Below are 230,686 nucleotides of genomic sequence, written 5' to 3' on the forward strand. Positions count from 1 at the left end.
GAACGCGGTGCCGAACTCGTCGACGACCGTGCGCAGCGACTCCAGATCCACCGACGAGGCGAGGTCGTTGACACTGGTCAGCACGTTCGTCACCGGCGCCGGGACGGTGGTCTCGGCCTGGTCGATGACTGAGCCGTTCTCGAGGTAGGGGCCGTCGGTGCGGGTCGGCCGCAGGTCGACGTACTGCTCACCGACGGCGGAGAGGCTGGCAACGACGGCCTTCAGGTCGTCGGGGATGGAGGGCGCGGACTTCTTGATGCGCAGTTCCGCCTCCACGCCGTCGTCGGTGAGTTCGATGGGACCGACCCTGCCCACGGAAACGCCTCGGTAGGTGACATTGGAGTGGGTGAACAGGCCACCTGTACGCGGGAGTTGCATCTTCACGGTGTAGTAGTCGCGCATGCCGACGTAGTGACCGAGATCGGCATACCGCACGCCCAGATAGCCGAGCGCCAGCACTGCGATGATCAGGAACGCGATGTTCTTCAGCCGGATGGCGAGGGTGATCATCAGTTGCTCCCCTCTGTGGCCGAGGACGTGGACGTGGACGATGACGTGGACGGGGCCGAGGAAGTCGACGAAGACGTGGCCGAGGCCTTCTCCGACGGCTTCCCGGAAGCCGTCGCCCTGCCCGTGGCCGGGCTCGTCGTGGGAGCCGAGGTCGCGGGAAGCGGCAGCGGCAGCCCCGCGCCGGCGACCGCTCTCGCGCCCGCCGGGGTGCCCGCACCGGCCGGCTTCGGGTCGAACGCGGGAATGATCTGTGTGCCGGGTGCGGCCGTCATGTCCAGGTACACGTTGAGGTAGTCGCCCTTCACCCCGCGCAGCACCTCGTCCGTGAACGGGTAGGTGAGCAGCACCTGGAGGGAGTCGGGCAGATCGTTGCCGGAGTCGGCCAGTGCCCGGAGGGTGGGGGCGATGGCCTTCAGGTCGGCGATCGTGTCCGCCTTGCTCTTGTTGATGGTGGTGACGGCGACCGCGGAGAGGGTGTCCAGCGAGCGCAGCATCGTCAGGAGCGAGCCGCGCTGCTTCTCCAGGACCTTCATCCCGGGGCTGAGTCCGGTGAGAACCTTCCCGACGTCCTGCTTGCGGGTGGCGAGTGTGGTGGAGAGCCGGTTGACGCCGTCGAGCGCCGCGGTGATGTCACCGCGGTGGTCGTCGAGGTTGGTGACGAGTGTGTCGACGCGCTTGAGCATGGACCGGACCTGGGGTTCCTGTCCGGCCAGTGCCTTGTTGAGTTCGGTGGTGATCGTCTTCAGCTGGTTGATGCCGCCGCCGTTGAGGAGCATCGACAGGGCGCCGAACACCTCCTCGACCTCCGGGTTCCGGTTGGTCCGGGTGAGCGGGATCCGGTCGCCCGAGGCAAGGGTGCCCTTGGCCGTGCCGTTCGCGGGGGGCGAGAGCTGGATGTACTTCTCGCCCAGCAGGCTCGACTGTTCGAGGTGCGCATAGGAGTTGGCGGGCAGCTTGATCTTCCCGTTGACCTTCATGGTGACCCTGGCCTGCCAGGTGTCCGGCGCGAGGGAGATCTTGGTGACCCGGCCGACGGCGACGTCGTTCACCTTCACCGAGGACTGCGGAGCGAGGCTGAGTACGTCCCCGAAGTCCGCCGTGATCTCGTACGGATGATCGCCGAGGTCGGCGCCGCCGGGCAGCGGCACGTCCTCGATCCCCGAGAAGTGCGGGGCCCCGCAGCCCGTGGCGAAGAGGGTGCAGCAGAGGCCGAGTGCGATCAGTGCGGTGGTGCTCGTCGCCGCGAGGGCTCCGGGTCCGCGCGGGGTCCGGCTCATTGGTTCGCCCCCTTCTTCTTGTCGGCGCCGCTGCCCTTGGTCGTGCCGTAGACGGTGCCCACGGCCGGCAGCGGCAGTACGGGCAGGGCCTGTTGCTGCTCCGCGTCCACCGGGGAGAGCCCTTCGAGAGCCAGGGAGGACTCCAGGAGGGGACCGCCCATGCTGAGCTCGTTGAGGTTGGTCCGGCCGTTGAGCGTGCGGTTGGCCGGGTCGTACGCGTTCAGAACGTTGCCCGCCGACAGCGGCAGGGTGTCGAGCGATTCGGCCAGGGAGGCGCGCTGGTCGACGAGGGTCTGGGTGATCGGCACCAGGGCGTCCACGTTCTCCTTGAGGGCGCCCCGGTTGTCCTTGATGAACGTCTTGACCTGTCCGAGGGCGGTGCCCAGTTCCTTGAGCGCGGCTCCGAGGTTCTTCTTGTCGTCCGCCAGGAAGCCGGTGACGGAGTTCAGCTGCTTCTCGGCCGTGCGCACGTTGCTGTCGTTGTCCTTCAGCATGGTGGTGAACGTCTGGAGGTAGGCCAGCGTGTCGAAGAGGTTCCCGCTGCTCTTGTCGAGCGTCTTCGTCGCCTTCCCGAACTGCTCGATGGAGTCGCCGATGTCCTTGCCGTTCCCCTTGAGGTTCTTCGCGCCGGTGTCCAGGAGCCCGGCGAAGGCTCCCTGCGCGTTCGCCCCCTCGGGGCCGAGGGCGGTGGAGAGTTCGGTGATGGACGCGTAGAGCTGGTCCACCTCGACGGGTGTCGCGTTCTTCGCGGCGGGCAGTTCGGCGCCGTCGGCGAGAACCGCTCCCCCGGTGTAGGCGGGGGCGAGCTGCACATACCGGTCGGCGACGAGGCTGGGGGCGACGACGACCGCGTGGACGTCCTTCGGCACCTGGATGTCCTTGTCGACACGCAGGACGACCTTGACGTCCTTGCCGCGCGGCTCGACCGACTCGACGGTTCCGACCCGCACTCCGAGGATGCGCAGGTCGGATCCGGCATAGATGCCGGTCGCCCGGTCGAAGTAGGCGGTGACGGTCGTCGTGCCCTCTTCCTCCATGGCCATCACACCGGAGGTGGCCGCGACGGCCACGACGACGAGGCCGGCCCCGATGCCGATGATGCGGGTGAGTCTCATCTCAGCTCCCGCCTTCCTGCTTGGGGGGCATGCATCCGGTCGCCGGGGTGGTGCCTGCAGGCAGGTAGTTCCTCGGGACGACCCCGCAGACGTAGTTGTCGAACCAGCGGCCGCTGCCGAGCGTGTTGCCGACGAGCCTGTTGTACGAGCCGGAGAGCGCGAGCACCTTGTCGAGGCTCTTTCGGTTCTTGTTCAGCACCGCGGTGACCCGGCCCAGCGCCTTGAGCGTGGGCTTCAGCTGCTTGTCGTTGTCGGCGACGAGACCGGTGAGCTGGATGCTGAGGTCACGGGTGCCGGTGAGCAGGAGGTGGATGGAGTCGCGGCGGGCCTGGATCTCGCCGAGGAGCAGGTTGCCGTCCTCGAGAAGGGTCTCGAAGCTGCTCTTCTTGTTGGCGAGGGTCTTGGTGAGCTGCTTGCTGCCCTTGAGGAGGGTCGCGAGCTGGGCGTCACGCTCGGAGACGGTCCTGGAGAGGGCGGAGAGCCCCTTGGCCGCGCTCTTCACATCCGGCGGCGAGTCCTTGAAGGTGGCGGAGATCGTCTCGAAGCTCTTGGCGAGCTGCGCGGTGTCGATCTCCTCGATCGTCTCGCCGAGCCCGTTGAAGGCCTGGGTGACGTCGTAGGGCGAAGTGGTGCGGCCGGCGGTGATGCGCTCGTCCGGGTTCTGCGGGGATTCACCGAGCGGGTCCACGGCGAGGTACTTGTCACCGAGGAGCGTCTTGATGGCGATGCCGACGGTGCTGGCGTTGCCGATCCAGGCGTCCTTGACCTTGAAGGTGACCTTCACCTTGGCCCCTTCGAGGGAGACCCCGGTGACCTTGCCGACCTTCACTCCGGCGATCCGCACCTCGTCGCCCTCGTCGAGCCCCGCGGACTCGGTGAAGTCGGCGCTGTACGTGGTGCCGTCGCCGATGAAGGGCAGGGAGTCGGCGCGGTAGGCCCCGTATCCCAGGAGGGCGAGCACGAGCAGTCCGACGAGGCTGACGGCGACGGGGTTGCGGTCGCGTACGGGCTTGATTCTCATGACAGACACCTCGGCTGGGTGATCTCGATGCCGGTCGGCGGTGTGCTGCCGTCGCTGGTCGTCACTCCGCCGACCTTGGCTTCACAGAGGTACAGGTTGAGCCATGAGCCGTACGAGGTGAGGCGGCTGATCGCGGCCATCTTGGCCGGGGTCTTCTCGAGGAAGCTCTCGATCTTCGGCGAGTTGTCGGCGAGCCGGTCGGAGAGCCGGCCGAGCTGTTTGATGTCCTCCTTGAGCGGCGCGCGCCCGTCGTTGAACAGGTCGGCCGTGACCGTGGTGAGGGCGCCCATCGCGGTGACCGCCTCGCCGAGCGGCTTGCGGTCGCCCGAGAAACCGGTGACGAGTGCCTGGAGTGTGTCGACCAGGTCGTTGAAGCCGGCCTCACGGTCGTTGACGGTCTTCAGGACCGTGTTGAGGTTCTTGATCACCTCGCCGATCACCTTGTCCTTGGCGGCGACTGTGCCGGTCAGCGAGCCGACGTGCTGGAGGATGCTGTCGACGGTGCCGCCCTCGCCCTGGAGCACCTGGACGATGGAGCCGGCCAGCTGGTTGACGTCGGGCGGGGAGAGCCCCTCGAAGAGCGGCTGGAAGCCGTTGAAGAGCTGGGTGAGGTCGAGGGCCGGAGTGGTACGGGAGAGCGGGATGGTGGCACCGGCGGTGAAGCTCTTGCCGACGGGGCCCGCGCCCTGGTCGAGGTCGATGTAGCGCTGGCCGACCATGTTGAGGTACTTGATGGACGCGGTCACCGACGCCGGAAGCTTCCGGCTCTTCTGCACATTGAAGCGGACCTCGGCGAGCCGCCGGTCCGCCACCTCGATGGACTCGACCTGCCCGACCTTGACACCGGCGATCCGGACGCTGTCGCCGACGATGAGTCCGGTCGCGTCGGTGAACCTGGCGCGGTACGAACGGGTGTCACCGACACCGGTGTTGGCGATCGAGAGACCGAGCACCGTGGTGGCGAGCACCGTCACCAGGATGAAGACGATCGATTTCGCGAGGGGTCCCGCGAGGGAGCGGCGCTTCACTTGAGCTTCACCTCCACACCGCGGAAGGCCGGGCCGATGAGCACGCTGCTCCACTCGGGCAGGGCCTGCGGCCGGACTTTCAGTGAGGGAGCGACCAGTTCGTTCACGAGCCGGCTCTCCTGCGGGGAGTTGGGCATGCCGAGGGACGCGTCGGCCGCCGGGACGTCCTCGGGCGTGGACGTCTGCGGGTCCGCGGTGGCACCGCGGTCGGCGGCGGTCCGGGCGTCGGCGGTCGGCACGGTCTGGCCGACATAGGGGATGGAGTAGCAGTGCGGTCCGCCGGTCGCGTTGTAGACCGGGGTGTCCTTCCCCGCCACGTACTTCCCCTTGGAGGGCACCGTCTTGAGCGTGACATGGAGCCCCGGCTGGTCGGTGCCCTTGCCGAGCGCCTTGTCCATGGCCGGCACGAACCCGGCGATGGTGCGCAGTGTGCAGGGGAACTCCGAGGAGTACTTCGCGAGGGTCTCCAGCGTCGGCCTTCCCGAGGTCCCGAGCCGGATGAGGTTGTCCTTGTTCTTCTCCAGGAACGCGGTGAGGTCCCGGGCGGAGGCGGTGGTGGAGCCGTACAGGTCGGCGAGTTCGGCCTGCTGCTCGGCGACGGTTCCGCTGGTGACGGTGAAGTCGGTGAGCGCGTCCAGGACGTCGGGGGCGGCATCCGCGTACAGCGTGCTCACCTTGACGAGTTGCTTGATGTCCTCGTTGAGCGTCGGGAGTTGCGGGTTGAACTTCCGCAGGTGGGCGTCGAGTGTGACGAGGGTGTCGCCGAGCTTCTCGCCGCGCCCCTGAAGTGCCTGGGAGACCGCGTTGAGGGTGGCGGAGAGCTTCTCCGGCTTCACCGCGGTCAGCAGGGGCAGGACGTTGTCGAGGACCTCTTCGAGTTCGAGGGCGTTGCTCGACCGGTCCTGCGGGATGACGGCCCCGGCCCGCAGTGTCCGCGCGGACGGTACGGGGGGCGGCACGAGAGCCACGAACCGTTCGCCGAACAGCGTGGTGGGCAGCATCTGCGCGGTGACGTCGGCCGGGATGCGGTCGAGCTTGTCGGGCTTGATCGCCAGGGTGAGGCGGGCGCCCTCGCCGTCGGCCGCGATGTCGCGGACCTGGCCGATGACGACGCCGCGCAGCTTCACGTCGGCGTTGTCGTGCATCTCGTTGCCCACGCTCGATGTCCGTACGGTGACGGTGGCGTCGTGGACGAAGTCCTTCTCGTACACGGAGACCGACACCCAGATGAGTACGGCGGGTACGAGGAAGAAGGCGACTCCGGCGGTTCTGCGGCCGGCGGTCCTTGCCGCCTTGGCGCTTCTCGTGGTCCGGGATGACATCAGCCGGCCACCTTCACGGTCGTCGTGGCTCCCCAGATGGCGAGCGAGAGGAAGAAGTCGGTGACGCTGATCAGCACGATCGCGTTGCGCACCGAGCGGCCGACGGCCACGCCCACCCCGGCGGGTCCGCCGCTGGCGTGGTAGCCGTAGTAGCAGTGCGCGAGGATCACCATGACGCTGAAGATCAGCACTTTCAGCACCGAGAGCAGCACGTCCTGCGGGGAGAGGAAGAGATTGAAGTAGTGGTCGTACGTACCCGCGGACTGTCCGTTGAACAGGACGGTGACATAGCGGGAGGCGACGTACGAGGAGAGCAGCCCGATCGCGTACAGCGGGATGATGGCGACGACCCCGGCGATGATGCGGGTGGTGACGAGGTAGGGCATGGAGCGCACGCCCATCGACTCCAGGCCGTCGATCTCCTCGTTGATCCGCATGGCGCCGAGCTGTGCGGTGAAGCCCGCGCCGACGGTCGCGGAGAGTGCGAGGCCCGCGACGAGCGGGGCGATCTCCCGGGTGTTGAAGTACGCGGAGATGAAGCCGGTGAAGGCCGCGGTGCCGATCTGGTTGAGGGCCGCGTACCCCTGGAGTCCCACGACGGTGCCGGTGGCCAGGGTCATCGCGATCATGACGCCGATGGTGCCGCCGACGACGCCGAGACCGCCGCTGCCGAAGGCCACCTCGGCGAGCAGCCGCTGCACCTCCTTGAGGTAGCGGCGCAGCGTCCGGGGAATCCAGACCAGGGCCCTTATGTAGAAGGAGAGTTGGTCACCTGATCGGTCGAGCCAGCTGAGCATCGACATGGGTCAGCTCCCCTTCGCGGGGACGATCTGGAGGTAGATCGCCGTGAGGACCATGTTCACGAAGAACAGCAGCATGAAGGTGATGACGACGGACTGGTTGACCGCGTCACCCACACCCTTCGGGCCGCCGCGCGGGTTCAGTCCCCGGTAGGCGGCGACGATGCCGGCGATGAAGCCGAAGATCAGCGCCTTGATCTCGCTGACGTACAGGTCCGGCAGCTGGGCCAGGGCGGAGAAGCTGGAGAGATAGGCGCCCGGGGTGCCGTCCTGCATGATCACGTTGAAGAAGTAGCCGCCGAGTGTGCCGACGACGGAGACCAGGCCGTTCAGCAGGACGGCGACGAGCATGGTGGCCAGGACCCTCGGGACGACGAGGCGCTGCACGGGCGAGACGCCCATGACCTCCATCGCGTCGAGCTCCTCGCGGATCTTGCGCGAGCCGAGGTCGGCGCAGATGGCCGAGCCGGCCGCTCCGGAGACCAGCAGCGCCACGATGATCGGGCTGGCCTGCTGGATGACGGCGAGGACGCTGGCGCCGCCGGTGAACGACTGGGCGCCGAGCTGCTGGGTGAGCGAGCCGACCTGGAGGGCGATGACCGCGCCGAACGGGATGGAGACGAGAGCGGCGGGCAGGATCGTGACGCTCGCGACGAACCAGAACTGCTCGATGAACTCCCTTACCTGGAAGGGCCGTCGGAAGGTCTCCCGGCACACGGTCCCGGCGAGCGCGAAGAGCCGGCCGGTCTCGCGCAGCGGGGCGAGTGCCTTGCTGGGGCGCGGGGCCTCGGGGGTCTTTGGCGGATCCGGGGGCGGGTCCGCCGGCTCCCCCGGGGGCAGGAGCGGCATGGGGGCCGTCATCGGCGTCCACCGCCGGCAGCCGGGCTGTAGCTGTTGAGGATGGCGGTACGGGCCGCCTCCGGCAGCTGCCCCATCATCGACATGACGCGCTCCCGGCGGCGCAGGGCGCCCTGCCGCACCGGGAGGCCCGGCGAGGGCTCCAGCTGCGGGACGACGGTGCGCGGCGCGTTGGCCGAACTGATGCCCTGCCCGTAGCCGTTGAGTTCCTCGGCGGCGAGTGTGGCGGCGTCCTTCTCCTCGGACATCCCGATGGGGCCTTCGCAGCGCCCGGCGAGGAACTGGTTGACCACGGGCAGATCGCTGGTGAGCAGCACCTCGCGGGGCCCGAAGGTGACGAGGTTGCGGCAGAACAGCATCCCCATGTTGTCCGGGACGGTGGAGGCGATGTCGAGGTTGTGGGTGACGATGAGCATCGTCGCGTCGATCTGGGCGTTCAGGTCGACCAGGAGCTGCGAGATGTACGCGGTGCGGACGGGGTCGAGCCCGGAGTCGGGCTCGTCGCAGAGGATGATCTGCGGGTCCAGGACGAGCGCGCGGGCCAGGCCGGCCCGCTTGCGCATACCCCCGGATATCTCGCCGGGCAGCTTGTTCTCGGCGCCCAGCAGGCCCACGACCTCGATCCGCTCCATGACGATGCGGCGGATCTCGGACTCCTTCTTCCGGGTGTGCTCCCGGAGCGGGAACGCGATGTTGTCGAAGAGTGACATCGACCCGAAGAGGGCACCGTCCTGGAACATCAGGCCGAAGAGTTTGCGTGCCTCCATGATGTCCCGCTCGGCACCGTTCACCATGTCGACGCCGTTGACGAGGACACGGCCCTGTTCGGGCTTGAGCAGTCCGATGATGGATTTGAGGAAGACGGTCTTCCCGGTGCCGGAGGGACCGAGCATCACGCTCACCTCACCGGCCGGCAGGGTGAGGCTGACGTCCTGCCAGATGTTCTGCTTTCCGAAGGATTTCGTCAGGCCTTCGACAACTACTTCGATTCCCATCGGCCCTCCCTCGACGTATCGGTGAACGAAGTCATCTGTCAGCGCTCCGGCTCTGAGAAATCCAATGGCGGCTCGTCACACATGCACCAGGAGGCGCACGTTATGTCCGTCGAAACCGCTAGGACAAGCCGTTGAACAGCGGAGATCGGCGAACCAGGTTCTCGATGTGGATCACTTGTCACTGAGTGACAAAACCGCTCGCGGGCTTTGTCGGAATCTGCGCAAGGTCTCCGGTGTGCGGATCGGGGCCCCTCGGCCCCCGAGGGTCGGAGCCGCGGGACCCCGGGAGCGGGAGCACCGCTCCGGGGACAACGGGTTCGGGGCTGGGGAATTCCCGGTCCGGATTCCGGGTCAAGAGGGGCGCGACCTGGACTCCACGTGGGTCGGACGAACAGTCACGGACGCGTTTCCGCGCTGCTCAACTGGGACGCTACGACTCGGTAACCTGCCTTCGCAATAGCGGTTCAGGAACTTTTTGCGTGGCCGCCCGCAGAACCGTAATTCTTGTCCGCACATGAGTATTGGGCGTGCGAAACCTATACGAAGGTGAGTCCTTCCGAAGGGATTCCAGGAGGTTCCGGAACACCTCCGGGCACGACAAAGCCCGCCCCTACCAGGAGATCTCCCGGCAGGGGCGGGCTGTTGCGGGCACGGCGGGGACACGCAGGGAGTGACAAATACGCGCGTGTGCCCCGCCGGGCCGGCCGGTGCTACTTCACCGCGGAGTGCCAGTACTCGGCGAGCTTCTTGCCGGCGTTGGGCAGGACCAGGCCCGGGGCGGTGAGCGCTCCGCTGTACGTGGAGGCGTTGTTGAGCGTGATGTGGTTGTCGCCCGACAGGGACGGCAGCCCCTCCTTCAGGTTCACCGCCCAGCTGAGCGATCCGCCCAGCCCGCAGCCGGTGGCCTTCGGCGCCGCGAAGGTGGTGTCCGCCTGGGTGTTGCCGGTGAGTGCGAACCTGAGCATGGCACCGCCCGTGGCGTTGCGCGTGCCGTCACCGTCGAAGCGCTCGATGGCGAGGGCCGGCGCGGTGGTGTTCTGCGGACGCAGGATCACCGGCTCGGAGGCGCTGCCGATGTAGCAGTTGGAGCCCAGGAGTGTGTTCTCCAGGTGGACCCGTACCGGAAGCTTCACGATGGGCCGGCCGACACCCAGACCGGACGTCAGGTCGAACTCCGTGGGCACGCCCGCGGACTCCACCGTCGCCGTCACCCTGTTGAGGCTGGCGTCGCTGAGCTGTCCGCAGACCGCGCTGACGACGGGGACGTTGCTGGGGCACATGAGCCCGAGCAGTCCGCCGGGGATCTCGGTGGGCGTCCCCACCAGCGCCCCGTCCTTGGGCGGGACCACCTTGAAGGTGCCGGCCGCGGTGTCCTGGATGACGCCGAACTGCATGTCGTTGGCGCCGATGGCAGCCTCTGTGGTGCCCAGCTTGAACTCACCGCCGGGCGAGTACGAGGAGACACAGGAGGCGACGAGGTCCTGACCGTCCGCCGCGAGCATGGCGGGGTCGTCGACGGGACAGCGTGAGAAGGGCGCCCAGTCCCCGTTCAGGTTCGCGGAGGCGGCGGAGGCGGACAGCGGGGTCAGCGGGATCGCGACCACCGCGGCGGCGACAGCGGCGAACATACCGTTGCGCCATCTCTTCGGGACAGCTCTCATTACTCCCTCAATTCATGGTGGGCCGAATGCGTGGCGGCCGGACGAATGGGATGGTCGTGCGTCTGTGCGACGCAGGGCGGACGAGGCCGGGCTCAGCGCTGCGGCTCGGGAATCTGGACCGGCTGGCTGTCCTTCGTGCACAGGGTCTCGACATGCTGCGCGGCGGCGCAGGGCGCCCCCTGGACCTGCTTCACGGCACCGGGGACTCCGGAGATGGAAGCGGTGAAGAGATTGTCGAGGTCCTCGCCCACACCGCACCCGGAGAAGGGCGGAAGGGTGACCTCACCGTTGAGAGCGCCGCCCGTGACCAGGGTGTAGCCGGTCTGGACGGAGTCCTTCTGGACCATCTCGCCCCGCAGGGGGAGCGCGAAGGGCTTGCTCGTACGGCAGTTGGGACCGACGTCCAGCGGGACGCCGTTGACCTTCACGTTGTACAGACGGAGCTGGAGCTGCAGATCGACGGTCGTCACCCCCTCGCTGTTGCCGGGCCCGAGGATCGTGAGGTCGGAGTGGATATTGGGCGCCGGCTTCCCGTCCGGGCCGTTGGCCGGGGGAATCTGGGTCATCTCCAGGGTCGCGGTCGTCGGCGTGAATCCGAAGGTCAGGAACGTCCCCGTGGCGGGGGGAAGTTGCGGCTTGCCCTGATACTCCAGCTGCACGGTCGAGTCCTGGAAGATGTGCACATGCCCGTCCTGGAACTTGATGGAGGTCGGGCCCTGCTCGATCTGCGCGCAGGCGAGCGGGAACAGTGTGGCGCTGTTGAGCTTGGCGACGTTGGCGTAGCCGGTGACATAGGCGTTCAGGCTGAAGTCGTCCGTCTCGTCACCGACGCAGTGCGGTGCCTTGCCGCCCAGGGTCTCCGACACGGCCGGCGCGTCCCCCGTCTTCGGCGTCACGGCGTCGTTCCGGGCGAAAGCGTCCGCATCCTCGGTGCGCGCCTTGCCGCCCGGGGTCTCGGACGGCTCGGGCGTCGGCCACTCGACGTCCCCCGCGATACGCACCACGGCGAGGTTCAGGTCCTGGTCCGCCGTCGGGGTGCAGGTCAGCTCCATGGCCGCGGGGTCCGCGGGGTCCACTTGCTCACCGTTCGCGGCAGGCGGGGCTATCCGTGCGGTCAGCTTCGCCGCGGTGAACACGAGATCGCCGGAGACCGCGGCGGTCACCGTCGGTACGTCGCCCGAGGCGGTGAGGGCGAGCCCCCCGGATTCCGGGAGGTTCACCGGCTTCTCAGTGGTTCCGGCCCACAGGGTCACGGCGGACTGGTCGTCCTGAGTCACGTCCACGGTCAGCTGTGTCTCCACGTCGAGGCCGGCGGCCCCGGCCTCGGGAAGGTCGGGCAGCGCCTCCTCGGGCAGAGTCAGCTCGGTGCTCACGTTCCTGAGCTGAACGGCCTGGTCGGCCGTGCCCCGGTCGGGGACGGTCGCGGACACCTTGACCGCGACCGGCTTGGGACCCGAGGGAAAGTCGCAGCCGTAGCTCAACTCGACCTGGACGTCGCGTTCTCCGGCCGAGGCCTGAGCACCCGGAATCATTCCGGCCATGAGGACCGCGGCCAGTACGGCCCCGCCCCGTGCTGCCGTCCGCCCCCGGGTCCACCCCGTCGCGCCGCGCATCATCATCCCTCGTGATTCCCTTCCGTCGTGGCCGCAGACCGCACGCCGGGAGTCCCGCCGTGCGGTCTGCCGACCCATGGGTTACCCGATAACCCGTCAGGTTCCGACAATGCTCGTGATTCCGCTGACGGTGTAGTCACCGGTGAAGGTCGGATTGTCGCCGACCTTCACGATCCCGGTGCAGCCCGCGGTGGCCGTCCGGACCGTGAGCTTGCGGGTGGTGCTCGAGACGGACAGCACATGGCTGCTGTTGGTGAACTTCGCGTTGACTTCACCGTCGACGGTGAAGGTACAGGTGAGCACGGTGAGCTTGGCCTGGATGTCCTTGATGTAGCCGGTCGTCACACCCCCGGTGTAGTCCTCGGCAACGATCTGCCAGGCCGGTGTGGTGGTGGCGATCGGGCTCACCGGGCCGAGCGCGCTGGTGCACGGCGCGGCGGTGGTCCCGAACGAGGCCGAGTTGATGAGTGCCACCGTGGCGGGGTTGCCGGTGGCGCTGGCGGCGGTGCCGCTGGCGGCGGCGGTCGGGCAGGTGAGCGGGATGCCGCTCACCGACAGGACCGTGTTCGTCGACGAGGCCGTGTAGCTGCTCCCCGTGACGGTCCACGTGGTGGCGGGGAACGCCATGGCCTGGGTGGCTCCGAGAACCAGGGCCGCGGAAGCGACGCCGGTTGCCACGGCCATCTTCTTGAGGGTATTACGCACAGTTAGTTCCTCCGATTCGACAATGCGGGTGGCACTGCTTGCGGGGACGTGCTCCACGGCAGCCCAATGGGCACGAAGCACGGCTATGAACCACTTCTCCGAGGGGAGACGTACACTCTCGGCCACATACAATCTGTGACAGGCCGCGACGTTACTTGCGGGAAACTTGGAGCACAATCCCGCCAGCCGAAATTGCTCGTAGCGAGTTCGATTCTCGTATTCGGGTGACTAACCGCACGGATGCACTTGTCACTTGGTGCGCAAGATTTCCGTGCCCGGCCATTGAGGCGGCACCTTTCCACGCTGCGGGGGTGCGCGGTGCGTGCCGCCGGCGCCGGTGAGCGCCGGACCGCCTCCCGTCGTGAGCGGCGGCGGGCCCACCCGTATCTCTGCGCACAACCGGAGCGAGCGGCCGAAAATATTGTCCGGAAGTGAGCACTCCCGCCCTACCTGCACCGGAGCACCACGACGAGACCGAGATGTGTGCCCCTTGCACTTCGATCTTGCACAAGTAGTGCGCACAACCGATGACTTCGACTATCTTCATCGCGAACTTGGTACGCACCTGTCGGTTCGTGGGAGCGCTTTCCCCACTGCCTCACCCCCACCGGGCGCCGGAGAGCGAGGGGACATGTCATGCCGAGAGTCATTTCGCCATTGGACACGGGGGACCCGCTGGGGCCGCTCCCCCAGGAGTTCGCCGCCATCATGCGGCCCGAACTCCCGAGCCTCATCAAGGAGATAGGCGTCGAGGTCACCCGGGCCTATCCCGAGTACGCCCGGCTGCTCAGCGGCCCCAACGGCCAGGCCATCCGGGTCGGTGTGGAGCAGAGCCTCGCCTCCTTCGTGGACCTGATCACCGAGCCGTCCTCGTCGACCTCGCTGCGCGACGACATGTGCCGCCGGTTCGGGCGCTTCGAGGCCTACGAGGGCCGCACGATGGACATGCTCCAGGGCGCGTACCGGCTCGGCGCCCGGGTCGCGCTGAGGCGGGCGAAGAAGGTCGGCCGGAGCTACAACTTCTCGCCCACGCTGATGCTCAGCTTCGCCGACGCCCTCTTCGCCTACATCGACGAACTCGAAACGCTCTCGCGCGAGGGATTCCTCGAAGTGCAGGCCCAGGCCGGTGAGCAGACCGAGACCATGCGCCGGCGCCTGCTGCACCTGATCCTGGCCGGGCGCCCGGTCCCCCGCTCCGCCATCGCCGAACTGTGCGAACAGACCGGATGGGCGCTCCCCGAGGAGGTCACCCTCGTCGCGGTGCGTCCCCCCGCGGGGCTCGACCGGGTCAGCGCCGACCGCGACATCCTGGTCGACCTCAGCGCCCCCCAGCCGCATTTACTCATCCCGGGCCCCCTCGACGACGCACGAAGAACCATGCTGGACCACGCCCTGCTCGGCACCCATGCGGCGATCGGGCTGACCGTTCCCACCGCACTGGCCGCCGACTCGATCCGCTGGGCGCGCAGGGTCCTCGAACTCGTCGACGCCGGTGTCATCGACGACGCGCCGTTCATCCTCTGCCAGGACCACCTCATCACCCTGTGGCTGCTCTCCGACCCGGTTCTCCTCGACCAGCTCGCCCAGCGGGAACTCGCCCCCATAGCGGGCATCAGCACCAACCGGCGCGAACGGCTGATCGAGACGCTTCGCATCTGGCTCGACACCCGGGGCACCGCCGCCCACATGGGCGAACTGCTGGATGTGCACCCCCAGACGGTGCGCTACCGCATGCGCAACCTGGAGTCCATCTTCGGCGAGCAACTGGTCGTCCCCGAGAGCAGATTCTCCACCGAGGCCGTGCTCCGGGCGCTCCAGTTGCGCGAGCGCGGCAGGGAGTCCACCACCCCGTAACGGACGCATGGAACAGATCCGGACGGATCACGGTCCGCACCACTCGTCAACTTACCTTCGAGTAAAGGGAAATACCCGGTCACTCCCAAACGGTTGCCACACGGAGACGTTCTCGGAGAGAAACCCGGAACCGCGTCCCGTAAACATGGAGGAGTCGTCCGCCCACCGGCGGACGCGGCGTCCGACCTCCTGGCCACCATTCGAGAGGGAGCACCCCCCATGACCGCCTCGCACCTGCTCGTCCCCGTCCCGATCCCGGACAGCGTCGCCGCGCTGATCGGATCCTGCATCCCCCAGCACATCCTGGAAGCGGAGTTCGACGCCGAGTGCGCCGCCCGCGAGGTCCGCCGGTTCCGCGGGCCCAGGCTCGGCATCGAGGACCAGGCCGACCGTGAACAGGCCCTCTCCGAGCTGGCCCGCGCCAACAAGGTACTGGCGGCCCACCATCCCCGGCTGGCCGTGCTCCCCGACAGCTCCTGGTGACATCCGCGTCGCCCGGCGACAACCGCATCCCCCTGACAACCACACACCGCACCCCGCCTTGCGAAGAGCCGGCGGGGCCCTTACCTTACTCGGAAGTAAGTTGACTCCAGAGTAAGGAACTGGCGTGGCCGACAACAGCAGCGGCAATCTCACGGGCGAACTGACCGCACTCGACTTCGCGGCCGTGTCCCCGCAGGAGTTCGCACGGATCGTCAAGGGCCTGTCCGCCAAGCAGCTCGGCGAGGTCATGCACGGCGAACTGCGCACCCGCGTCCTCGGCGAGGTCTTCGGCCGGATGAAGCAGCAGTTCCGTCCGGAGGCGGCGGGACAGCTCAAGGCGCTGATCCGCTGGAAGATCACCGGTGACACCGACGCGGTCTACGAGACCGCGATCGCCGATGGCGCCTGCGCCATCAGCGAGGGCCGCTCGGACGCCGAGCCGCGCACCACGCTGGTCATGGCCGACGCGGAGTTCCTGAAGCTCGTCTCCGGTAACGGCAATCCCGTGACGATGTTCATGATGCGCAAGCTGAAGGTGGCCGGCGATGTCGGCCTGGCCTCGGGCCTCACCCGCTACTTCGACATCCCGAAGGCCTGAAGCCCATGAGCTACTTCTCCCTCGCCCTCACCGAGGAGCAGCAGGACCTGCGCAACTGGGTGCACGGCTTCGCCGCCCAGGTGGTACGCCCGGCGGCCGCCGAATGGGACGCCCGCGAGGAGACGCCCTGGCCCGTCATCCAGGAAGCGGCCCGGATCGGCCTGTACGGGTTCGAGTCCCTGGCCGACATGTACGGCGACCCGTCGGGACTCTCCCTCCAGATAGCCAACGAGGAACTCTTCTGGGGCGACGCAGGAATCGGCATGGCCCTCTTCGGTACCTCCCTCGCCGTCGCCGGAATCTTCGCCTCCGGCACCCCCGACCAGCTCGCCGAGTGGGTGCCCCAGTGCTACGGGGACGAGGACGACCCGAAGGTGGCGGCGTTCTGCGTCTCCGAACCGCAGGCCGGCTCCGATGTCTCGGCGATGGCGACGAAGGCACGTTACGACGAGGCCAAGGACGAATGGGTGCTCTCCGGCCAGAAGGCGTGGATCACCAACGGCGGGATCGCCGGGATCCACGTCGTCGTCGCCTCGGTCGACCCGTCGCTCGGCGCCCGGGGACAGGCCGCGTTCATCGTGCCGCCCGCGACGAAGGGCCTGGAGGCCGGCCGCACCATCAAGAAGCTGGGCCTGCGCGCCTCGCACACGGCGGACATCTTCCTCGACGACGTACGGGTTCCCGGACACTGCCTGCTCGGCGGAAAGGAGAAGCTGGACACCCGGCTCGCCCGTGCCCATGAGGGCGGCAATGCCAAGGGTCAGGCGGCCATGGCGACCTTCGAGGTCAGCCGCCCGACCGTCGGCGCCCAGGCACTGGGCATCGCGCGCGCGGCGTACGAGTACGCGCTGGAGTACGCCGGCCGGCGCGAGGCGTTCGGCCGGCCCATCATCGAGAACCAGTCGATCGCGTTCGCACTGGCCGACATCCGCACCGAGATCGAAGCCGTGCGGCTGCTGATCTGGCAGGCCGCCTGGATGGCCCGCAACGACCGGACCTTCGATGCGGGGCAGGGCTCCATGTCCAAGCTGCGCGCGGGCGAACTCGCGGTGTCCGCCACAGAGAAGGCCGTCCAGATCCTCGGCGGCGCCGGGTACAGCCGTGAACATCCGGTCGAGCGGATGTACCGCGACGCAAAGATCTACACGATCTTCGAGGGGACCAGTGAGATCCAGCGCCTGGTCATCGCGCGCGCGGTCTCGGGACGCCACATCCGCTGAGCCGGGCAGGTACGGGCACCCGTCCGGACGCCGCCCTCGCGCGCCCCCGGGACAGTGCGCGCCGGCGGGAGCATGCTCGTCCGGAGAGAGGACGGCCGGTGTACGGGGGCACACCGGCCGCGGCGTCCTCCGCATGCCCCCGCCACCGGGAGAACCCATGCACCGGACCACCCTTGTCTCCGCCCTGGCACTCACCACCGCGCTGCTGGCCGCGGCACCCTCGTCGGCCGCCGCACCGGCCGTCCCGGGCGTCGGCTGGGAGCCCGCGCCGACCGCCCCCTTCGACCAGCCGGCAGGCACCCGCTGCGACGCCCCGATCCACGGCGAACCGATCGTGGACGAGGTCGTGCGGAAGGTGCTCGCCACCCGTCCCGACGGGTCGCCGTCGGAAGTCGCGTACCGGGGCGATCTGGTCATCCGGGTCACCAACACCGCCACCGGTGCCTCCTACGACGCCGATGCCGGTGGCAGTGCGATCGTCGACCTCCGCGCCGACGGATCGCAGCGCTGGCACGCCATCGGACCGGTACTCCTCGGTGTCGGCGAGCACAACGGCAATCTGCCGCGCGGCGAGCACCTGGTCGACGGCGTCTACACGCTGGACATCGGCGCCGACGGGTACCGGACGCTGCACATGATCCACGGATCCACGGACAACGTCTGCACCCGCGTCGACTGACCGCTCCGCCGGCCAGGATCAGCCGCCGACAGGCGTGAACCGCACCGGCAGCGACTGCGGACCCCGGGTGAAGACACCTTGCTCGGACAGGGTGAACCCGTCCGCCGGCCGGACGTCGGGCATCGCGTCGAGCAGCATGTTCACCCCGGTCCGCACCTCGGCCCTGGCCAGCAGCGCCCCGACACAGAAATGCCGGCCGAGGGCGAACGCCAGATGGTCGGCCGCGGCCGAGAACGCCGTGGTACTGGTCAGATCCGTGCGGAAGAGGTCGAAGCGGTCGGGGTCGCGGTACCGGCCGGCGTCCCGGTTGGCCGAGCCGATCAGACAGGTGACGGTCGAGCCCGCGGGCACCCGGCCGCCGCCGATCTCCACATCCGCGGCGGTCTGCCGCATGATCATGTGCACGGGCGGAGTGAGGCGCAGCGTCTCGGCGAAGGCCCGGTCGATGAGGTCGCGGTCCTCCCGTACGGCGGCCAGCTGCTCGGGGTGGGTGAGCAGATTGGCGAAGATCGAGGCGATGGCCTTGTCGGTGGTCTCGCCACCCGCGGCGAGCAGCAGGCTACAGAACGCCTTGATGTCCTCGTCGCTCATCCGGACACCGTCGATCTCGGCCGCGCAGAGCGTGGAGAGCAGGTCGTCGCCGGGTGCCTTCCGCCGCTCCTGGATGACCGGGACCATGTACTCGGCGAATTCCTGCCGCGTCCGGTCGCCGGCCGCCGCCACCTCGGGGTCGCCCGCGAGGTTGCCGAGGAAGGCGATGACGCTGGTGTACCAGCCGTGGAAGCGGTCGTGGTCGGCCTTGTCGAGCCCCAGCATGTCGGCGATGACGAGGACGGGGAAGCGCGTCGCGAACTGGCCGACGAGATCGGCCTCACCGGTGTGCCGGAAGGTGTCGATCAGCTCGCGCGCGTTGCGCTCGATGACCGGGAGGAACTTCTCCTGGAGTTCGGCGCCCCGGAAGGCCGGGGCGACCAGGGCCCTGCGCACGGAGTGTTCACGGCCGCCGAGCTGAAGAATCGTCCTGCCGTGGACGGGTTCGATCTGCCAGTCGTAGTTCTCGGTGGTGAACTCCCCGGCCTTGTCCTTGAAGACCCGCTCGACGTCCTCGTAACGGGAGACGAGGTAGCTGTTCGTGGCCTCGTGCCGGATCAGCGGGTGGTGCTCGCGCATGATCCGGTAGGCCCCGTAGGGGTCGGCGGCGAAGGCCGGAGAGAGAATGTCGGGCACGGGCGGCGCTTGCGGCACGGGTGACTCTTGTGGGGCGGATGTCATGACGCTCCAGGGTCGTCGACGGGCAACGCCGCCCAGGCTATTGACGAAATGTCCGCCCTGATACCCCTTGGGGAAAAGCCATGCCCGCCGGTCCACGCCCGTCCGTCCTCTTCGTCACCGACCTGGCCTACGAGGCCCGCGGACGCCGCTACTGCGACGAGGACATCCATCTGACGTCGCGGCTGCGCGAGGACTTCGACATCGCGCTCTGTCACCCCCGTGATGCCGCCGCGCTCCTGGAAGGCTTCGACGCGGTCGTCGTACGCAACAGTGGTCCGGTGCTGCACTACCAGGAGGCGTACGACGCGTTCCGCGCGCGGGCGCGGGAGCTGGGCACGCGGGTGTACAACCCGCTCACCGGCCGGGGTGACATGGCGGGCAAGCAGTACCTCGTCGATCTCAGCCGCGCCGGCTACCCGGTGATACCGACGGTGGACCGGACGGCGGATCTGGGGCTGCTGCCCGACGCCGGGGAGTATGTCGTCAAGCCGAAGCTGGGCGCGGACTCGGTCGGGCTGCGGTTCGTACGTACCCCCGTACTGCCGCCCGAGGCGGACGGTACACAGCTGGTGCAGCCTCGGATCGACTTCCGCTACGAGGTGTCCTTCTACTTCGTCGACCACGACTTCCAGTACGCGCTGAACGCGCCGCACCCCGAGCAGCGGTGGGTGCTGGAGCCGTACGAGGCGAGTGGGGCGGATCTGGCGTTCGCGCGCTCGTTCATCGGCTGGAACAGCCTCGACCACGGCATCCAGCGGGTCGACGCGTGCCGGACGGCCGAGGGTGAGCTGCTGCTCGTGGAACTGGAGGACCTCAATCCGTATCTCTCGCTGGACCGGGTGGGCGAGCCGGTGCGGGAAGCGTTCGTGACCCGGATGAAAGCGTCGCTCAAGGACCTGATGGGCTGACACGTCCGGCCGTCCCCCGCATGCGGGTGACAGAGGGCGGTGTGAGGGTGCAAAGGTGACGACTGCCAGCGAGACCGCCCCCGCCCCACAAACCGCCGGCGCACCGCCCCTGCTCGACCCGCGCCGCCGGAACATCGTCTTCGCGACGATCGTGCTGGGCATTCTGCTGGCGGCCCTGGACCAGACGATCGTGGGGACCGCGCTGCCCACGATCGTCTCGGACCTCGGGGGCGCCGCCCATATGTCGTGGGTGGTGACCGCGTATCTCCTGGCGGAGACGGTGGCGACGGTCCTGGTCGGCAAGTTCGGCGACCTGTTCGGCCGGAAGATCGTCTTCCAGCTCTCGGCGGTCATCTTCATCACCGGCTCGTTCCTCTGCGGTCTCGCGACGAACATGACGCTGCTCATCGTGTGGCGCGGTCTGCAGGGCATCGGCGCGGGCGGTCTGATGGTCACCTCGATGGCGCTCATCGCCGATGTGATCCCGCTGCGCGACCGGGGCAAGTACCAGGGTGCGATCGGTGCCGTCTTCGGTGTCTCGACCGTCGTCGGACCGCTCCTCGGCGGGCTCTTCACCGACCACCTGACCTGGCGCTGGGCGTTCTACGTCAATGTGCCGATCGCGATCGGGGTGGTCATCGCGGCGGCCCGCACCATTCCGTCGGTGAAGGCGGCGGGGCGGCCGGTCATCGACTACCTGGGCATCACGATGGTCACGGTCGGGGCGAGCTCCCTGATCCTGGCGACGAGCTGGGGCGGCAACGAGTACGCCTGGGGCTCGCCCGTCATCATCGGCCTGTTCGTCCTCGGCCTGCTCGCCCTGGCCGCGTTCTGCCTCGTCGAGTTCCGGGCGAAGGAGCCGATGCTGCCGATGCGGCTGTTCGGCAATCCCGTCTTCACGGTCTGCTCGATCCTCAGCTTCATCGTGGGCTTCGCGATGCTCGGCGCGATGATCTATCTGCCGACCTATCTGCAGTACGTGGACGGTGACTCCGCCACACTGTCGGGGGTGCGGACGCTGCCGATGGTCATCGGTCTGCTGGCCGCCTCGATCTTCAGCGGCAACGTGGTCAGCAAGACCGGCCGGTACCGGATCTTCCCCATCGTGGGTTCGCTGGTCATGGCGGTCGGGCTGTTCCTGCTCTCCCGGATGGGCCCGGACAGCGGAGTGTGGCGGGAGTCGCTGTACATGCTGGTGCTCGGTCTCGGTATCGGGCTGTGCATGCAGGTGCTGACCATCGCGGTGCAGAACACCGTCGACTACGCCGATCTGGGTACGGCGACCTCGGGCGTGACGTTCTTCCGTACGCTCGGCAGTTCCTTCGGTACGGCGGTGTTCGGCACGATCTACGCCAACTCGCTCGGCCCGAACCTCCAGGACGGGGTCGCGGCGGCGGTGCGGGCGGGCGGTGATCCGGCGGTGCTGGCGAAGGCCTCGCAGAGCCCGGAGGGGCTGCACTCCCTGCCCGGCGCCCAGAAGGCGCCGCTGGCGCAGGCCTACGCCGACACGCTGCACACGGTGTTCCTGTGGACCGTGCCGGTCGCCGTGCTGGGCTTCCTCGTGGCGTTGTTCCTGAAGGAGGTGAAGCTGCGGGACACGGCACGGGCGGGCTCGACCGACATGGGCGAGGGGTTCGCGTCGCCGAGCGCCGGGGACTCGGCCCGGCTGCTGGAGTTCTCGGTGGCCAAGGTCCTGCGGCGGGTGGACCCGGACACGGCCCGGCGGATCGTGGCCTCGTCCGACACCCGGCTCGACATGGCGGGAGCCTGGGCGGTGATGCAGGTCGAGCTGTTCACCCGGATGGTCGGCCATGCGGGGCTCCGGCTGATCGCGGCCCGGCACCGGATTCCGCCGGAGGTCCTGGTGCCCGTCTTCGACCGGATGATCGAGGAGGGCTATCTCACCGGGGACGGCCATCTGCTCACGCACACCGAGGCGGGCAGCCGCGAGGCCAGGACCATCAACGAAGCATGGTCCCACTGGCTCAATGAGCAGCTGGGCGACCAGCGGGAGCAGGCGGACGACGCCCGGCTGCGCGCGGCAGTCGATGTGATCGCCAAGCGGCTGCTGGCGGAGGACCTCACCCAGGAGCTCTCCCCGGCGGCCCCTGCGGGGGCACCGGTCTGACGCCGTCCGGGGTTCGGGCGCCTCCCGGCCGTCCGGGCAGCCGGGAAGGAGCCCGGGCGTCAGGAGGGAGGCCGGGCGCCGGTCCGGGTTCGCGCGTCGGCCGACGGCCCGGGAGGCCGGGCGTCAGGCGGCGAAGACGGCCGACTCGTAGACCCAGGCTCCCTCGTGCCGGACGAACCGGCTCTTCTCGTGGAGCGAATCGCTGTGGCCGCCGGACGTGTAGTGCGCCCGGAAGGTGACCGTGCCCGTGGTGTGGAAGGCGCTGCCCCCCGTCGCCTCCAGGATCTCCAGACCCTGCCAGCGCTGTCCGGGGTCGAGTTCGAGGACTTCGGGGCGGTGGTCCGGGTGCCAGGTGCGCAGCAGGTACGCGACGTCCCGGACGACGAAGGCGGTGTACCGGGAGCGCATCAGCGCCTCGCACGTCGTCGCCGGCGTCCCCGCGTGGTACCGGCCGCAGCACTCGCCGTAGGTGGCGGGCAGCCCGCACGGGCACGGCAGGGCGGCCGTGATCCGGAAGACGGGGGCGGCGGAGGGGCGGCGGGGGCGTGCGGTGCGTCGGGACATGGGTCCATTGTCGCCTGCGGCCGGACTCGGAAGCGTCGTGCGCCCCTGCGGGCGGCCGCACGTTTCACCGCCGCGCCGGAATCGCGGCACACCGGAGGACGGCGGCCCGGGGCCTCGCGCCATCAGGCCTTGCGGGCCACCCCCGCGTAGCCCGGGATCGGCTCGTCGCCCGGGACGTCGACGACCTCGCCGAGCTCCGGGTGCCAGTCGGCGGAGAGCGAGACGCCGGGATCGACGAGTTCGAGGCCGTGGAAGAACGCGGTGAGTTCGGCACGGCTGCGCGGGCGCAGGGTCATGCCGCGCGCCCTGTACATGGCGGCGGCCCGTGCCGCACCCTCCGGGTCGAAGTCGCCGGTGGTCTGTGAGAGGACGAGGTAGCTGCCGGGGGCCAGCTGGTCGACCAGGCGGTCCACCAGTTCGGCGGCACCGTCCTCGTCGTCCAGGAAGTGCAGCAGCGCCAGCAGGGACAGCGCGACCGGCCGGTCGAAGTCGAGGACCTTGCCCGCCGCTTCCAGGATGGCCTCGGGCCTGCGCGCGTCGGCCTGGATGTACTCGGTGGCGCCTTCCGGGGTGGAGCGCAGCAGGGCGGCCGCGTGCGCGAGGACGATCGGGTCGTTGTCGCAGTAGACGACGCGCGCCTCCGGCGTGGTCCGCTGGGCGATCTGGTGGAGGTTGGGCTCGGTCGGTATCCCGGCGCCGATGTCGAGGAACTGACGGATGCCGTTCTCCGCGAGCCAGCGGGTCGAGCGGTGCATGAAGGCCCGGTTGACGCGCGCCATGTCACGTCCGCGCGCGTCGACGGCCAGCAGCTGCCGGGCCATCTGCTCGTCGACCGGATAGTTGTCCTTGCCGCCGAGGAACCAGTCGTACATCCGCGCGGGATGCGGCTTGCTGGTGTCGATCTCGGCTGGGGGCTCGTGCCCGGTCATGGCGCGCTCCTTGGATCCGTGTCGGCGAGCAGAGGACGAAAGCGGTGCGCGACGACCGGGAACCGTCCGCGCTGTGGGGTCAGGTGAGAAGGAAGTCTGCCTGACCGGCCTTGGCCCCCTGGATGAAAGCGGCGATCTCGCGGTGGGAGTAGATCAGGGCCGGGCCGTCGGGATCCGCCGACTGGCGCATCGCGATTCTTCCGTCGGAGAGCTTCATCGCCTCGACACAGTTGCCGCCGTTGCCGCCGCTCCACGGCTTGTACCAGCCCTCGGAGCCGAGATCGGCGGCCGGCATGCCGTTGTATATGGGGGTCATCACAGCTCCTTGCGGAAGTCCCGGAGGATTTCCTTCGTGCGTTGTGCAGTCGCGGCCTGGGCCGCCATGCGGTCCATGACCTCGAGATACGAAGCCACCTCGGAGCGCGCGTCGAAGTAGACGGCCCCGGTCAGGTACTCGCTGTAGACCATGTCCGGCAGCTCGGGGACGGCGAACCGGAACAGGACGAACGGCCCGTAGGTGCCCGGGTGATGGCCGGTCGAGAACTCGGCGATCTGGAGGGTCACATGGGGCATCTCCACCGCTTCCAGCAGCCGGTCGGTCTGGGCGCGCATGGCTTCGGGGCTGCCCACCGGGCGGCGCAGCACCGTCTCGTCCATCACCACCCACAGCCGCGGGGCGTCCGGCCGGGTCAGCAGCGACTGCCGCTCCATGCGCAGGGCCACATGGCGCTCGATGTCCTCGGGGCTGGACTGGCCGAGGGCCCCGGTGCGCATCACCGAGCGCGCGTAGTCCTCGGTCTGCAGGAGTCCGGGGACGAAGTGCGGCTCGTACATGCGCAGGAGGCTCGCGGCGCCCTCCAGGCTGACGTACATGCTGAACCAGTCGGGCAGCACGTCGTGGAACCGCTGCCACCAGCCCGGCTTGTTGGCCTCCTCGGCGAGGTCGACGAAGGCGTCGGACTCCGCCTCGGAGATCCCGTAGGCCTTCAGGAGCGACTGCACATAGGGGATCTTGAGCGCGACCTCGGCGGTCTCCATCCTCCGGATCGTCGCAGAGCCGACGCGCAGCACCTTGGCTGCCTGGTCCCGGCTCAGGCCGACGAGCTCCCGCAGATCCTGCAGGCGCTTGCCGAGAACGACCTGACCCACGGTCGGGGCGGACCGCGGTTCGCTCACTTCAGACCTCCCGATGCGCTGTTTGGCATGAGTGTGCCATGGGCGTACGGCCAAAGGACACAGCCACTCTGAATTTTTCAGAGTGCCCCTTGCCAAGTGTTCACGACAGGGGGACAGTTGGGGAGTGAACCAGTTCGGTCGTCATGCCCGCGTTCATTCAGGAAGATCGCGAAGCGTGACACAGTCCCCACTGTGAGGATTCGGTCGTGGCACCTGGCAGTGCGCTCATCCCCCGGCTCATCGACCTCAGTCCCGGGACGGATGCGCTCCGATACTGCTTCGCGCTGCCCGCGCACCCCGAGTCCGTCGCCGGAGCCCGTCGGCTGACGCGGTCCCGGCTGGGCCAGTGGCGGCTGAAGGACGACGCCCGCGACGCGGCGGTCCTCATCGTGTCCGAACTGGTCACCAACGCGGTGGTTCACACCGCCAGCACGCGTGTCGTGTGCGAACTGCGCCGCCTGGAGAACCGGCTGCGCATAGCCGTACAGGACCAAGGACACCAGCCCGGCGGACCCCGGTTCGGCGCCGGAGCCGACGACGAGCACGGACGCGGCCTGCTGCTCGTCGACGCGATGTGCAGTGCCTGGGGGTCCCGCGACGCCGGGGACGGCTCGGGCCGCATCGTGTGGGCCGAACTGCCGCACGGCTCGGAGCACTCATGCTGAAGAACGCGATGTCCCATCTGCTCGGATCCCGGCGCTCCCGCGAGCCCGGCCGCTCCACCGGCGTCGGCATGGTGCAACTGCCGCTGCCCGCATCCCTCTCGGCGAGCCTGGGCTGCGACGCGGTGGGCGTGCCCGAGCGCTACGGCTTCCGGCTGATGTCTCATCTGCCGCGTACGGGCTGCGTCTTCGCGGACGCCGACCGCTGGTGGTGGATCGTCCCGGCCGGTTCCGACCTCGATCTGGACTGGCCCGCGCAGGCTTCGTACGCACGAGGGGCGTGTGTCCCCGCGGTACGGCCCCGGCTGATCCACCAGCCCGAGAGCCGTACGCCGTACACGCCGCCCATCCCGCTGTTCCTCATGGTGTGCCAGGTGACGGGTGTGACGCCTTCCTGGGCGCCCACGGGCGGCCCGCACGTCGTCTCCGCTCCCTGACCCGGAGGTGCGGGTGGGGCCGGGACATCGTCTCCGATGCCCCGGCCCCACCCGCGTACTCACGCGTGGTCCTGCCTTCTTGCCCCCTTGTTCCCTGGGCCACTCGGCCAATGGACCACTTGCTCACTTACTCACTTGCTCACTTGCGGAAGGTCAGCCAGTCGACGGCCGCGGTCGTCCGGCCGCCGGCCGCGACGACGTACACGTCGTGTGCGCCGGTGACGGTGTGCAGCAGCTTCGCCGACTGCTCCTGCCAGGTGTCGGCGCCCCCGGTGGCCCGCACCGGAAGCACCCCCACGATCCGGCCCTTCGGGCTGTCCAGGCGCACTTGGAGCACACCGGTCACGCCCCGGCCCGGAGCGGCGAGACGGACGGCCAGCCGGTCCGCTCCCGCACCGAACTGGACCTTGCGGAAGCCGAAGCGGTCGCCGGACCCCAGGAGGCCGGTGGCCGCGTCGCCCCGGGTGATGCCCTTGACCTCCGTGGCCTGTTCGGCCTGGAGGGTGGCAGCGGCGTCGGGGCCGTCCGCGTACAGCCGGATCTCGTTCACGGCCCACTCGGTGTCACCGGGTGCGGTGAGCGTGATCCGCAGATAGCGGACCGTCTGCGCTGCGAAGACGGCCTCCTGGGTGAAGGAGCGGCCACTGACCTCGGCGACCGGTGTCCCCCACTGCTTGCCGTCGCGGCTGGTGGAGACGGTGAAGCCCGACGGGTGCCCGGTGGCGTCGAGGCCGGCGTCCAGGGCGAGCCTGCCGACGGTCCTGGGCGTGCCGAGGTCGACGGTGAGCGACTGCCCCGGCGTCTGGAGCCCGGCCGTCCTCCACTGGGTGGTCTGGACGCCGTCGACCGCGGCGGACGCGTCGGAGCCGTCCGACGCGGTGGCGCTCCAGCCGTCGTTGCGGACGCGGGAGACACAGCCGTCCAGGTTGCAGCCAGCGGACCAGATGGCATCGCCGTACTCGTAGGCACCCTGGTCGGGCCCGGCGCCGCGCACCCCGGTCGTCACTCCGTCGACGGTCTCCCCCGCGTCGATGGCGGGTGAGCCCTCGCGCAGCCACAGTTCACCGTTGCGGGTGTCGGTGTAGCCCGGATCGGTGGGCGGCAGCAGGTTGCTGCGCACGACGGGGCCCGGGTCGCCGGGGCCGGAGATCTCCGTCTTGGTCATCCCGACGATGTTGCTGACATAGGTCCCGGTGGCGTCGGTGGCCCCGCTGAGCCGGACCGAGGCGCCGGTGATGCCCTGCCCGTACGAGGAGTGGTGGTCCCGGTTGCCGAGGCTGACGCCGCTGTGGCCGTTGAAGAAGGTGCCCCGGGTGCCGGTGTTGTACGCGACGTTGTGATGGAGCAGGAAGTTGCTGGAGGAGTTGTCGATGTAGTAGCCGACCTGGCCGTCGTCGTCGTGGACGATGTTGTGGTCGACGCTGGTGCCGGTGGCGTCCAGGTTGCAGCAGACGTAGAACGGGCTTCCGTCGCGGGAGGTCCGCATCGCCTCGGACAGGTCGTTGTAGGCGATCGTGTTGTTGTGGAACGGCACGCCGTTCAGCTGCCACGACACGTCGATGCTGCCCCGGCCGGTGCGGCGGACGGTGTTGTGGGTGAGGGTGTGGTCACTGCCGTTGATCTCGATGCCGGGGGTGTAGCTGCCCATCCAGCCGACGTCGTGGATGTAGGTGTTGGTGACCGTGTTGCCGCTGCCCCGGACGAGGACACCGGTGCCGGCGGAGTAGCCGATCTCGCTGTCGCGCAGGGTGTTGCCGCTGCCGAGGAGCTGGATGCCCGAGTCCAGGATGCGGGAGACGACGATGTGGCCCTCGCCGGGTTCGATGGCGAGTTCGTCGTCGGCGGGCATCGGGAGCGTCGAGTACTCGGAGACGTAGCGGGCGTTCAGGTCCTCGACGAGGACTCCGGTGCTGTCGTTCCCGGTGCGCAGCGAGGTGCCCCACAGGTCGAGGCCCCGGACGGTGACGTACGAGCTGCCGCTGAGGTCGATGCCCCAGGAGCGGTGCTTGGCGGTGACGGTGTGGCCCCGCATGCCGCCCTTCGGCGGGACGAGGTAGAGCGTTCCGGCTGCCTTGTCGTAGTACCACTCGCCCGGCTGGTCGAGTGCGGCCCTGGCGCCGACGAGGTAGTAGTTGCGGTAGTTCTTGTCGCCCATGCAGAGCGGGTCGCAGCGGTAGTTGCCGCCCTGGAACTCGAGGGCGCCCGCGGTGGTGGAGGTGACCGTTCCGGTCTGCTGGCTCCACGGGTTGGAGCCGGCCCACAGGTGGACGGTCGCGCCGGTGAAGTCCCCGGCCGGCAGCTCGGGGTCGTCGATGTGCTGGTCGGTGGAGGTCTTCTCGGCGACGGCCCAGGTCGGATTGAGCGGGTCGGTGCCGGAGTTGGGCCAGCGGCCCTCCATGGCGCGGTCGCCGTCGAGGAAGAGGGCGTTCTCGCTCGCGTCGAGCGGGAGGTCCGTCTTCACGGAGACGAGGCCGTCGCCGGCGTCCTGCCAGCCGGTGACCGTCTCGGTGCCGTCGACCGTGACCGTGCCGTCGCCGTAGGCGGCGAAGGTGACGGGCGCGTCCTCGCGGCCGGCGGGCGGGGTGATCTGCTCGCGGTAGGTGCCCCGGTGGATCAGACAGCTGTCGCCGGGGCGTACGAGTTCGGCGCAGCGCGAGATCGTACGCAGCGGATGCTGTGCGCTGCCGCCCGACCGGTCGGACCCCCAGGTCGCGACCTCGTACGTCCGGCCGTGGGTGGCCGCGGTGGCCACGGACGGCAGGGCGAGCGGCAAGGCGATCAGTGCGGCAGCCGCTGCGGCCACCAGGGATGTCGGACTGAGAGCCGGTCTCATGTACAGCCTCCGGTGTTCGGTGGTGCGGGTGGGTGATTCCATGCGGTCTCGCCGTCCGGACCCGGCGGGGCGCCGAGGACGGCACACCTCAGCCAGTGCTCGCCGGGCGGGAGTTCGCCGGTGAGCATGGGCAGCGCGGTGCGGCGGGCGAGCACATTGGTGCCGGGCAGGCAGTCGAGGATCTGCCCGGTGCGGCGGCCGTCGGTGTCGGTGAGGCCGGTGAGTCCGCCGGGGCCGGTGACGACGGCACTGGCGGGGCCCGCCCGACGGCTGAGTCCGGACGGAGCGCCGGTGTCGCGGTCGACGGCGAACGCGGCCTCGGCGGTCCGGAGCGGCCGCGCGGTGCGGATGCGGTGGACGCGCGTGTGCCAGGGCGGGGCGGCGGTGAGCCAGGTGGTGATCTCGACATCGGGCCAGGGGTGCCAGGTGGAGCGCACGGTGTCGTCGGTGACCTGGTGGTCGCCCGGTTCCTCGCGCACGCGGTAATGGATGCCGCCGTCGTCGCTGAGGGCCAGCATCGAGTCGTACGCCCCCTGCTCCAGGCCGACGGGTCCGGCGGGCAGGCTGAAGCCGAAGCGTGTGGAGTAGGCGAACTTGGCGTACTTCTCCGCCGCGTGCCGGACCCAGGCGTGGTGCTGGCGGCCGGCGAGCAGGGTGACGTCGCCGCCGGAGCGCATCAGGAGGGCGCCCGCGTGCGGCTGGGGCGAGAGGGCGGGCAGGGCGGGTGCGCCGCGTTCGGCGGCGGTCCAGAAGCGGTGGCCGGCGGGCAGGGCGAGCGGAAGGAAGGTCTTCAGGGCCCAGTACGGGGAGCCCGGGGCGTTGTACTGCTCGGCGAGTGCGGGCTGCGGGTAGGCGTAGCCGACGGAGAGGAGGCCGCCGGGTGCGGCGTCGGGGCGCTGCCGCCACCAGCGCAGATGGCGCATCAGGTGCCCCTTGACGACGCCCCAGGGAAGGGCTTCGACTCCGGCGTAGGGCAGGGCGGACCAGAAGGCGGCCTGGGCGAAGCGGTAGGTGAGGGAGCGGCCGTAGGGGACGGCGGCACCGTCGTCGGCGAACCAGTGCTGGAAGTCCTGGGCGAACAGGGCGGCACGCATCCGGAAGCGGACGGCCCGTTCGGGGTCGCGGTGGCCGGCGAGCGCCGCGTACAGCAGTCCGTAGAAGTGCATCGCCCACGGCACGTAGTAGTCGCGGCGTTCGGTGGGACCGTCGGAGTACCAGCCGTCGCCGCGGGCGAAGGTCTCCAGCCGGTCCAGGCAGGCGGTGACACGCGCGCGGTCGTACGGGACACCGACGCGGTCGAGTCCGAGTCCGATCAGGACGGGGAAGAACAGCCAGTTGTTGTCGGTGACCGGGCAGGCCATGCCGGTGGTCAGCCAGTGGGCGGCCCGCTCGCGTTCCGGCTCGCCCAGCGGTTCCCAGAGGCGGTCGGGGGCGAGCGCGAGGGCGAAGCCGATGGCCGCCATCTCCACGATGCGCTGGTTGTGCGGTCCGGGCGGGCCCCAGTACTCGGGGTGCGCCGGGTCGGTGCCGGCCGCCAGGCCGCGTACCCAGTACTCCCAGTGCGCGAAGTCCCCACCGCCAGCGGCGAGCGGGGCGAGGCCCCACAGGGGGCGGGCGAACGCCTCCAGTTCGGCGGCCGGGTCGTCGTGGATGGCGGTGTTGACGCCCAGGCGCAGCCGGGCCCGGCCGGGGCTGAAGTGCGGCAGGAGGGGTTCGGTGAGCGTGCGCACGTACTCCTGCAGTCGCGAGCGGCTGTCGTCGGTCATGTGCGTCACCCCTTCTCCGCGCCGGCGAGCAGTCCCGTACGCAGGAAGCGCTGGGCGAACAGGAAGGCGACGAGCGTGGGCACACAGGCGACGAGTCCGGCCAGGGCCGCCTCGGGCTGGTGGATGTCCAGGTCACTGAAGCCGCTGGAGGCGTTGACGGCGCCGGTCGACTGGAGCAGGGACATCAGGCCGAGTTGCAGGGTGAAGGTGCGGTCGTCGGCGAGCATCACGAACGGCAGGAAGAAGTCCGTCCAGGTGCGGGTGAAGGAGAAGAAGGCGATCAGACCGATGGCGGGCTTGGCGAGCGGGATCCCGATCGACCAGAACAGCCGCAGCTCCCCCGCCCCGTCGACCCGTCCGGCGTCCAGCAGGCTGTCCGGGAGGTTGGCCGCGAAGTGGAGATAGGCGAGGTAGACGCCGAAGGGGTAGAAGGAGAGCGGCAGGATCACCGAGGCGGGGGTGCCGGTGAGCCCGAAGGCGTTCATCTCCAGGTAGAGCGGCAGGACGAGCGCGGCCGGCGGGAGGATCATGCAGACGATGGAGAGCGTCAGCAGCAGCTTGCGGCCACCGAAGTCGTGCTTGGCCAGGACGTATCCGGCTGGCACACAGAGCACCAGGGACAGGGCGACGCTGGCCGCGGTGTAGAAGACGGAGTTGCCGATCCACAGGGTTATCTGGCCGTCGTTGTAGCTCATGAGGTGGTTCCAGGCGTCGCCCACGTTGCCCAGCGAGCCGAAGCCGAGCGAGGACCCTGTGGTGAGGTCGTCGACGGTGCGGGTCGGGGCGAGGACCAGCCACAGGAGCGGGAGTCCGAAGAAGACGGCGGCGCCGAGGAGGAAGAGCAGCCGTGCGGAGCGGGATACGGCGTTCATCGGGCTCGGACGCCTCTCACGTGTGATCACCGGTGGTCCGTTTCGTACATGCGGGTGCGGCTGATGACGATCCAGGCGGCCAGCAGACCGACCGCGAGCATGGCCAGGGAGAGGGCGGCGGCCTTGCCGAAGTCCCCTTCCTGGGTCGCGTAGTTGTACGCGAGCTGGTTGACCGACCAGGTGGGGCTGATCTGTCCGGGGGCGCCGGTGGTCAGCACGGTCGGTTCGACGAAGACCTGGCTGCCGGCGGCGAAGCTGGAGATGAGGACGAAGGCGACGTAGCTGCGGACCATGGGCAGCTTGATGTGCCAGGTGGTGCGCCAGGTGGACGCCCCGTCGACCTGGGCGGCCTCCATGACGTCCTTGGGCAGGGCGTTCAGCGCCCCGTACAGGACGATGATCCAGCCGCCGGCGTGAACGGCGACGCCCATCACGGTGAGGACGGCGATGAGGTTCTGCCCCGAGAGGGCGTCGGTGGCGCTGGTGATGTCGAACAGGTCGAGGACCGGTGTGAACGGGCTGGCGTCGGGGCTGACCATGAACAGCCACAGCAGGGCCGCCGCCGATCCGGTGACCGCGCCCGGCAGGTAGTAGACGAACTGCATCGTCGAGGAGAAGCGGCCCGGCTTCACATGCAGGGTCAGCGCGAGGGAGAGCACCAGCAGGACGAGGATCGGCAGCCACAGCAGGAGGTACGTCCCGACGTGTGCGGCCGAGTCGACGAGCCGGTAGTCCTCAAAGACTCCGGTCCAGTTGCGGACACCGGCGAACGAGCCGTCGTGGGTGAAGGACGTCCAGAGCGCGTAGGCGGCCGGGGCAACGCCGAAGAGGACGAGGAAGAGCGTGTAGGGGCCGATCAGTCCCCAGGCGGCGAGCGACCGCGCCCGTTTCATGGGGCTCTTCGGCTGCGGGGCCCGGCCGGCGGGCTGGGGGTCGGGTCCGGTGGCGGGCTCTGCCTCCGGGCGGCTGGCAAGCGTCATGGGGCGGCTCATCCGACGGTGTAGTTGCTGGTCTTCGCGGCCTGCTTCAGCCGGTCCTGCCAGCTGCCGAGGGAGTCCTTCAGCGACTTCCCGTCACCTGCGGCGGCACCGAAGGTGTCGTTGAAGCTGCTCTGCCACTCGGCCTCGTAGCGGACGGCGCCGAAGCCGGGGCGGAGGTTGGCGGCGGCCTCGGTGAGCACCGGGACGGGGTTCGTGGCGTAGTAGGTGTCCTTCGCCTTGGCCTTGCCCCATTCGGTGGCGGCGGCCGTGAAGGCGGGGTACGTGGGCTGCTTGGACTGGAGGGGTACGTCGGTGGTCAGCCAGGTCACCAGGTCGGTGGCGGCCTTCTCCCGCTTGCCGGCGTGCCTGGACACGACGAACGCGCCGCCGCCCACCTGACCGGCCGCGGATTTCGGCTCCCCCTTCCAGACGGGCATCTGCGCGGCTGCGATCCGGCCGTCGGGCACCTTGAAGGACGGCTTGAACATGAAGTCGCCGAACCAGGCCGGGCCGGGCAGCATGAGGATCTTGTCGTCGGCGCCGAGCTTCGCGAAGGACGGCTCGGTCGGCACCACGTTGGTGACGGCCTTCCTCTCGGTGAGCGGCTGCAGGACGTCGGCGACGCGGGTGCAGGTGTCGTCGGCCGTGTCGATGCGGACCTTGGTCAGGCTGAGGGTGTCGCGGGTGGGGCAGCCGCTGGAGCCGAAGTAGAGCCCGGCACCGTACTTTCCGGCGACGGAGCCGACGATGGTGCCGGGGTGCTCGGCCGCTGCCTTCAGCCCGACCTTCTGATACTCCTCCCAGGTGGTGGGCACCTGGTAGCCGTACTTCTTCATCAGCTTGGCGTCGTACCAGAGGATGCCGGGCGCGATGTCGTTGCGCAGACAGTACGTCTTGCCGTCGAAGGTGCAGGTGTCGAGCGCGCCGGGGGCGAAGCCCGCCAGGGTCTCCTTCGGCACGGCGGAGTCGAGCGGGGCCGCGTAGTCGAACGGCTCGGCGGCCAGGGTGGCCGTCTCGGACGGGTTGGCGAGGAACACCACGTCGGGCCAGCCGCGCTTGGTGCGGTTGGCGAGGGAGATCTTGGTGGGCACGTACCCGGCATCCGGGGGAATCGTGACCACGCGGATCTTCTGGTCCGGGTGCTCCTTGGCATACTCCTTGGCAGCCGCGGTACGGGTGTTGTCGACCCAGACGAGCAGCTCGTCGCTGTCTCCGCCCGAGCCGCCGCTGCCCGAGCCACAGGCGGTGAGCAGCAGTGCGCCGCACACGGAAAGCGCCGCACGCGTCTTTGCGCCGGTACCCCATCGGTTCATCGAAGACCACCTCTGTGCCCGAAAGTGAAGTTGCGATAGTTTTCGCAACAACGGATCGATCGAAACGTAGGAGAAACATCGGATGACGTCAACGGCTGGGGACGATTCGACACGGAGCACTTTGGCGGAGATTGCCGGAGAGGCCGGAGTTTCGGTCTCCACCGTGTCCAAAGTTCTGCATGACAGATCCGACGTGTCATCGAAGACACGCGCGAAGGTCCAGCGGCTGCTGGAGCAGTACGGATACCTGGCCCGGAACAGTCCGCCGACCTCCCAACTACGGGGCGGGCTGATCGAGTTCGTCATCAACGAACTGGACAGCCCCTGGGCCGTCGAGCTCATCCGGGGCGCCGAGGAGGCGCTGCACGGGGTCGGCATGGGCATGGTGGTGTCGGCGACGCACGGCCGCACGAAGCTCGCCCGGCAGTGGCTGGACTCGCTGGCCACCCGTCCGACCCGGGGCGCGATCCTGGTGGTGCCCGAACTCACCGCCGAACAGCACGAGGAGCTGCGCCGGCTCGCCCTTCCGTTCGCGCTGGTCGCCCCGATAGAGGAGCCGGCCCCGGGGGTGCCGTGGGTGGGTGCCACCAACTGGCCGGGCGGTTTCGCCGCCACCCGGCACCTGATCGAGCTGGGCCACCGGCGTGTCGCGATCATCAGCGGACCGGCCCGCCGGCTGACGTCACGGGCCCGGGTGGGCGGCTACCGCTCGGCACTGGAGGAGGCGGGCCTGCCCTTCGACGAGGAACTGGTGCGGTACGGCGACTTCACCCACGGCCTCGCCCATCAGCACGCCCTGGACCTGCTGCGACTCCCGGACCGGCCCACCGCGATCTTCGCCGGAAGCGACCATCAGGCGCTGGGGACCTACCGCGCGGCGGCCTCGCTCGGCCTGCGGGTTCCGGAGGATGTGAGCGTGGTCGGCTTCGACGACCTGCCGTTCGCGGACTGGGTGACTCCGCGGCTGACGACGGTCAGGACCCCGCTCGCCGAGATGACCGCACTGGCCGCCCGGATGGTGCTCCAGCTGATCGCCGGGGAGCAGCCGGAGACGACCCGGGTCGAGGTCGCCACGGAGCTGGTCGTGCGGGAGAGCACCTGCCCGCCGGGGGCGGGCGCGCATGCGGGGACGGACTCCGATTCCGGTGCAGGTGCCGGCTCCGGTACCAGTTCCGGTGCCGGCTCCGGTATCACCTCCAGTTCCGGCGCCGAATCCGGCACGGGAACGGGAACGGGAACGGCGGGGTAGCGGCGGGCCGGACCGTCCGCTCGTGTCGCGGCCGGAGTCGGCCGGGTTGCATTTTCGCAGATTTTCGAAATAGTCGCTTCACCTACCGGTGATCAAGCCGTGATCAGCCGGCCTTCTGCCGATCGGAGCACCCCGTGGCGCACGCCCGTCCCCCCGCGCTTCTCGCCCTCGCCCCGCGCCATGTCCCGGAGCTGTTCCCTCCGGATGTGCTGGCCCGGCTGGCCGGCCTTGTCGGGATCAATGCCGCGCGGCCGCTGGTCGCCGGGCGGTTCGACGACCCGGCGGACACGGCGGTGCGGGAGGCGCTGGCCCGTGCCGAGGTGCTGATCACCGGGTGGGGCTGTCCGCCGCTCGACGCGTCGGTGCTGGCCGCCGCGCCTCGGCTGCGCGCCGTCGTGCACTCCGCCGGGAGCGTCAAGTCGCTCGTGACGGACGCCTGCTGGGACCGGGGCATCACCGTCTCGTCGGGTGCGGACACCAACGGAGTCCCGGTCGCCGAATTCACCCTGGCGGCAGTCCTGTTCGCCGGAAAGGGCGTATTCGCCGCCCGGGAGCGGATGCGGGCGGCACGCGGCGCCCTCTCGCCCTTCGACCTCGGCCCCGGAATCGGCAACTTCCGGCGCCGGGTCGGCATCATCGGCGCCTCACGGATCGGCCGTCGGGTGATCGAGCTCCTGCGGCCGTTCGATCTGGAGGTGTGGCTCAGCGATCCGTACGTCGACGAGGTGACCGCACGGTCACTCGGTGTACGCCTGGCCGGCCTCGACGAACTCCTCGCCGCGTGCGAGGTGGTCAGCCTGCACGCCCCGTCGATTCCCGAGACACACCGTCTGCTCGACCGCGAACGGCTCGCGCTGCTGCCGGACGGGGCGGTACTCATCAACACCGCGAGAGGGGCGCTGATCGACACGGCCGCGCTGACGGACGAGGTGGCGAGCGGCCGGATCACCGCCGTGCTCGACGTCACCGATCCGGAACCGCTGGCGCCGGATGCCTCACTGCTGGACCTGCCGGGCGCCTTTCTGACCCCGCATCTGGCGGGCTCGCTCGGCAATGAGCTCCAGCGGCTCGGGAGTGCGGCGGTGGACGAGGTGGAACGCCTGGTCACCGGAGTGCCGTTCGCCCGCCCCGTCCACAGGGAAGAGCTCGCACGCAGCGGGTGATCCGCTCCCTGCCGGTTCCGGTCCTGGCCGACGGCTCAACGCAGATACGCGAGCCCCGGGTGGGCCCGGGTGTAGCCGTCGACCAGCCGACGGGCGACGGTGACCGAGTCGACCAGCGGGTGCAGCGCGAAGGCCCGGACCGCGTCGGCGCGCGAGCCGCTCGCTGCCGCGTCGAGCACCGCGCGTTCCACGGCCTTCACCGCCGTGACCAGCCCGACCGCGTGGTACGGGAGCGGGTCGACGGCGACGGGGCGGGCGCCGTTCGCGTCGACGAGACACGGTGCCTCGATGACCGCGTCCGCGTCGAGCACCGAAAGGGTGGTGCGGTTGCGGACGTTGAGGATGAGAGATGTCTGTTCGTTCCGGGCGACGGCACGCATGAGGGCGAGCGCCACCTGCTCGTAGCCACCGGAGTCCAGATCGCTCTCGTCGCGCTCGCCGGCTCCCGCGGCCTCCCGGTTCTCGGACATATAGGTCGCCTCGCGCTCGGCACGGGTGCGGTCCCAGGTGGCCAGCGCGGGCGTGGCCGGGTCCTTCATGCGGCCGTAGAAACCCTCCTGCTGTTCACGCAGGAACGCACCCCGGGTCTGCTCCGCCTCCTGATAGGCGTGCACCGTCTCACGGTTGAAGTAGTAGTAGTGCAGGTACTCGTTGGGGATCGCGCCCAAGGAGCTCAGCCAGTCGGCGCCGAAGAGCCGGCCTTCCTCGAACGAGCCGAGCAGCTCCGGGTCGGCCAGCAGGCGCGGGAGTTCGTCGCGGCCCTCCACGTACAGCCCACGCACCCAGCCGAGGTGGTTGAGGCCGACGTAGTCGATCCTGGCCCGGTCGGGGTCGGCACCGAGCACACGGGCGATACGGCGGCCGAGGCCGACGGGTGAGTCGCAGATCCCGATGACACGGTCGCCGAGGTGCTCGGACATGGCCTCGGTCACCAGGCCCGCGGGGTTGGTGAAGTTGATGACCCAGGCGTGCGGGGCGAGCCGGGCGATGCGACGGGCCAGACCGACGGCGACCGGGACGGTGCGCAGCCCGTAGGCGATTCCGCCCGCGCCGACCGTCTCCTGGCCGAGCACACCCGCGTCGAGGGCCACCCGTTCGTCCGCGGCCCGGCCCGCGAGGCCGCCGACCCGGATCGCCGAGAAGACGAAGTCGGCGCCGCGCAGCGCCTCGTCCAGTGATGTGGTCGCGACGACGGTGGGCGCGTCCGGGACCCCTTCGGCCTGCTCGGTGAGGACCCGGGCCACAGCGGTGAGCCGGTCGGGGTCCGTGTCGTAGAGGGTGACGGCCGAGACGCGGCCTTCGGCGTGGTCGGCGAGCAGCGCTCCGTACACCAGTGGAACCCGGAATCCGCCGCCGCCCAGAATTGTCAGCTTCACGCTTCCGCATGGTACGTGGGGTGACCGCGCCGGGCCCCGAGCGACCGGCCGGTGCGCGCGTACGACGGCGACGGCCCGGTGGCGGGACCTCAGGTCCCTCGTCACCGGGCCGTCGCCGTCAGGGGCTGGTGGTCAGGAGCCGTTCCACCAGCGGGTCACGACGTTCCACAGCCTGGCCGGGGCCGCGGGCCTGCGCTGCTGCGGGATCATCCCGGCCGCGGAGCCCTCGCCCGCCCCGCCGTCGACGGACCCGTCGACGGTGGTGGTCGCCCCCTTCGGACTCGCGCCGGCCGCTGCACCGGCCGGTTCCCCGGGGGCGGGCGCGCGTACCGGGGTCGGCGCCGTGTGGCGTACCGCGGACTGCACCTCCCAGTCCTGGCGCGAGGTGTTCGGCCTGCCCATGGAGGGCGGTTCCCGGTCGTCCTGCGGGGGGCGCGGCGCGAACTCGGCGGGGAGTTCGACCAGATGCCGGCCCATGAAGTTGCCGACCCAGCGCAGTTCGCTCTCGTCGACGGAGAGTTCGAGGTCGGGCAGGCGCATCAGCAGCGCGTCGACTCCCACGTCGGCGATGGCGCGTCCGATGTCCTGGCCCGGGCACTCGTGGGGTCCGCCGCTGAACGCGAGGTGGGAACGGTTGCCCTCCATGCCGGCCTTCAGGTCGGGCCGTACCACCGGGTCGGTGTTGGCCGGGGCGATGCCGACGATCAGCGCGTCGCCCGCCTTGATGCGCTGCCCGCCCAGCTCCGTGTCGCCCACCGCCCAGCGGCCGAAGACCGCGGTGAGCGGCGGTTCGTCCCACAGGGTCTGCTCCACCGCTTCGGGGACGGTCATGTGACCGCCGCTGAGCCGGGCCCTGAAGCGCGGATCGGTGAGCACCATGCGGAGCACGTTGGCGATCAGGTTGGTGGTCGCTTCGTAGGCGGAGACCAGGATGATCCGCAGATGCTCGGCCAGTTCCTTGTCGTTCATCTGCGCCGGGTGCTCGACGAGCCAGGTGGCGAAGTCGTCCGCGGGTTCGCGGCGGCGCCGCTCGACGAGACGGTTCATCGCCTCCAGCACATAGGCGTTGCTCTCGACGGCTGTCGCCGTGCCCCGGGTCATGTCCCGGGCCGCCTCCACCATCCGGTCGTTGTACTCGTCGGGCATGCCGATGATCGCGCACAGCACCATCATGGGAAGCCGCTCGGCGAACTGACTCACCAGGTCGGTGCGGCCCTCCCGGCAGAAGTCGTTGACGAGCCGGCTGCTGTAGCGGTTGATGTGACGCCGCACACCGCGGGTGTCGATCCGGCTCATGGCGTCGGTGACCGCGCCGCGCTGACGCTCATGGGTGGCACCGTCGGCGAAGACGCAGACCGGCTGCCAGGTGAAGATCGGGGCCAGCGGGTGGTCAGGGGCGACGCTGCCGTCCTGAAGGGCCCGCCAGCGGCGCGAGTCGCGGGAGAACTGCGAGGGCGTGCGGGTCATGTGCAGGTTCTCGCTGTGCCCGAGGACCAGCCAGGCGGGTACGTCCCCGTGCAGCAGCACGGGCGCCACCGAGCCGTGCTCGGCGCGCAGTTTCGCGTACAGGCCGTACGGGTCCTGCTCGGCCTCGGGACCGTAGATCCGCCGTCGGCCTCCGGGGCCGATACCGAGGCCGTGGGCCGGGCACTCGGGGGGCGGAACCGGCGCCGTGGCCTCGCCGGGCTCGTAGTGGAATGGGGTTGTCACGATCACTCCAGGGATCAGGCCGCGAAGGGCCGGACGAATGGGGGTACGCGGTGGGGTCGCGTGGATCGGTTGCGGGCTCGGGCGTGTGGGCAACGCGTACGGGCGATGTCAGCCGAGCGGGACGGCCAGGCTGTGCAGATAGCGCATCAGCGTCATCAGGACATCGCGGCTGGAGGCGCGCAGCCGGGCGTCGCAGTCGATCATCGGGACCTCGTCCGGCAGGTCCAGAGCGCTGCGCAGCGCCTCGACGGGGTGTTTCGGCGCATCGGGGAACGTGTTGACGGCGACGACGAAGGGCACACCGCGCTCCTCCAGCCGTCCGATGACGTCGAAGCTGACTTCGAGCCGGCGGGTGTCGATGAGCACGACCGCGCCGAGTGCGCCTTCGAACAGTCCGTTCCAGAGGAACCAGAACCGCTCCTGGCCCGGGGTGCCGAACAGGTAGAGGATCAGCTCCTCACTGATGCTGATGCGGCCGAAGTCCATGGCGACGGTGGTGGACGTCTTGCTCTCCACCCCGAAGTTGTCGTCCACGCCGACGCCGGCCTGGGTCATGGTCTCTTCGGTCGTCAGCGGCCGGATCTCGCTGACCGAGCCGACCATGGTCGTCTTGCCGACCCCGAACCCGCCGACGATCACGACCTTCACCGCGGCTGTGGCCGTGGTGGGAAGGACGTCCTCGCTCCGGGGGCCCGTGATCGTGTCAGAGTTTCTGAAGTCCATGCATCACCGCTTCGAGGAGGGACCTGTCCGGGAGGGTCGCGCGGACGATCGGCGCGCGCGATTCGATCAGTTCCGTGGCGAGGAGTTCGGTGAGGAGCGAGGTCACCACGCTGAAGGGCAGGCTGAGGTAGGCGGAGATCTCGGCGACGGACAAGGGTGCCTGGCAGAGCCGCAGGATCACGGCCTGCTCGGGCTGGACCGTCGGTTTCGGCTGTGCCTTGGAGACCACCATCGTGACCAGGTCGAGCGCTGCCCGCTCGCTGCCGTCGGGATCGCCGGTGATGACGTACAGCCGTTCCGGATCGCTCAGTGCCGGATCGGCCTTGCGGCGTTCTCGTCGGGCCGAAGTCATCCGGCCTGCCCGTCATGGCGGGGCGGACTCGTGAGGTGGGCGCCGATGCGTACGACCATGTCGCGCATCCGTGCCCCGACGAGTCCCGCGTCGACCGTCTCGCCGGCGAGCACCGCGAGATAGGCACCCGTGCCGGCGGCCATCAGATAGAAGAAGCCGCCGGTCACCTCGATGACGACGAGTCGCATCCTGCCGTCGCTGTACGGGATCTCGGAGGCGACCGCGGCGGCCAGGCTCTGCAGCCCGGCGCAGGCCGCCGCGAGCCGGTCGGCGACATCGGGGTCGCCGCCGTGCCGGGCGATGCGCAGGCCGTCCGCGGAGAGCACGACGATCTGGTGGATGTCGGGGACGTCGTCGGCGAGCTCTTTGAGCATCCAGTCCATGTTGCCCCGCTGCTGGATCACTTCAGGTCTCCCTTGTCCCACGTGTCGTCAGAGTTGTCGTCCGCCCCGGGCTCCTGCGGCACACCGTTGGCCGCCTTGGTGAACGCCTCCAGCCAGATCCCGGGAGGCGGCTCCTTCCCGTTGGCGTGGCCGTTGCCGGTGCCGTTGGTCCAGGCCGCGCCGGTGTCGGCGGACTGGGGGGGAAGGTTGTGCGAACCCAGCGGTGCGCGGCCCCGGCTGCGACGTTGCGGAAGTCCGCCCGAGGTCCACTCGGTCACCACGGGGGCCTCGTCCTCCATGGCGGCGGCCGGGCGGATGTCGGGTGCGACGGGTCCGGTGGCCTGTCGGGAGGCGACGGGCTGGGGCTTGCGGTGGGAGCTGCGCGTCGGGACGACGTGCTTCATGTCCGCGAGGTCGATGTCGCTGGTGGGCCGTGAGGTGGCGCCGATGCCGTGGGCGATACCGGGAGCGGGCCCGGTGGTGATCATCGCGCGGGGCACGATGAGCACGGCGCGGACACCGCCGTACGCAGACTGCCGCAACGACACCTGGAGGTCGTACATCCGCGACAGCCGGCCGACTACCGCCATGCCGAGGCGGGGAGACTCGCCGAGGTCGTTCATGCTGGAGCCGGCCTGGGCCCTGGCGAGCATGTTCTCGGCTCGGGCGCGGGCCTCCTCGCTGAGGCTGACGCCGCCGTCCTCGATCTCGATGGCGATGCCGGACTGGACCTCGACAGCCGTGACGTGTACGCGGGTCTGCGGCGGCGAGTACCGGGTGGCGTTGTCGAGGAGTTCGGCGCAGGCGTGGATGAGCGGTTCGACCGCGGTGCCGATGATGGCGACCTTGACGATCGAGTGCAGATCGACGCGCGGGTACTCCAGGATGCGCGACATGGCACCGCGCAACACGCTGAACAGCGGTACGGGCTTGGGCCACTGACGGCTGGGGCGGGCCCCGCCGAGCACGGCGATGGAGTCGGCGAGCCGGCCGATCAGCGCGGTGCCGTGGTCGATGCGGAGGAGGTCGTCGAAGACGTCGGGGTTGCGCCCGTGGTGCTCCTCCATCTCCCGCAGTTCGCTGGCCTGTCGGTGGACGATCGCCTGGACGCGGCGCGCGACGTTGACGAAGGCGCGCTGCGCGGAGTCACGCGTCGCCTCCTCGTTGTCGATGATGTCCAGCACGGTGTAGACGAGGGCGCGCTGGGCGTCGGGGAGATGACGGTAGGCCTCGTCACCGTCCACGACGTCCCGGAGCACCTCGTCGGGCGAGTTGCCCACGCGCAGCCGGTGAATCGCCGCGGGGAGGAGCTCCTTGCTGATCCGTACGGTCTCTTCGTCGTAATGGGCGATGCGCAGCTCCAGCGCGGTGACGCGCTGTTCGTAGTGCGCGCGCTGCCGCCGGATGGTGCGTGAGCGGCGGGCGAGTTGGGCGGTGAGCACGGCGACCACGGCAGTGGCGACGACGCCGCACCACATGACCGGCATCCGCGCCGCCTCGGCAACCAGCGCCACGCCGGCCGCGGTTGCGCCGGCCATCACGACGACGGGCAGCAACACGGCCCGGACGACGGGTGTTTCTCGGTCGATCGGTGGTGATTCAACACGAACCATCTAAAACCTCTGGCGGTTGATTCGGTAGGTATTCGGGAGGTACGGCGCTTGCAGGACAGGAGGGAACAAGCGCTCGATTTCATATCAACTCGGCTTCACTGCGCGTGAGCTTAGTCAGATCGAAACAGTGGTTCTGCACATTCGCCCAACCCCCTGCGCGAGCGCTCCAGCGGTAATACACTCACGAGTTTTTACACGTACCGCAAACAGGCGTGTGCGGGGAGTGACGGAGTGGCGAGATGCGAAAGAATCGCCCCCGTCGTCCCGCACCATGGGACGACAGCACCCGCGCCGCCCGCCTTCGGTCGCTCACACCCCTTCAAGAACCACACTGAAGGGGTGAATTGCCGAATGATCCGCATCCGGAGAGGTCCACCATGTCCCACAGGAAGGGACAAGGGCACATGTGATCGAAGTGGATCGAAAGGGGCAGATTGATGACCACCGCAAGGGTGCAGGGCAATTCGGCACACGAAGGGGAACAGACGTCTCATGAGGCCGACGCGGGACTACACCATCGAATCGCTCGACACCGGCCTCCGGCTGATGCGGCTGTTCCTCACCCACGACTCACTGACCGTCTCCGAGGCGGCCGGGCTGCTCTCGATCGGCCGCTCCACCGCCCACCGTGTCCTCAGCACTCTGGAGGCACGCGGATTCGCGATCCGGGAGGACTCGGGGCGCGGCTACTGCGCCGGTCCCGAGCTGGTACGGCTGGGACGCCCGGCAGGATTCGGATCCCCTGTCCGGGAGCGGGTCGGCTCGGTACTGGAGGACGCGGTGCTGCGCACCGGCGAGACCGTGCTGAGCGCCGCGCTGATCGGCGACCAGGTCATCGTCACCGACGGCCGGGAGTCCTGCCATCCGGTACGGGTGATGCTGGAGCGGGACCGCGCCCGCCCCGCACACGCCACGGCGGGCGGCAAGCTGCTGCTCTCCCGGATGACCACCGAACAGATCTGCGCCCTGTATCCCGAGGAGCGGCTGGGCGCGGTCACCCCCCACACGGTCGCCTCCCGGCCGGAACTCCTCGCCCAGCTGGCCCGGATCCGAGACCGGGGATTCGCGCTGAGCCGGGGCGAGTCGGTGCCGGGGCTGCACGCGGTCGCCGTACCGCTGACGGGTTCCACCTGGCGTGACCGGCTGGCACTGGTGGCGTGCGCTCCGGCCGGCCGGAGCGACGACTCGGCGCTGGAACGCCTCGCCGGGGAACTGCTCCGGTCCGCCGCGCAGCTCGGCGCGGCCAGGTGAGCGGGGCGGCCAGGTGAGCGGGGTGAGCCGGGGCGGGCCGGGGCGGGCCGGCGGCCCGGAGGCCACCCGAACGCCCCTCTGGTCAGCGGCGGGAGCCTCCGATGCGGCCCTCCAGCTGAACCAGCAGTTCGCCGAGTTGGGCGCCGAGCCGGTCGCGCGACTCATCGTCGAGGCCGGAGAGCAACGCGCGTTCGTACGCGAGCTGCTTGGGCAGCAGCCCGTCGACCAGCTCGCGCCCCTCGTCGGTCAGGCGGACGAGCGCGACCCGGCGGTCCCGGGCGTCACCGCGGCGGTCGATGAGGCCGTTCTCCTGGAGGACCCGGAGGCGTTTGGTGACGGCGGCGCCGGAGGAGAACGTCTCCCTGGCCAGTTCGCCCGGGGTGAGTTCACGTCCTGTCCGCCGTACGGCGCCCAGCAGGTCGAACTCGGCACGGGTCAGTCCGGCTGCCCGCAGCGGCGCGTCCTCGGCCTGCTGGAGCAGGGCGGAGCAGCGGTTGATACGGCCGATGAGTTCCATCGGTCCGGTGTCGAGCTCCGGGTTCACGGCCTGCCACTGCCGTACCACCGAGGCCACGATGTCGTCGGTCACACCGCTCCGTTCTCCTGGGCCGGGGCGATCATCCCCTGCCGTGTCGCTGTCGCCGCGAGCGTACGGTGTCCGGCCTGCTCGGCCGCGAGCACCGCCTCCTGCGGAAGGGCGCGCTGCCACCATTCGCCTGCCGCGGCGTCGTCCGCCTCGCGCAGTTCGACCAGGGATCCCGTGAGTCCGCGGCGGGCCGCGTCCAGGGATGCGGGCGTGGACGCGGGCGCGGCAAGGGTCCGCACGGCGTGTACGCGGGCCTGCTCGGCGGCGGCCAGCGCCTTCTCGACACGGCCGGTGGCGCGGCGGTTGGTGACGAGGACCGCGGCGAGGAACCCGACGGCGGCGCCGATGACGGTGTCCAGTACCCGGTCGCCGATGAGTTCACCTGCCGGGTGACTGCCGGCGTACTCCAGCACGAGCAGTGCCATGGGGGTGACGGCCACGGAGCCGAGCCAGTAGTTGCGGGTGATCAGGGCCTCGGCGGCGAAGCCGAAGAAGAGGCAGAAGCCGATCAGGGCCAGCGGGTCCATCCGGGCGAGGGGGAGTACGGCGGCGAAGACCAGGACGCCGAGGAGGTTTCCGAGGGTGCGCTGCAGTGTGCGGTTCCAGGAGAGTGTGACGTTGGCCTGGTAGAGCGAGGCGGCGGTCACGATCGCCCAGTAGGGGCGGCCGACGCCGACGGCCGAACAGATGTATCCGGCGAGCGCGCAGCCGATCAGCGTGCGGGCGGCGACCGGCAGCAGCGGGGAGCCGGGGGCGAGGCGGTGCAGCAGGGCGCGCGGACTTCCGCTGCGGGCGGTGCGTTCGGCGTCGACGCCGAAGAGTTCGGCGGCGGTCCCGGGGGCGGGTGCCGGTGTGGGCACGGGCTCGCGGGAGCGGGTCTGCCGGGCCCACTCCCGGAGCCGGGCGGCGTCCCCCGCCGCGTCGTCCGCAGGCACGGAGAGTGCGGCTTCGGCGTGGACGACGAGGCGTTCCAGTGCACTGCGCGCGGGGGTGGGCCGGCCGGCCGCGAGGAGGGTCTGCCAGGCCGCGTGCACGGCGGCGACCGCGCCGTGGCGGGTGCGGTGGCCGGGCTCGGCCACGTAGGCGGCTGCGGCGTTCAGCGCGCGGGCCGTGGCACGGCGCTCGGGTCCTTCCCGGCGGACCAGTGCGGGAGCGATGGTGACGAGCCAGGACACCGCGCCTGCGCCGAGGGTCAGGGCCAGGTGGCCCGGCACCTGGCCGATCTCCTGCGGGGTGAAGAGGGCGGCGGAACTGACGAACGTGAAGATCACCGGTCCGGGGGGCCCGATGCGGGTGGCGTCGCAGAGGAGCTTCTGTCCGGCGGCCAGGAGCGCGCCGACAGCGATCAGAATCGCGGTCGAACCTGTCAGTGAGGCCGCGACCAGGGAGACCCCGAGGCCCACGAGCATGCCGAGGACGACTCCGACGACGGTCCTGGCACGGCGGGCGTACGGCAGGTTGTGGCCGTACAGCGCGCAGAGCGAGCCGGCCATCGTGTACATCACGAGGTCGAGGCGGTCCATGGAGTAGAGCACCAGATTGGGGATCGCCGTGGCGACCACCACACTGGTCGCCGGCTTGAACCACATGTCCGAGGGCCGGGTCAGGCGCAGCGGCGCCGCCAGCGGGATGGTGCGGACGGAGGGCCACCGGGTCCGGATGCTTGTATTACTCACACATACACTTTAGCAGGTATTACACATGTAAACGACTTTGCTCCACGCCTCTCCCCCGGGACATCCGGGCCGGGCGCCGTCCGACCGCCCGTCAGCCGCTCTGCTCGTCCGTCACCTGGACGTGGTCCCCGATGCCGACCACGAGAACGCGCGTACCCGGTTCGATCGGGCGCCAGCGATGGACGAGGCCGCCCGCGCAGTAGAGCGTGTCGCCCCGCTCCAGGCGGTAGAAGCTGCCGTCGGCCTCGACCTCCGCCGAGCCGTCGGCGACGTACAGGATCTCGTCGTTGCGGTGCCGGAACTCGCGGCCCCAGTCATGGTCCCCGGTGAACTCCAGCGCGTGCAGCCGCTGATGCCCGCGGACCAGCGGCCGCATCCGGCCGTCGCCCTCACCCTCCGCACCCGTTTCCCGTACGGAGGCGGAGGTGCCGCGCACCACGTCGACGGGACGGGGCGCCTCGGCGGTGGCCAGCAGCTGGACGGCGGTCGTGTCGAGCGCGTCGGCGATGCGCTGGAGCGATCCCATGCTCGGCCTGGAGCGGCCGTTCTCGATCTGACTGAGGAAGGGGGTGGAGAGCCCGGCCCGTCGCGCGACCTCGGCAAGGGTCAGCTCCAGGGCGCGGCGCCGTCGGCGAATCCCCGGGCCGACCAGCGGGGTGTCCGCCTCGCTCATCTCATTCACTCCGTGTCCCTGCGTGCCGCACACCACAGGCGGCGGGGCAGTGAGCAGCCTACCGGGCCGGTTAACCTCTTAAGTCCCACCTAATAAAGTTAACCGGGAGGACCGATCCATGCCCCTCGTGGACCAGAACCAGCGACGGCGACGCGGTACCGGGCTCATAGCCCTGGACGAGGACACCAGCTACGGCGGCTACACCCTCTTCGCCCCGCTGACCGGTGGTGGCGAGGTGTATCTCATCGACATGCGCGGCGAGGTCGTCCATCAGTGGAACCTCCCGTACCGGCCCGGACGGCACGCCCGGATCCTGCCCAACGGCAACCTCGCCTACAGCGGCGTCCTCCCGGACGAGCCCGCGCTCTTCCCCATGTGGCACAAGTACCGCGGCGGGATCATGCAGGAGATCACCCCCGACGGCACGGTCGTGCGCGAGCACCGCGACCGTTTCCAGCACCACGACGCGTACCACTACGGCGACGGCCGGCTGCTGTACGCCGCGCTGGAACCGCTGACCGGGGAGGCCGCGGCCGCCGTCAGGGGCGGGGTCCCCGGTTCGGAGCCCGACGGCACGGTCTGGGCCGACACCATCGTCGAGGTGAACGCCGAGGGCGACACCGTGTGGGAGTGGAAGGTCTCCGAGCACCTCGACCGCGAGGCCTTCCCGCTGCACCCCGACTACTCGCGCGAGCACTACCCGCTGATCAACAGCGTGCTGCCGACCAGCGACGGCAACATCCTGGCGAGCTTCCGCTCCGTCTCCGCCGTGGTCGTCATCAGCCGCGAGACCGGCGAGATCATCTGGCGCAGCGAGCCCGGTGTCGTATCGCAGCAGCACTGCCCGACCGAGCTGGAGAACGGCAACTTCCTCGTCTTCGACAACGGGGTCTTCCGACCGCACTGGGACGTCCCGTTCAGCCGGGTCATCGAGATCGAACGGTCGAGTGGCACCATTGCGTGGGAGTACCACGACCCGGCACGCGAGTCGTTCTTCGCCCCGTTCATGGGCAGCGCCCAGCGCCTGCCGAACGGCAACACGCTCGTGACGGACTCCCCCGCGGGACGCCTCTTCGAGGTGACCGAGGACGGCTGCCTCTGCTGGGAGTACATCGTGCCGTTCTTCGGCGGCTACCAGGAAGAAGAAGTGCGCAAGCTGTTCCCGTCCGAGCCCAACGCCGTGTTCCGCTCCTACCGCTACTCGGCCCAGGAGCTTCCCTGGCTCGACGTCCCGAAGGGCTGAGCCGGACCATGGCCTCCCCCGCCCCCGGCACGGCCGCCCCGGCCACGCCGGTCCCGTCGACCGACGCCGCCGCGCCGGTCCCGTCCGTCGCGCCGGTCGACGAGCGGCTCCCGCTTCCGCGGCTGGTCCCGCTCGCGTTCCAGCATCTGCTGGCCGGGGTCGCCGCCCCCGTCTCCTCGGTCATCCTCATCGGCACCACGCTCTCGCTGAGCGCGTCCCAGACCGCCTCGCTGCTCAGTGCCACGCTCGTGCTGTGCGGCATCGGCGCGCTGCTCCAGTCGCTGGGCGTGAAGGCGCTGCGGATCGGCGCCCGGCTGCCGTTCCTGATGCTGCCGGGCGGCGCGGCGGTGGCGATCTTCCTCCAGGTCGCCAAGGAGCACGGACCGGCCACCGCGTCCGGTTCGGTGCTGATCGCGGCGGTCTTCCTGATCGCCGTGCTGCCGCTCTACGGGCGACTTGTGCGGTTCTTCCCGCCCCTGGTCATGGGCACCACCGTGGTCCTGATCGGCATCAACATGATCAAGATCACCGCCCCGATGATCGCCTCGGGCCCCGGGCTCGGATTCGCCACGCTCGGCATCACCGCCCTGTTCTTCCTGTTCATGCGCGGTGTCTGGCGGCAGATGTCGGTGCTCTTCGGTCTCGCGGGCGGCACGCTCGTCGCCGCGCTCAGCGGTACGGCGTTCCACATGGCGCACGGCAGCACCTTCGCGCTGCCCGACCCGTTCCCCTACGGCACACCCCACTTCGACCTGCTGGCGGCCGTGCCGCTGCTGGTCTTCGCGCTCGCCTCGCTGGCGGAGGCGACCGGTCAGACGGTGCTGAACAGTGAGGCGGTGGGCCGGACTCCGGACGCGGCCCGCGACGTGCCGAGGATCTCCCGCGCGGACGCCGTGACCTCGCTGGGCGCCGGTGTCTTCGGTACGTCGCTGATGGTGACCAGCGCCGAGAACATCGGGATCGTCCAGCTCACCCGGGTGCGCAGCCGGTTCGTGACAGCGGGGGCCGGGGTGCTGCTGATCCTGTGCGGCCTGATCACCCCGCTCACCCGGCTGCTCGCCGCGATCCCGGAGCCTGTGGTCGGCGCCGCGGGGCTGATCATCTACGCGGTGATCGCGACCATGGGCTTCGGAATGCTCAGCCGCGAGAACCTCAGTCACGGCACGAACGGCATCGTCGTCGCACTGGCTCTCTGCGTCGGCCTGCTGCCGGTCTTCGCCCCCGAGATGTACGCGGGCCTGCCGGTGTGGGCGCGGACCGTCTTCGGCAGCGGCGTGGCCGCCGGGGCCCTGGCGGCGGTGGTCCTTGCCGCGGTGTTCTCCAGGCTGGGACCGCCGGACAGCGCGCCGCCCGGCCGTACGCCGGAGTGAGCGATTGAAGACGCCCGCACCCTTCCTGCGGTTCCGGGGTGCGGGCGTCTTCGCGTACGCGGGTGCCGATGCCCTCGCGCAGGTGAGTGCCTCTGTTCTTCGCGTACGCAGGCGCGGGCGTACGCGGGGCGGGCTCAGCCGAGTCCGCGGGCGTCCTGCTTGAGGGCGGTGTCCACGGTCAGCGCCGTCGCCACGACGAGGCTCAGCAGCGGCTCGGGCAGCTGGTAGTGGACCTGCAGCACATAGTTGTCGGCCGTCGTGAACAGCGTCTTCGCGAGGCCTTCCCAGGTCTTGGTGATCCGGGCTATCTCGGCGTCGTTGTGGTCGACGATCGCGAAGTTCCAGGCGCGCCAGTTCTCGGCCTTGATCGCACCGATCTGCCGGCCGTCGGCCATGATCGCGAAGTTGATCTTGCCGATGGCGTTCTGCTGGACGATTTCGCCGACCGGCTGACCGTCGGGGCGCTGCACGATGACCTTGGACTTGATGAACTTCGCCGGCCGGGTCAGCAGCAGCTGCGGCTGGCCGTACGCGTCGCGGATCTCCAGCCGGTGGGTCAGGTACTGGTCGATGCTGGTCAGAAAGCGCAGCACCTTGCGCAGTGCGCTCTGGCCGACCTGGACGACCGAACCGACGGTGTTGCCGTGCTGGTCGAAGACGCTGTACTCGTTCGTCAGCTCGATCAGCTTGGCCTTCTGGTTCACCACCAGGACCTGCTGGTTGAAGAGCGAACCCGCGCCCGGGGCGCCGCCCTGCTGCTGCGGGGCTGCCTGCTGCTGGTGCTGCGGGGCCGCCTGGGGCTGGTGTTGCCCGGCCGCCTGCTGCGGGGCAGCCTGCGGCTGGTGCTGTTGCTGGGCGGCCTGCTGCGACGGCACCTGGGCGGAGGCCTGCGCCTGCTGCTGCCCGTCCGCAGGATTGGTGTGTTCGGTCCACTGGGTACCGTCCCAGTAGCGCAGGAGCTGGGGCGCGCCGTGCGGATCCGGATACCAGCCCGCAGATACGTTCGAGTGCGTTGTCACCGGGGCACACTATCCCGGCGCGCCGGAATGGGACCCCCTTCCGCCCGAGATCCACAGCTTCACCGGTCGCCGCTGATCCCGTCCCGCACTCATTGAAACTTCACACACCACGTACGATGCCGGGATGGACTGGCTGAGCGAACGCATGGACCGGCGGCGCGGCGCCCGCGCGGCACTGCTGTTCGGCCCCGTGTTCGTGCTGATCGCCCTGGTCTCGTGCTGCTGGCCGATGTCCGGTCAGTCCGCCTCGGCACATGCCGGCCCCGCCCCCGCTGCCACGCCCCGGATCACCCTCGTGGTGTCCGCGCCGGTGCTGAACGCCGTGGTGGCCGACGCTCCGGAGCACCACGGTCCCGGACGGTCCTGTCACGGCGCCTCGGAACACTCGGCCGCCGTCGTGCTGCCCGGCAAGCCCGCTCCGGCGGCGCCCCCGTCGGCCTCCGTGCCCCTCCCCTCGGCCCCGCTCTCCGGCGGCGCCGACATCCGCGGCCCGTCGAACGACGCCGTGCGGGACGTCGACCATCTGCGCCTCCAGGTTCAACGGATCTAGCAGGCCGCGACCGTTCCAAACACCCGGGAACGGCTCCCAGGCCCGCACATCATCCGTGTCACGAACCGAAGGACCCACCATGGCCTCCCCCAAGAAGCAGAACACCGCTGCCGCCGCCCGCCGCGCCAAGCTGGACGAGGCCCGCCGCAAGGAGCGGGCGCGTGAGCGCCGCAGCCGCGTCATCACGATCGGCGCGGCCGTCGTCGTCGTGGCCGGTCTGGTCGTCGGCGGCGGCTACCTGATGAACGCCGCCGATGAGCAGGACAAGGCGGAGACAGCCGCCAAGGCATCCCCCGTCGAGGGCGAGAAGAGCTGGGACAAGCTCACGCAGGAGCACGTGCAGAAGAAGGTCGACTACCCGATGAATCCGCCGGTCGGCGGCGACCACAACCCGGTGTGGATGAACTGTGACGCCGATGTCTACTCCGAGGAGATACCGAAGGAGAACGCCGTCCACTCGCTGGAGCACGGCGCCGTCTGGGTCACCTACACGAGCAAGGCGAACCCCGCGGACGTCAAGAAGCTCGAAGAGAAGGTCTCGGCCACTCCGTACTCCCTGATGAGTCCGGTGGAGGACCAGGGCTCCCCGCTGATGCTCAGCGCCTGGGGCAAGCAGCTGGCCGTGAAGGACGCCGCCGACGCCCGCGTCGCGCAGTTCTTCACGAAGTACGTCCAGGGCCCGCAGACCCCTGAGCCGGGTGCCGCCTGCAGCGGTGGGATCGCCAAGTGACGTCCGCGACCCGTGCGTCACGGCCGATGGTGCTGGCCGGCGGAGCGGTTCTGCTGCTCGCGCTGGGTCTGGTTGCCCTGATGCTCGTACGTCCCTCGTCCTCGGCCCCCGCAGCATCCGCTGCCGCTCCCGCCGAGACCTCGGCGGATGTCGGATTCGCGCGCGACATGGCGGTCCACCATCAGCAGGCGGTCGAGATGTCGTTCATCGTCCGGGACCGCACCTCCGACGTGGCGGTGCGCTGGCTGGCGTACGACATCATCAACACCCAGGCCAACCAGCGCGGCATGATGCTGGGCTGGCTGGAGGTGTGGGGGCGTGCGAAGAGCTCCCCCGGACCGCCCATGGCGTGGATGGGCCATACGGTCACCCCGCGCGGTGACGGCGCGCTGATGCCCGGCATGGCGACCGACGCGGAACTCGACGCGCTGCGGGCCGCGAAGGGCAGGGACGCCGAGGTGCGTTTCCTGAAGCTGATGACCACGCATCACCGGGCCGGTGCGGAGATGGCGCAGGCGGCCGCCACCGCGGCCGGCACCGACGAGATCCGGAACCTGGCCTCCGGCATGGTCCTGGGCCAGCAGTCGGAGATCGCGCTCATGGCGGACATGCTCAAGGAGCGCGGGGCCACGGCCTGAGCGCTTCGGGGCCCGTTCCTCCCCGTACGAGCGGGGCGGAACGGGCCCCCGTCCGCTTTGCGTACAGCCCGCCGCGGCCCGGGCCCTGTCCGTCCGGGCACCCGCCGCGACCGGCACCGTGTCCGCCCGCATCGCGACCGTACTGACGTACGGCATCGCATAGGCTCGGGACCGATATGAAGAGCAACCTCACGCCGCTGGGGCCCAAGGCCGACAAGGACACCGTCCGGCGCAGCAACCTCAGCCTCGTGCTGCGGGCCGTCCGTGACGAGGGCGAGGCGACCCGGGCCGGGGTCGCCGCGCGGGTGGGACTGACCCGGGCCGCGGTGTCCTCGCTCGTCGAGCAGCTGATCGACAACGGGTTCCTCACCGAGTCGGGCAAGACCTTCAGCGGCCAGGCGGGCCGGCCGGGGACCGCGCTGAAGACGTCCCGCACCGGACCCGCCGGACTCGGCGTCGAGGTCAACATCGACTATGTGTCGGTGTGTGTCGTCGATCTGGCCGGCACCGGCCGGGTCCGGCTCACCGAACACCTCGACAACCGGGGCGCGCCGCCCGCCGAGGTGCTGGCGCGGGCGGCCAGGATCGCCGCACGCACCCTGGAGTCGGCGCGTGAGCAGGAGCTGTTCCCGGTCGGTGTCGCCCTGGCGCTGCCCGGTCTGGTCTCCGGGGGTTCGGTGCGGCAGGCCCCGAACCTGGGCTGGAACCAGGTGCCCGCCGAGGAGCTGTTCGCCGCTTCGCTGGCTGCCGAGCGCCCCGGACACGAGGCGCTGAAGGTGAGTTCGGAGAACGAGGCGAATCTCGCGGCGCTGGCCGAGCTGTGGTTCGGCGGGCTGGGGCGGGTCCGGAGCTTCCTCTATCTGACCGGCGAGATCGGCGTCGGCGGCGCCCTGGTGATCAACGGCGAGCTGTTGCGCGGCGCGCACGGTTTCGCCGGGGAGATCGGGCATGTGGTGGTCGACTCCGAGGGGCCGCAGTGCCGGTGCGGGTCGCGCGGCTGTCTGGAGCAGTACGCGGGACAGGCGGCGCTCCTGCGGTCGGCGGGGATCGAAGAGAGCGGCAGCGGGATCGGGGTGGCCGAACTGGAGCGGCGCACCCGGGCCGGGGACGCGCGGGCGGTGGCAGCGGTCGCCGAGGCGGGCCGGCAGCTGGGCCGGGTCCTGTCGGGGGCGGTCAACCTGCTGGACCCCGACGCGGTGGTGCTCGGCGGGATCTACCGGAACCTGATGCCCTGGCTGGCGCCGTCGGCCGACGAGGAACTGACGGACCGGGTGGTCTCCGGGCTGTGGTCACCGGGCAGCGCCCGGCTGCGCGCCTCCTCCGTGGCGGGGGACGCCGCTCGCGGTGCGGCGGGGCTGGTGATGACGGACGTGCTGGCCGACCCGGTGGCGTACGCGGGGCGGACACCGGACTGAGGTGACGGCCTGACGGGCCGGGGCCGCCGGGAGGGGGACGGAAGCGCGACGCGCTTCCGTCCCCCTCCCCCGTCATGACCGCCGGACTGCCCGCCGGGTCAGCGGACGCCGAGCAGGTGGTCCAGCGCCAGCTGGTCCAGCGCCTCGAACGCCATGCCTCGCTCGGCAGCCGCCGTCACGTCGAAGTCCTCGTAGGCCGAGCGGTCGGCCAGCAGCCCCGCCACGCCGTCCTCGGCCGTGCGCTGGGCCAGCTCGTCGAGCCGGGACGCGCGCAGCGCCTCCTGGACCGCCGGATCGGCGCGGAAGGCGGCGGCGCGCTCCTTGAGGATCAGGTAGTTGCGCATGCAGCCCGCGGCCGAGGTCCAGACGCCGTCGTAGTCCTCGGTCCGCGGCGGCTTGAAGTCGAAGTGGCGCGGGCCCGCGTAGTCCGAGCTCTCCAGGAGATCGACGAGCCAGAAGGCCTGGCGCAGGTCGCCGGCACCGAAGCGCAGGTCCTGGTCGTACTTGATGCCGGACTGGCCGTTGAGGTCGATGTGGAAGAGCTTGCCCGCCCAGAGCGCCTGGGCGATGCCGTGCGCGAAATTCAGCCCGGCCATCTGCTCGTGGCCGACCTCGGGGTTGACGCCCACCATCTCGGGGCGCTCCAGGCGCTCGATGAAGGCGAGGGCGTGACCGATGGTGGGAAGCAGGATGTCGCCGCGCGGCTCGTTCGGCTTGGGCTCGATGGCGAACCTGAGGTCGTAGCCCTGCTCGGTGACGTAGTCGCCGAGCAGGTCGAAGGCCTCCTTCATACGGTCGAGCGCGACCCGGATGTCCTTGGCCGCGCCCGACTCGGAGCCCTCACGGCCACCCCAGGCGACATAGGTGGTGGCGCCGAGCTCGACGGCGAGGTCGATGTTGCGCAGCGTCTTGCGCAGGGCGTAGCGGCGGACGTCCCGGTCGTTGGCGGTGAACGCGCCGTCCTTGAAGACGGGGTGGGTGAAGAGGTTCGTCGTGGCCATCGGGACGACGAGTCCGGCCGCGTCGAGCGACTGCCGGAAGCGCTTCACGATGCCTTCGCGCTCGGAGTCGGTCGAGCCGAACGGAATCAGGTCGTCGTCGTGGAAGGTCACGCCGTACGCGCCCAGCTCGGCGAGCCGCTGGACGGAGTCGACCGGGTCGATCGCCTCCCGGGTCGCGTCGCCGAACGGGTCGCGACCCTGCCAGCCCACGGTCCACAGGCCGAAGGTGAACTTGTCCTGCGGGGTGGGCGTGAAGCGTTCCGTCATGGTTCAGCCGCCTTCGGTGCCGTGGGTCCGCAGCCGGTCGAGCGGCCGAACCTCGATTTGTTCACTGTCATTACTAATGATGCACGGACCACCTCCACGAGGTAACCCCTCGTCCGGGGAAATCCTGAAATCGGGAGCGAACCCTGTTCCGCAGGGACTCCATCGCGTAATTTGTTCACCGTACGTTCAAATCACGTCGGCGCGAGCGCCCGCAGCGCGCCGGTCCGCCGCCCGGGAACCACCGGGACCGGAGAAGCCGGCGAAACCGGAGAATCCAGTGAATGAGGTCAGCCATGCCGCCGCATGAGGTCGTCATCGGTGTGGACAGCTCCACCCAGTCCACGAAGGCCGCGTTCGTCGACACCGCCACCGGCCGGCTGCTCGCCGTCGGCCGCGCTCCACATCTCGTGACGGGCGAGGGCGGAGCCCGTGAAACCGACCCCGAGGAGTGGTGGCAGGCGCTGCGCGACGCGGTCGCCGCCGGGCTGAAGGAATCCGGCGTCGCCGCCTCGGACGTCATCGGGATCGCCGTCGCCGGCCAGCAGCACGGGCTGGTCGTCCTCGACGGTGCGGGCCGCCCGCTGCGTCCCGCCCTCCTCTGGAACGACACCCGCTCCGCCCCGCAGGCCGCCGCGCTCACCGCGGCCCTGGGCGGGGCCGACGCGTGGACCGCGCGCACCGGCTCGGTGCCGGTGGCCTCGATGACCGCGTCGAAGTGGCAGTGGCTGAGGGAGAACGAACCGGAGACCGCCGCCGCGACCGCCGCGATCCGCCTCCCCCACGACTTCCTCACCGAGCGCCTGTCCGGCCGCGCGGTCACCGACCCGGGCGATGCGTCAGGTACCTGCTGGTACTCCACCGCGACCGGCGCCTACGACCCGGAGCTGCTCGCCCTGCTCTCCCTCAGTCCGGCGATGCTGCCGGAGGTGGCGACGAGCGGGGCGGCGCGCGCCGGCTCACTGACGGAGGAGGCCGCCGAGGCGTTGGGCCTGCCCCCGGGCATCGCCGTCGCGGCCGGCACCGGTGACAACATGAGCGCCGCCGTCGGCCTCGGGCTCGGCGGGGCCGGGCTCCTCGACCACCCGGTCCTCAGCCTGGGCACCTCGGGCACGGTCTTCTCCGCTTCCCGGACCCGGCCGGCCTCCCCCGCACTCGCCGGCTTCGCCGCGACGGACGGTACGTACCTTCCACTGGCCTGCACTCTCAACTGCACGCTCGCCGTGGACAAGGTGGCCGCGCTGCTGGGCCTGGACCGCGATGACGCGGCCCCCGGCGGCGAAGCCGTACTTCTGCCGTACCTCGACGGCGAACGCACCCCCGACCTGCCCGCCGCCGCCGGCCTCCTCACCGGCCTGCGGCACGACACCACCCCGCAGCAGCTCCTGGGCGCCGCCTACGAGGGCGCGGTCGTCACCGTGCTGCGCGCGCTCGACGAACTGCTGCGGGCCTGCGGGCTCGACCCGGACGACCCCGAGGTGGCGGCCCGGCCCCTCCGGCTGATCGGCGGCGGCGCCCAGGGACGCGTATGGGTGGAGACCGTGCGCCGCCTCTCCGGGCGTCCGGTGACCGTGCCCACCGGCGGCGAACTGGTCGCCATGGGCGCGGCCGCACTCGCCTCGGGGGCGGCCACGGGTGCGGACCCGGTCGCGATCGCCGCGGGCTGGGACAGGGGCGAAGAGGCGCGCCTGGAAGCGGTCGAGAGGGATACGGCCACCTGGGAGCGGGTCGGCTCGGTTCTGGAACGGGCGGCGAGGCCGCTGCTCGGCTCGGCAGCCGACCCGGCCGCCTGAGCCGGCCGGTCCGACCGAGGGCCGCGCCGGGCCGGTGAAGCCGACGGGCCGGACCGGAACCCGCGGGCCGGTGAAGCCGACCGGCCGGACCGGAGCCCGCGGGGCTGACTGTCTGTCATGTCCCGTCGCGCGCCGCACACAAGCGCGCGCGACGGTCACCAGCCCGTTTTGGATAGCGAACTGATGTTCACTACTATCCGGCGATGATCATAAGAAGAAGGCTGACGGTCGGGGTGGGCATTCTGCTCGCCACCCTGACCGCCGGGCTGGGCTCGGCGCTGCCCGCCTCGGCCGGCGAACCCCCCACCCAAGCCTCCCCCAAGGTCGAGCTGGTGCTCGACGTCAGTGGCTCCATGCGGACCCGTGACATCGACGGCCAGTCCCGGATGACCGCGGCGAAGCAGGCGTTCAACGAGGTCCTGGACGCGGTGCCCGAACAGGTGCAGCTCGGCATCCGGACCCTCGGCGCCGACTACCCGGGCGACGACCGGAAGGTCGGCTGCAAGGACACCAAGCAGCTCTACCCGGTCGGCCCGCTGGACCGTACGGAGGCCAAGACCGCTGTCGCCACGCTGGCGCCCACCGGCTGGACCCCGATCGGACCGGCACTGCTGGGCGCCGCCGACGATCTGGACGGCGGCGACTCCACCCGCCGGATCGTGCTGATCAGCGACGGCGAGGACACCTGCGGGCCGCTCGACCCCTGCGAGGTGGCCCGCGACATCGCGGCGCGCGGCATCCACCTGGTCATCGACACCCTCGGCCTGGTGCCGAACGCGAAGATCCGGCAGCAGCTCACCTGTATCGCGGAGGCCACCGGCGGCACCTACACCGCCGTCCAGCACACCGATGAACTCTCGGGCCGCGTCAAGCAGTTGGTGGACCGGGCGGCCGAACCGGTCGTCACCCCGGTCGCCACGAAGGGCGCGGACAGCTGCACGAACGCCCCGCAGCTCAAGCCGGGTCTCTACACCGACCGCGAGAAGTTCGCCGAGCACCGCTGGTACCGGGTCGACGTGCTGCCCGGCCAGGAACTGCGCGCCTCGGTCAGCGTGTTCGCCGACCGGGCCGTCAACAACGACTACGGCATGCTGCTGCGCGCGGTGACCGTGCACGGCCGTGAGATCGTCAGAGGCGCGGAGTCCGGCACCGGGCGCACCGACGCCATCTCGTCCGGGCTGCGCTACCCGAAGCCCGAGCTGGACACGGACGGGGACGTCAAGCCGGCCGCGGAGACCGTCTGTCTCCAGGTCTCCAACTCCTTCTCCGCCCCCGCCCCGGTGAAGACCTCCCCCGGCATGCCGGTCGAGCTGACGATCGACCTGGTGGACGCCCCCGACGCGGCTGCCGACCCCGCGGCGTTCGGCCTCGGCCGAGGCTGGTGGCTGCTGGGTGTGCTCGTCCTGACCGGACTGATCGCGGGTCTGCTGACCGGCTGGATCTCGCGCTGGCGCTTCGCCGTCTGGAGGACCCACTGATGTTCCGTACAAGACGCGTGCTCGCGGGCGCGCTGCTGACCGGTCTCGCCCTGCTGACCGGGGCGGGCGCCGCCGTGGCGGACGACCCGTCGGCGAGCCCGAGCCCGAGCGAGTCCGGTGACGGGTCGGGCCCCACGGAGGCGGGCACCACGTTCCGTACCGCCACGGCACTCAAGCAGGATCAGCTCGCCACCGCCGGCGCGTCCGCCGGGGACTACCTGTACTGGGTCTTCCCCGCCGACGCCGGACAGCGGGCCACGGTCCGGGCGAAGGTCACCCTGCCGGAGAGCACCGCCCGGCACGGCGCCTCGACCTGGCAGGTCGATGTGTACGACGGACTGCGCCGCCGTCAGGCCTGCATGTACGGGAAGCAGACCGGCAAGGTCGCGGCGGACGCGGCCGAGGTCGAGCTCACCTGCGTCCTGCGTACCGTCAGGGCCTGGTCCGAACCGTGGGCCAACGACCCGTTGCCGGGCAGCTACTACGTGCGCCTCACGGTCGTCGACCTGCCCTCGGCGGACCTCGGGCTGCCGGTGCGTACCGAAGTCCAGGTCGGTGCGGTCGACAAGGGCGGTGCCGCCGACGTCGACGGCACCCTCTCCGAGCCGCTGGTCCCCGGCGTTTCCACGGTCGAGCAGGCGGCCGACGGTGCGTCGGCGGCCCCGGTCGCCGCAGCCGGCGAACCGGAGGACGGCTGGGCCTCCGGCTGGTGGACCGACCGCTGGCTGTGGACGGTCGGCGGCGGAGTGCTGGGCTCGTTCGCGGCCGTCTTCGGCTACTCGCTGACGCGTGGCAGCGGCCGCCCGTCCCGGGTCCCGCCGGGCGTCTGACGTGACGTCGCCGTCGGACGGGCCGGGCGACCGGCCCGTCCGACGGTCTGCGGGACACACGCTCCCGACCGGCCCTCCGGTCCACCACCGCCTGTTCCCGAGCCGCCTGCCGGGCCGGGCGGGTTCCTCGGCGCCCGACGATCGCTCCGTCCCGTACACCTCCGGCCGGGGTCAGCGCAGCCGCTGCCACAACGGGTGCAACGAGCACCACGGGTACGCGAAGCTGTCCGCGCCGGCCGTCCCCGTGGAGATCGTCCGCGCTCAGCCGACCGCCGGACTCAGCTCCCGGGCCCGCGGACACTCAGCTGGCTGCCCAACTCCTTGAAGCCCAAAGCTCTGGCCACGCTGCGCGACGCCGCCGGCCTCGCCCGCCACTGCGGCAGGCGGCCGCTCGCGAGGGCGTGCGCGGTCGCGGCGGAGGCCACCTGCCGGGCCAGTCCCCGGCCCCGCGCACGGGGCGCCGTCAGAACGCAGAGGTGGGCGGTGGCCCCCGGCCAGTCCCGGTATCCCGCCGCCGCGATCACCACGGCTCCGTCCCGTACGACGAACACCGGCGAAGTGATCTCGTCGAGGCCGCACTCCGCCGCCTCCTCCTCGCTCACCGACGCAAGCAGCCGGAGGAGGTCTTCGTGGCCCGAGGGCAGACGGCCGGCCTCGACGGTGCCCGGTCCCGACGGGCGGAAGCCGTCGGCGGTCAGATAGGCGAGGGAGGCGGGCCCGAGCACCTCGGCGACCGGCCACACCCGGGCGACCGCCCCGGGGTCGGTGAGCGACGGGGCCGGGACACCGGCGAGAGCGCGGCGGACGGTGTGCGCCACCTCGTCCGTGGGAGCGGTGACGAGGGCCGAGTCCTCCAGGAGCACGATGCCCACCCAGCCGGGCGGGGCAAGGGCCGACGCGGGGGCCGTGACCACCGTGGCGCCGCCCGTCGGCGGGAAGGGGACGGGCACCCCGGCCAGCGACTCCCACACGAGGCGTGCCCGTGCGGTGAGGGGATCGGAATTCATGACCGGATCCTCCCATCGGAAGCCCTCGGCGCCCGCCGCTGTGCCCGATGCGTCGTCATGGCCCGCCCCGTGCGGGCAGTGCCGTCGCTTCAGGTCGTGCGATCGGCGGCGAACGGGCCGTCGCCCGTGAACACCAGCCGGGCGAACCGGTCGCCGATGCGGCGGTGCGTGGCCGCGTCCGGGTGCAGCTGGTCCGGCAGCGGCAGTTCGGCGAAGTCCCGCTCCCCGTAGAGGCTGCGGCCGTCGAGGTGGTGGAGGTTCGGGTCGTCGGCCGAGCGCTGCGTCACGATGCGGCGCAGTTCGTCCCGGATGATGTGGAGCGTCAGTTTTCCGGCGGCACGTTCGGCCGGATCGCCCATCGCCGCGAACTGGAGCCTGCCCTCGGCGAGGTTGCTGAAGTCGGGGGCGCTGGGGCCCGGGGTGTCCTCGTGGATGGGGCACAGGATGGGCGAGACGACCAGCAGCGGGGCGTCCGGATGTCCTTCGCGAAGAGTGTCGAGGAAGCCGTGCACCGCCGGGGCGAAGGCACGCAGGCGCATCAGGTCGGCGTTGACGAGGTTGATCCCGATCTTGAGGCTGATCAGGTCCGCGGGGGTGTCGCGCATCGCGCGGGCCGTGAACGGGTCGAGCAGGGCGCTGCCGCCCATACCCAGGTTGATGAGCTCCACGCCGCCGAGAAAGGCGGCGTGTGCGGGCCAGGTGGACGCCGGGCCTGCCGCTTCGGAGCCGTGGCTGATCGAACTGCCGTGGTGCAGCCACACCTTGCGTCCGCTCGCCCGTGCGGGCTCGACGGGGGCGTCCGTGCGCAGGGCGACGAGCTCGGTGGTCTCGTTGTACGGCAGCCAGATCTCGATGTCCTTGACGCCCTCTCCCAGCCCTTCGAACCGGACGGTGCCGACCGGCCCCGGCCGGGTCTCCGCGGACCCGGTGGTCATGTCGACCATGAGGACGTTGCCGCCGGTGGCACGCCGCTGCCCGGCCGGGCTGCCGTCGACCAGCAGGTCGTAGACCCCGTCCGGGCGCGGCGGTGCGCCCCGGTAGTCCGTCTTGGTGCGCAGTGCGTCCAGCTCGATCAGCCCGGCCCCGGTACGGAACACCAGCCGTACACCGGAGGGCTGGGCCTCCGCCATGGCCAGCTGTCCGTCTGAGCACTGGGCGCGGGCCCACGCGGGCAGCCGGTGCGGGCGCAGCCCTCGCTCGGTGCGCTCCAGGTCGAGCGCGCCGCGCAGAAGGTCCGCGGTGATCGGCGTGGTGATCCAACTGGGCTCGGTGCTCATGTTCCCGCCTGCTGCTCGTCATGGCTGAAGTGTTCGGTCCCCCGGGCCGACGGCCACCGCCTGCCTGCGGGGGACATGCGGTCAGGGCGCCGGCCAGTTCCGCAGCAACGCGTCCAGGGCGTCCATGGCCCGTGTCCAGGACTCCTGCGAGTCGGGGGCGCTGTGGCTGAATCCTCCCTGCGCCTCCAGGCTGACGTAGCCGTGGAAGACGCTTCCCAGCAGCCGGACCGCGTGTGTCTGGTCCGGTTCCGTCAGGTCGTAGCCGCGCAGGATCGCCCGCGTCATCCGGGCGTGCCGGCCACCGGCACTGGCGGCGGCCGCCTCCGGGTCGAGCCTGAACTGGGCCGCGGCATACCGCCCGGGGTGCTCCCGGGCATAGTCGCGGTACACGTCCGCGAACGCGACCAGAGCGTCCTTGCCTGCCCGGCCCGCCAGTGCCGCTGCCCCTCGGTCGGCGAGCTCCTCCAGGGCGAGCAGCGCGATTCCGGTCTTCAGGTCGTGCGAACTCTTCAGGTGCGAGTACAGACTGGCGACCTTGACGTCGAACCGCCGGGCCAGTGCCGACACGGTCACCTGATCGAAGCCGACCTCGTCGGCCAGCTCCGCGCCCGCCCGGATCAACCGCTCCGCGCTCAGCCCCGCACGCACCATGGCTTTCTCCTCGTTCGACTACACCCATAATGCGTTTACCTAAGAGGTATAGGCAAATACATGAGATGTACAGGTGCGGCCGTTCGTGCCACCGGGGCACCCCCCTGCCGGCGCCGCACCCCGGCTACTCTCGACAACTCACCTACTCCACAAGGCCGGTGACGAGCGTGCAGCCGGCCGGACCGTCAGAGCGGAGACCTCTCATGTCCACGGAGACCGGCCCGGCCGTCGACGCCGGGTCGCGCGGCCACCGGATCGTCCCGGGCCCCAAGGGGCTGCCCTTCCTCGGGAACATGCCGCAGTTCGGCAAGGACCCCCTCGCGTTCTTCGAGCGGCTGCGGGGCCACGGGGACATGGTCCGGTGGCGCTTCGGCCCCAACTCCTGCCTGTTCATTGCCGATCCCGAGTGCATAGGCGAGCTGCTCACCGAGACGGAACGCACCTTCGACCAGCCGGCGCTCGGCGTCGCCTTCCGCACCGTGATGGGCAACGGTGTCGTGGTGGCGCGCAGCACCAAGTGGCGGCGCAAGCGGTCGCTCGTGCAGCCGTCCGTACGGCCCAAACAGGTGCGGTCGTACGCGGCGACCATGGCGGGCAGCACGGTGGAGCTCGCCGACACCTGGTCGGGCGGTGAACGCATCGACATCAAGCGGGAGATGGCGGCGCTGACGCAGAAGATCGCCGTGCGCACGATCTTCGGGGTCGACACCCCCGCCGACGCGGAGGCGATGGGCCGCGCCATGGACGTGGCGCAGGCGGAGATCGGCAAGGAGTTCGCGGGGATCGGCGCGCTGCTGCCGGACTGGGTGCCGACCCCGGGCCGGGCCCGGATCAAGAAGGCCGCCGCGGTCATCGACGCCGAGGTGGGCCGGGTCGTCGCGCGGCACCGCGACGGCGGGGACGAGCGCCCGGATCTGCTCAGCCGGCTGCTCACCGCCGTCGACGAGACGGGTGCGAAGCTCGACGACCGGGAGATCCGTGACGAGACGGTCACGCTCTACATCGGCGGTCACGAGACGACGAGTTCGACGCTGGTGTGGGCCTGGTACCTCCTGTCCCGCAACCCCGCCGCGCGGGCGGCGCTGACAGAGGAACTGGACCGGGTGCTCGGTGACCGTGAACCGGGTTTCGACGACTACGCCGAGCTCACGTACACACAGGCGGTGGTCAAGGAGACGCTGCGGCTGTACCCGACGATCTGGCTGGTCACCGGCGTCGCCAAGGAGGGCGCGCGGATCGGCGGCCTGGCGGTCCCGGAGGGCACCAGGGTCTGGAGCAGCCAGTGGGCCACGCAGCGGGACGAGCGATGGTTCCCCGAGCCGGAGGCCTTCCGTCCGGAGCGCTGGGACGCGGAGGCGGGCGACGAGATCGCGGAGTACGCCTGGTTCCCCTTCGGCGGCGGCCCCCGGGTCTGTCTGGGCACCAGGTTCGCGATGGTCGAGGCGGTGCTGATCCTGGCGGTGCTCGCGCGGCGTTTCGAGCTGGACGTCGATCCGGGGACGGTCAAGCCGGTACCGACACTGACGCTGCAACCGGACCGCGAGGTGATGGCCACGGTCCGGGCGCGGTAGCCCGGGGCGCGGCAGCCCCGGCCCGCGACCCGGCGCGGACGCCCGGGGTCCGGCACGGCAGTCGCGGACTCCGGCCCGGGCGACGCGCTGAGGCCGCTCGGGCCGTACGAAGGGCGGGGAGCCCGGCCCGTAGCCGCTGCCGCTCCCCGCCCCGTACGCCCTCAGTTGCCCCTCAGACCCTCTCCGTACCGCTCAGCGGCCTCCCAAAGCGCCTCTCAGGCGTCGCGCAGCGTGACCGTTCCTGTTCCCTCGGCCGTGGCGCCGGACGACTCCGCGACCACGCGGTACGGACGGTCCGTACCCTCGGAAGTGACGGTCAGCGTCTCCCCGTCCCGCACCACCCGGAACTCGGCGGCCGTCACACCCGTCAGGTCCGGCACCGTGACGGATGTGCCGTCGCCCGTGGAATCCCCGGCAGCACCGCCGAAGACCCGCAGCGTGAGCCCGTCCAGCCAGTCGCTGTCGGGGCGCTGGTCGTCCGCCCCCCAGGGCAGTACCGCGCCGGGGCGCACCAGGACCGGCAGGCTGTCGAAGCCGTGGGTCTCGTGACGCCAGACCGGCCCGGTGACGGTCTCGCCGGTGAGCAGGACCGTCCAGGTGCCCTCGGGGACGTAGTACTCGACCTGCCCGTCCTCCGTGAAGACGGGCGCGACCAGCAGGTCAGGTCCGAGCATGTACTGGCGGTCCAGCATCCGCGTGGTCGGGTCGCCGGGGAACTCCAGCAGCATCGGGCGCATCATCGGAACGCCCGTGCGGTGGGCGGTGGCGGCCGCTCCGTACAGGTACGGCATCAGCCGGTGCTTGAGCAGGGTGAACTTCCGGGCCACGTCCACCGCCTCCTCGCCGAACTCCCACGGCACCCGGTAGGACACGTTGCCGTGCAGCCGGCTGTGCGAGGACATCAGGCCGAAGGCGAGCCAGCGTTTGAAGACCGCGGGGTCGGGCGTGCCCTCGAAGCCGCCGATGTCATGGCTCCAGAAGCCGAAGCCGGACAGCGAGAGGGAGAGCCCGCCGCGCAGCGACTCCGCCATCGCGGTGAACGAGGCGAAGCAGTCGCCGCCCCAGTGCACCGGGAACTGCTGTCCGCCGGCCGTCGCCGAGCGGGCGAAGAGGACGGCTTCGCCGTGGCCGCGCTCCTTCTCCAGGAGTTCGAAGACGGTCCGGTTGTAGATCTGCGCGTAGTAGTTGTGCATCCGCTCCGGGTCGGAGCCGTCGTGCCAGACCACGTCCGTGGGGATGCGCTCGCCGAAGTCGGTCTTGAAACAGTCGACGCCCTGGTCGAGCAGGACCCGGAGCTTGCTGTTGTACCACTCGCACGCCGCCGGGCTGGTGAAGTCGACCAGGGCCATGCCGGGCTGCCACAGGTCCCACTGCCAGATGCTGCCGTCGGGCCTGCGCACCAGGTGGCCGAGTGCGGCGCCCTCCGCGAACAGGGCGGACTTCTGCGCGATGTACGGGTTGATCCACATGCTGATCCGCAGGCCGCGTTCCTTGAGCCGGGCCAGCATGCCCTCCGGATCGGGGAAGACCTCGGGGTCCCAGAGGAAGTCCGACCACTGGTACTCACGCATCCAGAAGCAGTCGAAGTGGAAGACGGAGAGCGGGATGTCGCGCTCGGCCATCCCGTCGACGAAGGAGGTGACGGTCCCCTCGTCGTACGAGGTGCAGAAGGACGTGGTGAGCCAGAGGCCGAACGACCAGGCCGGCGGCAGTGCGGGGCGGCCGGTGAGAGCGGTGTAGCGGGCCAGCACCTCCTTGGGCGCCGGTCCGGCGACGATGTAGTACTCCAGCGACTGGTCCTCGACGCTGAACTGCACCTGGCCGACCGACTCCGAACCGACCTCGAACGAGACCTTGCCGGGGTGGTTGACGAAGACGCCGTAGCCACGTGAGGAGAGGTAGAACGGGATGTTCTTGTAGGCCAGTTCACTGCTGGTGCCGCCGTCCGCCTGCCAGATGTCGACGGTCTGGCCGTTCTTGACGTACGGCGTGAAGCGCTCCCCGAGCCCGTACACGTTCTCGCCGACGTCCAGGGCGAGTTGGGCCAGCATGTGGTGGGCCCCGTCCGGTGTGGTGGCGAAGGCGGTGCCCTTGGCGTCGACGCCGGTGAGGCGCCGGCCGTCGGCGTCGAGGAAGGCCAGGCCCCAGGGGCCGTCGCCGTCCATGCGCAGCGTCAGCGGGCCGCTGGTCAGTTCGGTGACCGCGCCGTCCCGCCGGGTACGGGCCCCGGATGCCGCCGCGTCGAGGTCGGCGAGGACGAAGTCGGGTCCGCGGTGGACCGTGCCGGCGTGGTGGGTGGTGCGGACGCCGATGACTCCCTCGGCCGGGGAGAAGCATTCGACCGTGATGAGCGCGCTGTTGAGCGTGTCGCCGCGTTCGGCCACGTGCTTGACCGACGCGTAGGCGGTGAACCGACTGTCGCCGACGTGCAGATCGCGGATCTCGGTCGCGTAGGAGGCGCGTACGCCCTCACGCATGAGCCAGAAGCCGTCGGTGAACTTCATGCGGACTCCTTGCCGGGGGCAACTGGAGGGGGAGGAAAGGGGAGAGGGCGCGGGGTGCGCGGGGCGGTCCGGATCACTCGCCGTTCCCGGTGAAGGCGATCTTGGCGAGGCGCACGGTGCCGCGCAGAGTGACCCGCAGATCGCCGGTGCCGGAGGCGCTCAGCCCGGCCCGTGCGGTGCGGTAGTCGTACGGTCCGTCGGTGGCGGCGACCGGGACGGCGGCCGTGGCACCGTCGACGGTGATCAGCACGGCCCCCTCCCCCGCCGCGGACACCTCGACGCTGCTTACGCCGTCGCCGAAGTCGCAGCGCCGGTAGAGAAGTTCGTTGCTCTCGGCGACGGCGGTGACCGCGTCACCGTCCGTCTTGGTGAGGTCGACGATCTCGGTGCCCAGCTGCTCGTCGTAGTCCGCCGCGTCCAGGCCGCGTGCCAGGACGGGGCGCGGTCCGGCCGGTTCTCCGTCGACGGTGACGACGGCGATGAGCCGGATGTCGGCGCTGGAGGCGCCTGCCTGGACCTCGTACGCGCCCGGCTCGACCGTCCAGCGGCCGTGCGCCACGTCCCAGTGGCCGAGTTCGGCGACGGGGACGGTGAACTCGACGCGCTCCTCGGCCCCGGGCTCCAGGTGCAGCCGGCGGTGACCGGCCAGCTGGCGCTGCGGCCGGACGACGGAAGGCGCCACCGCGCGAACGTACAGCTGGGCGACCTCGTCCGAGGCGACGGCACCGGTGTTGGTGACGGTCAGCGACACCCGCAGGAGGTCACCGTCGAGCCCGGCGTTCAGGGCGCTGTGGGTGAACTCGCTGTACGAGAGGCCGTGGCCGAACGGGTAGAGCGGGGTGCCCTCGTAGTAGAGGTAGGTCTGGCGCGAGCCGATGATGTCGTAGTCCAGCAGACCGGGCAGCTCCGCGTCCGAGGTGTACCAGGTCTGCGGCAGCCGGCCGGCCGGGGAGACGTCGCCGGCCAGGACGCGGGCGAGTGCGGTACCGGCCGCCTGGCCGCCGTGGGCGGTCCACAGCAGCGCGGGGAGAGTGGCCGCCGCGTCGGTGAGGGCGTACGGGTAGGCGGAGGTGACCGCGAGCACCGTGCGCGGGTTGGCGGCGTGGGCGGCGCGCCAGAGGCGTTCCTGGTGGGCGGGAAGGTCGAGGGTGGTGCGGTCCTCTGTCTCCCGGCCGTTGATGTGCGCGTCGTTTCCGGCGACCACGATCACGACGTCGGCATCGGCTGCCGCGCGGGCGACCGCGTCCTCACCGCGCTCGGTGACCTGCATCTCGAAGACCGTCCCGGCGGCCCGGCCGGAGCCGGAAACTTCTTCGCCTTCGGCGGCAACCTTTACGCCGTCGGCGGCAACAGAGACATACCTACCCGTTCCCACGTGCAGAAGGCGGTGACCGCCGGCATGACCCTCCACCGCCTCCCAGCGGAACGTCTCCTGGACGATCCAGCCGCCGGGCTCGTCGGCGGATGCCCGTACGAAGCCGTCCTCGGCGACGGAGAGATAGCGTCCGGCCGGCTCCCGCAGGGTGATCACGCCGTTGCCCCAGTCCACGAGCGCCAGCTCGGACGGGGTGTCGCCGCAGGTCAGCGGCGGCAGGTCGGTGCGGCCCGCGAGCAGTGCCGGATCGAGGGCGCCCTCCTCGCCGCGCACCGGCTCCCCGCCCCCCTCCGCCGCGGGAATCTGCAGCCAGCCGTCCGCGCACTTCAGCCGGACCAGGTCGACGCCCTCCTCGAAGACGACGTGTTCGGCGCCGAAGCGTTCGCGCAGTCCGTCGAGCGGGGTGGAGCGGTGGATGAGCGTGCCGCTGTACCAGTCGAGCTTGCAGGCGTCGGCGAGGAGGCCGACGACGGCGACGGTCCTGCCCTCGGCGGGGTCGAGCGGCAGCAGGCCGTCGTTCTTGAGCAGCACGACGGCCTGCTCGGCGGCTTCGAGGGCCAGCGCCCGGTGGCCCTCGGTGTCGAAGTCCGCGGTGTGCGCGTACGGGTCGAGCTCGGGATCGAACTCACCGAGGGAAAAGCGGAGTTCGAGCAGGCGGCGGACGGCGGTGTCGATGTCGTGCTCGTCGAGGAGTCCGCGCTCCAGGGCGCCTCGGATGCGGCCGGTCATGAGGGACGAGTCCTGGCCGTGGTCGGTGAAGCTGTCGACACCGGCGCGCAGGGAGGCGGCCGTCGCCTCCTCGTGGGTGTCGAAGTAGTGCTCGGAGTCGACGAGGTTCGACGGCGCTCCGGCGTCGGAGCAGACCACCAGCGACCGGTCGGTCCAGGCGCGCAACTGCTGGGACAGCAGCGGCGAGACGTGGTTGGGACGCCCGTTGACCAGGTTGTACGCGGGCATGACTCCGGCCACCGCGCCCGCCTGCACGGCGTCGCGGAAGGCCCTGAGGTCGTACTCGCGCAGGACCCTGGGGCTGACCGAGGACGAGGTGATGTCGCGGCCGGTCTCGTTGTTGTGGGCGAGCCAGTGCTTGAGGACGGGGGCGGTCCGCCAGTAGAGCGGGTGGTCGCCGCGCAGTCCCCTGGTGTAGGCGACCGCGATGGCGGAGGTCAGCCCGGCGTCCTCGGAGTACCCCTCCTCACCGCGCCCCCACAGCGGGTTGCGCAGCAGATTGACGGTCGGGGCCCAGACGTTGAGGCCGACGCGGTCGTCCTGGGCGCGCTTGGCGCGGACCTCGTTGCCGACGGCCTCGCCGACCCGGCGCACCAGTTCGTCGTTCCAGGTGGCGCCGAGCCCCACGGCCTGCGGGAACACCGTCGCGGGACCCATCCAGGCGACACCGTGCAGGGCCTCCTGACCGGTCCGGAAGGAGCCGAGTCCGAGCCGGTCGACCGCCGGTGCGAACTGGTGCAGCATCGCGATCCGCTCGTCGAGCGTGAGCTGCTGAAGCAGATCGTCGGCGCGCTTGGCGAAGGTCAGCTGCGGGTCGCGGAAGGGCTGCGGTTGTTCCGTCACGTGCGGATCCCCTTGGAGAGGTGGGAGGTATTCCGGTCCCTGGGCCTCATAGGGGCAATCAAGGGGTCACGGAAGATCTTTCGAAGCGCTTCGATGCTCCGTGGCCAACCCCACGCGTGTCAAGGGCGCGTCGTCGACCTCTGTACGCGACAACCCCCCAATGCGCCAGGAAACGGTTCGGAAACAGGTCGGAGGAATCTGGAAACGGACTCTTGTGCGGTTGGGGCCCTTCACTTAACCTCGCTGCAACATCGAAGCGCTTCGACAGGGCTTCGATGGGGCGCCCGGCGCCCGTGATCTCCCCGGGACGGCGACAGGCCCTGCCGCTTCCCTGTTGAACCGCTTCACCTGCGGCCGGTCACGCCGGCTCAGCCAGCAACGCTCCACCTCAGACACAGGAACCGAACGGCGGTCGCCCGCCACGTGTCGTCCTGGTGCGCCTCGAAGGGTTGACGCAATGACGCCGAATTCCACCCCCTCCTCCACGGCTCCGAGCCGGAGAAGCTTCCTCGCCACGGGCGCGGTCGCCGCCGTCGCCGTGGCCGGCGGGGTACCGCTGCTCGCCGCGTGCGGCGGCTCCGGTTCCGGGAGCAAGGAGGGCACCACAACGGGCAAGGCACTCAAGAAGGTCGTGCCGTCCTACGCCCCGCTGAACCTGGTCCAGCCCGACGTCGCGGGCGTCAACGGTTCGAGCCCCGGCTTCACCAAGCTGCCGGACCCGCTGGTCGTCTCCGTGAAGTCGGTCCCGGGCAAGGGCTCGAAGTTCCGGATCATGACGCCGCTGTGGGGCACCGTCCCGAAGAAGAACAACCCGTACTACGCAGCGGTCAACAAGGCGGTCGGCGCCACGCTCAACTTCGACCCGCAGGACGGCAACACGTACCAGGACAAGATCGGCGCGGTCCTCGCCGGCTCGGACATCCCGGACGTCATGACCATCCCCGGCTGGAACATGCAGGGACAGATCCGTAACGCGATCACCGCCAAGTTCGCCGATCTGTCCCCCTACCTGGCGGGCGACGCCGTCAAGAAGTACCCGAACCTGGCGAACATCCCGACGGGCGCCTGGCAGTACTCCGTGTTCGGCGGCAAGCTGCGCGGTCTGCCCATGCCGACGCCGATCATCGGCAACGCGATCTTCTACCGCAAGGACCTGATCGGCTCCGGAGCCGTGCCGGCCAGCGCCGACGACCTGCTGGCCTTCGGCAAGGAGCACACCGCCCCCAAGCAGAAGGTCTGGGCGTTCGACGACCTCTGGACCTGCATCCAGATGATCTTCGGTCTGCTGCCCGACGCACCGCACTACTGGCAGCTGGTGGACGGCAAGCTGGTCCACAAGATCGAGACGAAGGAGTACCGCGAGGCGCTCGCCTTCGCCCGCAAGCTCCACGACGGCGGGTACGTCCACCCGGACGCCGAGGCCGGCAAGGACGCCGACGCCAAGATCCGTTTCACCAGCGGTCATGTCGTGATGTACAACGACGGCACCGGCGGCTGGAAGGGCATGGTCACCGAACAGGCCACCGCCAACCCGAAGTTCGACATGCAGGCGCTCGACTTCTTCAGCGCCGACGGCGGCAGGCCGACGCTGTGGCAGTCCGACCCCGCGGGCATCTTCACCTTCCTCAGCAAGAAGCTGCCCAAGGAGAAGATCGAGGAGTTCCTCGCGATCGCCGACTACGCGGCCGCGCCGTTCGGCACCGAGGAGTTCATGCTCACCAACTACGGCGTGAAGGGCACCCACTACACGATCAAGGACGGCTCCCCGACCTACACCCCGCAGGGTGTCGAGGAAGCCCAGCCCTCCACCTTCCTGTTCGTGGCCTCGCCCCCCACCTCCATCGCCTACCCGGACCAGCCGCAGCTGGCCAAGGACTACGCGGGCTGGATGGCGCGCCAGGCCCCGAACATCAAGAAGCCCCTGTTCTTCGGCATGCAGGTCGTCGAGCCGCAGCGGTACGCCTCCCTGTACACGCCGTTCGACGACCTCCAGAAGGACATCCGCCGCGGCCGCAAGAAGGTCAGCGACGTCGACGAGGCCGTGAACACCTGGAAGAAGAGCGGCGGCGACAAGCTGCGCGCCTGGTACCAGGACATTCTCGACAAGAACGGCTCGGGCGTCTGACGCGTACGACGCGCATCAGCCGTACGCGGTACAGCGGGAAGGAAGGCCGCCGGGCGCACGACGCCCGGCGGCCGGGGGCAGCGAGCACGACATGGGGAGCACAGGGTGAAGCCACGGGCCACGGTCACGACCGACCCGGACCGCACCGCCGACGGGGCCGGAGCCCCGGCCGGCGGCAGCGGTGACGGTGACGGTGACGGCAAGGACGCAAGCGGCATACGGAAGGGCGGGTCCCGCGCGGCCGGTACGCGCGGATCCCGCACGCCGAAGAAGGCGAAGAAGGGCTCGGCCAAGCGGATGCCGACAGGCACCGGGCCGCAGGCGGGCGGCATCACCTGGCGCCAACGGCTGCGCCGCGACCGCACCCTGGTACTGATGACCCTGCCGGCCATCGCGCTGCTGCTGATCTTCAACTACATCCCGTTGCTCGGGAACATCGTGGCCTTCCAGGACTACGACGTGTACGACCTGGGCATCACCGGCAGTCCCTTCGTCGGCTTCGACAACTTCACCCGGATCTTCGAGGACTACCGTTTCTGGGAAGTCCTCGTCAACACCCTCGTCATCTTCGTCACCCAGCTCGTCCTGTTCTTCCCCATCCCGATCGCCATCGCGCTCCTGGTCAACACGATCATGAGCGCGCGGGTGCGGGCCTGGGTCCAGGCAGTGGTCTATCTGCCGCACTTCTTCTCGTGGGTGCTCGTCGTCACCGTCTTCCAGCAGATGTTCGGCGGGGCGGGACTGGTCGCCCAGTGGCTGCGGGACCACGGCCACGAGGGCTTCGACCTGATGACGAACCCGGGCTTCTTCAAGTTCCTGGTCTCCGCGCAGGCGGTCTGGAAGGACGCCGGCTGGGGTGTGATCGTCTTCCTCGCCGCGCTCGCCGCCGTCAACACCGATCTGTACGAGGCCGCGGCCGTGGACGGGGCCGGCCGCTGGCGCCGTATGTGGCACGTCACGCTGCCCGCGCTGCGTCCGGTCATCGCGCTGCTGCTCGTCCTGCGGGTCGGCAGCGCCCTCAACCTCGACTTCGAACAGATCCTGCTCCAGCGCGATCAGGTCGGCTCCGGGGCTTCGGAAATCCTCGACACCTACATCTGGTGGACGGGCATCAAGACCGGCGACTTCGGCTACGCGGCCGCCGCCGGCGTCTTCAAGGGGCTGTTCAGCGTCGCCATGGTGCTGGGTGCCAACAAGGTCGCTCACATGCTGGGCGAGCAGGGGGTGTACTCCAAGAAATGACAACTCTCCTGGAACTTGAGAAGGACCCGGCCGAGCCGGCGCCCCGAGCGGAGACTCCGCTCCAGCGCGCCCTGCGGATGGAACCCCGGCCCGTGTGGGAGGAGGAGCCCACCAAGGCGGGCCTCGCCTTCAAGGGCTTCGGCCTCGTCGCGATCTGCGCGATCGTGATCATCCCGATCTGGGTGGTGCTGGTCACCAGCCTCTCCGACACCAAGGCGATCAACGAAGCCGGCGGCCTGGTCGTCTGGCCCAAGAGCATCACCTTCGTCGCCTACAAGGAACTCCTCAGCGGTGGAGCGGTGACCCGCGCGGCCGCCGTGAGCGTGGGCCTCACCGTCGTCGGCACAGCGGTCAGCATGGTGGTCTCGATCCTGTGCGCGTACGGGCTGAGCCGCCGCGACTCCTACGCCCACCGTCCGCTGCTGATGATCCTGATGGCGACGATGTTCTTCGGCGCCGGGCTCATCCCCACGTACCTGCTGGTCACCGGCATCGGACTGAGCGACAGCTACTGGTCGATGATCCTGCCCAGCGCGATCAGCGTCTTCAACGTGCTGGTCCTGCGCGGCTTCTTCATGGACACCGCGCCCGAACTCATCGACGCGGCCCGCATCGACGGCGCCGGCGAGTGGCGGATCCTGCTCCAGATCATCATGCCGCTGTCGCGTGCCGTGATCGCCGTGATCTCGCTGTTCTACGCGGTGGGCTACTGGAGCCAGTGGTTCAACGCGATGCTCTACATCCAGGACAGCGACAAGTACCCGCTTCAGATGATCCTGCGTCAGCTGGTCCTCCAGCACCAGGTCCCGCCGGGCGCCATGGGCGCGGCGGTCAGCAACGGGGCGATCAACAGCCTCGCCGTACAGATGGCGGTCATGATCCTCGCCCTCATCCCGGTCGCGATCCTGTCGCCATTCGTCCAGAAGCACTTCCAGAAGGGCATGCTCACCGGCGCCGTGAAGGGCTGACCGGCGGTACGGGGCCGGTCCACGGACAGTCCGGGACCGGCCCCCTCTGTCTCTCGCTGCTCCCTCTCCGCCTCTCCCGTTCACCCTTCTTGTCCTTCTCGTCCTTGTTCGGAAGGTGTTCGCCATGCACGTGCCGTCAGCGCCCCTGCCCAGCCGCAGAACCGTGCTCGCGGGAGCGGCCGTCGCCTCGGCCGCCGTAGCCCTGCCGGTCGCGGGCCCCGCCGCAGCCGCCTCGAAGCACCACCGTGACAAGCACACCGAGCCCCATCGCTGGCGGACCGCGGCGATCGGCGGGACGGGGTTCGTCACGGGGCTGCTGTTCCACCCTTCCGTGAAGGGGCTGGCGTACGCCCGCACCGACATCGGCGGTGCCTACCGCTGGGACGACACGAAGGCCCGCTGGACCGCACTCACCGACCACCTCGGCTGGGACGACTGGAACCTGCTGGGCATCGAGGCCCTGGCCGTCGACCCGGCGCACCCGGACCGCCTCTATCTGGCCTGCGGTACGTACGCCCAGGACTGGGCGAGCCCCGGCGCGGTGCTCCGCTCCGAGGACCGGGGCGCGACCTGGCGGCGGGCGGACCTGACGGTGCGGCTGGGTGCCAACGAGGACGGACGCGGGGCCGGTGAGCGGCTGCTCGTGGACCCGCGGAACAGCGACACGCTCTGGCTCGGGACCCGGCACGACGGACTGCTGCGCTCGACCGACCGGGGTGCGAACTGGGCTCCGGCCGAATTCCCCGCGGCCGCGTCGGCGAGCGGCCAGGGCGTGATGTTCCTCGCCGCCGCGGGCCGGGCGGTGTACGCCGGCTGGGGTGACGGCGGCAGCGTGCTCTACCGTACGAACGGATCCGGCGGCTGGGAGGCCGTACCCGGGCAGCCGTCCGGCGGCGCGGCGACGAAGGTCCCGGTCCGGGCCGCGTACGACGCCCGGGGCCGTGCCCTGTACGTGACCTACGCGGACGCCCCGGGCCCCAACGGGCAGTCCGCCGGCTCGGTCCACCGGCTCGACACGGTGACGGACACCTGGAGCGAGGTGACACCGGTGAAGCCGGACGCCTCGGCCGGTGACGGCTTCGGCTACGGCGGTGTCGCGGTCGACGCGCGCCGCTCCGGCACACTCGTGGTCACCACCAACAACCGCTGGTCGCGGATCGACACGGTGTTCCGCTCCACCGACGCGGGTGCCACCTGGACCTCGCTCAAGGACACCGCGGTCCTGGATGTCGCGGAGACTCCCTATCTGCGCTGGGGCGGAGAGGCCAAGTTCGGCTGGTGGATCCAGGCCGTGGCCGTCGACCCGTTCGACTCGCGGCACATCGTGTTCGGGACCGGCGCGACGGTCTTCGGAACCCGCGACCTCGTCCACTGGGCCCCGGAGATCCGGGGTCTGGAGGAGTCGTCGGTACGTTTCCTGCTCGCCCCGCCCGGGAAGGGCGCCCGCCTCCTCAGCGGTCTGGGCGACATCGGGGTGATGTACCACGACTCGCTCACCGCGTCCCCGTCGCGCGGCATGGCGACGAACCCCGTCTTCGGCACGGCCACCGGGCTGGCCCTGGCCACGCTCAGGCCCGCCCACGTGGTCCGGACGGGCTGGCCCTCGGGATCCACCTCCGCCGGGGCGTCCTCCGACGACGGCGGCAGGACCTGGCGGCCGTTCGCCGCCCAGCCGGAGATCGCCGCCTCGGCCCCCGGCCCGGTCGCGGTCTCCGCCGACGGATCGGTGCTGCTCTGGTCGTTCGTCCACTGGGACGGCACCAAGTATCCCGCCCACCGTTCCACCGACGGCGGAGCGAGCTGGGCCGAGGTCGCCACGTTCCCCAAGGGCGGCACCCCGGTCGCCGATCCGCTCGACCCCCGGCGCTTCTACGTCTACGACACCGACACCGGAGCGGTCTTCCGCTCCACGGACGGCGGGGCGACGTTCGTCAGTGGAGCGGCCGGACTTCCCTCCGGAGACGCACAGTTCAAGGTGGCGGCAGCGCCCGGCCGCAGCGGCGATCTCTGGCTCTCCGCGAAGGACAACGGACTGTTCCGCTCGACGGACGGCGGGCTGACGTTCACGGCGGTGGCCGGCTGCCAGGCCTCGCACGCTCTCGGCTTCGGCAAGGCGGCCCCGGCGAAGGGCCGCAACCGGCCGGGTGCCGGATATCCGGCGGTCTTCCAGACGGGCAGGGTCTCCGCGACGCACGACGGCGTGGCGGTGCTGCGCTCGGACGACGCGGGCGCCACCTGGGTCCGGATCAACGACGACTCCCACCAGTGGGGCTGGACCGGCGAAGTGATCACCGGCGACCCCCGCGTCCACGGCCGTGTCTATCTGGGCACCAACGGCCGGGGCATCCAGTACGCAGAACCCGCATAAGCAGAAGGAACGAGAGACGCCATGCCGTCCCTGCGCGACGCAGCCCGTGGCCGCATCCTCTTCGGAGGCGACTACAACCCCGAGCAGTGGCCCGAGGAGGTGTGGGAGGACGACGCCCGGCTGATGAAGGAGGCCGGCGTCAACTCCGTCACCCTCGGCGTCTTCTCCTGGGCGAAAATCGAACCACGCCCAGGCGCGAGGGAGTTCGGCTGGCTGGACCGGCTGATGGATCTGATGCACGCGAACGGCATCGGTGTCGTGCTCGCCACCCCGACCGCGTCCCCGCCGCCCTGGATGGGGGCGCGGCACCCGGAGACACTGCCGCGCACGGAGGACGGATCGGTCGTCTGGTACGGCTCGCGCCAGCAGTTCTGCGCGAGCTCACCGGTCTACCGGCGCTACGCGGCCGCCCTCACCGAGGACCTCGCGGCGCGGTACGCGGACCATCCCGCGCTCACCGTCTGGCACATCAACAACGAGTACTGCACGCACTGCTGGTGCGACGAGACCGCCGCCCACTTCCGCCGGTGGCTGCGCAGCCGCTACGGCACCGTCGACGCCCTCAACGAGGCGTGGGGCACGGCGTTCTGGAGTCAGCGCTACGACTCCTGGACGGAGATCCTGCCGCCGCGCAAGGCGCAGTACATGAAGAACCCGTCCCAGGGGCTGGACTTCAAGCGGTTCACCTCCGACGCCTTGATGGAGTGCTACGTCGCCGAGCGCGACATCGTCGCCCGGCACACCCCGCACGTTCCGGTGACGACGAACTTCATGCCGCTGTGGTCGGGGCAGGACGCCTGGGCCTGGTCGGCGCAGGAGGACATCGTCTCCGTCGACATCTATCCGGATCCGAGGGACCCGCAGGGCGGCCAGTACAACGCGATGCTCGCCGACATGACGCGCTCGCAGGCCGCGGGGCCGTGGATGCTGATGGAGCAGGCTGCGGGGCCGGTCAACTGGCGGGGCGTCAACCACCCCAAGCCCGAGGGCCTGAACCGGCTCTGGTCGCTCCAGGCCGTGGCGCGCGGGGCCGACGCGGTCTGCTACTTCCAGTGGCGGCAGTCGCGGCAGGGCTCGGAGAAGTTCCACTCCGGGATGCTCACCCATGCCGGGGAACAGGGCCGCACCTTCCGCGAGATCAAGCGGCTGGGCGCGGAACTCGCCACGCTCGGGCCCGCCGTCGGCGGCGGTGACGTACCCGCCGATGTGGCGGTGCTGCACGACTGGGACTCGTGGTGGGCGGACACGCAGGAGGGCAGGCCGTCCTCGCTGCTGGACTACACCGAGGTCGTGCAGCGCTGGCACCGGGCGCTGTGGGAGAACGGTGTCACCACCGAGTTCGCCCGCCCGGACGCCGACCTGAGCCGGTTCAAGGCGGTCGCCGTACCCCATCTGTATCTGCTCGACGACGCCTCGATCGACAACCTCGTGGCGTACGCCCAGGGCGGCGGAACACTGGTCTGCGGCTTCTTCAGCGGGGTCGCCGACGCCGACGACCGCATCAGGCCGGGTGGCATGGACGCCCGGCTGCGTGAGCTGTTCGGGATCCGCACGCTGCACGAGTGGTGGCCGCTCGACGCGGATTCGGCCGTGGAGTGCGACGGCTTCAGGGGCACCCTCTGGTCGGAGGAGCTGGAGGCGACGGAGGGCACCGAGGTGGTGGCCGCGTACCGCGACGGCGAGCTGGCCGGGCTGCCCGCCGTGCTCCGCAGGGGCCGGGCGCACTATCTGTCGACGCTGCCGGAGCCGGAGGCGCTGCGTGCGCTGCTCGGCGGCGTGGTGCGGGAGGCCGGCGCGGAGCCGGTGCTCGCGGGGCTGCCCGACGGGGTGGAGGCGGTCCGCCGGGGCGAACTGCTCTTCCTGCTCCACCACGGGCGGGACACCGTCACCGTGGCGGTGCCGGGGGCGCACGAGGAACTGCTGACGGGCCGTGCGGTCGAGGACCGGGTGGAGCTGGGGCGTTACGGCGTGGCCGTGCTGCGGAGCGCCGCGCCGTGACCGTCCGCACGCAAATCGACGGCACATGGGAGCCGCGTCCCGCCGTCCGCTGGGAGGACGCCTTCCTCGGCGGCAACGGCCGGCACGGTGCGATGGTGTACGGGGACCCGGTCGACGACCGGGTCATCGTCAACCACCACACCCTGGTCCGGCCGAACGGCAGCGAGCACCTGCGTCCGCCCGAGCTCGCCGGGCGGCTCGACCAGTTGCAGAGCGACCTGCTCGCCGGGGACACCACGGCCGCCGAGCGGTTCGGCGAGGGCCGGCCGCTGGCGTGGGTGCAGCCCTTCCATCCGGCCTTCCAGACCAGGATCCGGCACACCCCCGACACGTCGTCCGGTTCCGAGGACGCCGGGCCGCCCCCGGGCTACCGCCGTACGGTCGACTTCAGCACGGGTGAGATCACCGCGGAGTGCGAGGGCCGGCGCAGTCAGGTCTTCGTCTCCCGCGCCGACGATGTGATCGTCCAGTACGTCACCGGCCCCGGGCTCGCCGTGGACCTGACCCTGGACCACGCGCTGCCGGGCGCTCCGCCGCGCCTCGCGATCGGCCGCAGCACCGTGCTGACGCCGGGCGGTGGCCGGCTGTCGCTGCGGGTGGGCTACCCGGACAGCGAACTCGCCTACACCGGGGTGACCGTGGTACGGGCGGACGGCGGCCGGGTGTCGGTCGCGGGCGAGGGGATCCGGGTCGAGGGGGCCCGGAGCCTGCTGCTGCTCACCCGGGTGCGGCGCCACACGGGCAGCCCGGACCTCGCGGCGGAGTGCGCCGCCCTGCCGCAGGACGACTATCCGACGCTGCTGGCCCGGCACATCGCCCTGCACCGGCCGGCCTTCCGGCGGGCTTCCCTGGCCCTGGACGCCGATCCGGCCGAACGCGCGCTGCCCGGCAGCGAGCTGGTACGCCGGCCGGACAGCCCCGCCCTGCTGGAGCGGTTGTTCGCCGCGGGGCGGTACCACCTGTTCTCGGCCTCCGGTGTGCTGCCGCCGCGGCTGACCGGTCTGTGGACGGGCGACTGGGACACCGCCTGGTCGGGGGCGTTCACGACCAACGCCAACCTCAACCTCCAGATCGCCTCGGCACCGGCCGCCGCGCTGCCCGAGGTGTCCGAGGCCCATGCCTCGCTGGTGTACGGGCAGTTGGCGGACTGGCGGGACAACGCAAGGGCGATCTTCGGGGCGCGCGGGATCGTCGCCCCGTCCCACACCGACGGCGAGTCCGGCCACACCCGCCACTACCAGCGGGCCTATCCGCTGCATCTGTGGACGGCCGGGGCGGACTGGCTCCTGGAGCCGCTGATCGAGCACGCCGAGGCGAGCGGGGCGACGGACCCCCGGCTGGTCGACGCGCTCCACGAAGTTGCCCTGTTCTACGAGGACTTCCTGACCCGGACCGCACCCGACGGCACGGTGGCGGTCGTGCCCTCGTACTCTCCGGAGAACCGTCCGGCCAACGCGAGCTGGGGGACGGTGAACGCGACCATGGACCTCGCGGCGGCCCGGCACGCGCTCACCGTGTCGGCCGGCCGCTCCCCCACCGCTCCGGCCTCCGCGCGGCGGCTGGAGCTCGCGGAACGGCTCCCGGACTACCGGGTCAACGAGGACGGCGCGCTCGCCGAATGGGCGTGGCCCGGCCTGGAGGAGACGTACGACCACCGCCACCTCAGCCACCTCTACCCGGTGTGGCCGCTGGACGCGGTCAACCCGTACGACACCCCGGAGCTCGCGGCCGCCGCGCACCGCGCGCTGGAACTGCGCGGATCGGAGAACGACTCCGCACATGGGCATCTCCATCACGCGCTGATCGCCGCACGCCTCCGCGACGGCGAACGGGTCTCGGCCGCGCTGGACGCCGTGCTGGCGGGCGACTTCTTCCACGACTCACTGATGAGCGCCCACTACCCCTCCCGCGACGTCTACAACGCGGACGCCGCCCACGCACTGCCCGCCGCGGTCATCGAGTCGCTCGTCCAGTCGACGCCCGACCGGCTGGTCCTGCTTCCCGCACCGCTGGCCGGCTGCCCGAGCGGCGAACTGATGGGCATACGCACCAGGTTCGGTGCCGGTCTCGATCTGCGCTGGTACTCCGACGGCACCGCGACCGCGGTGCTGCATCCCACCCGCGACGCCCGGATCGATGTCCGTACGGGCGACCGCAGCACCCTCACCGATTCCTCCGCCGGAAACACCGCCGCTCCGCTGGAGCTGACGGCCGGCGTGGACCGTGTCCTCGATCTGAGGAGGCGGTAGCACTCCCCCCACCCCATCCCCCCACCATGGAAGGACAACCATGGCACGACGCACCCGCACCCTCGGCAGGTTCGTACTGGCTCCGGCGACAGCGGTGGCGGCCCTCATCGGCTTCGCCACCGCCCCCGCCCAGGCCGCGATCTGGTCCTCCTCGGACCAGTGGGGCAACTACACCACGTCCGACGGCTACACCCTCTACAACAACATCTGGGGATCCGGCGCAGGTTCGCAGTCCATCTGGGCCAACTCGTCCGGCAACTGGGGTGTCTGGGCCGACCACCCGAACACGGGCGGCATCAAGTCGTACCCCAACGCCAAGAAGGTCGTCAACAAGTCCATCACCTCGCTGTCGTCGCTCACCAGCACCTACAACGTCACCGTCCCGTCGTCGGGCGCCTACAACACCTCGTACGACATCTGGGACAGCGACTACGACTACGAGGTGATGCTCTGGGTGAACTACAACGGCGCCGTGGGCCCGCTCGGCACCTCGCAGGGAACGGTGACGCTCGGCGGCCACACCTGGACCGTCTACAAGGGCGACAACGGGGCCAACCAGGTCTTCTCGTTCCTGCGCACCTCGGACTCCACCTCGGGCACGGTGAACATCCTGCCGATCCTGAAATGGATCAAGGACACCAAGGGCTGGTGGGGCGACGAGACCATCGGTGACGTCCAGTTCGGCTACGAGATCACCTCGTCGTCGGGCGGACTGGACTTCATGACCAACGGATTCGGCGTCTCCTCCGGCTGAGCCCCACACACAAGGAGCCGGCCCCCGCACGGGGGCCGGCTCGTGCGCTTCCGTGCCGCTGCACTACCTCGGGGCGGGCCCGGTGCTCTCACGTACCGTCAGTTCGGGTGCCAGCAGCTCGACTTCGTCCGCACTGCGGCCGGAGAGCTTGGCGACGACCCGCTCGACCGAGCGGCGCCCCATCTCCTGCGCGGGGATGGCCACGGAGGTGAGCCGCACCGAGGCCTGGGAGGCCACCTGCTCCGGGCAGATCGCGACCACCGACACGTCCTCGGGCACCGCCCGGCCCTGCTGCCGCAGAAGGTTGAGCAGCGGTTCCACCGCCGACTCGTTCTGTACGACGAAACCCGTGGTGCCGGGGCGCTCGTCGAAGATCCGCGACAGGGTCTGGGCCATCGCCGGGTAGCCGCCCTCGCAGGGCCGGTGGAGCACGCGCACGCCGGTCTCCTGCGCCTTGGCGCGTATGCCGTCGACCGTCCGCTCGGCGAATCCGGTGTGCCGCTCGTACACGGCGGCCGCCGCGCCGATCACGGCGACCTCGCGGTGACCGAGACCGGCGAGGTGCTCCACGCAGAGAGCCCCGGTGGCCTCGAAGTCGAGGTCCACACAGGTGAGTCCGTCGGTATCGGCGGGGAGTCCGATGAGCACCGCGGCCCGGTCGGTCTCCCGCAGCAGCGGCAGCCGTTCGTCGTGGAGCTCCACGTCCATGAGGATCATCGCGTCGGCCAGCGAACTGCCGGCGATGCGCCGCACCGCCGCGGGCCCCTCCTCACCGGTGAGGAGCAGGACGTCGTAGCCGTGGGTGCGGGCCGTGGTGGCGACCGCGATGGCGATCTCCATGATCACGGGGACGTACATGTCGGTACGCAGCGGCACCATGAGCGCGATGATGTTCGACCGGCTGCTGGCGAGGGCCCGCGCACCGGCGTTGGGGTGGTAGCCGAGCTGCTGGATGCTCGACTCGACCCGCTCCCGGGTGGCAACCGAAATGGACCTCTTCCCGCTGAGGACATAACTCACCGTGCTCGCGGAGACTCCGGCGTGCTGTGCGACCTCGGCAAGGGTGACCATTCGGCTCTCCATCAAGGGACATCGTCGACACCGGCACGGAAACCGGCCTGCACCGGCAGTTTCGGTCAGATGCGGCGAAGCGCTTCGACTTCACTTGATCCGCCGGTGACATGCCCGGATGAGGCGAGCCTAGACCGGCCCACACAGAGTGTCCATAGTACTGTCGAAGCGCTTCGACTCGATGGCCCGGCGGCCCGCCACCCGGGGCCGGACGTGGCGGCAGCCGTTTCGGCTACCGCCACGATATGCCCGGCCCGCGCGGCCGGACATCAGGGGCACGCGGGCTTGCGCGGTTCAGGAGGCGGAGGGGGTCCAGCTCCCGAGCCAGTCGGCGGTCTCCTGCCCGGCCGCCCCGCTGTCACTGAGCTGCGGGCGGTCACCGCTCGCCGAACCTGCGCCCGGTCCATTGTTGCGGTACTCCGCGAACCGGTCGTCCTTCCAGGAGAACCCGCTCATGTCGGTCCACGGCGCCGGCCGGATCGCCGCGCTCAGGGTGGTGTCGCGGACGGTGGTCATCGGATCGAGCGTGGCGTCGCCGCCGGCGTGCCAGGGACGTCCGAGATAGAAACTCCCGGCGGCGACGTCGCCGTTGACCGTGGAGTTGTTGATGAGGAAGCCCTTGCGGTCGGCGGCCGTGCTCGGAGCGGTGATGTACCCCGCCGAGCTGCCGTCCCACCTCTTCTTCAGCGTGATGACCGAGCCGTCGATGACCGCGCTCGCCCGGCCGAAGATGAAGTCGACGTTGCCGACGACATAGGAACCGGTCATGTAGACCCGGCCCAGCTTGTCCTTGGCCGCGGTGTCGAGCAGCAGCGTGTCCTGGTCCCCCTCGGTGATGATCGAGTCGAGGAACACCTTGTCGGCAGCGGTGCGCAGCGCGACGGCCTGCAGCCCGCTCATGTCCTGGTGGGCGGCTTCGTCGAAGTCGTTGGCGATGGTGAGGTTACGGGCCTGGAAGCCGTCCCCCTCGGCGGCGACGGTCGCGCTGCCGCTCGTTCCGTACGTCCCCGATCCATCGGGCTTCGGTGTGCCCGAGGCGTTGTCGTAGACGATGACGGTGCTCTTGCGGCTGGGGCCGGTGCCCTGGAGGGTGACGTTCTGCTTGGCCGACGGGATCTTCACCAGCTCGCGGTAGGTGCCGGGCGCGATCGCGATGACGGTCCGGGCCGTGTTGCCCGTGGGCACCGCGTCCACGGCGGCCTGCACGGTGCGGTACTGACCGCTGCCGTCCTTGGCGACGGTGAGCGTGGTCGCGGCGGCGGCCGTCGCCGCGACCGTGGAGCGCGGTCCCGCCCCCGCCTTCACCAGCGCGGGGACATCGGCGGCGCTGTCCAGCGTGTACGGGTAGGCGTCGTGCGGGTCGAAGGACGTACCGCCGCCGCTCTCGTTGCGTCCGCTCGTGCCACTGAAGACGCTGCCGCGCTGGACCAGGGTGGCGGTGCTGTCCCGGGTGACGGGGTTCTTCAGACCGTCGAAATAACTGTTCTCCAGGACCATGTTCGTGTTTCCGCGGGCGTAGTTGCCGTAGCTGGTGGTGATGTCCGTGCCCGGGTCGTCCTGGAGGAAGTTGTTGTACAGGTGGGCGTGGGCCACGTTGTCGGTCGAGGGGTTGCGCTGTTCGGTCTCGTGGAACCAGTTGTGGTGGATGGTGATGTCGGCGGTGGTGTTCTCGGTCCAGCCGATGCCGAATGCCTTGTTGTCGTGCTGGAGGCGGTTCCAGGACACGGTGAGGTAGGTGGTGTCCTTCCGGCTGTCGATCAGCCCGTCGGCCATGTTCCGCAGATCGTTGTGGTCGATCCACACATGGTGGGCGCCGTCCATCTGGATCGCGTCCCAGTCGTGGTCCTTGTCGTTCCAGATCCCGGCGTAGGAGTCCCGGATCGTCAGGTTTCGGATGATGACGTTGTGCACTCCCTGGCCGAGGAAGAAGCCGCCGCCGACGATGTGCCCGGAGGTACCGGAGCCGATGATCGTCTTGTCGGATGCGACCTTGATCTCCCTGCCCTTGGGATCCATGGTGATGGCCGCCGCGACGACGATGACGTACGGCTGTGCCGCCGTCGCGTACTTCTCCAGGTCGGCGAGGGTGCGCACGGTCACGGTCTCACCGCCGCGCCCGCCGTAGGTGCCGTCCTGCCCCAGCGCGTCGACCGAGGCATAGCCGTCGGCCGCCTCGTCGGCCCGGACCGGGGAGGCGGCCGACGAGGCGGGGTAGGGGGCGTTCCGGATCTCCGCGGCACTGTTCGCAGTGGCATTGCTCGCCGCGGCACCGTTCGCCGGGGTGGCGGAGAGTCCGGCCGCGAGGGTGGTGGCGACGGCTGCCGCCAGGGCCAGTCGTGTTCCGCGGCTGCGGCCGCGGTGGCTCGCGCCTGCGGGCAGGTGGGGGGTGTGCTGCGCCGTGCGGCGTTCCGCTGTCATGACCTGAACCGTTTCCGTTGAGGTGATGTGGCGTTCAGGTACTGGTTGCCGCCGGTGGCCGCATGGTTGCCGAGCAGGTGCGACGGACCGTCAGATCAGTACGCCACGGGCCATCCGCTGCTCCAGTTCAGAAGGTTGACGCCCAGCTTCGGGGTCCCGTTGTCCTGGCCGTCGTAGTAGTGGTAGACGAGCAGGTCTCCGTCGGAGTCGGCGAGCACCGACTGTCCGCCGGGCCCGATGTAGCGGCCGTGCGACTCCAGCACCGCCGTCCCGCCGTTGCTGAGCATGTTCACCCCGCCCCGGTCGTAGTACGGCCCCGTCACACTCGTGGCGCGTCCCACCTTGATCCTGTACGTCGAGCTCGTGCCCGCGCAGCAGGTGTCGTACGAGGCGAACAGGTAGTAGTAGCCGTTCCGCTTCACCACGGTCGGCGCCTCGACCGCCTTGGTCCCGGTGGGCCGGGAGGCCAGCGAGCGCCGTGCGGTGTCACCGGAGTACTGCTTGCCGGTGGACGGATCGATGCGGATCATCTTGATCCCGGTCCACCAGGAGCCGAAGGACAGCCACCACGTGCCGTCGTCGTCAACGAAGAGGTTGGGGTCGATGGCGTTGTAGTCGCTCGACGAGGTGGAGGTGTACACCATGCCGTAGTCGGTCCAGCTGCCCGGCTGCCCGGTGGCGGAACCCGCCAGTCCGATGGCCGAGGTGTTCGACCCGAAGGACGAGACCGCGTAGTACATCAGGTACTTGCCACCGTGGAACGAGATGTCGGGCGCCCATGGGTCGGAGGCCGAGGAGTAGTTCTTCCACCAGCTGGGCGGTGTGCTGAACGCCGATCCGGAGCGGCCGAAGGCGGTGCGGTCCGTGGAGGTGCGCAGCTGGAGGTTGTCGCCGGTCGAGTAGAGCAGGTACTGCCCCGAGGACGTCCGGACCATCGAGGGATCGTGGACGGCGATGTCCCCGGTGACCGTGCCGGGGTTGGGGTACGCGGACGCGCTGCCCGGCACGAGGGCCAGGAGGAGCGCGGCGGGGAGCACCGCGAGGGTCCTTCGGAGGGTGGTGCGGCTCATGGGGGGCCTCCTGTGTTCGGTTACGGGAGGAGCGGGGGCTCGTGGGGCAGTTGCCGCCGACGGGCTTCCGGTTGCCGTCGGGATGCGCTGTTTCGGATAATTCGGTGACTTCGACACGCGACCGCAGCGTGTTCGATATACCGAATACTGCTCGTAACTTCGAACGGACCGTAGGGCCGAACGGCTCCCGCGTCAACGGCTCCCGCGTCAACAGGTCGCGCGCCCTGCCCGGATGGTGTGCGGCAGAACTCTCACAAGCTTGCCCATTGATGAACAGTCATCTGTGTACCGGCCACGCCCGCCACCGGCCGAGGAGTATGGACACCATGACTCGGACTCGTATGACCACGGCAGACGACCCCTCGCCGGTACATGCCGCCACGGCCGCACGGGATGCCACCCGGGCAGCCATCCGCAGCGCGGTGGATTCGGCCGTCCAGGAGCGTCCGACGCCACCCGGTGCGGTCGAGAAGTCGCTGCTCGTCCTGAACAGCCTGCCCGGCGACGGCAGCTCGGCCGGCGTCTCCGAGCTGTCCCGACGCCTCGGCCTGCCCAAGACGACCGTCCACCGCATTCTCGCCCTGTTGACCGAACTCGGCCTGGCCACCCACCGGTTCGCCGGGTACAGCCTCGGCAGCCGGGTCCTCGACCTGGTCCGGCAGACACCCTGCATGCGGACCTCGCACCTGCGCGACCGGCTGCTGCCGTACCTGCTGGACCTCTACCGTCTCACCGACGAGGCGGTTCATCTCGGTGTGCTGCGCGATCAGGGTGTGCTCTGCCTGGAACGGCTGCACGACCTGCGCAGCGCCGCGCTGCCCATCCGCGTGGGCAGCGTGCTGCCCGCACACCACACCGCTCTGGGCAAGGTGCTCCTTGCCTTCACCGAGGACGCACCGCTCCTCGCACACTCCTCACCGGGACTCCGGCGGGAGCTCGATGCGGTCCGGAGCGAGGGATTCGCCCTGGACCGCGGGGAGTTCCACCCCGGGGTGATGTGCCTGGCGGTGCCGGTGCGTGGCCGCGGCAGAACGCCGGTCGCCGCCGTTTCGGTGTGCGGCCCCGCGCACCGGCTCGACGTTGCGGAGACTACGCGGCACCTGCGCACGATCGCCCACGCGGCCTCCCGTGCGGAGACTGGACACGCCTGAGCGGCAAGGCGTCCGGCACCCCGGCGTGCCCGTGGATCAGCCCTCGTCCGCCACCGCACTCCCACCCGCGCCCGCGCCCGCACTCGCACTCGCACTCGCACTCGCACTCGCACTCGCACTCGCACCAGAGTCCCGCGCCGCCGCCGGGCTGCGGACCCCGACCGCCACAGTCACCAGCACCAGGGCGGTCGCGGAGAACACCGTCGCCCCGATGAACGCGTTCGCCATGCTGTCCGCGACCGCTTCCCCCGGCTGCGCGCCGGAGTGCGCGAGCGTCGTCCCGTACACCGTGACCAGCACCGCGAGCCCCAGCGATCCGCCGACCTGCTGCATGGTCTGCATCACCCCGGCCGCCGCGCCCGCCTGCTGCGGGGCGACCCCGGCCAGGATCAGCGAGTTCAGTGGCATGAGGAAGCTTCCGATGCCGATGCCGAGCAGCACCATGGGCCCGGCCAGATGCGGCATGTACGCGGTGGTGGCGTGCAATTGGGCCAGCCAGGCCGCGCCCGCCACGACCAGCGTGATGCCGGAGACGATCAGCGGCCGCGCGCCGAGCAGGGGCAGCAGCTTCGGAGTGATCCGGGACGTGCCGAACATGCCGAGGGCCATCGGCAGGAATGCGAGCCCCGCTTTGACCGGGGTGAAGCCGAGCGGCCCCTGAAGGAACTGGGAGAGGAAGAACAGCGCGCCGAACAGCGTCGCCATCGAGAGGAAGACCGTGGCATAGCCCGCCGCCCGGTTACGGACGGCGAACAGCGCCGGCGGCACGATGAGCGTGTCGACGCGCATCTGAAGGATGAGGAACACGGCGAGCAGCACCGCGGCCGAGGCGAACGAAGCCGGCGTGAGCGGATCGCCCCATCCGTCGGACGAGGCCCGGACGACTCCGTACACCAGCGCCGCCATGCCTCCGGTCGCGGTGACCGCTCCGGCGAGGTCCAGCCGGCCCGGGTGCGGCCGGGAGTCGGCGACGAAGCGCGGGGTGAGCAGGGCGACGGCGACGCCGAAGGGAACGTTCGCGAACAGGACCCAGCGCCAGGACGCGTACTCGGTGAGAACACCGCCGAGGATCATCCCGGTCGCCATGCCGAGTCCGGCCAGGGTGGAGTAGACGGCCAGTGCCCGGTTGCGGCGCGGCCCCTCCTCGAAGTTGGTGATCAGCAGCGACATGGCTCCCGGAGAGGCGAAGGCGGCGCCGATGCCCTGAAGCGTGCGGGCGGCCAGCAGCATCCAGGGCTCCGAGGCGAGGCCGCCGGCGAGGGAGCAGAGCGTGAACACCGCCACCCCCCATACGAAGGTTCTGCGATGCCCCAGCACATCGCCGGTGCGGCCGCCGAGGAGGAGCAGTCCGCCGAAGGTCAGGGTGTAGGAACTCTGCACCCAGGCAAGGCCGGTGGCCGAGAACCCGAGGTCGGCGCGGATGTCGGGGAGCGCGATCGTCATGACCGTGTTGTCGACGGTGATCATGAGGTAGCAGGTCACCAGCAGGGTCAGTACGACGCCGAGGTGACGGCTACGGCTTCCCGGGCCGGCACCGGCTGCGGCCGGCTGCCCGGTGGGGGTCTTGGCGGAAGTGGACAACACAGCTCCAGGGATACGTGCGCCGCGGCGGCGGAACGCGGGCGATCACTCACCCGCTCGGGGCCCGCACGATCACTGGCAGCCTCCGGGGCTGGAGCGGGTGAGCGGACGGGCCTTTGCCGCCCACCGGACGGGTACCGTCCACCGTTCCCGGGGCCCATTGCCCCGGGAACGGCTCAAAGGTAGGAGCGTGCCTCGTCCCCGCGCAGCCCGGCGTTCCGCACCACGGAACGGCCCGGCCGGGCGGCGCCGGTCACCCGGTGACGAGACCCGGGTCGCTCGAACCGGCCCGGCCGGTCTCGACATGTCCGGCGAAGCGCCGCAGGAAAGTGGCGTCCGCGTCGGAGACGACCGTGAAGTCGTACCAGTGCTTGCTGCCGCGCAGGTCGAGCGCGTGCTTGACGGTCGCGCCCGCACCGACCGCGAAGGTCCGCACTCCTCCCCCGTACCCGGCGGCACTGCGCAGGGTCAGGCGGGCGGTCACGGAGCCGCCATTGACGAAGGTCAGCTGAAGGCCCCCGGTGGCACCGTCATGACGCACCGTCACTTCGGGTCCCGCCGTCCTCCCGCTTGCCCGGAAGGTGCGCAGGAAGCCGTTGGGCCCGTGGACGGTGAGGTCGGTGACGCTCTTGGAGTAGGCGGTGTTCCAGCTGTCCGCAAGGGACTTGCCGGCTTCGGTGGTGTAGGTCCAGGGTCCGTCGGTACGGTTCGGGGAGGTCACCAGGAACTGCGCCCCGGCGGTGGCGCCGCCGCTGAAGGTGAGCCGGTACTTGCCGGTGGCCGTATCGGCTGCGCCGTCGACGTAGGGCGCGTACCGCAGGGGACGGGTGGGCCGGGGCCCCTTCTCCTGCTTGGGCACGCTGCCGTTGGCGGGCGGCGCGGGGATGTAGTCGGGGTGCCGGAGGCGGTCCGGAGGCTCGTACGCGTCGGTCGACGGCAGCGAGACGTCCGAGGCGTCCGTACGGCTGAAGTCGAAGGCCGAGGTGAGGTCACCGCAGATGGCGCGCCGCCAGGGCGAGATGTTGGGCTCGCGCACCCCGAAGCGCTGTTCCATGAAACGGATGACGGAGGTGTGGTCGAAGACCTCCGAACAGGCGAACCCGCCCGTGCTCCACGGGGAGACGACCAGCATGGGCACGCGCTGGCCGAGTCCGTACGGCCCTGCGGTGTACCGGATGTCACCGGGGAAGTAGTCGGCGGAGGTGTCCACGGTGGACAGCCCCTGCGCGGCCCCCGACGGCACGAAGGGCGGCACGATGTGATCGAAGAAGCCGTCGTTCTCGTCGTAGGTGATGAACAGGGCGGTCCTGCCCCAGACCTCGGGATCGGCGGTCAGGGCGTCCAGCACCTGCGAGATGTACCAGGCACCGTAATTGGCAGGCCAGTTGGGATGCTCGCTGTACGCCTCGGGAGAGACGATCCACGACACCTTCGGCAGCGTCCCGGCCCGGACATCGGCCTTCAGGTCGTCGAGGAGCCCGCCGCCGTTCTTGATGTCGGTCCCGGTGCGGGCCTTGTCGTAGAGCGGATCACCGGGTGCGGAGTCGCGGTAACTGTTGAAGTACAGGAGCGAGTTGTCGCCGTACGTACCCCGATAGGCATCGCCGATCCACCCCCAGGACCCGGCTGCGTCGAGCCCGTCACCGATGTCCTGGTAGATCTTCCACGACACCCCGGCCCGCTCCAGCCGCTCGGGGTAAGTGGTCCAGCCGTACCCGGCCTCGTCGTTGCCGAGCACAGGACCGCCACCGGTGCCGTCGTTCCCCGTGCAGCCGCTCCACAGGTAGTAGCGGTTCGGGTCGGTCGACCCGATGAACGAGCAGTGGTACGCGTCGCAGACGGTGAACGCGTCGGCGAGGGCGTAGTGGAACGGTATGTCCTCACGTGTCAGATGAGCCATCGTCGTCGCCGTCTTGGCCGGCACCCACTGGTCGTACGCACCCTTGTTGAACGCCCGGTGCCCGCCGGCCCAGTCGTGGTTCAGGTCCCGGAGGAACTGCATCCCGAGCTCGTCGGCGGACGGCCGGAACGGCAGTACCTCCTTGCCGAGGAGGTCCTTCTGATGCCAGACCGGCTTTCCGCCCGGCAGCGTGACCGGCCGCGGATCACCGAAGCCCCGGACGCCGTTCATGGTGCCGAAGTAGTGGTCGAAGGAACGGTTCTCCTGCATCAGGACGACAATGTGCTCGACATCCTGGAGGGAGCCCGTGCGTCCTCGTGCGGGAAGGGACGCGGCGCGGGCGATGCTGCTCGACAACGCGCTGTAGGCGGCCGCACCTCCGGCCAGTTGCAGGAGGCGGCGACGGTTGAGTTCTGCCATGGGGGGGCCTCTGCGGGGTGAGGGGATGTGGGGGCGAGAGCGACTGGAGTGTTCCAGAACCGGGCAGCTCCGGGAAGTCCCGTGCGGTGTGCACGTGGTAGCGGTTGGGTGAATATCCGGCGACGGTGAGGGACGGCTTGGGCAGGCCGGATCGGTCGGTCGGTCGGTCGGTCGGTCGGTCGGTCGGTCGGTCGGGGGGCTGCTACCCGGCCCCCTGGGGGACAACCCCCAGGAAAGTGGGGGAGAAACCAGGTCGTGCGGATGACGCCGGGTCCGTAGGTTCTGGGGTGGAATGATCACACCGCTTCACACAGCCTTCGGAGGCACCCTCGTGACCGCCCCTTCGCTCCGGCCGACGCGCACGTTTCACCCGGCCCTGGCGGCCTTCGTGCGTTTTGTGATCTGCGGGGGCGGGGTAGGGGTTGCCTCCAGCGGTGTTCTGGTCCTCCTCCATGGCCGGATGCCGCTCGTCCTCGCCAACGCTCTGGTCACCGTCGTGTCCACCGTGATCGCGACCGAACTGCACAGCCGGGTCTCGTTCCGCAGTGACCGCAGGGGCTGGGGCGTGCACCTCCAGTCCGGGCTCACCGTCGCCGTGAGTTACGCGTTCACGACCGGGGCGCTGCTCTGTCTGTACGCGATCCGGTCCGAGCCTTCGGCGTTCGTGCAGCAGACTGTCTACCTGTCGGCGTCGGCGATCGCCGGGGCCGGGCGGTTCGCACTGCTGCGCGTGGTCGTCTTCCGGGAGCGCGAGGCGGGCGGGACGCGGAAGGCCGCACTCGGCGGAACCTCGGTGACCATGACCGCCCGACACGGGCGCTGCTCGCGCCCATTGGCTATCGTGGCGGGTCGGCCGGGCAGCTGCGCGGCCCGTGAGTCGAGCGGGGGCGCAGGTGGCACAGGGGCTGGACGGGTGGGTGCGGGTGCCCGTCGGGGACGACGCGGCACGGTGGGTCACACGTGGAGCGTGCCTGCGGGTCCTGATCGTCGTGCACAACGTCACCGCCGCCACGCGCCTCCTCGACGTGTTGCCGCTCTTCGATGACGATCTGCGGATCCAGCTCCTCGCCACCTGCCCGGGGTCCTCGCCCTTCTCCGCCGGCACGGCCGAGCTGCTTACGGGGACCGGGGTGCCCGTCCTGTCGTGGGAGCAGGCCACCCGGACGCCGGTCGATCTGGTCGTCTCCGCCAGCTTCGGTGGCCGACTGGAGGCATTTCGCGGCAAGTTGGCGATCCTGTCGCATGGCATTGGATACGCTAAGAGGCTGGCGACACCGGACACCGGACACCGGACACCGGACACCGGATCGGGATCGGGATCGGGATCGGAGTCGCGGTCCGGGCCCTCGGACACAGGTGCGGCGCCTGTGCCCGGGACCGCGCCAGTGTCCGGGACCGCGCCAGTGTTCGGGACCGCGCCCGAGTGGGTTCTGGCCGACGACGGGGCCCCTCTCGCCGACGCACTCGTCCTCTCCCATCCCGAACAGGCCGACCGGCTGCGCGCCGCATGCCCCGAGGCCGCGCCGACCGCTGTTCTCGCCGGTGATCCCTGCTTCGACCGGATGCTCGCCGCCCGCCCCTACCGCGAGCGGTTCCGTCGCGCACTCGGCGTGCGGGCGGAACAGCGGCTGATCGTGCTCAGCTCCACCTGGAACCCCGATTCCCTCTTCGGGGACGGAGGAGGGAGCGGGGACCGGGGTGATGTGCTGCCCGCCCTGCTGCCCCGGCTCGCGCGGGAGTTCGCTGTGGACACGTACCGGTTCGCCGCTGTCCTGCACCCCAACATCTGGCACGGCCACGGCCCCGGCCAGGTCCGCGCCTGGCTCGACCGGGCGCGGCGGTGCGGGCTGATGCTGATCGATCCGCTGGAGGGGTGGCGGCAGGCCCTGCTCGCCGCCGATGCCGTGATCGGGGACCACGGTTCGGTGACGTACTACGCGGCGGCTCTTGGGAGACCCGTGCTGCTGGCGGCCGCCCCGCTGCACGCACTCGATCCTGATGCGCCGATCTCCGCCTTCATGCGGGAGGCCCCGCGCCTCGATCCCGGGGCGCCGCTGCGCACGCAGATCGAGCGGCTCATCGACCGGCATCGGCCGCTCCCCGGGCCCGCCGGTTTCACCTCGTCCGTGCCCGGTGAGGCGGCGGCCCGGTTGCGGGCGTTGTTCTACTCGATGATGGGTGCGGCGGAGCCGGAGTGGACCGCCACCTTGGAGCCGTTGCCGCTGCCCCGTCTCGAAACGGCCACCGTCACCGCTCCCCTCCATGTGCTCACCCGTGTCGACCGTCCGGGCGAGGTGTCCGTGACCCGGTGGGCGGGACCCCCGTCCGGTGCCGGGCCCGAAGGCGCGGACGCACACATCGCGGTGCATGAGGACACCCGTGACGTGGATCGGCTGGAACTTGCCGACGTCATCTACCGGGACGGGCCACCCGACGATCCTCGCTTCGGGTCTCCGTCCATCTGGACGGCCGAGGTGTTGCGGCGGTATCAGGGATGCTCGCTGGCCGGGTTCGTCGTCGGGCCGGACACCTGTGTCGTCCGCCTGCGGCAGGGCGGACTCCTGCGGTTGGCGGGAACCGCCGTGGATCCCGGCGCCTGCGCCTCGGCTCTGCACGCCCTGCTCGGGTCGGCTGGCGGAGACGTCGGGGAGGACGTACGGGGGCGGCTCTCGCGTCTGACGGATGACGGGTTCCTGGTACGGGTCGGGGGACGGGCCGCACGCGTGCACGTGGTCCCGGTCCCCGACCACGGCGAGGAGTGACCTTGTCGCCGTACCCGCCCCACGGCGAGAGGCAGTACGGTCCACCGAACCCACCCCATGGCGAGAGGCGAACCGGTCCACCGGTCCCACCGCGCCACGCCACGCGGTGGGAAACGCGGTGCGTCAGTCGGCGTCCCGGTGCTCCTCGGCCGCGCAGCGCTCGCGCATGCCCCGCAGGTATGCCACGTGGTACTCGGCGCTCTGTCCGTCGAGCGTTGCGATCGCTTCCTCGATCAGGGGGCGCGCGGCCCCGGTCTCCGAGGCGTCCAGGTATGCCTCGGCCAGGTCGGTGAGAGTTCTGGCCGTGTTGTACGTGTCGCCGTGCTCCCGGAAGTACCGCAGCGCCGTCTCCAGCCGTTCCCGTGACTCCTCGGTCCTGCCCAGTCCGCGCAGGGCCCGGCCTCGGTGGCGCTCCAGCAGGGCCTGTGCGCGCGGGACGTCGGCTGTTCCCTCGTCCGTGGGCAGCATGGCGTCCAGGACGCTTCCCGCCTCGTCGAAGCACGTGTACGCCTCCTGGAACCGCCACTGCCTCAGCCGCAGCAGCCCCAGAAACTCCGTGGCCGACGCGTGACCGCGCCGGTGGCCGGCCGCTTCCTCGGCCCGGGACGAGGCGAGCGCTTCCGTCTCCGCCTCCTCCCAGCGGCGCAACTCGGTCAAAGTGTGGGCCAGTTGTGCGTGCAGGGCGCCTGCTTCCGCCGTGCCCGGCCAGTGGGCGTCCGCGAGGCGGGCTCCGATACGGAGTGCGGGCAGCAGCGTCTCGTGGTGTCCGGCCTTGAGTTGCAGTGGCCACAGGGAGCGACAGATCCGCACGGCGGACACGGGGTCGCCCGACTCCTCGGCGCAGTGGACCGCCTGGACCAGGTTGCCCGCCTCCGCGATCAGCGCGTCAAGGGCCGCGCCCCGGCTCTCGTACGTCTGCGGCGGGTGCGCTGCGGCGGGTGCGGGGACGCGCCAGCTCTCGGGAAGCGCCCGATGGGCCGCGGCTGTCGACAGGCCGGCGTACCGGTTCAGCATCCGGGCCATCGCGGCCGAGCACCCGGCGATTCCGTCCTCCCGCACGGCGACGGCCTCCGCGTGCCGGCGGACCGCGTCGCGGTAGTGGTAGCGGGGGCGGCCGTCGGCAGCGGTGGCGGTCTCCAGAAGGAGGACATCCGCCAGCCCGTCCAGACATGCCGCCGCTTCCTCGGGGGCCGTGCCCGTCGCATGAGCGGCCGATGCCGCGTCGAAGGCGGGCCAGGCACGTACCGCCATCAGCCGGTACAGCCTCGCCGACGCCGGATCCAGCAGACGGTACGTGTCCTCCGCCGCCGCCTGTACGGGGTCGCCTTCGGCACTCCTGCCGGACGCCGGGACGGTGAGGCGGGGCGCTGCCGCGCGCAGGGCGTACGGCGATCCGCCGCACCGCGCGAGGACGGAGGGGAGGGTGGCCCTGGCCTCGGCGAGGGCGGGCTTGTCGAGGAGCTTGGTCAGCAGCCGGACCGCGTCCTTGTCCGTGAGCGGGCCGACGGGGACCCTTACGGCGTCGAGGCCAGGGAACGGGGTGCGGGCCACCACGATCATGAACACCGAGGGCGCCGAGGTCAGGAGCGGCCGGACCTGGGCGGCCGAGTGCGCGTGGTCAAGGATGATCAGCAGCTTCCGGTCCGCCACACAGCGGCGGAAGTACTCGCTGAGCTGTGCGGCGGATGTGGGCATCTCCTCGGCCGGTACGCCGAGTTGGCGCAGCAGATCACGCAGTACCGTCCCCGGCTCGCGCACGTTCTCGAGACCGGAGCCGGCTCCCAGGTCCGTGTGCAGCTGGCCGTCGGGGAACCTCGCGGCCTGTCGCGTACCCCAGTGCACGGCAAGTTCACTGGTACCCATGCCCTCGGCGCCGTGCACGAGGGCCAGTCTCGGGGTGCCGTCCGCGCGCCGGGACGCTTCACGGTCCAGCGCCTTCAGAGCGTCTTTGCGGTCGGTGAAGAACCTTGTCGGGACGGGGAGCGACGGGCTGCCGGCTCCGAAGGCCGCTCCGCCGGGCGCCCCGTGCACACCACCGTTCACCCGGGACGCGAAAGCCGTCCAGGAGGCGGCCAGTCGGGGGTCGCGACGGAACTGGTCCGCCATCAGCCGTGCCACATCGTCCAGTTCGCCCGGGGTGGTGGGTGCCGGTACCTCGCGGCCCGCGATGCGGCGGACGAATCCACCGGTCGACTCCCAGGCCCATTTCCCCGCCTCGTTGGCCATTCCCGAACCGACCGCGCCGAGTACCGTCGTCACGGCCGATACGGCCGACAGCGAGATGGGATCCAGCATGTATCGCACTCCCCGTTCCCGGTGCTCCGCGCGATGCGCCCTGCCCGGCACCGCCGCTGCCACCGTGCGACTGCAATCTATCGACAATCCAACCCGGTCGGGCGGCATCCCGGATGCCGGGCGGGGCGTACCCACATCCGCGCGGGGCGGGGGAAGGTTGGTTATCCTGAACAGAGTTCCAGGTCATCAGGGTGGGCCCCGTCGGCCGCAGGCGCGGGCCGCGCGCCCGTCGAGGGGAGAGTCACGTACAGGGTCCAGCCGCGAGCCGTGGTTCGGCCAGGAAGGCCGAGCAGGCGTGGAACCTGGCGATGGCGATGATGCAGCGCGGGGACACCGCGGGCGCGGGCGCGCAGTTCGCACTCGCCACGACCCACGACCCTTCCGCAGCCGACGCGTGGCTGGGGCTGCACGCCACCGGTCTGCGGCAGCAGGAGGCGCTGGATGCCATGCTCCGGTGTTCCGGGACCTTCGGTGCGCTGCGGACGAAGTTCGGGCTGCCGCTGCGGTCCACCTTCCAGATCGGCCACTACGTCACCTTCCGCCTGGAGAACGCTCGCGACCTGTGGCTGGCGGCCATGTCCTCGTTGCTGGACAAGAAGCGGGCCGACGAGGCGTGGGCCGGGCTCTCGACCGCACAACTCGACTGCGACGAGACCAGGTTCGTCTGTACGCGCTACGCGTTCGTCAAGGAGGACTGGGCTCTCGTCCTACGGTTCGCGACCGGTATCGGTGACGCCTTCCTTTACGACGAGGCGCAGTTGTACGTCGGCGCGGCACTCTTCGCCCAAGGCGTCCACCACGAGGCGCTGAACGTCCTGGCGCCGTTGCCCCGGAAGCTGGAGAAGGGCAGCCGCTTCGATGCCGAGACGAAGTACTTCATGGGACGTTCGCTGGAGGAACTGGGGAGGCAGGAGGAGGCGTTGAAGCGATACCAGTACGCCTTCCGCTGTGCGCCCGGCCTCTTCGACGTGGACGCCCGCGCCCAGGCCCGGCCCGCCCCTGCCCCCGCGCCCCCGGCCCCTCGCGCCCAGGACCTGGTTCCGCCGAGGCCGCGACAGCCGGTGGCGTCGTCACCTGCCCTTACGTCACAGACCGGAGCCCCGCCGTCCACGAGTGGCACCGCGGACGACGGACCCGATTCCGGCGGGCTGTCCACCGAGGCGAGGGCGCGGCTCCTCGCCGAGGCACAGAAGTCGCTCGACGGCATGATCGGCCTTGAGCCGGTGAAGCGGCAAGTGCTCACCCTGATGGCACAGTTGCGCATGGCCGCGCTGCGGGAGGAGCAGGGCCTTCCCGGAGGTGCCAAGCCCCGGCACTTCGTCTTCGCGGGGCCTCCAGGCACCGGGAAGACAACGGTCGCCCGCATCATCGGCAAGGTCTTCGCCGGGCTCGGGCTGCTCAGTTCGGGGCATGTGATCGAGGCCCAGCGCGTCGACCTCGTCGGGCAGCACCTGGGGTCGACGGCCATCAAGACCAGCAAGGTCATCGACTCGGCACTCAACGGGGTGCTGTTCATCGACGAGGCGTACGCCCTGTCCAACAGCGGGTACAGCGGCGGCGACGCCTTCGGGGACGAGGCGTTGCAGGTCCTCCTGAAGCGGGCCGAGGACGACCGTGACCGGCTCGTCGTCGTCCTCGCCGGATACCGCGACGAGATGGCCGGCCTGCTCGCCGCCAATCCCGGACTCGTATCGCGCTTCACCACACGCGTCGACTTCCCCTCGTACTCCGCGCAGGAGCTGGTCCTCATCGCCCGCACGGTCCTGGCCGCCCAGGGCGACGAACCCGACTCCGGGGCGGTCGAGGTCCTGGGAACGTTCTGTGCGGCGATCGTGGACAGCGGCATGGCCGACACGGTGGGCAACGCCCGGTTCGCGCGCGAGTTGTGCCAGAAGGCCTCCGCCCAGCGGGATCTGCGGCTGTACGCCGCGCATGCCGACAGCACACCGAGCCGTACGGAGATGGTGACTGTGCTCGCCGAGGACGTCGTGGCCGCACACCAGGAGCTCATGGAGTCGCATGAGAACAGCGGTTCGTAGACCGTCGGCCGTGGAATCCGGGCGCGCCCGTGCCCACGGGCGCGCACCTGTGCGTGCTCAGGGCACCTTGAAGTACGCCGGGAACTTCGGCCCCATCCACGGCTTGCGGCCCCAGGCGAAGACACATCCCCGGGCCATGGCGCCCACCGGCGAGCTGCGGCCGAGCGCCATCAGCAGGAACGTGACCGGCTCGATGGAGATGGTGCAGTCCGGGCGGTCCGGCAGTTCGTCGCCCACCACCGCCGCGCCCTGGGTGAACGTCACGCCGAAGCGGCCGCCGCCCCGGAGCCGTACCGCGTAGCGGGCGTTCAGCCCTGTTGTGGCGGCGGCGTCGGTCACCCGGGGCATGGCCTGGATCATGAACGGGAGCGCCAGCCGGACCCGGGCGGGGCCGATCATGTGCGGGCGCTTCAGCGCGCGGGCCAGGTCGTATCCGTGTCCCAGCATGTGGGTCAGCAGGTACGAGCCGAGGACCACACGGTTCATCGGGCCCATCGGCGTCATCAGGATCTCTTCCGCGGAGTGTCCGGCCGACGCTTCCAGACAGTCGGCCGCCCCCGAGACGATCAACGCGGCCAGGGGCTCCGCCGCCCGCTCACCGAAAGCGGCGAGTGCCTCCTCGTTGGCCGCGGCGATGTCCTGCGGAGTGCCGTCGCCGTAGGGGCGCGGCTGCCCGGCCGCCACATCGGCCATCAGCGCGTTGGCCTGCGCCAGGTGCGCGGCCGCCTCCCCCACCGTCCACGTCAGTCCCGGTACGGGAGCGCAGGTGTCGGGGGCGGCGCGCAGCAGCTCCGCGATCTCCTCGGCTGTCGTACCTATCGCCTCGGCCAGCCCCTCGGGCAGCACACCACGCACACCACTCACTCCCTGCCCCGTCCGTGACTCCGGCTTCACTGCGCCACCGTCCTCGTGGGACGCCGCCGCCCACGCGTCCGCCGTCCGCCCGCCGTCTGTTACCTGCGGGTACACAAGAGCAGTTCACACGGCCTCACAGCAAGGGGTGAGCACCCGCTGTCCGAACCCCTCTACGATCGAGCACGTGTGCGCAAACGTGATCATTGCCGAGGACGACGAGAAACAGGCCGAGCTCCTCCGCCGCTACCTCGAACGGGAAGGGCACGCCGTCACGGTCGTCGGCGACGGCCTCGCGGCGCTTGAGCAGGTCCGGCAGCGGGAGCCCGACCTGCTGGTCCTCGATGTGATGATGCCGCGGGCGGACGGTCTGGACGTCGTACGTGTGCTGCGCGCCGAGTGCCGGGAGCTGCCGGTACTGATGCTGACGGCCCGCACCACGGAGGACGACCTGCTGCTCGGCCTCGATCTCGGTGCCGACGACTACGTGACCAAGCCGTACAGCCCGCGGGAGCTGATGGCCCGGGTCCGCACCCTTCTGCGCCGCAGCCGGCGCACCACGGGCGCCACCGCTGCGGGCCCGGTGGACGAGGCCGTTCTGAGGGTCGGGACGCTCGTGGTCGATCCCACCCGTCATCTGGTGTCGGTCGACGGCGAGGCAGTCGAGTGCACTCCGGGCGAGTTCAGGATCCTGGCGGCGCTGGCGGCCGAGCCGGACCGGGTCTTCTCCCGGCAGCAACTGCTCGCGGAACTGCACGGATTCGACCGGTACATCAGCAACCGCACGGTCGACGTGCACGTCATGAACCTGCGCAAGAAGATCGAACCCGCGCCCCACCGGCCGGCCCGGCTGCTCACCGTCTTCGGTGTCGGCTACAAACTGACCGACCCGGCGAAGGCGGCGGCCCGTGCGTCGTCGTAGCGCGCACCCGGCCGTCCAGCAGAAGCGGGCACAGGAGCGGACAAAGGAACAGACGCAGGCACAGACACCAGCACAGGCACAGGCACAGACGCAGGCTCAGTCGAAGGCGCAGAAGCAGACGCAGACGCAGACGCAGATACCGACGCGGCCGCGCCGACTGCCGTTGCGCAAAAGCCTGTTCGCCAGGCTGCTGGCCGTATCGGCTCTGGTGGCGGCGTGTTCGGTCGCCGCCACGGCCTGGCTCGCCGTGCAGACGACGTCCGGCGCGATCCTGCATGAGCAGGGCCAGAACCTCACCACCGACGCCCGCATCTACCACAGCCTGCTCGGCTACGCGGCGGCTCACCCCACCTGGGACGGTGTCGGCGACACCGTGCGCGACCTGGCCGAGCAGTCCGGCCGGCGGATCGCACTGACCACCGAACAGCGAGCGCCCCTCGCCGACTCGGCCGCCCCGGAGAAGGCCTCGGCGCTGCCGGCCCAGGCGTCGGCGATCGTGGACCCGCTGTCGGTGGACACCGCACTGGCGGCCGAGAACGCGGGCCCGTCCGGATCTCCGGCGGACCGGGTCGATCCACGTGCGGTCGGGCCGTTCCGGCTGCCGGCCTCGGAACGTACCGCGTTGCGACAGATCGCCGACCGGGGCGTGGCCTGCCTCAGCGAGTCCGGGATCGCCTCCGACGTCGTCCGGACCGAGAGCGGGCGCCCGGTGATCCAGGTGGTGGGCAACGACCCCGACCGGCTCCAGGGAACGCGTTGCACCACTGACGCCCTGGACACCCCGACGGCCACCGAGCGAAAGGCCCTGAAGGCACTCAACCAGCTGACCGACGCGTGTCTGAAGCGTCAGGACCGCAACGGGGTGGATCTCAGGCTCGATCTTTCCTGGGGGCAGAGCGCGGCACCCGTACCCACGGCCGTACCCACCGTGCCGCCGACCGAGGCGCCCCGCACCACACCCGGCGTCGGGCCGGAGGCCGCGAGGAGCGCCGCGCCGGCCGAGACGCCCAGCGTCATGCCGAGCGCCGCCCCCTCCCCCGCCGTCGGCACCAGCGAGGACGACCGGGCCATCGCCTCCTGCGTGGGCACGGCCCGGCGTGAACAGCTCAGCTCGTACGTCGCCTCGCCCGCCCTGCTCTTCATCAGCGACACCGGTGGCACCACCGTCCCCGGATTCGACCTCTCCCCGGCGAACACCGCGAGGATCGCCGGCGCGGCCGCACTCGTCCTGGCCCTCGCGGTCGGCGCTTCGGTGCTCCTCGGTGCCCGGCTCGTCCGTCCCCTGCGCGCCCTGACGGGGGCCGCCCAGCGCATGCGGGACGGGGAGGACACCGCGCCCGTCCTGGTCACGGCGGACAACGAGATCGGGCGGCTCGCGGCCACGTTCAACGACATGTCCGCCCACCGTGCGCGGCTGGAGGCCCAGCGCAAGGCCATGGTCAGCGATGTCGCCCATGAGCTGCGCACCCCGCTGAGCAACATCCGCGGCTGGCTGGAAGCGGCGCAGGACGGGGTGGCCGATCCGGACCCGGCGTTCATCGCCTCCCTGCACGAGGAGGCCGTGCAGTTGCAGCACATCATCGACGACCTCCAGGACCTGGCCCAGGCCGACGCCGGCGCTCTGCGGCTGCACGCCGGACCGGTACGCGTCGAGGAGCTGCTCGGACAGGTGGCCGCCGCGCACCAGGCCCGAGCGGAAACGGCGGGAGTGACCCTGACGGTGGCGCCGTCGCTGCCGGGCCCTGCCGTTCCGGAGCTGACGGCCGATCCGGTCCGGCTCCGCCAGGCCATCGGCAATCTGGTGTCGAACGCGGTCCGTCACACCCCCTCCGGCGGGAAGGTCACCCTGCGTGCGTACGGATCCGAGTCGGGCGACGCGGTGCTGGTGGACGTGACGGACACGGGCACCGGCATTCCGGCCGAGGACCTCGCCCATGTCTTCGACCGCTTCTGGCGCGGCGAGAAGTCCCGCAGCCGCCGCACCGGAGGCAGCGGGCTCGGGCTGGCGATCGTACGGAAACTCGCGGAGGCACACGGCGGCACGGCGACGGCGGTGAGTGTGCCGGGCGAGGGCTCGGTCTTCACCCTGCGCCTTCCGGCCGACGGGCCGGAGGACTCGGCCTCGGCCGGTCCCGCGTCCGTCCCCTCGGCCGGTCCCGCGCGGTCCTGATGCGATGACCACAGCGTTCTGACAGCTTCTTCATAACTTCGCGCCAGCCTGTCGGTACGCCTCGCGCCGCGGTGCGCTTCCGCACCGCGGCGCCCGTCGAGGCCGACCTGGAACGGAGCCATGTTCATGCCCTTGCGTACGTCTCTGCGTACTGCTGTCCTCACCGCTGTCGCGGTCGGCGCGGTCTGCGTACCGGCAACCGCCGCTTTCGCCGACTCCTCGCCCACCGCGACGCCGTCGGCCGTGCCCGCCGAACCGAGCGCCGAGCCCTCCGCCGCGCCGACCCGGGCGCCCTCCGCCGCGACCCCGTCCGTGAGGCCGCGTGGTGGCGTGGCCGCGGGCGACAGCCCCACGCCCGCGGCTGAGGCCCCGTCGGCCGTGCCGTCGGTCGCGCCCCGGGGTGGGGTCGCGGCCGGTGAGGAGCCGGCCGGTACGTCGCCCGACGACACCGCCGCCGTCACGGGTTCCGCGGTGGCCGCGCTGCTGGTCGCCGGCGCCGGAACGGTCGTTCTGCGCCGTCGCCGTACCGTCCGCCGCAACGGCTGACCTGCCCCGCAGCCGAACAGCCCGCAGTGGCGCCGTCCTTCACCGGGCGGCGCCACTGCCGTCGTCCGAACGTCCCAGGAGCCCGCCGCCATGCCCCGTACAACGCAGCCCTTTTGGCACCGCCGCACCGCACTGCCGGTCTACACCTGCCTGGCGCTGACCGCGCTGACCGCACTCACCGGCTGCTCCGACGCCTCGCCGTCGAAGTCCCCGGCCGCCGTCGCGCAGGCCCCCACCTCGGCCGGCACCCCCGATGCCGGCACCCCGTCCGCGACCGGGAGCCCGGGGAAGGCCGCCGCCCAGGCACCGGCCCACGTCTCCATCCCCTCCCTCGGGGTGGACAGCGACATCATGCGCCTCGGCCTCAACACCGACGGCACGGTCGAAGTACCACCCGCCGAGAAGGGCATGACGGTCGGCTGGTACACCGGCGGCGCCGTGCCCGGCGAGCCGGGGCCTGCCGTACTGATCGGTCACAACGACACCCGTCTCGGCCGCGCCGTCTTCCATGACCTCAAGAAGATCACCAAGGGTGCGGACATCACCGTCCGGGACGAGAAGGGGACCGAGGTCCGTTTCAAGGTCACCGGCCGTGAGACAGCGCGCAAGACGGCGTTCCCGACGGCCCGGGTCTACGGACGGACGAAAGACCGGGCCCTTCGGCTGATCACCTGCGACGGTGCGTTCGACGCCCAGGGGCACCCCGTCGACAACCTCATCGTCTACGCGACGAGAGGGTGACGGGCCTCATCAGGACGGGCTCAGGATGAGGGCGTGGACGAATCAGGCCAACCGTTCATGATGTTCCGTCACCGCATCAGGTCCCGACAACCCCACGTGTGCCACGCACCGCTGTACGCCACATCGGGAGTACGAGTGGAGCACCGGACGGCACCACACCGGACAAACGTGCTGAAAGAACCATCGAGTCACCACTCTCGACACGGAACTTCCGCTTCCCTACAGTCGAAAACAGTCACGCAGAGTGGCTGAACGATTGCGGGAAGGTGCCATGAAACACCAGATCATGTCCGTCCTGAGCGCCACCGTCCTCGCCGCCGGAGCACTGGGGCTCGGCGCACCATCGGCCAACGCCGTGCCCGGCGGCTGCGCCTACGCTTCCTCGACCTACCGTCCGACCGTGCAATACGGAAACACGGGAGTAGCGGTCAAGCAGGCCCAGTGCCTGTCGAACGTCTGGGGCGGTGTCCCCAAGCTGACGGTCGACGGCATCTTCGGCAGCGGAACGCGCACCAAGATCAAGTGGATCCAGGGGTGCCACGGCCTGACCAAGGACGGAATCATCGGGGCCAGAACCTGGAACGCCCTCTACAACCCCGTCCCCGACTGCTACGACCCGTACCCGAAGTAGAGCCACCCGGATTCGGCCAGGGGCCCTGCCCGCGGGGAGGCGACTCCCCGGCTCGTCGAAATCAAGGGTCCCGTCGCGATGCCGGTACGGCATCGCGACGGGACCCTGCCGCACGGCAAGGGCAGCGCCCACCCGCACGACAGCCTCAGCCGTCGTCCGCTCCCGACCGCTCACGCCCCACCAGAGAAGTGGTGAGCACCATCCAGCCAATACGTTGACACGTACCTGACATTTAAAGGTCCTTGTGGGACGGTCCCTGCGTGATACCCCGTCCGCGCCTTGCCGCGTACGCGAACGGGGTGCCGTTCATCCCCCACAGGAACGCGGCACGGAGGAGTGACATGAAGCCCACACGGAAACTTTCGTGCGTCGCCGCCCTGGCGGTCGCCCTCATGGCCGGTGCGTCAACTGCCGCGAGTGCGGCAGGTCTTGCGGAGTCGCAGCAGGTCGACGGCTCCATCACGGCTGCGGGCAGCACCTGTACGTGGTCCAACGCCACCGTCACCGCGAACCCGCCCACCGCCCTGACCATCGACCGCTCGACCGTGAACAGCGGGCTGAGCTGCACCGGCGGCGCGAGCGCCACCCTCAACAACGACGCGGCACTCACCTTCGACGACACAGCCGGGACGGCGACGTCCGACCTCATCGACATCACGGTGAAGCAGAGCATCGTCTCCTGCAGCTACCGGGCCACGAACGTCGGCTGGACCCGCGACGGTTCCACGCGCACCTACCTGAACCAGGCCTTCACCGCGGCGAAGAGCTCGGGCAGCTTCCTCTGCCCCAGCTCGATCACCGCCGAGCCGGGCTCCGCCTCGCTCAGCTTCCACTGACACCGGAACCAGCACCGAGCGGGCTCCGCCGCCGGCAGAACCCCGCCGGCGGCGGAGCCCGCGCGGCGTTCGCCCGACACCCTCACGGGCGGAGCCCCCTCACCCGCTGCCCGGCGCGCCGCGCCCCGCGTGCCTGGTGGATACGGGGAGCGGCCGGAGCACGTCGGCACTTCCCCGGGAACCGTTCCGGCTCGCCGCCCCCTCCGCCCCGGGCGACCATGGAGGAGGAATCCGCCGGGGGCCGGGTCGCCGGGAGGTATCCGTGGCAGGCGAGCACTCCACCGACGTACTGATCGCCGGCGCCGGTCCGGTCGGGCTGAGTGCGGCGGCCGAGCTTCGCCGTCGCGGGGTGTCGTGCCGCGTCGTCGAGCGGCTGCCGGCCCGGCTCCCGTACGCCAAGGCCGTCGGGATCCAGCCGCGCACCCTGGAGATCTGGGACCGGATGGGCCTGGTGCGCACCGTGCTGGAGGCCGCCGTTCCGATGCGCGGACAGCTGATCCACGTCAACGGCCGCGAGGTGGCACGGATCGATCTCGTCCTCCCGCCCGAGGTGCCCTACGGGTTCGCCGCGCTTCCGCAGTACGAGACCGAGCGCATCCTGGAGGAGTACGTGGCGGGCCTGGGCACCCGCGTCGAGCGCGGAAGCGAACTGCTGTCGTTCACGCAGGACGCGAAGGGGGTCACGGCGCACCTGCGCACCGGACCCGGCGCCACCGAAGAGGTCCGCACCCGTTTCCTGGTCGGCTGCGACGGCGCGCACAGCGCCGTACGCAAGGGGCTGGGGCTCTCGTTCGAGGGCGGGGCCTTCGCCGAGGAGTACATGCTCGCGGACGTCGTGGCCGACTGGGACCTGCCGTACGGCTACGGAGTGCGGGCGAGCCGCACCGGCGAGGACGGCTCCACCGGCGATCTGCTGGTCTGTATCCCGCTCCCGGGCCACGGCCGCTACCGCATGTCCATGCTGGTGCCACCCGAACTCTCCGCCGGGGCGGCCGACGGGGCCGAGGTGGCGCACGGGCTGGAAGGCCGGCGCGTTCCGGAGCTCTCCGACATCCAGGCCGTCGTCGACCGCATCGCCCCCAGACCCGCGGCCCTGTCCCGGATGCGCTGGTCCTCCGTCTTCCGCATCAGCCACCGGATCGTCGACCGGTACGGCGAGGGCCGGGCCTTCGTCGCGGGCGATGCCGCCCACATTCATCCGCCGACCGGGGCGCAGGGCATGAACACCGGCATCCAGGACGCCTGCAACCTGGCCTGGAAACTCGCCCTCGTCGTGCGCGGGGAAGCCGGTCCCGCCCTGCTCACCAGCTACGACGCGGAACGCCGTCCGGTCGGCGAAGAGGTCGTCGGCAGGACCGTCCGGCATGCGACCCGGGGCATCGAGAACGACGCCGACGACATGGAGACGCTGATGCTCCGCGAGGCCCAGCTGCTCGTCGGGTACCGGGACGGCCCCCTCGCCTCCGCCCCGTACGGGCCGGACGACGCACCCCAGCCCGGTGACCGTGCGCCCGACTGCGCGGGGCTGACCACGCCGGTGGCCACCTACCCGCTGCGGCTGTTCGATGTCCTGCGCGGACTCACCGGACATGTGCTGGTGCGGTACGCGGAGAGGAGCGCCGACGCCGAGGCTGGTGAGGCGTCCGAGGCGGGCGGGCCGCACACCGTCACCGTGGTCGGCCGCGACTCCCCGCCGGACACTCCCGCGTACCACGACGGCGCCGGCGAGTTCGCGCGCCTCTACCGGCCCGAGGGACCCACCGGCTTCCTCCTCCGTCCGGACGGGCAGCTCGCCGCCCGTTTCCCGCTCCCCGGCACCCGGGAGGCGGTGGCCGCGTACTTCGCGACCCTGTCCGCGACGGAGTGAACCGCGGGCATGACACAACGAAAGAGCCAGGGTATTCAGCTGAATACCCTGGCTCTTGCTGGTGTCCGAGGGGGGACTTGAACCCCCACGCCCGATAAAGGGCACTAGCACCTCAAGCTAGCGCGTCTGCCATTCCGCCACCCGGACCAGGTGGTCGGCCCCGGTTTCCCGCGGCGACAAAGAAAACAATACCAGGGGTTTGGGGTCGCTCTCACCTGCATATCCGGTGGTCATCGCCCTGGTCAGTGCGGTGCGAGCGCATCAGCGGGAGGGGACGTGCCGCACGTCGGCCGAACGCGTACGGTCCGCAGTCCGCCGCGTACGCACAGTGCGTCCGGAGCGTCGATGGCCGCGTCCGTCGGCGCGCGGACCGGCCGGGTTACGTTCGCGGGCATGAGTGATCGCGGCTACCGGCCACCTCGTGCGCTGTCGCCCCTGCGTGAGCATCTGCGCGAGACCTTCTGGTTCGCTCCGACCCTGACGATGATCTGCGCCGTCCTGCTCTGGTTCGTCGCCTCGGCCCTCGACGAGCAGATCGTGGCCTACCTCCAGGACGAGCAGGCGTACGACGAGATCCAGGACCTGCTCTCGATCGCCGAGGACACACAGACGATCGTCGTCACGATCAGCTCGGCGATGATGACCTTCATCGGTGTGGTCTTCAGCATCTCGCTGGTCGCCCTGCAGATGGCGAGCGGGCAGCTCACGCCCCGGGTGGTACGGATCTTCGTACGGAGCCGGATCAGCAAACTCACACTCTCCGTCTTCCTGGCGACCTTCGTGTTCTCGCTGCTGGTCCTGAGCTCGTACGAGAGCACCGCCGATCCGCGCCACGTCGTGTCCGTCCCCTTCCTGCAGAGCGTGCTGACGGCCGTGCTCGTCGGGCTCAGCCTGCTGCTCTTCATCACGTACGTCAGCTCGACCCTGCGGCTGATGCAGGTCGGTCCCGTCGTCGACCGGATCGCCCGGGACTCCTTCCACGTGCTGCGGCGGATGCCTGTCGGCAAGCCGGAGGAAGGCGCGCTTCCCGCCGAGACCGGGCAGATCCTGCACGAGGGGCGCGCCGGGGTGCTGCGGGACGTGAACGTGGCACGGCTGGTCCGGGCCGCGCGGAAGCAGGGCGCGGTGCTGCGGCTGGTCCCCCGGCTCGGGGACTTCGTCGTACCCGGCATGCCGGTGCTGGCGGTGCACGGCGGGAGCGCCCCGTCCCGGCGCTCGCTGCGGTACACGGTGTCCGTGGGGGTGGAGCGCACGCTCCACCAGGATCTGGCGTTCGGGCTGCGGCAGCTGTCGGACATCGCTCTGCGGGCCCTGTCGTCGGCGGTGAACGATCCGACCACCGCCGTGCAGTGCCTCGACCGGATCGTGCAGTTCCTCGCGGCCGTGGCGAAGCTCCCCCTCGGTGTCGCCCACTACCGGGACCGCGCGGGGGCGGTGCGGCTCGTTCAGGATGTGCCGGGGTGGGTGGACCTCGTCGATCTGGGGTTCGAGGAGATCCGGCGGTGCGCGACCGCCAGCCCACAGGTCACCCGGCGGCTGCTGGCCGGTATCGACGACCTGGTGCTGCTGGCCGGGCCGGAGCGGCAGGATCCGCTGATCCGGCACCGGGCGCTGCTGGTGCAGGCGGTGGAGCGGACGGTGCCGGAGGCCGCCGAGCGGGAGTTCGCGCTGCTGCCCGACCGGCAGGGGATCGGGTGAGCGCTCCGCCCCCACGGGGCGGTGCCGCATGAGGGCCCCGAGGGCGCGGAGGTACGGCGCCGGCCCGGAGTAAGCCGGCCGGGGTTCCGGCCGGGCGCGCGGAACCGCGAGCGGGCCGGGGCGGCCCCTTGCCCCGGTACCCGCCGGACTCCTCTGCGGGTGTGCCACGTTCCGCGCACGGTTGCCGCACCCGGTGCCCGTACGGATCCATGACCACTCCCGGTGCTCGCACGGTCGCGCCGATCACGAAACTGCCGTACGCCCCCTGGACACCACCCACCGGATGAGGGATAACAAGGTTCATACAGTATTCGTCGACTGTATGCAATTCACGCGGAAGTGCTGGACCGGCTTCCGCGCCCCCTACGAAGGGACAGGGATCCTCATGCCCGAGGACAGCCAGGACCTCATTTCCGGAGGGCACTTGGTCGCGAAGGCGTTGAAGGCCGAGGGAGTGGAGCGCGTCTACACCCTCTGCGGCGGCCACATCATCGACATCTACGACGGCTGTGTCGACGAGGGCATCGAGGTCGTCGACGTACGCCACGAGCAGGTCGCCGCCCACGCCGCGGACGGCTACGCACGGATCACCGGGAAGCCGGGATGTGCCGTCGTCACCGCCGGGCCGGGGACGACGGACGCGGTGACGGGCGTCGCGAACGCCTTCCGGGCCGAGTCCCCCATGGTGCTGATCGGGGGCCAGGGGGCGCACAGTCAGCACCGGATGGGTTCGCTCCAGGACCTGCCGCATGTCGAGATGATGGCGCCCATCTCGAAGTTCTCCGCCTCCGTGCCGGACACCACGCGCGCCGCCGACATGGTGTCCATGGCTTTCCGCGAGTGCTACCACGGTGCCCCCGGCCCGTCCTTCCTGGAAATTCCGCGCGATGTGCTGGACGCCAAGGTGCCGGTGTCGAAGGCCCGGGTGCCGCAGGCCGGGCAGTACCGGGCCTCGACCCGCTCGCCCGGCGACCCCGAGGCGATCGAGAAGCTGGCCGACCTGCTGGTGCGTGCCGAGAAGCCGGCGATCCTGCTGGGAAGCCAGGTGTGGACCACCCGGGCCACGGACTCCGCGATCGAACTCGTACGCACCCTGAACGTCCCGGCGTACATGAACGGCGCGGGCCGAGGCACCCTCCCGCCCGGCGATCCGCACCACTTCCAGCTGTCGCGCCGCTACGCGTTCTCCAACGCCGACCTCATCGTCATCGTGGGGACCCCGTTCGACTTCCGCATGGGCTACGGCAAGCGGCTCTCCCCCGACGCCACCGTCGTGCAGATCGATCTCGACTACCGCACCGTCGGCAAGAACCGGGACATCGACCTCGGGATCGTCGGTGACGCGGACCTGGTCCTCAAAGCCGTCACCGAGGCCGCGAGCGGGCGGCTCAACGGCGGTGCGGTCAGGCGCAAGGCCTGGCTGGAGGAGCTGCGCACCGCCGAACAGAGCGCGGTCGGGAAGAGGTTGCCGAGTCTGAGGTCGGACTCCTCGCCGATCCATCCCTACCGGCTGGTCAGCGAGATCAACGACTTCCTCACCGAGGACTCGATCTACATCGGGGACGGCGGCGACATCGTGACCTTCTCCGGCCAGGTCGTACAGCCGAAGTCGCCCGGCCACTGGATGGACCCGGGACCGCTCGGCACCCTCGGCGTCGGCGTGCCGTTCGTCCTGGCCGCCAAGCAGGCCCGGCCCGACAAGGAGGTCGTCGCGCTCTTCGGGGACGGTGCCTTCTCCCTCACCGGCTGGGACTTCGAGACGCTGGTCCGCTACGGCCTCCCGTTCGTCGGCATCGTCGGCAACAACTCCTCGATGAACCAGATCCGTTACGGCCAGAAGGCCAAGTACGGAGAGGCGCGCGAGCGGGTCGGCAACACCCTGGGCGACGTCCACTACGACAAGTTCGCGCAGATGCTGGGGGGTTACGGCGAAGAGGTCCGCGACCCCGCCGACATCGCGCCGGCCCTGCGAAGGGCCCGCGAGTCGGGGCTGCCGTCGCTGATCAATGTCTGGGTCGACCCCGACGCGTACGCCCCCGGAACCATGAACCAGACCATGTACAAGTAGCCGTGCACGAGCAGCAGAGGAGCCGTTGGCATGACCAGAGCTCTTGAAGGTGTGCGCGTCCTCGACATGACGCACGTACAGTCCGGCCCCTCCGCCACCCAGCTGCTCGCCTGGCTCGGTGCGGACGTGGTGAAGCTGGAGGCCCCGAGCGGTGACATCACCCGCAGGCAGCTGCGCGACCTGCCCGATGTCGACTCCCTCTACTTCACGATGCTCAACTGCAACAAACGGAGCATCACGCTCAACACCAAGAGCGCGCGCGGCAAGGAGATACTCACCGAACTCATCCGCCGCAGCGATGTGATGGTGGAGAACTTCGGACCGGGAGCCGTGGACCGGATGGGGTTCACCTGGGAACGGATCCAGGAGATCAACCCCCGGATCGTGTACGCCTCCATCAAGGGGTTCGGCGAAGGCCCCTACACCGGATTCAAGGCGTACGAGGTGGTCGCCCAGGCGATGGGCGGCTCGATGTCCACCACCGGGTTCGACGACGGGCCGCCACTGGCGACCGGTGCGCAGATCGGTGACTCCGGAACCGGGATCCACGCGGTCGCCGGCATCCTGGCCGCGTTGTTCCAGCGCGAGAGCACCGGGCGCGGACAGCGCGTCAACGTGGCCATGCAGCACGCCGTGCTCAACCTGTGCCGGGTCAAGCTGCGCGACCAGCAGCGGCTTACGCACGGCCCGTTGACCGAGTATCCGAACGAGGACTTCGGCGACGAGGTGCCGCGCAGCGGCAACGCGAGCGGTGGCGGGCAGCCCGGGTGGGCGGTCAAGTGCGCACCCGGCGGACCCAACGACTACGTGTACGTGATCGTGCAGCCCGTCGGCTGGCAGCCGCTCGCCGCGCTGATCGGGCGCCCCGAGCTGGTGGACGACCCCGAGTGGGCCACGCCCGAGGCCCGGCTGCCCAAGCTGAACAAGATGTTCCAGCTGATCGAGGAGTGGTCGTCCGAGCTGCCCAAGTGGGAGGTCCTGGAACAGCTCAACGGGCACAACATCCCGTGCGGCCCGATCCTGTCCACCAAGGAGATCGTGGAGGACGAGTCGCTGGCCGCCAACGAGATGATCGTCCGCGTCGAACACCCCGAGCGCGGCACCTTCACCACCGTCGGCAGTCCGCTGAAGCTCTCCGACTCCCCCGTGGACGTGGTGACGTCACCGCTGCTCGGCCAGCACAACGAAGAGGTGTACGTCGGCGAACTGGGCCTCGGTGACGAGGAACTGCGGCTGCTGAAGACGAGCGGAGTCATCTGAGCATGGTCGAATCACAGGATCGCGAACAGGTCAGGCAGCTTCTCGACTCCGTCCGGGCCTCCGGTCGGACCGCGCTCACCGCTCCCGAGGGCAAGGTCGTGGCGGACGCGTACGGGATCGCGGTGCCCGGCGAGGAGCTGGCGCGGGACATCGACGAGGCGGTCGTCCACGCGGACCGGCTCGGCGGGCCCGTCGTGCTGAAGATCGTCTCGCCCGATGTGCTGCACAAGACGGATGCCGGCGGGGTGGCCGTCGGTGTCCAGGGTGCCGCGCAGGTGAGGGAGGCCTTCCGCCGCGTCGTCGAGAACGTGCTGGCGTACGCGCCGGACGCGCGGATCGACGGCGTGCAGGTGCAGCAGCTGGTTCCGCCCGGCCAGGAGGTCATCATCGGTGCGGTGACGGACCCGACCTTCGGCAAGGTCGTCGCCTTCGGTCTGGGCGGCGTGCTGGTGGAGGTGCTGAAGGACATCACCTTCCGCCTCGCCCCGGTCACCCCCGAGGAGGCGCGGTCGATGCTCGACTCGATCGGCGCGGCGGAGGTCCTGCGCGGGGTGCGCGGAGCCCCGCCGGCCGACCGGCGGGCGCTGGCCGAGCAGATCCGGCGGGTGTCCCGACTGGTCACGGACTTCCCGGAGATCGCCGAGGTCGATCTCAACCCGGTGATCGCCTCGCCGGACGGCGCGGTCGCCGCCGACATCCGGATCCTGTTGGCCACCGAGGCCGCCGGGGAGAGGCGGAAGTACAGCCGTGAGGAGATCCTCGCCTCGATGCGGCGGCTGATGGAACCGCGCTCGATCGCGGTGATCGGCGCTTCCAACGAGGCCGGGAAGATAGGCAATTCGGTGATGCGCAACCTCGTCGACGGGGGCTTCTCCGGAGAGATACACCCGGTGAACCCCCGGGCCGATGACATTCTGGGCCGCAAGGCGTACAAGAGTGTCACGGACGTTCCCGGTGAGGTGGATGTGGCGGTCTTCGCGATCCCCGCCCGGTTCGTGGCACCGGCGCTGGAGGAAGTGGGCCGCAAGGGCGTCCCGAACGCGGTCCTGATCCCGTCCGGCTTCGCCGAGACCGGTGAACAGGCGATGCAGGACGAGATCGTGGCGGTCGGCGAGCGTTACGGGGTCCGGCTGCTGGGCCCGAACATCTACGGCTACTACTCGACGTGGCAGGACCTGTGCGCCACGTTCTGCACCCCGTACGACGTGAAGGGCGGGGTGGCCTTGACCTCCCAGTCCGGCGGCATCGGCATGGCGGTCCTCGGCTTCGCCCGTTCGACGAGGACGGGTGTCTCGGCGATCGTCGGGCTCGGCAACAAGTCGGACCTCGACGAGGACGATCTGCTCACCTGGTTCGGCGAGGACCCGCACACCGAGTGCGTCGCCATGCACCTGGAGGACCTCAAGGACGGGCGCGCCTTCGTGGAGGCGGCGCGGGCGACCGTACCGAAGAAGCCGGTCGTGGTGCTCAAGGCGGGCCGGACGACCGCGGGCGCGAAGGCCGCGGGTTCGCACACCGGGGCACTGGCCGGCGACGACGCCGTGTACGACGACATCCTGCGCCAGGCGGGGGTGATCCGGGCGCCGGGGCTGAACGACATGCTGGAGTACGCGCGAGCGCTGCCCGTGCTGCCGGCACCGAAGGGCGACAACGTCGTCGTCATCACGGGCGCGGGCGGCTCCGGTGTGCTGCTCTCGGACGCGATCGTGGACAACGGTCTGTCGCTGATGGAGATCCCACCGGATCTCGACTCCGCGTTCAGGGCGTTCATCCCGCCGTTCGGCGCGGCCGGAAACCCCATCGACATCACGGGCGGTGAGCCGCCTTCGACGTACGAGGCGACGATCAGGCTCGGCATGGAGGACCCGCGCATCCACGCGCTGGTCCTGGGCTACTGGCACACGATCGTCACCCCGCCGATGGTCTTCGCCGAGCTGACCGCCCGGGTGGTCCGGGAGTTCCGGGAGCGCGGGATCGAGAAGCCGGTCGTGGCGTCGCTGGCCGGAGACACCGAGGTCGAGGAGGCCTGCGCGTATCTCTTCGAGCGCGGTGTCGTCGCGTACCCCTACACCACCGAGATGCCGGTCGCGGTGCTCGGTGCGAAGTACCGCTGGGCAAGGGCCGCGGGGCTGCTGACCTGACCCTTCCCAGGCACGAGGAGTTTGGACAGGGGGCGCTGGCCAGGTTCTTTCGAAGCCAAGGGGAGATTCATGAGCACAGACGGACAGCCGGGCGCGTCAGCCGTCGCGTACCGGGAAGTGACGGACAGCAAGGGCCGCGTCTACCGGGTCGGTGAGACGGACCGCAGCATCCTCGGTCACAGCCGCAGGATCATGGTGTACCTGCCGTGGATCGCGATGATGGCCATCAGTGTGTCGGAGTACGCCTACGGCTCCGCGGAGGACACCCTCTCCGCGGCCCACGGCTGGACACAGAGCAACACCTTCTGGATCCTCAGCGTCTGGGTGTTCTTCCAGGCGGGCATCGCGTTCCCCGCCGGGTGGCTGCGTGAGAAGAACTTACTCACCGCGCGCCGGGCCATGTTCATCGGCGCCGCGCTCTGCTTGGCCGGCTTCCTCGCGCTCTCGCACGTGGACAACGTCTTCGGAGCGATCTGCGGCTTCGGGGTCGTCGGCGGCCTGGGTTCCGGACTCATCTACGCCACCTGCATCAACATGGTGGGCAAGTGGTTCCCCGAACGGCGCGGAGCGAAGACGGGCTTCGTCAACGGCGGTTTCGCCTATGGCGCGTTGCCCTTCATCTTCATCTTCAACTACGCCTTCGACACGAGCAACTACAACGAGGTCCTCGACCTCATCGGTCTCTACGTCCTGATCGTCGTGGCGGTGTGTGCCTGGTTCTTCAAGGACCCGCCGAAGAACTGGTGGCCCGGTGAGATCGACCCGCTGAACTACACGGGCAACGCCAAGAGCGCGGCAAGCCTGGCGAAGAACCCTCCGGCCTCGAAGCAGTACACGCCGAAGGAGGCCATCCGGACGGGCATGCTGCCGCTGATGTGGATCACCATCGTCCTGACGGCCGGGGTGTCCATCTTCGGGATCTCCTTCCAGGTGGACTACGCGAAGGAGGTCGGCTTCGGTCCTCTGGTCGCGGCGTCCTCCATGGGCGTCATGGCCGTCATCAACGGGGTCGGCCGGGCGGTCGTCGGCTGGCTCTCGGACATCTGGGGGCGCAAGCTGACCCTGGTGTTCGTCATCGTCGTGCTGGGTCTCGCCCAGTTCGGCGTGATCTGGGCCGGCGACCTGCACAGCGAGTGGCTGTTCCTGTTCTTCGCCTTCCTCTCCGGCTTCGGAGGCGGTGCGTTCTACCCGATGTTCGCCGCCCTGACCCCGGACTACTTCGGGGAGAACTACAACGCCACCAACTACGGTCTCGTCTACAGCGGCAAGCTGGTCAGCGGATTGTTCGGCGGTGGTCTCGGCTCGATGGTCGTCCACTCCTGGGGCTACGACGGCGCCTACGCGCTGGCCGGGGGCATTTCCATGGTGGCGGCCTGTATCGCCCTGCTGCTGAGGCAGCCGGGACGGCCGAGGATGCGGGACATCGCGCCGAATCCGCAGCCGGTCAGCCGGGAGGCCGTCTAGGGCGGATCAGGCGCCGGGCCTCCCCGCACAGGTGCGGGGAGGCCCGGCGTACGAGCCACGGCGGGGGGCCCCTCGTGGGTCCTACTTGCGCAGTGCCGCCATGCCCTCGTAACTGATCCGTGCCTGCTTCAGGGACTGCGCGAGGTCCGTCGAGCTGGGTGCGGTGTCCTGCTCGACCATCGGGTTGCGGTAGTTCGCCTCACCGACGCGGCGGAAGAACGTCCGGTAGTCGATGACCCCGGTGCCGAAGGGAACCATGTCGTAGCCGTCGCCACTGGCCGTGTTGATGACGCCGTCCTTGGCGTGGAACAGCGGGTAGCGCTTGTTGTGGCGGCGGACGACCGCCGCCGGGTCGAAGATGTTCTCCACCTGCGATCCGTCGGGCGCGGTGTAGGTGTGGAACTTGTACTGGGCGACGTGCGCCCAGTAGACGTCCATCTCCAGCCATACGGTCTTCGGGTCGGTCACCTTGAGGAAGTGCTCCAGCTTCCGGATGCCCGAGCTGCGGGTGGGCCGCCCCTGCGCGTCCAGCGGACCGCTGTCGAGCAGGAAGCCGTAGGCCGCGTCGTGGTTGTGGGTGTACAGCTTGATGCCCGCGCGGTGGGCTGTCTGCCCCAGCGCGTTCCACTTGTCGGCAGCCACGTCCCAGTCGGCACGGTAGGCACTGCCGGTGGGGTCGCCACCGGTGCCCATGTGGTCCATGCCGAGGATGTTCGCGATCTCCAGGGTCCGCTTGAACTGGTCCAGGTCGCTCTGGCTCAGCGGCCAGGATCCCGGGATGAAGCCGTGGTTGCCCTGGGCCCGCAGCCCGTATTCGTCCAGCCACGAGCGGAGCAGCTTCGCGCCTTCCACCGTCTCCAGGTTGCTTCCGCCGGGTGCGTTGGCGTGCTGGCCGTAGCCGGCGAACTCGACCTGCTTGTAGCCGTAGCGGGCCAGCTCCTTGAAGACCGCGCGGAAGCCCGAGGGAAGGGTGGTGCTGAGCGGGTCCCGGCCCGTGGCGTCGCGCACGGTGTACAGGATGATTCCGCGCTTGTGCGCCGGGACCAGGGCCTGACCCCGACCGTGGCCGTGGTGCTGCCCCGGACCGGGTGCGGGCCGGGCGAAGGCGGGGGACGCGCCGAAGACGGGCGCGGCGATCGCCGCTGCCCCGGCGGCCGTGCAGGTGCTGAGGAAGCGGCGGCGGTCGATGCCGAGGGTGCGGCGCAGTGCGCCGTCCGTTCCGGATGCGTCGTTGTACTCGGTCACGGTCTCTCTCTTTCTCGAAGATGCGCACAACGCTGTGCACGGACCGGTCTCAAGCGAGGCCGGCAAGCGTGAGGAGCAGGGACTTCACTTCGGTGGCCCGGACGGGTCCGGTGAACGCGTGGGGGGTGGAGCAGAGGATGAGCGGACCTTCGTCGTCGCTCAGAGGGAGGCGGCCGTGGCTGCCCCGGATGGGTGACGGGTCGAGCGGCACCACGGCCATGCGGTAGCGCATGCCGAGCTTCTTGCGGGCGACGGCCGCGGCCGCCTTGACCCGTACGTAGGGATCCGCGGGGTCCATGAAGAGCTCGACGGGGTCGTAGCCGGGTTTGCGGTGGATCTCGACGAGCTGGGCGAAGTCCGGCGCGCGGTCGTCGTCGAGCCAGTAGTAGTACGTGAACCAGGCGTCCCGGTCGGCGACGGCGACCAGCTCTCCGGAGCGGGGATGGTCCAGGCCCTGCGCCTTCTTGCCCTCGTCGTCGAGGAGTTGTTCGATGCCCGGGAGGTCCGCCAGGGCCGCGCGGGCCGTTTCGAGGTCCTCGGGGCGGCGTACGTAGACGTGGGCGATCTGGTGGTCGGCGACGGCGAAGGCGCGGGAGGCCATCGGGTCCAGGTACTCCATGCCGTCCTGGGTGTGGACCTCCAGGAGCCCGGCGCGGCGCAGCGCCCGGTTGATGTCGACGGGCCGGTCGACGCGGGTGATGCCGTACTCGGAGAGGGCGACGACGGTGCGGCCCTCGCTGCGGGCGTCGTCCAGGAGCGGGGCGAGCGCCCGGTCGAGGTCGGCCGCTGCCCGGAAGGCGCGCGGGTCGTCGGGGCCGTAGCGCTGGAGGTCGTAGTCGAGGTGCGGGAGGTAGCACAGGGCGAGGTCGGGGTGGCGGGTGCCGAGGATGTGCCGCGTCGCGTCGATGATCCACTGCGAGGAGACGAGGTCGGCTCCGGGTCCCCAGAAGTGGAAGAGGGGAAAGGTGCCGAGCTTGTCGGTGAGTTCGTCGTGGAGGGCGGGCGGCCGGGTGTAGCAGTCGGGTTCCTTGCGGCCGTCGGCGTAGTAGACGGGGCGCGGGGTGACGGTGAAGTCGGTGTCGGCGCCCATGGCGTACCACCAGCAGATGTTGGCGACGGTGTAGCCGGGGTGCGCCCGGCGGGCGGCGTCCCAGAGTCTGTCGCCCTCGACGAGTCCGTTGTGCTGGCGCCACAGCAGGACGTCGCCGAGTTCGCGGAAGTACCAGCCGTTGGCGACGATGCCGTGTTCGGCCGGGGTGGTGCCGGTGAGGAAGGTGGACTGGGCGGCGCAGGTGACGGCGGGGAGCACGGTGCCGAGCGGGGCGTGGGTGCCGGACTGTCCCAGGGCCTTGAGGTGGGGCATGTGGTCGAGGAGCCGGGGGGTGAGCCCGACGACGTCGAGGACCAGGAGAGGGGTGGGCCCGGAGGTGGTCATGGCAGCTCCTTGAGGCCGAGGTCGACCAGGAGGTCGCGGGCGAGGGTGAGTTCGGCGGCGATGCCGTCGGAGAGCTGGGCGCGGGTGCGGGGGCGCAGCTCGGCCGGGAGCGCCTGCCAGGTGTACGTCTCGACCTCCAGGTGCCGGGTGAGCGGCTGTGCGCCGCCGACCAGCCGGGTCAGCGTGGACCGGAGCACGGGCAGGGTGGAGGTGAGCGGGGGTGCCGGCGGTGCGTGCAGGGGGACGTGGAAGTGGGCGCGCCAGGGGGCGCTGTCGGGCAGGTTCTCGCCGGTGACGGCCTCGTCGAGGTCGTCGGTGCCGCGCAGTCCGGCGGCGGTGGCGGTCCTGGTCTGGTGGAGGAATCGGGGTTCGGCGAAGGCGGCGAGCGCGGTCCGCACCTCGGGGAGGTGGGGGTTCTCGGCGTGCAGAGCGGCGGAGAGCTGCGCCTTGACGGCGGGGATGCCGGCCGAATCGAGCGCGTCGAGCGCGGTGTCCGGGTCCTCGAAGGAGGTGGCGAGGTGGCAGGTGTCGATACAGACGCCGATGCGGGGGTGACCGACGGCGCTGAGGGGGGCGATGGCGTCGGCCGTGGTCTCGACGGTGCAGCCGGGCTCGGGTTCGAGGCCGATCCGGATGGATTTCCCGGTGAGCTCGGCGAGCGCGTCGAGGCGTTCGCCGAGGGTGGTGAGCGCGGCGCGTGCGGTACGGGCAGCTCGGGGATCGCCGTCGTAGGGGGTGCGCCAGGCGAGGGGCAGGGTGGAGATGGTGCCGTCGGTGACGTCGTCGGGCAGGAGCGTGGCGAGGAGCCGGGCGAGGTCGGTGGTGTGGGCGAGGCGTTCGGGATCCGTCCAGTCCGGCTTGTACACCCGGTACTTGACCTCCTCGGCGCCGAAGCCCTCGTACGGGAAGCCGTTGAAGGTGACGACTTCGAGGCCGCGGTGGTCGAGTTCGGTGCGCAGGGAGCGCAGCTGCGAGGGGTCGTTGACCAGGGTGCGGGCGGCGTCCCCGGCGAGCCAGAGGCCGATGCCGAGGCGGTCGCGGCCGAGCCGTCTGCGTACGGGTTCGCAGTGGTCGCGCAGCTGGGCACGGACACCTTCGAGTGTTTCGGCGGGGTGGACGTTGGTGCAGTACGCGAGGTGGACGACGGTGCCGTCGGGGTGGCGGAAGCGCATGGCCTCACTCCCCGCCGCGCAGGATGGAGTTGCCTTCGTGGAGCGGTTCGGGGGTGGTGGTGTCGAGGTGGAGGCGGCCGCTCTGTCCGTAGAAGGCGACGGGGTTGCGCCACAGGACCCGGTCGACGTCGTCGTCGGTGAAGCCCGCGGCGAGCATGGCGTCGCCCACCCGGCGGGTCTTCAGGGGATCGCTTCTGCCCCAGTCGGCGGCGGAGTTGACGAGAACTCTCTCGGTGCCGTGCAGCTGGAGGACGGCGATCATGCGGTCTTCGTCCATCTTGGTGTCGGGGTAGATGGAGAAACCGGCCCAGCAGCCGCTGTCGAGGGCGTCCTTCACGGTCGTCTCGTTGAGGTGGTCGAGGAGGACCCGTTCCGGGGCGAGCCGGGACTCGCGTACGACGTCGATGGTGCGGCGCAGACCTGCGAGCTTGTCGCGGTGCGGGGTGTGGACGAGCGCGGGCAGGCCGTGGTCGGCGGCGAGCTGGAGCTGGGCGGCCAGGGCGTGGTCCTCGGCCGGGGTCATCGAGTCGTAGCCGATCTCGCCGACGGCGACGACGGAGTCCTTGACCAGGTAGCGGGGCAGGGCGTCGAGGACCGGGGTGCAGCGGGGGTCGTTCGCCTCCTTGGGGTTGAGGGCGAGGGTGCAGTGGTGGGCGATGCCGTACTGGGCGGCGCGGAAGGGCTCCCAGCCGAGCAGTGCGTCGAAGTAGTCGAAGAAGCTGGCGGGCGAGGTGCGGGGCTGGCCGAGCCAGAAGGAGGGTTCGACCAGGGCGCGGACCCCGGCGTCGTACATCGCCCGGTAGTCGTCCGTGGTGCGGGACGTCATGTGGATGTGGGGGTCGAAGATGCGCATCAGGACTCCTCGGGTGGGGCCGTGGGGGCGGCGGGAGCGTGGGCGGGGGCGTCCGCGCCGGGGGCCGTGAGCTCGAGTACGCGGTGCAGGCCGGCGGGTACGGGGCGGCCTGCCGCGATGCGTTCAGCCGCGTAGTCGCCGAGCATCCGGGCGAGTTCGGCGTCGCCGCGGGCTCTCCGGGCCAGTTGGTCGACGGCTTCGACGGGGACGCCGGTGAACAGGCATTTGAGGACGGCGTGGCGCCAGTTGTGCGGGTCGAGGTGGGTGCCGGCGTACGGGCCGAGGGCGGCGGCGACCAGTGTGGTGTCGTTGGTGCGCAGGGCGTCCTCGACGAGCGGCAGGGCGGCCGGGCCGAGGCCGAGCGCGGGCGCGGGCAGGGCGAGCAGGACGGCGCGGCGTTCGGCGGCGGTGCCCTGCTCGTAGAGGCGGGTCAGGGCGGGCAGCCCGGCGCGGGACTCGACGATCAGCAGCGTGCGTACGGAGTCGGCGTGTTCGGGCCCGCAGTGCCGGCCGGCGGCGGCGTACCGCAGCTCCCACGGAGGCACGGCGTAGCTGTCCGCGGGCACGGTGTCCGGGTGGGCGGCGGCGTGGGCGGCCTCGGCGAGTGCTTCGTCGAGCCAGGCTCGCGCGGCTCCGCCGAGCAGGTGGTCGAGTTCCTCGCGGCTCAGGAGTGGGGTGGGTGGCATGACGTGCTCCCTTCGGCGGTCTCAGTTGCGCGGCGGGCGGTGCCTGTTGAGGAAGTCGAGGCTGGTGCGGGCGAGTTCCGGGCCCGCGTGGGAGTGGCGGGGCAGCTCGACGACGGTGAGTCCGGCGTATCCGGCGTCGCCGAGCGCGTCGAGTGCGGCCAGGACGGGCGGGAAGTCGATCTCGCCGTCGCCGAACGGGAGGTGTTCGTGGACGCCCCGGCGCATGTCCTCGATCTGGACGTGGCGCAGCCAGGGGGCGGCGTCGTGGACGCAGTCGACGGGCAGGGCGGGCTCCAGGCACTGGCAGTGTCCGATGTCGAGGGTGAGCCCGAGGGGTTCCGGGTCGCCGCACAGCACGCGCAGGTGGTGGAAGTCCGCGAGGTCGGCGAGGAGGTGTCCGGGTTCCGGTTCGATCGCGAGGGGCACCGCGGCCCGCTCGGCGGCTTCGAGGACCGGGCCGAGGGCGTCGGTGAGCCGCTGCCACGCGGTGTCGGGGGCGGTGTCCGGGGGTGTGACGCCGCTGAAGCAGTGCACGGCGTGGGCGCCGAGCGCGGCGGCGACCTCGACGGCACGGACGAGCAGGGCGGTCCTGGCCGCACGGGCATCCGGGTCCGGGTCCAGGAGCGAGGGGCCGTGCTTGCGGCGCGGGTCCAGGACATAGCGGGCCCCGGTCTCCACGGTGACGCCGAGCCCCAGCTGCTGGAGGCGGGCTGCGACGTGGCGGGTACGGGAGGCGAGGTCCGGGGCCATCGGGTCGAGGTGCATGTGGTCGAGGGTCAGGCCGACGCCGTCGTAGCCGAGGTCGGCGAGGAGTCCGAGGGCGTCGTCCAGGCGGAGGTCGGTGAGCCCGTTGGTGCCGTAGCCGAGGCGGAGTGTCATGTGGGGCTCACCTTCCGGGAGAGGGCGCGGGCGAGCGGGACCAGGCCCATGACGGCGAGGCCCGTACCGGCGGCCCCGGCACGTGCGGCGAGGACGGCCTGGAGCGGGATCATCGCCCGGATGCCGCTGCCGACGGCGCGCTGGGTGAGGGGTGGCGACGGGTTCAGAGCGGCGTGCGCGAGGGGGCGTGCGGCGGTACGGAGGTAGGCACCGCCGAGCGCGGTGACCAGGAGCCGTCCGGGGACGCCGCGCGCCGCGCCCCCGGCGGGCTGCCGCTCGCGCACCACGGCGCCGCCGATCGCGGCGACGGCCGCGAGGGCGGCGAGCGGCGCGCCGGTGGATCCGCCGCGGGTCTCGTGCCGCGAGACGGTGGTGACCGCGTAGGTGTGGGTGCTCAGCAGGGCGGCGGCGGTCAGTGCGGCACGGGTCGCCCGGGGTGCCGGGGACAGACCCGTGGCCACCGTTCCTCTCACTGCCGCTCCCCCGCCCGCCGCACCGGTGGCCACTCCCCCGGCCTTCGCGCCTGTGGCCCGTGCCCGTCCGGCTTCCGCGCCCCTGGCCGCTGCTCCCCCGCCCTTCGCACCCGTGGCCGTCGCTCCCAGCAGCAGGTCCAGGCCCCGTGCCGCCGCCATCGCGGCCGGTCCCGCCGGAGTGTGCTTCAGGCGCAGGTCGTACGCCCAGACCGTGGCCGCGAGGCCGGTGGCCACGGTGAGTGCCGGGCGGCCCGCGCGGGCGGCGAGGGCCAGGCCCGCCGCGGTCAGGGCGCCCGCAGCCGTGAGCGCGGCGCGGGGGGTGATCCGGCCCGAGGGGATCGGGCGGTGCGGCCGGTCGACGGCGTCCTCGTCGCGGTCGGCCCAGTCGTTGAGCGCCATGCCCGCCTCGTACAGGCAGAGGGAGGCGGCGGCGGCCAGGGCCGTCGAGCGGTCGGGCCGCCGCCCGACGGCCGCCGCTCCCGCGAGAGCGTCGCCCGGGACGGTGAACAGTGCGGAGACCCTGAGCAGTTCCGCCCAGGCGCCTGCCGTCACTTCTCCCCCCGCAGCCGCTCGGCGAAGGCCAGCAGCGCCAAGTACTGCTCGGACAGTGCCGCCGGTCCGCCGTCCGGGTCCTTGAAGTAGAACCCGAGCTCGGGGCGGGGGCCGGTCAGTCCGGTTTCGTGGGCGCGGGCCAGCAGTCGTGCCAGGTCGAGCACGAGGGGCGCGGCGAGGGCCGAGTCGCAGCCCTGCCAGGTGGTCTGGAGCACCATGCGCGCCCCGAGGAAGCCGTCGAAGGCGATGTGGTCCCAGGCGGTCTTCCAGTCGCCCAGTGCCGGGACGTCGTCGATGTGGACCTCGCCCTCGGGGGCGCTTCCCAGGGTGTCGGCGAGGACGCGTTCCTTGCCGGCGTTCTTCGCGGCGGCGGCGGCCGGGTCGGCGAGCGCCGCGCCGTCACCGCCACCCAGCAGATTGGTGCCGGACCAGGCCCGGACGGGCAGGGCGCGCTGGACGAACATCGGGGCGAGGACCGAGCGCAGCAGTGTCTGGCCGGTCTTGCCGTCGCGGCCCGCGTGAGGAAGTCCGCAGGCCGCGACAGCGTCCTGGAGAGCGGGGGCCCGCAGTCCGGTGGAGGGGGTGAAGTTGACGTACGGGCAGCCTGCCCGGAGCGCCGCGGCGGCGTAGAGCGAGCTGGCGGGGAGCCGCTCGGCGCCGGGGGCGGGTGCCGGTTCGGTGGAGGAGACGTTGACGACGACGGTCCTGGCCAGGCCGCCCCGGCGGCCGAAGTCGGTGAGGTCGGCGGCGAACGCGGTGATGAGCTCCTCGTCCGTCCGCGTGTCGCCGGGAAGGGGGCCTCCGGGGCGTATCTCCGCGTCGGCGGCGGCGAGTTCGGCCTGTACGGCCGAGGGGAGCCCGTGCGGCAGCACGCCCCCTGCGGCCAGGGCCTCGGCCCGTTTGGGAAGGGGACAGTCCAGGATGTCGTGGCCGCCGAAGACGAGCGAGGTCAGGGGTGGCAGACCGCTGTCGGCGAACGGGGCGGTCTCGGTGACCATGCCCGCTCCCGGGTGGAGGCCCGCCGCGATCGCCGCGCACCCCGCTGTCGCGGTGGTGGCGACGGATCCGCGTGCTCCGATGAACCAGACTCCGGTACGTACGCCGGTTGTTGACACGGGCTGCCTCCCTGGCTGGGGGTCCTGGCTGGGCAGAGCTGGTGGCGCTGTACGGGTGGGAGGTGGCGGCGGGCGGGGGTGTGACGCCCCGTCCGCCGCGGGCCTGGTGCCCCTCAGGCGGAGGGCAGTTCCTTCAGCTGGATGTTGCGGAAGGACACCTGGTCGTCGGCCCCGTGGTTCTGGAGGCCGATGTAGCCGTCCTTGAGGCTGCGGACCGGGTCGGTGTTGGTGAAGTCGTTGATCTTCACTCCGTTGAGGAAGATCTGGAGCCGTTCACCCCGGACCTTGATCTCGTAGCTGTTCCACTGGCCGGGCGGCCGCAGCACCTGGTCGCGGGCCTTGATGTCGGCCGCCTTGAAGGTGTAGACGGAGCCGGTGGTGCGGTCGACGGCGTCGGAGGCGTCGATCTGGACCTCGTAGCCGTTGTTCACCGCGGACCAGGGGTCGTCGGACTCGGGGAAGCCGACGAAGACGCCGGAGTTGTCGTCGCCCGCGAGCTTCCAGTCGAGCTTCAGGGAGTACGACGTGAGCTCCTTGGCCTGGTAGGTCAGCAGGCCCATGCCGCCCTGGGAGCGCAGCTCGCCGTCGACGACGTCGAACTTCCCGGGGCCTGCCTGCTTCCAGCCTTCGAGGGTCTTGCCGTTGAAGAGGGACCGGTAGCCGGTGCCGGGCTTGCAGTCGGCCTTGACCTGGCCGGCCGCGTACCGCACGCCGCCGAGGAGCAGCTTGCGGAAGTCCGCGTCGGCGTACGACTCCTTGGTGTGGCCGAGGCCGGTGTAGAAGGAGCGGCCTCCCTCGTAGGCCTGGCACCAGGTGATCGGGTGGTCGCCCTTCATGGTGCCGCCGGTGTAGGTGGTCTCGTCGAGTGTGGCGAGGACCTTCACCTTGTCGCGCGGGTTGGTGCGGTAGTTGTACAGCTCGTCGGTGCGCTCCCAGGCGTCGCCCAGGTGGGCGGTGGCCGGGTGCTTGTGGTCCTCGACACGGACGGTGACGGGCTGGATGGCGGGGTGGCCGGAGAAGTACGCGCCGACGAGTCCGCCGTAGAAGGCCCAGTCGTACTCGGTGTCGGCGGCGGCGTGGATGCCCATGTAGCCGCCACCGGTGGCGATGTAGTTCTCGAAGGCCTTCTGCTGGTCGTCGTCGAGGACGTCACCGGTCGTCGACATGAAGACGACGGCGTCGTAGCGGGCGAGGTTGGCGGTGGTGAACTGGCCCGCCTCTTCTGTGGCGTCGACCGTGATGTTGCTGTCCTTGCCGAGTTCCTTCAGGGCGGCGATGCCCTCGGGGATCGCGTCGTGGCGGAAGCCGGCGGTCTTGGAGAAGACCAGGACGCGCTTGGCGGTCTTGTCGGGCGGGGTGCTGGACAGCTCGAAGTCGTCGATGTCGTAGAGCGCGCCTTCGCCGCCCTTGAACACCAGGAACAGTTCGGTGGCCTTCTTCGGAACGCCGCGCAGGGGTACGTCGATGTCCTGGAAGGTCTCCCAGCCCCCGGTCACGGGCACGGGTGCGGAGCCGAGGATCTTCCCGGTCGCCGAGCCGGACCGTACTTCGAGGAAGCCGCCCGCGCCGCCGGAGGAGATCCGGGCGGTGAGCTTGGTGGAGTCACCGAGGATGTACGGCTTGAAGGAGATCCAGTCGTTGTTGTGGATGTCGCCGACGGTCTTGCCGCCCTCGGCGTTCGCCTTGTCGTACGTCTGGATGCCGGACGAGTCGTTGAAGTGCTCGGCCTGCCGGTGGCGCGGCTGGAGCTGCGACTGGTCGTGGCCGGTCAGCGCGGCCTGGCCGCCGCCCCCGCCGTCGGTGTACGAGGCGTCGATGACCCCGAAGATGTTCGCGTTGGGGTCGTGCCCGCCGTCCATCTCGGTCTTGATGGTGCCGGTGCAGCCGTGGGCCGAGGTGATCGGGTGTCCGTGGCTGTCGTGGCCGAGGACGAAGCGGACCTCGATCCGGGAACAGTCGATCGTGCCGTCCTCGGGATCGGTGACGGTGACCTTGAACGGGATCTCGTCGCCGAAGGTGAACAGCTGCCCGTCACCGGGGAGTTCCAGGTTCACCACGGGGGCGGTGTTGCCGACGGTCACATGGACGCTGGCCGAACCGGTGCGTCCGGTGGGGTCCTCGGCCGTGAGGGTCGCGGTGTAGGTGCCGTTCTTCTTGTACGTGTACGAGGGGTTGGCGGCCGTGGAGGTGCCGCCGTCGCCGAAGTCCCAGGCGTAGGTGAGGGCGTCGCCGTCACCGTCCGAGGTTCCGGCCGAGGAGAACTGCACCTTCAGCGGGGCTGTTCCCGATGTCCTGCTGGCCGCGGCCTCGGCGATCGGGGAGCGTCCTCCGGTGGCGTTCTCGATGCGGTAGAGCGCGGAGTTCTCGTCGCCGCCGAACCAGGAGAGGCCGTAGTCCAGGACGTAGAGCGCCCCGTCGGGCCCGAAGGCCATGTCCATGATCTGGGTGCCGGACCACGGGACGTCGTTGATGGACTGGACCTTGCCGTCGGCGTCCTGCTCGATGCGCTTGATCCACCGCCGGCCGAACTCACCGGCGAAGAAGTCGCCGTCGTAGGCCTCGGGGAACTTCACGGGCGAGTCGAGGTCGGCGTCGTAGTGGTAGACCGGGCCGCCCATCGGGGACTCGGATCCGGTGCCGAACTCCGGTACGGAAGCGCCGTCGTACGGGATCCAGGCGGGCTGGGCCGGGGGCAGGTCGACGATGCCGGTGTTGTGCGGCGAGGTGTTCTTCGGGGCCGCGCAGTCGAAGGCGGCGCCGGAGGTCTTGGTGGCGAAGTCGTAGTCCAGGTAGGCGTCGTTGTCGCCGGTGCAGAACGGCCAGCCGAAGTTCCCGGCCTTCGTCACCCGGGCGAACTCGACCTGGCCGGCCGGTCCGCGCTTGGGGTCGGCCGCGCCGGCGTCGGGCCCGTAGTCGCCGACGTAGGCGATCCCGGTGGCCTTGTCGACGGAGAAGCGGAAGGGGTTGCGGAAGCCCATCGCGTAGATCTCGGGACGCGTCCTGTCCGTGCCCGGGGCGAAGAGGTTGCCGTCCGGGATGGTGTACGAGCCGTCGTCGGCGACCTTGATGCGGAGGAGCTTGCCCCGCAGGTCGTTGCTGTTGCCCGCGGAGCGGCGGGCGTCGAACGCCGGGTTGCGGTCCGGGCGCTCGTCGATGGGGGTGAAGCCGTCCGACGCGAAGGGATTGGAGTCGTCGCCGGTCGAGAGGTACAGGTTGCCGTCGGCGTCGAAGTCGATGTCACCGCCGACGTGGCAGCAGATGCCCCGGGACGCCTGGACGTCGAGGACCTTCTTCTCGCTGCCGAGGTCGAGCGTGCCGTCCTCGTCGAGAACGAAGCGGGAGAGCCGGTTGACCCCGTCGAACTTGGCGAAGTCGGCGGCGGTTCCGGTCTCGGGGGCGTCGCCCGCGGGGGTGTCGAGCGGGGGCGCGTAGTAGAGGTAGATCGCCCGGTTCTCGCTGAAGTCCGGGTCGACCCCGATGCCCTGGAGGCCTTCCTCGTCGTGCGAGTAGACGGGGATGACGCCGGAGATCCGGGTGTTGCCCGCGCTGTCGGTGATGCGCAGCTCGCCGCTGCGTGAGGTGTGCAGCACGCTGCGGTCGGGGAGTACGGCCAGCGACATCGGCTCGCCGGTCTCGGCGGCCCCCTTGGCGAGGGTGACCTGCTGGAAGTCCTCGGCGGCCGGGGCCGGCGCGGGTTCCTCGTGGGCGGCGGCCGTGCCCGAGACGGTGCTCAGGCTGAGGGTGGCGGCGGCCAGCAGGCCGCCGGTGAACAGGGCGAGGGACTTTCGGAGGCGGAGCCGGGTTCGGGTCCTGCCGCGGGTTCTGTGCACGAGTGTCCTCCGGAGATGGCCGGTGGTACGGGCGGGTGCTGCCGAGCCGTTGGGCGCGGGGACTGCCGCGCAGGTCAGCCGGGGCCTGTCAGACTCCGGCGACGGGGGGTTATGTCATGTACACGATTTGGACGGTAGACCTGTTCGTCCGGAACGGATAGCCCTTGTGCGGCGGTCTTGTCGAACTTTTCCCATGACCAGGACAAAGGAGCGTGCGGGCAGGGGGGACCGGCCCGGCGGCGGGTGCGGTGCCGCCGGGCACGATGGGGCCCCTTGGGCGATCGAGGAGCGACGGGAGGGCGGCGGGGCCCGGAGACCCCGCCGCCGGTGCCTCAGTCCTTGCCGCCGAAGGCCGCGTCGAACGACGCGCTCGGCGGGTCGAAGTCGAACCGCTTCAGCGACGTCAGCGCCTCCGGCGCACCGGCCAGCCGGTCCATGCCCGCGTCCTCCCACTCCACGGACACCGGGCCCTCGTAGCCGATCGACCGCAGCATCCGGAACACGTCCTCCCAGGGCACGTCACCGTGCCCCGCCGAGACGAAGTCCCAGCCCCTGCGCGGATCGCCCCACGGGAGGTGCGAGCCGAGCCGGCCGTTGCGGCCGTCCAGGCGCTTGCGGGCCTCCTTGCAGTCCACGTGGTAGATCCGGTCCCGGAAGTCGTACAGGAAGCCCACCGGGTCGAGGTCCTGCCACACGAAGTGGCTCGGGTCGAAGTTCAGCCCGAACGCCGGCCGGTGGTCCACCGCCTCCAGCGCGCGGTGCGTGGTCCAGTAGTCGTACGCGATCTCGCTGGGATGCACCTCATGGGCGAAGCGCACCCCCTCCGCGTCGAACACGTCCAGGATCGGGTTCCAGCGCTCCGCGAAATCCTCGTACCCCCGCTCGATCATGTGCGGCGGGACCGGCGGGAACATCGCGACCAGGTGCCAGATCGACGAGCCGGTGAAGCCGATGACCGTGTCCACGCCGAAGGCGGCGGCCGCCCGCGCGGTGTTGCCGATTTCCTCGGCGGCCCGCCGGCGCACCCCTTCGGGCTCCCCGTCGCCCCAGATCCGGGCGGGCAGGATGCCCTGGTGACGCTCGTCGATCGGGCTGTCGCAGACGGCCTGGCCCACCAGGTGGTTGGAGATCGCCCAGCACTTCAGCCCGTACTTGTCGAGCAGTCGGTGCCGGCTCTCCAGATAGCCGGGGTCGGCCAGGGCCTTGTCCACCTCGAAGTGGTCTCCCCAGCAGGCCAGTTCGAGCCCGTCGTAGCCGAAGTCACGGGCGTACCGGCAGACGTCCTCCAGGGGAAGATCGGCCCACTGACCGGTGAAGAGGGTGAAGGGACGGGGCATGCGCGGGACCTCCCAGGTCGTGTCCGGAGTTTCCTGTCGTCCGCGCGGAGCGCGGGTGCGGCGGCGGTCGGTGCGTGCGATCGGCGCGCCGGTGGGCGGGTGGGCGGCGGTCGGTGCGATCGGCATGCGCGGTCGCGGCTCGTGCGGGGGCGTGGGGCATGCGCGGTCGCGGGTCGTGCGGGCCGAGCCACCTGTCCTGCGACCCGCGCGCCCAGCGTGCGTGCCGGGCGCCCGGGGCGCAGGCAGGAGACCGCGGACACGTCCCTCAGGGATGTACGGGGGTGAATACCGAGTTCTTCGCGGCGCTCTCCTCCACCGCCGCCAGCACCCGCTGCACCTGGAGCCCGTCGGCGAACGACGGTACGGGCGGGGCCCCTTCGGCGATCGTCCGCACCGCGTCACGGGCCTGGTGGATGAACGTGTGCTCGTAGCCGAGCGCGTGCCCCGGCGGCCACCATGCCTCCAGGTACGGGTGCTCGGGCTCGGTGACCAGGATGCGCCGGAAGCCCGCGGTGGCGGCGGGCTCGGTGTGGTCGTGGAAGGACAGTTCGTTGAGGCGCTCCAGATCGAAGGCGAGCGAGCCGCGCTCCCCGTTGATCTCCAGCCGCAGCGCGTTCTTGCGTCCGGCCGCCATCCGGGTCGCCTCGAAGGACGCCAGGGCGCCGGAGGCGAGCCGCCCGGTGAACAGCGCCGCGTCGTCCACCGTCACCGCGCCGAACTCCCCGCCGGCCGCGACCCCGCCCAGGCCCCCCGAAGGTCCGGCGAGCAGCGGCCGTTCGCGGACGAAGGTCTCACTCACCGCCGAGACCCCCACCAGCGGCTCCCCCGCCAGGTACTGGGCAAGGTCCACGATGTGCGCGCCGAGGTCGCCGAGCGCCCCGGAGCCCGCGTGCTCCTTCTTCAGCCGCCAGGTGAGCGGCGAGCCCGGGTCGACCAGCCAGTCCTGGAGGTAGGTGGCCCGGACGTGCCGCAGGGCGCCGAGCCGGCCGTCGGCGATCAGCTTGCGCGCATAGGTGAGGGCGGGCACCTTGCGGTAGTTGAAGCCGACCATCGCGATCTGGCCTCGGGCGGCGGCCCGCGCCGCCGCCTCGGTCATGGCCTCCGCCTCCGCGACCGTGTTGGCGAGCGGCTTCTCGCACAGCACGTGCTTGCCCGCCTCCAGAGCCGCGATGGCGATCTCCGCATGGCTGTCGCCGGGGGTGCAGATGTCGACGAGCTGGACGTCGTCCCTGGCGATCAGGGCACGCCAGTCCGTCTCCGCCGCCGCCCAGCCGAGCCGGTCGGCCGCGGCGTCGACCGCCGTCCGGTCGCGTCCGCAGATCGCGGCGAGAGCCGGCCTCATCGGCAGCTCGAAGACATGGCCCGCGGTGCGCCATCCCTGCGAGTGGGCGGCGCCCATGAACGCGTATCCGACCATGCCGACCCCGAGCGTCGGTGCGCTCGCCATCGGCCGGTGCGTCGGCGGCGCGGCCGCCTCCTGCTCCGTCTCTTCCCTACGGGCCATCCGGGCTTCCTCCTCGTCGGTGGTTCGGTGGGTGCTGCGGGAGGGTCAGCACCCTCCCGCGGGGCGGCTCAGTTGAAGCCCGTCGGCAGGTACTGGTCGATGTTCTCCTTGGTGACCACGGCCGAGTAGAGGGTGAGGTTGGTCGGGATCTCCAGCTCGGCGAGGCCCGCCACGCCCTTGGCCTGGCCGAGCGCACGGGCCAGGTCGATGGCCGATGCCGCCATGGTCGGCGGGTAGAGGACGGTGGCCTTCAGCACGCTGTTGTCGGCCTTGATGGCGTCCATGGCGGACTTCGCCCCGGCGCCGCCGACCATCAGGAACTCGTCGCGGCCGGCCTGCTGGATGGCGCGGAGCGCGCCCACCCCCTGGTCGTCGTCGTGGTTCCACAGGGCGTCGAACTGCTTCTGTGCCTGGAGGAGTTGCGCCATCTTCGCCTGGCCGGACTCGACGGTGAAGTCGGCCGCCTGACGGGCCACCAGCTTGATGTTGGAGTAGTTCTTCAGCGCGTCGGCGAAGCCCTGGCTGCGCTGCTTGGTGAGCTCCAGGTTGTCGATGCCGGCGAGCTCGACGACCTTGGCGTTCGGCTTGTCCTTGAGCTGTTCGCCGATGTACGTACCGGCGTTGAGCCCCATGCCGTAGTTGTCTCCGCCGACCCAGCAGCGGTAGGCCTGCGGTGAGGCGAAGATGCGGTCGAGATTGATGACGGGGATGCCCGCCCGCATGGCCTCCAGGCCGACCTGAGTGAGCGCCTTGCCGTCGGCCGGGAGAATGACGAGGACGTCGACCTTCTTGTTGATGAGGGTCTTGACCTGGCCGATCTGGGCGGCGGTGTCGTTGGAGCCCTCGGTGGTCTCCAGGGTCACCTCGGAGTACTTCCTCGCCCGCGACTTGGCGTTCTCGTTGATCGCGTTGAGCCAGCCGTGGTCGGCCTGCGGCCCCGCGAAGCCGATGGTGACGGGGGTGCCCGGCTTGTCGTCGGCGGCAGGGGCGTTGCTCTGGGCTGCGGTGTTCTTCTCCTTGGGCTCGTTGCTGGTGCAGGCGGTCAGCAGAGCACCTGCGGAGACGGCTGCGGTACCGAGGAGCAGTCCTCTGCGGCTGGTTTCTGGCATGGCTGTCAAACCCTTCATCCGGAGCGGCGTGGGATGCGGAACAGACGGGTGTCGCGGGCGGGAGACGGCGGGTGGGTCAGGTCTCCCGGTGGGCCGAGGTGCGGCCCTGCACGAGGACGGCGGCGACGATGATCGCGCCCTTCGCGATCTGCTGGACGTCGGTCTGCAGGTTGTTGAGCGCGAAGATGTTGGTGATGGTGGTGAAGACGAGGACGCCCAGGACGGAGCCGACGATGGTGCCCCGGCCGCCGCTGAGCAGGGTGCCGCCGATGATCACCGCGGCGATGGCGTCGAGCTCGTAGAGATTGCCGTTGGTGTTCTGGCCCGAGCCGGACAGGATGATCAGCATGAAGGCGGCGACGCCGCAGCAGAGCCCGGAGAGCAGATAGAGGTGGAGCCGCTGCCTGCGTACGTCGATGCCGGCCAGCCGGGCCGCTTCCGCGTTGCCGCCGACGGCGACCGTGCGCCGGCCGAAGGTCGTACGGTTCAGCACCAGCCAGCCGACGACGGTGACCGCCGCGAACATCATGACCAGCGGCGGGATGCCGAGGACGTAGGCGCCGGGCAGTCCCAGGTCGAGCACCGACGTGTCGGTGACGATCTGCGTCTTGCCGTCGGTGATGTGGAGGGCCAGTCCCCGGGCGGAGGCGAGCATCGCCAGCGTCGCGATGAACGGCACCAGTCTGCCGTACGCGATCAGCACACCGTTGACGAGTCCTGCGCCGAGGCCGACCAGGACGGCCGTGAAGAGGATGCCCGCGAAGCCGAAGTCCTGGGTGGCGAGCGTCGTCGCCCAGACGGAGGCGAGGGCGACCATCGCGCCGACGGACAGGTCGATGCCGCCGCCGATGATGACGAAGGTCATGCCGACGGTGACGACACCGATGACGGATGCCTGGGTCAGGATGAGCTGGAGGTTCCCGGTGTCCAGGAAGGCGCCGGGTTCGGTGATGCCCCCGACGGCCACGAGCGCGGCGAGGACGCCGAGCAGGGAGAGGTTTCGGACGTCCGCGCGCAGCCCGAAGGCACGCGGGGACCGGTCCTTCTTCGGGGACGCGGGGGCGGACACGGGCACGGCGCCCTTGTCCGGCCCGCTCTGCTGCGCCGATGAGACGGGCTGCGTCATGACGTCGGGCTCCCTTCCATCACAAGGTCGAGTACGCGGTGTTCGTCGAGCTCCGTGGCGTCCGCCGTATGGACGACGCGCCCCTCACGGAGGACCAGCACCCGGTCGGCGAGGCCCAGCACTTCAGGCACTTCGCTGGAGACGAGCAGAACGGCGAGGCCTTCGTCGGCCAGCCGGCGGATCACGGCATAGAGCTCGGCGCGGGCGCCGACGTCCACCCCGCGGGTCGGTTCGTCGAGCAGCAGCACCCGGCAGCCGCGCAGCAGCCAGCGGGCGAGTACCGCCTTCTGCTGGTTGCCGCCGGAGAGGGTGCGGACGGGGGTGTCCGGGTTGTCGGGGCGCAGGGAGAGTTCACGGGTGGCGGCGCGGGCCGCTTCGCGTTCGGCTCCCCGGTCGATCCAGCCGGCCCTGGAGAAGCGGGACATGGTGGAGACGGAGACATTGCGGGTGACGGATTCCAGCATCAGCAGGGCCTGCGCCTTGCGTTCCTCGGGAGCGAGGCCGATGCCCGCGGCGACGGCGGCCCGGACGCTGCCGGGCCGCAGCGGCTTGCCCGCGACCGTGACCTGGCCGGCGGTGGCCTTGCGGGCGCCGTAGATGGTCTCCAGGATCTCCGAGCGCCCGGAGCCGACCAGTCCGGCGAGGCCGACGATCTCGCCGGGCCTGAGATCCAGGTCGACGGGGTCGAACTCGCCCTTCCTGGTGAGGCCTCGCACCGTGAGGACCGGGTCGGACGCGGGCGCGGTGGAGGTGGCGGAGTCGGGCGCGGTGTCCTCGGGGGCGGCCCCGGGCCGGGGCGGGAAGACGTACTCGACGTTGCGGCCGGTCATCATGGCAACGATGTCGCGCGTCGGTGTGGACTCGGCGGGGAGTCCCCCCGCGACGGCCCGGCCGTCCTTGAGCACGGTCACCCGGTCGCCGATCCGGCGGATCTCCTCCAGGCGGTGCGAGATGTAGACGACGGCGACACCGTCGGCGGTCAGCGAGGCCACGATCCGGAAGAGATTGTCGACCTCGTCGGGGTCGAGGGCCGCGGACGGCTCGTCCATCACGATGAGGCGTACGTCGTGCGAGAGCGCCCGCGCCATCGAGACGATCTGCTGCTGGGCCGCGGAGAGTTCACCGACCGCGTGGGCGGGGTCGATCTCCGGATGGCCGAGCCGTCCCAGCAGGGCGGCGGCCGCGGTACGGCCGTCCCGGATGCGGACCACGAAGCCCGCACGGGTGGGTTCATGGCCCAGGAAGACGTTCTCGGCGACCGACAGGCCCTCGACCAGGTCGAGTTCCTGGTAGATGGTGGCGATCCCCAGACGCATCGCGGTGATGGGCGACCTGAGTACGACAGGCGCGCCGCACCAGGTGATCTCGCCGTCGTCGGGCTGATGGGCGCCGGCGAGCACCTTGATGAGGGTGGACTTCCCGGCGCCGTTCTGGCCGAGCAGGCAGTGGACCTCACCGGCCCGGACCTCCAGGTCAACGCCGTCCAGGGCACGCACCCCGGGGAAGGACTTGGTGATGCCGGACATGGTGAGCAACGGTGGTTCTGGAGCCATGACGATTCCCCTCGGCGAATGGGGTCTCCCCCGCTCGGACGAAGCCGAGAGTTCGGGGAAGGGCCGGTGAGCGGGCAGGGCGCGGTGCGGTCCCGGGGCGTCCCCGGACCCCGGCCTGGAGCGCGGGGCGGTGCCTTGGTGGCCTGCGAGCGGTGCTGCGGGCCGGGTGAAGCGGTGCGGGCCGGTGGAGAGCGGTGCTGCGGGCCGGGTGAAAGGTGGTGCGGGCCGGTGAAGGCCGGTGCTGCGGGGCCCTTGAGGAGTGTGCTGCGGGCCCGGGTGGAGAGCTGGGCAGGAGAGGGGTCAGGCCGGTGAGAAGAGGTGATCGCTGATGAGCCTGGCCGCGCCGATGACTCCGGCGGCGGGTCCCAGCTCGCCCAGCACGATCGGGAGGTTTCCGGTGGCCAGGGGCAGGGACTGCCGGTAGACCTGGGTCCGGACGCTGGCCAGCAGCGTGTGGCCGAGGCCGGTCACTCCGCCGCCGATCACCACCAGACCGGGGTTGAAGAAGCTGACGAGTCCCGCGATGACCTGTCCGACCCGGTTGCCGCCTTCACGGATCAGGTCGAGCGAGGTGGGGTCGCCCGCGGCCGCGGCGGCGGCGACGTCGGCGGAGGTGAGCTTCCCGGACACCTCCAGCCGGGCCGCGAGCTCCGGGGACTGTCCGGCGCGTGCCGCGTCCTCGGCGTCGCGGGCCAGCGCGGCACCGCTGAAATGTGCTTCCAGGCAGCCCCGGTTGCCGCAGGCGCAGGGACGCCCGTCGGGTTCGACCTGGATGTGTCCGATGTCCCCGGCGCTGCCCGTCGTACCCCGGTGGACCTCGCCGCTGACGACGATGCCGCAGCCGATGCCGGTACCGATCTTGACGCAGAGGAAGTCGCCCACGGAGCGGGCGACGCCCGCGTGCTGCTCCCCCATCGCCATCAGGTTCACGTCGTTGTCGACCATGACGGGGCAGCCCAGCTCCTGGCTGAGTGCCTCGCGGACCGGGAAGCCGTCCCAGCCGGGCATGATCGGCGGCGCGACCGGGATGCCTTCGGGGAAGCGGACCGGTCCCGGTACGCCGATGCCCGCGCCGTCGAACCCTTCGGCGAGCCCGGAGGCCCTGAGCTTGGCCGCCATGGACAGCACCTGCTCGAAGATGGCGACGGGACCTTCGCGTACGTCCATGGGGTGGTTGAGGTGGCCCAGGACCTCCAGTTCCGCGTTGGTGACCGCCACATCGACCGAGGTGGCGCCGATGTCGACGCCGAGGAAGCGCAGTGCCGGGGCGAGCCGGATGTTGTGCGAGCGACGCCCGCCGCGGGATGCGGCGAGTCCGTCGGCCACGACAAGGCCGGTCTCCAGCAGTCTGTCCACCTCGACGGCGAGCTTGGAGCGGGAAAGATCGACCTGATCCCCCAGCTGTGCCCGTGAGTTGGGCCCGCCGTCGCGCAACAGCCGGAGCAGTCGCGCCTGATGCGCATTCGCGGGTCGTGCCGTCATACGTCTCACGCGCCCCTCCCCGCCACACCGGCCTGTCCGTCGGGCTTTGGAGGGGAACGTAGCAGCGGTTGCCGGGGGTGGGAAGAAGTTGAGCAGGAATCCACCTCAACTTTCTCCATCTTGAGGACAAAGAGAGGTGGAGCAGGGCGGGCGGACCCCTCATCCACCTCGTGCCACTCGGACCGGGGCGCGCGTCCCCGCTCGCCGGACCGTGCGGCCGGCATCGGGGCGCACGCCGCCCAACGCACCGCACGGCAGCTGCTTCTACGGGAATGCGCCGCCCGATACGCCCAGCGGGCCGCTCCCTCACTCCCTTAGCATGAGGAGATGCGGACCTTCACGCACGGTACGTCTGTGTGGGGCGTAGCGAACCCGCCGCACCCCGGCAAGGTGACCGGCCTCAGCATGGCCGGGTTCCGTGTGCGTGCCCTGGACACCCTGCGGATGGTCCCGCATCCCGCCGTGACGCTGCTCCTGGAGTTCGGCGCCGGTTCGCCCGTCATCGACTGCGCTGCCGGGCCGAGCCGGCGGGGAAGCCTCGTGGCCGGGCCGGGGCTGGGATCCGGTGGCGCGGTCCGGGTGCGGGGAGAGAACGTCGAGTGCGTACAGGTGCGGCTGTCCCCGGTGATCGCACGCGCGGTGCTGGGCGTCTCCCCCGCCGGCCTCGACGGCACGGTCGTGTCCCTGGACGACCTGTGGGGAAGGGAGGCATCCCGGATCCGCGAGCGGTTGAGCGAAGCACCCTCGCGGCAGGACCGCTTCGGGATGACGGAGGCGCTGCTCGTCCGCCGGTACGCGGCCGGGCCACCGGTGGACCCGGAGGTGGTCCGGGCCTGGCACCGGATCATCGGCAGCCGGGGCCTGGTCCGGGTCGACGGACTCGCGGCCGAGGTCGGGTGGAGCCGCAAGCGGCTGTGGTCCCGGTTCCGGTCCCAGCTCGGCATCCCGCCGAAACGCGCGGTGAGGCTGGTCCGCTTCGACCATGCCGCCCACCGTCTGGTCGCGGGTGTGGCTGCGGCCCGGGTAGCGGCCGACGCGGGCTACACCGACCAGCCCCACCTGCACCGTGACGTCGTGGCGTTCACCGGAGCGACCCCCGCGGCCGTGGCCGGTGAACGGTTTCTCGCCGTTGACCACCTCGCGTGGCCGGACCGCGGCACACCCGCCTGAGGACGGTCCGGCCCGGCGGCCGGCGGCTGCCGTGCGGGCCGGCGCGAACACCGGCTCCCCGCCCCGGCGTCCGGGGCGGGAGAGTGCGGGATCAGCTCTTTTCGCGCTGGTGGTACGTCTGACGGGTGTGCTCGGTGTGGGCCCGCATGACCGCCGTCGCCCGCTCCTCGTCGCGCGAGGAGATCGCGGCGATCAGGGAGCGGTGCTCGATCCAGGACTGGGTGCCGCGCTGCCGGGCGACCGGGGTGTAGTACCAGCGGACGCGGGCGTCCACCTGCCCGGCCAGTTCGGAGAGGACGACATTGCCGGCCAGCTCCATGACCTTGGCGTGGAACGCGGCGTTGGTCGCCACCGCCAGGTCCACATCGTCGTCGGCGACGGCCCGCTCCCCCTCGGCACAGAGCTCCTCCAGGGCCGCGATGCCCGCCGCGCCGGAGTTGGCGGCGGCCAGCCGGGCGGCCTCCGCCTCCAGGAGCGTACGCACCGACAGCAGCTGGTCCGCCTCCTCCTCCGTGGGCTCGTGGACGAACGCACCCTGGGCGGGGCGCAGATCGACCCACCCCTCGGTGTTGAGCCGCTGCAACGCCTCACGCACCGGCTGCCGGGACACGCCGAGATGACCGGCCAGCTCGCTCTCGACCAGATGCTGGCCGGGGCGGAGCGCGCGGGTGGTGATGAGTTCGAGCAACGTCTCGTAGACGCGCTCGCGCAGCGGACCGGGCCGTTCCAGCTTCGGCACGGCCCCCTGCGGCAGTCCTGTGGACAACATCGCGGTCCCCCTCCGGGCGACGAGCAATTGCTTATCGTCTACAGTCTACCGAGCACAACGCCCCTCAGGGGCAGCGGATCACCTGTCCGGCATAGCTGAGGTTCCCGCCGAAGCCGAAGAGCAGCGCCGGAGCACCGGTGGCTACCTCGCCCCGCTCCACCAGCTTGGACAGGGCCATCGGGATCGAGGCCGCGGACGTATTGCCTGAATCCACCACGTCCCGGGCGATGACCGCGTTGACCGCGCCGATCCTCCTGGCGACGGGTTCGATGATCCTCAGATTGGCCTGATGCAACACCACCGCGGCGAGATCCTCGGGGGTGATTCCAGCCTTTTCGCACACCTTGCGCGCGATGGGCGGCAGTTGGGTGGTGGCCCAGCGGTAGACGGACTGCCCCTCCTGCGCGAACCGCGGCGGCGTGCCCTCGATCCGTACCGCATCCCCCATCGCCGGCACCGAACCCCACAGCACCGGCCCGATCCCGGGACTGCCGTCCGCCCCCGAGTCGGCGACCACGACGGCCGCACCGGCGCCGTCCCCCATCAGCACGCAGCTGGAGCGGTCGGTCCAGTCGACGATGTCGCCCATCTTGTCGGCGCCGATCACGAGGGCGCGCGTGGCGGCACCGGCCCGCAGGGCGTGGTCGGCGGTGGCGAGGGCGTGGGTGAATCCGGAACAGACCACATTGATGTCCATCACCGCGGGCGAGGACATGCCGAGGCGCGCCGCGACCCGCGCCGACATGCTCGGCGAGCGGTCGATCGCGGTGGAGGTGGCGACCAGAACCAGATCGATGTCGGCCGGCTGAAGACCGGCGGCGGCGAGCGCCTTGGCCGCCGCGTGCGCGGCCAGCTCGTCCACCGGCTCATCGGGACCACCGAGGTGCCGGGTCTTGATGCCGACGCGGCTGGTGATCCACTCGTCGCTGGTGTCGACCATCGCCGCCAGATCTTGATTGGTGAGCACCTTGGCGGGCTGATAGTGGCCGAGCGCCACGACACGCGAGCCGGTCATATTCAGGTTCCCCTCGCTACATATGGCAGGAACCATCCAGTCTTGGTCGCTACCGCCCGGTACAAGGGCACGTGATCCCACAGGAATACCGGCCGGAGGTTGGAGGCTTGACAACAGTCTTGACCGTTTGATTTGCATACTGTAGACAACATTCTGTCGACTGACAGCATCTTCCGTTCTCCTCGGCTCCTCTCTCCCGCACGTCCCCCACTCCGCCTCGCTAGGTCGGCTACCGAACGGAGAGCCCCGTGAACGTCGCAGGAGCCGGCGCCGAGCGCGCCGGCGGCCACCAGACCTCCGCCCTCCTCGCCCGCACCTCCCCGGTGCGGGAAGGGAGCGCACCATGAACAACAACCGCAAGCGGCGCGAGCCCAGGCGGTACGAGCGGCTGACGCACCCTCTGGTCCGGGACACGGACGGTGTGCTGAGGCAGGCAGGCTGGGACGAGGCGCTGGACCGCGCGGCCGCCGGGTTCCGGCAGGCCCGTCGGGCGTACGGCCCCGACGCCTTCGCGATGCTGTCCTGCGCCCGCGCCACGAACGAGATGAACTACGTGGCGCAGAAGTTCACCCGGGTGGTGATGGGCACCAACAACGTGGACTCCTGCAACCGCACCTGTCACGCCCCGAGCGTCGCCGGTCTCTCCGCGGCCTTCGGATCGGGCGGCGGCACCTCCTCGTACGAGGAGGTCGAGCAGACGGACCTCATCGTGATGTGGGGTTCCAACGCCCGGTTCGCACACCCGATCTTCTTCCAGCACGTACTGAAGGGCATCCGCAACGGCGCCCGTATGTACGCCGTCGATCCGCGCCGCACCTCGACGGCCCAGTGGGCGGAGAGCTGGCTCGGTCCGAACGTCGGTACCGACATCGCCCACGCCGTCGGCCGGGAGATCATCCATGCCGGGCTGGTCAACGAGGCGTTCGTGGCCCGCGCGACGACGGGCTTCGAGGAGTACGCGGCGCTCGTCGAGCCGTGGACGCTCTCGGCGGCCGAGCAGGTGACCGGGGCGCCCGCCGGGGCCGTCCGCGATCTGGCCCACGCCTACGCCACCGCCGAACGGGCCCAGCTGTGCTGGACCCTTGGCATTACCGAGCACCACAACGGCACCGATGGCATTACCGAGCACCACAACGGCACCGACAACGTCCGCGCGCTGATCAACCTGTCGATGCTCACCGGGCACGTCGGCCGGTACGGGTCCGGCGTCCAGCCCCTGCGCGGCCAGAACAACGTGCAGGGCGGCGGTGACATGGGCGCCATCCCCAACAAGCTGCCCGGCTTCCAGGACATCCTCGACCCGGCCTCCCGGCAGAAGTTCGAACGGACCTGGGACACCGTCATCCAGCCCCGGTACGGCAAGACGCTCACCGAGATGTTCGAGTCGATGGAGAGCGGTGAGCTGCACGCGGTCTACTGCATCGGCGAGAACCCGGCCCAGTCGGAGGCCGACAGCGAACAGGCGGTGCGGCGGCTGCGGTCCCTGGACCATCTGGTGGTCCAGGACATCTTCCTGACGAAGACCGCGGAACTCGCGGATCTCGTCCTGCCGGCGACGGCCGCCTGGGCGGAGACGGACGGGACGACGACCAACAGCGAGCGCCGGGTGCAACGGGTGCGGGCGGCGCTGGTGCCGCCGGGCGAGGCCCGGGAGGACATCGAGATCATCTGTTCCCTGGCCGGACGCCTGGGCCACGCATGGAAGTTCACGGACGCCGAGACGGTCTGGAACGAGCTGCGTTCGCTCTCGCCCGACCACTTCGGGATGACGTATGACCGGCTGGAGGAGCACCAGGGCCTCCAGTGGCCCTGCCCCGACACGGAGAAGCTCCCATCGGGCTTCCTGCACGCCCGGCTCTGGGAGACCGATCCGGTACGCCGGGGCCCGGCCGCCCCCTTCGGGCTCGTCCGGCACGATCCGCCGGTCGACCTCACGGACGAGGTGTACCCCCTGCGCCTGACGACAGGCCGTCGCCTCGACTCGTACAACACCGGTGTGCAGAGCAGTGGTTACGCTTCACCGCTGCGGCGGGGCGAGTACATCGAGCTCTGCCCCGAGGACGCGGCCGCCTACGGTGTCGCGACCGGTGAGGAAGTGCGGGTCTCGTCCAGGCGGGGCAGCGTCACCGCGCCCGTGTGGATAGATCCCGGACTGCGTCCGGGGCTCGCCTTCATGACGATGCACTTCCCGGACGAGGTCGACACCAACGCGCTGACGATCGAGGCGAACTGCCCGATCGCCGGCACCGCCGAGTTCAAGGCGTCCGCCGTGCGGATCGAGAAGCTGGTGCCCGCATGGACCTGAGATGTCCGGAAGCCGAACCGACTGATGCCGAACGGGAGGCGGTGGACGCCCTGTTGGGGCCGCCGCCGTCGGGCTGGGAGGGCGGCACGACGCGCGGCGACGAGGATCTGCGGTGGGCGCGCGGCGGCGCGTCGGCCGCGAAGGACCGGCGCAACAGGCTGCTGCCCGCCCTGCACGCGGTGAACGACCGGACCGGCTGGATCAGCGAGGGCGCGCTCGGCTACATCTGCCGCCGGCTGACGGTGGCCCCGGCCGAGGCGTACGGCGTGGCGACGTTCTACGCGATGTTCTCGCTGCGCCCCCGCCCGGCGAAGGTCCTCCATGTCTGCACGGACCTGGCCTGCGCGGCCCGCGGCTCGGCCGCGGTGTGCGCGGACCTGACGGAGGCCTTCGCCCCGGCGGGTGCGGCCGCGGAGGGAGCGGTCTGGCAGGAGAGCCCCTGTCTGGGCCTGTGCGAACGGGCTCCGGCGGCGCTGCTGATCCGGGCGGGTTCCCCGCACACCTCGGCGGTCGTCGCGCCCGCCACCGCCGAGGCCCTGACCGCGGCGGCCCGCGGTACCCCGGAGACCTCCCCCGCCGAGCCCCCGCCCGGGGCCGCCGTCTCCCAGGCCGGAAACGGCCGCCTCGTCCTCCTCGAACGTGTCGGCACCACCGACCCCGCCTCCCTCGACGACTACCGGGCGCACGGCGGCTACACCGCCCTGCGCCGCGCCTTCGCCCTCGGCCCCGCGGGCGTCATCCGCGAAGTGCTGGACGCCGGACTCGTCGGCAGGGGCGGCGCCGCGTTCCCGACCGGGCGCAAGTGGGAGGCCACGGCCCCGCAGCCCGACGGCCCGCACTACCTCGTCTGCAACGCGGACGAGAGCGAGCCGGGCACCTTCAAGGACCGGGTGCTGATGGAGGGCGACCCGTACGCCCTCGTCGAGGCGATGACCGTGGCCGGCTACGCCATCGGCGCCCGTGTCTCGACCGAGTACGGGGTGCCGCTCACCGAATCGGCCTGTGTCTACTGCGGCAACTGCATCGAGGTGTGCCCGACCGGAGCGCTCTCCTTCAAGACCGAGTTCGACATGCGTGCGGCCGGGACCTGGGACGAACCGGCGCAGACGGAGACCACCACGGTCTGCGCGTACTGCGGAGTCGGCTGCAACGTCACACTCCATGTGCAGGACAATGAGATCGTCAAGGTCACCTCGCCGCACGACAATCCGGTGACCCACGGCAACATCTGCATCAAGGGCCGTTTCGGCTTCCAACACGTACAGAATCGGGTCTGACTGTCATGGGACGGGTCACCGAGCGCCGCCGCACCATCCGCATCCGGGACGGAGCCGTCTCCACCCGCCCCGACACCCTCGTCGCCGAGGAGCCGCTGGAGATACGGCTGAACGGCAGGGCGCTGGCCATCACCATGCGCACCCCGGGCGACGACTTCGCGCTGGCGGCCGGCTTCCTGGTGAGCGAGGGCGTGATCGGTGACGGATCCGAGGTCCGGTCGATCGTGTACTGCGCCGGGGCGACGGCCGACGGGGTGAACACCTACAACGTGGTGGACGTGAAGCTCGCGCCCGGCGTCGTGGTCCCCGACATCACGCTGGAGCGCAACGTGTACACGACGTCCTCCTGCGGTCTGTGCGGCAAGGCCAGCCTGGACGCGGTGCGCACCACGACCCGGCACCCGGTCGCGGACTCGCCCCCGGTGCGGGTCGGGCCCGAGCTGCTGGCCGCGCTCCCCGACCGGCTGCGTGCCTCGCAGCGGGTCTTCGACCGGACCGGGGGCCTGCACGCGGCGGCCCTGTTCTCCGAGACGGGCGAGCTGATCGACGTACGGGAGGACGTCGGCCGGCACAACGCGGTCGACAAGCTGGTGGGCCGGGCCCTGACTGACGGCCGGCTGCCGCTGACCCGGTCGATCCTGCTGGTCTCGGGCCGGGCCTCGTTCGAACTGGCGCAGAAGGCGGTGATGGCCGGGATCCCGATGCTGGCCGCCGTTTCGGCGCCGTCGTCCCTCGCGGTCGACCTGGCGGCCGAGAGCGGTCTGACCCTGGTCGGATTCCTTCGGGGACCTTCCATGAACGTGTACGCGGGAGAGCATCGCATCGCCCTGGAGGCGACGGCCGTCCAGGGCTGAGGAGCTCCGCCCGCCGCACGGGTGAGGGGCAGCCCCCGAGGGGGTCCGGCCGGCGGGGAGCGCCCCCTGCGCCGGCCGGCCTCAGCCCACCGGCAAGGCCTCCCGCACGGCCCCGGAGCCGTCCGTGAGCACTTCCCCCGGATCGCGGGAGCGCCGCCTGGCGATCACCGCGCACACCATGAGCTGCATCTGGTGGAAGAGCATCAGCGGCAGCACGGCGAGGCTCGCCTGCGCGCCGAACAGAACGCTGGCCATCGGCAGCCCCGAGGCGAGGCTCTTCTTGGATCCGGCGAACTGGATGGCGATACGGTCCTCGCGGCCGAACCCGAGCCGTTTCGCCCCGTACCAGCTCAGGGCGAGCATGAGCGCGAGCAGCACGGCCTCGGCACCGAGCAGCGCACCGAGCCGGGCGGGGGTGACCTGGTGCCAGACGCCCGCGACCATGCCCTCGCTGAACGCGGTGTAGACGACCAGCAGGATCGATCCCCGGTCCACATGGCCCAGGACCTTCCTGTGACGGGCGATGAACCCGCCGATCCAGCGGCGCAGCAGCTGACCCGCGACGAACGGCAGCAGGAGCTGGACGCCGATCTTCAGCAGGGCGTCGGCGGAGAACCCGCCACCGCTGTTGCCGAGGAGTGCCGCCGCGAGCAGCGGGGTGAGGAAGATGCCGGCGATCGAGGAGAAGGAGCCCGCGCAGATCGCGGCGGGCACATTTCCCCGGGCGATCGAGGTGAAGGCGATCGAGGACTGGATCGTCGAGGGGACGAGACAGAGGAAGAGGAACCCGCTCTGCAACTCGGGCGTCAGCACGAGGGGCACCAGGCCCCCGCTCGCCAGCCCCAGCAGCGGGAAGGCGACAAAGGTGCAGGCCAGGACGGTGAGGTGCAGCCGCCAATGCCTGAATCCGTCGAGCGCTTCCCTGGTGGAGAGCCGTGCGCCGTAGAGGAAGAACAGGAAGGCGACCGCCCCCGTGGACGCCCCGCCCGCCACATCGGCCGCGGCGCCGGAGGCCGGCAGCAGAGCCGCGAGTACGACGGTGCCGATCAACGCCATGATGTACGGGTCGATCGGCAGCCAGGACGGCAGCTGCGGGGTGCGGCGGCTCATGTGCTCCACGTGTTCTCTCGTTCATGGTCGTGCCCTCCTCATCCTGCTCCTGATCACCGACATCGGGAATCCGGTATACCGCTCTGACTGTGATCGCGGATCGCGATAACCTCCTTGTGTGTACGACCCCTCGCAGCTGCGCACCTTCCTCGCCGTCGCCCAGACCCTCAGCTTCACGGCGGCAGCCCGCCGGCTCGGGGTACGGCAGTCCACGGTGAGCCAGCATGTGCGGCGGCTGGAGGACGCGACCGGGCGTCAGCTGTTCGCCCGGGACACGCACCGGGTCGATCTCACGGTGGACGGCGAGGCGATGCTCGGCTTCGCGCGGACGATCCTGGAGGCCCATGAGCGGGCGTCGGCCTTCTTCACGGGGACCCGGCTGCGCGGGCGGCTGCGCTTCGGGGCGTCGGAGGACTTCGTACTGACCCGGCTGCCGGAGATCCTCCAGTCGTTCCGCCACGACCATCCGGAGGTGGAGCTGGAGCTGACCGTGGAGCTGTCGGGCACCCTGCACCGGCAGCTGGCGGCGGGCCGGCTCGATCTGGTGCTCGCCAAGCGGCGGACCGGGGACACCCACGGGGAACTGGTCTGGCAGGACGCGCTGACCTGGATCGGCGCGCCGGGGCTGCGGATCGATCCGGACCGCCCGGTGCCGCTGATCCTCTTCCCGCCGCCGGGCATCACCCGGGCCCGCGCGCTGGAGGTCCTGGAGGAGCAGGGCCGCTCCTGGCGGATCGCGTGCACGAGCGGCAGCCTCAGCGGGCTGATCGCGGCCGCCCATGCCGGGCTCGGTGTGATGGCGCACAGCCGCGGTCTGGTCCCGCCCGGACTGGTCCCGGTGGCTGCCCGGGAGGGGCTGCCGGAACTCGGCGACGTGGACTTCGTCCTGCTGCACGGCAGGCACCGGGGCGGCGCGCAGCAGGCGGCGAACGCGCTGGCGGCGGCGATCCTGGCGGGCGGCGACCGGCTGATCCGCCCGCGCGGGGAGATCGGCGCGATCGGCACGGGGAGCCGCGCATGACGGCGGGCGGGGACGGGAAGAACGGCAGGCACGGCAGGACTCACCGGAGCGGCCGGCCCCGGCCGGCCCGGCGGATCCGGACCGATCGCCCGTACCCCCACAGAACGCAGTGATCGCGGCGTTCAGATTCGGTGGAGATTCGCGCGCGAGCCACTTACTCCTTGGTCGGAAGCGCGTCCGGGCCTTGCCCATCTGGCCGGATTTCGCCGCCTGTCCCGTGCAGGGGGCACCTGGTGCGGAATGCCTGCGGCTCTCCCGGAGCGGCGCTCGGTGGGGTAGCGTCACGGCGCTGTGCGGAGCGCCACAAGGAGCAGGTCAATGCGTGAGTTCACTGTCCCACCCATGGCGGCCGCGCCCCACGTAGGCGGGCTCGCGGATGTCGTGTTCGACTACGCCGAGGAGGATCCGCACCGGATCGCCCTCGGCCGGAAGGACGCGGACGGGCGCTGGCGGGATGTCACCTCGGCGACGTTCCGCGACGAGGTACTGGCGGTGGCCAAGGGGCTGATCGCGCACGGGGTGCGGTTCGGCGACCGGGTCGCCCTGGTGTCGCGTACCCGTTACGAGTGGACCGTCTTCGACTTCGCCCTGTGGGCGGTCGGTGCGCAGTCCGTGCCCGTCTATCCGACGTCCTCGGCCGAGCAGGTCCTGTGGATGCTGCACGACGCCGAGGTCTCGGCGGTGATGGTCGAGCACGAGGACCACGCGATGACGATCGCGTCGGTGATCGACCGGCTGCCGCAGCTGAAGCGGCTGTGGCAGCTGGACGCCGACGCGGTGACCGAGCTGATCGAGGCCGGTGCCCATATCGACGACGAGGTCGTACACCGGCACCGTCGCGCGGTGACACCCGAGTCGGTCGCGACCATCATCTACACCTCGGGGACTACGGGGCGCCCGAAGGGCTGTGTGATCACGCACGCCAACTTCATGTTCGAGACGGAGACCATGGCCTCGCGCTGGGAGTCGGTCTTCCACTCCAGGCCGGGCGACGAGGCGGCGACTCTGCTCTTCCTGCCGCTGGCACACGTCTTCGGGCGAATGGTGGAGGTCGCGGCGATCCGCGGCCGGGTGAAGCTGGGCCACCAGCCGGAGCTGTCGGCGAAGGCGCTGATGCCGGACCTGGTGTCGTTCCGTCCCACGTTCATCCTGGCGGTGCCGTACATCTTCGAGAAGGTCTTCAACGGGGCCCGGCGCAAGGCCGAGACGGAGGGCCGGATCGGGCCGTTCGACAAAGCCGTCGACATCGCGGTGAAGTACGCGGAGGCGATGGAGGCGCGGGCGTTCGGCACCGGCCCGGGGCCGTCCGCCGGGCTGCGGATGCAGCACCAGTTCTTCGACAAGGTCGTGTACAAGAAGGTGCGCGAGGCGATGGGCGGCCGGATCCGGCACGCGATGTCGGGCGGTTCGGGGATGGAGCGGCAGCTCGGGCTGTTCTTCGAGGGCGCCGGTGTCACCGTGTACGAGGGGTACGGACTGACCGAGACGACGGCCGCCGCCACCGCCAACCCCCCTGAGCGCACCCGGTACGGCACGGTGGGGCAGCCGATCCCCGGCACGACCGTGCACATCGCCGACGACGGCGAGATATGGGTGTACGGCGCCAACGTCTTCGGCGGATATCTGGGCGATCCGAAGTCCACCGCCGCGGTGCTCAACGAGGGCTGGCTGTCCACCGGCGACCTGGGGTCGCTGGACGAGGACGGCTATCTGACGATCACCGGGCGCAAGAAGGAGATCCTGGTGACGTCCGGTGGGAAGAGCGTCTCGCCGACGGGCCTGGAGGAGCGGGTGCGGGCACATCCGCTGGTCGCTCAGTGCATCGTGGTCGGCAACGACCGGCCGTACATCGCGGCGCTGGTCACCATCGACCAGGAGTCCGTGGAGCACTGGCTCGCCATGCAGGGGCGGCAGCCGCTGTCCCCGGCGGAACTGGTGCGGGACCCGGATCTGGAGATGGAGGTCCGGCGCGCGGTGGTGGCCGCGAACACGGCGGTCTCCCAGGCCGAGTCGATCCGTACGTTCCGGATCCTGGCCCACCAGTTCACCGAGGAACACGGTCTGCTCACGCCGTCACTGAAACTGAAGCGCAAGACAATCGAGGCGGCGTACGCCACCGAGGTGGACGCGCTCTACCGCTGACGGGCCGCGGTCCGGTGCGTGGCCGGGCCCGGCCGCGGTCCGGCGCGCTGAGGCCGCTCCCGTGCGTCGGCCCTGTCCCCGTGCGTGGCCCGGCGTGGGTGCCGCGCCGGGAGTACCGTTCCGGTGAAACGGCGCGCGGACGGGAATGTGCGGGCCGTCTTGATCGTTCACCCTGGGAGTCCCATCGAGTCCCACCCCACAACGTTAGGATCGACCGCTCGTGAGCCAGGTCCCCTCCCTCACCCTCAACAACGGCGTCGAGATGCCGCAGCTCGGTTTCGGAGTCTGGCAGGTGCCGGACAACGAGGCCGCGAAAGCGGTCGCCACGGCCATCGAGGCCGGGTACCGCAGCATCGACACCGCCGCGATCTACCAGAACGAGGCGGGCACCGGAAAGGCGATCGCGGCCTCCGGTGTCGCCCGCGAAGAGCTTTTCGTGACCACGAAGCTGTGGAACACGGAGCAGGGCTACGATGCGACGCTGCGCGCCTTCGACGCCTCCCTCGACAAGCTGGGCCTCGACCACGTCGACCTGTACCTGATCCACTGGCCGGTACCGGCCAAGGACGCCTATGTCGACACGTACCGGGCGCTGGAGAAGATCTACGCCGACGGCCGCGCGAAGGCCATCGGCGTCTCGAACTTCCTTCCCGAGCACCTGGAGCGCCTGCTGGGCGAGACCTCCGTGGTGCCGGCGCTCAACCAGATCGAGCTGCACCCGCAGCTCCAGCAGGCCGAGTCGCGTGCGCTGCACGCCAAGCACGGCATCGCCACCGAGGCGTGGTCCCCGCTCGGTTCGGGCAAGGGACTCCTGGAGGTCCCGACGGTCGTCGCGGTCGCGCGGAAGCACGGCCGCACCCCCGCGCAGGCCGTTCTGCGCTGGCACCTCCAGACGGGCAACGTGGTGATCCCCAAGTCCGTGACACCGTCGCGGATCGCGGAGAACATCGACGTGTTCGGCTTCGAGCTGGACGCCGACGACCTGGCCGCGTTCGCGGCACTGGACGAGGGCAAGCGGCTCGGCCCGAACCCGGGCGAGTTCAACCTCGGCGCCTGAGGCCCGGCGTACCACCGCCGCACCAACTGAGACCGCCGCCCGGCCGGAGCCGGGCGGCGGTCTCGCTGTACGGGCCGTACGCGCAGGGCAAGCGGGACACGCAGGGCACGCAGGCGACGTGCAGGACACGAAGTACGGGCTGCGAAGGTCGGCACAGGCTGAGCGAGCCGCCATGAAGGGACCGGAAAAACATGACCGGGGACACCACACCCGCCGTCGGGACGGGTCTTTACCGGCTGCGCAATGTGAGCAGCGGGCTGGTGCTGGAGGTCCGGGAGGCCGCACAGCGCGGCGGCGCACCCGTACAGCAGAACGAGGCCGATGGATCGGCTTCCCAGCACTGGGAGTTCACCCCCGTCCACGAGGGCGCGGCCCTGCACCACGTGGTCAACGCCCACAGCGGCAAGCGGCTGGATGTGCGCGGCGCCTCCGTGGAGAACGGGGCCGTGATCCAGCAGTGGCGCGCGAACAACTTCGGTGCCCAGGAGTGGCTGATCGAGCGGCATCTGGAGGCGCCGGGCACGGTGACGCTCGTCAGCTTCGTGAGCGGACTGGTCCTTGAGGTCGCCGACGGAAGTACGGCGAAGGGGGCACCGGTCCAGCAGTGGGAGGACACCGACTCCCCCGGCCAGTGGTGGCGGCTGGAGCCGGTGTCCGGCACGGCCTGAGGCTCGGCACTCAGGCGCGGCGGCCCAGGTGGACCGTGCGGGCCAGGAGCAGGTAGGTGTCGCGGCGGCGGCTCAGTCCGGCCGGGTCCTCGGGGTCGAGCAGGCGGTCCAGCACCGCGATGTCGTCGGCGTCGAGCCTGTCGCGCAGCCCGTCGCGGCGGCGGGAGAGTTCGGCGACGACGTGGTCACGCGCCACCTCGCCGAGCGGTGCGGGCAGGTCGAGCAGGAAACTCCGGGTGCCCTGCGGGGCGAGGCCCACCGCGGTGAACAGGGCTGCCCAGTCCTCGTTCTCCCGCCGGGCGTCGGGCAGCTCCGCCCGCATCTCCTCGAAGGCCTCGGCCTGCACCGCCTCCATACGCGCCTCCAGGCCGGGCCGGCCGAAGCCGAGGTCGCGCGGGAGCTGACGCGGCTGGAGCCCGCCCTCGACGAGTGCGACGGTGCCGCCGGGGTTCAGCAGCTCGCCGAAGCCGGCCAGCACGGCGCGCTGGTCGCCCATGTGGTGCAGTGTGTTCCCCGCCCAGATCAGGTCGGCCCGCCCCAGCTCCGCGAGTTCACCGGGCAGCTCGGCGTGCAGCGTGCTGACCCGCTCCCCGAGCCCGAGCCGCCCGGCGCGGTCGCGCGTGCGCGCCAGCAGGGCGGGGGTGCCGTCGACCGCGACGACCTCCGCGTCGGGGAACGTCTCGGCAAGCAGACAGGAGACCACGCCCGGTCCGCTGCCGATGTCCAGGACCCTGCGCACCTTCGGGGCATCGGGCAGCCCGGCGATCCAGCGGGCGGCCTGCGTGTACTGCTCGCCGCTGAGTTCGGCGTTCTGCTCAAGCAGCGGGCCCATGACGTCCCAGTCGGGGTCGGCGGAGCCGTGATGGTGTCCGTGCGCACCACTTCCCCGGTGATCGTGCGTGTCGGTGCCGTCGTGGTGGTGACCGTGCCCGGTGTGATTGCTCATGGGCCCAGCCTCACCGCACTGCAACGATGGAGCAAACTTTCTTGCCATTACGGCAAGCCGTCCCCTTCCTCTCTCCGGCGGCGGACGGGACGGCTCTTTCAGGCACTGGGTGGGGTGGCGAGGTACTCCTCGTCGGTGACGGGGTTCAGCCAGTGCACGACGTCGTGGTCGGAGTCACCCTCGTTGATGGCCAGGTGGACCATCAGCCGGTTCGGGGCGGCGCCGTGCCAGTGCTCCTCGTCCGCCTCGAACAGGACGCGGTCACCGGGCCGGATGACCTCGACCGGTCCGCCGCGGCGCCCGCACAGGCCCACGCCCTCGGTGACGAACACGGTCTGGCCGAGTGGGTGGCGGTGCCAGTGGGTTCGGGCGCCCGGCATGAAGTGGACCAGGCTCGCGGTGACCCGGGACGGGGCGGCGGCCGCGGCGACGGGGTCGATGTACACGTCACCGGTGAACCAGTCGGCCGGGCCCTTGACGGTGTCGATCGAACTGCGGGTGATCTGCATGTCATTCCTTGGGTGAGTGGCGAAAGGAGATGTGCCCCGGCCGGGGAGCGAAGGGGGAGGCTCCCCCGGCCGGGGAGCGAAGGGGGAGGCTCCCCCGGCCGGGTCGGACCGGGGCATCAGGGCTTGAGGAGGGTCTTGATGGCGCGGCGCTCGTCCATCGCACGGTAGCCCTCGGCGACCTGGTCCAGGGGCAGGGTGAGGTCGAAGACCTTGCCCGGGTCGATCCGGCGGGTGAGGACGCGGTCGATGAGGTCGGGGAGGTAGCGGCGTACGGGTGCCGGACCGCCACGCAGGCCGACGTGGGAGAAGAACAGTTCCTGGCCGTCGAGGGCCACCTCGTGCGGGACGCCGACGAAGCCGACATTGCCGCCGGGCCGGGCCGAGTGCAGGGCCTGCCGCATGGCCTCGGCGGTGCCGACGCACTCCAGCACGCTGTCGGCGCCGGTCCCGCCGGTCAGCTCCAGGACCCGGGCCACGCCCTCCTCGCCACGCTCGGTGACGATGTCGGTGGCGCCGAACTCAAGGGCCAGCTTCTGCCGGGACTCGTGCCGGGACATCGCCACGATCCGCTCCGCCCCCATCTCCTTCGCCGCGATGACCCCGCACAGGCCGACCGCCCCGTCGCCGACGACCACGGCCGTCGAGCCGGGCCTGACCTCGGCCGCGTCGGCGGCCCACCAGCCGGTGCCCATCACGTCGGACACGGCCAGCAGACCCGGCCAGAACTCCTCGCCGGGCACTTCCTCGGTGGCGACCAGGGTGCCCTGGGCGTTGGGGATGCGCACGTACTCGGCCTGGCAGGTCGACATGAACTCGCGGTGCAGACAGTTCGACTGGAAACCGTTCGCGCAGTTCACGCAGGTGTTGTCCGAGGTCGCGAAGGAGCCGACGACGAACTGGCCCGGTCGCAGTGAGGTGACCTCGGAGCCGACCTCCTCCACGAAGCCGGCGTACTCGTGGCCCATCGGGTGCGGGTCGCCGATCGGCTCAGCACCGCGGTAGGGCCACAGGTCGGAGCCGCAGACGCAGGTGACGGCCGTACGGATGACGGCATCGGTGGGCCGCAGGATCTTCGCGTCGTCCACGGTCTCGAAGCGCACATCGCCGGGGGCGTAGATCATTGCTCCGCGCATCAGGAGTTCCTTACGTACGAGGGGGCCGGCCCCTGGGGACGACCCGCGTGCCGACGCTCCGGGGGTGCGGGAGCGCCGTGGGACCGTGGCGCTCCCGCTGCTGACGGCAGGCGGCCGGGAAAACGCCACGTCATCCAGGTAACCCCCACTTCGCAGGGGCGGCGAGTCACTGGCAAGGGGTGTACTGCCAGTACATCGCTGCGACCGGGCCGGGGACGTACCGTCGAAGGCGTGGACAACCAAGCAGAGGTCCGCGAGTTCCTGACCTCGCGGCGAGCCAAGATCACCCCCGGACAGGCAGGCCTGCCCTCCGGGAGCCGGCGCCGGGTTCCCGGGCTGCGCAGGAGCGAGGTCGCCGCGCTGGCCGACATGAGCGTGGAGTACTACTCCAAGCTCGAACGCGGCAACCTCGCCGGTGCCTCCCCGGCCGTCCTGGAGGCCCTTGCCCGCGCCCTCCAGCTCGACGAGGCGGAACGTGCCCACCTGCTCAACCTCGCCCACACCGCCGACGGCTCCGACGCCCTGACCCGCCCCCGGCGCCGCTCGCCCCAGTGGAGGGCCCATCACAGCCTTCAATGGGTCCTGGACGCCTTCACCGCCGGCCCGGCCTTTGTCCGCAACGGCCGCATGGACGTGCTCGCCGCCAACCGCCTCGCCCGCGCCTTCTACGACGACGTCTACGCCACGCCCGGCAACCAGGCGAACCTGGCACGTTTCAACTTCCTCGACCCCGCGTCCCGGCACTTCTACCCCGACTGGGAGCAGGCGGCCGACGTCGCCGTGTCGATCCTGCGCACCGAGGCCGGCCGCAACCCCCACGACAAGGGCCTGCACGACCTCGTCGGCGAGCTGTCCACCCGCAGTGACGCCTTCCGCACCCGCTGGGGCGCCCACGACGTCCGCCATCACGGCACCGGCACCAAGCGCTTCCACCACCGCACCGTCGGAGATCTCACCCTCGCCTACGAGGGCCTGGAGATGGCCGCCGAACCCGGCCTCACCCTCACCGTCTACACCGCCGAACCGGGCTCGCCGTCCGAGGAGGGCCTTCGTCTGCTCGCCTCGTGGGCGGCCACACCCCGGACCCTCGCGCCACGCTCCGGTGACCGGGAACCCACCGCGGACCCGGCAACGGCGAAGCAGCGTCCCGGTCCTCGATCAGCGGACTGATCACACACGGAGCCGAAGGGGCACGGGGCCGGGCGGGCCTCGGCCGCAGGCTTCGGACACAGGCGTCGGGCACAGGGGCCGGATCCCGAACCCGTGCCCCGAACCCGGACGCGGCAGATCCAGGGCGCGGCAGGTTCAGGGCGCGGCATGGTGATCAAATCGTTGCCGCGCGGCCTACAACCGCGTGCGGCCCTCCGCTGTCCCACAGTCAGCCGGGAGGACGTGCCTCCGGCCGTGGCGCCTGCGTATTCGGTCAGGGCTGCGAACGACGGGGAGGGCTCGAATATGGGGACGACGTGGAAAGCGGTCGTGGCCGGTGGAGCGGCGGTCGTGTTCACAGGGGTGGCAAGCGTGCCGGCCGGGGCGGCGGAGGGCGGGGTCGCCTTCGGCCGGGTCTCGGTGAACAGCGGGAAGCCGATCGTCATCGGGGTCAAGGAAGAAGTCGTGGTGCCTGCGTCCTTCCGGATGACGACCGGACTGAAGTACGACGCCGGGCCGACGGTTTTCCCCTACCGGGGGAAGCCCGACACCGGAGACACCCTGCACAGCTCCGTCATCACCAGTGACTGCAAGGTCGTGAACCGGGCGCAGGGGATCTGCGACTTCAGGGAATGGCTGTACATCGACCCCCGGAACCCGGACTTCGGGAACGAGGACGCCGGCACCTGGCGAACCGCAGCTCGGGTCTTTCTCGCCGGTGATGCCCACGACACGGATGACAAGGCCCTCCCCCTGCAGGTCAAGCGAGCCACCCGCGTCACTGCCAACGCCTCCCCGGAGCCGGTCGCGAAAGGAGGGACGGTCACCGTGACCGGGCTGGTCACACGGGCGAACTGGGACACCCACACGTACCAGGGGTACGGGGGCCGCACGGTCAGCCTTCAGTTCAAGGCGGCGGGGGCCACCTCGTACAGGACCGTCAAGAAGGCGGTGTCGAGCAGGACAGGGGCGCTCAGGACCACGGTGAAGGCCACCGGACCGGGGACATGGCGGTGGACGTACTACGGGAACCCCACCTCCGGGGCGAAGTCGTCGACCGGGGATTACGTCGCCGTGCGGTAGGCGGCTTGTCCGGAACGCCGATACCGGCGGGCCGGGGCGGAGCGGAGCACCGGCACCGGGCACGGCGCGGGCGGACTCGACTGCCCCGGCTCTCCCCGGGTCCCGTTCGCGCGCCCGGATGACGGGCGGAGCCGCCTCCCCGGGCGACAGCCACCGCGACGCCCCGGACTGCCACCGCCGTGAAACACGGCCTACGCCTAGTCATTGCCCCCGTGCGGCGCACGCTCGCGCGGCGCTCCCGAGCCGGGCCCGATTGCCAGCGGGCGATCTGGGCCATAACTTGCCGGTATGGAGCTGGAGTTGCGCCATCTGAAAACCGTACGTGCCATCGCCGACACCGGAAGCCTCACCAAGGCGGCCGCCTCTCTCGGACTCGCCCAGCCGGCGCTGAGCGCACAACTGCGTCGGATCGAGAAGGCGCTGGGCGGCCCGCTGTTCGACCGGGACCACACGGGTGCGCGGCCGACGCTCCTGGGCGAGCTGGTGCTGGAGCGGGCGCGGGTGGTGCTGCCGGCCGTCTACGGGCTCCAGGAGGAGGCCGTACGGTTCGCCAACGCGTGGGGAGCCATGGAACGGTTCCGGCTGGGCGGCACGCACGGACCGCTGCTCGGCGGGCTCGTCGACCGGCTGGCGGCGGCGCACCCGGCGGCGCCGGTGTCCACGTACACCTCGTGGTCGGTGGCGGAACTGGCGTCCCAACTCGTGGACGGACGGCTGGACTTCGCGCTCATCGGGGCGTGCGGCGAGAGCCCGCCGCCGGTGGCCGACCGACTGGAATGGCAGGTCATCGGGGTCGATCCGGTCTTCGTCATGCTGCCCGAGACCCATCCGCTGGCCGGAGAGGCGGAGCTGGAGCTGGCCGCGCTGGCGGACGAGTGCTGGGCGGACGTACCGGGCGACGGCTGCTTCGCGGACTGTTTCGTGGCCGCCTGCGCGCGGGCCGGCTTCAGCCCGGTTTCGGTGTACGAGACGGACACCGTGTCGGTCGTCCATCTGGTCCAGGTGGGGCGCGCGGTCGGGCTGTGCCGGGCGACGTTCCCGCCGACGCCAGGCGTGGTGACACGTCCGGTGACCGGCTCGCCGCTCAGCTGGCGCCATCTGCTGGGCTGGCACCCCCGTTCGGCGGCCTCGTCGGCGGCGGCCGGAGCGGTGACCGGGCACACCCGGGCGGCGTACGCCCAGGCGGTGGAGCGCAGCGACAGTTACACCCGCTGGCTCGCCGCGCATCCCCGCTTCGGTGCCGCGTCCTGACGAAACCCCGGCCAGGGGCCCCGGCTACTGGGCGCCGTGCCCCGGGGCGACGGCCTCGACCCTGGCGGCCAGGTCCAGATCCTTCTCGGTGACCTTGCCCCCCGCGTCGTGGGAGTTCACGGACAGGGCGACGGTGTTGTAGCCGAGCGTCAGATCGGAGTGGTGGTTCAGCTCGTCCTGGATCTGGGCGACGTGCAGGGTGAGGCCCGCTGCCGCGAAGTGCGAAGGGAGCCGGTAGGTACGGGAGATCCGGTCTCCTTCCAGCGTCCAGCCGGGCAGTTCGCGCAGCCGGTTCTCGATCTCGTCCTGGGGCAGCGGTGCGGCGGGCATGCGGTGGCTCCTTCACTGGGAGGGTGCTGAGGATGCTGGGCGGATCAGGGAGCGGCGCGGATCCGCAGCGCCTTCCTGAGGCCTTGCTGGTCGACGATGCCGGTGACGTTACGGTCTCGGTATGACAACTGTCGCGCTTGACACGGGGGTAGGGCCGCTGCTGCGCAGCTGGCGGGAGCGGCGCCGGATCAGCCAGCTGGAGCTGGCGCTCCGGGCGGACTCGTCGGCCCGGCACATCTCCTTCATCGAGACGGGCCGCTCCCGCCCCAGTGAGGAGATGGTGCTGCGGCTGGCCGGCCATCTGGACGTGCCCGTACGCGAGCGCAACGCCCTGCTGGTGGTCGCCGGTTACGCCCCGCGCTACACCGAGACCGCCCTCGACGACCCCGCGATGGGCGCGCTGCGCGAGGGCATGGACCGGTTGCTCCAGGGGTACGACCCGTATCCGGCGTTCGTCGTCGACGGCCTGTACACCGTGGTGGCGGCCAATCAGGGGATGGCCCGGCTGCTGGACGGGGTGGCGGAGCATCTGCTCGCCCCGCCGCTGAACGCGATGCGGCTGACCCTGCACCCGGAGGGGCTGGCCCCTCGGATCCGCAATCTGCGGGAGTGGCGGGCCGATCTGCTGGCCCAGATGGAGCGTCAGATCGCGCTGGTCCGTTCGGCGGAGCTGCGTGCGCTGTACGAGGAGGTGGCGGGCTACCCGGTGCCGGCGGAGGCGGCGGGCGAAGCGGACCGGACCGTCTCCTCGTTCACGTCATCGCCCACCTCCTCGGTCCCCTTCGCCCGCCGCCTGGTGATCGAGCACGGCGGGCAACTGCTCTCCTTCGTCGCGTCCATCGCGACGTTCAACACTCCGATGGATGTGACTGTCGCGGAGCTGGCCATCGAGACGCTGCTGCCGGCCGATGCGGCCACCGCCGCGTATCTGCGGTCACTCATGTGCTGACGACGGGCCGGGCCCACGGGGCGTCCGCCCGCGCGAGGACCTGCGTGGCCAGGCACACCACGGCGAGGACCGCCACGGCCAGCACGAGCGGCAGGACCGGATGACCGTGCATGACGGCCACCGCCCCGACGAGGGCTCCGGCCAGCATGGCGGCGGCCGAGAGGATCCTGCGGCCCGCCCGGCTGCCGGGCCCTCCGGCCAGTCGGCCGTCGGAGGCGATGCCGGTGATGGTCAGGGTCAGTACGGTCGTCTTGAGATCGGGGACGGCGAGCGCCCGCGCGACCGCGTTCTGCAGGCCCAGTCCCAGGGCGAGCAGCACGATGAGGGTGAAGCGCACACCGCCGGTGTACGGGCTGCCCGAGAAGAACGTGACGACCAGCGCGGCCAGCACGCACGCCGTCTCCACGTACAGGGCGTGCAGCAGCATCCGTCCGCGGTGGGCGTGGGAGTGGGAGTGGGAGTGGGAGTGGTGGACGATCCGCCCTCCGGCCACCGCGCCGGCCACGAACCCGCCGAGTGCGACGAACGAGGCGGCCAGGGAGAAGCCGGGGGCTCCGGCGAACGCGAATCCGGCGAAGACCACGTTGCCGGTCATGTTCGCGACGAAGACCTGGCCCAGTTCCAGGTAGCTGACGGCGTCGACCAGTCCGGTGACGACGGTCAGGGCGAGCATCAGCGGCGGCAGCGGGCCGTGCCGGTCGTTCATGTCCGGTACGAGAGTGGTCCATGCCTCACGCAGCACCACGGGCAGGGGCATGGGCAGGGGCACGGGCACGCTCCGGATCACGACGGGGTGGGGGTCAGGATTGTGCCGCCGTCGTTGCCGCCGCGTGCCGTGGGCGGCGCGCGTCGCCCCCGCGTCGCTCGAACGGCGCAGGGGCGACAACGCCTGCCCGGAGGCGTGCCGGTCGAGGACGTGCGCTACACGCGCGCCCCGTTGTCGAGCGGGTCCCGCTGCCCGGCCCCGGGCTTCTTGCGCGAGGCGCGGGCGGGCGGCGGGGCCTTGCTGCCGCGCTCCAGGAGGAGTGCGGCCGGCACGGCGGTCATGACCGAGGAGTACGTACCGACGAGGATGCCGATCAGCAGGGCCAGGGCGAAGTCCGCCAGGGAGTCGCCGCCCAGCACCGCCAGCGCGACAAGGATGAACAGGGCGCCCATACCGGTGTTGACGGTCCGGGGGACGGTCTGCAGGACGGCCCGGTTCGCCACGTCGGACAGGGGCTTGTTGCGGGCCTTCGCCCACAGCTCCCGGACCCGGTCGAAGACCACGACCGAGTCGTTGACGGAGTATCCGATGACGGTGAGGAGCGCCGCCAGGAAGATGCCGTCGACGGTACGTCCCAGCCAGGCGAAGGCTCCGACCACGATGATCACGTCGTGAACGAGCGCCCCGACGGAGGCCACGGCGAACGTCCAGCGGAACCGGATCGCCAGATAGCCCAGTTGGACGATCACGGCGATGGCCAGGGCGATCAGGGCGTTGCGCCGCAGTTCGTCACCCAGGCTGGGGCCGATGAGTTCGTCGCGGACCTTGGTGGTCTCGCCGCCCTCCACGGCGAGGGCGGCACGCAACGCGTGTTCGCCGTCGTTGTCGAGGTTCCCGGTGCGCACCGAGATGTCACCGGCGCCGGCCGTGGTGACCTCGGCCTCACCGAAGCCCGCACCGGCCAGCGCGGTGCGCGCGCTCTCCACGTCGACGGGGCGGCTGGTGGCGTACTCGACGAGCCGGCCGCCGGTGAACTCGACGCCCAGGTTGATGCCGCGCACCAGGATCCCTGCCACCGCGACCACGACCAGGACGGTGGAGATCAGCAGCCAGCGCCGGGGTGAGCGCATCAGCTGCGGATCGCGGCGGGCGATCCAGGTCCGTACGCGACCGGGACTCGCGATGCCGTTGACGCCCCGGTAGTCGCTGACGAAGCGGGAACGGGCGGCGGTCTCGGTGAGGGCGCGGGCGATGACGAGTGCGGAGAACATCGACGCGAGGACGCCGATGCCGAGCGTGACACCGAAGCCCTTGACCGGGCCTGAGCCGAGGAAGAAGAGCAGACCCGCCGCGATGAGCGTCGTGACGTTGGAGTCGGCGACGGCGCTCCACGCATGCCGGAAACCGGCAGTGAGCGAGGTGCGCAGGGACTTGCCGGGGCGGAGTGTGTGCTCCTCTCTCGCCCGTTCGAAGACCAGCACGTTCGCGTCGACGGCCATCCCGATGGCCAGGACGAACCCGGCGAGTCCGGGCAGCGTGAGCGTGACTCCGAGGGCGACGAGCGCCGCGTACGAGATGACTCCGTAGGCCGCCAGAGCCACGGCGGCGAGCGCGCCGAAGAGCCGGTAGACGACGGTGATGAACAGTGCCGTGGCCGCGGCGCCGATGAGGGCGGCGCGGGCGCTGGCGTCGATGGCGGCGGCGCCGAGCGTCGGGCCGACCGTCCGCTGTTCGACGATCTCCACGGGCACGGGCAGGGCTCCGCCCTGGATCAGCAGGGCGAGTTCACGAGCCTCGTCGGCGCTGAAGGAGCCCGTGATCTGGGTCGATCCGGACGGCAGACCGGTGCCGCAGGCGACGGTCGGGGAGACCTGCGGCGAGGAGATCACCTGTCTGTCGAGGACGATGGCGACGCGGCGCCGTTCGTCCTGGACGGGATGGCAGGCCGCCTCACCCGTCAGCCGGGTCCAGTCCCGGCCCGCGTCCTTGTGGAAGTCCAGCGAGACGCTCCAGCCGGCGCCCTGCTGCGCGTCGAACGCGGCGGACGCCTCCTTGACTCCCGCGCCCGAGAGCGCGACGGGGCCGAGAGCGAGGGTGCGGTCCTGTTCGTCGGGGAGCGTCAGCCCTTCACCACCCGGCGTTCCGGGGCCCTGTACGGCATGGAAGGTGAGCTGTGCGGTCCTGCCGATGACATCGGCGGCCTTGCCCGGGTCCTGGACGTCCGGGAGTTCGACGATGATCCGGTCCTCGCCGGAGCGGGTCAGGGTCGGCTCGGTGACGCCGAGCGAGTCGATGCGCTTGCGCAGCACCTCCAGCGTGCGGTCGGTGCTCTCCCGGTCGGCCTCGGCGGTGTCGGAGTCCTTGGCCTGAAGCACCATGCGGGTGCCGCCCTGGAGATCGAGGCCGAGTCTGGGGGACATGGTCAGTGCGATGAGCACGGATACGAGCAGTACGGCCGCAGCCAGAACCGCCCGCACCATGGTGGCGCGGGTCATGCGTGATTCCTCCGAGGGACGGCCGGTCGCGGCCCAGCCCCCGAAGGGCGCCAGGACGGCGGGAACGGCACGCCAGTGATGGGGGTCGGGACCCGTGCCGGGTCCCCGGGCCGATGAGCGGCGGCCCTCGGAGGCCCGCGCACGCCGGGGAGCGCGGCGCGGAAACGGTCGGCGGAGTCGGCCGGTGCGGTGGGGGCGGCCCCGGGGACGGGGTGCGGCAGCGGGATCCCGGAAGGGAACGGCGGAAGGTGAGCGGGACCGGGCGGCGGCAGATGCTGCGGCGTCAGGGGCTGCTCCGCGGCGGCCCAGGGCCGGGGTGCCGTCGCCGGTCCCGGGCGGTGGACGCCGGCGGCGGTGGCCACGCCGGTGCGACGAGGGGTGGTACGGATGTCGAGGTGGCCCGGCGCCCGGCCGGCCTGATGGGTCCGTACGGTCCGGTCGTTCTGTACGGCCCGGCCGGCCGGATGGGTCCGTACGGTGCGGTCGGGCCGCGGGGAGCGGGCGGTGCCAAGGGAGCGGTCGGTGAGCGGGGCGGGTGGCCGGGTTCCTGCCGGAGCGCCGGCGAAGGGGGACGGACCGGCCGGAACACCGGTGAGGTACCCGGCCGAGGCGACTGCGGGTGTGCCGCCCGCGACGGTGAGGACCGCCAGAAGGAGCGCGGCGAGGAACTGCCGCACCGCCGCCACGTGCCCCCGGTGCGCCATGGTGTCCGGCCGGCTTCCGGGAGGCGCGTTCTCCCGGGGCGGCCCCGGGAGGGGGGTCACCCGGATCGGCCGGGCAGAGCCGGTGCGGCGGAGGCGTGGCGGAGTACTGAGCCGAGAATCAGCCCGGCACCCCGTACGACCGTGGTCGCCGGATCGTCCGCGAGCCTGACGGGGGCGCCGAGACGGACCGCGATCCGGTGGGTGATGTCCGGACGCAGCGCACCGCCTCCGGCGAGCAACGGGCCCCTGCGCAGGGCGCCGAGGAGCGCACCGTTGCGGTCCTGATGCCACATCCCCATGACCATGTCCAGGACGGCCCGGACGACGGCGGTGGGCGGCTCACCGGATTCCAGGTCGCTGGTCCCGGTCTCGGCCAGGCGAGCGTCACGGACCCTTCCGTCGACGAGGAGGGTCACCTCGGTCAGCTCGGCACCGATGTCGACGACGAGGAGCGGGCCGTCGTCGTGCGGTCCGGCGCAGGCGGCAGCGGCCCTGGCACTGTCCAGAACGATGACGCTCGACGGGCCGAGCCCGGCAAGGATGTCCCGGGCGGCGGCACGGTGTCCGGCTCCGGCGAGGACGGGGTGGCTGAGGACGATCACGGTGTCGCTGCGGTCGGCGCCCAGGGCCGCGTCGGCGATCCGGCCGAGCATCCGGCCGCAGGACTCCGGGTCGACGATGCGTCCGCGCCGGACCGGACCGCCGCCGTGCCCGTACTCACCGGCCGGGTCGGATCCGGTGTCCGCGACGACTCCCTGCCCGGGCATCCAGGCGCGCGTGCGCGAGCTGCCCAGATCGATCGCCAGCCCGCGGGTGATCCCGCCGTACCGCGGATGCGGCACGTGTCGCCGGTGCTGCCGGTGAACGGAGCGAGCCTGTCGCTGTCCGTCGCGCAAAGAACGCATCGCCCCTCACCCCCGGCCCGCTACTGCGGCCGTCCACACACCCATTGACCCGCTGATAGCGAGGCATGGCCGAACCCACACTATGCAATAGGGAGGCAAAGAAAGCCACTCCCTCAAGGAATCGAAGGAGGCGATGAAGCCGGGAAGCGAGGAGGCGATGAAAACGGGAAAGCGCGGCGCCCGGCATGAGCGATGGCGCCGCACCACGCGAACGCCGCCGGGCATGAGCGGTTGGGCCTCACCGCGCGAACGCCGCCGGGCAGCCGGGCAGCCGGGCAGCCGGGCAGCCGGGCAGCCGGGCAGCCGGGCAATCGTCGCCGGACGCCCGGGGTCACCGAGCGCGCCTGGTTCGACGCGTGTGCGGCCGACGTGCCTCGGCCGACGGGCGGATGGCCGGCCGCCGGAGACTCCCTTTCTCCGGCGGCCGCGCCGTCACGCCTCGGACGGCAGGAACTCCGCGATCAGCTCCGCGAACTCCTCCGGCCCCGCGATCCGCACACCCAGGTCCTCCGCCTTGGTCCGCTTGGAGCCGGCCTTCTCGCCGGCCACCAGGAGCGTGGTGCGCTTGGAGACGCTGGAGGAGGACTTCCCGCCGGCGCGCTCGATCAGCTCGTTCATCTGGTTGCGTGAGAGCTTCTCCAGGACCCCTGTCATCGCTCCGGTGACCACCACGGTCATCCCGCCCAGCGGCCGCCCGTCGTCCGCACCCGCACCGTCCGCCGCCGCGTCGCCCTCCTCGCCCGGCTCCGGCGGCGGCGTCGCGCCCGGCTCGGTCATGGTGACCCCGGCAGCGACCAGCTTCTCGATCAGCGGCGCGAGCTCCACCAGCTCCGCGACGACGCCGGCGGCCTTCTCCTTGCCGATGCCGTCGACCCGCTGGAGCGTCTCGACGTCGGCGGCTCTGATCCGGTCCATGTCCGCGAAGTAGCGGGCGATCCGACGGGACATGGAACGCCCAGTGCCTCGGACACCCAGAGCGCAGAAGACCCGGGAGAGCGGCTGTGCGCGCGCCGCGTCGATCGCGGCCAGCAGATTGTCGGTGCTGGTCTCGCCCATCCGCTCCAGGGCGAGCAACTGCTCGCGCTCCAGGGTGAAGAGATCGGCGAAGTCGGCAACCAGGCCGGCGTCGACGAGCTGGACCACCCGGGTCGCGCCCAGGCCCTCGATGTCGAGCTGGTCACGCCCCGCCGCGTAAGAGATGGAAGCCACCAGGCGGCAGTCACGGCCCCGGACACAGCGCCAGCGCTGCTCACTGCTGTCGATCTCGGAACCGCACTGCGGGCACGCCTCGGGAAAGACGACCGGCTGTTCGTCACCGGTCCGCAGATGGGCGACCGGTGCCTCGATGCGGGGGATGATGTCCCCCGCCTTGTAGACCATCACATGGTCGCCGATCCGCAGATCCCGGCGGGTGATGTCGGCCGGGTTGTGCAAGGTGGCGAAGCTGACGGTCGATCCGTCGATCTCGACCGGCTCCAGCACGGCACGGGGTGCGATGATGCCGGTACGGCCCACGTTCCACTCGACGCCGAGCAGGCGGGTGACCTTCTCGACGGCCGGCAGCTTGTACGCGATGGCCCAGCGCGGCGCCCGGGTGCCGGAGCCGGCGTCGCGCTGGTCGGCCGCGAGGTCCGCCTTGATCACGATGCCGTCGATGCCGAAGGGCAACGAGGCGCGCAGCGAGGCGACTTCCTCGATCCGCGCCTGGACGTCCTCGACCGTCGTGGCGGTGCGCGGCGCCACCGCCGTGTCCGCAGCCGTGTGGACCCCGAGCCCCGCCGCGTAGGCGAGGGTCTCGCTGTGGGGCAGCTCGGCCGGCGCGGCGGCGGGCTGCCCCGGGGCGGGCAGCGCCACGACACCGTAGGCGAAGAACGTCATCTCCACCGTGTAGGGACGGTCCTTGGCACGCAGGGTGCCCGCCGCGCCGTTGCGCGCGTTGGCGAAGGGAGCCCCGCCGTGTTCGGTGCGGAGCGTGTTGGCCTGTTCGAACTGCTCGGCCGTCATCAGGATCTCGCCGCGCATCTCGATCGTGACCGGCTCGGTGAGCTGCCGGGGCAGTCCGACGACGGTGCCGATCGCGTGCGACACGTCCTCGCCGGCGGTGCCGTCGCCACGGGTGATCAGCTGCTCCAGCCGGCCGGCGTGGTAACGGGCGGCGACCGCGAGGCCGTCGAGCTTCGGCTCGACGCTCCAGGCGGTGACAGGCCGGCCGATCCTGCGCTCCAGCGAGACGGTCCAGGCGGCGAACTGCTCGGCCGAGAACACATTGTCCAGGGAGAGCATGGGAACCGTGTGCGGCACGTCGCCGACCGCCACGCCTCCGGCCACCTTGCCGGTCGGCGACTCGGCGAGCACATCCTGCGGATGCTCCTTCTCGTAAGCGGCGATCCCGCGCGCCAGCCGGTCGTAGGCATCGTCGTCGAGCACGCTCTCGCCCGTGGCGTAGTACGCGGCGGCGGCCTGCGACGCCTCTTCGACCGCGGCGGCATAGGCGGCGGTATCGGCGAGCACAACAGCTGAGTTCGTCATGCCCCCATCCTGCCGTCCCTCACTGACAACGCCCTGGTCATGAGCTCCGGGGCGACACTTCGGGGCGGCCCTGGGGCCCGGTCCGCCCCCTCTGCGGTGCCATGCATCGAAAGCTCACGGAATTCCCGCACGAGAGAGCGCTCTCCCATCCAGGGAACCTTCAACCAGGTTCAACTGCAAGGAACTTGCAGCCCACCGCCTTCTATTGACATGCCTGCGACGCGCTCCTAACTTCCACGGAGAGAGCGCTCTCTCGCATGGTCCAGGAATCCCCCACTGCCCCCGAACAGGAGTGCCGTGCTCTTCTTCCGTCATCGACGCACCGGCGTGGACAGCCGCCCCGGATCCCTCCCGTCCAGGCGCCGCCGCACAGCCGCACTCGTCGCCGCCGCACTCGCCGTGTCCTTCCTCCAGGCGACCACCGGCAGCGCGGCCGCCGGGCCGGGCACGGGGGCCGGTACCGCCCCCGCCCCCAAGGCCGCCGCGGACGTCGTCCGGGTCGCCGAATTCCTCGCCGAATGCCCGTACACCCACCGGGCGCCCGACGACCCGATCGTCTTCCCCGGGCTGCCCGGGGCCTCGCACATGCACAGCTTCTTCGGCAACGACTCGACCGACGGCAACTCGGATCTCGCCTCGCTGGAGAAGGCCAGGACCAGTTGTGCGCCCGACACGGACCTGTCGTCGTACTGGGTGCCGACCCTCTACGACGGCGCCACGGAGATCGAACCCACGGGCACGACCTTCTACTACCTGGGCGAGGGCGTACGGGACGACATCATCCAGCGGATCGAGCCCTTCCCCCGGGGACTGCGGATCGTCGCGGGGAACGCCAAGGCGACCGGCCCCGACGACAACACGATCTCGCGCTGGTCGTGCCTGCACCACGGCGAGGTCGACCCGTCCCACGACTTCGTGAACTGTCCGGCGGGCGCGATGCTGGAGTCCTACCTGGACTTTCCCCAGTGCTGGAACGGCCGGGATCTCGACTCCGCCGACCACAAGAGCCACATGGCCTACCCGGTCGGGGGTGAGTGCCCCTCGACCCACCCCGTACCGGTCCCCAAACTGCGCCAGGTGCTGCGGTATCCCGTCAACGGCGACCCGGCGCGGTTCCGGCTGGCGTCCGGTCCGGGCTACACGATGCACGGCGACTTCTTCAACGTGTGGCCCGAGGCCGAGATGGCTCAGCGCGTCCGCGACTGCATCAACGCCATCGTGAAGTGCGGTGCCGACGGCACCCCCTGATCATCCACCACCCGTCCTCCACCCGCCCCGACACCCGTCCGATGCCTGCCCGATTGCTGTCCGATTGCTGTCCGATGCCCGTCCGGGGACCGCACGTCCCGGACGGGCCCTCTCAGGAGGACCTCGTGCCGAAGGCGGCCCGCACCGCAGCCGCGCTGTCCCTGCTGCTCCTTCTTGCCGGATGCTCGGCCCCGGCGAACTCACCGCGCCCGGCCGCATCCGCTCCCCAGCTGTCCGCTCCTCCTGTCTCCGCTCCCCCGCCCTCCACCCCGGCCGATCCCACGGACGCCGCCTGGGCCCAGCTGATGACCCCGATGAACGGGCAGGCCGTGACGTTGCTCTCGCTTGCCGTCCAACGGACGAACGATTCCCGGATACGGAGCTGGGCGGCCGCCCTGGAGACCTCCCAGAACGGCGAACTCGCCCGGCTACGCCCCCTGCTGGCCCGCATGGGGCTGCCCGACACGAATGTGCACGAGGGACACGACATGCCGGGAATGGTGACGGAGCGAGACCTCCGACGCGCCCGTACCTTCGAGGGCCGGGCGCTCGACCGCTTCGTCCTGGCGCGGATACGCGACCATCTGCGCCAGTCCGCACAGGTGTCGCGCTCCGAGACGAAGGCCGGCACCCGCCCGGACGCACGACGGCTCGCCGCCGCACTGCTGTCGGCCCGCCGGGCCGAACTCGACCGGCTGGCAAAGCTGTCGGAACACACCGGCTGATGCTCTCCGCCCCGTACCGCCAAGGCATGGGCGGCCGTTTCGGTGCTCTTCGTAACACCCGGTATAAAGACTGCATGACTGCCGACGCGCCGATGCCCGCACGCCCTGCCACGTTGGAGGACGTCGCCGGGGTGGCCGGGGTGTCCAGGGCGACGGTGTCCCGGGTGATCAACGGGGCGACCACCGTGGACCCGGCGCTGCGGCGGATGGTCGAGGAGGCGGTGGACGCGACCGGGTACGTGCCCAACCGTGCGGCCCGCTCGTTGGTGACCCGGCGCACCGACTCGATCGCGCTCGTCGTCTCGGAACGGGAACGACGCCCCGTCTCCGAGCCCTTCGTCGGCCGGATGTTCTCCGATCCGTACTTCGGGCGAGTGGTCGGCGGGCTGCTCGAAGTGCTGCGGCCGGCGGGGATCCAGCTCGTGCTGATGCTCGCCGACGACCAGGAGTCCCGCGACCAGCTGCTGTCGTACCTGCGCCACGGGCATGTGGACGGGGTAGTGCTGATCTCGTCGCACGCGGACGATCCGCTGCCGGGGCTGCTGCACGGCACCCGGCTGCCCGCCGTGCTCGCCGGACAGCCCCGCAGGCCGACACCGATCACCTATGTGGAGGCGGACCAGCGGGCCGGGGCCCGGTTGGCGGCCGATCACCTGGCCTCGCTGGGCCGGCACCGGATCGGCACCATTTCGGGTCCGCAGGACATGCCCGCCGGTCAGGCGCGGCTCACGGGCTTCCTGGACGCGCTCGCGGCGCACGGCATCCGGGACGTGGCCACCGCCGAGGGCGATTTCACCCATGCGGGCGGGGCAGCGGCCATGCGACGGCTGCTGGCGGACCGTCCGGACCTGGACGCGGCGTTCATCGCGTCGGACCTGATGGCATTGGGCGCCGTTCCGGTGCTGCTACGGGCCGGCAAGGACGTTCCCAAGGATGTCGCCCTCGTCGGGTTCGACGACAGCAGCGCGGCTCTGGCCTGCGATCCGCCGCTGACGACGGTCCGGCAGCCGGTGGAGGAGATGTCGGCGGAGATGGCCCGGCTGCTGCTGAGGCAGATCGGCAGCCCCGGTGGGCCGGCGCCTTCCGTGATCTTCCATCCCACACTGGTCCGACGGCAGTCGGCCTGACCTCAGCCGTCCTCCCGCCGCGGGTCAGCCCCGCGCGCCGCTGCCCGCGTCCGTCTCCCTGTCGGAGGCAGCGGGGTGGAAGCGGGGGTGCCGAGTGGGCCGGGGGTGCCGAGTGGGCCGGGGGTGCCGAGTGGGCCGGGGGTGCCGGGGAGCCCCTCCCCCGGCCCGTTCTCCTGCCCGTGCGGTTCGCCTGCCCGTCAGGGCGTCCGGCCCGTCAGGGCGTCCGGCCCGTCCTCCCGACGCACCGGCACCCGCGGTTCCGAGACCTCACACAGCCAGCGCCTCAGGACCCGGTGCACCGTCTCCGCACCGACAAGTTCGGCCGGCCGCTGCCCGTCCTCCGCTGCGGCCGCGTCCAGCGGTTCCGTCATTCCGCGCGGCCACAGCAGGAACGGCCGGGACTGCTCGCCGCCCAGACCGCCGTGCGAGCCGATCTGCTCCTCGAAGGCGTGCACGGTGCCGGTTCCGGGGTCGTGCATCGAGTTGACCATCACATCCGCGACATGCGGAAACGTATCTGTGCGACGGACGGCGTCGGCCGCGCCCGGACCGAACGGAGCCAGCGGTCCCCGTCCGTCCCTCAGCTCCGCGACCGGCACCCGCGCGCCGTCGCGCGCCAGCACCACCGATCCGTCGCGCTCGCTGCGGACGAGCAGGAAGCCGATGCCCGGATGGTTGGCGAGCGTGCCGAGCAGGGCGGGGTGACGGCTGTCGATCTCCTCCTGCGAGGCGCGGCCCTCGATGTCGGGGAAGGAGATCAGGCCGAGGTTGCCGGAGGCGAGGACGACCGGGTCGGAAGCCTTCGTCACCTGTTTCCCCTCGCCCTCGGCGACCGGCCTGTGGAGCGCGATCCGGACCGCGTCGCGCGCCTCGGAACCGCTCCGGGTCCGCTGGGCCCTGCGAGGTACCGGCAGGCCGCTGCCCGCCCGCACCAGGTCCTTGAGCGTCAGCCCGTACGCCCCGGCGAAGGTCTCCCCCGGGCTCTGTCCGTGGTCGGAGAGAAGCACGATGCGGTAGGTACGGGGGGTGTGTTCGGCGACCTTGACGATCAGGGCGAGCGAGCGGTCCAGCCGCGCCAGGACCTTCTCGGCGTCCCGGCTGCGCGGCCCCGAGTGGTGGGCCACCTCGTCGTACGCGACCAGGTCGGCGTAGACGGCGGTCCGCCCGGCGAACATGTCCCCGATGACGGCGGAGACCACCACATCGCGCTCGACGACGGTGGCGAAGGCGCGGATGAAGGGATAAAGCCCGCCGCGCTTGATCCTGGGCGTCTCCTTGCGGATCCGAGCCAGGGTCGACTGTCCGATCTCACGGCCGACCTCGGCGACGAACGAAAGGGCGGTACGGACTGCGTTGGCGGGGTCGGAGAAGTAGGCGAAGTACCCGGCTCTGGAGCGTCGGCCCTTGCCCCGCCGGGCGGCCATCGACAGCACAAGGGCGAGTTGGCCGGCACCGCCGCTGAAGAGGTTGCCTCGGCTGGCACCGTCGCGGGTGAGCAGTCCGCCGTCGTGGGTGCGCACGATGGCGCGGCGCTGGAGTTCGAGGGCGCTCGCCGGTCTGCTGGAGACCATGACGTCTCCGGTCTCCTTCTCGTACCAGCGGAAGGCGGGGATGTCGTGGTTGCTGCCATGGAGGATGCCGAGCTGGCTGGCTCCGGTCTGGCTCGACCAGTCGGTGCGCCACGGGGTGAGCCGGTGGCCCTCGGTATCGGCCAGCCAGCGCGCGACGGTCGGCATGACTCCGTCGGCCGCCGCCTGCGCGAGGACGTCGTGGCCGACCCCGTCGAGCTGGATGAAGACGGTGCCGGGCGGTCCCTCGCCGTCCGCGCCGCCCGTGCCGCTGCGACGGCGGCGCCGTTCGGCCAGGCGGGAGAGCCTGCGGCGGTAGGCGTTGTCGTCACGGACGGCGAGGGCCGTGGAGGTCGCTGAGGCGACGGCGGACATCACGGCCGCGACGACGACGGCCGTCTCCGGCGCCGCGGCGCCGCGCCCGTCCGGGATGAGCCGCAGCGCGATCAGGAGCAGCGAGCCGTTGAGGAAGAAGACGAGCATGCCGAGGACGAGGGCCGGCACGATGAGCAGGGCCCGTACGAGCACCGGCCAGACAAGCGCCGAGAGCAGACCGAAGGCGCCGGCACCCCAGGCCGCGGTGAACGCGGTCTTGGTCACGCTGTCGCCGTCGTCCGACTGGAGCTGGAAGTCCGGCAGAATCCCGGCGAGCACCAACAGGGTGAGCGACGATACCGCCCACACCACGATCACCCGCATCAGGGCGCTCCCGGCTGTTCGCCATCGCCCGTCACCCACGCCGTTGCCACCTCACGTCCGGGCCCCGCCGTTCCGGGCCCTTCCCCAGCCTTTCACAGCGGGGGCGGGGCGCCGGTGAGCGGTGGGCGGCGCTCAGCAGCCGTCGTAGCCGGCGGTCGGCATGGAGAGCCTGCGGTGCACGCCCGCTTTCGTACGGGCGCTGTACTCCGGTTCGTCGAGACCGGCGATCTCCAGGCGGACGCCTCGCCGCTCGCACTCGGCGGCGAACCGCGGGACCGAGGCGATGGCCCGGGCGAGCACCCGGTCGGTGGGGGCCACGAAGAGCTCGGCCTCGCCGCCTACGATGTCGGCCCAGAGCGCGTGGTGGTCGGGACGCAGTCCGTAGAAACGCAGCTGCCGGGTGACGACGTAGCCCCGGTCGGCCGCCCAGCGGGCGCACATGGCGTGCTGGCTGCGGGTGTCCACGAGGAACGGGTCGCTGTCGAGTTCCTCGAGCGGCGTGAGACTGGCGATGGCCGCCACCCGTAAGTCCCCCATGACCGTCTCCCTGTAGGTGTGCCCCGACCCTACCGGCGGGATTCCGGGACAAGAAGGCGCACGTCAGGGCGTGCAGGGGGCGCACGGAACCGGGCGCGCGCCTGCGGTACGGAAACGTCCGGAGAAGCGCTCCGGGTCCGTCCGGGGGAACTCTGCCGATCCGTCCGGGACGGCTCTCCGGGTCTGTCCGGGCAGCCGTGCCCGCCGCCCCGCGGTCCCTGCGGGAGCGGTCGGCCCCGTAGGCTCGTGAGCAGGTCCGACGAGCGGGAGGCAGCACGTGCCGGTGGAGATCACCTGGTGGGGTCATGCCACCTGCACCATCGAGGACTCCGGGGTGCGGGTCCTGACGGACCCCCTTTTCGTACGGCGCTTCGCGCATCTGCGCCGACGCCGCGGCGAGCTGCCCGGCCCGGCAGCCGCGGTCGCCGATGTCGTTCTGATCTCGCATCTGCACTCCGACCATCTGCATCTGCCGTCGCTTGCCCGCGTCGCCCCGGCCACCTGGCTGGTCGTCCCGCTGGGTGCGGTCCGGGCGGTTCCGGGGCTCCGGCTGCTGCGCCGGATGCGCGGGGTACGGATCACCGAGGTGGCGGCGGGCGACGAGGTGCGCGTCGGAGCGGTGGTCATCCGGGCCGTGCCGGCGCTGCACGACGGGCGGCGTCTCCCGGTCGGCCCGCACCGCTCCCCCGCGCTCGGATACGTCGTGGAGGGCGAGGCCCGCACGTATTTCGCCGGAGACACCGGTCTTTTCGACGGCATGGCCCAAGCGGTCGGTCCGGTGGACGTGGCCCTGCTGCCGGTCGGCGGCTGGGGGCCGTATCTGGGCCACAGTCATCTCGACGCGGCACGCGCCGCCGAGGCGCTGGCCCGGCTCGCGCCGCGCACGGCGGTGCCGGTGCACTACGGCACGTACTGGCCGATCGGGATGGACGGAATCCGGCCCCACGAGTTCCACTCGCCGGGTGACGAGTTCGTCCGCCAGGCGGCACTGCGGGCGCCTCAGGTGGCGGTGCACCGGCTGGAGCACGGTGGGCATGTGCGGCCGGGAGCCGCCGGGTGATACTCGAATTCCTCGGCAGGACGGCGCAGCTGCCCCCCGAGTCGACGCAGCAGGCGGTCGGCTACCCCTCGCTGTTCCTGCTGGTGGCGCTGGGTGCCCTGGTGCCGGTGGTGCCGACGGGTGCGCTGGTGAGCTCGGCGGCCGTGGTGGCGTTCCATCAGACGTCGCCGTTCGCGCTGCTGGTCGTTTTCGCGGTGGCGTCGTCCGCGGCGTTCCTCGGAGACATCTGCCTGTACTGGCTGGGGCAGCGAGGAGTGCGGTCGAAGAACGGTTCCAAGTGGCTGCGGGCGATCAGCGACCGGGCCGCGCCGGAGAGGCTGGCGCAGGCGCAGCAGAAGCTCGACGCGCACGGGGCGATGGTGCTGGTGCTGTCCCGGCTGGTGCCGGCGGGGCGCATTCCGGTGATGCTGGCCTGTCTGCTGGGCCGGATGCCGCTCAGGCGGTTCGCGCGGGGCGACGTGCCGGCGTGTCTGGCGTGGGCCGCCACGTATCAGCTGATCGGGATCCTCGGCGGGTCGCTGTTCCCGGAACCGTGGCAGGGCGTGGTGGCGGCGGTGGGTCTGACACTGCTGATCAGCGGGGCGCCCGCGGTGTGGCGCCGGCTGCGCGCGCGGGGGTCCGCCGGGTGAGGCGCGGGGTCGGGTTCAGGGGCTGACCCGGCTCGTTTCGCCCGTGGTGTCGAGCATGCCCGAGCCGCCGATCGGCAGGTTTGCCGGGCCGGACACCCGCGCGAACAGCTCTGGGCCGCCGGTTCGAGGAGATCGGCCGCCGCCGTCCCGGTGTGTCAGCGGAGTTCGTCGAGGGCTGCTCGGAACATGCTCAGCGCTGCCGTGACATGTGGCAATTCGAGGGGATCCGCGGCGGTGAGGGACTCCGTCTGCTGCTCCGGGGTCGACCCGAGCAGCGATCCGGTGCCCAGCCTGACCCGCAGCGCGCCCAGTTCGTCGCCGAAGCGGTGGCCGCCGGGGGCCGGTGCGCCGAGCCGGTCCGTCAGGTACTCCTCCAGTTCGAGCGAGTCCGTGACCCCTCGGTCGGCCAGCCCGGAGCGGAGCGGGCCGAGGTCCGCGTAGAGGTGGCGGCCCGCCTGCGGGGGGCGGGCCAGCGCGCCGGAGGCGAGGACCGCCCGGTGGGCCGCGGCGGCGATCCGCGCCTGCGTCGCGGCGGCCCGGCGGATCCGTTCGGTGACGGCGTCCGGCTCGCGCAGCGCGTGGGCTGCCGCCGCCGCGACCGGGCCCGCGACGAGGGCCCCGAGCGCGGTGAGGATGTCGAGCGTACGGGCGTGGCGCGCCGCCGACCGCTCGGTGTCCGGGAACCGGGCGACGGCGACCGGCCAGGCAGCCGGGGTGAGCGCACCCGCCAGGTCGGAGACGACCGTCACCTCGTCGGGGCACATCTCGGCCGGGCTGAGCAGCACCGTGTCGCGCGGCCGGTGCAGGGTGTCGCGCCAGGTCTCGTCGCTGACGATGTGCAGCCCCTCGGCGACGGCCGCCTCGCACGCCTCACGCACCAGTTCGGGCGGGGCGACCGTGGCGGTGGGGTCGTCCACCACCGAGATCAGCAGCAGTCGCGGTCTGCCTCCCTCGGCGCGCACCCTGCGCACGGTCTCCAGGAGTGCGTACGGGTCGGGCACACCGCCGCACTCGGCGGGGGTCGGGACCTGATAGGCGGGCCTGCCCAGCAGCCGGGCCTGCGGGATCCAGGAGGCGGGACAGGGGCGCGGCACGAGCACGTCGCCGCCGTGTGCGGCGATCAGGGCGAGCACCAGCGGAGAGGTGCCCGGTGCGGCGGCGATGTGTTCGGGGCCGCCGCGCAGTCCCCGCCGGTCCCAGTAGGCGCGGGCCGCCTCGCGCAGGGCCGCCGAGCCGCCCGCGGGTTCGGGTGCGCCGTCGGCCGCCGCGGCCGCCAGCACCTCGGCCAGTTCGGGCAGGACCGGCAGTCCGGGGCCGGGCGCGGGCGGCCCGTACCGTACGGGCCCTCGGTCCTCCCGGATCCCGGGCGCGCCGCGCCCCTGACGTCCGGTCCGCTCCCGGCCCATCCGGGCCTCCTTCGCCGCCGCTCGCTCACTGGCCCTCCGGCCCTTTATACGAGGGAACGGAGCCGGGCGCCTGCGCTACCGCGAAGCTGCCCCCGGCCGTACCACGGCCTCGGCGGGGACGCCCGGCGGCAGGGCGACCGCACCGCACCGCGACGGCCCCATTGACACTCGCCCTGCCGCGTCATTACGGTCACGCCAGGATTTCGAACGAGTGACGAAATATCGAACAAGTCGAGGGGCAACTCCCGTGCGTATCACCGGAATCAGCACACATGTGGTCGGAACACCCTGGCGCAACCTCACCTATGTGCAGGTCCATACCGACGAGGGTCTCACCGGCGTGGGCGAGACCCGGATGCTCGGCCGCACCGACGCGCTCATCGGCTATCTGCGCGAGGCGGAGGCCAACCACATCGCCGGTTCGGACCCGTTCGCCGTCGAGGACCTGGTACGCCGGATGAAGTACGGCGACTACGGGCGGGCCGGCGAGATCGTGATGTCCGGCATCGCGGTCGTCGAGATGGCCTGCTGGGACATCAAGGGCAAGGCCCTCGGCGTCCCGGTCTGGCAGCTGCTCGGCGGGAAGGTCACCGACCGGGTCAAGGCGTATGCCAACGGCTGGTACACGACCGAGCGCACCCCGGAGGCGTACCACGAGGCCGCTTCGGCGGTCGTGGCGCGCGGCTACCGGGCGCTGAAGATCGACCCGTTCGGGACGGGCCACTTCGAGCTGGGCCAGGAGGAGACCCGGTACTCCGTGTCGCTGATCGAGGCGGTCCGGGACGCCATCGGCCCCGACACCGAGCTGATGCTGGAGATGCACGGCCGCTTCAGCCCCTCGACCGCGGTACGGATCGCCCACGAGATGGCCCCGTTCCGGCCGGCCTGGCTGGAGGAGCCGGTGCCGCCGGAGAACCTCAAGGCGCTCGCCAAGGTGGCGGGCAAGGTCGACATGCCGATCGCGACGGGCGAACGCATCCACGACCGCGTCGAGTTCCGTGAGCTCTTCGAGTCGCAGGCCGCCGACATCATCCAGCCGGACGTCGGCCACATCGGCGGCATCCTGGAGACCAGGAAGCTCGCCGCGACGGCCGAGACCCACTACACGCTGATCGCCCCGCACAACGTCGGCGGCTCGGTGCTGACGGCGGCCAGCCTCCAGGTCGCGGGCTGCACCCCCAACTTCAAGATCCTTGAGCACTTCAACGACTTCGCGGACGCCGACATCAAGAAGGTCGTACGCGGCGCCCCGCAGGTCGACCCCGCGACCGGCTGCTTCGAGCTCTCCGACGCGCCCGGCCTCGGTGTGGAGCTCGATGTGAACGCCGCCGCCGAATTCCCGCAGCAGCAGGCCCGGTTCGACCTGTGGGCCGACGGCTGGGAGAAGAGGCAGCCCAAGTGAGTGACGGACCCGCCCGCTCACGGGCGATCACGATCGACCGGCCGGGCGGCCACCGCCTGGTGTCCGGCCCGGTCCCCGAACCAGGACCCGGCGAGGTCCGGGTACGGGTGGCGGCGGCCGGGATCTGCATGAGCGACCGGGAGGTGTACGACGGCCGTCGCGACCCCGGCTACGTGCGCTACCCGATGGTGCCCGGTCACGAGTGGGCGGGCACCGTCGAGGCGGTGGGCCCGGGTGTCGATCCCGCCCTGACCGGCCGGCGCACGGTCGCCGAGGGCTTCCGGTCCTGCGGGAGCTGTGAGCGCTGCCGCAGCGGCGAGACCTCGCTGTGCACCTCGGGGTACGACGAGACGGGCTTCACCCGTCCCGGGGCGTTCGCCGATCATGTCGTGCTGCCCGCACGGCTGTTGCACCCACTGGCCGACGACGCCGACCTGCGCGCCGCCGCCCTGCTGGAGCCCGCGGCCGTGGTCGCCGCGGCGGTGCGGGCCGGGGCACCCGAGCCGGGCGAACGGGTCGCCGTGGTGGGCGCGGGCACTCTCGGGCTGCTCGCGGTCCAGCTGCTGGCCGCGGTGTCGCCCGGGGAGCTGACGGTGATCGACCCGAGGGACGAACGGGCCCGCCAGGCACTGCGCTTCGGGGCGAGCGAGGCCCTGGCTCCCAAGGAGGCCGCGGAGATGCGCGGCCGGTACGACCTGGTGGTGGAGACGGCGGGGGCCGCGACCACCGCGGCCGACGCCTGCCTGCTCGCGCGGCGCGGCGGCCGGGTCGTCCTCACGGGGATGTTCGCGCCGGGGGCCGTCGGCATCGACCCGGTGCACCTGTCGGTGAGTCAGCTCACGGTGCGCAGCGTGTTCGGGGCGTCCTCCGCGTCCTGGTCGTACGCGGTGCGGGCGTTCACCACGGGGCTGCTCGATCCGGCGGTGCTGATCACGCACGAGTTCCCGCTCGAACGGTTCGCGGATGCCATGGCGCTGGTCGGGGGCGGCGACGCGGGGACGGGGAAGGTGCTGATGCGCCCCTGAGGGGCTGTCCCGCAATTCCTGGCGGGACAAGCCCTTGGGGACCCTTTCGTCGGATCACGCCGGGCTCGCGGCGGGCGTGCGCCACGGGCCGTGGCGCCGACGTACTGCCGCCCCGGCCCGCCCTTCACCCTCTTTCTCGAACCTTGTCCGACCCACCGAACACGAAAGGTCGCTCATGACCTCCGCATCCTCCGCCCCGTCCGGATCCCCTGCCGGCGTCCGGCGCCCGGGTGAGCCCGTGCTCACCGCGCTCGGGCTCGGCGCCCGCGCGACGGACCCCGCCGACGCCTCTCCGCACGCCTTTCCCGACGGTGGCACCTGGCGGACCGAGATCCCGTCCGTCGAGGGCCCCGAAGCACTGTCCGTCGTACTGAAGGAGAGCGCGCGGCTCGACGTCCCCGTGCACCGGATCAGCCAGGGTAGCGGCATCTGGATGCTCAGCGACGCCGAGATCACCGACATGGTCGGGGGCTGCGACGAACGCGGCATCGAGCTCTGCCTGTTCACCGGTCCACGCGGCAGCTGGGACACCGGGGCCTCGTTCCGCACCGATTCGGGCGGGGCCGGGCTGCGCGCCCGTGGCCACGACGCCCTGGCCGGCTGTGTCGAGGACGCCCTGCGCGCCTCAGCGCTGGGCGTGAAGTGCCTGCTGGTGGCGGACGAGGGGGTGCTCTGGACCCTGCACCGGCTGCGTGAGCAGGGCGTACTGCCCGCCGATACGACGTTCAAGCTGTCGGCCCTGGTCGGCCCGGTGAACCCCGCCTCGTTCGCCGTGTACGAGCAGCTCGGGGCGGACTCCATCAACATTCCGTCGGACCTGACGCTCGCTCACTTCAGTGAGATCCGCAGGGTTTCGGCCGCTCCGATGGACCTGTACATCGAGGCTCCGGACGACCTCGGCGGCTATGTCCGGATGTACGAGGCGGCCGAGCTGATCCGGCGCGGTGCCCCGCTCTACCTCAAGTTCGGCCTGTCCAAGGCGCCCGGCATCTACCCGTACGGCGCCCACATGCGCGATGTCACCCTGGACACGGCGCGCGAGCGGGTCCGGCGCGGCCGGCTGGTCCTGGATCTGCTGGCCCGGCACGGCGCCGACGGGAACATGTCGCCGCTGGGCTCCCGGCTGCCGGGCTCTCTGCTGCGCTTCCCGGCGCGGTGACCACGGCTGGGCGGGTCCATGAACCGGACCCGCCCGGAGTCTCCCGCCGGGACCCGCTCCCCCACGGCCGGCCCCGGTGCGGCCCCTGACAGCCCGGGACGGCCCGGTCCGGGGCGGGATGCCTCCGGCGCCTCAGCCCGCGAAGGCCGTGCCGGGCATGCCCCTGCCGATGCCCGGCAGGACCAGCAGCGACCCCGAGAGCGGGTGCGGTGCCTCAAGGCCGGTACGGGCGGTCGAGACGTAGAGGTCGCGCAGGTCCCGGCCGCCGAAGGCGCAGGCCGTGGGCCGTCGCACCGGCAGTCCGACGACCCGGTCCAGCTTTCCGTCGGGGGTGTAGCGGCGCAGCGCGGCACCGTCCCACAGGGCGACCCAGACGGCCCCGGCCGCGTCGACCGTCAGACCGTCGGGGTAGCCCGCGCCGTCCTCCACGGTCGCGAACGGGCGCCTGCCGGTGACCTGTTCGCCGTCCACGTCGAAGACGTCGATCCGGCGGGTCGGCGTGTCGATGTAGTACATCAGCCGGCCGTCCGGACTCCAGCCGGTGCCGTTGCTGCAGGCCACCAACGGCAGCACCCTGGTGGCCGTGCCGTCGGGGGCGAAGCGGGTGAGGCTGCCGCCGACCTCCGAGTCGTCGTACCGCATGGTGCCCGCCCACAGCGCCCCGTCCGGTGCCACCGCGGCGTCGTTCCCGCGGCGTCCCGGCTCGGCGTCGTGGACGAGCCAGCCGAAGGCGCCGTCCGCGTCGTAGAGGCCGATGCCGTCACGCAGGTTGACGACGAGGCCACCGCCGGCCCGTGGCTTTGCCGCGCCGACATGCTGTTCGGTGGCCATGACGGTCCGTCGGCCGTCGGCCGGGTCGTAGGTGTGGATCCGGGCGGAGAGGATGTCGACCCAGATCAGCCGCCCGGAGACCGGGTCCCAGGTCGGGCCCTCCCCGAGTGCGGCGTGTTCCCGTACGGCGATGTCGAGGCGCGGGCGGCTCACATCTCCCTCCGGTGGTGGCCGAGGCGGCCGGAGAGCGCGTCGGCGCCCTCGGCCGCGAGAGCGGCGAGTTCGGCCTCGCGTTCCTCGCTCCAGCGGATCATGGGGACGGAGACGGAGAGCGCGGCGACGACCCGGCCCGACCGGTCACGTACCGGTGCGGCGACACAGCTCACGTCGGGGTTGGACTCCCGGTGCTCCACCGCGATGCCGCGTTCCCGCACCGTGGCGAGGGCCGCTCGCAGTTCCTCTTCGTCGGTGATGCTGTCGGGCGTCATCCCGGTCAGTTCGAGACCGTCGAGGCGGGCGTCGAGCTCCCGGCCGGGCAGTGCCGCGAGCAGCATCTTGCCGACCGATGTGCAGTGGGCGGGCAGTTTGCGGCCGGCCGCCGACACCATCCGGACCGCGTGGGTGGAGTCCACCTTGGCGATGTAGATGACGTCGGTCCCCTCCAGGATCGCCACATGGACCGTCTCGCCGCAGGTCTCCGCGACCTGCCGGGCCACCTGCTGGCCCTCGGCGGCGAGATCCAGCTGCTCGGCGTACCGGCTGCCGAGCTGGTAGGTGCGGACGCCGAGGCGGTAGCGGCCGGGCTGGTCGGGGATCGTGACCAGATACGAGCGGGCGGCGAGCGTGGTCAGCAGCTCATGGACGGTGGTGCGCGGCAACTGGAGCTTGCGGGTCACCTCCGGCGCGGAGAGCGTTCCGTCGCCGTGGAGGAAGAGTTCGAGTACATCCAGCGCCCGGGTCACCGCGGGGACGAGTCGCCCCATGGTCGTGCACCACCCTCTCGTGTTCGACATTCCGGCCAGTGACCGGCATCACGAACACAGGCTAGACGTGGCGCACTTACGGGGCAATGACGAGGTGACCTGTGACACCGGACGCCCGTACGGATACACAGCTTTCACACCGTTTTCTACGCATATGACAGATGAAGAGTGTCACCCGGCACCCCCTTCGCGGGGGCTCGCGCACCCGGTCCGGGCGCGCCTGCCGGTTCGGCGGGGGCGGGCAGGGTATTCGCTGTTCCATGTCTTCACCGAACTTGCCTTCACCTCTGCCGCGGCCCACCGGGCTGCGGGGCGCCCTGCGCCGAAGCGATCTGGCGGCCTTCCAGAACCTGGCCCAGCGCCACTGGCCTGCCGCCGGGCCCGTGCTGCCGAGGCTCAGCCGCAGCGCCAATCACGGGCTGCTGTGGTTCGGCGCGGCGGCCGGCATGGCGGCCTTCGGCGGCAGCGCCCGGGCCAGGCGGGCGGCACTGCGCGGGATCGCCTCACTGGCGGTGGCCTCGGCGGCGATCAACACGGTCGGCAAGGGGGCGGTCCGCCGCGAGCGGCCGATACTGGACGCCGTGCCGGTGATACGGCAGCTGAAGCGTCAGCCGGTCACCACGTCCTTCCCGTCGGGGCACGCCGCGTCGGCCGCCGCGTTCGCCACCGGGGTGGCGCTCGAATCGAAGGGCTGGGGGGCGGTCGTCGCTCCCGTCGCCCTGTCGGTGGCCGCCTCCCGCGTCTATACCGGAGTCCACTACCCGGGCGATGTGCTGGCCGGTGCCGCACTCGGCATAGGGGCGGCGTTCGCCCTGCGCGGCATCGTGCCGACCCGGGGGCAGCTGCCCGCGCCGGGCCGGCCGCCCGCCGACGCGCCCGCACTGCCGGACGGCCAGGATCTGGTCGTCGTCGTCAACCAGGAGTCGGGGACGGCGACGGCCACGGCGTCGCTCGTCCGCGACGCCCTGCCGAACGCCGAAGTGGTGGAGTGCCCCCCGGCCGAGCTCTCGGCCGAGCTGGAGAAGGCGGCGGGCCGAGGCCGGGCTCTGGGGGTGTGCGGGGGTGACGGCACGGTCAACCGGGCGGCGGCGGTGGCCGCCGTGCACGGCCTGCCGCTCGCCGTGTTCCCCGGCGGGACGCTGAACCACTTCGCGTACGACCTGGGCATCGAGACCGTGGCCGACGCCTGCGCCGCGCTCGCCTCGGGAAGCGCGGTCCGGGCGGACCTGGGGCGCTTCCGACCAGGACCGGACGGACCCGAGGGCGCCCCCGGCTACTTCGTCAACGCCTTCAGCCTGGGCGTCTACCCGGAGCTCGTGCGCACCCGTGAGCGCTGGTCCCCGCGAATCGGAGGCTGGCCGGCCGGCGTCCTCGCGGCCTTCGAGGTGCTACGCGGCGAGCGTCCGCTGGAGGCCGAACTACAGGGCAGGCGAAGGCCTCTGTGGCTGCTCTTCGTCGGCAACGGAATGTTCCGGCGGGTCGGCCCGGCACCCGGCCGACGGCACAATCTCGCGGACGGACTGCTGGATGTACGGGTCGTGCACGGAGGCCGGACACCCGGCCTGAGGCTGCTGGCGGCCGCCGTCGCCGGCCCCCTGACCCGCTCCCCCATCCACGCCGCCGTCCGGCGTCAACGCATCCGCGTCGCCGGACTGAAGCCCGGCACCCCCTACGCGTACGACGGTGAAGTAGCGCACAGCCAGGGCGACTTGATGATCGACAAGCTGCCGGAGGCACTGACGGTCTACTGCCCGCGACCGGCGTGAGCCCAGCCCGGTCGGGCTGAGCGAAAGGGCGGCCGGCACCGATTCGGCCGCCCTTTCGCGTGCGCCCGCACCACAGGCTGGACCCGTACGAGCGATGTCCACATAGCAAGATTGCTATCTCATTATTCGGCATCAGGGCATACGGTGGCCGTACCGATCAGCGCTTTGCGGCCCGCGTTTCGCGGTTCGCGTTCGAGAGAGGATGCACGGTCATGCCGAAGGAGACCGCCGTCTACACCCACGGCCACCACGAGTCGGTGCTGCGCTCGCACCGCTGGCGCACCGCCGCCAATTCCGCGGCCTACCTCGTCGGCGAACTCCGCTCCGGCATGGACGTGCTGGATGTCGGGTGCGGTCCCGGCACCATCACCGCGGACCTGGCGGCACTGGTCGCCCCGGGCCGCGTGACGGCCGTCGACACCACCCAGGAGATCCTCGCCCAGGCCGCCGACGTCGCGTCCGAACGAGGCCTGGAAAACGTCGAGTTCGCCGTCGCGGATGTCCATGACCTGGATTTCCCCGACGACTCGTTCGACGTGGTCCACGCCCATCAGGTGCTCCAGCACGTCGGCGACCCGGTGCGGGCACTGCGCGAGATGCGGCGGGTGTGCCGCCCCGGCGGCATCGTCGCGGCCCGCGACAGCGACTACGCGGCCATGAGCTGGTTCCCCGAGTCGCCCGTCATGGACGCCTGGCAGCAGCTGTACGCGCGCGTGGCACGGGCCAACGGCGGCGAGCCGGACGCGGGACGCCGGCTGCTCTCCTGGGCACGCGAGGCGGGCTTCACCGACATCACCCCGACGGCCGCCTCGTGGTGCTTCGCCACGCCGGAGAGCCGGGACTGGTGGAGCGGTCTGTGGGCGGACCGTACCGTCGGCTCGGTCTACGCGAAGCTGGCGGTCGACGGCGGCCACGCGACGACCGGCGAACTCACCGCGATCGCCGAGGCCTGGCGCAGCTGGGGCGAACAGGGAGACGGCTGGTTCATGGTCCCGCACGGCGAGATCCTCTGCCGGGCCTGACCCCCGGGCCGGTCCGATCCTGGGGCAGGTCCGAACCCGGGCCGGTCCGAACCCGGGCCGGGGCTGCCGGAACCACCGGTCCACGCAGCCCCGGCCGACCGGCCGGGCCATCCCGGCCCCACAGGCCGCCCGGCCCCCTCCCGCCGAACCGATCACACGCGGCTGACCGGCCAACTACCCTGTTCGGCATGGAGATCATGGGAACCACGCTGCGTATCTGCGTCGACGACCTGGAGGCCGCGGTGGTCTTCTACGAGGACCTGACGGCGACTTCGGCGCTGCGCTTCGAGCGCGGCGGGGTGTCCGTCGCCGCCATCGGCTGCTTTCTCCTGATGAGCGGCCCCGAGTCCGAGCTGGAGATCCTGCGCAAGGTGACCGCGACGATCGCGGTGAAGGACGTCGACGAGGCTCACACCGCCCTGACCCGGGTCGGTGCCCGCGTCATCGCGGGCCCGGTGCCCACCCCGGCCGGCCGTAATCTGATCGCGGTGCACCCGGACGGTTCGGTCTTCGAGTACGTCGACCGCAACCGAACCGTCTGAGCGACGCCCTCTCCTCCGTCAGTCCCTGGGCCGCATGCGGTAGTTGTACACATCCGGCAGCGGTTCACCGGTCGTTCCGGTGAGTTCGGCCCACACCTCGTCCAGGATCTCCGCGCCCTCGCGCAGATCGGCGACCTCGAAGCCCGCGTCGAACAGGGCACGGGCGGCCTCCCGGTCGCCCTCCGCGAGCAGGAGGCGCGCCTCCAGCAGACGGAAGCGGCCCCTGGTGCGGATCTCCGGCAGCAGTCCGGTCCAGACCGTGCGGGCCGCGGTGGTGCGGCCGGCGGTCAGCAGTACCTCGATCGCCTCCCTGCCGAGGGCCGCCGTGGCGGCGGTCCAGGGCTCGTCGTCGCGGCGCTCCGCGCACAGGCCGTCGAACGCCTCCGTGTAGTAGTCGGCTGCCCGGTCCCGCTGGCCGCTCTCCTGGGCGGCGACGGCGAGACAGCGCAGCAGCGGCCAGCGCGACGGGGCGATCGCGAGGCCGCGCTCCCAGCTGCGGACCGCCTGGGCCCGGTCGTCGGCATGCCACTGGGCAACGCCCAGGTGGTACTCGGTGAGCGGTTCGGCGGAGGCCGTCTCCAGCATGTCGCGCCAGTGCGGGGAGACAAGACTGGGACCGGGCGGGGCGACGCCGTCCGGTTCGGGGAAGGCGCCCTGGTCCAGCAGTCCGATCCAGGGCTCCTGCTGCGCGCCGAGCATGGACTCCGTGAACGGGGTGCCGGGCAGCCCGTACCCGCCGCGCCGCACTTCGAGGGCGCCCCAGCCCGAGCCAATGGCCAGGATCTCGCCCGGCTCCGTGTCGGCGCTGCCCCGCCATGCCTCGTACGCGGCGTCCACGGCTTCGCGCGGCAGCGCCTCTTCGAGCCGCTGCCCGGTCTCGGCACGGACCGCGGCCCAGTCGTCTCCGTGCACGGTGGCGGGATCGGCGGCCAGCGGCCCGTACGACTCCAGCCAGCTGAACTCGCCCCCGGGCTCCAGCGGTACGTGCTCCAGCTGGGTGCGGGCGAGCCCGGCCTGGATCTCGGCGTAGCCGGTGGTGCCCGGTTCGGTGAGCCACTCCTGCCAGCGACGGCCGCCGGACCCGCTGCCCCAGAGGAAGAGCTTGCGTCCGCGCAGCAGGTCGGTGGAGGTCTGGACGAGGCCGTGGCCGTGCTCGTCGAGGGAGGCGATCCAGCGCCGGGCGCCGTCGGGGACCTCGTAGAAGTAGTCCGCCGGGAAGTCGCCGCGCAGCGGGTACGTACGGTCGACGCCCCCGGTCTCGGGCATCGCGACCCGGGTCAGTGCCCGTTCGTACCCGAAGTGCCAGGCCTCGTCCGCGGGCGCGATCACCCGGGTCCCCTCGCCTTCCGGGACAGCGATGTTGGACCACCAGTAGACGGGCGCGGGGTGTTCGTGCGGGTTGCGTATCCGTACACCGACATGAAGGAAGTCGGAGTCGTCCGGCAGCCACAGATCGACCTGGAACGGCAGGTCGCGCAGCCGTTCCCACTCCCACAGCCGGACCATCTCGCCCCCGTCCGGAGCCGGGACCCGGGCGGCGTGCAGGGGGGCGCAGGACAGCGTGGTGTGGCCCGTGGCGCCGATGTTCCATTCGATACCGCCGGAGAACCAGGCGCCGTTGAGCGCGAAATCGGCGGGCTGGAGCACGGGGTTGGTGTAGACGAGGTCGCGGCCGGTCGGCTTGTGGAAGAGGGAGTGGACACGTCCGCCCAGCCCGGGGAGCACGGTGGCCCGCAGCCGGTCGTTCTCGATGACGATCGCGTCCAGGTCCGTGGGGGTGCGCTCGCGTCCGTAGCCGTCGAGGATCCGCACGGGAAGAACGGTTGCCAGGGGTGCGTGGCCGAGCTGGCGGGCCATGTCGCGGGGCAGGCCGGCCCGGTCGCGGTCGTCGATGGCATGCGTCTCGTCGAGCGGCCGCAGCGCGGGCAGCGGGTTCTCAGGGCCCGTCGCCGCCGCGGGCAGGGTCAGTACGGTGCGTCGTACGGTGGTGGCCAAGGCAACCTCGCTCCCTCGCGCGGGCCGCCGCAGGTCCGGGCGCCCCCCGATGACCATGGAACACGCTCGACGCCGCCCGGACCAGGGGATCAGCCGTCAGACTTCTGCAAAAGCCGCGACGACCAGGTCGGCGAGCAGCGCGCCCGCGGTGCCGTCCGGGTCGAGATCGGGGTCGTAGACCGTGACGTTGAGGCCGACACAGCGCGGCGAGCCAACCAGTGTCCGCAGCAGGGGGCCCAGTTCCCCGGGGAGCAGGCCGCCGTCGTCCGGGCTGTCGACGGCGGGCATGACGGAGGGGTCGAGCACATCGGCGTCCAGGTGGACCCAGAAACCGTCGAGGGCCGGGCTCTCCAGGCTCCGCACGACTTCGCCCGCCAGAGCGGCGGCGCCCTGCTCACGGATCTCGCCGACGGTCGCCACCGGGATCTTCAGCTCGGCGAGCTCGGCACGGTCCGTGTCGTAGTCACGGATGCCGAGCACCCGCACGTCCTCGTCGCGGAGATAGGGCCGCAGCCCTTCCAGCCCGGCGAGGTCGTCCTGTCCCCGGCCGGTGGCGATGGCCAGCTCCTCACCGGCCGCGGCACCGACCCCGTCGCCGTTGCCGACGTGGCGGAAGTCGGCGGACCCGTCGACCGAGACCAGTCCGTACCGGCCGATCCGGCGCAGGGCGAGCGAGGCACCCAGCTGGATGGAACAGTCACCGCCCAGGACGAGAGGGAACTCGGCGGCGCGCACATGCTGTTCGACACGGTCGGCGAGCGTGCGGGTGTACCGGGCGATGGCGGCGGCGTTGAAGACGCCGTCCCCCTCCTGCCACGCACCCCGGTCGTAGCGGGGCGGCACGACGACCCCGCCCTCGGACGCGCCGGTCCGCTCCAGGATCCGCTGCTCCCGCAGTGCGCCCGCGAGCTTGTAGCAGCCCGGTACGGTGCCGGGGGCCGGCGGGCGGAGTCCCAGGTTGGAGGGGGCGTCGAGCACCACGATATTCCGCATGCGCCCCATCCTCCGCGTCGTAGGCTGGCCGCTCAACCGGTTTGCGGGATACGACAGGAACGGCGGACACGATGGGCACGCAGCACACGTACCGAGTGATCGTGCGCGGCACGTGGGAGGGGCTCACCGAGCAGGCCCGCGAGCGGCTGCTCTCGGAGGTCGAGGAGCACGGTCTGGCAGCGATGCAGTTCAGCGAGGAGGGGTCGCTGACCTATGACCGTGTGCTCAAGCACTTCAGCTTCCGGTACGTGGTGGTGTCGGACGCCGCCGACGGCGAGGAGATGGCGGGCGCGATCGCCGAGGACCGCGCGGAGACGGCCCTGCGGAAGGCCGGTTACGGGCACGGTGAACTGCGCTCCACCGCGACGGACATGGACACCATGAAGATCAACTTCAAGGGGCGGCGGGGGTAGGGCGGAGTTCCGACGGGGCGATTGCTCCTGTGCTTCACTCCTTTCAGCTCTGTCACAGGCCTTCATTGGTGCTGCATGTTCGCTGGCGTGCTCCCCAGGGGTGCCGGGAGGGCCGTAGCTTCCGCGCATGCATACACGCGTGACGGCCATCGTCATCGAGGACGGCAAGCTCCTGGTGCTGGACCAGGACACCGATGGAGCCCGGTCCTGGTCCTTGCCGGGGGGAAAGGTTGAGGACGGAGAGTCACTGGGCGGAGCGTTGATTCGAGAAGTGCGAGAGGAGACCGGAGTCGACGTCGAGGTCGGCCGGTTGCTGTACCTGTGCGACAACATCGCTGCGCATGTCGTTCACCTGACTTTCGAGGCCCGCCGGACGGGCGGGACAATCGGGAACATCGCGGAGGGTGCGGACACCCGGCCGATTCGCAGTGTGGAGTTCGTCGGCCTGGGCGCACTGACCGCCCTGGGCTTCAGCGACCTGTTCGTGAAGCTGTGCCGGGAGGGATTCCCGGGGGCCGGGTCCTACATGGGGCCCAAGTCGGCCATCGGACTATGAGCCCAGGCCGCTGATCAGGAGCCGGTCGAAGCTCTCCCGGCGTGCTGCGGGTGCACGCGGCGAGAGCTTCGCCCCATCCATGCGACCGGTTGTCCGGTTCCCGTACCCCAAGGCGTGGCCGGAGCACCACGGGCGCCCCGCGTCCGGCAGCTGCCCCCCTCGCCCGACCGAGCGAGCGCGGCAGCGACTGATGCCGTCCGCCGCCGAGGAGATCCGCCTGGACCTCCTCCAGTACCCCGGCCCCGACGAGGAGGCAGGCGCCCGGCAGCGCGTGACCGAGATCCGCGTCCACCCCGTCGTCCGCGCCGGCTGGGACTGCGCCCGGACCACTTGACCGCCCACGTCACCGTTCCGCCTCCGCCCGACGGGTGGCACGCGGAGGCCGAACGGCTCGCCGCGCGGCGGCCGGGAGACCGGGATGCCCTCGTCCGCACCATTGACGCGGTCATGTCTCCACTGCATCATCGTGGGAGCGCTCCCACGGGTGTCGCACCCGGCATCCACCGACCACTCACACCGGGCGTCCTGCCGACCGACGCGACGCTCGCCCGAGGAGGACACGTCATGCCGCTCGCACACCTTCCCGCCACCGGCCGGTTAGGCCGGCCGGGCCGCAGGACCGGACGAACCGCGGGCAGACGCCCCGCCGCGGTGCTCGTCTGCGCCCTGGCCACGGTCGCCGCTCTCGCCGCCGCTCCCCCGGCGCCCGCCGCGACCGGCCGGACCACCGCGGTCCCGGCCGCAGCGGCTACGACCGCCGACGAGGCGTCGGCCGTCGAGGTCTCCGTCAACGCGGGGGTCGGTCTCGGCACCATCGGCAAGGAGGCGTTCGGGGTCAACCACGCGCTCTGGGACTCGCACATGAACGACCCCGAGGTGACCGGCCTGCTGGGCGAGGCGGGTGTCGGCATGATGCGCTACCCGGGCGGCTCCTACGGCGACATCTACCACTGGAAGGACCACACCGCCCCGGGCGGCTACGTGGCTCCCGGCACCACCTTCGACGAGTTCATGGGCAGCGTCCGCGCATCCGGCTCCCAGCCGGTGATCATCGCCAACTACGGCACCGGCACCCCGCAGGAGGCCGCCGACTGGGTCCGGTACGCCAACGTCACCCGCGGCTACGGGGCAAAGTACTGGGAGATCGGCAACGAGATCTACGGCAACGGCCACTACGGCGGCGGCTGGGAGGCCGACGACCACCCGGACAAGAGCCCGCGCGAGTACGCCCGCAACGTCCTCGCCTACGCCGGTGCGATGAAGGCCGTCGACCCGACGATCAAGATCGGCGCCGTGCTGACCACGCCGGGCGACTGGCCGGACGGCATCACCGGCCCGGGCGACTCGGCCGACTGGAACCACACCGTGCTGTCCGCGGTCGCCGGGGCGATCGACTTCGCCATCGTGCACTCCTACCCGGGCGGCGCCACCGCCGACGAGGCCCTGGACCGGACCGCCCGGCTGCCCGGGCAGCTCCGCGAGGTCCGCCGGCAGATCGACCAGTACGCCGGGGAACGCTCGTCGGAGATCGGCATCGCGCTCACCGAGGTCAACTCCAACGTCCAGATGAACAGCCGCCCCAACGGCCTGTTCGCCGCGGACACCTACATGACGGCGCTGGAGAACGGCGTCTTCAACGTCGACTGGTGGAACGTCCACAACGGGCCCACCGAGGTGGGGACGGTGGACGGCGACACCGACTTCAACGACTTCGGCCTGCTCTCCAGCGGCGGCTGCGTCGGCGACGTCTGCCAGCCGGCCGTGAACACGCCGTTCCACCCGTACTTCGGCATCAAGTCGCTGACGAAGCTGGGTCGTCCCGGTGACACGATGGTCGCCTCCTCCACTGACAGCGACCAGGTCTCCGCGCACGCCGTGCACCGGGCCGACGGCACGCTGAGCGTGATGCTCATCAACAAGGACCCGCTGAACTCCGCGACTGTGGAGATCAGTTACGCCGGATATACGCCCACCACCCAGGCACCGGTGGTCCACCGTTACGGCCGCGGCGACACCGATGTCACCCAGGTGGCCCCCACCGGCGGGGGCCACCAGTTGTTGCCGCCGTACTCGATCACCACGATCACCGTCGCCCCGCACGCCGCCGCGGCCTCGGTCGGCGCACCCGGCGCCCCGAAGACCACCGCCGTGGACAGCGCCACAGCGACGGTGAGCTGGACGGCCCCCTCGAACGGCGAGGCGGTGCGCTACGAGGTGTACGAACGTCTGGGCGCCAACGCCCAGCTGCTCGCCACCTCGACCTCCACCTCGGCGACGCTGCACAACCTGCCGCCCGGCTCCGAGCACACGGTCAACATTCTCGCCCGGGACGCCGACGGCCGCCTCTCGCGCCCCTCCGATCCGCTGACCTTCGCCACCACGGCTCCGCGCGACAGCAGCTGCCTGGTCAACTACCGGGTGGACAGCGGCTGGGGCAGCGGATTCGTCGCCACTGTCACCGTCTCCAACGTCGGTGACGCCCCGGTCAACGGCTGGACGCTGGACTTCACCTGGTCGTCCACCGGCCAGTCCGTGCAAAGCTCCTGGAACGCGAACGTCACCGACTCGGGCACGCGCGTCCATGTGACCGACAACGGCACCAACGCCGAGCTGGCCCCGCACGGCGGCTCCAGCGCCACCTTCGGCTTCGTCGGAGCCAACGACGGCGCCAACCCCGCCCCGACGACGTTCACCCTCAACGGAACGATCTGCCGCACCTCCTGACCCACCGTCTGCACCCCGGCGCACCCGGAGGGCGTGCCGGGGTGCAGACGCGAGGGAGGATCGAGGCACTTCTCCTTGCGGCTCAGCTCTGTGACAGGCTCTCTGGTCTGCACACCGGGTCGTCCTCGAAAGTCCCTCTGCCTGAACTGATCAGTCGCCGGTTCACGGCGGGAGACTTCCGGCCCGGTGGACGGCTGCGGAGACCCGAATCCCCCGCCGCTATGGTGGTCCGATGACGTCGATCAAGCAGTTCCAAGTCACCTTCGACTGCGCGGAACCCGAGCGCGTCGCACGCTTCTGGTGCGAGGTGCTCGGGTACGTCGTGCCGCCGCCACCGGAGGGGTTCGACTCATGGGAGGCGTACAAGAGCTCCCTGCCGCCCGGACAGCAGCAGCTTTCGGGGTTCGTCGCAGCCGATCCCACGGGCGTGGGCCCGCGCATGTACTTCCAGCGTGTCCCCGAGGGCAAGGTCGTCAAGAACCGGGTGCACCTCGACGTACGGGTCGGCACCGGGCTCGTGGGTGAGGAGCGCCTTGCCGCGCTCGAGGCCGAGTGCGCACGGCTGCTCCCGCTCGGCGCGGTACGCGGGCAACTGCTGCTTGCCGACGACGAGAACGAGTCCTGCCTCAACATGCAGGACGTGGAGGGCAACGAGTTCTGTCTCGACTGAGCGGCCGGACCGTCCGGTGCCCGTGCCGGTGGAACCGGCACGGGCACCGGACGTTGGTGGGACGCGGCGCCTGCGTCACCTCACGCGGGCGCTGTACGCGGCACGGGGACCACCGGGTCCGCGAGCGATCCGGCCCAGCCTCATCCTCAGCCTCGGGCAGACACATGCACCAGCACCGAGCGCATCGCACGGCGCACGGCCCGGCGTGACTCCTCCGTCGAGTCGAGGGTCTCGAAGGCGTGGTGGCCGTTCGGTACGTCGACCACTTCGACGTTCGCCCCGCACTTCTCGGACGCGGCCAGGAACTCCTCGACGGTGGCGGCGATTTCGGGTGACTCGCGTCCCACCCTGGTGAGTACGACGGGCAGCGCCCCCGCGCCCGTCACCGCGTCCGCCGGACGGAACCGGCTGTCGACCGCCCCCCAGCCCGGCACCGGAACCATGATCGGGTAGGAGGCCGCCAGGCAGCGCAGCCAGGCCGGTGGCTTCCGCAGCCAGTCCGCCGCCATGAGGCCGCCTCCCGAGAAGAACCACAGCGCGATCCGGTCCTCGTCCACCCGTGGGTCGGCCCGGACCCGCTCCAACGCGGCCGCCACGTCCGCGGCGGCGCGAGGGTAGTCGGCCATGTCGTGCAGTCGGTGATCGAGGGTCACGCCGACCGCTCCCTCGGCCGCCGCGCAGCGGGCGTATCCCCTCAGGGCCGGCCAGTCGCGCGGGGTCGGCGTGCCCCCGGCCGGAACCGGCCCGCCGTGCACGAACACCACCGCGGGCCGGGGACCGTCGGCGTCGGGCAGATACAGATCGACGTTGCCGGTCCGCTCGCACGGCAGCTCCGGCACCTCCAACAGGAACGGCCGCAGGTGCGCGGGCGGCTCCCCCGAGCCGGGCGGAACCAATCGGTGCCCTTCGCCCTGGGCTGCCCGCAGCAGGACCTCGGCGAGCGCGGCCGGGAGGGAGAGCATCGGCCAGTGCCCGGTGAGCAGTTCGAAGAACGACACCTGGGGGGCGGCCAGGGCGACGAAGACGGGGTCACCGAGGTCCACCCGCCGCTGCACCATCTCGATGCTCGAACCGTTCGCCTGGCACAGCACGCCCGTGACGGGTACGGAGGCCACCTCGCCGGTCAGCCGCAGCGGCTGGAGCAGCGTGCCCAGTGGCTGCGGGGAGGACAGTGCGGTGAGCCGGTCCAGTGCGGCATCGTCGATGCCCTCGGTGCTCCCCCAGCGCTGCCACTCGTCGCGGGCCGGGGCGTCCAGGCCCGGACCGGCTTCGCCCGCACCGGCGCGCCCGGCCACCGTCTCACGCGCGGACGGGTCCGCGACGGCGGCCAGCGCGGGGACTCCGTCCCGGCCCGGCCCCGTGTCGAGGCAGATGATCCGGCTGATGCGTTCCGCCCGGCGGTCGGCGGCGCCGAGCACCGGGTGGACGCCGTAGTCGTGCCCGACCAGCACGATCTCCCGGTCCCGGCCTGCCCCGGCGCTCACCGCGTCGATCAGCGCGAGCACATCCGCGATGTGCGTCTCCAGGTCGACGTCGTCCGTCGCGGCTCCGTCGGCCCCGCCGAGGCCGGTGAGCGCCACCGTGTGCACCCCTGCGCCCGACGAGGCCAACACGGCAGCGGTGCCCTCCCATACGTGTGCGCCGGTGAACATGCCCGGCACCAGGATGAATTCGGTCATGGCTCTCTCCTCCGCGATCCGTCACGGGCGGACCGTCAACGGCCGCCCGGCCGCCCTCGCCGGTACGGTAGAAGCTCCCCCTGAGGGAGGTTCAAGTGTTCAGGTCCCACGACGACGGACTGTGCTCCATCGGTGAACTCGCCGAGCGCGCGGGCATCACCGTCAAGGCCGTCCGCTTCTACTCCGACAACGGCCTGCTGCCGGAGGCCTCCCGCAGCGCGGGCGGGCATCGCCGGTACGGCCCCGACGCACTCGGCCGGCTCCTGATGCTCCGCTCCCTGCGCGCGCTGGGTGTCCCGGTGCGCGAGGTGCGCCGCGTCCTCGAAGAGGAGGAGAACGGGGCGCGGGACGGGGCGGGCAGTGTGCTGGAGGACGTCGTCGCGGGGCAGTTGCGCGAACTGGGCTCGCAGCTCACGGCCCTGCGCTGGCGGGAGGCGGGGATGCGGCTGGTGCTGGAGTGCCCGCCCGGGGAGCGGGCCGAGCGGTTGCGCCTGATCGGAGCGGTGACCGCCCCTCCCAGCACAGCCCCGCTGGCCCGGTTCTGGCGTGCCTGGCTGCCGGCGCGGATGCCGGCGCGGGCGACGGCCGCGTTCCTGGAGGTGGCGGTGCCCCAGCCGCCCGAGGAACCGGATCCGGCCCAGGTGCTCGCCTTCGCCCGGCTGAACGCGCTCGTGACCCGCCCGTGCACGGACGGCGAGCAGCCCCAGCCCGAGGCGCACAAGGCCTCGGGGGCGCGCGGGCCGGCCGTGCTGTACGCGGGGCTCGCCCGGGCGTACGAACTGGCTGTCACGCAGGTGCGCCGGGGCCGCGAACCGTACCCGGGCGAGGAGCTCGACAGTTTCGTGGACGCGTACGCGAGCGCGTACCGCAGCCGGGACACCCCGGCCTTCCGCAGCGTGCTCGCCGGTCAGCTCGCCGCCGACCCCCGGATCGACCGGTACTGGGAGCTGGTGGCCGGCGTGATCACCGCACCCGGCGCGCCGCCGGAGCCGACCCCCGGGACCGCGCACGACTGGCTGTTCACGGCGCTGGACGCGCAGACGGCAGCGGCGGCGGGCTGAGCGGAGCGGACCCGGCGTCCATGCCGACGGGCCGGACGGCTCCGCCCGGGCTCAGCGCGCCCCTCGGTGACGGCAGCCCGCTCCCCGGCCGGCCTCAGCGCATCTCCGCGGTGATCGCCCACCGTTCGTGATCGCGCCAGGCCCCGTCGATGAACAGGAAGTCCGGCGAGAACCCCTCCAGCCGGAACCCCGCCCTGCGCACCAGGGCGATCGAGCCCGCGTTGCCCGGCTGGATGTTCGCTTCGAGCCGGTGCAGGCCGAGCCGCCCGAAGGCATGCCCGATGACCAGGCCGAGCCCCTCGCTCATCAGGCCACGTCCGGTCGCGTGGGCGAAGGCCCCGTATCCGAGCGCGCCGCAGCGGAAGCCGCCGATGACGATGTTGTTGATGTTGATGAACCCGGCGATCGCCCCGTCGGCCCGGCCGCCGCGCTCACCGCGCCGTTCGCACACGAGGAATCCCGCCCTCGTCGGGTCCTCGATGAGCGCGCCCGCGTAGGCGGCGTACGCGTCGGGGCCGGCCGGCGGAAAGAGCCAGGGGCGGTGCAGTTCCAGGCTTCCCCGGGCACCGGCGGTGAACTCGTCCGCGTCGGCGTGCGTGATGGCGCGGATCGCCGTGCGCGGACCCTCGGCCAGGTAGGTGGTGTCGGACATCGGCCCAGCGTAGATCGCCGCAGCCCGCCCCACCGGGGCCGGGCTGCGGCGACGCGGGCGGTTACTTGGTCCGTCGGCGGAAGACGTACGCTCCGCAGGCCATACCCGCCAGGAACATCACGATCAGCCACACGTACAGCGGCATGGTCACCAGCGGAACGATGAGGCGGACCTCCACCTCCTCGGTGTTCTCCGCGATGAACACGACCGACAGCACCGCGATGATGATGACGATGATGCGGGCCGGTGTGAACGCACCCGTGCTGCTCTTGCTGCCGCTCGACACGTCCTTCGGGCTCATGAGGCGGCCCCTTCCCTGGTTCTGGTGCGCCACCGTCCCCCGGAGCACCAGGATGACTCCGTTCGGGTGCCGGGGGGTGGTGCTGTACCGCCGTTCGGGTGACGGCTGCCGAGCCGGGCCGGGGAATGCCCGGCGAATCAGGAGCGGACCGGCCCTACTCCCTCGCTTCGCCGCCGCTCTGCCCCGCTTCGTCGCCGCTGCCGACCACCGGAAGCTCCAGCACGCCGGTGTCCCCGGGCGCGCTGACGACCGTGACGGGCTTGATCCCCCGGTTGCCGAAGTACGCGCTGTCGCTGGCCGCGATCGCGAACTCCAGCCGGTGCCCCGCCTCGTACCGGTGGACGATGCCGGGCAGCTGAACAGTGAAGGGCCGGGTCACGTCCGGCACCCGGACGGGCGAGACGAGGCGGTTCACCAGCGTCCTGGTGCCGTCCGGCGATACGTCGTACACCTTGGCGAACAGGACGAGCTTGTCGGCGGCGTCGCCGCTGTTCTGTACCCGCTCCGTCTTCGGCGAGACGACCTTCAGGGTCGCCTTCGGGGCGCCGACCACATCGACGGCGGAGGCCAGCGGGGCGCTGCGCCATCCGAGGTAGGTGCCCTTGGTGTCGTACGGCTTGGGGTCGGGCAGTCCGATGAGGCCGGCGAGCGAGCTCTCCGAGTGGCTGGTGGGCACCAGCCAGTTCGTGTACTGGCGGCTGCCGCGTACCACCTCGGAGCGGTTGTCGACGAGCTTGCCGTCGCCGGAGAGGTACATCTTCCGTGTGAGGCCGGGGACGTCATCGGCGGTGCCGTAACCGCTCTGCCAGTCACGGTAGTAGGCGAACTCCGGTCCGGTATCCGTCGTCGTCGAGTGGCGGAGGTAGCGGTCGAACCAGGCGAGGATGCGCCCGCCGACGTAGCTGGTCTCCAGATTGCCCTGCCCCAGGTCGAGTTCGCCCTCCGCCTGGCCGCCGCTGTGTCCCCAGGCCTGCCAGATCATCTTGGCCGTGGTCCCCTGCGCCTTGAGCGTCCGGTACGTGGCGGTGGCCTCGTTGAGGTTGAACAGGCTGTCCGCCTGGCCCTGGACGAGGAGGGTGGGCGCCTTGACGCGGCTCAGATACGAGACGGGTGAGACGCCGCGTGCGTAGTCGAGCATGGCGGCGGTCCTGTCGGCCGGGTAGCGGCCCGAGTTGAGCAGCCGGATGGTGTCGCAGGCCCGCGCGGCGAAGTGGAGGCAGTCCAGGCTGCCGAAGCGGGACGGGTCGAGGCTGGGGCTGAGGATCGTCTGACCCTCCCCCATCAGGTAGAAGCCGTTGGTCCACTGCCATTTGAAGACACCCGCCGTGTCGGAGGAGACGCCGGTGGCCGCGCCGGTGTTGTTGGGGGCGAGCGCATAGCCGAGGTCGTTCCAGGTGATGAGCGGGACGAGGGCGTCGACCCGGGGGTCGACCGCCGCGGTGGCCATCTGGATGGCTCCGCCGTACGAGCCGCCGATCATGCCGACCGCGGGGTCTCCGGGGCCGTCCTGGGTGACGAAGTCGGCCTGGGTGCCGTCGTCGGCGGCGCGTGTTCCGCCGAGGAAGTCGACGAAGGCGGCAGCCGCCCTGCCGTCCGTCTCCGGGTCGTCGAGGGTGATGAGGCAGCCGGACTTGCCGAAGCCCAGACCGGAGTAGACGAGTCCGGCGTAGCCGCGCGAGGCGAACGCCTTGCCGATGCCGTCGGTCGAGCCGTCCGACTTGCTGCCGCCGAAGCCGTTGGTGGCGAGGACCGCGGGCACCGGATGCCGGGCGTCGGCCCCGGCGGGGCGGTAGAGGTCGGCGTCCACGACACAGGACCGGTCGCCTGCGGAAACGGTGAACTTCAGTGCGGTGACGGTGTATTCGAATGGTGCGCCCGCCGTACCCGCCTGTGCGGTGCCGGTGAACGCGAGGGGCACGGCGAGCGCGGCCCCGGCGACGAGGGCGAGGAGTTTACGGGACAGCGGCTTCGACCACATCGACCGCCGGCGGGAGCGGGACCCGGAAGCGGAGCCGGTTCCGGATCGGGAACCGGAACCGGAAGCAAAGACAGCACGCGACACTGGGACCTCCACACCGAGGACATCTTACCGACCGGTAAGTATTGGGCCGCGCTCATGCTGTGACACAGGTCATGACGGTGTCAACGCCCAGGACGGTGATTCCTGAAGGTTGTTCAGCTTCTCCCCGTCACCTCCTCGTTCGGGCCCGCGCCCTGTCCTCGCACACCCTCCTCGCACCAGGCCGCCCCCGCGCCCGCCCGCGTGCTCACGCCAGGGCCGGAACCTCGACGGTGAGCGTGGCCGGGCCGCCGTCGGCCGGCGCGTCCAGCACGGCCGGCACCCCGAGCGGAATCGTCAGCCCGGTGGGTCCGTGCCCGAAACCGAGCTCCTCGACGACGGGAACCCCCAGCGGGCCGAGCCGGTCGGCGAGCACCGCCCGCACCCGCTCGTACGGTCCGCAGCCCTCCCAGGAACCGCAGGCCACCCCGGCCACACCGTCGAGCGCCCCGGCCCGCAGCAGCTGCGTGAGAATCCGGTCGATGCTGTACGGATCCTCCGTGGTGTCCTCGATGACGAGCAGACCACCGCGGGCCGACGGGCGGGCGTGCGGGGTGGCGAGGTCGGCGGCGAGCAGGCTCACACAGCCGCCGTACGTGATGCCCCGGGCACGCCCCGGTACCAGCGCCCTGGCGTCGCCGAGCCCCAGCTTCATCACGCTCTCGGGCTCGAACAGGGTGGCGCGCAGGGACTCCTGGGTCTCCGGGTCCTTCAGGAAGGTCTCCGTACCCACCATCGGACCGTGCAGGGTGGCGAGCCCCGCCCGCAGCGCGAACGCCTCGTGCAGCACGGTGATGTCGCTGTATCCGACGAACACCTTCGGCCCGGCGGCCCGGACCGCCGCCCAGTCCACCAGGTCGACCATGCGGTGCGCCCCGTAGCCGCCGCGTGCACAGATCACCGCGTCGACGGAGGGATCGCACCAGGCATCCCGGAGGTCCCGGGCTCGCGCCTCGTCGGCGCCGGCGAGGTAGTCCAACTCCGTGTGCACGTCCAGCACATGCGGCATCACCACCGGTTCGAGCCCCCAGCCGCGCAGGAGGGCGAGGCCGGGCTCCAGCCGGTCGGCGGGCACCGGCCCGCTCGGGGAGACGACGGCGACCCTGGCACCGGCCCGCAGCCGGGCGGGACGGGTCAACGGTGCGAGGGTCACTTCAGCCGTCACTCTCTTCAGCTGCCGGCGGATGTCCGGCCGTCAGGGCTTCGTCTGCCAGGGCTACATCTGTCGGGACCTGACCTGTCAGGACATGGTCTGCCGGGACTCCGGCCGTCACTTCCTCAGCTCCAGCCTCGGCACGTCGTCCCGATCGATCCCGAAGGTCTGCGCGTACAGGGAGAGTTCGGCCTCCAGCGCGCTGATCATGGTCTCGGCGCGCCGGAATCCGTGCCCCTCGCCCGGGTAGGTGAGATAGGCGTGCGGGATGCCGCTCCCCTCGACGGCCGCAAGGAACCGTTCACACTGCACGGGCAGGCAGATCGGGTCGTCCTCCCCCTGGAGGAGCAGGAAGGGGGTGGTGAGCCCGGCGGTGCGGCTGACCGGCGACCTGTCCCGGTAGCGCTCGGGGACCTCGGCGAGGGAGCCGACCAGTGATTCCAGGTACTGCGACTCGAAGTCGTGGGTCTCGTCGGTGCCCCAGCCCGTGAGGTCGAGGATGGGGTAGATGATCGTGCCGCAGGCGTAGACGTCGGTCCCGGTCAGCGAGGCGGCGGTGGTCCACCCCCCGGCGCTGCCGCCCCGGACGGCGAGCCGGTCCGGGTCCGCGGTGCCCTCGGCCGCCAGCGCCCCGGCGACGGCGGCGCAGTCCTCCACGTCGACGACGCCCCACTGTTCGCGCAGCCGGTTGCGGTAGGACCGGCCGTAGCCGGTGGAGCCGCCGTAGTTGACCTCGGCCACGCCGATGCCGCGCGAGGTGAAGTAGGCGATCTCCAGGTCCAGTACGAGTGCGGCATGGCCGGTCGGGCCGCCGTGGGCCCACACCACGTAGGGCGGCAGCTCGCCGTCCGGGCCGGTGCGGTCGGGGCTGTGCGGCGGGTAGACCTGGGCGTGGATCTCGCGGCCGCCGGGTCCGGTGAAGGTACGGACGACGGGCTCGGGGTAGTACGCCGGGTCGACCGCGTCCTCGTGCGGTGCGCCGATGACGCGGGTGCGCCCGGTAGCCGTGTCCAGCTCCACGATCTCGTACGCGCTGCGCGGGCTCGCCGCGATCCCGATGACGCGGCTGCCCTGGACTGCGAGGGTCTCGGCCCATTCGGTCCAGGGCCCGGCGATGTCGACGAGATCGCCGGTCTCCGGGTCGAGGATGCCGAGGGTGGTGGACCCCTTGCCGTGGATCGCGGCGATGAGCCCGTTGTCCAGCGGGCAGAACCAGTTGAGCCCGATCTTCCACAGCGGCCCGGCGAACTCCTCCTCACGGGGGCAGAGTTCGACGACCTCGCCCTGCGGGTCGGCGCGGTAGAGGTTCCACCACCCGCTCCGGTCGCCGGCGAACAGCAACTGCCCGTCCGCCGCCCACCGGATCTGCGGTACGGATTCCTCCGGGCCGCCCACCAGGCTCCGGGTCCCGTGGAACGCGCCGTCCTCGCCGATGTCCGCGAGCATCACCTCGGTGCCGTCCCACGGCATCCTCGGATGGTCCCAGGCGATCCAGGCCGCACGCGTCCCGTCGGGCGAGACCTCGGGGCCGGTGACGAACCGGTGCCGGTCGTCGGAGAGTTCACGGATCGCGGACCGGTCGCCGGCCGCCGATCCGTCCAGCGGCACGGCGGCGATGACACGGCGCAGGTCGGTCGGGCCCTCGCCGGTGAACTCCTCCAGGACACACCAGATCTCGCCCCGGGCACCGCGGCCCGGGTGCGGCCTGGGGTCGGCCCAGCGCAGCCCGCCGCCGGTCCCGGAGACGGGGGTGAGCGGCCAGGGTTCGGCGGGCCCGTCGGGCGCGTAGGCGTACAGCCGCTGGTCGTCGAAGTGCACGAAGACGATCAGCGGGCCGCCCTCGGCGCGCTCGATACCGGCCCAGGGCCTCCCGCCGTACTCGATGACACGGCTGCGGGCGTTCCACGGGGCGGGCAGCTCCGCCGTGGTGCCGTCCGGCAGCCGGCGGACCAGGGCGCGCCGGCCGGCCTGGGCCGGCCGGGGCTCCGTCCACCACAGCTCGTCGCCGACCGCACCGACGTACTCGGGGCGGCCGTCACGGGCGGCGGCGAGCGCGGCGTCGATCGGTGACGGCCAGGTTCCGTAGGCCCCTGTGGATACCATGTTCAATTCCCCCCAAGAGGTTCAGGCGGTACGCAGATAGTGGTCCAGGACCCGGACGCCGAAGTGCAGCGCCTCGACGGGGACACGTTCGTCCACGCCGTGGAAGAGGGCCTGGTAGTCGAAGCCGACGGGCAGTTTCAGCGGTGAGAATCCGTAGCCGGTGATGCCGAGCCGGGAGAACTGCTTGGCGTCGGTGCCGCCGGACATGCTGTACGGGACGACATGCCCGTCCGGGTCGAAGCGCTCGACGGCGGCGCGGAGCTTGGCGAACGTGGGTGAGTCGACGGGTGCCTGGAGCGGCACCTCGCGGTGATGGAACTCCCAGTCGACCGAGGGGCCGGTCAGCCGGTCCAGGGTGGCGTGGAACTCCTCCTCGCCGCCCGGGACCATCCGGCCGTCCACGTACGCCGTGGCATGCCCGGGGATCACGTTGACCTTGTAACCGGCTTCCAGCATGGTCGGGTTGGAACTGTTGCGGATGGTCGGCGCGACGAGGTCGGCGGCCGGCCCGAGCTTGCCGAGGAGTTCGTCCACGTCGAAGCCGGGGGCGTCGAGGTCGGGGTGGATGCCGTGCAGGGCGGCGATCTCGGTGAGGGCGGCGCGGACGGTCGGGGTGAGGCGGACCGGCCATTCGTGGTCGCCGATCCGGGCGACGGCCGCGGCCAGGGCGCTGACGGCGTTGTTGTGGTTGACCTTGGAGCCGTGCCCGGCCTTGCCGTGGGCGGTGAGCTTGAGCCATCCGGTGCCCCGTTCGCCGGCGGCGATGGGGTAGAGCGGCATGTTCGGTCCGGCGTGGAAGGTGAAGGCACCGGACTCGCTGATGCCTTCCGTGCACCCGTCGAAGAGGGCGGCGTGCCGGTCGGCGAGGAACCCGGAGCCGTCGTCGGCGCTGGCCTCCTCGTCGGCGGTGTACGCGATCACGATGTCGCGGCGCGGGCGGATGCCGGCCCTCGCCCAGAACCGGACGACGGACAGGACCATCGCGTCCATGTTCTTCATGTCGATGGCGCCGCGGCCCCAGACGACTCCGTCGCGCACTTCGCCGGAGAACGGATGCACGGACCAGTCGGCGGCCTCGGCCGGCACCACGTCCAGGTGACCGTGGACCAGCAGCGCGTCGACGGACGGGTCGGTGCCCGGGATGCGGGCGACGACGTTGGTGCGGCCGGGGGTGCGTTCCAGCATCGCCGGTTCGAGCCCGGCGGCGGCCAGCCGCTCGGCGACGTACTCGGCGGCGGGGCGTTCGCGGCAGTCGCCGCCGCCCCGGTTGGTGGTGTCGATGCGGATCAGTTCGGAGGTGAACGTCACCGCTTCGTCGAGCGCGAGCGCGTCGACGGGGTCCTGGGGGGCGGTCGCCTCAGCCATACTGCTCCTCCACGGCGGACGACACGATGGTCGTCACCGCCTTGAACGTGCGGATACCTTCGTACATCGTCGCGCTGGTGTAGGAGACACGCCTCTCGCCGGAGGGTGCCGTGCCCGGTACGACGGTGGCCGCCGCGGCCAGGTGTTCGGCGTCGAACTCCAGCTCCACGGTGAACGGGCCGCCTTCGACCGGTGTGTACCGGCCGGCGAGCGGCACCGCCTCCTTGGCGGCCGCACGGATGTCGGCGGCGGTCCGGGCGGGGGTGCGGCAGACCGCGGCGTAGCGCGACACGTAGTCCTTGACCGCGACCTTCCTGGCATCGGGGGCGTACCCCTCGGCGTCCACGCAGGTCAGGTCGTCGCCGGTGACGAGGACGACGGGGACGCCGTACTCCGCGGCCACATGGGCGTTGAGCAGTCCCTCGCTGGCCCTGACCCCGTTCAGCCACACCCCGGTGATGGAGTTGGCGAGGTAGGTGTGGGCGAGGACGCCCTCCGTGCCGGCGCCCGTGTGGTAGCCGACGAAGGCGACGGCGTCGACGTCGCCGTGCTGGATGCCCTCCACCATGCTGAGCGACTTGTGTTTGCCCGTGAGCATCTGGACCCGGTCGTCGAGCCGCTCCAGCAGCAGGTTCCGCATGGTCCAGTGGGCCTCGTTGACGAGCACCTCGTCGGCGCCCCCGTCGTAGAAGCCGAGGGCTGCCGCGTTGACGTCGGAGGTGAACAGGGAGCGGCACCGCTCCCACTGGGGTGTACCGGGCAGCACATCGGCCGGCCAGGTCACACCGGTGGCGCCTTCCATGTCGGCGCTGACGAGGATCTTCATGCGGCCACACGGTACGCGCCACGGAACGCGCAGGCCAGGGCTGCCGAGACCTCCAGAGGTCCATACCACTGACGGGTGCAGGCACGGGCGCGCGGGCCCGGGGGATATTCGGATGGCACAGGCCGTCCGGTGTCTCCCGGCGGATCCGTCGACGCGCGCGGAAGGGCCGGTACGCCCGTTTGCGGGGGTACCGGCCCTCCTTCGTGGTTCAGCGGCGCTTCGCACCCTTCAGCAGCTTCTCGATCCTGTCGAGTTCCTTGTCGTCGAACTCGAGGTCGTGGATCGCCGCGACGCTGTTCTCCAGCTGGGCGACGCTGCTCGCGCCGACCACCGCGGAGGTGACCCGGCCGCCGCGCAGCACCCAGGCCAGCGCCATCTGCGCCAGCGACTGACCGCGCTCGGAGGCCAGTTGACCGAGCTCGCGGAGCCGGCCGACCAGATCAGGGGTGACCGCGTCCGCCGACAGGAACGGGCTGCTGCCCGCCGCCCGTGAGCCCTCAGGGATGCCCTGGAGATAGCGGTCGGAGAGGATGCCCTGTTCCAGCGGCGAGTAGGCGATGGAGCCGACGCCCAGCTCGTCCAGAGCCGTGAGCAGTCCGTCCTCGACCCAGCGGTCCAGCATCGAGTACCTCGGCTGGTGGATGAGCAGCGGGGTGCCGAGGCCGTTCAGGATCCGGGCGGCCTCCCTCGTCTGCTCGGCCGAGTAGTTCGAGACGCCCACGTAGAGTGCCTTGCCCTGCCGCACGGCCGAGTGAAGGGCACCCATCGTCTCTTCGAGCGGGGTCTCGGGGTCGGGCCGGTGGGAGTAGAAGATGTCCACGTAGTCGAGGCCCAGGCGGCCGAGGCTCTGGTCCAGTGACGAGAGAAGGCTCTTGCGCGAGCCCCACTCCCCGTACGGCCCGTCCCACATCAGATAGCCGGCCTTGGTGGAGACGATGATCTCGTCCCGGTGCCGGGCGAAGTCCGTCGCCAGCGCGCGGCCCATCGCCGTCTCGGCGGAGCCGGGCGGCGGGCCGTAGTTGTTCGCCAGGTCGAAGTGGGTGATCCCGAGGTCGAACGCCCGGCGGAGGATCCGTCCCTGGGACTCCGGTGTCCGGTCACCGCCGAAGTTGTGCCACAGACCGAGTGAGAGGGCGGGCAGCTTCAGACCGCTGCGCCCGGTGCGCCGGTACGGCATGTCCTGGTAGCGGTCGGCGGACGCGGTGTACATGCGGGGCTCCACGGGAGTGACGGTTCCGGTTCACGACGGGGTACGGCGTGCGGGGTCCAGGCTCGCGCACAACGATCCAGCAGTCCAACAGGAGATTCCGCTGGGATTCAGGACCTATATTTCTCAATCATGGAGTTGCGCCAGCTGGAACATTTCGTCGCCGTCGCCCAGGAACAGCACTTCACCAGGGCCGCCGAGCGCGTCGCCGTGTCGCAGTCCGGCCTCTCGGCCTCCGTCCGCGCCCTGGAGCAGGAGCTGCGGACCCCGCTGTTCAGCCGGACCACCCGCAGTGTGCGGCTGACCGAGGCAGGGCGTGCCCTGCTGGTGGAGGCCGAACGCACCCTGGCGGGCGCACGGGCGGCGCGGGAGGCCGTCGACGCCGTTCGGGGGCTGCTGCGCGGCACCCTGTCGGTGGGAGTGGAGCAGTGCGTGGCGGGGGTGAGCCTGCCCCGGCTGCTCGCCGCCTTCCGCCACGAGCACCCGCACATGGAGATCCGTCTCCGCCAGGAGGGAACGACGAGCCTGGTGGACGGGGTGGCGGGCGGGCGGCTCGACATCGCCTTCGCCGCGACGGTCTCCCCCGTGGAGTGGCGCGGCGAGCTGGTTCCGCTGGCCCGTGAGCCCATGGTCCTGCTGTGCGCGCCCGGACACCGGCTGGCCTCGGCGGACCGGGCCGGCTGGGACGAGCTGGAGGGCGAGGCGTTCATCGACTTCCATCCGGACTTCGGTCCGCGCCGGGCGGCCGACGGGGCGTTCACCGCCGCTCGGGTGCGCCGCACGGTGGCGCTGGAGGTCAACGACGTGCACAGCCTGCTGGAGCTGGTGCACGAGGGGCTCGGCATCGCGGTCGTGCCTCATCACTTCTCGCGCAAGCCCGAGGCCCGGGGGCTGGTGGCGGTACCGCTCGACGGGGCGGGCCGGCCGTACTACGAGAGCGTGGTGGTGCTTCCGGCCGCGCGGTCCATGAGCCCCGGGGCGCGGGCGCTGATGGCGCTCGTACGTGAGGGGACCGGGCACTGACCCACGGCGGTCAGCCGCTCAGCGCCTCGGCGAACGCCCCGTCCTCCTGCTCGACGCCGCTGCATGTGTCGACGGCCTTCGAGGTGTCCTCGTCGGTGCACCGCCGGTCGCGGAACGCCGCCCACAGGGAGAGCGCGCCGACGCCCTCGCGCCGGGCGAAGGAGCGCAGGGATGCCGCGTCGGCGAGTGTGAAGGTCTCCCCCGCCACGTCGTTGACCCCGATCATCACGGTGATGTGCAGGGCCTGCCAGGCCTCACCGGCCGGCAGTCCCAGCACGTCGGCGATCTGGTCGTGCGCCGCCGAGGCCGCCTGCTCCGCGTAGTCGCTCATGTCTCCGTCGTGGGACGAGCTGTAGTTCATCGCCATGATGTTCACCGCCGAGACCTCGACGCCCCGGGCGACGGCGTCGTCCAGGACGGCCTCCCCGCTCGCCTCCAGGCCGTCGGGCATGACCGGCAGGGTGTAGGTGACGTCCAGGTCCCGATCCCGCTGGAGCAGACGCAGCGCCTCGTTGCGGCGGGTGACGGACGCGGTGTCGGTGAGCGCGCCGCCCTCGATGTCGAAGTCCGCCCCGGTCGCGCCGACCGCGTCGAGCACGTCCCCGTAGGCGTCGGCGAGTTCCTGTGCGCTGTCACAGGCGAGCGCCGCCTCGGTGCCCGCCGCGCCGCCGAAGGAGACCCGGATGTCCGCACCGGACGCGGTGAGCGCCGCGACGCGCGAGACGACCGCGGGATCGGTGGCCGCCGCGCTCCCGCCCCAGAGCGGGGTGCAGTCGTCGCTGTCGGCGACCACGAAGGCGAGGTTGTACGTGTCCGGGGAACCCGCCGCGTCGGTGGCGGCGGCGGTCGTGGCGCTGACGTACGGGGTGTAGGCGGTGGCCGCCCGGGAGGTCGCGGTGGCGGCCGGGCGTGGGGCCGAGGCGGCGCCCTGATCCGCCGCGGTGCCGGTCGCGCAGGCGGAGCAGGCGAGGAGGAGCGCGACGAGGCCGGCGCCGGCCCCCGCCGCCCGGGAGGTTGACATACGCATGGCGTTTGCACCTGCTTTCGGCAAAGAGTGCCTCCGGAACTGCGAAACGGAGGGAGCGGAACACTCAGAACCTCTCACGCCCGCCCAGCATCGCGCTCACAGCCACTTCACGGCCACCCCGCGCCTCACTATGCACGCGAGTATCCAACTGAGCAGGTCACAAAGATGGTTGATCCTTCGGCAGTCGACTCGGCAAGCAGCTCGCGACCCCGATTCTCTCAGCCCACCGACAGGTGGGACACGGATCCACAGCGTCCGGCCAGCAAGGCCCCAGACTTCGCACATGACCGTCGGTCAGCATACGCAAATGCATTCCGATACCCCTGCCGAGACAGATCCGGCCGTACGTGGCCGACGCCGCACACACGCGCGCAACTCCCTGCCGGCGGCGCAGGACGGGCCCGTCTTCGTGGACAGTTCGGGCCGGCGCGCCCGGCTGCTGCGCCGGGCCGGTGCCGCGCTGGGGGTCGCCTGCGTCGGGTACGTCGCCGTACTGGCCCTTGCCTTCATGGGCGGAATCTCCCTGTCACCCTCGACGCTGTTCCCCTTCGACAGCACCTCCCACGCCCAGGGAGGCCCGGGAGGCGGCGCGCCTCCCGGCGGCGGGGCGTACGCCCCGCCGGGCGCGGGGACGGCCCGATGAGGCGCTCGGCGCGCGGCCGCCGCCAGGCGATACCGGGGCCCCGGGTGGTCATCGCCCTGCTGCTGCTCCTCGGCCTCACGTCGGTGATGCTGCTCGACGGCTATCTGCGGGCCGAGGTCGGCAACGACCAACGGGTCCGCTCCGACGCGAGTGCGAGCAAGGTGCCGGACAGCATCCTGGACGGCGGTCCTCTGCTCAGCTTCCGGGACGGCACCGCGCGCACCCAGTCGGTGCCCGACAAGACGATCGTGCTGACGTTCGACGACGGACCCGATCCCGAGTGGACCCGCAAGGTGCTCAACATCCTGGACGACAACGACGTCCCAGGCACGTTCTTCCTGGTGGGCTCCATGATCTCGCGCTATCCGGATGTCGTGCGCGAGATGGTCGACGACGGCAACGAGGTGGGCGTCCACACGTTCACGCACGTCGACCTCTCATACCAGAGCGCCTCCCGCGTCACACGGGAGATCGCCCAGACCCAGCTGGCCCTGGCCGGGGCCGCCGGCATCACCACGACGCTGTTCCGCGCCCCGTACTCGTCGACCAACGACGCCATCGACAACTACAGCTGGCCCGTCTACCAGAAGCTCGGCGCGCTGGGGTACACCAGCGTCTTCATCGACACCGACAGCGAGGACTGGCAGCAGCCCGGCGTCGACAGGATCATCGACCTGGCGACGCCCAAGAGCGGCAAGGGCGCGTCGGTTCTCTTCCACGACGCGGGCGGCAACCGTGCGCAGACCCTCGCGGCGCTGCCCCGGTACATCAAACAGATGAAGGCGAAGGGCTACACCTTCACCACGGTCAGCGGCGCCCAGCAGCAGGACGACGCGGCGTCGGCGCCGTCCGCGGACGGCGGCGGGGCCCCGGCCGCCCCGCCGGCCGGGGCCGCAGCCGACGGGTCCAACCTCGAGCAGGCCGCACACCGCAAGGCCGGCACCACCACCCTGTGGGAGGGCCGGGCGCTCCTCGCTGCCGTCGCGGTGGCCGAGTGGACGGTGCCCGGACTCGCCGCGGCACTGACCGTCGTGGGAGTCGCCGTACTCGGACGGTTCGGGCTGATGCTCCTCCTGGCCCGCCGCCACTACCGGCAGCGCAACAGACGCCGGTTCGTCTGGGGGCCCGCGGTCACCGGCCCGGTGAGCGTGATCGTGCCCGCGTACAACGAGAAGGAGTGCATCGCCCACACACTCGGCTCCCTGGCGTCCAGCACCCATCCGATCGAGATCATCGTCGTCGACGACGGTTCCACCGACGGCACGGCGGAGATCGCCGAATCCCTGGGCCTGCCCAACGTCCGGGTCGTCCGCCAGGTGAACGCGGGCAAGTCCGCCGCCCTCAACAACGGTGTACGGCAGGCGCGTCACGACATCGTCGTGATGATGGACGGCGACACCGTCTTCGAACCCGACACCGTGCACCGGCTCGTACAGCCCTTCGGGGACCCGGAGGTCGGCGCGGTCGCCGGCAACGCCAAGGTCGGCAACCGGAACACCCTGATCGGCGCCTGGCAGCACATCGAGTACGTGATGGGCTTCAACCTCGACCGCCGGATGTACGACCTGCTGCGCTGCATGCCCACCATCCCCGGTGCGATCGGCGCGTTCCGCCGCACGGCGGTGCTGGACGCCGGTGGCATGAGCGAGGACACGCTCGCCGAGGACACCGACATCACGATCGCCCTGCACCGGGCCGGATGGCGCGTCGTCTACGCCGAGCACGCCCGCGCGTGGACCGAGGCCCCGGCGTCTCTCGGGCAGTTGTGGCGACAGCGCTACCGTTGGAGCTACGGCACCATGCAGGCGCTGTGGAAGCACCGGAGGTCCGTCACGGACCGAGGGCCTTCGGGCCGCTTCGGCCGGGTCGGGATGCCACTGGTGGTCCTCTTCCAGATCGTCACGCCGCTCTTCGCCCCGCTGATCGACGTGTTCACCCTCTACGCGATGCTGTTCGTGGACTTCAGGGCGTCCCTGCTTGCATGGCTGGCCGTCCTGCTGGTGCAACTCGGCTGCGCGGCCTACGCGTTCCGTCTCGACCGGGAGAAGTACCGGTATCTGCTGATGCTGCCGCTCCAGCAACTGGCGTACCGGCAGCTGATGTACCTGGTACTCATCCACTCCTGCGTCACCGCGGCGACCGGCGGCCGGCTGCGCTGGCAGAAGCTGAAACGGACCGGTGTGGTCGGCGCCTCCATGTCCGGTACGGAGAGCCGCTGATGGGGGGTGCGCACCGGCGAGGTGCACCCTCGGCGACCACGACCACGACCACGACCACGTCCCCGGCATCCGCAACCGCATTCGCATTCGCATCCGGCGGCGGCCGTGACTGCTGGTTCGATGTGCTGCGGGCCTTCGCCCTGGTCCGTGTCGTCGCCTACCACACCTTTGAATGGCCGTGGCTGGGGTTCGTGTTCCCCTCCATGGGGGTGATGTTCGCGCTCGCCGGTTCGCTCATGGCGCGTTCACTGGAGCGGCCGGCCCGGCAGGTGATCCGGGGGCGGCTGCGCAGGCTGCTGATCCCGCTGTGGGTGTTCGGCCTGGTCCTCGGTGCGGCGATGCTGCTGCACGGCTGGGTGCCGGGCGCCGACGTTCTGTACTGGGTGCTGCCGGTCGGCGATCCGCCGGGCGACGCGTGGGGCGAGCAGGCCTGGGCGGTGCTGTGGTACCTGCGGACATACCTCTGGTTCGTCCTGCTGTCACCCGTCCTGCTGCGCGTCTTCCGGCTCGCGCCGTTGCCCGTCCTGGTCCTCTCGCTCGTCCCTGTCGTGGTGCTGACCGCGCTCGGCGGGGGGCCGGACGGGCGGCTGGGGACTGCGCTCGGCGATGTGTCGGTCTTCCTGTTCTGCTGGCTGCTCGGTTTCGCCCACCGCGACGGGGTGCTCGACCGGGTGCGTCCCGGCCGGGCCGTCGCCGTGGCGCCTGTCCTGCTGGCGGCGGGAGGCTGGTGGGCGCTGCGGCACCGGGTCGAGGGGTCGTACGACCTCGACGACATCCCGCTCGCCCAGGCCCTGTGGTCCGCCGGCTTCGTCCTGCTGCTCCTGCGGTTCCGGCCGGTCTGCGCGTGGCTCGGCCGCCGGCCCGTGGCGGCACGGGTGGTGAGGGTCTTCAACGCCCGTGCCGTGACCGTCTATCTGTGGCACGAGGTCGCGCTGATGGCGAGCGTTCCCCTGATCGACCTGCTGTGGGACGTGCCCGCCCTCGAACGGTGTCTGCCGCTCGGCAGGACCTGGTTCCAGTTCGGGGTGGCCTGGGTCCTGGTCGCCGCGGCCGTGGTGCTCCTCGGCTGGGTCGAGGACGTGGCGGCGAGACGGCGGCCGCGGCTGCTGCCCTGAACCGACGCGACCGGCCCAGGACGGACTCCCCGCCCGGGGCCGGTCGCGTGTCCGGATCAGCGGGCGGCCAGAACGAACCACCGGGCCGGCAGGTCGATCCGGGTCCCGTCGGGCAGGTACTCGGTCTGCGGCAGCGCCGTGTCACCACTGTCCAAGGTGGTCAGCCCGGCGTCCCGCAGCACATCGGGCACCTCCTGCTCGGCGGCGCTCGCCGGCTTCAGCCCGTGGTCGAAGACCCGGCGCAGCTTCTTCGGCGGCCCGTCCGGACCCTGTGCGGCCACGCGCAGCACATCCTTGGAGGCGGGGGTCAGTTCGGCGACGAAAGCCCGGCCGCGCTCCCCCAGCAGCGTCGCCACGGCCGCCGCGACCGCCGGCCTCGCCTCGGGGTCGCTCTGGTGGATGACCGCCCGCATGTAGACGTTCGTGTCGCCGATCCGCTCGTGCAGGGCGCGCACGGCGTCGCCGTCGACCAGGTCCAGCTGGATGAACTCGGCGATGCCTTCGGGGTCCGCCCGCCGGGCATGGCCGATCGCGGCGTGCGAGAGGTCCGCACCGATCGCACGGGCGAACCGGGTGGCGAGGTACCGGGTCTGGGTGCCGTTTCCGCAGCCGAGGTCGACGACGGGCAGCGAGGCGTCCGCGTACGGCAGCAGCAACGCGGTGTGCGGCACCGCGCTCAGCGACGGATCCGCGTCCCAGATCGCCTCACCGGGTGTGTCCGATGTGGCCGACCAGAACCCCTCCCACGCCTCTCGGTACTCGCGGGACACATTCATGCGCACTCCCCGTCCGCCCGGCCCGCGGCTTCTCGCCCAGGACCGGAACATCGTCGTCCGCCGTTCCGGGCAGGGCCGGCACGGCGTGAAGGGTTGAAGGGCTGAGGGGTTGGGGGGGGTGGGGGGTTGAAAGCCGCCGTTCGCCGGGCGGCCCGGACGCTCAGTCCTCGTGCCCCAGCTGGAGATCCCGTTCGGTGCGCCCGCCGCCCGCGACCTGGAGCACGGTGGCGACCGGCGGATAGCCCGCGGCAATCACGGTGTACTCACCCGTGGACAGGTCGACGAACCTGAAGGAGCCGTCGGGGCCGGTGGTCAGCGTGTCGACCACATTGCCGGCCGCGTCCAGGAGCGTCACCCGGGCGTCCTCGACGGGCCGCCCGCCACTGGCCCGGACGATCCCGCGGAGTACGGCTCCGCCGGCCAGTTCGATGTCCTGCCTGGTCTCCCTGGCAGCCTGCACGCTGACCGGCAGCGCGGCGGGCCGGAAGGCGGGTGCGGAGGCGGCGAGGGTGTACTCGCCCGCGACCAGTTCGGTGATCACGTACCCGCCCTCGCGCCCGCTGCGCGTGGAGGCGACGACCTCCCCGCGTACGTCGGTGAGGGTGACGGCGGCATCCCGCACCGGAACACCGTCGGCGGTCACCACGGTCCCGGCCAGCCGTCCGGCACCACCGAGCACCACGTCCAGTTCCACCGGCCGTTCGCCCACGGTGACGCTGACGGCCTGCGGCTGGTGGCCGCCCGCGGCGGCGATGAGGACGTACGAACCGGCCCCGGGCACACTCATCGCGTACCGCCCCTCGTCCCCGCTGGCGCCCCTGCCGACCTGCTGGCCCTGGACGTCGATGAGGGTGAGGGCGGCGCCGGGCACCTTCGTACCGTCGGAGTGCTGGACACTGCCGGAGACCGGCACTCCGGAGAGGTATCCGGCGGGAGCGGGGCCGGGGTCGGTGCGGGCGGAGGGGATCGACGCGGGCTCGGCTGCGGTTTCGGGGCTGTGGTGGGACACCAGCGGTTTCTCCTTGAGGAAGAAGGCGAAGAACAGGCCGACCACGAGGACCGGCACGAGGTAGAGGAAGATCCGGGGCATCGCGTCCGCGTACGCCTGGATGTAGGCGTCCCGCAGCGCGGGCTCCATCGTGTGGACCAGTTGCGGCGTGAGCGACTCGGGGTCGGGCAGACCGGCTCCGGCGGGCAGCCGCACGGCGAGCGCGTCGGCCAGCCGCCCGGCGAAGAGGGTGCCGAACACGGCGGCGCCGACGCTGCCGCCGATCTGCCGGAAGTAGTTGTTGGCGCTGGTCGCGGTGCCGAGGTCGGTGGGGCGTACGGAGTTCTGCACGGCCAGGACCAGCACCGGCATGATCAGCCCGATCCCGAGGCCGAGGACCGCCTGGGCGATGCTGTATTCGAACCGGGGAGTGTCCGTTTCGAGCCGCGAGAGCAGCCACATGCCCACCGCCGAGATCGCGCTGCCCGCGATCGGGTAGACGCGGTAGCGCCCGGTACGCGAGATGAGCTGGCCCGCGACGACGGAGGCGCCCACGATGCCGCCCATCATCGGGAGCATCAGCAGCCCGGACTCGGTGGCGGTGGCCCCGTCGACCATCTGCAGGAAGGTCGGCAGATAGCTGGCGGCGCCGAACAGCGCCACCCCGACGACCGCGCCGACCAGAGCGGTGACGTTGAAGATCGAGTCGCGGAACAGCCGCAGCGGGATGACCGGTTCGGGCGCGCGGTGCTCGACGGCGAGGAACAGCAGAGTCGTTCCGGCGGCTCCGGCGGCCAGCCCCAGAATGGTGGGCGACCCCCAGGCGTACTCCGTGCCGCCCCAGCTCGTCAGCAGCACGAGACAGGTGGAGGCGGCCGCCAGCAGCGCGGCGCCGAGGATGTCGAGCCGGGGCCGGAAGGTGGGCTTGGGCAGCTTGAGCACGACGGTGATCACAGCGAGCGTGACCAGGCCGAACGGCACGTTGATGTAGAAGCACCAGCGCCACGAGGCGTGGTCGGTGAAGAAGCCGCCGAGCAACGGGCCGGCGACAGAGGCGAGTCCGAAGGCCGCGCCGATGAACCCCATGTACCGGCCGCGCTCCCGCGGCGGCACTACGTCCGCGATGATCGCCTGGACGCCGATCATGAGACCGCCGCCGCCGACTCCCTGGAGGGCGCGGAAGGCGATCAGTTCGTCCATGGTGCGCGACCAGCCGGCCAGCGCGGAGCCGACGACGAAGACGACGATCGCGAACTGGAAGACGCTCTTGCGGCCGAAGAGGTCGCCGAGCTTGCCGTAGACCGGAAGACCGATCGTCGAGGCGAGCAGATAGGCGGTGACCGCCCAGGACATCTTCTCCAGGCCGTGCAGCTCGCCGACGATCTTCGGGAGCGCGGTGGCGACGATCATCTGGTCGAGCGCCGCGAGCAGGAGCGTGAGCATCAGCCCGACGAAGACGAGCCGGACGCGGCGAGGGTCCGTGATCCCGTCACCGGCCGGTGCCGGGGCGGCGGGCTCCGCCGCCGGGGGTGGCGGAGGGGGCGGGGCGGGCATGGGCACCGTCTCGGTGCCGCCCGTATCGTCCGGCTGGTCCTTCACCAGAGTGATGCCACCCACCACGTGCCGCTCCCCTCGTCGCACTGCCGCCGCATATTTCTCGCATTGAGCGATAAGTGAGGGCAAACGCGACGAGGGGGCGCTGGCGGCGCACTCAGGGGGCGTATCCGCCGGTGAGAGCCGCTACGGCGCACAACCGACCGGCCGGAAAGACCACCCGAACCGGTGAGGCAGGCCGACCGGTCAGGAAGCCGTTTCTCCGCCTCCGCGCTACTTCTCCACCTCGGTGGCGAGGTTCTGCAGAAGCTCGTCGTAGATGCGCCCAAGTCCCTTGGGCGCAAAGGTCTTCTCGAAGAATCCGCCGATGCCGCCGGCCCCGTTCCACACCGTGGAGACGACCACCCTGGACGTACCTTCGCCGGCCGGGGTGACGGTCCAGGTCGTGACCATCGAGGAGTTGCGGTCCTTCTCCACGAGCTGCCCGTCGGTGGGCTCGGCCACCTCCAGAAGGCAGTCACGCACCCGCTTGCTGGTGGCCTGGAGCTTCCAGTGGACGAGGGTGCCCTCGCCGTCGCCGCCCTCCCGGACCTCGTACTCGCTGAAGTGTCCCGGCAGCACCTTGCCGCGGACGTCCTTGTAGTCGGCCAGCGCGTCGAACACCGCCTCCGCGTCCGCCGCGATGATCCGCTCTGTCGTGGCCTCGACCTGCGCCATGGCTGTTCCTCCAGCACTCGGTTGTTCCGGGGTGTGCTGAGCCAACCACCTCGGCAGCCCGGCTCAAAATCCGGTCCGGGACGAAGGGGAGAAAACGATCAAGGGAACACGTGTTCTATTCTCGGACGCAGTGCTACCGAGGAGACACCCATGCGCTGGGACAATCTGGCCGATAACCCAATCGAACCCACCAAAGCCGGTACCGGCGCGCTCTTCGCCGCGGACGCGGTGACGACACGCACGTTCGACACCCCGGAATTCCGGGGCATCACCTTCCACGAGATACGGGCCCGCTCGATCGTGAACCGGGTGCCCGGCGCGTCCCGGATGCCGTTCGAATGGACGGTCAACCCCTACCGCGGCTGCTCACACGCCTGCGTCTACTGCTTCGCGCGCAAGACCCACAGCTATCTGGACCTCGACACCGGGCTCGGCTTCGACTCACAGATCGTGGTCAAGACCAACGCCCCGGAGCTGGTGCGCCGCGAGCTCGCCTCACCGGGCTGGCACGGCGCGCACATCGCCATGGGCACCAACGTCGACTGCTACCAGCGGGCCGAGGGCCGCTACCGGCTGATGCCCGGCATCCTCGCCGCCCTGCGCGACCACGCGAACCCCTTCTCCATCCTCACCAAGGGCACGCTGATCCTGCGCGACCTGGAGCTGCTGCGGCAGGCAGCCGACGTCACCGAGGTCGGTGTCTCGGTCTCCGTGGGCTTCACCGACCCCGCACTGTGGCGGACCGTGGAGCCCGGCACCCCCTCCCCTGAGCGGCGCCTCGACGTCGTCCGCACCCTGAGCGAGCACGGCATCGGCTGCGGGGTGCTGATGGCGCCCGTCATCCCGCACCTCGGCGACCGGCCGGACCAGCTGCGGGAGACGGTCCGCGCGATCGCGGCCGCCGGCGCGACGTCGGTGACCCCGCTCGTACTCCATCTGCGCCCGGGGGCCCGGGAGTGGTTCATGGAATGGCTCGGCCGGCACCACCCGCATCTGGTGGGGCGGTACGAGAGGCTGTACGCGGACGGCGCCTACGCGCCCACCTGGTACCAGCGCCGCATCACCCGGTACGTGCACGAGCTGGCCGCGGAGTACGGCATCGGCCCCTCGCACCGGGGGACGTCCCGGGGTTTCCCCGGGCACGGCGAGTCGCCGGCCGCGCCGCCGGCTTCCGGACCCACCCAGCTGACCCTGCTCTGACCGGGCGGAGTCACCCTGAAGGCAATCGGGTCATCTCTCACCGGAACAGGTCCTCCGGGCTCCGAATGCGGGGAGCATGCGGCGGGGGCTGCGCCACGCGCAGTCGTGTTCCCCCACTACGGGAGGCCATATGACGAACCGTTCAGGAATTCTGTTCGCCGTCGGGGCGACGGTCGCCGGTCTGGTGACCGCCGCACCGTCCCCGGCGAGCGCCGACAGCGGCGCCCCGCGTGCCGCGTCGCTCAAGTGGACCGACTGCTCCACCCAGTCGTACCCGACGCTCCAGTGCGCATCGGTACGCGCCCCGCTCGACCATGACGACCCGTCGGGCCGCCAGGTCACCCTCGCCCTGTCCCGGATCCCGCACACGGCGAAGACGTTCCAGGGTCCGCTGCTGGTCAACCCCGGCGGGCCGGGCGGCAGCGGACTGCCGATGGCCGGTTTCGTCGCCGGCTCGCTCCCGAAGGCGGTGGCCGCCCAGTACGACGTGATCGGGTTCGACCCGCGCGGCGTCGGCAGGAGCCGGCCGGCTCTGGACTGCGTGCCCGAGTACTTCGAGCCGGTACGTCCCGACCCGGTGCCGCACTCCGTCCACGACGAGCTGACCAACCGCAACCGCGCCCGGGACTTCGCGGCCGCCTGCGGCAGGAAGTACCCCGACCTGCTCCCGTACATGGACACGGTGAGCGCCGCCAAGGACCTCGACGTGATCCGGGCCGCGACCGGCTCGCGGCAGCTCAACTACCTCGGCTACTCCTACGGCACCTATCTGGGCGCGGTGTACGCGAAGCTGTTCCCGGACCGCGTCCGGCGCCTGGTCCTCGACTCGAACGTGGACCCGGACGGGGTCTGGTACGACGACAACCTCGCCCAGGACTACGCGTTCGACACCCGCCACAAGGCGTTCGCCGCCTGGGTGGCGAAGTACGACAGCGCGTACGGGCTCGGCACCGACCCGGCGAAGGTCGAGGCCGCCTGGTACCGGATGCGGGACGCGGTCAGGAAGCGTCCGGCGGGCGGGAAGGTCGGCGCGGGCGAGCTGGACGACACGTTCCTGCCGGGCGGGTACTACAACGGCTACTGGCCGGCGCTGGCCGGGGCGTTCGCGGCCTATGTGAACGACAAGGACGAGAAGGCCCTGCTCAAGGCGTACGAGCGTTTCGGCGCGGTCGACGCGGAGGGCGACAACGGGTACTCGGTCTACTCGGCCGTGCAGTGCCGGGACGCGGGGTGGCCGGACGACTGGAACGTCTGGCGCGGCGACAGCCGGCGGGTCCACGCCAAGGCTCCGTTCATGACCTGGGGCAACACCTGGTACAACGCCCCTTGCGCGGACTGGCCGGTGGAGCCGCTGAATCCGGTACGGGTCTCCAACCGGGCGCTGCCTCCCGTGCTGCTCTTCCAGGCGACGGACGACGCGGCCACGCCGTACGAGGGCGGAGTCACGCTGCACCGCAAGCTCAAGGGGTCCAGCCTGGTCGTCGAGGAGGGCGGCGGCAACCACGGTGTCACGCTGAGCGGCAACGCCTGCCTGGACCGGTACCTGGCGGACTATCTGGCCAAGGGCACGGTGCCGCGCGGGAAGGGCGGCGACGCGGACGCGGTCTGCGCGAAGACACCGGATCCGGTGCCGGCCGCCGCCAAGTCCGCGCGTCCGGCATCCCGTGCGGACGCGGCCGACCAGGGCGGCATGCTGCATCGGCTGTTCGGTGTCCGGGGCTGACGGCTTCCGGGGCGACGGTTTCCGGGGCCGGCCGAAGGTGGCCGCCGCGGTTCGGGGGCGTGCGTAAGGACGCCGCCGCGGTTCGGGGGCGTGCGCGAGGAAGGCCGGACGGCTTCCCCGGCCGGGTCCGCGCGCGCTTCCGGGCCGCCGCTCCAGCACATGACCGCCGGTGCCGGTGAGGCGGTCGCGCGGGTACGCGTGCGCCAGGCGGGCCCGCTCAGCCCGCCGGGAGCCGGCCGAGCGCTTCCTCGGCCGCCAGGCCGAGCCTCGGGTGCGGCAGGGCGGCCTCCAGGACCGGGCGGGCCCGCGCGTCGCCGAGCTGCCCCAGACCCTCGACGCAGGCCAGCGCCACCCGCCAGTGCGGCTCGTCCGGCCCCAGCAGCCGGGACAGGGTACTGATGAGGGCGGGTGCGGACTCCGGGGCCCGCAGTTCGGTGAGCAGACGGACCGGGTGGAGGGCGTAGGCGGTGCGCAGGCCGTTGGTGGCGAGCGCCGCGGCGGCGCGGGGCGTGCGGGGGTCGCCGAGGCGGGCCAGTGCGTGGGCGGCTGCGACGCAGCGCTCGGGATCGCGGTGGTTGAGCAGCAGCACCAGCGGCTCGAAGGCCCGGCGGTCGCCGCCGCAGCCGAGCCGGAACGCGGCGATCTCGCGCGCCCAGAGCGGGCGTTCGTGCTCGATGAGCACCTGGGCCAGTTCCTCGTCGTCCTCGGTGGCGAGCAGTCTGCGGTAGGCCGCCGACTCCCCCGCCTCGTCCGCCAGCCGGTGCGTCAGCGACCGGTACTCCTCATCCATGACGTTCAGCGTATAGGTGGGTACACAGCGTGGCGGCGAGGGTCATGGATGTGAGGGGCGCCACAGCAATCCGGGGCTGGCGCGCTCATTACCCGTCGGTTAATCTCATGTGAGCGGGACACTCCCCCGTCGGCTCCGGTGGCCTGGTGACGCAGCCACCCGGAGTGTTTGTCGGTTCGGCGGCTTCGTGAGACGTGACTCCGGGACAGAGTCCGTCGCCCCTTCCGGGTCCCGGTGCGTGATGCGCGCCCGGTACCTGAGCACCACGACAGGCAATTCCCGCACACCATGCGCCGGCCGGGCCCTTCGGCCCCACTCGTCGGCCGCGCGCCGTGTGCGTCCCTCAGTCGTCACTCATCCCTGGAGTCCCGTGATGGACACCCCGTTCAGCAGCATTGCCGTCGTCGGCCTCGGCACCATGGGCACCGGCATCGCCGAGGTCCTGGCCCGCGCCGGCCGCGAGGTCATCGGTATCGACATCGACGACGCGGCCGCCCGCCGGGCCGTCGCCTCCCTGGAAGCCTCCACCGCCCGTGCCGTGCGGCGCGAGCGGATGACGGAGGAGGAGCGGCGCGACGCCCTCGCCCGGTTCCGCACCTTCTCCGACCTCCAGGCCGCGGCCGAGGCGGAGCTGGTCATCGAGGTCGTGCCGGAGTCGTACGAGATCAAGCAGCAGCTCTTCCGCGAGCTGGACGCGATCGTCTCCCCGGCGGCGGTCCTCGCCACGGGCACCAATGCCCTGTCGGTGACCCGTCTCGCCGCGGAGTCGCAGCATCCGGAGAGGGTCCTCGGCCTCCACTTCTTCAACCCGGCACCGGCCATGAAGCTGGTCGAGGTGGTCTCCTCGGTGCTGACCGCGCCGCCGGCCGTCGACGCCGTCACCGCGCTCGCCCGGGAGCTGGGCAAGGAGCCGGTCTCGGTCGGTGACCGGCCGGGGTTCGTCGCCGACGGCCTGCTGTTCGGCTACCTCAACCAGGCCGCCGCGATGTACGAGGCGAACTACGCCTCCCGCGAGGACATCGACGCGGCGATGAAGCTCGGCTGCGGCCTGCCGATGGGCCCGCTCGCGCTGCTGGACCTGATCGGCATCGACACCGCCCGCACGGTCCTGGAGGCGATGTACGCCGCCTCGCACGACCGGCTCCACGCCCCGGCGCCCGTCCTGGGCCAGCTCAGCGCTGCCGGGCTGACCGGCCGCAAGTCGGGACGCGGTTTCTACACGTACGCCGAGCCGGGCAGCCAGACCGTGGTGCCGGACGCGCTGACCCCGGCGCCGGACGCCGGGGCGGGCACGGGCCGCGCGGTGCGTTCGGTCGGGGTCGCGGGCTCCGGGACGATGGCTTCGGGGATCGCGGAGGTCTTCGCGAAGGCCGGCTACGACGTGGTGCTCGCCGCGCGGAGCCAGGAGAAGGCCGCCATCGCGAAGGGCCGGATCGCGAGGTCGCTGGAGCGGTCGGTCACCAAGGGGCGGCTGACGGCCGGGGCACGGGACGAGACCCTCGCCCGGATCACCGCGGCGGGCTCGCTGGACTCGTTCGCCGAGGTGGACCTGGCCGTGGAGGCGGTCGCCGAGGACCTGCCGGTCAAGCAGCAGTTGTTCGCCACTCTGGACAAGGTGTGCAGGCCGGGCGCCGTGCTCGCCACCACCACCTCCTCGCTCCCCGTCGTGTCGATCGCACGGGCCACCTCGCGGCCGGAGGACGTCATCGGAATGCACTTCTTCAACCCGGCTCCGGCGATGAAGCTGGTCGAGGTCGTCCGTACCGTGCTCACCGCCGACGATGTGCACGCCACGGTCCGCGAGGTCTGCGGAAAGGTGCGCAAGCACCCGGTGGACTGCGGGGACCGGGCCGGGTTCATCGTGAACGCGCTGCTGTTCCCGTACCTCAACAACGCGATCAAGATGGTCGAGGAGCACTACGCGTCCCTCGACGACATCGACGCCGCGATGAAGCTGGGCGGCGGCTACCCGATGGGGCCCTTCGAACTCCTGGACGTCGTCGGGCTCGATGTCTCGCTGGCGATCGAGAAGGTGCTGCACGGCGAATTCCGCGACCCGGGCCTCGCCCCCGCACCGCTCCTGGAGCATCTGGTGGCCGCGGGCTGCCTCGGCCGCAAGACGGGGCGCGGCTTCCGGGAATATGCCCGCCGCTGAGCCGGGCGGCTGGGGCGGGCTGCTGGGCCCTGCGGGCGGCCCGCCCCCACAGGCGCGCTCTCCTGCACCGATGCAGTACGTTCACACCATGTCCCAGCCCGCCAGGTCCCCCCGTGTGTCCGCCACGCCCGACGTCCCGGAAAGTGCCGCGGGCACCCGCGCCGCCGCCCAACGGCTCAAAATGCGCCGTGAACTGGCCGCCGCGGCGATGGAGCTCTTCGCCACGAAGGGGTACGAGGCGACGACCGTCGACGAGATCGCGGGCGCCGCGGGGGTGGCCCGGCGCACCTTCTTCCGGCACTTCCGGTCCAAGGACGAGGCCATCTTCCCGGACCACGACGACACCCTCGTGCGGGCCGAGGCGGTCCTCAACGCGGCCCCCGCGCACGAGCACCCGCTGGACACCGTCTGCCGGGGCATCAAGGAGGTCATGCGGATGTACGCGGCGAAGCCCGCGGTCTCCGTGGCCCGGTACAAGCTGACCCGGGAGGTGCCCACGCTGCGTCAGGCCGAGATCGCTTCGGTGGCCCGCTACGAGCGGCTGTTCACCCGCTATCTGCTGGGCCACTTCGACGAGCGTGACCACCTCGCCGGCAATGACGACCCACTGCTGGCGGAGGTCGCGGCGTCGGCCGTGGTCACGGCGCACAACCACGTGCTGCGCCGCTGGCTGCGGGCGGACGGCCAGGGCGACGTGGAGGCCCAGCTGGACCAGGCGTTCGCCATCGTCCGCGACACGTTCGGGACGGGCATCGGCGCGGGCCGGACGGCCGGCAGTGATCCGGCGAAGCCGCCGGCCGCTTCGGTCCGTTCGGAGGGTGAGGTCCTGGTGGCCGTGGCGCGGACGGACGCACCGCTGGACGAAGTGATGCGCACGATCCAGCAGGCGCTCAAGGAGCGCTGAGCGGGGCGTGCCGAAACCCGGTTGCCGGGGCGGTGTCCCGGTGCTGTGGTGTGCGGATGAACGATCAATCGACTGCTCACCGTGAAGAGCTGCTGGCGGTCTTCGACCGCGAGATGCGCGAGCACGCCCGCCCCGACGGCCCGGGCGTCCGCGTCGAGCGCACCGATGGCGTCGTGAGCCAGGTGGGCGGGCCCCACGACTGGAACGGGGTCGTCTGGACGCGGCCGGACCTGGACGCCGCGGGGGCGGACGCGGCGATCGCCGCGCAGGTGGCCCGCTGGACCGGTCTCGGGTACGACGAGTTCGAGTGGAAGCTGTACGCCCACGACCGGCCGGCCGACCTCGGGGCCCGGCTGCTGGCGGCCGGCTTCGAGCCGGGGGAGCCGGAGACCCTGCTCGTCGCGCCGGTCGCGGACCAGCCCACGGCCGTCCGGCTCCCCGACGGCGTCCATCTGCGCACGGTGCGTGACGAGGCGGACGTGGAGCTGATGGCGCGGGCCCATGAGCAGGCGTTCGGTTCGGACTGGTCCCGGTTGCGCACCCAGGTGCTGGCCCGGCTGAAGGACGACCCGGACCACTTCGTCGGGGTGCTGGCGATGGCGGGCGACGAGCCGGTGAGCTCGGCCCGCATGGAGCTGTACCCGGGCACCGGCTTCGCCGGACTGTGGGGCGGAGGCACGGTCGAGGCGTGGCGCGGCAGGGGCGTCTACCGGGCGCTGGTCGCCTTCCGGGCGGGGATCGCCGCCGAACGCGGCTACCGGTATCTCCAGGTCGACGCCACGGAGGACAGCCGCCCGATCCTTCAGCGCCTCGGATTCACGGCCCTGGGCACGACCACGCCGTACGTCTACCGCCCCGCCATCTGACCCACCCCGCACCACCGGAACAGGGAGCAAAGCGGCGAAACGCCCTACATGTTGCTCATGCGTGGCACCGGAATGACAATTGAGGGAAATTACTGGCACCCAGTGCCTTGCCAGCTGTCACGGAGTGCCATACGTTGAAGTCGTCCGGGCGGCCGGCGTGCTGAGACCTCACGTACGCCGGCTGTCCCCGCAAGCCACGTGCCTGCGCGCCCGGACGCCTGCGTCACAGGCACATTCTTCTGCTCCACAGAGCAAGCAGCCGAAGCACCATCCGCCGAACCGACGGCACACCTCCACGCAACACCGCTCCCCCTGCTCCGCAGGACCCTCAAGCGTTCCCTCAAACGCCGCACCGCCGGAGGCACACCGTGAAGGAAATCCTGGACGCGATCCAGTCCGAGGACAGCACCGCCGCAGACATCGCGGCCCTGCCCATTCCCGAGTCGTACCGCGCGGTGACCGTGCACAAGGACGAGGCCGAGATGTTCTCCGGCGTCGCCAGCCGCGACAAGGACCCCCGCAAGTCCCTCCATGTCGAGGACGTCCCGGTGCCCGAACTGGGCCCCGGCGAGGCCCTGGTGGCGGTCATGGCCAGCTCGGTCAACTACAACTCCGTCTGGACGTCGATCTTCGAGCCCGTCTCGACCTTCGGCTTCCTGGAGCGCTACGGCAAGCTCAGCGACCTCAGCAGGCGCCATGACCTCCCGTACCACGTCATCGGCTCCGACCTGGCGGGCGTCGTCCTGCGCACCGGTCCGGGTGTCAACGCGTGGCAGCCCGGCGACGAGGTCGTCGCGCACTGCCTCTCCGTCGAACTGGAGTCCTCGGACGGCCACAACGACACGATGCTCGACCCCGAGCAGCGCATCTGGGGCTTCGAGACCAACTTCGGCGGCCTGGCGGAGATCGCGCTCGTCAAGTCCAACCAGCTGATGCCGAAGCCGGACCACCTCAGCTGGGAGGAGGCCGCGGCTCCCGGGCTGGTCAACTCCACCGCCTACCGCCAGCTCGTCTCCCGCAACGGCGCCGGCATGAAGCAGGGCGACAACGTCCTCATCTGGGGCGCGAGCGGCGGACTCGGCTCCTACGCCACGCAGTTCGCCCTGGCCGGCGGCGCCAACCCGATCTGTGTCGTCTCCAGCGACCAGAAGGCGGAGATCTGCCGGAAGATGGGCGCCGAGGCGATCATCGACCGCAATGCCGAGGGCTACAGGTTCTGGAAGGACGAGCGCAACCAGGACCCCCGCGAGTGGAAGCGGTTCGGCAAGCGCATCCGCGAACTGACCGGCGGCGAGGACGTGGACATCGTCTTCGAGCACCCCGGCCGCGAGACCTTCGGCGCGAGTGTGTACGTGACCCGCAAGGGCGGCACGATCGTCACCTGCGCCTCGACCTCGGGCTACAACCACGAGTACGACAACCGCTACCTGTGGATGTCACTGAAGAAGATCGTGGGCTCGCACTTCGCCAACTACCGCGAGGCGTGGGAGGCCAACCGCCTGGTCGCCAAGGGGAAGATCCATCCGACGCTGTCGAAAGTCTACTCCCTGGAGGACACCGGCCAGGCCGCGCACGACGTGCACCGCAACGTCCACCAGGGCAAGGTCGGCGTCCTGGCACTGGCACCGCGCGAAGGACTCGGTGTGCGCGACGGGGAACTGCGCGAGAAGCACATCGACGCCATCAACCGATTCCGGAACGTCTGACATGCCCGGCCGTCAGAAGGACCGCCCCTGGCTCATGCGGACGTACGCCGGTCACTCGACGGCCGAGGCGTCCAACGAGCTCTACCGGCGCAACCTCGCCAAGGGCCAGACCGGCCTGTCGGTCGCCTTCGACCTGCCGACCCAGACCGGCTACGACCCCGACCACATCCTCGCCCGGGGCGAGGTCGGCCGGGTGGGCGTGCCCGTCTCGCACCTCGGCGACATGCGCCGGCTGTTCCAGGACATCCCCCTGGAACAGATGAACACCTCCATGACGATCAACGCCACCGCGATGTGGCTGCTGGCGCTCTACCAGGTCGTCGCCGAGGAACAGGGCGCCGACCCCGGAAAGCTCCAGGGCACCACGCAGAACGACATCGTCAAGGAGTACCTCTCGCGCGGGACGCACGTCTTCCCGCCGGGCCCCTCGCTGCGGCTGACCACCGACATGATCACGTACACGGTCGGCCGCATCCCGAAGTGGAACCCGATCAACATCTGCAGCTACCACCTGCAGGAGGCGGGAGCGACCCCGGTCCAGGAGATCGCCTACGCCATGTCGACGGCGATCGCGGTACTGGACGCGGTCCGCGACTCCGGGCAGGTGCCCGAGGAGAAGTTCGGCGACGTGGTCGCCCGGATCTCCTTCTTCGTGAACGCGGGCGTCCGCTTCATCGAGGAGATGTGCAAGATGCGCGCCTTCGGCCGCATCTGGGACCGCGTCACCCGCGAGCGCTACGGCATCACGGAGGCCAGGCAGCGACGGTTCCGCTACGGCGTGCAGGTCAACTCGCTCGGCCTGACGGAGGCACAGCCGGAGAACAACGTCCAGCGCATCGTGCTCGAAATGCTCGCCGTCACCCTCTCCAAGGACGCCCGCGCACGCGCCGTACAGCTGCCCGCCTGGAACGAGGCGCTGGGACTTCCCCGGCCCTGGGACCAGCAGTGGTCGCTGCGCATCCAGCAGGTCCTCGCCCACGAGAGCGATCTGCTGGAGTACGAGGACATCTTCGCCGGGTCCCACGTCATCGAGGCCAAGGTCGACGAACTGGTCACCGAATCGCTCGCCGAGATGGAGCGGATCGAGCAGATGGGCGGCGCGATGGCGGCCGTCGAGTCCGGCTATCTGAAATCCGAACTGGTCTCCTCGCACGCCGCCCGGCGCGCCCGGATCGAGGGCGGCGAGGAGAAGATCGTCGGCGTCAACATCTACGCGACGACCGAGCCCAACCCGCTCACGGCCGACCTCGACGGCGCGATCATGACGGTCGACCCCGCGAACGAGGCCAAGGTCGTCGCCGCGCTCCACGAGTGGCGCGACAACCGCGACGAACCGAGGGCCACCGAGGCGCTGGCCGGCCTGAAGAAGGCCGCGGCGGGCACCGCGAACATGATGGAGGCGACCGTCGAGTGCGCCCGTGCGGGCGTCACCACCGGCGAGTGGTCCTGGGCCCTGCGCGACGTCTTCGGCGAGTTCCGCGCGCCGACCGGTGTGTCGTCCGCCCCGGTCGCGGTGACCGCGGAGGCGGGCACCCCGCTCGCCCTCGTACGCGAGAAGGTCGCCCGGACCGCCGAGGACCTGGGCGTGGGCCGGCTGCGGCTGCTCGTCGGCAAGCCCGGCCTCGACGGGCACTCCAACGGTGCCGAGCAGATCGCCGTGCGCGCCCGGGACGCCGGTTTCGAGGTCGTCTACCAGGGCATCCGCCTGACGCCCGAGCAGATCGTCTCGGCGGCCGTGGCGGAGGACGTGCACTGCGTCGGGCTGTCGGTCCTCTCCGGCTCGCACGCCGAACTGGTGCCGGACGTACTGACCCGGCTGCGCCGCACCGGGGCCGGCGACATCCCGGTGATCGCGGGCGGGATCATTCCCCCCGCCGACGCCGAGACCCTGATCAAGGCCGGTGTCGCCGCCGTATTCACCCCGAAGGACTTCGGTATCACGGAGATCATCGGCCGTATCGTCGACGAGATCCGGAAAGCGAACAAGCTCGACCCTCTGGAGGTCCCCGCATGACCCAGCCCGTGAACCGTCTGCGTCCGCGCCGCTCCTGCCTGGCTGTGCCGGGCTCCAACCCGCGGTTCCTGGAGAAGGCCCAGGGTCTCCCTGCCGACCAGGTCTTCCTCGACCTGGAGGACGCCTGCGCGCCGCTCGCCAAGGAGGGCGCCCGTCACACCATCGTCGACGCGCTGAACAACGGCGACTGGACCGGCAAGACCCGGGTCGTACGGGTCAACGACTGGACGACGCACTGGACGTACCGCGACGTCATCACGGTCGTCGAGGGCGCGGGCCCCCACCTCGACTGCATCATGCTGCCGAAGGTCCAGGACGCCCAGCAGGTCGTCGCGCTGGACCTGCTGCTCACCCAAATCGAGAAGACGATGGGCTTCGAGGTCGGCAGGATCGGCATCGAGGCGCAGATCGAGAACGCCAAGGGCCTCGTCAACATCGACGACATCGCCGGCGCCTCGCCCCGTCTGGAGACCCTGATCTTCGGCCCGGCCGACTTCATGGCCTCGATCAACATGAAGACCCTGGTCGTCGGCCAGCAGCCGCCCGGTTACGGCGCGGACGCGTACCACTACATCCTGATGCGCATCCTGATGGCGGCCCGCACGCACGACCTCCAGGCGATCGACGGCCCGTTCCTCCAGATCCGCGACGTGGACGCCTACCGCGAGGTCGCGGGCCGGGCCGCGGCACTCGGCTTCGACGGCAAGTGGGTGCTGCACCCCGGGCAGGTCGACGCGGCCAACGAGGTGTTCTCCCCGTCGCAGGAGGACTACGACCACGCCGAGCTGATCCTGGACGCCTACGACTGGTGCACCTCCGAGGAGGGCGGCAAGAAGGGCTCCGCGATGCTCGGCGACGAGATGATCGACGAGGCCAGCCGCAAGATGGCCCTGGTCATCGCGGGCAAGGGCCGCGCGGCAGGCATGCAGCGCACCTCCAAGTTCGAAGCCCCGGAGGCCTGATCATGCAGTTCGGGCGCACGTACGAGGAATTCGAGGTCGGCGCGGTCTACAAGCACTGGCCGGGAAAGACCGTCACCGAATACGACGACCACCTCTTCTGCCTGCTGACCATGAATCACCACCCGCTGCACATGGACAGCAACTATGCGGAGAAGACGACCGACTTCGGCCGGAACGTTGTGGTGGGCAACTACATCTACTCGCTGTTGCTCGGCATGTCGGTCCCGGACGTCTCGGGAAAGGCCATCGCCAACCTGGAGGTCGAGTCACTGAAGCACGTGGCGCCGACCTTCCACGGCGACACGATCTACGGCGAGACCACCGTTCTGGACAAGACACCGTCAAGGTCCAAGAACGACCGCGGAATCGTTTACGTGGAGACCAAGGGGTACAAGCAGGACGGCACTCTCGTCTGCGTGTTCCGCCGCAAGGTCATGGTCCCCACCGAGACGTACATCAAGGAGCGGGGCGGCGAGCAGCCGGGCCGCCCGGAACTGAAGCAGCCTTCGCCGAAGAACGTGGAGAAGTAGCCATGACGCGACTCGCCCGGACGGCCGGTCTCAACGACATCCAGCAGGAAATCCTCTCCACGGTCCGGGATTTCGTGGACAAGGAGATCATTCCTGTCGCGACCCGGTTGGAGCACCGCGACGAGTACCCGACGGAGATCGTCGAGGGCCTCAAGGAACTCGGCCTGTTCGGGCTGATGATTCCGGAGGAGTACGGAGGTCTGGGCGAGTCGCTTCTCACCTACGCGCTGTGCGTGGAGGAAATCGCCCGGGGCTGGATGAGCGTGTCGGGAATCATCAACACGCACTTCATCGTGGCGTACATGCTCAAGCAGCACGGCACCCAGGAACAGAAGGACACCTTCCTGCCCCGTATGGCGCTGGGCGAGGTCCGCGGCGCCTTCTCGATGTCCGAGCCGGCGCTGGGCTCCGATGTCTCCGCGATCAGCTCCAAGGGCGTCAAGGACGGCGAGGAGTACGTCCTCAACGGCCAGAAGATGTGGCTGACGAACGGCGGCACGTCCTCGCTCGTGGCAGTCCTGTGCCGGAGTGACGAAGGCCACCCCGAAGGCACGGCGCCGCACAAGTCGATGACGACCTTCCTGGTGGAGAAGGAGCCCGGATTCGGCGAGGTCCGGCCCGGCCTGACCATCCCGGGAAAGATCGACAAGATGGGCTACAAGGGCGTCGACACGACCGAGCTCATCATGGACGGACTACGCATTCCAGCCAATCGTGTACTGGGCGGCACCACCGGCCGAGGGTTTTACCAAATGATGGACGGAGTGGAGGTCGGCCGGGTAAATGTGGCTGCGCGTGGTTGCGGCGTCGCGCAGCGTGCATTCGAACTGGGTGTTTCCTACGCACAGCAGCGCCACACCTTCGGAAAACCGATCGCCCAGCACCAGGCCATCCAGTTCAAGCTGGCCGAAATGGCCACCAAGGTCGAGGCCGCACATGCGATGATGGTAAATGCAGCGCGCAAAAAGGACTCCGGGGAGCGAAACGACCTGGAGGCAGGGATGGCGAAGTACCTCGCCTCCGAGTACTGCAAGGAAGTCGTCGAGGACGCCTTCCGCATCCACGGCGGTTACGGCTTCTCCAAGGAGTACGAGATCGAGCGCCTCTACCGGGAGGCCCCGATGCTGCTGATCGGCGAAGGTACCGCCGAAATCCAGAAAATGATCATCGGGCGCCGACTCCTCGAGGAGTACCGTTTCCAGGGTTGATTGTCCCTTTCGGGGTGATTTAACCGCGAAGAAGATCACACCCTGCCCTCCTCGAACGGTGCCTTCCAGACGTCCGACTCGGCTGCTGGCTTGCCCAGTTGCGGTCAGCAACCGATAACATCGCCGGAAAAGCCGCCGTCCCCCGTTGCCAGCGCGGCGCCATCCGCTACGAAGGTCATCCATGCCCGACAGCCATACCTCTGCACCACGCGGCGGGGTCCGCCTTGCACGCGGAGCTTCGCCGTGGCTCCTGCCGACCGTCGCCACTGCCGCACTCAGCCTGACCCGGGCCCGCAGGTCCGGGCGCTGGGCAGCCGTGGCCGTGCCCACCACCGCGCTCGCGGCGGGCATGCTGTGGTTCTTCCGCGACCCCGAGCGCGAGATCACCCAGGGGCGCGTCATCTCACCGGCCGACGGCGTGGTGCAGAGCATCATGCCGTGGAAGGACGGGCGTACCCGCGTCGCGATCTTCATGAGCCCGCTGAACGTCCACGTCAACCGCGCTCCCCTGGCCGGCACGGTGACATCGGTCGAGCACATCCCCGGTGGGTTCGTTCCTGCGTTCAACAAGGAGAGCGAGAACAACGAGCGCGTTGTCTGGCACTTCGACACCGAGCTCGGTGACATCGAGATGGTGCAGATCGCCGGCGCGGTCGCCCGCCGCATCGTCCCCTACATTCCGCAGGGCACGAAGGTGGAGCAGGGTGAGCGCATCGGGCTGATCCGCTTCGGTTCCCGGGTCGACATCTACCTTCCGGAAGGTATCGATGTCGCGGTCGAGGTCGGCCAGGCCACCACCGCGGGGGTGACTCGAATTGACCGTGATTGATCCGGACACACAGGCCGGCTGGGTGCCGGAGGCCGAGGCGGAGGACGACACCGAGGACATGCCGCTCTCCATGCGGCTGTCGATAGCGGACACCCTCACTCTCGGTAACGCCACGTGCGGCTTCATGGCGGTGTACTTCACCACCACGGGGATTCTGATCCCGCACCTCACGGGCAGCGACGAGAGCGGCATGGCCCGGCACTCAGCGGCCACCACCGTGATCCTCATGCTCATGGCGGCTGTGTTCGACCTCTTCGACGGGCTCGTGGCACGCAAGCTGCGCTCCTCGCCGATGGGCGCCGAGCTGGACAACCTCTCGGACCTGATCAGCTTCGGGCTCGCCCCGGCGTACTTCGTCCTCGTGTACGGCATGGTCGCGGACGACGCACACCAGCGGGTTTCGGCGCTCGCCGCGATCGTGGTGCTGCTGGCGGTGGTCCTCAGGCTGGCGAGATTCTCCTGCGTGACCATGAAGGACGGCATGTTCCAGGGCATGCCGAGCCCCTTCGGAGCTCTCACGGTCGTCTCGATCGTGCTCCTGGAGCTGCCCTTCGTGCCGACGCTGCTCGCGATCGTCGGTGTGGCGTGGCTGATGGTCAGCCGGGTCGAGTACCCGAAGCCGCGGGGCGTCCTCGCGGTGGCGATGCTCGGCTGGATCGTGGCCGCGATGGGACTCCTGGCCGCCTGGGCGTTCGACGCCCCCGGTGGTCAGCTCCTGCTGCAGACCGGCTGCGCGCTCCAGGTGGTCCTGGGAGCGGTCATCCCGCTCTTCGCGACCGCCCGCCGCGTGAACACCTTCCGTGACAACCGGCGCGAGGCACGAGCGGCGCAGCTGCCGTAGTCCGCACATCACGTACGAGGGCCCGGATGCTGGGAGCATCCGGGCCCTCGTACGTGATGTGCCGGGGCGGCGCGTACCGGCCCGGCACCCCTACGTACCTGCCGGGCGCTCGCGCGTACACCCCGGCCGGGGCCTCGTCGCGCCGGGGCCGCGTCGCGCCGGGGGGCGCGACCGCCTCAGCCGGAGCCGTAGAGATCGGTGAGACTGATACCGGTCGTGCTGCCCGCACCGCCGAGCGGGGTCTGGTGGTCCAGGCTCACGAAGGCGCCGCCCTCCTGCCACAGGGCAGGCTTGAGCAGGGCGTACTTCGCCTCGTCCCAGGTGGCCCAGTCGTAGCCGAGCAGGCCGCCGGTGTCGCCCGAATTCGGGTTGAGGCACCAGAAGGTCTGGCTGATCCTGTTCTCGACGATGACGTCGCGCAGCGCGGTCATCCACTTCTCGTTGGGCCCGCCGTCCAGGTAGCCGCCCCACTCACCGATCAGCAGGGGCGCCGTGCCGTCCTTGTGGAGGTAGAGCCAGTTCGGGTCCCAGACATCCCGCTCCAGCGTCGTACGGCTCCACTCTCCCTGGAACCAGGGCTGGGCGAAGACCAGCGGTCCGTAGTCGTGCGGGGAGTAGACCAGCTGGTCCTGCTGGGCTCCCAGGTCGACGGGGTGCTCCGCCGCGCCGCGCAGATTGCCGCCCCACCAGTCGTAGTCGTAGTCCGCCGCGTCGGTGGAGGACCAGTCCGTGCCGTCCCGCGGGTAGACCTCGATCCCCTCGCACAGGATCAGTACGTGCGGATTGACGGCGAGAATGCGCTTGCCCGCCGTTTCGCAGGCGTACTTGAAGTTGTCCTGATCGGTGGAGCCGTCCCACTTCGCGCGGGGGCTGTCGCCCTGCTTGCCGTGCGGCTCGTTCTTGATGTCCATCGCCACGAGCGTGTCGTCGGACTTGTAGCGGTCGGTCACCCATTCCCATGCCTGGTAGAACTGCTCGGTGGTGATCGAACCTTTCCACCAGACGGGGTGGATGTGCCCGGCATTGTCCGCCTCGGCACTGTGCACGTCGAGCATGACCTTGATGCCGTATTTCTCCGCCACATCGAGAAAGGCATCGAATACCTCAAGACTCGTCTTGTCCTTGAGATCCGGATTCGCCCATGAATTGACCGCACTCGGGACGGTCGCCTGGCCGTTCTTCCATTCCAGCAGGAGCTGGGTGGAGATCGGCACCCGGATGATATTGATGCCCCGTTCCGCCATCTGCCGGGTGAGGGTGTCCAGATTGGCCGACCAGAGGCCGTGGAAGACCCGCTCGGTCGCATTGAACCCGAACCAGTTGACGCCGGTCAGCCAGACCTCATGGCCGCTCTCGTCCACAATCCGATTACCTTGGGTGTGCAGCCAGTCCGCGCCGGTCGCAGCATTGGTACGGGAATCCGTTCCGGATTCCGCTTGAGGCTCCGCCCCGGTCTGGCCCGACACGGCGCCGGCCGGGAGCACCGGCTGCGCGGCAGCCGTTCCCGATAAGACGAACAGGGTGACGGCGGCCAGCCCCGCCGTCATCACGGTTCCCTTTCGCCCGCTCCTGAGGAACTTCATTCGTTTTCACCTTTCGGATGAAGAGCAAGGAAGTGTGGGAGCGCTCCCAAAGCATGAAGCCAGTACACCGGCGCACTGTCAATGGGTCGCGTCGACATCCACGGCAACCCGCGGGGCACCGGCGGGACCTCATCCCGACTTTTCATGCCAGGGCGAACCTCCCACGCACCTTCCGCACACCCGGCACCTCCCCGCGCCCGGCACCTCCCGGCACCCGACGCCTCTCCGCGCGCGCCGCCACCCGACGCCTCTTCGCGCGCGCCGCCACCCCCGGAGCCGCCGCCCCGACGGCCCGACCAACCAGCCCAGAACACCTCATCCTCTCGTTAATCCGTCGCAAATTTGAGTGAGTGAAGCAGAATTTTGCGCACCGGCGTGGACTTCCTTGCGTTGCTGCTCCTAGCCTGTGGGCGTCCGCAGAGCCCCCACGAGCCGCAAGGACGACTGTGACGTGACCCCACCATCCCGACGCCCCTTGCTCATCCGGTCCCTGTCCGCCTCTCTCTCGCTGGCACTCGCCGCGTTCGGCGTCACCGCCGCCGTGGTCGTGTCCAGCGCTCCGCCCGCTCAGGCGGCGGGTGTCCCCGCCCCCTCCCCTCTGGCGGTCCCCGGTCGCGGTGCGACCGTTCCGTTCAAGGAGCAGGAAGCCGAGTACGCCGCGACCAACGGCACACTGATCGGCCCCGATCGCCTGTACGGCACGCTGCCCTCCGAGGCGTCGGGCCGACAGGCCGTGACGCTGGACTCCGTCGGCGAATACGTGGAGTTCACGCTCACGGCGCCGGCGAACGCCATGTCCTTCCGGTACTCGCTGCCGGACAACGCCGCGGGATCGGGCCGGGACGCCTCGATCGACGTGCTGGTGAACGGCGCCTCGCCGAAGGCGGTGCCCGTCACCTCGAAGTACGGCTGGTACTACGGCGGTTACCCCTTCAACAACAACCCGGGCGACACCAACCCGCACCACTTCTACGACGAGGCCCGGACCATGTTCGGGTCGACTCTCGCGGCCGGTACGAAGGTCCGGCTCCAGGTCTCGTCCACCGCCGCCTCCCCCTCGTTCACCATCGACCTGGCGGACTTCGAGCAGGTGGGCGCGCCCACCGCCAGGCCCTCGGGCGCCCTCGACGTCGTCTCCGACTTCGGTGCCGACCCGACCGGGGCCGCCGACTCGACCGCGAAGATCCAGGCGGCCGTCGACGCGGGCAAGGCGCAGGGCAAGGAGGTGTACATCCCCCAGGGCACCTTCCAGGTCCGCGACCACATCGTCGTCGACAAGGTGACACTGCGTGGCGCGGGCCCCTGGTATTCGGTGCTGACGGGACGCGACCCGTCGAACCGGAGCAAGGCCGTCGGTGTCTACGGCAAGTACGCCTCGGCCGGCGGCAGCAGCGACGTCACCCTCAAGGACTTCGCCATCATCGGCGACATCCGGGAGCGGGAGGACAACGACCAGGTCAACGCCATCGGCGGCGCCCTGTCGAACTCGACCGTCGACAACGTCTGGATGCAGCACACCAAGTGCGGCGCCTGGATGGACGGCCCAATGGACAACTTCACCATCAAGAACAGCCGCATCCTGGACCAGACCGCGGACGGCGTGAACTTCCACTACGGCGTCACCAACTCCACGGTCACCAACACCTTCGTCCGCAACACCGGTGACGACGGGCTGGCGATGTGGGCGGAGAACATCCCGAACGTGAAGAACAAGTTCACGTTCAACACCGTGATCCTGCCGATCCTCGCCAACAACATCGTCACGTACGGCGGCAAGGACATCACCATCTCCGACAACGTCATGTCGGACACCCTCACCAACGGGGGCGGGCTGCACATCGCCAACCGCTATCCCGGTGTCAACTCCGGTCAGGGCACAGCCGTCTCGGGCACCACCACGGCCGCACGCAACACCCTGATCAGGACCGGCAACAACGACTACAACTGGCAGTTCGGGGTCGGTGCGGTCTGGTTCAGCGGGCTCAACGAACCGATCAACGCCACCGTCAACATCTCCGACACCGAGATCCTGGACAGCTCCTACGCCGCGATCCACCTCATCGAGGGCGCGACCAACGGGCTGCACTTCGACAACGTCAGGATCGACGGCGCCGGCACCTACGCCCTCCAGATCCAGTCGCCGGGCACGGCCACCTTCAACAACGTGGTCGCCACCCACATCGCCCAGTCCAACCCCATCCACAACTGTGTGGGCAGCGGCTTCCAGATCACCCGGGGCAGCGGCAACTCGGGCTGGTACGCCGATCCGCCGGCCTGCACCGGCAACTGGCCGGCCCCGGTGTGGACCAACGGCGGGGTGCCGGGCGGCGGCAGCGGCCCGACGGACCCGCCCACCGACCCGACCGACCCGCCCACCGAGACGGGCAACCTCGCCCAGGGGCGTAGCGTCACCGAGTCCGGTCACGCGGACGTGTACGGCGCGTCCAGGGCCGTGGACGGGGACGCGAACAGCTACTGGGAGAGCACCAACCACGCCTTCCCGCAGACCATCACCGTGGACCTCGGCGCCTCGAAGGCCGTCAAGCGGCTGGTCCTGAAGCTGCCGCCGTCGGCCGCCTGGTCCACCCGCACACAGACCCTGGCCGTGACGGGAAGCACCGACAACAGCACGTACAACTCGCTCAAGGCGTCGGCGGGTTACACCTTCGATCCGTCGAGCGGCAACCAGGCGACCGTCACACTGCCTGGCACGTCCGCCCGCTATCTGCGGCTGACGTTCACCGCCAACACCGGATGGCCGGCCGCACAGCTCTCCGAACTGGAGGCCTACACCAGCTGAGCCCGGACGACGGCCGGGACAGGACGACGGTCCCGGAGCGCCCGTCACACGAAGGACCGCCGGACGGTACGCGTGTTGCGTGCCGTCCGGCGGCCGTCGTGCGGGTGTCCCTACTGCTTCAGCGTGTAGGACTTCGCCGCCTCGGCCGCCTGCGCGGGCCTGACGACCTTGAGACCGCCGGGGGTCTCAGCGTCCGGCTTCATGATCACGCTCTCCCGGGTGGAGGGTGCCGCCGGGTCGGAGAAGTTGTGCGGCATCCCGAAGTCGCTGCCGAAGTCCGTGATGGTCAGCAGGGCCTTGTCGATGCCCTCACGGGTGAGGTCCTTGGCGGCGCAGGCCTTCTTCATCGCTTCACCGAACAGGCTCGCGGCGTTGTATCCCGCGATGACGCCGTTGTCTAGTCCGTCCTTCGGGTACGCGGCACCGTACG

184 protein-coding genes, 1 tRNA gene and 1 pseudogene (2 of these 186 only partly in view) are annotated in these 230,686 nt (G+C 70.9%); 91 read left to right on the forward strand and 95 right to left on the reverse strand.

Features of this window, described 5'->3' with window-relative positions; translation table 11 throughout:
• The 12 genes from ACZ4LX_RS00520 to ACZ4LX_RS00575 form a co-directional block, all read right to left on the reverse strand.
• Nucleotides 1-510, reverse strand: the 5' end (the start) of a protein-coding gene (locus ACZ4LX_RS00520; protein ID WP_467636085.1) for an MCE family protein. Its footprint begins 747 nt before the window's first position; the window shows 510 of its 1,257 coding nt (coding positions 1-510); its start codon is at nucleotides 508-510; the stop codon falls past the left edge of the window.
• Nucleotides 510-1,787, reverse strand: coding sequence for an MCE family protein (locus tag ACZ4LX_RS00525; RefSeq protein ID WP_467636088.1), 1,278 nt, complete (start codon nucleotides 1,785-1,787; stop codon nucleotides 510-512). Before ACZ4LX_RS00525 ends, ACZ4LX_RS00520 begins: the two co-directional genes overlap by 1 nt.
• Complete coding sequence (locus ACZ4LX_RS00530) at nucleotides 1,784-2,902, reverse strand: MCE family protein (protein WP_467636091.1); 1,119 nt, start codon at nucleotides 2,900-2,902, stop codon at nucleotides 1,784-1,786. The genes ACZ4LX_RS00525 and ACZ4LX_RS00530 overlap by 4 nt, the downstream gene beginning before the upstream one ends.
• Before the next feature lies 1 nt (nucleotide 2,903).
• Entirely contained in the window at nucleotides 2,904-3,923 is a 1,020-nt protein-coding gene (locus ACZ4LX_RS00535; RefSeq protein WP_467636094.1) for an MCE family protein, read from the reverse strand.
• On the reverse strand, nucleotides 3,920-4,951 hold the full coding sequence (locus ACZ4LX_RS00540) for an MCE family protein (protein WP_467636099.1): 1,032 nt from the start codon (nucleotides 4,949-4,951) through the stop codon (nucleotides 3,920-3,922). Before ACZ4LX_RS00540 ends, ACZ4LX_RS00535 begins: the two co-directional genes overlap by 4 nt.
• The gene (locus ACZ4LX_RS00545) at nucleotides 4,948-6,273 is read right to left on the reverse strand and encodes an MCE family protein (protein ID WP_467636104.1); all 1,326 of its coding nucleotides are present in this window, start codon (nucleotides 6,271-6,273) and stop codon (nucleotides 4,948-4,950) included. The genes ACZ4LX_RS00540 and ACZ4LX_RS00545 overlap by 4 nt, the downstream gene beginning before the upstream one ends.
• The gene (locus ACZ4LX_RS00550) at nucleotides 6,273-7,076 is read right to left on the reverse strand and encodes an MlaE family ABC transporter permease (protein ID WP_467636109.1); all 804 of its coding nucleotides are present in this window, start codon (nucleotides 7,074-7,076) and stop codon (nucleotides 6,273-6,275) included. The genes ACZ4LX_RS00545 and ACZ4LX_RS00550 overlap by 1 nt, the downstream gene beginning before the upstream one ends.
• Nucleotides 7,077-7,079: 3 nt before the next feature.
• Complete coding sequence (locus tag ACZ4LX_RS00555) at nucleotides 7,080-7,934, reverse strand: MlaE family ABC transporter permease (RefSeq protein ID WP_467636113.1); 855 nt, start codon at nucleotides 7,932-7,934, stop codon at nucleotides 7,080-7,082.
• Nucleotides 7,931-8,926 carry an ABC transporter ATP-binding protein gene (locus ACZ4LX_RS00560; protein ID WP_467636116.1) on the reverse strand — a complete coding sequence of 332 codons (996 nt, stop codon included), beginning with the start codon at nucleotides 8,924-8,926 and terminating at the stop codon, nucleotides 7,931-7,933. Before ACZ4LX_RS00560 ends, ACZ4LX_RS00555 begins: the two co-directional genes overlap by 4 nt.
• Nucleotides 8,927-9,636: 710 nt before the next feature.
• Nucleotides 9,637-10,587: a hypothetical protein gene (locus ACZ4LX_RS00565; RefSeq protein WP_467636119.1), complete on the reverse strand. Its 951-nt coding sequence runs from the start codon at nucleotides 10,585-10,587 to the stop codon at nucleotides 9,637-9,639.
• A gap of 92 nt (nucleotides 10,588-10,679) precedes the next feature.
• On the reverse strand, nucleotides 10,680-12,206 hold the full coding sequence (locus ACZ4LX_RS00570; protein WP_467636121.1) for a DUF6801 domain-containing protein: 1,527 nt from the start codon (nucleotides 12,204-12,206) through the stop codon (nucleotides 10,680-10,682).
• A gap of 90 nt (nucleotides 12,207-12,296) precedes the next feature.
• Entirely contained in the window at nucleotides 12,297-12,884 is a 588-nt protein-coding gene (locus tag ACZ4LX_RS00575; RefSeq protein ID WP_467636125.1) for a hypothetical protein, read from the reverse strand.
• 657 nt (nucleotides 12,885-13,541) lie between these two features.
• Between ACZ4LX_RS00575 and ACZ4LX_RS00580 the strand changes: the two genes are divergently transcribed.
• The 5 genes from ACZ4LX_RS00580 (at nucleotide 13,542) to ACZ4LX_RS00600 (ending at nucleotide 17,739) form a co-directional block, all read left to right on the forward strand.
• A complete protein-coding gene (locus tag ACZ4LX_RS00580; protein WP_467636128.1) occupies nucleotides 13,542-14,759 on the forward strand; it encodes a PucR-like N-terminal domain-containing protein in 1,218 nt (405 codons plus the stop codon).
• Nucleotides 14,760-14,978: 219 nt separating this feature from the next.
• A complete protein-coding gene (locus tag ACZ4LX_RS00585; RefSeq protein WP_467636131.1) occupies nucleotides 14,979-15,242 on the forward strand; it encodes a hypothetical protein in 264 nt (87 codons plus the stop codon).
• 124 nt (nucleotides 15,243-15,366) lie between these two features.
• Complete coding sequence (locus ACZ4LX_RS00590; RefSeq protein WP_467636134.1) at nucleotides 15,367-15,840, forward strand: SCP2 sterol-binding domain-containing protein; 474 nt, start codon at nucleotides 15,367-15,369, stop codon at nucleotides 15,838-15,840.
• A gap of 5 nt (nucleotides 15,841-15,845) precedes the next feature.
• The gene (locus tag ACZ4LX_RS00595; protein WP_467636138.1) at nucleotides 15,846-17,060 is read left to right on the forward strand and encodes an acyl-CoA dehydrogenase family protein; all 1,215 of its coding nucleotides are present in this window, start codon (nucleotides 15,846-15,848) and stop codon (nucleotides 17,058-17,060) included.
• A 157-nt stretch (nucleotides 17,061-17,217) separates the two neighbouring features.
• The gene (locus ACZ4LX_RS00600) at nucleotides 17,218-17,739 is read left to right on the forward strand and encodes a hypothetical protein (RefSeq protein ID WP_467636141.1); all 522 of its coding nucleotides are present in this window, start codon (nucleotides 17,218-17,220) and stop codon (nucleotides 17,737-17,739) included.
• A gap of 18 nt (nucleotides 17,740-17,757) precedes the next feature.
• Here ACZ4LX_RS00600 and ACZ4LX_RS00605 read toward each other — a convergent pair whose 3' ends face one another.
• On the reverse strand, nucleotides 17,758-19,011 hold the full coding sequence (locus ACZ4LX_RS00605; RefSeq protein WP_467636146.1) for a cytochrome P450: 1,254 nt from the start codon (nucleotides 19,009-19,011) through the stop codon (nucleotides 17,758-17,760).
• Nucleotides 19,012-19,091: 80 nt separating this feature from the next.
• Here ACZ4LX_RS00605 and ACZ4LX_RS00610 point away from each other — a divergent pair, with 80 nt between their 5' ends.
• On the forward strand, nucleotides 19,092-19,919 hold the full coding sequence (locus ACZ4LX_RS00610) for an ATP-grasp domain-containing protein (protein ID WP_467636149.1): 828 nt from the start codon (nucleotides 19,092-19,094) through the stop codon (nucleotides 19,917-19,919).
• A 55-nt stretch (nucleotides 19,920-19,974) separates the two neighbouring features.
• Nucleotides 19,975-22,047 (forward strand): MDR family MFS transporter, encoded by a 2,073-nt coding sequence (locus ACZ4LX_RS00615; RefSeq protein ID WP_467636152.1) that lies wholly within the window; start codon nucleotides 19,975-19,977, stop codon nucleotides 22,045-22,047.
• A gap of 123 nt (nucleotides 22,048-22,170) precedes the next feature.
• Here the strand turns inward: ACZ4LX_RS00615 and ACZ4LX_RS00620 are convergent, their stop codons facing one another.
• The 4 genes from ACZ4LX_RS00620 to ACZ4LX_RS00635 form a co-directional block, all read right to left on the reverse strand.
• A complete protein-coding gene (locus ACZ4LX_RS00620) occupies nucleotides 22,171-22,611 on the reverse strand; it encodes a YchJ family protein (protein WP_467636155.1) in 441 nt (146 codons plus the stop codon).
• A gap of 122 nt (nucleotides 22,612-22,733) precedes the next feature.
• Nucleotides 22,734-23,540, reverse strand: coding sequence for an SAM-dependent methyltransferase (locus tag ACZ4LX_RS00625; protein ID WP_467636158.1), 807 nt, complete (start codon nucleotides 23,538-23,540; stop codon nucleotides 22,734-22,736).
• Nucleotides 23,541-23,619: 79 nt separating this feature from the next.
• The gene (locus ACZ4LX_RS00630; RefSeq protein WP_219567121.1) at nucleotides 23,620-23,856 is read right to left on the reverse strand and encodes a DUF397 domain-containing protein; all 237 of its coding nucleotides are present in this window, start codon (nucleotides 23,854-23,856) and stop codon (nucleotides 23,620-23,622) included.
• Nucleotides 23,856-24,716: a helix-turn-helix domain-containing protein gene (locus ACZ4LX_RS00635; protein ID WP_467636161.1), complete on the reverse strand. Its 861-nt coding sequence runs from the start codon at nucleotides 24,714-24,716 to the stop codon at nucleotides 23,856-23,858. The genes ACZ4LX_RS00630 and ACZ4LX_RS00635 overlap by 1 nt, the downstream gene beginning before the upstream one ends.
• 206 nt (nucleotides 24,717-24,922) lie before the next feature.
• Here ACZ4LX_RS00635 and ACZ4LX_RS00640 point away from each other — a divergent pair, with 206 nt between their 5' ends.
• Together ACZ4LX_RS00640 and ACZ4LX_RS00645 are read left to right on the forward strand one after the other, a co-directional pair.
• Nucleotides 24,923-25,381, forward strand: a complete 459-nt coding sequence (locus ACZ4LX_RS00640; protein WP_467636164.1) for an ATP-binding protein — start codon at nucleotides 24,923-24,925, stop codon at nucleotides 25,379-25,381.
• Nucleotides 25,375-25,815, forward strand: coding sequence for a hypothetical protein (locus ACZ4LX_RS00645; protein ID WP_467636167.1), 441 nt, complete (start codon nucleotides 25,375-25,377; stop codon nucleotides 25,813-25,815). Before ACZ4LX_RS00640 ends, ACZ4LX_RS00645 begins: the two co-directional genes overlap by 7 nt.
• 139 nt (nucleotides 25,816-25,954) lie before the next feature.
• Here ACZ4LX_RS00645 and ACZ4LX_RS00650 read toward each other — a convergent pair whose 3' ends face one another.
• The 5 genes from ACZ4LX_RS00650 to ACZ4LX_RS00670 are packed head-to-tail and all read right to left on the reverse strand — an operon-like array spanning nucleotide 25,955 to nucleotide 33,579.
• Nucleotides 25,955-28,648 (reverse strand): carbohydrate-binding protein, encoded by a 2,694-nt coding sequence (locus ACZ4LX_RS00650; protein ID WP_467636170.1) that lies wholly within the window; start codon nucleotides 28,646-28,648, stop codon nucleotides 25,955-25,957.
• A complete protein-coding gene (locus tag ACZ4LX_RS00655) occupies nucleotides 28,645-30,414 on the reverse strand; it encodes a DUF2264 domain-containing protein (protein WP_467636173.1) in 1,770 nt (589 codons plus the stop codon). The genes ACZ4LX_RS00650 and ACZ4LX_RS00655 overlap by 4 nt, the downstream gene beginning before the upstream one ends.
• A 5-nt stretch (nucleotides 30,415-30,419) precedes the next feature.
• Nucleotides 30,420-31,286, reverse strand: a complete 867-nt coding sequence (locus ACZ4LX_RS00660) for a carbohydrate ABC transporter permease (RefSeq protein WP_467636178.1) — start codon at nucleotides 31,284-31,286, stop codon at nucleotides 30,420-30,422.
• 26 nt (nucleotides 31,287-31,312) lie between these two features.
• Nucleotides 31,313-32,266: a carbohydrate ABC transporter permease gene (locus tag ACZ4LX_RS00665; protein ID WP_467636182.1), complete on the reverse strand. Its 954-nt coding sequence runs from the start codon at nucleotides 32,264-32,266 to the stop codon at nucleotides 31,313-31,315.
• 8 nt (nucleotides 32,267-32,274) lie between these two features.
• Nucleotides 32,275-33,579: an ABC transporter substrate-binding protein gene (locus ACZ4LX_RS00670; protein ID WP_467636185.1), complete on the reverse strand. Its 1,305-nt coding sequence runs from the start codon at nucleotides 33,577-33,579 to the stop codon at nucleotides 32,275-32,277.
• 82 nt (nucleotides 33,580-33,661) lie between these two features.
• Here ACZ4LX_RS00670 and ACZ4LX_RS00675 point away from each other — a divergent pair, with 82 nt between their 5' ends.
• On the forward strand, nucleotides 33,662-34,828 hold the full coding sequence (locus ACZ4LX_RS00675; RefSeq protein WP_467636188.1) for a LacI family DNA-binding transcriptional regulator: 1,167 nt from the start codon (nucleotides 33,662-33,664) through the stop codon (nucleotides 34,826-34,828).
• A 134-nt stretch (nucleotides 34,829-34,962) separates the two neighbouring features.
• Nucleotides 34,963-35,991 carry a hydroxyacid dehydrogenase gene (locus ACZ4LX_RS00680; protein WP_467636191.1) on the forward strand — a complete coding sequence of 343 codons (1,029 nt, stop codon included), beginning with the start codon at nucleotides 34,963-34,965 and terminating at the stop codon, nucleotides 35,989-35,991.
• Nucleotides 35,992-36,026: 35 nt separating this feature from the next.
• Here ACZ4LX_RS00680 and ACZ4LX_RS00685 read toward each other — a convergent pair whose 3' ends face one another.
• From ACZ4LX_RS00685 to ACZ4LX_RS00710, 6 genes are all read right to left on the reverse strand, one after another.
• Nucleotides 36,027-37,367: a 6-phospho-beta-glucosidase gene (locus tag ACZ4LX_RS00685; protein WP_467636194.1), complete on the reverse strand. Its 1,341-nt coding sequence runs from the start codon at nucleotides 37,365-37,367 to the stop codon at nucleotides 36,027-36,029.
• A gap of 132 nt (nucleotides 37,368-37,499) precedes the next feature.
• Complete coding sequence (locus ACZ4LX_RS00690; RefSeq protein ID WP_467636197.1) at nucleotides 37,500-39,077, reverse strand: cytochrome P450; 1,578 nt, start codon at nucleotides 39,075-39,077, stop codon at nucleotides 37,500-37,502.
• Between the two features lie 108 nt (nucleotides 39,078-39,185).
• The gene (locus tag ACZ4LX_RS00695) at nucleotides 39,186-39,800 is read right to left on the reverse strand and encodes a GTP-binding protein (protein ID WP_467636201.1); all 615 of its coding nucleotides are present in this window, start codon (nucleotides 39,798-39,800) and stop codon (nucleotides 39,186-39,188) included.
• Nucleotides 39,781-40,152, reverse strand: a complete 372-nt coding sequence (locus tag ACZ4LX_RS00700; RefSeq protein WP_467636204.1) for a DUF742 domain-containing protein — start codon at nucleotides 40,150-40,152, stop codon at nucleotides 39,781-39,783. The genes ACZ4LX_RS00695 and ACZ4LX_RS00700 overlap by 20 nt, the downstream gene beginning before the upstream one ends.
• On the reverse strand, nucleotides 40,149-40,556 hold the full coding sequence (locus ACZ4LX_RS00705; protein ID WP_385280212.1) for a roadblock/LC7 domain-containing protein: 408 nt from the start codon (nucleotides 40,554-40,556) through the stop codon (nucleotides 40,149-40,151). The genes ACZ4LX_RS00700 and ACZ4LX_RS00705 overlap by 4 nt, the downstream gene beginning before the upstream one ends.
• Entirely contained in the window at nucleotides 40,553-42,148 is a 1,596-nt protein-coding gene (locus ACZ4LX_RS00710; RefSeq protein WP_467636208.1) for a sensor histidine kinase, read from the reverse strand. Before ACZ4LX_RS00710 ends, ACZ4LX_RS00705 begins: the two co-directional genes overlap by 4 nt.
• Before the next feature lie 492 nt (nucleotides 42,149-42,640).
• Between ACZ4LX_RS00710 and ACZ4LX_RS00715 the strand changes: the two genes are divergently transcribed.
• The gene (locus ACZ4LX_RS00715) at nucleotides 42,641-43,399 is read left to right on the forward strand and encodes an IclR family transcriptional regulator (RefSeq protein ID WP_467636211.1); all 759 of its coding nucleotides are present in this window, start codon (nucleotides 42,641-42,643) and stop codon (nucleotides 43,397-43,399) included.
• A gap of 82 nt (nucleotides 43,400-43,481) precedes the next feature.
• On the opposite strand, the gene ACZ4LX_RS00720 is transcribed toward ACZ4LX_RS00715, so the two are convergent.
• From ACZ4LX_RS00720 to ACZ4LX_RS00730, 3 genes are all read right to left on the reverse strand, one after another.
• A complete protein-coding gene (locus ACZ4LX_RS00720; RefSeq protein WP_467636214.1) occupies nucleotides 43,482-43,988 on the reverse strand; it encodes a MarR family winged helix-turn-helix transcriptional regulator in 507 nt (168 codons plus the stop codon).
• Entirely contained in the window at nucleotides 43,985-45,661 is a 1,677-nt protein-coding gene (locus ACZ4LX_RS00725; protein ID WP_467636217.1) for an FUSC family protein, read from the reverse strand. Before ACZ4LX_RS00725 ends, ACZ4LX_RS00720 begins: the two co-directional genes overlap by 4 nt.
• Before the next feature lie 91 nt (nucleotides 45,662-45,752).
• Nucleotides 45,753-46,334, reverse strand: coding sequence for a helix-turn-helix domain-containing protein (locus ACZ4LX_RS00730; protein ID WP_467636220.1), 582 nt, complete (start codon nucleotides 46,332-46,334; stop codon nucleotides 45,753-45,755).
• Between the two features lie 118 nt (nucleotides 46,335-46,452).
• On the opposite strand from ACZ4LX_RS00730, the gene ACZ4LX_RS00735 reads away from it, so the two are divergent.
• Together ACZ4LX_RS00735 and ACZ4LX_RS00740 are read left to right on the forward strand one after the other, a co-directional pair.
• On the forward strand, nucleotides 46,453-47,577 hold the full coding sequence (locus tag ACZ4LX_RS00735; RefSeq protein WP_467636225.1) for an aryl-sulfate sulfotransferase: 1,125 nt from the start codon (nucleotides 46,453-46,455) through the stop codon (nucleotides 47,575-47,577).
• A gap of 8 nt (nucleotides 47,578-47,585) precedes the next feature.
• Complete coding sequence (locus ACZ4LX_RS00740; protein ID WP_467636228.1) at nucleotides 47,586-48,947, forward strand: uracil-xanthine permease family protein; 1,362 nt, start codon at nucleotides 47,586-47,588, stop codon at nucleotides 48,945-48,947.
• A 134-nt stretch (nucleotides 48,948-49,081) separates the two neighbouring features.
• Here ACZ4LX_RS00740 and ACZ4LX_RS00745 read toward each other — a convergent pair whose 3' ends face one another.
• A complete protein-coding gene (locus ACZ4LX_RS00745; protein ID WP_467636231.1) occupies nucleotides 49,082-49,966 on the reverse strand; it encodes an LURP-one-related family protein in 885 nt (294 codons plus the stop codon).
• A 124-nt stretch (nucleotides 49,967-50,090) separates the two neighbouring features.
• Here ACZ4LX_RS00745 and ACZ4LX_RS00750 point away from each other — a divergent pair, with 124 nt between their 5' ends.
• The 4 genes from ACZ4LX_RS00750 to ACZ4LX_RS00765 all read left to right on the forward strand — a co-directional run bounded on the left by ACZ4LX_RS00750 (nucleotide 50,091) and on the right by ACZ4LX_RS00765 (nucleotide 53,299).
• Nucleotides 50,091-50,516, forward strand: coding sequence for a hypothetical protein (locus ACZ4LX_RS00750; protein WP_467636233.1), 426 nt, complete (start codon nucleotides 50,091-50,093; stop codon nucleotides 50,514-50,516).
• 79 nt (nucleotides 50,517-50,595) lie between these two features.
• On the forward strand, nucleotides 50,596-51,246 hold the full coding sequence (locus ACZ4LX_RS00755) for a DUF3105 domain-containing protein (protein WP_467636236.1): 651 nt from the start codon (nucleotides 50,596-50,598) through the stop codon (nucleotides 51,244-51,246).
• Nucleotides 51,243-51,884 carry a DUF305 domain-containing protein gene (locus ACZ4LX_RS00760; protein WP_467636241.1) on the forward strand — a complete coding sequence of 214 codons (642 nt, stop codon included), beginning with the start codon at nucleotides 51,243-51,245 and terminating at the stop codon, nucleotides 51,882-51,884. Before ACZ4LX_RS00755 ends, ACZ4LX_RS00760 begins: the two co-directional genes overlap by 4 nt.
• Before the next feature lie 176 nt (nucleotides 51,885-52,060).
• The gene (locus ACZ4LX_RS00765) at nucleotides 52,061-53,299 is read left to right on the forward strand and encodes an ROK family transcriptional regulator (RefSeq protein ID WP_467636246.1); all 1,239 of its coding nucleotides are present in this window, start codon (nucleotides 52,061-52,063) and stop codon (nucleotides 53,297-53,299) included.
• A 98-nt stretch (nucleotides 53,300-53,397) separates the two neighbouring features.
• On the opposite strand, the gene xylA is transcribed toward ACZ4LX_RS00765, so the two are convergent.
• On the reverse strand, nucleotides 53,398-54,567 hold the full coding sequence (gene xylA / locus ACZ4LX_RS00770) for a xylose isomerase (RefSeq protein WP_467636252.1): 1,170 nt from the start codon (nucleotides 54,565-54,567) through the stop codon (nucleotides 53,398-53,400).
• 293 nt (nucleotides 54,568-54,860) lie between these two features.
• Here xylA and xylB point away from each other — a divergent pair, with 293 nt between their 5' ends.
• From xylB to ACZ4LX_RS00785, 3 genes are all read left to right on the forward strand, one after another.
• Complete coding sequence (xylB, locus tag ACZ4LX_RS00775) at nucleotides 54,861-56,357, forward strand: xylulokinase (protein ID WP_467636255.1); 1,497 nt, start codon at nucleotides 54,861-54,863, stop codon at nucleotides 56,355-56,357.
• 203 nt (nucleotides 56,358-56,560) lie between these two features.
• Entirely contained in the window at nucleotides 56,561-57,835 is a 1,275-nt protein-coding gene (locus ACZ4LX_RS00780; RefSeq protein WP_467636260.1) for a VWA domain-containing protein, read from the forward strand.
• Nucleotides 57,835-58,665, forward strand: a complete 831-nt coding sequence (locus tag ACZ4LX_RS00785; RefSeq protein ID WP_467636263.1) for a hypothetical protein — start codon at nucleotides 57,835-57,837, stop codon at nucleotides 58,663-58,665. The genes ACZ4LX_RS00780 and ACZ4LX_RS00785 overlap by 1 nt, the downstream gene beginning before the upstream one ends.
• Nucleotides 58,666-58,943: 278 nt before the next feature.
• Here ACZ4LX_RS00785 and ACZ4LX_RS00790 read toward each other — a convergent pair whose 3' ends face one another.
• From ACZ4LX_RS00790 to ACZ4LX_RS00800, 3 genes are all read right to left on the reverse strand, one after another.
• Entirely contained in the window at nucleotides 58,944-59,672 is a 729-nt protein-coding gene (locus tag ACZ4LX_RS00790; protein WP_467636266.1) for a GNAT family N-acetyltransferase, read from the reverse strand.
• Between the two features lie 89 nt (nucleotides 59,673-59,761).
• Nucleotides 59,762-60,949, reverse strand: a complete 1,188-nt coding sequence (locus ACZ4LX_RS00795; protein WP_467636268.1) for an SGNH/GDSL hydrolase family protein — start codon at nucleotides 60,947-60,949, stop codon at nucleotides 59,762-59,764.
• An 81-nt stretch (nucleotides 60,950-61,030) separates the two neighbouring features.
• Nucleotides 61,031-61,600 carry a TetR/AcrR family transcriptional regulator gene (locus tag ACZ4LX_RS00800; RefSeq protein ID WP_467636272.1) on the reverse strand — a complete coding sequence of 190 codons (570 nt, stop codon included), beginning with the start codon at nucleotides 61,598-61,600 and terminating at the stop codon, nucleotides 61,031-61,033.
• Nucleotides 61,601-61,803: 203 nt separating this feature from the next.
• Here ACZ4LX_RS00800 and ACZ4LX_RS00805 point away from each other — a divergent pair, with 203 nt between their 5' ends.
• The gene (locus tag ACZ4LX_RS00805) at nucleotides 61,804-63,171 is read left to right on the forward strand and encodes a cytochrome P450 (RefSeq protein WP_467636275.1); all 1,368 of its coding nucleotides are present in this window, start codon (nucleotides 61,804-61,806) and stop codon (nucleotides 63,169-63,171) included.
• A gap of 215 nt (nucleotides 63,172-63,386) precedes the next feature.
• On the opposite strand, the gene yicI is transcribed toward ACZ4LX_RS00805, so the two are convergent.
• Together yicI and ACZ4LX_RS00815 are read right to left on the reverse strand one after the other, a co-directional pair.
• On the reverse strand, nucleotides 63,387-65,675 hold the full coding sequence (yicI, locus tag ACZ4LX_RS00810; RefSeq protein WP_467636278.1) for an alpha-xylosidase: 2,289 nt from the start codon (nucleotides 65,673-65,675) through the stop codon (nucleotides 63,387-63,389).
• Between the two features lie 73 nt (nucleotides 65,676-65,748).
• Nucleotides 65,749-68,622, reverse strand: coding sequence for a glycoside hydrolase family 3 C-terminal domain-containing protein (locus ACZ4LX_RS00815; RefSeq protein WP_467636281.1), 2,874 nt, complete (start codon nucleotides 68,620-68,622; stop codon nucleotides 65,749-65,751).
• 457 nt (nucleotides 68,623-69,079) lie between these two features.
• On the opposite strand from ACZ4LX_RS00815, the gene ACZ4LX_RS00820 reads away from it, so the two are divergent.
• The 7 genes from ACZ4LX_RS00820 (at nucleotide 69,080) to ACZ4LX_RS00850 (ending at nucleotide 80,326) form a co-directional block, all read left to right on the forward strand.
• A complete protein-coding gene (locus tag ACZ4LX_RS00820) occupies nucleotides 69,080-70,747 on the forward strand; it encodes an extracellular solute-binding protein (protein ID WP_467636284.1) in 1,668 nt (555 codons plus the stop codon).
• Nucleotides 70,748-70,852: 105 nt separating this feature from the next.
• Nucleotides 70,853-71,989: an ABC transporter permease gene (locus tag ACZ4LX_RS00825; protein WP_467636287.1), complete on the forward strand. Its 1,137-nt coding sequence runs from the start codon at nucleotides 70,853-70,855 to the stop codon at nucleotides 71,987-71,989.
• A complete protein-coding gene (locus ACZ4LX_RS00830; RefSeq protein ID WP_467636289.1) occupies nucleotides 71,986-72,957 on the forward strand; it encodes a carbohydrate ABC transporter permease in 972 nt (323 codons plus the stop codon). The genes ACZ4LX_RS00825 and ACZ4LX_RS00830 overlap by 4 nt, the downstream gene beginning before the upstream one ends.
• Before the next feature lie 124 nt (nucleotides 72,958-73,081).
• A complete protein-coding gene (locus ACZ4LX_RS00835; RefSeq protein ID WP_467636291.1) occupies nucleotides 73,082-75,325 on the forward strand; it encodes a 1,4-beta-glucanase in 2,244 nt (747 codons plus the stop codon).
• A gap of 21 nt (nucleotides 75,326-75,346) precedes the next feature.
• Complete coding sequence (locus ACZ4LX_RS00840; RefSeq protein ID WP_467636293.1) at nucleotides 75,347-77,323, forward strand: beta-galactosidase; 1,977 nt, start codon at nucleotides 75,347-75,349, stop codon at nucleotides 77,321-77,323.
• The gene (locus tag ACZ4LX_RS00845) at nucleotides 77,320-79,572 is read left to right on the forward strand and encodes a glycosyl hydrolase family 95 catalytic domain-containing protein (RefSeq protein WP_467636296.1); all 2,253 of its coding nucleotides are present in this window, start codon (nucleotides 77,320-77,322) and stop codon (nucleotides 79,570-79,572) included. The genes ACZ4LX_RS00840 and ACZ4LX_RS00845 overlap by 4 nt, the downstream gene beginning before the upstream one ends.
• Nucleotides 79,573-79,612: 40 nt before the next feature.
• Nucleotides 79,613-80,326 (forward strand): glycoside hydrolase family 12 protein, encoded by a 714-nt coding sequence (locus ACZ4LX_RS00850; RefSeq protein WP_467636299.1) that lies wholly within the window; start codon nucleotides 79,613-79,615, stop codon nucleotides 80,324-80,326.
• Nucleotides 80,327-80,389: 63 nt separating this feature from the next.
• On the opposite strand, the gene ACZ4LX_RS00855 is transcribed toward ACZ4LX_RS00850, so the two are convergent.
• The 3 genes from ACZ4LX_RS00855 to ACZ4LX_RS00865 form a co-directional block, all read right to left on the reverse strand.
• A complete protein-coding gene (locus tag ACZ4LX_RS00855) occupies nucleotides 80,390-81,397 on the reverse strand; it encodes a LacI family DNA-binding transcriptional regulator (protein ID WP_467636848.1) in 1,008 nt (335 codons plus the stop codon).
• A gap of 294 nt (nucleotides 81,398-81,691) precedes the next feature.
• Entirely contained in the window at nucleotides 81,692-83,815 is a 2,124-nt protein-coding gene (locus ACZ4LX_RS00860) for a pectinesterase family protein (protein WP_467636303.1), read from the reverse strand.
• Between the two features lie 95 nt (nucleotides 83,816-83,910).
• Complete coding sequence (locus ACZ4LX_RS00865; protein WP_467636307.1) at nucleotides 83,911-84,885, reverse strand: arabinan endo-1,5-alpha-L-arabinosidase; 975 nt, start codon at nucleotides 84,883-84,885, stop codon at nucleotides 83,911-83,913.
• 341 nt (nucleotides 84,886-85,226) lie between these two features.
• Here ACZ4LX_RS00865 and ACZ4LX_RS00870 point away from each other — a divergent pair, with 341 nt between their 5' ends.
• Entirely contained in the window at nucleotides 85,227-86,036 is an 810-nt protein-coding gene (locus ACZ4LX_RS00870) for an IclR family transcriptional regulator (RefSeq protein WP_467636310.1), read from the forward strand.
• 36 nt (nucleotides 86,037-86,072) lie between these two features.
• On the opposite strand, the gene ACZ4LX_RS00875 is transcribed toward ACZ4LX_RS00870, so the two are convergent.
• Nucleotides 86,073-87,620 (reverse strand): MFS transporter, encoded by a 1,548-nt coding sequence (locus ACZ4LX_RS00875; protein ID WP_467636315.1) that lies wholly within the window; start codon nucleotides 87,618-87,620, stop codon nucleotides 86,073-86,075.
• A 250-nt stretch (nucleotides 87,621-87,870) separates the two neighbouring features.
• Nucleotides 87,871-89,937, reverse strand: coding sequence for a phosphocholine-specific phospholipase C (locus ACZ4LX_RS00880; RefSeq protein WP_467636322.1), 2,067 nt, complete (start codon nucleotides 89,935-89,937; stop codon nucleotides 87,871-87,873).
• A gap of 893 nt (nucleotides 89,938-90,830) precedes the next feature.
• On the opposite strand from ACZ4LX_RS00880, the gene ACZ4LX_RS00885 reads away from it, so the two are divergent.
• Nucleotides 90,831-92,699: a hypothetical protein gene (locus ACZ4LX_RS00885; protein WP_467636328.1), complete on the forward strand. Its 1,869-nt coding sequence runs from the start codon at nucleotides 90,831-90,833 to the stop codon at nucleotides 92,697-92,699.
• Nucleotides 92,700-92,822: 123 nt separating this feature from the next.
• Here ACZ4LX_RS00885 and ACZ4LX_RS00890 read toward each other — a convergent pair whose 3' ends face one another.
• Nucleotides 92,823-94,994, reverse strand: a complete 2,172-nt coding sequence (locus tag ACZ4LX_RS00890) for a tetratricopeptide repeat protein (protein WP_467636332.1) — start codon at nucleotides 94,992-94,994, stop codon at nucleotides 92,823-92,825.
• A gap of 308 nt (nucleotides 94,995-95,302) precedes the next feature.
• Between ACZ4LX_RS00890 and ACZ4LX_RS00895 the strand changes: the two genes are divergently transcribed.
• A complete protein-coding gene (locus ACZ4LX_RS00895; protein WP_467636336.1) occupies nucleotides 95,303-97,033 on the forward strand; it encodes an AAA family ATPase in 1,731 nt (576 codons plus the stop codon).
• Nucleotides 97,034-97,090: 57 nt separating this feature from the next.
• On the opposite strand, the gene ACZ4LX_RS00900 is transcribed toward ACZ4LX_RS00895, so the two are convergent.
• Complete coding sequence (locus ACZ4LX_RS00900; protein WP_467636339.1) at nucleotides 97,091-97,888, reverse strand: maleylpyruvate isomerase family mycothiol-dependent enzyme; 798 nt, start codon at nucleotides 97,886-97,888, stop codon at nucleotides 97,091-97,093.
• 184 nt (nucleotides 97,889-98,072) lie between these two features.
• Here ACZ4LX_RS00900 and ACZ4LX_RS00905 point away from each other — a divergent pair, with 184 nt between their 5' ends.
• The 7 genes from ACZ4LX_RS00905 to ACZ4LX_RS00935 all read left to right on the forward strand — a co-directional run bounded on the left by ACZ4LX_RS00905 (nucleotide 98,073) and on the right by ACZ4LX_RS00935 (nucleotide 105,598).
• Entirely contained in the window at nucleotides 98,073-98,807 is a 735-nt protein-coding gene (locus ACZ4LX_RS00905; RefSeq protein ID WP_467636341.1) for a response regulator transcription factor, read from the forward strand.
• A 163-nt stretch (nucleotides 98,808-98,970) separates the two neighbouring features.
• A complete protein-coding gene (locus tag ACZ4LX_RS00910) occupies nucleotides 98,971-100,977 on the forward strand; it encodes a sensor histidine kinase (protein WP_467636852.1) in 2,007 nt (668 codons plus the stop codon).
• A 126-nt stretch (nucleotides 100,978-101,103) separates the two neighbouring features.
• Complete coding sequence (locus ACZ4LX_RS00915) at nucleotides 101,104-101,523, forward strand: sortase-dependent protein (protein ID WP_467636344.1); 420 nt, start codon at nucleotides 101,104-101,106, stop codon at nucleotides 101,521-101,523.
• Nucleotides 101,524-101,613: 90 nt separating this feature from the next.
• Nucleotides 101,614-102,264 (forward strand): class F sortase, encoded by a 651-nt coding sequence (locus tag ACZ4LX_RS00920; RefSeq protein WP_467636346.1) that lies wholly within the window; start codon nucleotides 101,614-101,616, stop codon nucleotides 102,262-102,264.
• A 271-nt stretch (nucleotides 102,265-102,535) separates the two neighbouring features.
• Nucleotides 102,536-102,895 carry a peptidoglycan-binding domain-containing protein gene (locus tag ACZ4LX_RS00925; protein WP_467636348.1) on the forward strand — a complete coding sequence of 120 codons (360 nt, stop codon included), beginning with the start codon at nucleotides 102,536-102,538 and terminating at the stop codon, nucleotides 102,893-102,895.
• Between the two features lie 341 nt (nucleotides 102,896-103,236).
• Nucleotides 103,237-103,731 carry a hypothetical protein gene (locus tag ACZ4LX_RS00930; RefSeq protein WP_467636351.1) on the forward strand — a complete coding sequence of 165 codons (495 nt, stop codon included), beginning with the start codon at nucleotides 103,237-103,239 and terminating at the stop codon, nucleotides 103,729-103,731.
• 262 nt (nucleotides 103,732-103,993) lie between these two features.
• On the forward strand, nucleotides 103,994-105,598 hold the full coding sequence (locus ACZ4LX_RS00935; RefSeq protein ID WP_467636354.1) for an FAD-dependent monooxygenase: 1,605 nt from the start codon (nucleotides 103,994-103,996) through the stop codon (nucleotides 105,596-105,598).
• 59 nt (nucleotides 105,599-105,657) lie between these two features.
• On the opposite strand, the gene ACZ4LX_RS00940 is transcribed toward ACZ4LX_RS00935, so the two are convergent.
• Nucleotides 105,658-105,745, reverse strand: a tRNA-Leu gene (locus tag ACZ4LX_RS00940).
• Between the two features lie 246 nt (nucleotides 105,746-105,991).
• Here ACZ4LX_RS00940 and ACZ4LX_RS00945 point away from each other — a divergent pair.
• From ACZ4LX_RS00945 to ACZ4LX_RS00965, 5 genes are all read left to right on the forward strand, one after another.
• Nucleotides 105,992-107,296, forward strand: a complete 1,305-nt coding sequence (locus ACZ4LX_RS00945; protein ID WP_467636356.1) for a DUF2254 domain-containing protein — start codon at nucleotides 105,992-105,994, stop codon at nucleotides 107,294-107,296.
• A gap of 385 nt (nucleotides 107,297-107,681) precedes the next feature.
• On the forward strand, nucleotides 107,682-109,364 hold the full coding sequence (locus ACZ4LX_RS00950; protein ID WP_467636856.1) for a thiamine pyrophosphate-binding protein: 1,683 nt from the start codon (nucleotides 107,682-107,684) through the stop codon (nucleotides 109,362-109,364).
• Nucleotides 109,365-109,394: 30 nt separating this feature from the next.
• Entirely contained in the window at nucleotides 109,395-110,624 is a 1,230-nt protein-coding gene (gene frc, locus ACZ4LX_RS00955; RefSeq protein ID WP_467636359.1) for a formyl-CoA transferase, read from the forward strand.
• A 2-nt stretch (nucleotides 110,625-110,626) separates the two neighbouring features.
• Nucleotides 110,627-112,765, forward strand: a complete 2,139-nt coding sequence (locus tag ACZ4LX_RS00960) for an acetate--CoA ligase family protein (protein WP_467636362.1) — start codon at nucleotides 110,627-110,629, stop codon at nucleotides 112,763-112,765.
• A gap of 69 nt (nucleotides 112,766-112,834) precedes the next feature.
• Nucleotides 112,835-114,229: an OFA family MFS transporter gene (locus ACZ4LX_RS00965; protein WP_467636364.1), complete on the forward strand. Its 1,395-nt coding sequence runs from the start codon at nucleotides 112,835-112,837 to the stop codon at nucleotides 114,227-114,229.
• 81 nt (nucleotides 114,230-114,310) lie between these two features.
• On the opposite strand, the gene ACZ4LX_RS00970 is transcribed toward ACZ4LX_RS00965, so the two are convergent.
• The 15 genes from ACZ4LX_RS00970 to ACZ4LX_RS01040 form a co-directional block, all read right to left on the reverse strand.
• A complete protein-coding gene (locus ACZ4LX_RS00970) occupies nucleotides 114,311-115,474 on the reverse strand; it encodes a sugar phosphate isomerase/epimerase family protein (RefSeq protein ID WP_467636365.1) in 1,164 nt (387 codons plus the stop codon).
• Nucleotides 115,475-115,523: 49 nt separating this feature from the next.
• Nucleotides 115,524-116,909 carry a nucleotide pyrophosphatase/phosphodiesterase family protein gene (locus ACZ4LX_RS00975; RefSeq protein ID WP_467636368.1) on the reverse strand — a complete coding sequence of 462 codons (1,386 nt, stop codon included), beginning with the start codon at nucleotides 116,907-116,909 and terminating at the stop codon, nucleotides 115,524-115,526.
• Nucleotides 116,906-118,081 carry a metabolite traffic protein EboE gene (gene eboE, locus ACZ4LX_RS00980; protein WP_467636371.1) on the reverse strand — a complete coding sequence of 392 codons (1,176 nt, stop codon included), beginning with the start codon at nucleotides 118,079-118,081 and terminating at the stop codon, nucleotides 116,906-116,908. Before eboE ends, ACZ4LX_RS00975 begins: the two co-directional genes overlap by 4 nt.
• Before the next feature lie 4 nt (nucleotides 118,082-118,085).
• Entirely contained in the window at nucleotides 118,086-118,934 is an 849-nt protein-coding gene (locus tag ACZ4LX_RS00985) for a TatD family hydrolase (RefSeq protein WP_467636373.1), read from the reverse strand.
• Nucleotides 118,934-119,620: an EboA domain-containing protein gene (locus tag ACZ4LX_RS00990; protein ID WP_467636376.1), complete on the reverse strand. Its 687-nt coding sequence runs from the start codon at nucleotides 119,618-119,620 to the stop codon at nucleotides 118,934-118,936. Before ACZ4LX_RS00990 ends, ACZ4LX_RS00985 begins: the two co-directional genes overlap by 1 nt.
• Nucleotides 119,621-119,641: 21 nt before the next feature.
• Nucleotides 119,642-120,499 carry a sugar phosphate isomerase/epimerase family protein gene (locus ACZ4LX_RS00995; protein WP_467636379.1) on the reverse strand — a complete coding sequence of 286 codons (858 nt, stop codon included), beginning with the start codon at nucleotides 120,497-120,499 and terminating at the stop codon, nucleotides 119,642-119,644.
• On the reverse strand, nucleotides 120,496-121,524 hold the full coding sequence (locus ACZ4LX_RS01000) for an SCO3242 family prenyltransferase (RefSeq protein ID WP_467636383.1): 1,029 nt from the start codon (nucleotides 121,522-121,524) through the stop codon (nucleotides 120,496-120,498). The genes ACZ4LX_RS00995 and ACZ4LX_RS01000 overlap by 4 nt, the downstream gene beginning before the upstream one ends.
• Nucleotides 121,521-122,675 carry an inositol-3-phosphate synthase gene (locus tag ACZ4LX_RS01005; protein ID WP_467636860.1) on the reverse strand — a complete coding sequence of 385 codons (1,155 nt, stop codon included), beginning with the start codon at nucleotides 122,673-122,675 and terminating at the stop codon, nucleotides 121,521-121,523. The genes ACZ4LX_RS01000 and ACZ4LX_RS01005 overlap by 4 nt, the downstream gene beginning before the upstream one ends.
• Before the next feature lie 77 nt (nucleotides 122,676-122,752).
• A complete protein-coding gene (locus ACZ4LX_RS01010; protein WP_467636386.1) occupies nucleotides 122,753-126,469 on the reverse strand; it encodes a ThuA domain-containing protein in 3,717 nt (1,238 codons plus the stop codon).
• 332 nt (nucleotides 126,470-126,801) lie between these two features.
• Nucleotides 126,802-127,806 (reverse strand): sugar phosphate isomerase/epimerase family protein, encoded by a 1,005-nt coding sequence (locus ACZ4LX_RS01015; protein WP_467636389.1) that lies wholly within the window; start codon nucleotides 127,804-127,806, stop codon nucleotides 126,802-126,804.
• A gap of 265 nt (nucleotides 127,807-128,071) precedes the next feature.
• Nucleotides 128,072-129,310, reverse strand: coding sequence for a Gfo/Idh/MocA family protein (locus ACZ4LX_RS01020; protein ID WP_467636395.1), 1,239 nt, complete (start codon nucleotides 129,308-129,310; stop codon nucleotides 128,072-128,074).
• A 68-nt stretch (nucleotides 129,311-129,378) separates the two neighbouring features.
• Complete coding sequence (locus ACZ4LX_RS01025) at nucleotides 129,379-130,419, reverse strand: substrate-binding domain-containing protein (protein ID WP_467636400.1); 1,041 nt, start codon at nucleotides 130,417-130,419, stop codon at nucleotides 129,379-129,381.
• Nucleotides 130,420-130,495: 76 nt separating this feature from the next.
• The gene (locus ACZ4LX_RS01030) at nucleotides 130,496-131,545 is read right to left on the reverse strand and encodes an ABC transporter permease (RefSeq protein ID WP_467636403.1); all 1,050 of its coding nucleotides are present in this window, start codon (nucleotides 131,543-131,545) and stop codon (nucleotides 130,496-130,498) included.
• The gene (locus ACZ4LX_RS01035) at nucleotides 131,542-133,098 is read right to left on the reverse strand and encodes a sugar ABC transporter ATP-binding protein (RefSeq protein WP_467636408.1); all 1,557 of its coding nucleotides are present in this window, start codon (nucleotides 133,096-133,098) and stop codon (nucleotides 131,542-131,544) included. Before ACZ4LX_RS01035 ends, ACZ4LX_RS01030 begins: the two co-directional genes overlap by 4 nt.
• A gap of 300 nt (nucleotides 133,099-133,398) precedes the next feature.
• Nucleotides 133,399-134,580 carry an ROK family transcriptional regulator gene (locus tag ACZ4LX_RS01040; RefSeq protein ID WP_467636411.1) on the reverse strand — a complete coding sequence of 394 codons (1,182 nt, stop codon included), beginning with the start codon at nucleotides 134,578-134,580 and terminating at the stop codon, nucleotides 133,399-133,401.
• A gap of 327 nt (nucleotides 134,581-134,907) precedes the next feature.
• Here ACZ4LX_RS01040 and ACZ4LX_RS01045 point away from each other — a divergent pair, with 327 nt between their 5' ends.
• Nucleotides 134,908-135,750, forward strand: coding sequence for a helix-turn-helix domain-containing protein (locus tag ACZ4LX_RS01045; RefSeq protein WP_467636414.1), 843 nt, complete (start codon nucleotides 134,908-134,910; stop codon nucleotides 135,748-135,750).
• Nucleotides 135,751-135,841: 91 nt separating this feature from the next.
• On the opposite strand, the gene ACZ4LX_RS01050 is transcribed toward ACZ4LX_RS01045, so the two are convergent.
• Both ACZ4LX_RS01050 and ACZ4LX_RS01055 read right to left on the reverse strand, forming a co-directional pair.
• The gene (locus ACZ4LX_RS01050; RefSeq protein WP_467636418.1) at nucleotides 135,842-136,519 is read right to left on the reverse strand and encodes a GntR family transcriptional regulator; all 678 of its coding nucleotides are present in this window, start codon (nucleotides 136,517-136,519) and stop codon (nucleotides 135,842-135,844) included.
• Between the two features lie 64 nt (nucleotides 136,520-136,583).
• The gene (locus tag ACZ4LX_RS01055; RefSeq protein WP_467636422.1) at nucleotides 136,584-137,534 is read right to left on the reverse strand and encodes a beta-ketoacyl-ACP synthase III; all 951 of its coding nucleotides are present in this window, start codon (nucleotides 137,532-137,534) and stop codon (nucleotides 136,584-136,586) included.
• A gap of 343 nt (nucleotides 137,535-137,877) precedes the next feature.
• Between ACZ4LX_RS01055 and ACZ4LX_RS01060 the strand changes: the two genes are divergently transcribed.
• From ACZ4LX_RS01060 to fdhD, 4 genes and pseudogenes are all read left to right on the forward strand, one after another.
• Nucleotides 137,878-139,839 (forward strand): molybdopterin oxidoreductase family protein, encoded by a 1,962-nt coding sequence (locus tag ACZ4LX_RS01060; protein WP_467636426.1) that lies wholly within the window; start codon nucleotides 137,878-137,880, stop codon nucleotides 139,837-139,839.
• Nucleotides 139,830-140,258, forward strand: a pseudogene (locus ACZ4LX_RS01065) (NADH-quinone oxidoreductase subunit NuoE family protein); the annotation flags it as partial. The gene ACZ4LX_RS01060 and the pseudogene ACZ4LX_RS01065, both read left to right, overlap by 10 nt.
• Nucleotides 140,259-140,585: 327 nt before the next feature.
• Entirely contained in the window at nucleotides 140,586-141,116 is a 531-nt protein-coding gene (locus ACZ4LX_RS01070; RefSeq protein WP_467636865.1) for a 4Fe-4S binding protein, read from the forward strand.
• A gap of 5 nt (nucleotides 141,117-141,121) precedes the next feature.
• Entirely contained in the window at nucleotides 141,122-141,970 is an 849-nt protein-coding gene (fdhD, locus tag ACZ4LX_RS01075) for a formate dehydrogenase accessory sulfurtransferase FdhD (protein ID WP_467636429.1), read from the forward strand.
• Nucleotides 141,971-142,051: 81 nt separating this feature from the next.
• On the opposite strand, the gene ACZ4LX_RS01080 is transcribed toward fdhD, so the two are convergent.
• Nucleotides 142,052-143,080 carry a bile acid:sodium symporter family protein gene (locus ACZ4LX_RS01080; RefSeq protein WP_467636432.1) on the reverse strand — a complete coding sequence of 343 codons (1,029 nt, stop codon included), beginning with the start codon at nucleotides 143,078-143,080 and terminating at the stop codon, nucleotides 142,052-142,054.
• A gap of 118 nt (nucleotides 143,081-143,198) precedes the next feature.
• On the opposite strand from ACZ4LX_RS01080, the gene ACZ4LX_RS01085 reads away from it, so the two are divergent.
• The 4 genes from ACZ4LX_RS01085 to ACZ4LX_RS01100 all read left to right on the forward strand — a co-directional run bounded on the left by ACZ4LX_RS01085 (nucleotide 143,199) and on the right by ACZ4LX_RS01100 (nucleotide 147,968).
• Entirely contained in the window at nucleotides 143,199-144,101 is a 903-nt protein-coding gene (locus ACZ4LX_RS01085) for a LysR substrate-binding domain-containing protein (protein WP_467636435.1), read from the forward strand.
• 342 nt (nucleotides 144,102-144,443) lie between these two features.
• Nucleotides 144,444-146,243 (forward strand): AMP-dependent synthetase/ligase, encoded by a 1,800-nt coding sequence (locus ACZ4LX_RS01090; protein ID WP_467636869.1) that lies wholly within the window; start codon nucleotides 144,444-144,446, stop codon nucleotides 146,241-146,243.
• Nucleotides 146,244-146,463: 220 nt separating this feature from the next.
• Nucleotides 146,464-147,300 carry an aldo/keto reductase gene (locus ACZ4LX_RS01095; RefSeq protein WP_467636440.1) on the forward strand — a complete coding sequence of 279 codons (837 nt, stop codon included), beginning with the start codon at nucleotides 146,464-146,466 and terminating at the stop codon, nucleotides 147,298-147,300.
• Nucleotides 147,301-147,491: 191 nt separating this feature from the next.
• Nucleotides 147,492-147,968, forward strand: coding sequence for an RICIN domain-containing protein (locus ACZ4LX_RS01100; RefSeq protein ID WP_467636445.1), 477 nt, complete (start codon nucleotides 147,492-147,494; stop codon nucleotides 147,966-147,968).
• A gap of 10 nt (nucleotides 147,969-147,978) precedes the next feature.
• Here the strand turns inward: ACZ4LX_RS01100 and ACZ4LX_RS01105 are convergent, their stop codons facing one another.
• From ACZ4LX_RS01105 to ACZ4LX_RS01115, 3 genes are all read right to left on the reverse strand, one after another.
• Nucleotides 147,979-148,914 (reverse strand): class I SAM-dependent methyltransferase, encoded by a 936-nt coding sequence (locus tag ACZ4LX_RS01105; RefSeq protein ID WP_467636448.1) that lies wholly within the window; start codon nucleotides 148,912-148,914, stop codon nucleotides 147,979-147,981.
• Nucleotides 148,915-149,012: 98 nt separating this feature from the next.
• The gene (locus ACZ4LX_RS01110; RefSeq protein ID WP_467636453.1) at nucleotides 149,013-149,423 is read right to left on the reverse strand and encodes a (R)-mandelonitrile lyase; all 411 of its coding nucleotides are present in this window, start codon (nucleotides 149,421-149,423) and stop codon (nucleotides 149,013-149,015) included.
• A gap of 116 nt (nucleotides 149,424-149,539) precedes the next feature.
• Entirely contained in the window at nucleotides 149,540-150,556 is a 1,017-nt protein-coding gene (locus ACZ4LX_RS01115; protein ID WP_467636456.1) for a zinc-dependent alcohol dehydrogenase family protein, read from the reverse strand.
• 231 nt (nucleotides 150,557-150,787) lie between these two features.
• Between ACZ4LX_RS01115 and ACZ4LX_RS01120 the strand changes: the two genes are divergently transcribed.
• The 3 genes from ACZ4LX_RS01120 (at nucleotide 150,788) to ACZ4LX_RS01130 (ending at nucleotide 154,039) form a co-directional block, all read left to right on the forward strand.
• Nucleotides 150,788-151,726, forward strand: coding sequence for a helix-turn-helix transcriptional regulator (locus tag ACZ4LX_RS01120; RefSeq protein ID WP_467636459.1), 939 nt, complete (start codon nucleotides 150,788-150,790; stop codon nucleotides 151,724-151,726).
• 285 nt (nucleotides 151,727-152,011) lie between these two features.
• Nucleotides 152,012-152,788, forward strand: a complete 777-nt coding sequence (locus ACZ4LX_RS01125) for a hypothetical protein (protein WP_467636464.1) — start codon at nucleotides 152,012-152,014, stop codon at nucleotides 152,786-152,788.
• A 288-nt stretch (nucleotides 152,789-153,076) separates the two neighbouring features.
• Nucleotides 153,077-154,039 (forward strand): LysR family transcriptional regulator, encoded by a 963-nt coding sequence (locus ACZ4LX_RS01130; RefSeq protein WP_467636468.1) that lies wholly within the window; start codon nucleotides 153,077-153,079, stop codon nucleotides 154,037-154,039.
• Between the two features lie 24 nt (nucleotides 154,040-154,063).
• Here ACZ4LX_RS01130 and ACZ4LX_RS01135 read toward each other — a convergent pair whose 3' ends face one another.
• Nucleotides 154,064-154,369: a 4a-hydroxytetrahydrobiopterin dehydratase gene (locus tag ACZ4LX_RS01135; protein ID WP_467636473.1), complete on the reverse strand. Its 306-nt coding sequence runs from the start codon at nucleotides 154,367-154,369 to the stop codon at nucleotides 154,064-154,066.
• Nucleotides 154,370-154,490: 121 nt separating this feature from the next.
• Between ACZ4LX_RS01135 and ACZ4LX_RS01140 the strand changes: the two genes are divergently transcribed.
• Nucleotides 154,491-155,318, forward strand: a complete 828-nt coding sequence (locus ACZ4LX_RS01140; protein ID WP_467636478.1) for a helix-turn-helix domain-containing protein — start codon at nucleotides 154,491-154,493, stop codon at nucleotides 155,316-155,318.
• On the opposite strand, the gene ACZ4LX_RS01145 is transcribed toward ACZ4LX_RS01140, so the two are convergent.
• The 4 genes from ACZ4LX_RS01145 to ligA all read right to left on the reverse strand — a co-directional run bounded on the left by ACZ4LX_RS01145 (nucleotide 155,308) and on the right by ligA (nucleotide 162,657).
• Nucleotides 155,308-156,069, reverse strand: coding sequence for a YoaK family protein (locus tag ACZ4LX_RS01145; RefSeq protein ID WP_467636875.1), 762 nt, complete (start codon nucleotides 156,067-156,069; stop codon nucleotides 155,308-155,310). The two genes, ACZ4LX_RS01140 and ACZ4LX_RS01145, sit on opposite strands and share 11 nt — an antisense overlap.
• A 170-nt stretch (nucleotides 156,070-156,239) precedes the next feature.
• Nucleotides 156,240-158,519, reverse strand: a complete 2,280-nt coding sequence (gene secD, locus ACZ4LX_RS01150) for a protein translocase subunit SecD (RefSeq protein WP_467636484.1) — start codon at nucleotides 158,517-158,519, stop codon at nucleotides 156,240-156,242.
• A 760-nt stretch (nucleotides 158,520-159,279) separates the two neighbouring features.
• Nucleotides 159,280-160,119, reverse strand: a complete 840-nt coding sequence (locus ACZ4LX_RS01155) for a rod shape-determining protein (protein WP_467636881.1) — start codon at nucleotides 160,117-160,119, stop codon at nucleotides 159,280-159,282.
• A 441-nt stretch (nucleotides 160,120-160,560) separates the two neighbouring features.
• Entirely contained in the window at nucleotides 160,561-162,657 is a 2,097-nt protein-coding gene (gene ligA / locus ACZ4LX_RS01160; protein WP_467636487.1) for an NAD-dependent DNA ligase LigA, read from the reverse strand.
• 297 nt (nucleotides 162,658-162,954) lie between these two features.
• Between ligA and ACZ4LX_RS01165 the strand changes: the two genes are divergently transcribed.
• The 3 genes from ACZ4LX_RS01165 (at nucleotide 162,955) to ACZ4LX_RS01175 (ending at nucleotide 165,757) form a co-directional block, all read left to right on the forward strand.
• Complete coding sequence (locus tag ACZ4LX_RS01165; protein WP_467636490.1) at nucleotides 162,955-163,905, forward strand: DUF1996 domain-containing protein; 951 nt, start codon at nucleotides 162,955-162,957, stop codon at nucleotides 163,903-163,905.
• Between the two features lie 125 nt (nucleotides 163,906-164,030).
• A complete protein-coding gene (locus ACZ4LX_RS01170; RefSeq protein ID WP_467636493.1) occupies nucleotides 164,031-164,630 on the forward strand; it encodes a DUF305 domain-containing protein in 600 nt (199 codons plus the stop codon).
• A gap of 74 nt (nucleotides 164,631-164,704) precedes the next feature.
• Entirely contained in the window at nucleotides 164,705-165,757 is a 1,053-nt protein-coding gene (locus ACZ4LX_RS01175; protein WP_467636498.1) for a LacI family DNA-binding transcriptional regulator, read from the forward strand.
• A gap of 197 nt (nucleotides 165,758-165,954) precedes the next feature.
• Here ACZ4LX_RS01175 and ACZ4LX_RS01180 read toward each other — a convergent pair whose 3' ends face one another.
• Together ACZ4LX_RS01180 and ACZ4LX_RS01185 are read right to left on the reverse strand one after the other, a co-directional pair.
• Complete coding sequence (locus tag ACZ4LX_RS01180) at nucleotides 165,955-168,063, reverse strand: phage holin family protein (protein ID WP_467636503.1); 2,109 nt, start codon at nucleotides 168,061-168,063, stop codon at nucleotides 165,955-165,957.
• A gap of 93 nt (nucleotides 168,064-168,156) precedes the next feature.
• On the reverse strand, nucleotides 168,157-168,561 hold the full coding sequence (locus ACZ4LX_RS01185) for a hypothetical protein (protein ID WP_467636507.1): 405 nt from the start codon (nucleotides 168,559-168,561) through the stop codon (nucleotides 168,157-168,159).
• 277 nt (nucleotides 168,562-168,838) lie between these two features.
• Between ACZ4LX_RS01185 and ACZ4LX_RS01190 the strand changes: the two genes are divergently transcribed.
• Nucleotides 168,839-169,621 (forward strand): MBL fold metallo-hydrolase, encoded by a 783-nt coding sequence (locus tag ACZ4LX_RS01190; RefSeq protein WP_467636512.1) that lies wholly within the window; start codon nucleotides 168,839-168,841, stop codon nucleotides 169,619-169,621.
• A complete protein-coding gene (locus ACZ4LX_RS01195) occupies nucleotides 169,621-170,250 on the forward strand; it encodes a DedA family protein (protein WP_467636884.1) in 630 nt (209 codons plus the stop codon). The genes ACZ4LX_RS01190 and ACZ4LX_RS01195 overlap by 1 nt, the downstream gene beginning before the upstream one ends.
• A gap of 155 nt (nucleotides 170,251-170,405) precedes the next feature.
• On the opposite strand, the gene ACZ4LX_RS01200 is transcribed toward ACZ4LX_RS01195, so the two are convergent.
• A complete protein-coding gene (locus ACZ4LX_RS01200; RefSeq protein ID WP_467636516.1) occupies nucleotides 170,406-171,656 on the reverse strand; it encodes an aminotransferase class I/II-fold pyridoxal phosphate-dependent enzyme in 1,251 nt (416 codons plus the stop codon).
• A gap of 247 nt (nucleotides 171,657-171,903) precedes the next feature.
• Here ACZ4LX_RS01200 and ACZ4LX_RS01205 point away from each other — a divergent pair, with 247 nt between their 5' ends.
• The 3 genes from ACZ4LX_RS01205 (at nucleotide 171,904) to ACZ4LX_RS01215 (ending at nucleotide 175,242) form a co-directional block, all read left to right on the forward strand.
• Nucleotides 171,904-173,058, forward strand: coding sequence for a mandelate racemase/muconate lactonizing enzyme family protein (locus tag ACZ4LX_RS01205; protein WP_467636519.1), 1,155 nt, complete (start codon nucleotides 171,904-171,906; stop codon nucleotides 173,056-173,058).
• Nucleotides 173,055-174,083, forward strand: a complete 1,029-nt coding sequence (locus tag ACZ4LX_RS01210) for a zinc-dependent alcohol dehydrogenase (protein ID WP_467636523.1) — start codon at nucleotides 173,055-173,057, stop codon at nucleotides 174,081-174,083. Before ACZ4LX_RS01205 ends, ACZ4LX_RS01210 begins: the two co-directional genes overlap by 4 nt.
• A gap of 175 nt (nucleotides 174,084-174,258) precedes the next feature.
• The gene (locus ACZ4LX_RS01215) at nucleotides 174,259-175,242 is read left to right on the forward strand and encodes a hypothetical protein (protein WP_467636525.1); all 984 of its coding nucleotides are present in this window, start codon (nucleotides 174,259-174,261) and stop codon (nucleotides 175,240-175,242) included.
• Nucleotides 175,243-175,374: 132 nt separating this feature from the next.
• Here the strand turns inward: ACZ4LX_RS01215 and ACZ4LX_RS01220 are convergent, their stop codons facing one another.
• Together ACZ4LX_RS01220 and ACZ4LX_RS01225 are read right to left on the reverse strand one after the other, a co-directional pair.
• Nucleotides 175,375-176,226: an SMP-30/gluconolactonase/LRE family protein gene (locus ACZ4LX_RS01220; RefSeq protein WP_467636529.1), complete on the reverse strand. Its 852-nt coding sequence runs from the start codon at nucleotides 176,224-176,226 to the stop codon at nucleotides 175,375-175,377.
• Complete coding sequence (locus ACZ4LX_RS01225) at nucleotides 176,223-176,996, reverse strand: IclR family transcriptional regulator (RefSeq protein ID WP_467636534.1); 774 nt, start codon at nucleotides 176,994-176,996, stop codon at nucleotides 176,223-176,225. Before ACZ4LX_RS01225 ends, ACZ4LX_RS01220 begins: the two co-directional genes overlap by 4 nt.
• 260 nt (nucleotides 176,997-177,256) lie before the next feature.
• Between ACZ4LX_RS01225 and ACZ4LX_RS01230 the strand changes: the two genes are divergently transcribed.
• The 3 genes from ACZ4LX_RS01230 to ACZ4LX_RS01240 all read left to right on the forward strand — a co-directional run bounded on the left by ACZ4LX_RS01230 (nucleotide 177,257) and on the right by ACZ4LX_RS01240 (nucleotide 180,326).
• Complete coding sequence (locus ACZ4LX_RS01230) at nucleotides 177,257-178,762, forward strand: phosphatase PAP2 family protein (protein ID WP_467636538.1); 1,506 nt, start codon at nucleotides 177,257-177,259, stop codon at nucleotides 178,760-178,762.
• A gap of 212 nt (nucleotides 178,763-178,974) precedes the next feature.
• On the forward strand, nucleotides 178,975-179,784 hold the full coding sequence (locus ACZ4LX_RS01235) for a class I SAM-dependent methyltransferase (RefSeq protein ID WP_467636543.1): 810 nt from the start codon (nucleotides 178,975-178,977) through the stop codon (nucleotides 179,782-179,784).
• 188 nt (nucleotides 179,785-179,972) lie between these two features.
• A complete protein-coding gene (locus tag ACZ4LX_RS01240) occupies nucleotides 179,973-180,326 on the forward strand; it encodes a VOC family protein (protein ID WP_467636546.1) in 354 nt (117 codons plus the stop codon).
• 18 nt (nucleotides 180,327-180,344) lie between these two features.
• On the opposite strand, the gene ACZ4LX_RS01245 is transcribed toward ACZ4LX_RS01240, so the two are convergent.
• Nucleotides 180,345-182,321 (reverse strand): DUF5107 domain-containing protein, encoded by a 1,977-nt coding sequence (locus ACZ4LX_RS01245; protein ID WP_467636549.1) that lies wholly within the window; start codon nucleotides 182,319-182,321, stop codon nucleotides 180,345-180,347.
• Nucleotides 182,322-182,417: 96 nt separating this feature from the next.
• Complete coding sequence (locus tag ACZ4LX_RS01250) at nucleotides 182,418-183,314, reverse strand: arginase family protein (protein WP_467636552.1); 897 nt, start codon at nucleotides 183,312-183,314, stop codon at nucleotides 182,418-182,420.
• A 71-nt stretch (nucleotides 183,315-183,385) separates the two neighbouring features.
• Between ACZ4LX_RS01250 and ACZ4LX_RS01255 the strand changes: the two genes are divergently transcribed.
• From ACZ4LX_RS01255 to ACZ4LX_RS01275, 5 genes are all read left to right on the forward strand, one after another.
• A complete protein-coding gene (locus tag ACZ4LX_RS01255) occupies nucleotides 183,386-183,727 on the forward strand; it encodes a DUF6204 family protein (RefSeq protein ID WP_467636556.1) in 342 nt (113 codons plus the stop codon).
• Nucleotides 183,728-183,854: 127 nt separating this feature from the next.
• Nucleotides 183,855-184,283, forward strand: coding sequence for an NUDIX domain-containing protein (locus ACZ4LX_RS01260; RefSeq protein ID WP_467636559.1), 429 nt, complete (start codon nucleotides 183,855-183,857; stop codon nucleotides 184,281-184,283).
• Between the two features lie 190 nt (nucleotides 184,284-184,473).
• Entirely contained in the window at nucleotides 184,474-184,617 is a 144-nt protein-coding gene (locus ACZ4LX_RS01265) for a hypothetical protein (RefSeq protein ID WP_467636562.1), read from the forward strand.
• A 230-nt stretch (nucleotides 184,618-184,847) separates the two neighbouring features.
• On the forward strand, nucleotides 184,848-187,007 hold the full coding sequence (locus tag ACZ4LX_RS01270; RefSeq protein ID WP_467636567.1) for a cellulose binding domain-containing protein: 2,160 nt from the start codon (nucleotides 184,848-184,850) through the stop codon (nucleotides 187,005-187,007).
• Nucleotides 187,008-187,239: 232 nt separating this feature from the next.
• Entirely contained in the window at nucleotides 187,240-187,677 is a 438-nt protein-coding gene (locus ACZ4LX_RS01275) for a VOC family protein (RefSeq protein WP_467636570.1), read from the forward strand.
• A gap of 146 nt (nucleotides 187,678-187,823) precedes the next feature.
• Here the strand turns inward: ACZ4LX_RS01275 and ACZ4LX_RS01280 are convergent, their stop codons facing one another.
• Entirely contained in the window at nucleotides 187,824-189,356 is a 1,533-nt protein-coding gene (locus tag ACZ4LX_RS01280) for an alpha/beta fold hydrolase (RefSeq protein WP_467636573.1), read from the reverse strand.
• A gap of 95 nt (nucleotides 189,357-189,451) precedes the next feature.
• On the opposite strand from ACZ4LX_RS01280, the gene ACZ4LX_RS01285 reads away from it, so the two are divergent.
• Entirely contained in the window at nucleotides 189,452-190,417 is a 966-nt protein-coding gene (locus ACZ4LX_RS01285; protein ID WP_467636576.1) for a MerR family transcriptional regulator, read from the forward strand.
• Nucleotides 190,418-190,511: 94 nt separating this feature from the next.
• Here the strand turns inward: ACZ4LX_RS01285 and ACZ4LX_RS01290 are convergent, their stop codons facing one another.
• From ACZ4LX_RS01290 to ACZ4LX_RS01325, 8 genes are all read right to left on the reverse strand, one after another.
• Nucleotides 190,512-191,069 carry a GNAT family N-acetyltransferase gene (locus tag ACZ4LX_RS01290; RefSeq protein ID WP_467636579.1) on the reverse strand — a complete coding sequence of 186 codons (558 nt, stop codon included), beginning with the start codon at nucleotides 191,067-191,069 and terminating at the stop codon, nucleotides 190,512-190,514.
• 61 nt (nucleotides 191,070-191,130) lie between these two features.
• Nucleotides 191,131-191,370 (reverse strand): LapA family protein, encoded by a 240-nt coding sequence (locus ACZ4LX_RS01295; RefSeq protein ID WP_467636582.1) that lies wholly within the window; start codon nucleotides 191,368-191,370, stop codon nucleotides 191,131-191,133.
• A gap of 154 nt (nucleotides 191,371-191,524) precedes the next feature.
• Nucleotides 191,525-193,348, reverse strand: coding sequence for a CocE/NonD family hydrolase (locus tag ACZ4LX_RS01300; protein ID WP_467636585.1), 1,824 nt, complete (start codon nucleotides 193,346-193,348; stop codon nucleotides 191,525-191,527).
• Between the two features lie 289 nt (nucleotides 193,349-193,637).
• Complete coding sequence (locus ACZ4LX_RS01305; RefSeq protein WP_467636889.1) at nucleotides 193,638-194,582, reverse strand: S66 peptidase family protein; 945 nt, start codon at nucleotides 194,580-194,582, stop codon at nucleotides 193,638-193,640.
• Between the two features lie 117 nt (nucleotides 194,583-194,699).
• Entirely contained in the window at nucleotides 194,700-196,685 is a 1,986-nt protein-coding gene (locus ACZ4LX_RS01310) for a prolyl oligopeptidase family serine peptidase (RefSeq protein ID WP_467636588.1), read from the reverse strand.
• A 21-nt stretch (nucleotides 196,686-196,706) separates the two neighbouring features.
• A complete protein-coding gene (locus tag ACZ4LX_RS01315; RefSeq protein WP_467636592.1) occupies nucleotides 196,707-198,050 on the reverse strand; it encodes a M20/M25/M40 family metallo-hydrolase in 1,344 nt (447 codons plus the stop codon).
• Nucleotides 198,043-198,876 (reverse strand): M55 family metallopeptidase, encoded by an 834-nt coding sequence (locus ACZ4LX_RS01320; protein ID WP_467636596.1) that lies wholly within the window; start codon nucleotides 198,874-198,876, stop codon nucleotides 198,043-198,045. Before ACZ4LX_RS01320 ends, ACZ4LX_RS01315 begins: the two co-directional genes overlap by 8 nt.
• Nucleotides 198,877-199,084: 208 nt before the next feature.
• Nucleotides 199,085-200,086 carry an aldo/keto reductase gene (locus ACZ4LX_RS01325; protein ID WP_467636598.1) on the reverse strand — a complete coding sequence of 334 codons (1,002 nt, stop codon included), beginning with the start codon at nucleotides 200,084-200,086 and terminating at the stop codon, nucleotides 199,085-199,087.
• A gap of 129 nt (nucleotides 200,087-200,215) precedes the next feature.
• On the opposite strand from ACZ4LX_RS01325, the gene ACZ4LX_RS01330 reads away from it, so the two are divergent.
• Nucleotides 200,216-201,106, forward strand: a complete 891-nt coding sequence (locus ACZ4LX_RS01330) for a LysR family transcriptional regulator (RefSeq protein ID WP_467636601.1) — start codon at nucleotides 200,216-200,218, stop codon at nucleotides 201,104-201,106.
• A gap of 10 nt (nucleotides 201,107-201,116) precedes the next feature.
• Here ACZ4LX_RS01330 and ACZ4LX_RS01335 read toward each other — a convergent pair whose 3' ends face one another.
• Nucleotides 201,117-202,127 carry a chitinase gene (locus ACZ4LX_RS01335; protein WP_467636893.1) on the reverse strand — a complete coding sequence of 337 codons (1,011 nt, stop codon included), beginning with the start codon at nucleotides 202,125-202,127 and terminating at the stop codon, nucleotides 201,117-201,119.
• 313 nt (nucleotides 202,128-202,440) lie between these two features.
• Between ACZ4LX_RS01335 and ACZ4LX_RS01340 the strand changes: the two genes are divergently transcribed.
• Genes ACZ4LX_RS01340 through ACZ4LX_RS01350 form a run of 3 tightly spaced genes read left to right on the forward strand, consistent with a single transcriptional unit; the run spans nucleotide 202,441 to nucleotide 206,110 of the window.
• Nucleotides 202,441-202,776 (forward strand): hypothetical protein, encoded by a 336-nt coding sequence (locus ACZ4LX_RS01340; RefSeq protein WP_467636603.1) that lies wholly within the window; start codon nucleotides 202,441-202,443, stop codon nucleotides 202,774-202,776.
• The gene (locus ACZ4LX_RS01345; RefSeq protein WP_467636606.1) at nucleotides 202,773-204,995 is read left to right on the forward strand and encodes a bifunctional polysaccharide deacetylase/glycosyltransferase family 2 protein; all 2,223 of its coding nucleotides are present in this window, start codon (nucleotides 202,773-202,775) and stop codon (nucleotides 204,993-204,995) included. The genes ACZ4LX_RS01340 and ACZ4LX_RS01345 overlap by 4 nt, the downstream gene beginning before the upstream one ends.
• Nucleotides 204,995-206,110: an acyltransferase family protein gene (locus ACZ4LX_RS01350; protein ID WP_467636609.1), complete on the forward strand. Its 1,116-nt coding sequence runs from the start codon at nucleotides 204,995-204,997 to the stop codon at nucleotides 206,108-206,110. Before ACZ4LX_RS01345 ends, ACZ4LX_RS01350 begins: the two co-directional genes overlap by 1 nt.
• 56 nt (nucleotides 206,111-206,166) lie before the next feature.
• Here the strand turns inward: ACZ4LX_RS01350 and ACZ4LX_RS01355 are convergent, their stop codons facing one another.
• The 3 genes from ACZ4LX_RS01355 to ACZ4LX_RS01365 all read right to left on the reverse strand — a co-directional run bounded on the left by ACZ4LX_RS01355 (nucleotide 206,167) and on the right by ACZ4LX_RS01365 (nucleotide 210,145).
• On the reverse strand, nucleotides 206,167-206,886 hold the full coding sequence (locus ACZ4LX_RS01355) for a class I SAM-dependent methyltransferase (RefSeq protein WP_467636612.1): 720 nt from the start codon (nucleotides 206,884-206,886) through the stop codon (nucleotides 206,167-206,169).
• 160 nt (nucleotides 206,887-207,046) lie between these two features.
• Nucleotides 207,047-209,494, reverse strand: a complete 2,448-nt coding sequence (locus ACZ4LX_RS01360; RefSeq protein ID WP_467636615.1) for an MFS transporter — start codon at nucleotides 209,492-209,494, stop codon at nucleotides 207,047-207,049.
• Nucleotides 209,495-209,701: 207 nt separating this feature from the next.
• Complete coding sequence (locus tag ACZ4LX_RS01365) at nucleotides 209,702-210,145, reverse strand: SRPBCC family protein (RefSeq protein WP_467636618.1); 444 nt, start codon at nucleotides 210,143-210,145, stop codon at nucleotides 209,702-209,704.
• Between the two features lie 150 nt (nucleotides 210,146-210,295).
• On the opposite strand from ACZ4LX_RS01365, the gene ACZ4LX_RS01370 reads away from it, so the two are divergent.
• Nucleotides 210,296-211,345 carry an Rv2578c family radical SAM protein gene (locus tag ACZ4LX_RS01370; RefSeq protein ID WP_467636621.1) on the forward strand — a complete coding sequence of 350 codons (1,050 nt, stop codon included), beginning with the start codon at nucleotides 210,296-210,298 and terminating at the stop codon, nucleotides 211,343-211,345.
• Between the two features lie 130 nt (nucleotides 211,346-211,475).
• Nucleotides 211,476-213,068 carry an alpha/beta hydrolase gene (locus ACZ4LX_RS01375; RefSeq protein ID WP_467636624.1) on the forward strand — a complete coding sequence of 531 codons (1,593 nt, stop codon included), beginning with the start codon at nucleotides 211,476-211,478 and terminating at the stop codon, nucleotides 213,066-213,068.
• Between the two features lie 217 nt (nucleotides 213,069-213,285).
• Here ACZ4LX_RS01375 and ACZ4LX_RS01380 read toward each other — a convergent pair whose 3' ends face one another.
• A complete protein-coding gene (locus ACZ4LX_RS01380; protein WP_467636631.1) occupies nucleotides 213,286-213,858 on the reverse strand; it encodes an adenylosuccinate lyase in 573 nt (190 codons plus the stop codon).
• A gap of 373 nt (nucleotides 213,859-214,231) precedes the next feature.
• Here ACZ4LX_RS01380 and ACZ4LX_RS01385 point away from each other — a divergent pair, with 373 nt between their 5' ends.
• From ACZ4LX_RS01385 to pssA, 10 genes are all read left to right on the forward strand, one after another.
• The gene (locus tag ACZ4LX_RS01385; RefSeq protein WP_467636634.1) at nucleotides 214,232-216,013 is read left to right on the forward strand and encodes a 3-hydroxyacyl-CoA dehydrogenase family protein; all 1,782 of its coding nucleotides are present in this window, start codon (nucleotides 214,232-214,234) and stop codon (nucleotides 216,011-216,013) included.
• Between the two features lie 88 nt (nucleotides 216,014-216,101).
• Nucleotides 216,102-216,917, forward strand: coding sequence for a TetR family transcriptional regulator (locus ACZ4LX_RS01390; RefSeq protein ID WP_467636639.1), 816 nt, complete (start codon nucleotides 216,102-216,104; stop codon nucleotides 216,915-216,917).
• Between the two features lie 56 nt (nucleotides 216,918-216,973).
• Nucleotides 216,974-217,783: a GNAT family N-acetyltransferase gene (locus tag ACZ4LX_RS01395; protein ID WP_467636641.1), complete on the forward strand. Its 810-nt coding sequence runs from the start codon at nucleotides 216,974-216,976 to the stop codon at nucleotides 217,781-217,783.
• A 368-nt stretch (nucleotides 217,784-218,151) separates the two neighbouring features.
• Complete coding sequence (ccrA, locus tag ACZ4LX_RS01400) at nucleotides 218,152-219,489, forward strand: crotonyl-CoA carboxylase/reductase (protein WP_467636643.1); 1,338 nt, start codon at nucleotides 218,152-218,154, stop codon at nucleotides 219,487-219,489.
• Nucleotide 219,490: 1 nt separating this feature from the next.
• Nucleotides 219,491-221,503, forward strand: coding sequence for a protein meaA (locus ACZ4LX_RS01405; RefSeq protein WP_467636646.1), 2,013 nt, complete (start codon nucleotides 219,491-219,493; stop codon nucleotides 221,501-221,503).
• Complete coding sequence (locus ACZ4LX_RS01410) at nucleotides 221,500-222,465, forward strand: HpcH/HpaI aldolase/citrate lyase family protein (protein WP_467636649.1); 966 nt, start codon at nucleotides 221,500-221,502, stop codon at nucleotides 222,463-222,465. Before ACZ4LX_RS01405 ends, ACZ4LX_RS01410 begins: the two co-directional genes overlap by 4 nt.
• Nucleotides 222,466-222,467: 2 nt before the next feature.
• Entirely contained in the window at nucleotides 222,468-222,995 is a 528-nt protein-coding gene (locus tag ACZ4LX_RS01415; protein WP_467636653.1) for a MaoC family dehydratase, read from the forward strand.
• Nucleotides 222,996-222,997: 2 nt separating this feature from the next.
• Nucleotides 222,998-224,203 (forward strand): acyl-CoA dehydrogenase family protein, encoded by a 1,206-nt coding sequence (locus ACZ4LX_RS01420; protein WP_467636656.1) that lies wholly within the window; start codon nucleotides 222,998-223,000, stop codon nucleotides 224,201-224,203.
• Nucleotides 224,204-224,384: 181 nt separating this feature from the next.
• Nucleotides 224,385-225,032 (forward strand): phosphatidylserine decarboxylase, encoded by a 648-nt coding sequence (locus tag ACZ4LX_RS01425; protein ID WP_326656564.1) that lies wholly within the window; start codon nucleotides 224,385-224,387, stop codon nucleotides 225,030-225,032.
• Between the two features lie 22 nt (nucleotides 225,033-225,054).
• Entirely contained in the window at nucleotides 225,055-225,873 is an 819-nt protein-coding gene (pssA, locus tag ACZ4LX_RS01430) for a CDP-diacylglycerol--serine O-phosphatidyltransferase (protein ID WP_467636896.1), read from the forward strand.
• A 176-nt stretch (nucleotides 225,874-226,049) separates the two neighbouring features.
• On the opposite strand, the gene ACZ4LX_RS01435 is transcribed toward pssA, so the two are convergent.
• Nucleotides 226,050-227,456, reverse strand: a complete 1,407-nt coding sequence (locus tag ACZ4LX_RS01435) for a glycoside hydrolase family 5 protein (protein ID WP_467636661.1) — start codon at nucleotides 227,454-227,456, stop codon at nucleotides 226,050-226,052.
• A 451-nt stretch (nucleotides 227,457-227,907) separates the two neighbouring features.
• Here ACZ4LX_RS01435 and ACZ4LX_RS01440 point away from each other — a divergent pair, with 451 nt between their 5' ends.
• Entirely contained in the window at nucleotides 227,908-230,256 is a 2,349-nt protein-coding gene (locus ACZ4LX_RS01440) for a discoidin domain-containing protein (RefSeq protein ID WP_467636664.1), read from the forward strand.
• A gap of 110 nt (nucleotides 230,257-230,366) precedes the next feature.
• Here the strand turns inward: ACZ4LX_RS01440 and ACZ4LX_RS01445 are convergent, their stop codons facing one another.
• Nucleotides 230,367-230,686 carry the end of an ABC transporter substrate-binding protein gene (locus tag ACZ4LX_RS01445; RefSeq protein ID WP_467636667.1) on the reverse strand. The gene runs 934 nt beyond the window's last position, so 320 of the gene's 1,254 nt are visible here — the last part of the coding sequence; its start codon lies beyond the right edge, outside the window; its stop codon occupies nucleotides 230,367-230,369.

The organism is Streptomyces sp. NPDC026062 (assembly GCF_055568375.1).

Coding starts and splice junctions, on each gene's coding strand:
- ACZ4LX_RS00605 (WP_467636146.1), bottom strand. CDS start 19,011: ATGACATCCGCCCCACAAGAGTCACCCGTGCCGCAAGCGCCGCCCGTG.
- ACZ4LX_RS00645 (WP_467636167.1), top strand. CDS start 25,375: ATGCTGAAGAACGCGATGTCCCATCTGCTCGGATCCCGGCGCTCCCGC.
- ACZ4LX_RS01350 (WP_467636609.1), top strand. CDS start 204,995: ATGGGGGGTGCGCACCGGCGAGGTGCACCCTCGGCGACCACGACCACG.
- xylB (WP_467636255.1), top strand. CDS start 54,861: ATGCCGCCGCATGAGGTCGTCATCGGTGTGGACAGCTCCACCCAGTCC.
- ACZ4LX_RS00555 (WP_467636113.1), bottom strand. CDS start 7,934: ATGACGGCCCCCATGCCGCTCCTGCCCCCGGGGGAGCCGGCGGACCCG.
- ACZ4LX_RS00660 (WP_467636178.1), bottom strand. CDS start 31,286: ATGAACGCCGTATCCCGCTCCGCACGGCTGCTCTTCCTCCTCGGCGCC.
- ACZ4LX_RS01105 (WP_467636448.1), bottom strand. CDS start 148,914: ATGAGCAATCACACCGGGCACGGTCACCACCACGACGGCACCGACACG.
- ACZ4LX_RS00630 (WP_219567121.1), bottom strand. CDS start 23,856: ATGACCCCCATATACAACGGCATGCCGGCCGCCGATCTCGGCTCCGAG.
- ACZ4LX_RS00985 (WP_467636373.1), bottom strand. CDS start 118,934: ATGCGCATCTTCGACCCCCACATCCACATGACGTCCCGCACCACGGAC.
- ACZ4LX_RS01175 (WP_467636498.1), top strand. CDS start 164,705: ATGACTGCCGACGCGCCGATGCCCGCACGCCCTGCCACGTTGGAGGAC.
- ACZ4LX_RS00930 (WP_467636351.1), top strand. CDS start 103,237: ATGAAGCCCACACGGAAACTTTCGTGCGTCGCCGCCCTGGCGGTCGCC.
- ACZ4LX_RS00625 (WP_467636158.1), bottom strand. CDS start 23,540: ATGACCGGGCACGAGCCCCCAGCCGAGATCGACACCAGCAAGCCGCAT.
- ACZ4LX_RS00780 (WP_467636260.1), top strand. CDS start 56,561: ATGATCATAAGAAGAAGGCTGACGGTCGGGGTGGGCATTCTGCTCGCC.
- ACZ4LX_RS00755 (WP_467636236.1), top strand. CDS start 50,596: ATGGCCTCCCCCAAGAAGCAGAACACCGCTGCCGCCGCCCGCCGCGCC.
- ACZ4LX_RS01140 (WP_467636478.1), top strand. CDS start 154,491: ATGACAACTGTCGCGCTTGACACGGGGGTAGGGCCGCTGCTGCGCAGC.
- ACZ4LX_RS01425 (WP_326656564.1), top strand. CDS start 224,385: ATGCCCGACAGCCATACCTCTGCACCACGCGGCGGGGTCCGCCTTGCA.
- ACZ4LX_RS00785 (WP_467636263.1), top strand. CDS start 57,835: ATGTTCCGTACAAGACGCGTGCTCGCGGGCGCGCTGCTGACCGGTCTC.
- ACZ4LX_RS00665 (WP_467636182.1), bottom strand. CDS start 32,266: ATGACGCTTGCCAGCCGCCCGGAGGCAGAGCCCGCCACCGGACCCGAC.
- ACZ4LX_RS00915 (WP_467636344.1), top strand. CDS start 101,104: ATGCCCTTGCGTACGTCTCTGCGTACTGCTGTCCTCACCGCTGTCGCG.
- ACZ4LX_RS01100 (WP_467636445.1), top strand. CDS start 147,492: ATGACCGGGGACACCACACCCGCCGTCGGGACGGGTCTTTACCGGCTG.
- ACZ4LX_RS01260 (WP_467636559.1), top strand. CDS start 183,855: ATGCATACACGCGTGACGGCCATCGTCATCGAGGACGGCAAGCTCCTG.
- ACZ4LX_RS00525 (WP_467636088.1), bottom strand. CDS start 1,787: ATGAGCCGGACCCCGCGCGGACCCGGAGCCCTCGCGGCGACGAGCACC.
- ACZ4LX_RS00950 (WP_467636856.1), top strand. CDS start 107,682: ATGCCCGAGGACAGCCAGGACCTCATTTCCGGAGGGCACTTGGTCGCG.
- ACZ4LX_RS01395 (WP_467636641.1), top strand. CDS start 216,974: ATGAACGATCAATCGACTGCTCACCGTGAAGAGCTGCTGGCGGTCTTC.
- ACZ4LX_RS01185 (WP_467636507.1), bottom strand. CDS start 168,561: ATGGGGGACTTACGGGTGGCGGCCATCGCCAGTCTCACGCCGCTCGAG.
- ACZ4LX_RS00995 (WP_467636379.1), bottom strand. CDS start 120,499: ATGACACTCCGCCTCGGCTACGGCACCAACGGGCTCACCGACCTCCGC.
- ACZ4LX_RS01280 (WP_467636573.1), bottom strand. CDS start 189,356: ATGACCGAATTCATCCTGGTGCCGGGCATGTTCACCGGCGCACACGTA.
- ACZ4LX_RS01390 (WP_467636639.1), top strand. CDS start 216,102: ATGTCCCAGCCCGCCAGGTCCCCCCGTGTGTCCGCCACGCCCGACGTC.
- ACZ4LX_RS01215 (WP_467636525.1), top strand. CDS start 174,259: ATGACCTCCGCATCCTCCGCCCCGTCCGGATCCCCTGCCGGCGTCCGG.
- ACZ4LX_RS00600 (WP_467636141.1), top strand. CDS start 17,218: ATGCACCGGACCACCCTTGTCTCCGCCCTGGCACTCACCACCGCGCTG.
- ACZ4LX_RS00990 (WP_467636376.1), bottom strand. CDS start 119,620: ATGCCACCCACCCCACTCCTGAGCCGCGAGGAACTCGACCACCTGCTC.
- ACZ4LX_RS01090 (WP_467636869.1), top strand. CDS start 144,444: ATGGCGGCCGCGCCCCACGTAGGCGGGCTCGCGGATGTCGTGTTCGAC.
- ACZ4LX_RS01080 (WP_467636432.1), bottom strand. CDS start 143,080: ATGAGCCGCCGCACCCCGCAGCTGCCGTCCTGGCTGCCGATCGACCCG.
- ACZ4LX_RS01290 (WP_467636579.1), bottom strand. CDS start 191,069: ATGTCCGACACCACCTACCTGGCCGAGGGTCCGCGCACGGCGATCCGC.
- ligA (WP_467636487.1), bottom strand. CDS start 162,657: ATGACGAACTCAGCTGTTGTGCTCGCCGATACCGCCGCCTATGCCGCC.
- ACZ4LX_RS00670 (WP_467636185.1), bottom strand. CDS start 33,579: ATGAACCGATGGGGTACCGGCGCAAAGACGCGTGCGGCGCTTTCCGTG.
- ACZ4LX_RS00750 (WP_467636233.1), top strand. CDS start 50,091: ATGGACTGGCTGAGCGAACGCATGGACCGGCGGCGCGGCGCCCGCGCG.
- ACZ4LX_RS01315 (WP_467636592.1), bottom strand. CDS start 198,050: ATGGCTGAGGCGACCGCCCCCCAGGACCCCGTCGACGCGCTCGCGCTC.
- ACZ4LX_RS01055 (WP_467636422.1), bottom strand. CDS start 137,534: ATGACCGGCTCGCGTGTCGTGGCGCTCGGCCACTATCAGCCCGCCAAG.
- ACZ4LX_RS00565 (WP_467636119.1), bottom strand. CDS start 10,587: ATGAGAGCTGTCCCGAAGAGATGGCGCAACGGTATGTTCGCCGCTGTC.
- ACZ4LX_RS00960 (WP_467636362.1), top strand. CDS start 110,627: ATGGTCGAATCACAGGATCGCGAACAGGTCAGGCAGCTTCTCGACTCC.
- ACZ4LX_RS00735 (WP_467636225.1), top strand. CDS start 46,453: ATGCCCCTCGTGGACCAGAACCAGCGACGGCGACGCGGTACCGGGCTC.
- ACZ4LX_RS01375 (WP_467636624.1), top strand. CDS start 211,476: ATGACGAACCGTTCAGGAATTCTGTTCGCCGTCGGGGCGACGGTCGCC.
- ACZ4LX_RS00975 (WP_467636368.1), bottom strand. CDS start 116,909: ATGACCACCTCCGGGCCCACCCCTCTCCTGGTCCTCGACGTCGTCGGG.
- ACZ4LX_RS01355 (WP_467636612.1), bottom strand. CDS start 206,886: ATGAATGTGTCCCGCGAGTACCGAGAGGCGTGGGAGGGGTTCTGGTCG.
- ACZ4LX_RS01340 (WP_467636603.1), top strand. CDS start 202,441: ATGCATTCCGATACCCCTGCCGAGACAGATCCGGCCGTACGTGGCCGA.
- ACZ4LX_RS01310 (WP_467636588.1), bottom strand. CDS start 196,685: ATGGTATCCACAGGGGCCTACGGAACCTGGCCGTCACCGATCGACGCC.
- ACZ4LX_RS01130 (WP_467636468.1), top strand. CDS start 153,077: ATGGAGCTGGAGTTGCGCCATCTGAAAACCGTACGTGCCATCGCCGAC.
- ACZ4LX_RS00805 (WP_467636275.1), top strand. CDS start 61,804: ATGTCCACGGAGACCGGCCCGGCCGTCGACGCCGGGTCGCGCGGCCAC.
- ACZ4LX_RS00855 (WP_467636848.1), bottom strand. CDS start 81,397: ATGGTCACCCTTGCCGAGGTCGCACAGCACGCCGGAGTCTCCGCGAGC.
- ACZ4LX_RS00795 (WP_467636268.1), bottom strand. CDS start 60,949: ATGAGCACCGAGCCCAGTTGGATCACCACGCCGATCACCGCGGACCTT.
- ACZ4LX_RS01265 (WP_467636562.1), top strand. CDS start 184,474: ATGCCGTCCGCCGCCGAGGAGATCCGCCTGGACCTCCTCCAGTACCCC.
- ACZ4LX_RS00570 (WP_467636121.1), bottom strand. CDS start 12,206: ATGATGATGCGCGGCGCGACGGGGTGGACCCGGGGGCGGACGGCAGCA.
- ACZ4LX_RS01235 (WP_467636543.1), top strand. CDS start 178,975: ATGCCGAAGGAGACCGCCGTCTACACCCACGGCCACCACGAGTCGGTG.
- xylA (WP_467636252.1), bottom strand. CDS start 54,567: ATGACGGAACGCTTCACGCCCACCCCGCAGGACAAGTTCACCTTCGGC.
- ACZ4LX_RS00850 (WP_467636299.1), top strand. CDS start 79,613: ATGGCACGACGCACCCGCACCCTCGGCAGGTTCGTACTGGCTCCGGCG.
- ACZ4LX_RS00580 (WP_467636128.1), top strand. CDS start 13,542: ATGCCGAGAGTCATTTCGCCATTGGACACGGGGGACCCGCTGGGGCCG.
- ACZ4LX_RS01325 (WP_467636598.1), bottom strand. CDS start 200,086: ATGTACACCGCGTCCGCCGACCGCTACCAGGACATGCCGTACCGGCGC.
- ACZ4LX_RS01240 (WP_467636546.1), top strand. CDS start 179,973: ATGGAGATCATGGGAACCACGCTGCGTATCTGCGTCGACGACCTGGAG.
- ACZ4LX_RS00870 (WP_467636310.1), top strand. CDS start 85,227: ATGACCACGGCAGACGACCCCTCGCCGGTACATGCCGCCACGGCCGCA.
- ACZ4LX_RS01380 (WP_467636631.1), bottom strand. CDS start 213,858: ATGGATGAGGAGTACCGGTCGCTGACGCACCGGCTGGCGGACGAGGCG.
- ACZ4LX_RS01295 (WP_467636582.1), bottom strand. CDS start 191,370: ATGAGCCCGAAGGACGTGTCGAGCGGCAGCAAGAGCAGCACGGGTGCG.
- ACZ4LX_RS00695 (WP_467636201.1), bottom strand. CDS start 39,800: ATGGACTTCAGAAACTCTGACACGATCACGGGCCCCCGGAGCGAGGAC.
- ACZ4LX_RS00830 (WP_467636289.1), top strand. CDS start 71,986: ATGACAACTCTCCTGGAACTTGAGAAGGACCCGGCCGAGCCGGCGCCC.
- secD (WP_467636484.1), bottom strand. CDS start 158,519: ATGACCCGCGCCACCATGGTGCGGGCGGTTCTGGCTGCGGCCGTACTG.
- frc (WP_467636359.1), top strand. CDS start 109,395: ATGACCAGAGCTCTTGAAGGTGTGCGCGTCCTCGACATGACGCACGTA.
- ACZ4LX_RS01420 (WP_467636656.1), top strand. CDS start 222,998: ATGACGCGACTCGCCCGGACGGCCGGTCTCAACGACATCCAGCAGGAA.
- ACZ4LX_RS00710 (WP_467636208.1), bottom strand. CDS start 42,148: ATGGTTCGTGTTGAATCACCACCGATCGACCGAGAAACACCCGTCGTC.
- eboE (WP_467636371.1), bottom strand. CDS start 118,081: ATGCGCTTCCGCCACCCCGACGGCACCGTCGTCCACCTCGCGTACTGC.
- ACZ4LX_RS00740 (WP_467636228.1), top strand. CDS start 47,586: ATGGCCTCCCCCGCCCCCGGCACGGCCGCCCCGGCCACGCCGGTCCCG.
- ACZ4LX_RS01385 (WP_467636634.1), top strand. CDS start 214,232: ATGGACACCCCGTTCAGCAGCATTGCCGTCGTCGGCCTCGGCACCATG.
- ACZ4LX_RS00530 (WP_467636091.1), bottom strand. CDS start 2,902: ATGAGACTCACCCGCATCATCGGCATCGGGGCCGGCCTCGTCGTCGTG.
- ACZ4LX_RS01250 (WP_467636552.1), bottom strand. CDS start 183,314: ATGCGGAATATCGTGGTGCTCGACGCCCCCTCCAACCTGGGACTCCGC.
- ACZ4LX_RS00545 (WP_467636104.1), bottom strand. CDS start 6,273: ATGTCATCCCGGACCACGAGAAGCGCCAAGGCGGCAAGGACCGCCGGC.
- ACZ4LX_RS01410 (WP_467636649.1), top strand. CDS start 221,500: ATGACCCAGCCCGTGAACCGTCTGCGTCCGCGCCGCTCCTGCCTGGCT.
- ACZ4LX_RS01040 (WP_467636411.1), bottom strand. CDS start 134,580: ATGACGGCACGACCCGCGAATGCGCATCAGGCGCGACTGCTCCGGCTG.
- ACZ4LX_RS00920 (WP_467636346.1), top strand. CDS start 101,614: ATGCCCCGTACAACGCAGCCCTTTTGGCACCGCCGCACCGCACTGCCG.
- ACZ4LX_RS00675 (WP_467636188.1), top strand. CDS start 33,662: ATGACGTCAACGGCTGGGGACGATTCGACACGGAGCACTTTGGCGGAG.
- ACZ4LX_RS01275 (WP_467636570.1), top strand. CDS start 187,240: ATGACGTCGATCAAGCAGTTCCAAGTCACCTTCGACTGCGCGGAACCC.
- ACZ4LX_RS00620 (WP_467636155.1), bottom strand. CDS start 22,611: ATGTCCCGACGCACCGCACGCCCCCGCCGCCCCTCCGCCGCCCCCGTC.
- ACZ4LX_RS00895 (WP_467636336.1), top strand. CDS start 95,303: ATGGCGATGATGCAGCGCGGGGACACCGCGGGCGCGGGCGCGCAGTTC.
- ACZ4LX_RS01020 (WP_467636395.1), bottom strand. CDS start 129,310: ATGGCCCGTAGGGAAGAGACGGAGCAGGAGGCGGCCGCGCCGCCGACG.
- ACZ4LX_RS00865 (WP_467636307.1), bottom strand. CDS start 84,885: ATGAGCCGCACCACCCTCCGAAGGACCCTCGCGGTGCTCCCCGCCGCG.
- ACZ4LX_RS01230 (WP_467636538.1), top strand. CDS start 177,257: ATGTCTTCACCGAACTTGCCTTCACCTCTGCCGCGGCCCACCGGGCTG.
- ACZ4LX_RS00945 (WP_467636356.1), top strand. CDS start 105,992: ATGAGTGATCGCGGCTACCGGCCACCTCGTGCGCTGTCGCCCCTGCGT.
- ACZ4LX_RS00860 (WP_467636303.1), bottom strand. CDS start 83,815: ATGACAGCGGAACGCCGCACGGCGCAGCACACCCCCCACCTGCCCGCA.
- ACZ4LX_RS01050 (WP_467636418.1), bottom strand. CDS start 136,519: ATGTTGTCCACAGGACTGCCGCAGGGGGCCGTGCCGAAGCTGGAACGG.
- ACZ4LX_RS00880 (WP_467636322.1), bottom strand. CDS start 89,937: ATGGCAGAACTCAACCGTCGCCGCCTCCTGCAACTGGCCGGAGGTGCG.
- ACZ4LX_RS01045 (WP_467636414.1), top strand. CDS start 134,908: ATGCGGACCTTCACGCACGGTACGTCTGTGTGGGGCGTAGCGAACCCG.
- ACZ4LX_RS00820 (WP_467636284.1), top strand. CDS start 69,080: ATGACGCCGAATTCCACCCCCTCCTCCACGGCTCCGAGCCGGAGAAGC.
- ACZ4LX_RS01110 (WP_467636453.1), bottom strand. CDS start 149,423: ATGCAGATCACCCGCAGTTCGATCGACACCGTCAAGGGCCCGGCCGAC.
- ACZ4LX_RS01200 (WP_467636516.1), bottom strand. CDS start 171,656: ATGGGCCGGGAGCGGACCGGACGTCAGGGGCGCGGCGCGCCCGGGATC.
- ACZ4LX_RS01115 (WP_467636456.1), bottom strand. CDS start 150,556: ATGCGCGGAGCAATGATCTACGCCCCCGGCGATGTGCGCTTCGAGACC.
- yicI (WP_467636278.1), bottom strand. CDS start 65,675: ATGAAGTTCACCGACGGCTTCTGGCTCATGCGTGAGGGCGTACGCGCC.
- ACZ4LX_RS00700 (WP_467636204.1), bottom strand. CDS start 40,152: ATGACTTCGGCCCGACGAGAACGCCGCAAGGCCGATCCGGCACTGAGC.
- ACZ4LX_RS00535 (WP_467636094.1), bottom strand. CDS start 3,923: ATGAGAATCAAGCCCGTACGCGACCGCAACCCCGTCGCCGTCAGCCTC.
- ACZ4LX_RS00730 (WP_467636220.1), bottom strand. CDS start 46,334: ATGAGCGAGGCGGACACCCCGCTGGTCGGCCCGGGGATTCGCCGACGG.
- ACZ4LX_RS00585 (WP_467636131.1), top strand. CDS start 14,979: ATGACCGCCTCGCACCTGCTCGTCCCCGTCCCGATCCCGGACAGCGTC.
- ACZ4LX_RS01330 (WP_467636601.1), top strand. CDS start 200,216: ATGGAGTTGCGCCAGCTGGAACATTTCGTCGCCGTCGCCCAGGAACAG.
- ACZ4LX_RS00595 (WP_467636138.1), top strand. CDS start 15,846: ATGAGCTACTTCTCCCTCGCCCTCACCGAGGAGCAGCAGGACCTGCGC.
- ACZ4LX_RS01300 (WP_467636585.1), bottom strand. CDS start 193,348: ATGTGGTCGAAGCCGCTGTCCCGTAAACTCCTCGCCCTCGTCGCCGGG.
- ACZ4LX_RS01405 (WP_467636646.1), top strand. CDS start 219,491: ATGCCCGGCCGTCAGAAGGACCGCCCCTGGCTCATGCGGACGTACGCC.
- ACZ4LX_RS00575 (WP_467636125.1), bottom strand. CDS start 12,884: ATGGCCGTGGCAACCGGCGTCGCTTCCGCGGCCCTGGTTCTCGGAGCC.
- ACZ4LX_RS01225 (WP_467636534.1), bottom strand. CDS start 176,996: ATGGGGCGACTCGTCCCCGCGGTGACCCGGGCGCTGGATGTACTCGAA.
- ACZ4LX_RS01125 (WP_467636464.1), top strand. CDS start 152,012: ATGGGGACGACGTGGAAAGCGGTCGTGGCCGGTGGAGCGGCGGTCGTG.
- ACZ4LX_RS00610 (WP_467636149.1), top strand. CDS start 19,092: ATGCCCGCCGGTCCACGCCCGTCCGTCCTCTTCGTCACCGACCTGGCC.
- fdhD (WP_467636429.1), top strand. CDS start 141,122: ATGGGACGGGTCACCGAGCGCCGCCGCACCATCCGCATCCGGGACGGA.
- ACZ4LX_RS00800 (WP_467636272.1), bottom strand. CDS start 61,600: ATGGTGCGTGCGGGGCTGAGCGCGGAGCGGTTGATCCGGGCGGGCGCG.
- ACZ4LX_RS00790 (WP_467636266.1), bottom strand. CDS start 59,672: ATGAATTCCGATCCCCTCACCGCACGGGCACGCCTCGTGTGGGAGTCG.
- ACZ4LX_RS00765 (WP_467636246.1), top strand. CDS start 52,061: ATGAAGAGCAACCTCACGCCGCTGGGGCCCAAGGCCGACAAGGACACC.
- ACZ4LX_RS00890 (WP_467636332.1), bottom strand. CDS start 94,994: ATGCTGGATCCCATCTCGCTGTCGGCCGTATCGGCCGTGACGACGGTA.
- ACZ4LX_RS01415 (WP_467636653.1), top strand. CDS start 222,468: ATGCAGTTCGGGCGCACGTACGAGGAATTCGAGGTCGGCGCGGTCTAC.
- ACZ4LX_RS00965 (WP_467636364.1), top strand. CDS start 112,835: ATGAGCACAGACGGACAGCCGGGCGCGTCAGCCGTCGCGTACCGGGAA.
- ACZ4LX_RS00560 (WP_467636116.1), bottom strand. CDS start 8,926: ATGGGAATCGAAGTAGTTGTCGAAGGCCTGACGAAATCCTTCGGAAAG.
- ACZ4LX_RS01365 (WP_467636618.1), bottom strand. CDS start 210,145: ATGGCGCAGGTCGAGGCCACGACAGAGCGGATCATCGCGGCGGACGCG.
- ACZ4LX_RS00650 (WP_467636170.1), bottom strand. CDS start 28,648: ATGAGACCGGCTCTCAGTCCGACATCCCTGGTGGCCGCAGCGGCTGCC.
- ACZ4LX_RS01060 (WP_467636426.1), top strand. CDS start 137,878: ATGAACAACAACCGCAAGCGGCGCGAGCCCAGGCGGTACGAGCGGCTG.
- ACZ4LX_RS01025 (WP_467636400.1), bottom strand. CDS start 130,419: ATGCCAGAAACCAGCCGCAGAGGACTGCTCCTCGGTACCGCAGCCGTC.
- ACZ4LX_RS01270 (WP_467636567.1), top strand. CDS start 184,848: ATGCCGCTCGCACACCTTCCCGCCACCGGCCGGTTAGGCCGGCCGGGC.
- ACZ4LX_RS01135 (WP_467636473.1), bottom strand. CDS start 154,369: ATGCCCGCCGCACCGCTGCCCCAGGACGAGATCGAGAACCGGCTGCGC.
- ACZ4LX_RS01030 (WP_467636403.1), bottom strand. CDS start 131,545: ATGACGCAGCCCGTCTCATCGGCGCAGCAGAGCGGGCCGGACAAGGGC.
- ACZ4LX_RS01035 (WP_467636408.1), bottom strand. CDS start 133,098: ATGGCTCCAGAACCACCGTTGCTCACCATGTCCGGCATCACCAAGTCC.
- ACZ4LX_RS01255 (WP_467636556.1), top strand. CDS start 183,386: ATGGGCACGCAGCACACGTACCGAGTGATCGTGCGCGGCACGTGGGAG.
- ACZ4LX_RS00715 (WP_467636211.1), top strand. CDS start 42,641: ATGAGGCCGACGCGGGACTACACCATCGAATCGCTCGACACCGGCCTC.
- ACZ4LX_RS00840 (WP_467636293.1), top strand. CDS start 75,347: ATGCCGTCCCTGCGCGACGCAGCCCGTGGCCGCATCCTCTTCGGAGGC.
- ACZ4LX_RS00925 (WP_467636348.1), top strand. CDS start 102,536: ATGAAACACCAGATCATGTCCGTCCTGAGCGCCACCGTCCTCGCCGCC.
- ACZ4LX_RS01335 (WP_467636893.1), bottom strand. CDS start 202,127: ATGTCAACCTCCCGGGCGGCGGGGGCCGGCGCCGGCCTCGTCGCGCTC.
- ACZ4LX_RS01320 (WP_467636596.1), bottom strand. CDS start 198,876: ATGAAGATCCTCGTCAGCGCCGACATGGAAGGCGCCACCGGTGTGACC.
- ACZ4LX_RS01370 (WP_467636621.1), top strand. CDS start 210,296: ATGCGCTGGGACAATCTGGCCGATAACCCAATCGAACCCACCAAAGCC.
- ACZ4LX_RS01435 (WP_467636661.1), bottom strand. CDS start 227,456: ATGAAGTTCCTCAGGAGCGGGCGAAAGGGAACCGTGATGACGGCGGGG.
- ACZ4LX_RS00550 (WP_467636109.1), bottom strand. CDS start 7,076: ATGTCGATGCTCAGCTGGCTCGACCGATCAGGTGACCAACTCTCCTTC.
- ACZ4LX_RS00835 (WP_467636291.1), top strand. CDS start 73,082: ATGCACGTGCCGTCAGCGCCCCTGCCCAGCCGCAGAACCGTGCTCGCG.
- ACZ4LX_RS00655 (WP_467636173.1), bottom strand. CDS start 30,414: ATGACCGACGACAGCCGCTCGCGACTGCAGGAGTACGTGCGCACGCTC.
- ACZ4LX_RS01345 (WP_467636606.1), top strand. CDS start 202,773: ATGAGGCGCTCGGCGCGCGGCCGCCGCCAGGCGATACCGGGGCCCCGG.
- ACZ4LX_RS01015 (WP_467636389.1), bottom strand. CDS start 127,806: ATGCCCCGTCCCTTCACCCTCTTCACCGGTCAGTGGGCCGATCTTCCC.